Source organism: Labrys sedimenti (genome assembly GCF_034424805.1).
Taxonomy (GTDB): domain Bacteria; phylum Pseudomonadota; class Alphaproteobacteria; order Rhizobiales; family Labraceae; genus Labrys; species Labrys sedimenti.
On record NZ_JAXOUF010000001.1, the window covers coordinates 1067470 to 1298155 of the forward strand.

General features: G+C 62.8%; 195 protein-coding genes, 1 tRNA gene, 3 pseudogenes and 1 riboswitch (2 of these 200 running past the window's edge). Of the genes and pseudogenes, 95 read left to right on the top strand and 104 right to left on the bottom strand.

Going from position 1 to position 230686, the window contains the following annotated elements; genetic code table 11:
- The 4 genes in view from U1R88_RS05205 to U1R88_RS05220 are tightly spaced (each overlapping or abutting the next) and all read right to left on the bottom strand, a layout consistent with a single transcriptional unit that may run on beyond the window.
- A protein-coding gene (locus U1R88_RS05205; protein WP_322430282.1) for a DUF58 domain-containing protein crosses the window boundary here: on the bottom strand, positions 1-505 show its 5' portion. It extends 806 nt beyond the left edge of the window; the window shows 505 of its 1311 coding nt (coding positions 1-505); its start codon is at positions 503-505; the stop codon falls past the left edge of the window.
- Complete coding sequence (locus tag U1R88_RS05210) at positions 502-1458, bottom strand: AAA family ATPase (RefSeq protein WP_068296238.1); 957 nt, start codon at positions 1456-1458, stop codon at positions 502-504. Before U1R88_RS05210 ends, U1R88_RS05205 begins: the two co-directional genes overlap by 4 nt.
- Complete coding sequence (locus tag U1R88_RS05215) at positions 1427-2662, bottom strand: DUF4350 domain-containing protein (RefSeq protein ID WP_322430283.1); 1236 nt, start codon at positions 2660-2662, stop codon at positions 1427-1429. The genes U1R88_RS05210 and U1R88_RS05215 overlap by 32 nt, the downstream gene beginning before the upstream one ends.
- Complete coding sequence (locus tag U1R88_RS05220; protein WP_322430284.1) at positions 2659-3339, bottom strand: hypothetical protein; 681 nt, start codon at positions 3337-3339, stop codon at positions 2659-2661. Before U1R88_RS05220 ends, U1R88_RS05215 begins: the two co-directional genes overlap by 4 nt.
- Positions 3340-3632: 293 nt before the next feature.
- On the opposite strand from U1R88_RS05220, the gene U1R88_RS05225 reads away from it, so the two are divergent.
- From U1R88_RS05225 to U1R88_RS05250, 6 genes and pseudogenes are all read left to right on the top strand, one after another.
- Positions 3633-5720 carry an ATP-dependent helicase gene (locus U1R88_RS05225; protein WP_322430285.1) on the top strand — a complete coding sequence of 696 codons (2088 nt, stop codon included), beginning with the start codon at positions 3633-3635 and terminating at the stop codon, positions 5718-5720.
- A 31-nt stretch (positions 5721-5751) separates the two neighbouring features.
- A complete protein-coding gene (locus tag U1R88_RS05230) occupies positions 5752-6450 on the top strand; it encodes an SOS response-associated peptidase (RefSeq protein WP_322430286.1) in 699 nt (232 codons plus the stop codon).
- Between the two features lie 193 nt (positions 6451-6643).
- Positions 6644-8917 (top strand): annotated as a pseudogene (locus U1R88_RS05235) (heavy metal translocating P-type ATPase); the annotation flags it as partial.
- Positions 8918-9001: 84 nt separating this feature from the next.
- On the top strand, positions 9002-9436 hold the full coding sequence (gene cueR / locus U1R88_RS05240) for a Cu(I)-responsive transcriptional regulator (protein WP_322430287.1): 435 nt from the start codon (positions 9002-9004) through the stop codon (positions 9434-9436).
- Between the two features lie 31 nt (positions 9437-9467).
- Positions 9468-9959, top strand: a complete 492-nt coding sequence (locus tag U1R88_RS05245) for a peptide deformylase (protein WP_068296222.1) — start codon at positions 9468-9470, stop codon at positions 9957-9959.
- A 96-nt stretch (positions 9960-10055) separates the two neighbouring features.
- The gene (locus tag U1R88_RS05250; protein WP_322430288.1) at positions 10056-10409 is read left to right on the top strand and encodes a DUF1428 domain-containing protein; all 354 of its coding nucleotides are present in this window, start codon (positions 10056-10058) and stop codon (positions 10407-10409) included.
- Between the two features lie 165 nt (positions 10410-10574).
- On the opposite strand, the gene U1R88_RS05255 is transcribed toward U1R88_RS05250, so the two are convergent.
- The 8 genes from U1R88_RS05255 to U1R88_RS05290 all read right to left on the bottom strand — a co-directional run bounded on the left by U1R88_RS05255 (position 10575) and on the right by U1R88_RS05290 (position 18520).
- On the bottom strand, positions 10575-10925 hold the full coding sequence (locus U1R88_RS05255; RefSeq protein WP_322430289.1) for an ArsC family reductase: 351 nt from the start codon (positions 10923-10925) through the stop codon (positions 10575-10577).
- Between the two features lies 1 nt (position 10926).
- Positions 10927-12156 carry an MFS transporter gene (locus U1R88_RS05260; RefSeq protein ID WP_322430290.1) on the bottom strand — a complete coding sequence of 410 codons (1230 nt, stop codon included), beginning with the start codon at positions 12154-12156 and terminating at the stop codon, positions 10927-10929.
- A gap of 136 nt (positions 12157-12292) precedes the next feature.
- Positions 12293-13360 carry an ABC transporter ATP-binding protein gene (locus U1R88_RS05265; RefSeq protein WP_322430291.1) on the bottom strand — a complete coding sequence of 356 codons (1068 nt, stop codon included), beginning with the start codon at positions 13358-13360 and terminating at the stop codon, positions 12293-12295.
- A 13-nt stretch (positions 13361-13373) separates the two neighbouring features.
- Positions 13374-14213 carry a carbohydrate ABC transporter permease gene (locus U1R88_RS05270; RefSeq protein WP_322430292.1) on the bottom strand — a complete coding sequence of 280 codons (840 nt, stop codon included), beginning with the start codon at positions 14211-14213 and terminating at the stop codon, positions 13374-13376.
- A gap of 2 nt (positions 14214-14215) precedes the next feature.
- Positions 14216-15139, bottom strand: a complete 924-nt coding sequence (locus U1R88_RS05275; RefSeq protein ID WP_322430293.1) for a carbohydrate ABC transporter permease — start codon at positions 15137-15139, stop codon at positions 14216-14218.
- Positions 15140-15321: 182 nt separating this feature from the next.
- The gene (locus tag U1R88_RS05280) at positions 15322-16602 is read right to left on the bottom strand and encodes an ABC transporter substrate-binding protein (RefSeq protein WP_322430294.1); all 1281 of its coding nucleotides are present in this window, start codon (positions 16600-16602) and stop codon (positions 15322-15324) included.
- 83 nt (positions 16603-16685) lie between these two features.
- Positions 16686-17855, bottom strand: coding sequence for a PLP-dependent transferase (locus U1R88_RS05285; RefSeq protein WP_322430509.1), 1170 nt, complete (start codon positions 17853-17855; stop codon positions 16686-16688).
- Positions 17856-17866: 11 nt separating this feature from the next.
- Positions 17867-18520 carry a FadR/GntR family transcriptional regulator gene (locus tag U1R88_RS05290; RefSeq protein ID WP_322430510.1) on the bottom strand — a complete coding sequence of 218 codons (654 nt, stop codon included), beginning with the start codon at positions 18518-18520 and terminating at the stop codon, positions 17867-17869.
- A gap of 297 nt (positions 18521-18817) precedes the next feature.
- Here U1R88_RS05290 and rimO point away from each other — a divergent pair, with 297 nt between their 5' ends.
- The 6 genes from rimO (at position 18818) to U1R88_RS05320 (ending at position 25085) form a co-directional block, all read left to right on the top strand.
- Positions 18818-20170: a 30S ribosomal protein S12 methylthiotransferase RimO gene (gene rimO / locus U1R88_RS05295; protein ID WP_322430295.1), complete on the top strand. Its 1353-nt coding sequence runs from the start codon at positions 18818-18820 to the stop codon at positions 20168-20170.
- A gap of 404 nt (positions 20171-20574) precedes the next feature.
- Positions 20575-21774: a class C beta-lactamase gene (gene ampC, locus U1R88_RS05300; RefSeq protein ID WP_425545381.1), complete on the top strand. Its 1200-nt coding sequence runs from the start codon at positions 20575-20577 to the stop codon at positions 21772-21774.
- A gap of 213 nt (positions 21775-21987) precedes the next feature.
- Complete coding sequence (locus U1R88_RS05305; protein WP_068296187.1) at positions 21988-22860, top strand: transporter substrate-binding domain-containing protein; 873 nt, start codon at positions 21988-21990, stop codon at positions 22858-22860.
- Between the two features lie 107 nt (positions 22861-22967).
- Positions 22968-23636 carry an amino acid ABC transporter permease gene (locus U1R88_RS05310; protein WP_322430296.1) on the top strand — a complete coding sequence of 223 codons (669 nt, stop codon included), beginning with the start codon at positions 22968-22970 and terminating at the stop codon, positions 23634-23636.
- Between the two features lie 4 nt (positions 23637-23640).
- On the top strand, positions 23641-24276 hold the full coding sequence (locus U1R88_RS05315; RefSeq protein WP_322430297.1) for an amino acid ABC transporter permease: 636 nt from the start codon (positions 23641-23643) through the stop codon (positions 24274-24276).
- Positions 24277-24290: 14 nt separating this feature from the next.
- On the top strand, positions 24291-25085 hold the full coding sequence (locus U1R88_RS05320; protein WP_322430298.1) for an amino acid ABC transporter ATP-binding protein: 795 nt from the start codon (positions 24291-24293) through the stop codon (positions 25083-25085).
- 141 nt (positions 25086-25226) lie between these two features.
- On the opposite strand, the gene U1R88_RS05325 is transcribed toward U1R88_RS05320, so the two are convergent.
- The 8 genes from U1R88_RS05325 to U1R88_RS05360 form a co-directional block, all read right to left on the bottom strand.
- Positions 25227-26108 (bottom strand): EamA family transporter, encoded by an 882-nt coding sequence (locus U1R88_RS05325; protein WP_322430299.1) that lies wholly within the window; start codon positions 26106-26108, stop codon positions 25227-25229.
- A gap of 268 nt (positions 26109-26376) precedes the next feature.
- On the bottom strand, positions 26377-27648 hold the full coding sequence (locus tag U1R88_RS05330) for a M20 family metallo-hydrolase (protein WP_322430300.1): 1272 nt from the start codon (positions 27646-27648) through the stop codon (positions 26377-26379).
- Between the two features lie 269 nt (positions 27649-27917).
- A complete protein-coding gene (locus tag U1R88_RS05335) occupies positions 27918-28997 on the bottom strand; it encodes a BMP family ABC transporter substrate-binding protein (protein ID WP_322430301.1) in 1080 nt (359 codons plus the stop codon).
- A 72-nt stretch (positions 28998-29069) separates the two neighbouring features.
- Positions 29070-30005 (bottom strand): ABC transporter permease, encoded by a 936-nt coding sequence (locus U1R88_RS05340; RefSeq protein WP_322430302.1) that lies wholly within the window; start codon positions 30003-30005, stop codon positions 29070-29072.
- The gene (locus U1R88_RS05345) at positions 30005-31075 is read right to left on the bottom strand and encodes an ABC transporter permease (RefSeq protein ID WP_068296170.1); all 1071 of its coding nucleotides are present in this window, start codon (positions 31073-31075) and stop codon (positions 30005-30007) included. Before U1R88_RS05345 ends, U1R88_RS05340 begins: the two co-directional genes overlap by 1 nt.
- A complete protein-coding gene (locus tag U1R88_RS05350; RefSeq protein ID WP_322430303.1) occupies positions 31065-32585 on the bottom strand; it encodes an ABC transporter ATP-binding protein in 1521 nt (506 codons plus the stop codon). Before U1R88_RS05350 ends, U1R88_RS05345 begins: the two co-directional genes overlap by 11 nt.
- A 231-nt stretch (positions 32586-32816) precedes the next feature.
- A complete protein-coding gene (xdhC, locus tag U1R88_RS05355; RefSeq protein ID WP_322430304.1) occupies positions 32817-33818 on the bottom strand; it encodes a xanthine dehydrogenase accessory protein XdhC in 1002 nt (333 codons plus the stop codon).
- A 103-nt stretch (positions 33819-33921) separates the two neighbouring features.
- Complete coding sequence (locus U1R88_RS05360) at positions 33922-35130, bottom strand: O-succinylhomoserine sulfhydrylase (protein ID WP_322430305.1); 1209 nt, start codon at positions 35128-35130, stop codon at positions 33922-33924.
- Positions 35131-35166: 36 nt separating this feature from the next.
- Positions 35167-35246, bottom strand: a riboswitch (SAM riboswitch).
- 91 nt (positions 35247-35337) lie between these two features.
- Between U1R88_RS05360 and U1R88_RS05365 the strand changes: the two genes are divergently transcribed.
- Positions 35338-36456, top strand: a complete 1119-nt coding sequence (locus U1R88_RS05365; RefSeq protein WP_322430306.1) for a 2'-deoxycytidine 5'-triphosphate deaminase — start codon at positions 35338-35340, stop codon at positions 36454-36456.
- Positions 36457-36522: 66 nt separating this feature from the next.
- Here the strand turns inward: U1R88_RS05365 and U1R88_RS05370 are convergent, their stop codons facing one another.
- Positions 36523-38007, bottom strand: a complete 1485-nt coding sequence (locus U1R88_RS05370; protein ID WP_322430307.1) for an MFS transporter — start codon at positions 38005-38007, stop codon at positions 36523-36525.
- A 92-nt stretch (positions 38008-38099) separates the two neighbouring features.
- Positions 38100-38891: pseudogene (locus U1R88_RS05375) on the bottom strand (MFS transporter).
- A gap of 78 nt (positions 38892-38969) precedes the next feature.
- Between U1R88_RS05375 and U1R88_RS05380 the strand changes: the two are divergent.
- The 6 genes from U1R88_RS05380 to U1R88_RS05405 all read left to right on the top strand — a co-directional run bounded on the left by U1R88_RS05380 (position 38970) and on the right by U1R88_RS05405 (position 44680).
- Positions 38970-39677: an ArsR/SmtB family transcription factor gene (locus U1R88_RS05380; protein ID WP_322430308.1), complete on the top strand. Its 708-nt coding sequence runs from the start codon at positions 38970-38972 to the stop codon at positions 39675-39677.
- Positions 39678-39800: 123 nt separating this feature from the next.
- Positions 39801-40544, top strand: coding sequence for a FadR/GntR family transcriptional regulator (locus tag U1R88_RS05385; protein WP_322430309.1), 744 nt, complete (start codon positions 39801-39803; stop codon positions 40542-40544).
- Positions 40545-40566: 22 nt separating this feature from the next.
- Entirely contained in the window at positions 40567-41751 is a 1185-nt protein-coding gene (locus tag U1R88_RS05390) for an extracellular solute-binding protein (RefSeq protein WP_322430310.1), read from the top strand.
- Between the two features lie 130 nt (positions 41752-41881).
- Positions 41882-42943 carry an ABC transporter ATP-binding protein gene (locus tag U1R88_RS05395; RefSeq protein ID WP_322430311.1) on the top strand — a complete coding sequence of 354 codons (1062 nt, stop codon included), beginning with the start codon at positions 41882-41884 and terminating at the stop codon, positions 42941-42943.
- On the top strand, positions 42940-43821 hold the full coding sequence (locus U1R88_RS05400; RefSeq protein WP_322430312.1) for an ABC transporter permease: 882 nt from the start codon (positions 42940-42942) through the stop codon (positions 43819-43821). The genes U1R88_RS05395 and U1R88_RS05400 overlap by 4 nt, the downstream gene beginning before the upstream one ends.
- 10 nt (positions 43822-43831) lie before the next feature.
- Positions 43832-44680, top strand: a complete 849-nt coding sequence (locus U1R88_RS05405) for an ABC transporter permease (protein WP_322430313.1) — start codon at positions 43832-43834, stop codon at positions 44678-44680.
- 11 nt (positions 44681-44691) lie between these two features.
- On the opposite strand, the gene U1R88_RS05410 is transcribed toward U1R88_RS05405, so the two are convergent.
- Both U1R88_RS05410 and tpiA read right to left on the bottom strand, forming a co-directional pair.
- A complete protein-coding gene (locus U1R88_RS05410) occupies positions 44692-45159 on the bottom strand; it encodes a GNAT family N-acetyltransferase (protein ID WP_322430314.1) in 468 nt (155 codons plus the stop codon).
- A complete protein-coding gene (gene tpiA, locus U1R88_RS05415; protein ID WP_322430315.1) occupies positions 45159-45920 on the bottom strand; it encodes a triose-phosphate isomerase in 762 nt (253 codons plus the stop codon). Before tpiA ends, U1R88_RS05410 begins: the two co-directional genes overlap by 1 nt.
- A 362-nt stretch (positions 45921-46282) precedes the next feature.
- Here tpiA and U1R88_RS05420 point away from each other — a divergent pair, with 362 nt between their 5' ends.
- From U1R88_RS05420 to U1R88_RS05430, 3 genes are all read left to right on the top strand, one after another.
- Positions 46283-48178, top strand: coding sequence for a peptidylprolyl isomerase (locus U1R88_RS05420; protein WP_322430316.1), 1896 nt, complete (start codon positions 46283-46285; stop codon positions 48176-48178).
- A 9-nt stretch (positions 48179-48187) separates the two neighbouring features.
- A complete protein-coding gene (trpE, locus tag U1R88_RS05425) occupies positions 48188-49699 on the top strand; it encodes an anthranilate synthase component I (RefSeq protein ID WP_322430317.1) in 1512 nt (503 codons plus the stop codon).
- 107 nt (positions 49700-49806) lie between these two features.
- Complete coding sequence (locus U1R88_RS05430; protein ID WP_322430318.1) at positions 49807-50331, top strand: hypothetical protein; 525 nt, start codon at positions 49807-49809, stop codon at positions 50329-50331.
- A 13-nt stretch (positions 50332-50344) separates the two neighbouring features.
- Here the strand turns inward: U1R88_RS05430 and U1R88_RS05435 are convergent, their stop codons facing one another.
- On the bottom strand, positions 50345-51502 hold the full coding sequence (locus tag U1R88_RS05435) for a calcium:cation antiporter (RefSeq protein ID WP_322430512.1): 1158 nt from the start codon (positions 51500-51502) through the stop codon (positions 50345-50347).
- 274 nt (positions 51503-51776) lie between these two features.
- Here U1R88_RS05435 and U1R88_RS05440 point away from each other — a divergent pair, with 274 nt between their 5' ends.
- The 7 genes from U1R88_RS05440 to U1R88_RS05470 all read left to right on the top strand — a co-directional run bounded on the left by U1R88_RS05440 (position 51777) and on the right by U1R88_RS05470 (position 57474).
- The gene (locus U1R88_RS05440; RefSeq protein WP_322430513.1) at positions 51777-52391 is read left to right on the top strand and encodes an anthranilate synthase component II; all 615 of its coding nucleotides are present in this window, start codon (positions 51777-51779) and stop codon (positions 52389-52391) included.
- Complete coding sequence (gene trpD, locus U1R88_RS05445) at positions 52391-53401, top strand: anthranilate phosphoribosyltransferase (RefSeq protein WP_322430319.1); 1011 nt, start codon at positions 52391-52393, stop codon at positions 53399-53401. The genes U1R88_RS05440 and trpD overlap by 1 nt, the downstream gene beginning before the upstream one ends.
- Positions 53402-53406: 5 nt before the next feature.
- On the top strand, positions 53407-54210 hold the full coding sequence (gene trpC / locus U1R88_RS05450) for an indole-3-glycerol phosphate synthase TrpC (RefSeq protein WP_322430320.1): 804 nt from the start codon (positions 53407-53409) through the stop codon (positions 54208-54210).
- Positions 54207-54710 (top strand): cyclic pyranopterin monophosphate synthase MoaC, encoded by a 504-nt coding sequence (gene moaC / locus U1R88_RS05455; protein ID WP_322430321.1) that lies wholly within the window; start codon positions 54207-54209, stop codon positions 54708-54710. Before trpC ends, moaC begins: the two co-directional genes overlap by 4 nt.
- A complete protein-coding gene (locus U1R88_RS05460) occupies positions 54707-55927 on the top strand; it encodes a molybdopterin molybdotransferase MoeA (RefSeq protein ID WP_322430322.1) in 1221 nt (406 codons plus the stop codon). Before moaC ends, U1R88_RS05460 begins: the two co-directional genes overlap by 4 nt.
- Before the next feature lie 112 nt (positions 55928-56039).
- Complete coding sequence (gene lexA / locus U1R88_RS05465) at positions 56040-56762, top strand: transcriptional repressor LexA (RefSeq protein WP_068296091.1); 723 nt, start codon at positions 56040-56042, stop codon at positions 56760-56762.
- 28 nt (positions 56763-56790) lie between these two features.
- Complete coding sequence (locus U1R88_RS05470) at positions 56791-57474, top strand: pentapeptide repeat-containing protein (protein ID WP_322430323.1); 684 nt, start codon at positions 56791-56793, stop codon at positions 57472-57474.
- A gap of 111 nt (positions 57475-57585) precedes the next feature.
- On the opposite strand, the gene U1R88_RS05475 is transcribed toward U1R88_RS05470, so the two are convergent.
- Together U1R88_RS05475 and U1R88_RS05480 are read right to left on the bottom strand one after the other, a co-directional pair.
- Positions 57586-57792 (bottom strand): TOBE domain-containing protein, encoded by a 207-nt coding sequence (locus U1R88_RS05475; RefSeq protein ID WP_311935020.1) that lies wholly within the window; start codon positions 57790-57792, stop codon positions 57586-57588.
- Positions 57793-58008: 216 nt separating this feature from the next.
- Complete coding sequence (locus U1R88_RS05480) at positions 58009-60030, bottom strand: calcium-binding protein (RefSeq protein WP_322430324.1); 2022 nt, start codon at positions 60028-60030, stop codon at positions 58009-58011.
- Between the two features lie 549 nt (positions 60031-60579).
- Between U1R88_RS05480 and U1R88_RS05485 the strand changes: the two genes are divergently transcribed.
- Together U1R88_RS05485 and U1R88_RS05490 are read left to right on the top strand one after the other, a co-directional pair.
- On the top strand, positions 60580-62754 hold the full coding sequence (locus tag U1R88_RS05485) for a type I secretion system permease/ATPase (RefSeq protein ID WP_322430325.1): 2175 nt from the start codon (positions 60580-60582) through the stop codon (positions 62752-62754).
- Positions 62751-64196 carry an HlyD family type I secretion periplasmic adaptor subunit gene (locus U1R88_RS05490; protein ID WP_322430326.1) on the top strand — a complete coding sequence of 482 codons (1446 nt, stop codon included), beginning with the start codon at positions 62751-62753 and terminating at the stop codon, positions 64194-64196. The genes U1R88_RS05485 and U1R88_RS05490 overlap by 4 nt, the downstream gene beginning before the upstream one ends.
- A gap of 41 nt (positions 64197-64237) precedes the next feature.
- On the opposite strand, the gene U1R88_RS05495 is transcribed toward U1R88_RS05490, so the two are convergent.
- Complete coding sequence (locus tag U1R88_RS05495; protein ID WP_322430327.1) at positions 64238-66487, bottom strand: ComEC/Rec2 family competence protein; 2250 nt, start codon at positions 66485-66487, stop codon at positions 64238-64240.
- A gap of 201 nt (positions 66488-66688) precedes the next feature.
- Between U1R88_RS05495 and gltX the strand changes: the two genes are divergently transcribed.
- Together gltX and gltA are read left to right on the top strand one after the other, a co-directional pair.
- Complete coding sequence (gene gltX, locus U1R88_RS05500) at positions 66689-68119, top strand: glutamate--tRNA ligase (protein WP_322430328.1); 1431 nt, start codon at positions 66689-66691, stop codon at positions 68117-68119.
- A gap of 304 nt (positions 68120-68423) precedes the next feature.
- Positions 68424-69716: a citrate synthase gene (gene gltA, locus U1R88_RS05505; protein WP_311935025.1), complete on the top strand. Its 1293-nt coding sequence runs from the start codon at positions 68424-68426 to the stop codon at positions 69714-69716.
- Positions 69717-69792: 76 nt separating this feature from the next.
- Here gltA and lpxB read toward each other — a convergent pair whose 3' ends face one another.
- From lpxB to proS, 18 genes are all read right to left on the bottom strand, one after another.
- Complete coding sequence (gene lpxB / locus U1R88_RS05510; protein ID WP_322430329.1) at positions 69793-70962, bottom strand: lipid-A-disaccharide synthase; 1170 nt, start codon at positions 70960-70962, stop codon at positions 69793-69795.
- A gap of 2 nt (positions 70963-70964) precedes the next feature.
- Entirely contained in the window at positions 70965-71855 is an 891-nt protein-coding gene (locus U1R88_RS05515; protein ID WP_322430330.1) for an LpxI family protein, read from the bottom strand.
- A complete protein-coding gene (lpxA, locus tag U1R88_RS05520) occupies positions 71852-72688 on the bottom strand; it encodes an acyl-ACP--UDP-N-acetylglucosamine O-acyltransferase (protein WP_322430331.1) in 837 nt (278 codons plus the stop codon). The genes U1R88_RS05515 and lpxA overlap by 4 nt, the downstream gene beginning before the upstream one ends.
- On the bottom strand, positions 72688-73152 hold the full coding sequence (gene fabZ / locus U1R88_RS05525; RefSeq protein ID WP_068296063.1) for a 3-hydroxyacyl-ACP dehydratase FabZ: 465 nt from the start codon (positions 73150-73152) through the stop codon (positions 72688-72690). Before fabZ ends, lpxA begins: the two co-directional genes overlap by 1 nt.
- A gap of 69 nt (positions 73153-73221) precedes the next feature.
- The gene (gene lpxD / locus U1R88_RS05530; RefSeq protein WP_322430332.1) at positions 73222-74298 is read right to left on the bottom strand and encodes a UDP-3-O-(3-hydroxymyristoyl)glucosamine N-acyltransferase; all 1077 of its coding nucleotides are present in this window, start codon (positions 74296-74298) and stop codon (positions 73222-73224) included.
- Between the two features lie 266 nt (positions 74299-74564).
- Positions 74565-76835, bottom strand: a complete 2271-nt coding sequence (gene bamA / locus U1R88_RS05535; RefSeq protein ID WP_322430333.1) for an outer membrane protein assembly factor BamA — start codon at positions 76833-76835, stop codon at positions 74565-74567.
- Between the two features lie 173 nt (positions 76836-77008).
- The gene (locus tag U1R88_RS05540; protein ID WP_082980099.1) at positions 77009-78133 is read right to left on the bottom strand and encodes a M50 family metallopeptidase; all 1125 of its coding nucleotides are present in this window, start codon (positions 78131-78133) and stop codon (positions 77009-77011) included.
- Positions 78134-78185: 52 nt separating this feature from the next.
- A complete protein-coding gene (locus tag U1R88_RS05545; RefSeq protein ID WP_322430334.1) occupies positions 78186-79010 on the bottom strand; it encodes a phosphatidate cytidylyltransferase in 825 nt (274 codons plus the stop codon).
- A gap of 109 nt (positions 79011-79119) precedes the next feature.
- Entirely contained in the window at positions 79120-79890 is a 771-nt protein-coding gene (locus U1R88_RS05550) for an isoprenyl transferase (RefSeq protein WP_322430335.1), read from the bottom strand.
- 133 nt (positions 79891-80023) lie between these two features.
- Entirely contained in the window at positions 80024-80584 is a 561-nt protein-coding gene (frr, locus tag U1R88_RS05555) for a ribosome recycling factor (RefSeq protein WP_068296052.1), read from the bottom strand.
- A 34-nt stretch (positions 80585-80618) separates the two neighbouring features.
- Positions 80619-81335, bottom strand: a complete 717-nt coding sequence (gene pyrH, locus U1R88_RS05560) for a UMP kinase (RefSeq protein ID WP_068296050.1) — start codon at positions 81333-81335, stop codon at positions 80619-80621.
- Positions 81336-81452: 117 nt separating this feature from the next.
- Positions 81453-82382 carry a translation elongation factor Ts gene (gene tsf, locus U1R88_RS05565; protein WP_322430336.1) on the bottom strand — a complete coding sequence of 310 codons (930 nt, stop codon included), beginning with the start codon at positions 82380-82382 and terminating at the stop codon, positions 81453-81455.
- 166 nt (positions 82383-82548) lie between these two features.
- Complete coding sequence (locus U1R88_RS05570) at positions 82549-83562, bottom strand: 30S ribosomal protein S2 (RefSeq protein ID WP_068296046.1); 1014 nt, start codon at positions 83560-83562, stop codon at positions 82549-82551.
- Positions 83563-83833: 271 nt separating this feature from the next.
- Positions 83834-84931 carry a WD40 repeat domain-containing protein gene (locus tag U1R88_RS05575; RefSeq protein ID WP_322430337.1) on the bottom strand — a complete coding sequence of 366 codons (1098 nt, stop codon included), beginning with the start codon at positions 84929-84931 and terminating at the stop codon, positions 83834-83836.
- 870 nt (positions 84932-85801) lie between these two features.
- Positions 85802-89269 carry a DNA polymerase III subunit alpha gene (gene dnaE / locus U1R88_RS05580; protein ID WP_322430338.1) on the bottom strand — a complete coding sequence of 1156 codons (3468 nt, stop codon included), beginning with the start codon at positions 89267-89269 and terminating at the stop codon, positions 85802-85804.
- Between the two features lie 658 nt (positions 89270-89927).
- Complete coding sequence (locus U1R88_RS05585) at positions 89928-90623, bottom strand: ABC transporter ATP-binding protein (RefSeq protein ID WP_322430339.1); 696 nt, start codon at positions 90621-90623, stop codon at positions 89928-89930.
- 3 nt (positions 90624-90626) lie between these two features.
- A complete protein-coding gene (locus U1R88_RS05590; RefSeq protein WP_322430340.1) occupies positions 90627-91922 on the bottom strand; it encodes a lipoprotein-releasing ABC transporter permease subunit in 1296 nt (431 codons plus the stop codon).
- Positions 91923-92183: 261 nt separating this feature from the next.
- Complete coding sequence (proS, locus tag U1R88_RS05595; RefSeq protein ID WP_322430341.1) at positions 92184-93503, bottom strand: proline--tRNA ligase; 1320 nt, start codon at positions 93501-93503, stop codon at positions 92184-92186.
- A 926-nt stretch (positions 93504-94429) separates the two neighbouring features.
- Between proS and cysG the strand changes: the two genes are divergently transcribed.
- Complete coding sequence (gene cysG, locus U1R88_RS05600) at positions 94430-95857, top strand: siroheme synthase CysG (RefSeq protein ID WP_322430342.1); 1428 nt, start codon at positions 94430-94432, stop codon at positions 95855-95857.
- Positions 95858-95970: 113 nt separating this feature from the next.
- Positions 95971-96318, top strand: coding sequence for a GCG_CRPN prefix-to-repeats domain-containing protein (locus U1R88_RS05605; RefSeq protein WP_322430343.1), 348 nt, complete (start codon positions 95971-95973; stop codon positions 96316-96318).
- 200 nt (positions 96319-96518) lie between these two features.
- Here U1R88_RS05605 and U1R88_RS05610 read toward each other — a convergent pair whose 3' ends face one another.
- Positions 96519-96902 carry a hypothetical protein gene (locus U1R88_RS05610; RefSeq protein ID WP_322430344.1) on the bottom strand — a complete coding sequence of 128 codons (384 nt, stop codon included), beginning with the start codon at positions 96900-96902 and terminating at the stop codon, positions 96519-96521.
- A 261-nt stretch (positions 96903-97163) separates the two neighbouring features.
- Between U1R88_RS05610 and U1R88_RS05615 the strand changes: the two genes are divergently transcribed.
- The 4 genes from U1R88_RS05615 (at position 97164) to U1R88_RS05630 (ending at position 98459) form a co-directional block, all read left to right on the top strand.
- Positions 97164-97241: transfer RNA gene (locus U1R88_RS05615), tRNA-Pro, on the top strand.
- Positions 97242-97297: 56 nt separating this feature from the next.
- Positions 97298-97624, top strand: coding sequence for a putative quinol monooxygenase (locus U1R88_RS05620; RefSeq protein ID WP_322430345.1), 327 nt, complete (start codon positions 97298-97300; stop codon positions 97622-97624).
- A gap of 143 nt (positions 97625-97767) precedes the next feature.
- A complete protein-coding gene (locus tag U1R88_RS05625; RefSeq protein WP_322430346.1) occupies positions 97768-98184 on the top strand; it encodes a hypothetical protein in 417 nt (138 codons plus the stop codon).
- Positions 98181-98459 carry a hypothetical protein gene (locus U1R88_RS05630; protein WP_322430347.1) on the top strand — a complete coding sequence of 93 codons (279 nt, stop codon included), beginning with the start codon at positions 98181-98183 and terminating at the stop codon, positions 98457-98459. Before U1R88_RS05625 ends, U1R88_RS05630 begins: the two co-directional genes overlap by 4 nt.
- Before the next feature lie 245 nt (positions 98460-98704).
- Here the strand turns inward: U1R88_RS05630 and U1R88_RS05635 are convergent, their stop codons facing one another.
- Both U1R88_RS05635 and U1R88_RS05640 read right to left on the bottom strand, forming a co-directional pair.
- Positions 98705-98884, bottom strand: coding sequence for a hypothetical protein (locus tag U1R88_RS05635; RefSeq protein WP_322430348.1), 180 nt, complete (start codon positions 98882-98884; stop codon positions 98705-98707).
- 241 nt (positions 98885-99125) lie between these two features.
- Positions 99126-99338, bottom strand: coding sequence for a cold-shock protein (locus U1R88_RS05640; RefSeq protein WP_068296022.1), 213 nt, complete (start codon positions 99336-99338; stop codon positions 99126-99128).
- Between the two features lie 552 nt (positions 99339-99890).
- On the opposite strand from U1R88_RS05640, the gene U1R88_RS05645 reads away from it, so the two are divergent.
- The gene (locus U1R88_RS05645; RefSeq protein WP_322430349.1) at positions 99891-100820 is read left to right on the top strand and encodes a glycosyltransferase family 2 protein; all 930 of its coding nucleotides are present in this window, start codon (positions 99891-99893) and stop codon (positions 100818-100820) included.
- A complete protein-coding gene (locus U1R88_RS05650) occupies positions 100804-101250 on the top strand; it encodes a GtrA family protein (RefSeq protein ID WP_322430350.1) in 447 nt (148 codons plus the stop codon). The genes U1R88_RS05645 and U1R88_RS05650 overlap by 17 nt, the downstream gene beginning before the upstream one ends.
- A 128-nt stretch (positions 101251-101378) precedes the next feature.
- Here U1R88_RS05650 and U1R88_RS05655 read toward each other — a convergent pair whose 3' ends face one another.
- Positions 101379-101855, bottom strand: coding sequence for an outer membrane protein assembly factor BamE (locus tag U1R88_RS05655; protein ID WP_245314977.1), 477 nt, complete (start codon positions 101853-101855; stop codon positions 101379-101381).
- A 165-nt stretch (positions 101856-102020) separates the two neighbouring features.
- Here U1R88_RS05655 and U1R88_RS05660 point away from each other — a divergent pair, with 165 nt between their 5' ends.
- The 7 genes from U1R88_RS05660 (at position 102021) to aat (ending at position 107300) form a co-directional block, all read left to right on the top strand.
- Positions 102021-102617: a ubiquinol-cytochrome C chaperone family protein gene (locus U1R88_RS05660; protein WP_082980097.1), complete on the top strand. Its 597-nt coding sequence runs from the start codon at positions 102021-102023 to the stop codon at positions 102615-102617.
- Positions 102614-103144, top strand: a complete 531-nt coding sequence (locus tag U1R88_RS05665) for a YceD family protein (RefSeq protein ID WP_322430351.1) — start codon at positions 102614-102616, stop codon at positions 103142-103144. Before U1R88_RS05660 ends, U1R88_RS05665 begins: the two co-directional genes overlap by 4 nt.
- Positions 103145-103402: 258 nt before the next feature.
- Positions 103403-104167, top strand: coding sequence for a DsbA family protein (locus tag U1R88_RS05670; RefSeq protein WP_068296014.1), 765 nt, complete (start codon positions 103403-103405; stop codon positions 104165-104167).
- A 146-nt stretch (positions 104168-104313) separates the two neighbouring features.
- A complete protein-coding gene (aroQ, locus tag U1R88_RS05675; protein WP_322430352.1) occupies positions 104314-104757 on the top strand; it encodes a type II 3-dehydroquinate dehydratase in 444 nt (147 codons plus the stop codon).
- 34 nt (positions 104758-104791) lie between these two features.
- Positions 104792-105256, top strand: coding sequence for an acetyl-CoA carboxylase biotin carboxyl carrier protein (accB, locus tag U1R88_RS05680; protein ID WP_425545382.1), 465 nt, complete (start codon positions 104792-104794; stop codon positions 105254-105256).
- A 5-nt stretch (positions 105257-105261) separates the two neighbouring features.
- Positions 105262-106620: an acetyl-CoA carboxylase biotin carboxylase subunit gene (gene accC / locus U1R88_RS05685; RefSeq protein WP_068296013.1), complete on the top strand. Its 1359-nt coding sequence runs from the start codon at positions 105262-105264 to the stop codon at positions 106618-106620.
- An 11-nt stretch (positions 106621-106631) separates the two neighbouring features.
- Positions 106632-107300 carry a leucyl/phenylalanyl-tRNA--protein transferase gene (gene aat, locus U1R88_RS05690; protein ID WP_322430353.1) on the top strand — a complete coding sequence of 223 codons (669 nt, stop codon included), beginning with the start codon at positions 106632-106634 and terminating at the stop codon, positions 107298-107300.
- A 279-nt stretch (positions 107301-107579) separates the two neighbouring features.
- On the opposite strand, the pseudogene U1R88_RS05695 reads toward aat, so the two are convergent.
- From U1R88_RS05695 to U1R88_RS05710, 4 genes and pseudogenes are all read right to left on the bottom strand, one after another.
- A pseudogene (locus U1R88_RS05695) lies at positions 107580-108032 on the bottom strand (DUF2155 domain-containing protein); the annotation flags it as partial.
- A gap of 83 nt (positions 108033-108115) precedes the next feature.
- On the bottom strand, positions 108116-108523 hold the full coding sequence (locus U1R88_RS05700) for an NADH:ubiquinone oxidoreductase subunit NDUFA12 (protein WP_322430354.1): 408 nt from the start codon (positions 108521-108523) through the stop codon (positions 108116-108118).
- 115 nt (positions 108524-108638) lie between these two features.
- Positions 108639-109574, bottom strand: a complete 936-nt coding sequence (locus U1R88_RS05705; protein WP_322430355.1) for a nucleoside hydrolase — start codon at positions 109572-109574, stop codon at positions 108639-108641.
- 89 nt (positions 109575-109663) lie between these two features.
- Entirely contained in the window at positions 109664-110170 is a 507-nt protein-coding gene (locus U1R88_RS05710) for a DUF1003 domain-containing protein (protein ID WP_322430356.1), read from the bottom strand.
- 139 nt (positions 110171-110309) lie between these two features.
- On the opposite strand from U1R88_RS05710, the gene U1R88_RS05715 reads away from it, so the two are divergent.
- Positions 110310-111593, top strand: coding sequence for an NAD(P)/FAD-dependent oxidoreductase (locus U1R88_RS05715; RefSeq protein WP_322430357.1), 1284 nt, complete (start codon positions 110310-110312; stop codon positions 111591-111593).
- Positions 111594-112088: 495 nt separating this feature from the next.
- Entirely contained in the window at positions 112089-115850 is a 3762-nt protein-coding gene (locus U1R88_RS05720) for a vitamin B12-dependent ribonucleotide reductase (RefSeq protein ID WP_322430358.1), read from the top strand.
- 182 nt (positions 115851-116032) lie between these two features.
- On the opposite strand, the gene U1R88_RS05725 is transcribed toward U1R88_RS05720, so the two are convergent.
- Complete coding sequence (locus tag U1R88_RS05725; RefSeq protein WP_322430359.1) at positions 116033-117055, bottom strand: LLM class flavin-dependent oxidoreductase; 1023 nt, start codon at positions 117053-117055, stop codon at positions 116033-116035.
- A gap of 194 nt (positions 117056-117249) precedes the next feature.
- A complete protein-coding gene (locus tag U1R88_RS05730) occupies positions 117250-117903 on the bottom strand; it encodes a glutathione S-transferase family protein (RefSeq protein WP_068295998.1) in 654 nt (217 codons plus the stop codon).
- Between the two features lie 729 nt (positions 117904-118632).
- Here U1R88_RS05730 and U1R88_RS05735 point away from each other — a divergent pair.
- Positions 118633-118977, top strand: coding sequence for a DMT family transporter (locus tag U1R88_RS05735; RefSeq protein ID WP_322430360.1), 345 nt, complete (start codon positions 118633-118635; stop codon positions 118975-118977).
- Between the two features lie 107 nt (positions 118978-119084).
- Here U1R88_RS05735 and U1R88_RS05740 read toward each other — a convergent pair whose 3' ends face one another.
- The 3 genes from U1R88_RS05740 to U1R88_RS05750 form a co-directional block, all read right to left on the bottom strand.
- Positions 119085-119903 (bottom strand): enoyl-CoA hydratase, encoded by an 819-nt coding sequence (locus tag U1R88_RS05740; protein ID WP_322430361.1) that lies wholly within the window; start codon positions 119901-119903, stop codon positions 119085-119087.
- Positions 119904-119974: 71 nt separating this feature from the next.
- Entirely contained in the window at positions 119975-120661 is a 687-nt protein-coding gene (locus U1R88_RS05745) for a class I SAM-dependent methyltransferase (RefSeq protein WP_156771741.1), read from the bottom strand.
- Between the two features lie 395 nt (positions 120662-121056).
- Positions 121057-121473 (bottom strand): DUF2000 domain-containing protein, encoded by a 417-nt coding sequence (locus U1R88_RS05750; protein WP_322430362.1) that lies wholly within the window; start codon positions 121471-121473, stop codon positions 121057-121059.
- A gap of 128 nt (positions 121474-121601) precedes the next feature.
- On the opposite strand from U1R88_RS05750, the gene U1R88_RS05755 reads away from it, so the two are divergent.
- A complete protein-coding gene (locus tag U1R88_RS05755) occupies positions 121602-122084 on the top strand; it encodes an Lrp/AsnC family transcriptional regulator (RefSeq protein ID WP_322430363.1) in 483 nt (160 codons plus the stop codon).
- A gap of 66 nt (positions 122085-122150) precedes the next feature.
- Here U1R88_RS05755 and U1R88_RS05760 read toward each other — a convergent pair whose 3' ends face one another.
- From U1R88_RS05760 to U1R88_RS05805, 10 genes are all read right to left on the bottom strand, one after another.
- Complete coding sequence (locus tag U1R88_RS05760) at positions 122151-122495, bottom strand: RidA family protein (RefSeq protein ID WP_322430364.1); 345 nt, start codon at positions 122493-122495, stop codon at positions 122151-122153.
- A gap of 25 nt (positions 122496-122520) precedes the next feature.
- The gene (locus tag U1R88_RS05765; protein WP_322430365.1) at positions 122521-124305 is read right to left on the bottom strand and encodes an alanine racemase; all 1785 of its coding nucleotides are present in this window, start codon (positions 124303-124305) and stop codon (positions 122521-122523) included.
- A gap of 4 nt (positions 124306-124309) precedes the next feature.
- On the bottom strand, positions 124310-125557 hold the full coding sequence (locus U1R88_RS05770) for a D-amino acid dehydrogenase (protein WP_322430366.1): 1248 nt from the start codon (positions 125555-125557) through the stop codon (positions 124310-124312).
- An 89-nt stretch (positions 125558-125646) separates the two neighbouring features.
- On the bottom strand, positions 125647-126663 hold the full coding sequence (locus U1R88_RS05775) for a C45 family peptidase (protein WP_322430367.1): 1017 nt from the start codon (positions 126661-126663) through the stop codon (positions 125647-125649).
- 8 nt (positions 126664-126671) lie between these two features.
- Positions 126672-128126 (bottom strand): biotin carboxylase, encoded by a 1455-nt coding sequence (locus U1R88_RS05780; RefSeq protein WP_068295981.1) that lies wholly within the window; start codon positions 128124-128126, stop codon positions 126672-126674.
- A gap of 90 nt (positions 128127-128216) precedes the next feature.
- On the bottom strand, positions 128217-129662 hold the full coding sequence (locus U1R88_RS05785) for an aldehyde dehydrogenase family protein (RefSeq protein ID WP_322430368.1): 1446 nt from the start codon (positions 129660-129662) through the stop codon (positions 128217-128219).
- An 8-nt stretch (positions 129663-129670) separates the two neighbouring features.
- On the bottom strand, positions 129671-131293 hold the full coding sequence (locus U1R88_RS05790) for a 5-guanidino-2-oxopentanoate decarboxylase (protein ID WP_322430369.1): 1623 nt from the start codon (positions 131291-131293) through the stop codon (positions 129671-129673).
- A 22-nt stretch (positions 131294-131315) separates the two neighbouring features.
- Positions 131316-132269 (bottom strand): agmatinase, encoded by a 954-nt coding sequence (gene speB, locus U1R88_RS05795; protein WP_068295975.1) that lies wholly within the window; start codon positions 132267-132269, stop codon positions 131316-131318.
- A 104-nt stretch (positions 132270-132373) separates the two neighbouring features.
- Positions 132374-133255 carry a universal stress protein gene (locus U1R88_RS05800; RefSeq protein WP_322430370.1) on the bottom strand — a complete coding sequence of 294 codons (882 nt, stop codon included), beginning with the start codon at positions 133253-133255 and terminating at the stop codon, positions 132374-132376.
- Positions 133252-134748, bottom strand: a complete 1497-nt coding sequence (locus tag U1R88_RS05805) for an APC family permease (protein WP_322430371.1) — start codon at positions 134746-134748, stop codon at positions 133252-133254. The genes U1R88_RS05800 and U1R88_RS05805 overlap by 4 nt, the downstream gene beginning before the upstream one ends.
- A gap of 258 nt (positions 134749-135006) precedes the next feature.
- Between U1R88_RS05805 and U1R88_RS05810 the strand changes: the two genes are divergently transcribed.
- Both U1R88_RS05810 and U1R88_RS05815 read left to right on the top strand, forming a co-directional pair.
- Positions 135007-135564 (top strand): Lrp/AsnC family transcriptional regulator, encoded by a 558-nt coding sequence (locus U1R88_RS05810; RefSeq protein WP_322430372.1) that lies wholly within the window; start codon positions 135007-135009, stop codon positions 135562-135564.
- A gap of 21 nt (positions 135565-135585) precedes the next feature.
- Positions 135586-136503, top strand: coding sequence for a carbon-nitrogen hydrolase family protein (locus U1R88_RS05815; RefSeq protein ID WP_322430373.1), 918 nt, complete (start codon positions 135586-135588; stop codon positions 136501-136503).
- 5 nt (positions 136504-136508) lie between these two features.
- Here the strand turns inward: U1R88_RS05815 and U1R88_RS05820 are convergent, their stop codons facing one another.
- Complete coding sequence (locus tag U1R88_RS05820) at positions 136509-137342, bottom strand: aldo/keto reductase (RefSeq protein ID WP_322430374.1); 834 nt, start codon at positions 137340-137342, stop codon at positions 136509-136511.
- Between the two features lie 508 nt (positions 137343-137850).
- Between U1R88_RS05820 and U1R88_RS05825 the strand changes: the two genes are divergently transcribed.
- Positions 137851-138159 carry a hypothetical protein gene (locus U1R88_RS05825; RefSeq protein WP_068295966.1) on the top strand — a complete coding sequence of 103 codons (309 nt, stop codon included), beginning with the start codon at positions 137851-137853 and terminating at the stop codon, positions 138157-138159.
- Positions 138160-138333: 174 nt separating this feature from the next.
- On the top strand, positions 138334-139089 hold the full coding sequence (locus U1R88_RS05830; protein ID WP_322430375.1) for a 2OG-Fe(II) oxygenase: 756 nt from the start codon (positions 138334-138336) through the stop codon (positions 139087-139089).
- Between the two features lie 47 nt (positions 139090-139136).
- On the opposite strand, the gene U1R88_RS05835 is transcribed toward U1R88_RS05830, so the two are convergent.
- The gene (locus tag U1R88_RS05835; protein ID WP_322430516.1) at positions 139137-140393 is read right to left on the bottom strand and encodes a polysaccharide biosynthesis/export family protein; all 1257 of its coding nucleotides are present in this window, start codon (positions 140391-140393) and stop codon (positions 139137-139139) included.
- Positions 140394-140573: 180 nt separating this feature from the next.
- Positions 140574-141677 (bottom strand): glycosyltransferase, encoded by a 1104-nt coding sequence (locus U1R88_RS05840; protein WP_322430376.1) that lies wholly within the window; start codon positions 141675-141677, stop codon positions 140574-140576.
- A gap of 843 nt (positions 141678-142520) precedes the next feature.
- Between U1R88_RS05840 and U1R88_RS05845 the strand changes: the two genes are divergently transcribed.
- The 4 genes from U1R88_RS05845 to U1R88_RS05860 all read left to right on the top strand — a co-directional run bounded on the left by U1R88_RS05845 (position 142521) and on the right by U1R88_RS05860 (position 147984).
- Positions 142521-143234: a sugar transferase gene (locus U1R88_RS05845; RefSeq protein WP_425545383.1), complete on the top strand. Its 714-nt coding sequence runs from the start codon at positions 142521-142523 to the stop codon at positions 143232-143234.
- 164 nt (positions 143235-143398) lie between these two features.
- Positions 143399-144556 (top strand): glycosyltransferase family 4 protein, encoded by a 1158-nt coding sequence (locus tag U1R88_RS05850; RefSeq protein ID WP_322430378.1) that lies wholly within the window; start codon positions 143399-143401, stop codon positions 144554-144556.
- A 341-nt stretch (positions 144557-144897) separates the two neighbouring features.
- A complete protein-coding gene (locus U1R88_RS05855; RefSeq protein ID WP_322430379.1) occupies positions 144898-146592 on the top strand; it encodes a nucleotide-binding protein in 1695 nt (564 codons plus the stop codon).
- A 669-nt stretch (positions 146593-147261) separates the two neighbouring features.
- Positions 147262-147984, top strand: coding sequence for a response regulator transcription factor (locus U1R88_RS05860; protein ID WP_322430380.1), 723 nt, complete (start codon positions 147262-147264; stop codon positions 147982-147984).
- Positions 147985-148143: 159 nt separating this feature from the next.
- Here the strand turns inward: U1R88_RS05860 and U1R88_RS05865 are convergent, their stop codons facing one another.
- On the bottom strand, positions 148144-149118 hold the full coding sequence (locus tag U1R88_RS05865) for a diguanylate cyclase domain-containing protein (RefSeq protein ID WP_322430381.1): 975 nt from the start codon (positions 149116-149118) through the stop codon (positions 148144-148146).
- On the bottom strand, positions 149115-153677 hold the full coding sequence (locus U1R88_RS05870; RefSeq protein WP_322430382.1) for a PAS domain S-box protein: 4563 nt from the start codon (positions 153675-153677) through the stop codon (positions 149115-149117). The genes U1R88_RS05865 and U1R88_RS05870 overlap by 4 nt, the downstream gene beginning before the upstream one ends.
- Here U1R88_RS05870 and U1R88_RS05875 point away from each other — a divergent pair.
- Together U1R88_RS05875 and U1R88_RS05880 are read left to right on the top strand one after the other, a co-directional pair.
- On the top strand, positions 153621-153818 hold the full coding sequence (locus tag U1R88_RS05875) for a hypothetical protein (RefSeq protein WP_322430519.1): 198 nt from the start codon (positions 153621-153623) through the stop codon (positions 153816-153818). The two genes, U1R88_RS05870 and U1R88_RS05875, sit on opposite strands and share 57 nt — an antisense overlap.
- Positions 153819-153986: 168 nt before the next feature.
- Positions 153987-154481, top strand: a complete 495-nt coding sequence (locus tag U1R88_RS05880) for a hypothetical protein (protein ID WP_322430383.1) — start codon at positions 153987-153989, stop codon at positions 154479-154481.
- Here the strand turns inward: U1R88_RS05880 and U1R88_RS05885 are convergent.
- Entirely contained in the window at positions 154462-155616 is a 1155-nt protein-coding gene (locus U1R88_RS05885) for a helix-turn-helix domain-containing protein (protein ID WP_322430384.1), read from the bottom strand. The two genes, U1R88_RS05880 and U1R88_RS05885, sit on opposite strands and share 20 nt — an antisense overlap.
- A gap of 598 nt (positions 155617-156214) precedes the next feature.
- On the opposite strand from U1R88_RS05885, the gene U1R88_RS05890 reads away from it, so the two are divergent.
- Both U1R88_RS05890 and U1R88_RS05895 read left to right on the top strand, forming a co-directional pair.
- On the top strand, positions 156215-157003 hold the full coding sequence (locus U1R88_RS05890; RefSeq protein ID WP_068295946.1) for a response regulator transcription factor: 789 nt from the start codon (positions 156215-156217) through the stop codon (positions 157001-157003).
- Between the two features lie 233 nt (positions 157004-157236).
- Complete coding sequence (locus U1R88_RS05895; RefSeq protein ID WP_322430385.1) at positions 157237-159462, top strand: EAL domain-containing protein; 2226 nt, start codon at positions 157237-157239, stop codon at positions 159460-159462.
- 354 nt (positions 159463-159816) lie between these two features.
- Here U1R88_RS05895 and U1R88_RS05900 read toward each other — a convergent pair whose 3' ends face one another.
- The 5 genes from U1R88_RS05900 to U1R88_RS05920 all read right to left on the bottom strand — a co-directional run bounded on the left by U1R88_RS05900 (position 159817) and on the right by U1R88_RS05920 (position 174916).
- Positions 159817-160521: a response regulator transcription factor gene (locus tag U1R88_RS05900; protein ID WP_322430386.1), complete on the bottom strand. Its 705-nt coding sequence runs from the start codon at positions 160519-160521 to the stop codon at positions 159817-159819.
- Positions 160522-161395: 874 nt separating this feature from the next.
- On the bottom strand, positions 161396-162496 hold the full coding sequence (locus U1R88_RS05905) for an alpha/beta hydrolase (protein WP_322430387.1): 1101 nt from the start codon (positions 162494-162496) through the stop codon (positions 161396-161398).
- Positions 162497-162504: 8 nt separating this feature from the next.
- A complete protein-coding gene (locus U1R88_RS05910; RefSeq protein WP_322430388.1) occupies positions 162505-164961 on the bottom strand; it encodes a condensation domain-containing protein in 2457 nt (818 codons plus the stop codon).
- Between the two features lie 5 nt (positions 164962-164966).
- Complete coding sequence (locus U1R88_RS05915; protein WP_322430389.1) at positions 164967-173021, bottom strand: non-ribosomal peptide synthetase/type I polyketide synthase; 8055 nt, start codon at positions 173019-173021, stop codon at positions 164967-164969.
- Entirely contained in the window at positions 173018-174916 is a 1899-nt protein-coding gene (locus tag U1R88_RS05920; protein WP_322430390.1) for an amino acid adenylation domain-containing protein, read from the bottom strand. Before U1R88_RS05920 ends, U1R88_RS05915 begins: the two co-directional genes overlap by 4 nt.
- A gap of 797 nt (positions 174917-175713) precedes the next feature.
- Between U1R88_RS05920 and U1R88_RS05925 the strand changes: the two genes are divergently transcribed.
- Positions 175714-176424, top strand: coding sequence for a 4'-phosphopantetheinyl transferase family protein (locus U1R88_RS05925; protein WP_322430391.1), 711 nt, complete (start codon positions 175714-175716; stop codon positions 176422-176424).
- A 223-nt stretch (positions 176425-176647) separates the two neighbouring features.
- On the opposite strand, the gene U1R88_RS05930 is transcribed toward U1R88_RS05925, so the two are convergent.
- Entirely contained in the window at positions 176648-177286 is a 639-nt protein-coding gene (locus tag U1R88_RS05930) for an acyl-homoserine-lactone synthase (protein ID WP_068295932.1), read from the bottom strand.
- Positions 177287-177362: 76 nt separating this feature from the next.
- The gene (locus tag U1R88_RS05935) at positions 177363-178097 is read right to left on the bottom strand and encodes a LuxR family transcriptional regulator (protein ID WP_082980089.1); all 735 of its coding nucleotides are present in this window, start codon (positions 178095-178097) and stop codon (positions 177363-177365) included.
- A 346-nt stretch (positions 178098-178443) separates the two neighbouring features.
- On the opposite strand from U1R88_RS05935, the gene U1R88_RS05940 reads away from it, so the two are divergent.
- The 3 genes from U1R88_RS05940 (at position 178444) to U1R88_RS05950 (ending at position 181146) form a co-directional block, all read left to right on the top strand.
- On the top strand, positions 178444-178611 hold the full coding sequence (locus tag U1R88_RS05940; RefSeq protein WP_156771738.1) for a hypothetical protein: 168 nt from the start codon (positions 178444-178446) through the stop codon (positions 178609-178611).
- A gap of 851 nt (positions 178612-179462) precedes the next feature.
- Positions 179463-180074 carry a response regulator transcription factor gene (locus U1R88_RS05945; protein WP_322430392.1) on the top strand — a complete coding sequence of 204 codons (612 nt, stop codon included), beginning with the start codon at positions 179463-179465 and terminating at the stop codon, positions 180072-180074.
- 163 nt (positions 180075-180237) lie between these two features.
- Positions 180238-181146 carry a homocysteine S-methyltransferase family protein gene (locus U1R88_RS05950; RefSeq protein ID WP_322430393.1) on the top strand — a complete coding sequence of 303 codons (909 nt, stop codon included), beginning with the start codon at positions 180238-180240 and terminating at the stop codon, positions 181144-181146.
- A gap of 66 nt (positions 181147-181212) precedes the next feature.
- On the opposite strand, the gene U1R88_RS05955 is transcribed toward U1R88_RS05950, so the two are convergent.
- The 5 genes from U1R88_RS05955 to U1R88_RS05975 form a co-directional block, all read right to left on the bottom strand.
- A complete protein-coding gene (locus U1R88_RS05955) occupies positions 181213-181806 on the bottom strand; it encodes a hypothetical protein (RefSeq protein ID WP_322430394.1) in 594 nt (197 codons plus the stop codon).
- A gap of 144 nt (positions 181807-181950) precedes the next feature.
- On the bottom strand, positions 181951-182865 hold the full coding sequence (locus U1R88_RS05960; protein ID WP_311935189.1) for an efflux RND transporter periplasmic adaptor subunit: 915 nt from the start codon (positions 182863-182865) through the stop codon (positions 181951-181953).
- Positions 182862-183071 carry a DUF1656 domain-containing protein gene (locus U1R88_RS05965; RefSeq protein WP_068295920.1) on the bottom strand — a complete coding sequence of 70 codons (210 nt, stop codon included), beginning with the start codon at positions 183069-183071 and terminating at the stop codon, positions 182862-182864. Before U1R88_RS05965 ends, U1R88_RS05960 begins: the two co-directional genes overlap by 4 nt.
- Entirely contained in the window at positions 183068-185161 is a 2094-nt protein-coding gene (locus U1R88_RS05970) for an FUSC family protein (protein ID WP_322430395.1), read from the bottom strand. Before U1R88_RS05970 ends, U1R88_RS05965 begins: the two co-directional genes overlap by 4 nt.
- Positions 185158-185613, bottom strand: coding sequence for a MarR family winged helix-turn-helix transcriptional regulator (locus tag U1R88_RS05975; RefSeq protein ID WP_322430396.1), 456 nt, complete (start codon positions 185611-185613; stop codon positions 185158-185160). The genes U1R88_RS05970 and U1R88_RS05975 overlap by 4 nt, the downstream gene beginning before the upstream one ends.
- A 137-nt stretch (positions 185614-185750) precedes the next feature.
- Here U1R88_RS05975 and U1R88_RS05980 point away from each other — a divergent pair, with 137 nt between their 5' ends.
- The 10 genes from U1R88_RS05980 to U1R88_RS06025 all read left to right on the top strand — a co-directional run bounded on the left by U1R88_RS05980 (position 185751) and on the right by U1R88_RS06025 (position 197911).
- A complete protein-coding gene (locus tag U1R88_RS05980; protein ID WP_322430397.1) occupies positions 185751-186446 on the top strand; it encodes a helix-turn-helix transcriptional regulator in 696 nt (231 codons plus the stop codon).
- A 66-nt stretch (positions 186447-186512) separates the two neighbouring features.
- Entirely contained in the window at positions 186513-187805 is a 1293-nt protein-coding gene (locus U1R88_RS05985; RefSeq protein ID WP_322430398.1) for an SDR family oxidoreductase, read from the top strand.
- The gene (locus U1R88_RS05990) at positions 187802-188275 is read left to right on the top strand and encodes a DUF2269 family protein (RefSeq protein WP_322430399.1); all 474 of its coding nucleotides are present in this window, start codon (positions 187802-187804) and stop codon (positions 188273-188275) included. The genes U1R88_RS05985 and U1R88_RS05990 overlap by 4 nt, the downstream gene beginning before the upstream one ends.
- Positions 188276-188360: 85 nt before the next feature.
- Complete coding sequence (panE, locus tag U1R88_RS05995; protein WP_322430400.1) at positions 188361-189272, top strand: 2-dehydropantoate 2-reductase; 912 nt, start codon at positions 188361-188363, stop codon at positions 189270-189272.
- Positions 189273-189384: 112 nt separating this feature from the next.
- The gene (locus tag U1R88_RS06000) at positions 189385-191538 is read left to right on the top strand and encodes a hydantoinase/oxoprolinase family protein (protein WP_322430401.1); all 2154 of its coding nucleotides are present in this window, start codon (positions 189385-189387) and stop codon (positions 191536-191538) included.
- 18 nt (positions 191539-191556) lie between these two features.
- Complete coding sequence (locus U1R88_RS06005; protein WP_322430402.1) at positions 191557-193752, top strand: hydantoinase B/oxoprolinase family protein; 2196 nt, start codon at positions 191557-191559, stop codon at positions 193750-193752.
- A gap of 7 nt (positions 193753-193759) precedes the next feature.
- Complete coding sequence (locus U1R88_RS06010; RefSeq protein WP_322430403.1) at positions 193760-194266, top strand: acetone carboxylase subunit gamma; 507 nt, start codon at positions 193760-193762, stop codon at positions 194264-194266.
- The gene (betC, locus tag U1R88_RS06015) at positions 194263-195777 is read left to right on the top strand and encodes a choline-sulfatase (protein ID WP_322430404.1); all 1515 of its coding nucleotides are present in this window, start codon (positions 194263-194265) and stop codon (positions 195775-195777) included. The genes U1R88_RS06010 and betC overlap by 4 nt, the downstream gene beginning before the upstream one ends.
- 9 nt (positions 195778-195786) lie before the next feature.
- A complete protein-coding gene (locus tag U1R88_RS06020; RefSeq protein ID WP_322430405.1) occupies positions 195787-196611 on the top strand; it encodes an SDR family NAD(P)-dependent oxidoreductase in 825 nt (274 codons plus the stop codon).
- A gap of 247 nt (positions 196612-196858) precedes the next feature.
- Positions 196859-197911 (top strand): helix-turn-helix transcriptional regulator, encoded by a 1053-nt coding sequence (locus U1R88_RS06025; RefSeq protein ID WP_322430406.1) that lies wholly within the window; start codon positions 196859-196861, stop codon positions 197909-197911.
- Positions 197912-198132: 221 nt separating this feature from the next.
- Here U1R88_RS06025 and U1R88_RS06030 read toward each other — a convergent pair whose 3' ends face one another.
- The 4 genes from U1R88_RS06030 to U1R88_RS06045 all read right to left on the bottom strand — a co-directional run bounded on the left by U1R88_RS06030 (position 198133) and on the right by U1R88_RS06045 (position 201677).
- Positions 198133-198768, bottom strand: coding sequence for an NrsF family protein (locus U1R88_RS06030; RefSeq protein WP_322430407.1), 636 nt, complete (start codon positions 198766-198768; stop codon positions 198133-198135).
- Positions 198765-199310 (bottom strand): sigma-70 family RNA polymerase sigma factor, encoded by a 546-nt coding sequence (locus tag U1R88_RS06035; protein WP_082980087.1) that lies wholly within the window; start codon positions 199308-199310, stop codon positions 198765-198767. The genes U1R88_RS06030 and U1R88_RS06035 overlap by 4 nt, the downstream gene beginning before the upstream one ends.
- Positions 199311-199377: 67 nt before the next feature.
- Complete coding sequence (locus U1R88_RS06040) at positions 199378-200643, bottom strand: D-tagatose-bisphosphate aldolase, class II, non-catalytic subunit (protein ID WP_322430408.1); 1266 nt, start codon at positions 200641-200643, stop codon at positions 199378-199380.
- Positions 200644-200672: 29 nt separating this feature from the next.
- Positions 200673-201677: a LacI family DNA-binding transcriptional regulator gene (locus U1R88_RS06045; RefSeq protein WP_322430409.1), complete on the bottom strand. Its 1005-nt coding sequence runs from the start codon at positions 201675-201677 to the stop codon at positions 200673-200675.
- A 459-nt stretch (positions 201678-202136) separates the two neighbouring features.
- Here U1R88_RS06045 and U1R88_RS06050 point away from each other — a divergent pair, with 459 nt between their 5' ends.
- The 3 genes from U1R88_RS06050 (at position 202137) to U1R88_RS06060 (ending at position 204965) form a co-directional block, all read left to right on the top strand.
- Entirely contained in the window at positions 202137-203114 is a 978-nt protein-coding gene (locus tag U1R88_RS06050) for an ABC transporter substrate-binding protein (protein WP_322430410.1), read from the top strand.
- 73 nt (positions 203115-203187) lie between these two features.
- The gene (locus tag U1R88_RS06055) at positions 203188-204225 is read left to right on the top strand and encodes an ABC transporter permease subunit (protein ID WP_322430411.1); all 1038 of its coding nucleotides are present in this window, start codon (positions 203188-203190) and stop codon (positions 204223-204225) included.
- Positions 204222-204965: an ATP-binding cassette domain-containing protein gene (locus tag U1R88_RS06060; RefSeq protein WP_068295881.1), complete on the top strand. Its 744-nt coding sequence runs from the start codon at positions 204222-204224 to the stop codon at positions 204963-204965. The genes U1R88_RS06055 and U1R88_RS06060 overlap by 4 nt, the downstream gene beginning before the upstream one ends.
- Before the next feature lie 19 nt (positions 204966-204984).
- Here U1R88_RS06060 and U1R88_RS06065 read toward each other — a convergent pair whose 3' ends face one another.
- Positions 204985-205419, bottom strand: a complete 435-nt coding sequence (locus tag U1R88_RS06065; protein ID WP_322430412.1) for a MarR family winged helix-turn-helix transcriptional regulator — start codon at positions 205417-205419, stop codon at positions 204985-204987.
- A gap of 116 nt (positions 205420-205535) precedes the next feature.
- Here U1R88_RS06065 and U1R88_RS06070 point away from each other — a divergent pair, with 116 nt between their 5' ends.
- Genes U1R88_RS06070 through maiA form a run of 4 tightly spaced genes read left to right on the top strand, consistent with a single transcriptional unit; the run spans position 205536 to position 210266 of the window.
- Positions 205536-206864, top strand: a complete 1329-nt coding sequence (locus U1R88_RS06070; protein ID WP_322430413.1) for an MFS transporter — start codon at positions 205536-205538, stop codon at positions 206862-206864.
- 58 nt (positions 206865-206922) lie between these two features.
- The gene (gene hmgA, locus U1R88_RS06075) at positions 206923-208281 is read left to right on the top strand and encodes a homogentisate 1,2-dioxygenase (protein WP_322430414.1); all 1359 of its coding nucleotides are present in this window, start codon (positions 206923-206925) and stop codon (positions 208279-208281) included.
- Positions 208281-209588 carry a fumarylacetoacetase gene (gene fahA / locus U1R88_RS06080; RefSeq protein ID WP_322430415.1) on the top strand — a complete coding sequence of 436 codons (1308 nt, stop codon included), beginning with the start codon at positions 208281-208283 and terminating at the stop codon, positions 209586-209588. Before hmgA ends, fahA begins: the two co-directional genes overlap by 1 nt.
- Positions 209589-209630: 42 nt before the next feature.
- Entirely contained in the window at positions 209631-210266 is a 636-nt protein-coding gene (maiA, locus tag U1R88_RS06085) for a maleylacetoacetate isomerase (RefSeq protein ID WP_322430416.1), read from the top strand.
- A gap of 23 nt (positions 210267-210289) precedes the next feature.
- Here the strand turns inward: maiA and U1R88_RS06090 are convergent, their stop codons facing one another.
- Both U1R88_RS06090 and U1R88_RS06095 read right to left on the bottom strand, forming a co-directional pair.
- Positions 210290-211555, bottom strand: a complete 1266-nt coding sequence (locus tag U1R88_RS06090; RefSeq protein ID WP_322430417.1) for an AGE family epimerase/isomerase — start codon at positions 211553-211555, stop codon at positions 210290-210292.
- Positions 211556-211619: 64 nt separating this feature from the next.
- A complete protein-coding gene (locus U1R88_RS06095; RefSeq protein WP_322430418.1) occupies positions 211620-211970 on the bottom strand; it encodes a hypothetical protein in 351 nt (116 codons plus the stop codon).
- Here U1R88_RS06095 and U1R88_RS06100 point away from each other — a divergent pair.
- Complete coding sequence (locus tag U1R88_RS06100; protein WP_322430419.1) at positions 211969-212784, top strand: phytanoyl-CoA dioxygenase family protein; 816 nt, start codon at positions 211969-211971, stop codon at positions 212782-212784. The two genes, U1R88_RS06095 and U1R88_RS06100, sit on opposite strands and share 2 nt — an antisense overlap.
- 65 nt (positions 212785-212849) lie before the next feature.
- Positions 212850-213302 (top strand): GNAT family N-acetyltransferase, encoded by a 453-nt coding sequence (locus U1R88_RS06105; protein WP_322430420.1) that lies wholly within the window; start codon positions 212850-212852, stop codon positions 213300-213302.
- Positions 213303-213318: 16 nt separating this feature from the next.
- On the opposite strand, the gene U1R88_RS06110 is transcribed toward U1R88_RS06105, so the two are convergent.
- From U1R88_RS06110 to U1R88_RS06125, 4 genes are all read right to left on the bottom strand, one after another.
- Positions 213319-213819 carry a 2-thiouracil desulfurase family protein gene (locus U1R88_RS06110; protein WP_322430421.1) on the bottom strand — a complete coding sequence of 167 codons (501 nt, stop codon included), beginning with the start codon at positions 213817-213819 and terminating at the stop codon, positions 213319-213321.
- A 636-nt stretch (positions 213820-214455) separates the two neighbouring features.
- A complete protein-coding gene (gene eno, locus U1R88_RS06115) occupies positions 214456-215757 on the bottom strand; it encodes a phosphopyruvate hydratase (protein ID WP_322430422.1) in 1302 nt (433 codons plus the stop codon).
- A complete protein-coding gene (locus U1R88_RS06120) occupies positions 215754-216770 on the bottom strand; it encodes a phosphotransferase family protein (RefSeq protein ID WP_322430423.1) in 1017 nt (338 codons plus the stop codon). The genes eno and U1R88_RS06120 overlap by 4 nt, the downstream gene beginning before the upstream one ends.
- A gap of 8 nt (positions 216771-216778) precedes the next feature.
- A complete protein-coding gene (locus U1R88_RS06125) occupies positions 216779-217375 on the bottom strand; it encodes a TetR/AcrR family transcriptional regulator (RefSeq protein ID WP_068295852.1) in 597 nt (198 codons plus the stop codon).
- Between the two features lie 68 nt (positions 217376-217443).
- Between U1R88_RS06125 and U1R88_RS06130 the strand changes: the two genes are divergently transcribed.
- Positions 217444-217869, top strand: coding sequence for a VOC family protein (locus U1R88_RS06130; protein ID WP_322430517.1), 426 nt, complete (start codon positions 217444-217446; stop codon positions 217867-217869).
- 149 nt (positions 217870-218018) lie between these two features.
- Positions 218019-218546, top strand: a complete 528-nt coding sequence (locus tag U1R88_RS06135) for a DUF1269 domain-containing protein (RefSeq protein ID WP_322430424.1) — start codon at positions 218019-218021, stop codon at positions 218544-218546.
- 85 nt (positions 218547-218631) lie between these two features.
- Here the strand turns inward: U1R88_RS06135 and U1R88_RS06140 are convergent, their stop codons facing one another.
- Positions 218632-219171, bottom strand: a complete 540-nt coding sequence (locus U1R88_RS06140; protein WP_322430425.1) for a GNAT family N-acetyltransferase — start codon at positions 219169-219171, stop codon at positions 218632-218634.
- Between the two features lie 264 nt (positions 219172-219435).
- Between U1R88_RS06140 and U1R88_RS06145 the strand changes: the two genes are divergently transcribed.
- Both U1R88_RS06145 and U1R88_RS06150 read left to right on the top strand, forming a co-directional pair.
- Complete coding sequence (locus U1R88_RS06145) at positions 219436-220491, top strand: hypothetical protein (protein WP_322430426.1); 1056 nt, start codon at positions 219436-219438, stop codon at positions 220489-220491.
- 219 nt (positions 220492-220710) lie between these two features.
- Positions 220711-221532: a DeoR/GlpR family DNA-binding transcription regulator gene (locus U1R88_RS06150; protein ID WP_068295842.1), complete on the top strand. Its 822-nt coding sequence runs from the start codon at positions 220711-220713 to the stop codon at positions 221530-221532.
- A gap of 57 nt (positions 221533-221589) precedes the next feature.
- On the opposite strand, the gene U1R88_RS06155 is transcribed toward U1R88_RS06150, so the two are convergent.
- The gene (locus U1R88_RS06155) at positions 221590-222525 is read right to left on the bottom strand and encodes a LysR family transcriptional regulator (protein WP_068295840.1); all 936 of its coding nucleotides are present in this window, start codon (positions 222523-222525) and stop codon (positions 221590-221592) included.
- Between the two features lie 95 nt (positions 222526-222620).
- Between U1R88_RS06155 and U1R88_RS06160 the strand changes: the two genes are divergently transcribed.
- The 3 genes from U1R88_RS06160 to U1R88_RS06170 all read left to right on the top strand — a co-directional run bounded on the left by U1R88_RS06160 (position 222621) and on the right by U1R88_RS06170 (position 224099).
- Complete coding sequence (locus tag U1R88_RS06160) at positions 222621-222809, top strand: hypothetical protein (protein WP_322430427.1); 189 nt, start codon at positions 222621-222623, stop codon at positions 222807-222809.
- A gap of 45 nt (positions 222810-222854) precedes the next feature.
- Positions 222855-223265, top strand: coding sequence for a DoxX family protein (locus U1R88_RS06165; protein WP_322430428.1), 411 nt, complete (start codon positions 222855-222857; stop codon positions 223263-223265).
- Between the two features lie 234 nt (positions 223266-223499).
- Positions 223500-224099 (top strand): nitroreductase family protein, encoded by a 600-nt coding sequence (locus tag U1R88_RS06170; RefSeq protein ID WP_322430429.1) that lies wholly within the window; start codon positions 223500-223502, stop codon positions 224097-224099.
- Positions 224100-224263: 164 nt separating this feature from the next.
- Here U1R88_RS06170 and U1R88_RS06175 read toward each other — a convergent pair whose 3' ends face one another.
- The 4 genes from U1R88_RS06175 to U1R88_RS06190 all read right to left on the bottom strand — a co-directional run bounded on the left by U1R88_RS06175 (position 224264) and on the right by U1R88_RS06190 (position 229776).
- A complete protein-coding gene (locus U1R88_RS06175) occupies positions 224264-225439 on the bottom strand; it encodes a CaiB/BaiF CoA transferase family protein (RefSeq protein ID WP_322430430.1) in 1176 nt (391 codons plus the stop codon).
- A gap of 43 nt (positions 225440-225482) precedes the next feature.
- On the bottom strand, positions 225483-226877 hold the full coding sequence (locus U1R88_RS06180; RefSeq protein WP_322430431.1) for an amidase: 1395 nt from the start codon (positions 226875-226877) through the stop codon (positions 225483-225485).
- Positions 226878-226987: 110 nt separating this feature from the next.
- Entirely contained in the window at positions 226988-228460 is a 1473-nt protein-coding gene (locus U1R88_RS06185) for a cryptochrome/photolyase family protein (protein WP_322430432.1), read from the bottom strand.
- Positions 228461-228489: 29 nt separating this feature from the next.
- Positions 228490-229776, bottom strand: coding sequence for a 3-phosphoshikimate 1-carboxyvinyltransferase (locus U1R88_RS06190; RefSeq protein WP_322430433.1), 1287 nt, complete (start codon positions 229774-229776; stop codon positions 228490-228492).
- A 422-nt stretch (positions 229777-230198) separates the two neighbouring features.
- Between U1R88_RS06190 and U1R88_RS06195 the strand changes: the two genes are divergently transcribed.
- A protein-coding gene (locus U1R88_RS06195; protein WP_322430434.1) for a TCR/Tet family MFS transporter crosses the window boundary here: on the top strand, positions 230199-230686 show its beginning. Its footprint extends 751 nt past the window's final position; only the first 488 of its 1239 coding nucleotides appear in the window; the start codon lies at positions 230199-230201; the stop codon falls past the right edge of the window.

A 230686-nucleotide genomic window follows, 5' to 3' on the forward strand; every position in this document is an offset into this window, starting at 1 on the left:
GGCCGAAGGACATGCGGGCGGCTGGCAGAATCTCGATCTTTCGATCCAAGCTTTCCTTGAGGCGCCACTCCACCAATCCCAGCGGCCCCCGCCAGCGCAGCCACAGCGCTTCCAGCGTCACCATCCCGCGCCGCAAGGCGGTGAAGGGAATGCCGAGTCTCTCCGGCTCCCCGCCGAAATGGCCTGCCACCATCGGCGGCGTCTCCAGCGGCCCGTCGAGATCGACCACCGCCTCGATCCTCACCGGGCGTGCCGACCTGGTGCTGCTCAGGGTCACCTCGATCATCCCTTCATTGCCGACCGGCAGCCGCTTCGGGGCCTTGAGGTCGACCACCAGGCTACGACGCGGCGGGATCAGCAGCGCGTCGACGGCGATCACCACCAGGGCTAGCAGGCTGAGGTCGAAGGAAAACGGCCACAGGGCCGGGTTCCACACCACCATCAACAAGGCGACGGGAATGCCGAGGCTGAATAGCAGGACGGCACGCGGTGTCGGCCGGATCATCGGGGTGCAGCCGTCTGGTCCAGGATTTCGTTGACGATACGGTCGGGAGTGAGGCCATCGATCTCGGCATTGGGCGCGAGCACGATGCGGTGGCGCAGGATCGGCCGCGCCAACCGCTTCACGTCGTCGGGAATGACGAAATCGCGCCCGTTCAGCGCGGCCAGGGCCCGCACGGAGGCCGCGAGCGCATTGGCGGCGCGGGTCGAGCCGCCCGTCTCGATCGCCGGATGCTGGCGGGTGGCGCGTACCACGTCGACGACATAGTCGATGATCTGTGGCGTCAGCACGATCTGTTCGCTGGTGGCCCTGAGATCGGCGAGCGTCGCCGGATCGGCTTGGGTTTGGATGCCGAAATCGGACAGCTTGGGCATGGCCGAGCGATGTCCGTGCTGGGTGACGATGGCTCTCTCCTCGTCACGGCTGGGATAGGTGACATCGATCTTGAACAGGAAACGGTCGAGCTGCGCCTCGGGCAAGGGATAGGTTCCCTGCTGCTCGATCGGATTCTGGGTCGCCACCACCATGAAATCGGCACCGAGGGCATAGGTCTTGCCGTCGATGGTGACAGCCCTCTCGTTCATCGCCTGCAGCAAAGCCGCCTGCGTCTTGGGCGGGGTCCGGTTGATCTCATCCGCCAGCAGGAGGTCGGTAAAGATCGGCCCCTCGGTCAGGACGAACGTGTTGGTCTGGAAATTGAACAAATTGGTGCCGATCACGTCGCCCGGCATCATGTCGGGCGTGAACTGCACACGGCCGAACTTCAGCGACAAGGTCGAGGCGAAAGCCTGAGCCAGCAGGGTCTTGCCAGTGCCTGGCACGCCTTCGAGCAGGATATGCCCGCCGCAGAGCAGGCCGGTGAGCATCAGTTCGATGACTTCGTCCTGGCCAACGATGGCCTTGCCGACTTCCTTGCGGATGCCGTCAGCGATGTGGGCGACGCGCTGCAGTTCCATCGGAGATCTTTTCCTTCCAATCATGAATATCGCGCGCCGCCTGGAACAGGCCGGTCAGGGACGTACCCTGCCTTTCCTCCGCGCGGGCGAGAACGACAGAGGCTTTGGTCTCCAGCCCCCGCGACTCGCCGATTTTGTCGAGCCATTCCGCCAGCTTCTCGTCATCGAGCTGGCGGGGTGCGTGAAACAGCCGGCCGGCGTCGCGCAAGGTCGCGCGCACATAGCGGCGCATGACGAAGGCCTGGTGGCCGGCACGGTCGAGCAACGTGGCCGTGTTGGTGATCAGGCGCTCCTTGCCGAGGTCGAATGCCGGTGGCGCCAGGCGTGGCTTGCCGAAACGGCTCGTGGTGGCCCAGGCCAGCAGCGCCGTCGCAGCGAGCACGAGCAGGAGCACGATGACATAGGGAAACTGGAACAGTTTCTTGAAGGGGCTGTCGACATTGTTGACCATGCCATGGATGGTCTCGTCGAACACCACCTTGCCATCCCCGAGCTCGGCATCCCGCATGGCATTCAGCAGTGCAAGGGCAAACTCGGCGTTCCTGCCCTTGATCAGGCCGTGGTTCTCCACGAGATCGGGGTCGGCAAGAATCCAGACACGGCGCTCGCCGTCGAGTTTCTCGCCGATCAGCATGCCCTGGCGATTGCCGATGATCGGGGTCAACTCCTCGCTCTTGATGAGCTGGGCGCCGTCGTCGAAGGACGGGTTCACATCGAGATCGTTGCGGTCCCAGCTTTTGGGCGGATCGCCCCTGGTGACTTCGAGCTTGGGCTCGACCAGCCGCGCAATGCTGGTGACCCAGGGAATGTCCATCGGGGTGGCGGACCGGATCCAGGCGGGCTTGCTCCGGTCGGCCAGCGCCCAACGCTTGGGCAGCACCAAGAGGACGTTGCTCTCGCGTCCCAGCCGAATGATATCGTCCTTCGACAGGCTCGACGTCGGCTCGGCCATTACCAGCAAGCCGCCTTCGCCGGGGGCGACGGTGCCGTTGATGCGGCTGCGGGCGACCGGAATATCCAAGCGCCGGACCAGTTCATAGAGGCCGGCATGTCCGATCGCCGAGACCGAGCGGGTGGTGGTACTGAAGCCCTGTTCCTCGGAAGGACCGTTCAGCATCAACAGCATGGACAGGGCGAAGACGGCCGTGGCCCCTGCGACCAGCACGGCGAGGACGGGGCCGGAGAACGTGGCTTTTTCGCTCATGCCGCCCTCGCCTGCATCGCGTCGGTCAGGATCTCGTAGCTCTGCCGGCAAGCGGTGTAATCCCGCTCCTCGGCGGGGCTTTCGCCGAAATAGACGGGCTCGACCCGCCCGATGATATCGGCCAATGCCTGCTTGCCTCGGTCGGGTAGCGACAAGGCCCGAAGAATTTCGCGGCTGGTCAGCGAATCAGCAAAGCTGACATTGAGCCTTTTTCGCACCTCGATCAGGCTGCGCAGCAGCAAGGCATGCATGGCCTCGGCAAGGCGGCCCTGCCGTGCCAATTCATCGGCCTCGATCTGGGCCACCACCATACGCTCGACCGAAGCGGCCTGGGCGGAGACATCCGTCTCGACACGCGCGGCCAGCTTGCGCCGCCCGAGCACCGGCAGGCGGTCCCGCATCGTCCAGATCGCGAAAATGAGGCCCGCGGCGATGGCGGCATAGAGCAGGATGCTCACCAACGTTCCCAATGAAGGATTCCAGACACGCGGTGCCCGCTCGTCCTGCTTTGGCTCGGTCTTGGGCGTCACAACCTCGCCCTTGTTGCCGGGCAGATCGGGTTGGAGGCCAAGATCGCGCGCGATGTCCCGGGCCACGGCCTGCGGATCGGAAGCAGCGAAAACCGGCATTACCGGCGCCAACGCGAGGAGAACCGCCAGGCCGGCGACAGCCGGCATGGTTCTTCCCGTCAGATTTTTTCGACCTCGTTCCCGCACCAAACCGCCAATCAGCCCCGCTTCATATCCGCGAACATGGCGTGACGGTGGATCCGGAGCAAGCGCCCAGGGAACACATTCACATCGCCCCGGTCGAATTCTTCCACCAGCGGAAGCACGGCGGTAGGCCGTTGCCGGTGAACGGATCATTCGCGAATCCGTTCCATTTTTGTTCATATGTGCCTTCTACCTTTTATAAAGCTCGTCCGCCGAATCGCCGGGCGGATTCGTTTCTCACCACGCGAGAGCAAGGCATGAATGCGCAGGCAGCCCTTCTTGTGCCCGAGGAGCTGGTTCAATCGCCCGCCGATCTTCTCGCCGGGCTGAACGAGAACCAGCGCCGCGCGGTCGAACATGGTTCCGGCCAGCCGGCCGGTCCCCTGCTGATCATTGCCGGTGCCGGATCGGGCAAGACCAACACGCTGGCCCACCGGGTTGCCCATCTCATTGCCGAAGGCGCCGATCCCAGGCGCATTCTCCTCCTGACCTTCTCGCGTCGAGCTTCCTCTGAGATGATTAGGCGGGTCGAGCGGATCACTGCCAAGGTCATGGGAGCGAAAGGGGCGACACTGAGCGAAGGGCTGACTTGGGCTGGCACGTTCCACGCCGTCGGCGCCCGCCTCCTGCGTGAATATGCCTACCAGATCGGCCTCGATCCCTCCTTCACCGTTCACGACCGGGAGGATTCTGCCGACCTGATCAATCTGGTGCGCCACGAGCTCGGATTCTCCAAGACGGAGAACCGCTTCCCGAGCAAGGGCACGTGCCTCGCCATCTATTCGCGGGTGGTCAACGCGCAGGACGAACTCGAAAATGTGCTGAAAGAGGCCTTTCCCTGGTGCCTGGCCTGGGCGGCGGAGCTCCGCAGCCTGTTTGCTGCCTATGTCGAGGCCAAGCTCGCCAACAATGTGCTCGACTATGACGACCTGCTGCTGTGGTGGTCGCACATGGTGGCCGAGCCAATGATCGCCGCCGATATTTCGGTGCGTTTCGACCATGTCCTGGTCGATGAATACCAGGACACCAACCGCCTGCAATCCTCGATCCTCAAGGCGCTCAAGCCGGACGGACGTGGCGTCACGGTGGTCGGCGACGACGCTCAGTCGATCTATTCCTTCCGTGCCGCCACCGTGCGGAACATCCTCGACTTTCCGGCACAGTTCTCGCCGGCGGCCGAGATCATCACGCTCGACCGCAACTACCGTTCGACCCAGCCCATCCTGGCGGCGGCCAATGCCGTGATCGCCCTTGCCAGCGAGCGCTTCACCAAGAATTTATGGACGGAGCGGCAATCGAGCGAACGTCCCCAGCTCGTCACCGTGAGGGACGAGGCCGGACAGGCCGATTTCGTGGCCGGACAGATCCTGGAGAACCGTGAAAGCGGCATGACGCTCAAGCAGCAGGCCGTGCTGTTTCGCGCCTCGCACCACTCAGGCCCGCTCGAGGTGGAACTGACCCGCCGCAACATTCCCTTCGTGAAGTTCGGCGGGCTGAAATTCCTCGATGCCTCCCACGTCAAGGACATGCTGGCCCTGTTGCGCTGGGCGCAGAATCCGCGCGATCGCGTTGCCGGTTTCCGCGTCCTGCAACTGCTGCCGGGCGTCGGTCCTACCTCCGCCGCCAATGTCCTCGATGCCGTCGGCGTCGACGACATCGCAGCCTTGCCGGCGCCGCCCCGCGCCGGAGCGGACTGGCCGGATTTCGTCGACCTCGCCGCCAGCCTGCACAAGGGACCGAGCGACTGGCCTGGGGAGATCGAGCGCGTTCGCCGCTGGTACGAGCCCCATCTGGAGCGCATGCATGAGGATGCCGTAGCGCGCCGTGCCGATCTTCTCCAGCTCGAACAGATCGCCGCGGGCTACGAGTCCCGTGAGCGCTTCCTCACCGAGCTGACGCTCGATCCGCCCAGCGCCACCAGCGACGAAGCGGGCCCTCCCTTGCGGGACGAGGATTATCTCATCCTCTCCACCATCCATTCGGCCAAGGGGCAGGAATGGAAAGCGGTGTTCGTGCTCAACACGGTGGATGGCTGCCTGCCGGCGGATCTTGCCGCCGGCACCAAGAACGATCTGGAGGAAGAACGCCGGCTGCTCTATGTCGCGATGACCCGCGCGCGCGACAGCCTGCACCTCGTGATGCCGCAGCGCTTCTTCACCCATGGCCAGCATTCCCAGGGCGACCGGCATGTCTATGCCAACCGCACCCGCTTCATCCCGTCTGCGATCCTCGACCGCTTCCAGCAGGTGATGTGGCCGAGGGTGGCAGCCTCCAACGCCCGGCAACAAAGCGGCATCCACAGCTCGATCGACCTGCGCGACCGCATGCGCGGCATGTGGCGTTGAGACCAGCAGGTGGGCGTGCCATGGTCCGGCGATGTGTGGACGGATCATGCAGCGCAGCCCGGACCTGCCGGGCCTTCAGACGGAACCGGGGGCCACGCCGGAAGAGGTCGCCCGTGCCTGGGAAGCCCATTTCAATGGGGCGCCGGCCCAGCACTTCTGGGTGATCCGCCGTCAGCCTCGGTCTGCCGCCTATGTCCACGACCTCCTGCAATGGGGGCTCATTCCCAACTGGGTGAAGGACCCGGGCGATTGGCCCAAGCCCATCAACGCCCGTTGCGAAGGCATCCAGACCAAGCCTTCCTTCCGCGATGCCTACAAGACCCGGCGCTGCCTCGTCCCGATCGATCTGTTCTTCGAATGGATGAAGATCCTCGAGGCGGACGGCAAGCCGGTGAAAGGGGCGAAACAGCCCTATGCCATTGCCATGAAGGATCACCGTCCCTTCGCCGTCGCCGGTGTCTGGGAAAGCTGGGTCGACAAGGCCTCCGGCAAGATCACGCGCAGCTTCGCCATCGTCACCTGCCAGGCCAATGCGCTGATGGCGACGATCCATGACCGCATGCCGGTGATCCTCGCTCCGGAGAACCATCGGCGCTGGCTCGACAACATCGAGCCCGATCCCTTCGACCTGATGGTGCCCTTTCCGCCCGAGCTGATGGAGATCTGGCCGATTTCCTCGCGCGTCAACAGTCCGGCAAACAATGCTGAGGACGTAGCGGCACCGGTGTGAGGAGCGCGGACTTCCAGTCCGCTCTTTGAAATATCACGCTGACAGAAAGAGAAGAGCGGACTGGAAGTTCGCGCTCCAAAGCCCTCTTGACCTTCCAATGACTGGAAGGTTTACCTATCTAGGCAATGACCTGGAAAGGGATTGCCCCATGTCTCCGACTTTGAGCTCTCCAACTTTGAGCCCCGCGACTTTCGACATCGCCATCGAGGGCATGACCTGCGCGTCCTGCGTTCGCCGCGTGGAGAAGGCCATCGCCGCCACGCCGGGCGTCGTACAGGCCGCCGTCAATCTCGCCACCGAGCGGGCCCAGGTCTCCTTCGAAGGGCCTGTCAATTTGCCCCCCGTGCTGGCCGCCATCGCCAAGGCGGGTTATGGCGCCCATGTAATCGAGGACGACCATGCGGAAGATCCCGAGCGCACGGCCCGCAAGGCTGAGATCGCCACGCTCTGCCGGGACCTCGCGCTTGCGGCCGTGCTGACCATACCGGTCTTCCTGGTCGAGATGGGCGGGCACCTGATACCGGCCCTCCACCACACCATTCAGATGAATCTGGGCCAGTGGAACTGGTATGCCCAGTTCGTGCTGATCAGCCTGGTGCTGTTCGGTCCGGGACTGCGCTTCTTCGTCAAGGGCATTCCGGCTCTGTTGCGCGGGGCTCCGGACATGAACGCTCTGGTCTCCCTCGGCGCCGGCGCCGCCTGGCTGTTTTCGGTGGTCGCGACCTTCCTGCCCGCGGCCCTGCCGGAAGGCACGGCCTATGTCTATTACGAGGCCGCCGGCGTCATCGTCACGCTGATCCTGCTCGGCCGCTATCTCGAGGCACGCGCCAAGGGCGAGACCAGCGAGGCGATCCGTAAACTGGCCGGTCTGCAGGCCAAGACGGCCCTGCGGCTGCGCGATGGCTCGGAGACCGAGGTGCCGATCGCCGAGCTCCAGCCGGGAGACATCATCCGGGTCCGCCCCGGCGAGAAGATCGCCGTCGACGGCGAAATCGTCGAAGGCTCTTCCTACGTGGACGAGTCGATGATCTCCGGCGAGGCGATACCGGTCACCAAGGGCGTCGGTGCTGAGGTCATCGGCGGGACCATCAACAAGACCGGCAGTTTCTCGTTCCGGGCGACGAAGGTGGGCTCGCAGACCCTGCTCGCCCAGATCATCCGTATGGTCGAGGCGGCCCAGGGCGCCAAGCTGCCGATCCAGGCGCTGGTCGACAAGGTCACGGCCTGGTTCGTGCCCGCCGTCATCGCCATCGCGACGCTGACCTTCATCGCCTGGTTGCTGCTCGGCCCGAGCCCCGCCCTCACCTTCGCCCTCGTCAATGCCGTGGCCGTGCTGATCATCGCCTGCCCCTGCGCGATGGGCCTGGCGACCCCCACCTCGATCATGGTGGCGACCGGGCGCGCGGCCGAGCTCGGCGTGCTCTTCCGGCGCGGCGATGCCCTGCAGGGCCTGCGTGACGTCAAGATCGTCGCCTTCGACAAGACGGGCACCCTCACCCAGGGTGAACCTGCGGTCACCGATATCGAAACCGCTCCCGGCTTTTCGGAGAATGAGGTTCTCGCCTTGCTGGCCTCGGTGGAGGCACGCTCGGAACATCCTCTGGCCACGGCCGTCGTCAAGGCCGCCCGCGAGCGCAAGCTCGCCATTCCCCCGGCCGCCGCTTTCGAGGCAATCCCGGGGCGCGGCGCCTTCGCCCTCGTCGGCGGCCGGAAGGTCGCGATCGGCTCGGCACGCTGGATGGCGGAGCAGGGCATCGATGCCGGAGCGCTCGCCGCCCGCGCGGAGGCCCTCGGCGAACAGGCCAAGACGCCCCTTTTCGCGGCCGTCGACGGCAGGATCGCCGCGGTCATCGCCGTCGCCGATCCGATCAAGCCCACGGCCAAGGCCGCCGTCGTAGCCCTCAAGGCACTTGGTCTCGAGGTCGCCATGGTGACGGGTGACGCCCGGCGGACGGCGCAGGCGATTGCGGCAAGGCTCGGGATCGAAACCATCGAGGCCGAAGTCCTGCCCGACGGCAAGGCCGAGATCGTGCAGCGGCTCGCAGCCAGAGGGGGCAAGATTGCCTTTGTCGGCGACGGCATCAACGATGCGCCTGCCCTTGCCACCGCCGATGTCGGCATCGCCATCGGCACGGGGACCGACGTCGCCATCGAGAGCGCGGCCGTAGTGTTGATGGCGGGTGACCCCAACGGCGTCGTCAAAGCCATCGGCCTGTCGCGGGCGACCATGCGCAATATCGGCCAGAACCTGTTCTGGGCCTTCGCCTACAACATTGCGCTGATCCCCGTCGCGGCCGGCGCGCTCTATGCCGTCAACGGCACCCTGCTCTCGCCGATGCTCGCAGCCGGCGCCATGGCGCTCTCCAGCGTCTTCGTGGTGACCAACGCCCTCCGGCTCAAGAGCTACCGACCCGCGGATTCATCGACACAGGCTATAGGCACACATGCCTTAAATTCATCGAATTGATTCAATGGAATATTGAAGAAATCTCATCACGATTCGAGAATCGCGATGAGGCTTTCTCGGCAAGGAAAAACAGGAAGAATCGTCATGAATATCGGTGAGGCATCCGCCGCCTCCGGCGTTTCAGCCAAGATGATCCGCTACTACGAATCCATCGGATTGATGCCGAGCGCAGCCCGCACCGAAGCGGGCTATCGCGTCTATGCCGACAGCGACATCCACACGCTGCGCTTCATCCGGCGCAGCCGCGACCTCGGCTTTTCCGTCGAACAAATGGAAACGCTGCTTGCCTTGTGGAGTGACCGCAGCCGCGCGAGCGCCGACGTCAAGAGTATCGCCGCAGCCCACATCACAGAACTCGAACGCAAGGCGCGCGAGATCGAGGGGATGGCGAAGACGTTGCGTCACCTCGTCAACAATTGCCACGGCGACAACCGGCCCAATTGCCCGATCCTGGAGGATCTCTCCCACGGCGAGGAGGCCGCGCCCCCCAAGCCCAAGCTCAAACGTCGCCAAGCGTGATGATGCTGGCGAGATAAGCTAGCCTCCCACGATGCCTGCTCAACCGATTCTACGCTTTCCCGATCCGCGCTTGCGCCTTCCCGCAGCCCCGGTCACCGCTTTCGACGCCGATCTGGCAGTTCTTGCCCAGGATCTGCTCGACACCATGCGGGCCGCGCCTGGCATCGGCATCACCGCCCCGCATCTGGGCATCGCCAAGCGCCTTACGGTGCTCGAATTGCCCGGCGAGAACAGGGTGCGAGTCTATGTCAATCCAGCCATCGTCTGGTCATCGCAGGATAAGCGAGAACATGTCGAAGGCAGCGTCTCCATGCCTGGAGTGACCGAGACGGTCGAACGCCCGGCGCGCGTGCGCGTGACCTTCCAGACACTCGAAGGAACGCAGGAAACGGAAGAAGCCGATGGCCTGCTCGCCGTCTGCCTGCAGCACGAGATCGACCAACTCGACGGCATCTTCTGGATACAATGCTTGTCGCGCCTGAAACGAGAGCGGGTCATCAAGCGTTTTCAAAAGCGATCCTGATGCCGGCCGGCCCCGTAGCCCACAAAATCTTGCCGGGGCTGTCGGCTTGGCCGGGTATCGAACGTCCTTGGGAGATCGAAGCAGGAGGAAGCTGAAATGACCGATGTCGACGGTTTCGTTGTCGCCGTGCCCAAGCAGAACCTCAAGGCCTACGAGGAAATGGCTCGTCTCGGCGGCCAGGTGTGGATGGAACATGGCGCACTCAGCTATGTCGAATGCGTCGCCGACGATGTCCCCTATGGCGAAGTCACGTCCTTTCCGCGGGCCGTTCAGGCCAAGGAGGACGAGATCGTCATCTTCTCCTGGGTGACCTACCGCTCGCGCGAGGAGCGCGATGCCGTCATGGCCAAGGTGATGGCCGATCCCCGGCTGGAGGGCAGCATGGCGAACGCGCCCTTCGACGGCAAGCGCATGATCTTTGGCGGGTTCACCAGCCTGATCGAGATGTAGGCCGACATACGAACCAGCATCGACATTGTCTCGCCGAGGGGGAGAACTCCCTGGGGCCACAGGCATCCTTGCCTGCTCTTCCGGCCCCTTTATCGGCGCGCTCACATGGGGGCAGGCAAGGATGCCTGCGATCCCAGAAAGAACCGGCCGAAGCCGGTTCTTGCCTCAAGCCATCGCGGCGGCATAGCTATCCGGCTTGAATCCGACAAGCAGCTTGCCGTTGCCGAGATCGAGGACGGGCCGCTTGATCATGGTCGGCTCGGCCAGCATCAAGTCGATTGCCTTGGCCCGGTCGATGCCCTGCTTGTCGCCTTCGGACAAGGCCCGGAAGGTCGTGCTGGTCTTGTTCAGCAGGACTTCCCAGCCGACCTTATCCGCCCAGGCATCCAGATGCGCGCGATCGATGCCTTCGACCCGATAATCGTGAAAGGCATAGGCCTTGCCATGGGTCTCGAGCCAGGTCCGCGCCTTCTTCATGGTATCGCAGGTCTTGATGCCGTAGATCGTCACACTCATGTCAGGTCCTGATTCCTGGGCTGATTGAAGCCCTCTTTTCCGTCGAGAAATAAAGCAAGGCAAGCACCGGCAGGGCAAAGCCGAGCCAGGACGTTGCCGTCCAGCCGCCATGGGCATAGACCCAACCGCCCAGAGCCGAGCCGAGGGCGCCGCCCACGAAGAATGTCGCCATATAGACGCCGTTGAGACGGCTGCGATATTCCGCCCCCAGATTGTAGATCAGCCGCTGACCGAGCACGACATTGGCCGAGACGCCGAAATCGAGCACGATCGCGGCCGTGACCAAAAGGCCGAGGGATAGGTTCGATCCCGGCTCGGCCAGATGGGTGAGCAGAAAGCTGACCGCGCCGAGCGTCATGGCGAAGGCCGAGGCCGGACGGACCCAGCCGCGATCGGCAATCCGTCCGGCGATGGGAGCCGCCACTGCGCCTGCCGCTCCGGCCAGCGCGAACAGCGCGATGCCCGATTGCGTCATGCCGAAGGCGGGACTCGCCAGCAACAGCGGGGTGCAGGTCCAGAACACACTGAAGGCACCGAACATGCAGGCCTGATAGAGCGCACGCCGGCGCAGGATCGGCGTGGTGCGCATCAAGGTCGCCATCGAGAGCAGAAGCCGGCCGTAGGACGGGGCCGGCGGCGGCTGGCGTTTCGGCAAGGCGCGGGCCAGCACAACGCCCAGCACGAGCATGGCAACGATGGAGACGAGGAACACCATGTGCCAGGAGCTGAAATAGGTGATCAGGCTCGATACCGGGCGCGCCAGCATGATGCCGACCATCAGCCCGCTCATCACATTGCCGACCACCCTGCCCCGCCGCGCCTCGGGCGCGAGATGCGCGGCGAAGGGCACGAGGATCTGCACGGCCACGGAACCGAGTCCGATCAACAAGGCCGAGACCAGGAATTGCAGGCTGCTGCGGGCCAGCATGGCCCCCGCCAGGGCAATGACAGCCAGCGTCATCACCCAGAGGATGAGCTTGCGATTCTCGATCAGATCGCCGAGCGGCACCAGGAACAGCAGACCGGCGCCGTAGCCGATCTGCGTCATCGTCACGATCAGCCCGGCTGCGCCCGGCGACATGCCAAGATCGGCGCTGATCAGACCGACCAGCGGCTGGGCATAATAGATATTCGCGGCGATGAGGCCACAGGCCGCCGCAATCAGCAGGGTAATCCAGCCGGAGGCCACGGGCTCATGCGTAGCCTCGCCCGTCGTTGCAATGCGGGACATCAAATCTCACAAAAGAAAAGGCATGCAGCTACCCCGGCCGGGGAAGGCGTCATGCGGAGCTGAAAGGAATTCAGCCCCTCTTTTGTCATGGGTGATGCCGGCTTGGCCAGCCCTTGTCCGATGAAAACCCTGCGCATCAGGCCAGTCTAATGCGTTCTCCGCTCGCCGGGTCGAACAGGCGCAGATCGCCGGGAGCGATCGCCAGTCTCACGATCTCGCCTGCCTTCAAGGCGGGGCGGTCGGTCGTGAACAGCTTCAGGCCCTGCCCACTAATCTCCAGATGCGCCACCGTACCGAGACCTGTCGGCTCGACCAGATCGACGCGAGCCGGCACGTTGCCGTTCGGCGACAGCGCCGCGCGTTCCGGACGAATGCCGACGATGACCTTCTCGGGCAGGCGCTGGCCCGGCAGGACGGCAAGTACCGTATCGCCAACGCGCAGGGTCATGCCGCCCTCGCCAGGCTGTGCCTGGGCATCGAGAAAGTTCATCGCCGGCGAACCGATAAAGCCGGCCACGAACATATTGGCGGGATCGTCATAGAGCTCGAGCGGCGCGCCGACCTGCTGGATCACGCCCCCGTTCATGGCGACGATACGATCGGCCATGGTCATCGCCTCGATCTGGTCATGGGTGACATAGACCGAGGTCGCCCCGAGATCGCGGTGCAGCTTGCGGATCTCGAAACGCATCTGTTCGCGCAGGCGGGCATCGAGATTGGACAGGGGCTCGTCGAACAGGAAGGCCTTGGGATTGCGCACGATGGCACGGCCCATGGCGACGCGCTGGCGCTGCCCGCCCGACAATTGCCGCGGCTTGCGGTCCTGCAGGGCCTCCAGGCCGAGTTTGGCTCCAGCCTTGGTCACTGCGCCCGCAATGAAATCGGCTGCTTTCTTCCGCAATTTGAGCGCATAGCTCATATTGTCGCGCACGCTCATATGCGGATAGAGCGCGTAGGACTGGAACACCATGGCGATGTCGCGATCCCTAGGCGGCAGGTCGTTCACCGTGGCGCCATCGATGAGGATCTGCCCCTGGCTGGTGTCCTCCAGACCGGCGATGAGACGCAGCAGGGTCGACTTGCCGCAGCCGGACGGCCCGACCAGCACCACGAATTCGCCCGAGGCGATGGAGAGGTCGATGCCCTTGAGGATGGGCAAGGCGCCGTAGTTCTTGCGGACGGCTTTCACTTCGATATTGGCCATCGGAATAACCCTTTCAGCCCTTCACGGCGCCAGCCGTGAGGCCCTGGACCAGGTAACGCTGGATCAGGAAGAAGAAGATGCAGACGGGGATGAGCGCGAGCACGCCAGCCGCCATCATCTGCCCGAAATCCACCGCGAACTTCGAGACGAAGTTGAGCAGTCCCACCGGGAAGGTGATCACGCTGTCCTTGGTGTTGAGCATCAGGGCGAAGAGCAGTTCGCTCCAGGCCGCGGTGAAGACGAAGCCGAGCGTCGCGGCGATGCCGGGCATGGTCAGGGGCAGGATGATCTGGCGCAGCGCCCCGAAGCGCGTGGCGCCGTCGATCATCGCCGCCTCCTCCAGGTCCTTCGGGATGCCGTCGAAGAAGGACTGCATCAGGAAGGCTGCGAACGGCACGTTATAGGCGGTATAGATGATGATCAGGCCGGTCAGGCTGTTGTTGAGGCCGAGTGGCTGGAACAGCTTGAAGATCGGTGCGATGATCATCACCAGCGGGAACATCTGGGTGATCAGCATCAGTCCGACCAGCCAGAATTTACCGCGATAGACGAAGCGCGAGAAGCTGTAGCCGGCGCCTGCCGCCAGCAGCGTGGTGAACAGCGCGGTAAAACCCGAGATGATCACGCTGTTGCGGAAGAACAGCGGGAAGTCGGTATGGCTGATCACCGAAACATAGTGATCGAAGCCGAAGCGCGACGGCCACAGCTTCACACCTTCGCTGTAGAGCAGATCATTGGGCGTGACCGAGACCTTGAACACCCAGTAAAGCGGGAACAGGGCAAAGATCAGGAACAGGGCGATCAAGGTGTAATGCAGCACCCAATAGACCGAACGGCGGGTGGAACGGCGCATGGTCAAGCCCTCCGGATCAGCATTTGCCTGAGCGCGATCAGCGTGGCGGCATAGGCGAGCAGCAGCACCAGCAGCACCATCGAGATCGCCGAGGCATAGCCGAAGTCGAGGCGCATATAGGCCTGCGTATAGATGTAGCTGGCGATGATCTGGGTCGAGTCGGCAGGTCCACCGCGTGTCATCACCACGATGAGGTCGGCGGAATTGGCGATCCAGACCGCGCGCAACAGCACGGTGATGGCGATCGTCGGCGCCAGGAACGGCACCGTGATCGAGGTGAAGCGCTTGAGCGACCCAGCGCCGTCGATCTCGGCCGCCTCATAGATGTCCTGCGGGATCGATTGCAGGGCGGCGAGCAGCGTGATGGCGAAAAACGGAAAGCCCCACCAGACATTGGCGACGATCGGGCCCCAGATGGCATGGGTCGGGCTGGAGAGGATGTTGTCGGGCGTCGCCATCAGGCCGAGGCCGGAGAGCCAGTGCGGCACCGGACCGACGATGGGATTAAACATCCAGGCCCAGTTGAGACCGGAAAGGAAGCTCGGCACGGCCCAGGGCAGGAACACCAGCGCCTGCACCACGCCCCGCCCCGGGAAGGGCCGGTTGAGCAGGAGAGCCAGGATCAGGCCGAGAACGAACTGCAGGGCGACCGAAACCACCGTCCACTGCACGGTATTGGAAAGCGCATTCCAGAAATTGGCATCTCCCCACATGCTGCGGAAATGCTCGAGCCCGACATAGCCGCCGCCGAAGGGCTTCAGGAGCTGGATGTCGCGGAAAGCATAGGACATGCCGATGGCCAAAGGCACCAGCATGATCGCCACGATCAGGATGATCGAAGGCGCTGCATAGAGCCAGGGTTCGAACGCCAGCCAGGCGCTTCGGCCGCGCCGCCTGGTCGGGATGGAAAGTTCTGCCAAAGCCATTCACTATCCGATCGGGCACGGGCTGGGGACATCACGTCATCCCGCACGCATCGCGGCACGCAGTGATGCGATGCAGATGCGGGATCGCGTCGAAATTGCGCAGAATGGTCGTGCGGTCCCGGATCTGCGAAGCGGCACTACGCGCCGCATCGCGTCCGGGATGACGCAGTTGCGGCGCCCGACTACTTCTTCTTCGCCAGGAATTTCTGCTGAGCCTTGGTCAAATAGTCTGCCCATTGCTCGGCAAGCTGCTCGGGGGTGAGTTGGCCGAGCAGAGCCTGCTGCGTGGTCTTCACCGCGATGGAGTCGGCGAAGAAGGCGAACTCCTCCAGATAGGTCGGCATCACCAGCGGCGAGACATTGGAATCGCCGAGCTCGGCAAACCAGCCCTTGAACTTGGGATCGGCATAGAAGGGATCTTTGGCGGCGGACTTGTAGATCGGCAGCGCACCCGTCTTCTTGTTCCAGGCGATGTTGCCTTCCGGACCGTCGAGGGCTGCGATCAGCTTCCAGGCCAGTTCCTTGTTCTCGGAATTGGCGAACATCGACCACGAGGCATAGCCGATGGTCGGGAAGGTCTTGCCGGCCGGCCCCTTGGGCATGGGGGCGACGTCGTAGTCGTCCTTGTTCATCTTGTCGGCCACCGCGATCAAGGCGTCGGGATCCTGGTCGAGCATGGCGCAGGTGCCGGAATAGAAGCCAGTAACGATCTCGTTGAAGCCCCAGTTGACACTGTCCTTGGGCGCATAGCCGTTCTTGTAGAGGTCGACCAGCACGGTAACGCCCTTGACCCAGCCGGGATCGGCCATGGTCGAGGTACCGTCGGGCTTGAAGAAGGTGCCATCACCGGCCATGTTGGCGCCCATCATCATCCAGCCATTGAGGCCGCCGGGGCCGCCGCGCAGGCAATAGCCGAACTTGCCGGGAAGGGCGGAAACCTTCTTGGCCGCCTCGACGAACTCGTCCATCGTCTTGGGCGGGCCGTCGACCCCCGCTTCCTTGAACAGTTTCTTGTTGTAAAACATCGCGCGCAGATAGAAGCCATAGGGCAGCGCATAGGCGGTGTTGTTCACATAGCGCCCCATCTCGAGTGCGCGGTCGTTCAGCTCCTTGGTGTGCTCCCACTTGGCGAGATACGGCTCGAGATTTTCGAGCATGCCATTATTGGCATAGAGCGACTGCCAGCGGTCGGGCATCTCGACCACATCAGGCGTATCGCCGGCCGAGACCATGGTGGCGAATTTCTCGAAGGCCTGGCCCCAGGGCAGAGACGTGATCTCCACCTTCACGCCGGGATTGGCATCCTCGAACTTCTTGACGATGTCCTTCAGCGTCTGGGTGCGCTCAGGGCTGGTAATGACTTCGGTCAGCTTGAGCGTGGTGTCGGCCCAGGCTGGCAAGATTTGGGCCGGCAGGGCCAAGGCCAACGAGGCCGTCGCGGCCAGCAGCAGTTTCTTGAACATTGAGATTCCCCTCTCTTGTTATTTGCACCCTACGTTCCAACCAGCACCCGAACGCTCGTCCAGTGGGCGGCGTCGCGCACCGGCTATCTCTTGGCAGCGGCCAGCGCCTGCGTGACATCGGCCCATAGCGCGTCCACGCCTTCCAGGCCGACATGGAAGCGCACGATGCGCTCCGACACGCCGAAATCGAGCGCCGAATTGGGGCCGGCATTCTGCCCGCGCGTGACCAAAGCCGGCACCACCAGGCTCTCGTGGCCGCCCCAGCTCACCCCGATCTTGAACAGCTTGAGGGCGTTACAGAAGGCGGGAATGTCGACGCTGTCGTCGAATTCGAAGGAGAACAGGCCTGAGGTGCCGCTCAACCCAGGCGGCAGGCTGTTGCCGAGGCCCGGATGGTAGACCGCCACCACTTCCGCCAGTTCGCCGAGCTTGCGCGCGATGGCCAGGCCTGCCGCCTCATGCGCCTTCATGCGCGTCGGCAAAGTGCGCAGCCCCCTGAGCAGCAGCCAGGCTTCGAACGGCGCCAGTTTGGCGCCGAGATAGGGTGTGATGGTGCGGCGGATGACGTCAACGAGTTCCTTGCGCCCTGCCACCACGCCGGCAACCACGTCCGAATGGCCACCGATATATTTGGAAGCCGAATGCACCACGAGGTCGACGCCGAGGCGCACCGGCTGCTGGAACACCGGCGAGGCCCAGCTGTTGTCGAGGATGGTGATGACGCCATGCTGGCGGGCCAAGGCCGTGAGCGCGGGAATGTCCTGCGTTTCCATCATCCAGCTGTTCGGGCTTTCCATGTAGAAGAGCTTGGCGCCCGGCAGTGCCGCTGCGACCGCATCCGCATCGCGGCCATCGACATAGACGGTCTCGACCTTCCAGCGTTTCAGCAGGGTCTCGAACAGGCGATAGGCATCGGGATAGACATGGCGCACGCAGACGATCCGATCGCCCGGCTCGACGAAAGCCAAGACGCTGGAGGAAATCGCACCCATGCCGCTGGCAAAGCCGATGGCGTCCTCGGTGCGTTCGAGTTCGGCGATCTTCTCTTCGAACAGCCGTGTGGTGGGATTGCCGACGCGCGAATAGACCGGCCGCACCTGTTCGCCGCGATAGGTTGCCGCCATCTCCTCGAAGCTGGAGAAGGTGAACAGCGACGTCTGCACGATCGGCGGCACCACGGCCTCGAAGGCGTGGGCATCGTCATGGGCGACGACGAGGCTGGCATAGTCGAGATCATCCGATGCCTGCGTCATCCGGTGGTCGGTCATTTGGACATGTCCTTGATGTCTTCTTCGACAATTTCGAGAATGGCGAGTGTCTTTTCCCGCGCCGTCTGCGGATCGCGCCGGACGATGGCGTCGAAGAGCTCGCGGTGGAAACGAAAGGAACGGCGGGCGAAATCCGGGCGGTCGAAAGGCTCTTCGAAGAAGCTTTCGAAAGCCTCCCGCATGCGCTCCAAGAGCTGGCCGAACAGGGGATTGTGGCTGGCGTCGTAGATGGCCAGATGGAAGGCGAGGTCCTCGGGGCCGGAGGTCCCCTTCTCCAGATGCACCGCTTCCATGATGTTGAGCTTGGCCTCGATGACGGCGATATCGCCAGGCGTCGCCCTGAGGGCGGCCAGCGCGCTCACCTCGGTTTCGAGCCCACGCCGAACTTCCAGCGTTTGCAGCAGGCGATCGCGCAGCAGGGCGGCATCGATCACCAGCGGCATATGGATGGCGTCGGCCGAGAACGCCCGCTTGAGATAGGTGCCGCTGCCCTTGCGGGACTCGACCACCCCCAGGGCTTGCAGCTTTCGGATAACTTCCCTCACGGTGGAGCGACCGACCGCCAGGGTCTGCATCAGCTGCCGTTCCGTCGGCAGGCGCTCGCCCGGCTTGATGCCGGAGGTGGCGATAAAGGTACCGATCGCTCGCATCACATCATCCGCCCTGTCGGCGGATGGCAGCGGAGCAAGTCCCTGGAGAGACGGCGTGCTCAAATGCGGCTTCCGGATGATGGTTTAAAATTGGTCTGACATCTGACTATTTTTCGACGCAGGTTCGATTGTCAAGGAGAAAGTCAGCTTAATTGCGATCCCTGGCGGCATGCTGGGTGCTTCCGGTCGCTCTGAAGACCAGGCGCAATTGCCTGCCATGCTCACTCCGCAATTGCATTCCGGCCCGTCTTGGCGCAAAGGAACGCGTTTCATGAGACAGACGGAAAGAAAGCGGACATGGCGGTGATCGAAGCAGCGCAAGAGACGGCCGAGGGCAAGACGGCCCCGACGGTCTCCTATGTCTCGCTGGGTTGCCCCAAGGCCCTAGTCGATTCCGAGCGCATCCTCACCCAACTGCGGGCTGAGGGCTACGGCATCACCCGCAACCACAAGGGCGCCGACCTCGTCATCGTCAACACCTGCGGCTTCCTCGATTCAGCCAAGGCGGAATCCCTCGGCGCCATCGGTGATGCCATGGCCGAGAACGGCAAGGTGATCGTCACCGGCTGCATGGGCGCCGAGCCCGATCCGATCCTGGAGAAGTTCCCCAACGTCTTCGCCGTCACCGGCCCTCAGCAATATGAGACGGTGGTCGAGGCCGTGCACAAGGCCGCGCCTCCGGCGCATGATCCCTATACGGATCTGGTGCCGCCGCAGGGCCTAAAACTCACACCACGGCACTACGCTTACTTAAAGATTTCAGAGGGTTGCAACAATCGCTGCAGCTTCTGCATCATCCCCAAGCTGCGCGGCGATCTCGTCTCCCGTCCGGCTGCGGATGTGATGCGCGAGGCCGAGAAGCTGGTAAAGGCCGGCGTCAAGGAATTGCTGGTGATCAGCCAGGACACCTCGGCCTATGGCGTCGACATCCGCTACGCCGAGAGCCCCTGGCAGGGCGAGCCTCTGAAGGCGAAATTCTACGATCTCTCCAAGGCTCTCGGCGAGCTCGGGGTCTGGGTACGCATGCACTATGTCTACCCCTACCCGCATGTCGACGACGTCATCCCGCTGATGGCCGAACGCAAGATCCTGCCCTATCTCGACATCCCCTTCCAGCACGCCTCCCCGACGGTGCTGAAGGCGATGCGTCGCCCCGGCAACCGGGAGAAGGTGTTGGAGCGCATCCATAAATGGCGCGAGATCTGCCCCGACATCACCCTGCGCTCCACCTTCATCGTCGGCTTCCCCGGCGAGACCGACGAGGATTTCGAACTGCTGCTCGACTGGCTGCGCGAAGCCCAGCTCGATCGCGTCGGCTGCTTCGAATATGAGCCCGTGGCCGGCGCCACCGCCAATGACCTTGGCCTGATGCCGGTGCCGGACGAGGTAAAGAAGCAGCGCCATCGCCGCTTCATGGAAACCCAGCAGCAGATCTCGATCCGCAAGCTGAAGAACAAGGTCGGCAAGCGCCTGTCCGTCATCATCGACGAGACCGGGCCGACCGTCGCCAAGGGCCGCTCCATGGCCGACGCGCCGGAGATCGACGGCGCCGTCTACGTCGCCAGCCGCCGCCCGCTGCGCGTGGGTGACATCATTACCGTGAAGATCGAGCGCTCGGACGCCTACGACCTGCACGGCATCGCGGTCTGACCACAGACGGTCCTACGCTCCTACCCAACCAACCTGCCACCGCGAATTTGGCGATACGACCCGCCGGGGATCCTGCACGCCTTTAGGCGATCCGCGGCAACTGAAATCGTGGTCTCTTGCATCTACCGGATCGGCCTCATCCCGGCATTTTCGGCGGCATGAAACGCCTCGGCTCTCATGGCAATACTGAGAGGGAAACTTATATCCAGCGCTCAATCAGGCCACGATGGCGTGCAACGTCGCCTCTGAGGCCAAGATTTTCTCATGCCCAATCCAACTATTCATCGTTTGGCACCGGCCTGATTTACTCCTATCCGGGTCCCAGCGAGCAAACGATCGGCGGCGCAGGAAAGCGCCGACGATGCGAGCCTCTTCCGGGACACAACCCGAAAATGGAGTTGGGAATGAATTCCTCGTTGTCGCACGGGCGGTTTGTCGCCATGTCCACATTTGCGGCGTCCATGCTCGTCGCCGCGTCGGCATGGGCTCAGACATTCCTTGGGCAGGATCGCCTCCAGCATGTCGTCGATGGCACGATCAAGCCTCTGATGGAACGCAATGCCATTCCCGGCATGGCCGTTGCCGTCATCGCCGACGGCAAGCAATTCATCTTCAATTATGGCCTTGCCTCGCAGGAAGGCGGACAGAAGGTCACGGATTCAACGCTTTTCGAGATGGGCTCGATCAGCAAGACCTTCACGGCTACCCTCGCAGCCTATGGCGTGGCCCGTGGCGCCTTCTCCCTATCGGACAAGGCGGGGCAGAGATTGCCGGCCCTTGCCGGCAGCGGCCTCGAAAATGTCAGCCTGCTCGACCTTGCGACTTATACGGCCGGCGGCCTGCCCTTGCAGTTCCCGGACGGGGTCACCGGCGATGCCAGGATGATCGCCTATTACAAGGCATGGCACCCGGCCTTCCCGCCCGGCACCCACAGGCTCTATTCCAATCCGAGCATCGGCCTGTTCGGCTACCTCGCCGCAGGGGCGATGGGAAAGCCCTTCGACGATCTCATGCAGACGGAGTTGCTGCCCCTGCTCGGCCTCCCCAACACCTATGTCAGGGTACCGCAGGAGCGGATGGCCGACTATGCCTGGGGCCTTACCAAGGATGGCAGGCCCATCCGGGTGTCGCCAGGCCCCATGGATGCCGAGGCCTATGGCATCAAGACGACGGCGACCGACCTCATCCGCTTCGTCGAGGCCAATATCAATGGGTCCCGGCTGGATGAAACGCTCCGGCGCGCTATCGCCGCCACGCATGTCGGCTACTATAAGGTAGGCGTGATGCAGCAGGGGCTCGGATGGGAGATGTACAGTTATCCAACCACGCTCGAGCGCCTGCTCGCCGGAAACTCGGCCAAGATGGCTTTCGAACCGCATGAGGCGCACAAGCTCATGCCGCCACAGCCGGCTCGGCGTGACATGCTGTTCAACAAGACCGGCTCCACCAACGGCTTTGGAGGTTATGTCGCCTATGTGCCGGCCAGGGGCATCGGCATCGCGATCCTGGCCAACAAAAACTATCCCATTCCGGATCGGATCAAGGCGGCCTGGCAGATCCTGAGCGCACTCGACGGCCAGAAAAGGCCGGCGTCCAAGCCCTGAGACGCACTCGTCATTCCTGCGACAGCTCGACAGCGCCCTGCACCTCCGCGGTGCAGGGCTTTTTCGTGCCGTTTGTCCTTCCGCCGAAACCGGAGAGCCACAACCGCCGGCCGATATCCATCTTGACACTCCCGGAGACCATTAATACCATAACTATGCCTATTATAACATAATAATGAAATATCGCATCCAAACAACGGGGAGTACAGCACTATGGAAGACTTCGCCGAAACCAGACGGAATCTGGTCAAGGGCGGCCTGCTCGGTGGCCTGGCCCTGGCAAGCGTCGTCGGCTCCGCCCGGCAGGCAGCAGCACAGGCCTCGTCCGACAGCCTGCTCCGCACCATACTCGATCGCGGCCACCTGATCGTCGGTACCGGCTCGACCAATGCGCCCTGGCATTTCGAAGACGAGAAGGGCGAGCTCACCGGGATGGACATCGCCATGGCCAAGATCCTCGCCAAGGGCCTGTTCGACGATGCCAGCAAGATCGAATTCGTGCGGCAGGATGCCGCCCAGCGCGTGCCCAACATCAACACCGGCAAGGTCGACGTCGTCATCCAGTTCATGACGATCTCACCCGCCCGGGCCCAGCTCGTCGCCTATTCGCGCCCCTATTACGTCGAGGGCGTAGCCTTGCTGACGCGCCCCGACAGCGACAAGAAGACCTTCGACGACCTCCTCAAGGCCGGCTCCTCCGCACGCATTTCCATCCTGCAGAACGTCGATGCGGAGGAAACGGTCAAGAAGGTGCTGCCCGAAGCGACGGTGATGCAGCTCGACAGCCAGCCCAACGTGGTGCTTGCCCTGGATTCCAAGCGCGTGGACGCCGCCGCCGTCGATCTGTCCAACGTCTGGTGGCTCGCCAAGCGCCATCCCGACAAATATTTCGATGCCGGCAAATCCTGGAACGCCATGCTCTACGGTGCCGCTGTTCGCCAGGGCGACCCGGACTGGCTTCATTTCGTCAACACGACCTTCGGCGTGGCGATCCATGGCCACCAGAACGAGATCTATGATGCAGCGCTGCGCGACTATTTCGGCCTGACGCCGCCGGCTCGCAAGCCCGGCCTGCCGACTTTCTAGGTGCCGGTTATTCCGGCAAACTCCCAATAGCATCGCCGGTACGGCTTGGTATCGAATCCGACCGGCGATGCGGGGATTCCATTGCGCACGATGGCTGGACCTCCGGCATGATGAACTATCACTTCAACTTCGCCATCGTCTGGCGCTATTCGGCCAAGCTCTTCGAGGGGCTGCTGCTGAGCATCGAACTGGCGGCCGCGACCATTGCGATCGGCATGCTCATCGGACTGGTCCTCGCCTTGGTCCAGCTCGACGGGCCACGCTGGGCCCGCCCCCTGATCCGCTTCTATGTCGAATTCATCCGCAACGTGCCGCTGCTGCTGCTGGTCTATCTGGTCTTTTACGGCATCCCCAGCGCCATCGACCTGCAATATGGCGCAACGACCTCCTTCGTGGCCACGCTTGCCGTCTATTCCGGCGCCTATCTCGTCGAAGTCTTGCGGGCAGGCCTGGAGGCCGTGCCAAAGGGCCTGACCGAAGCGGGCAAGAGCATCGGCCTGACGCCTTTCGGCGTGCTCTGGTACATCCGCCTGCCGACAGCGCTACGCATCGCCCTGCCCTCGCTCTCGAACACCTATGTCTCCTTGTTCAAGGACACCTCGATCGCCTCCGCCATCGCTGTGCCCGAACTCGCCTACGGCATGCGCTGGATCGAGACACAGACCTTCCGCACCGTCGAAGTCTATCTGCTCGCGACGCCGATCTATCTGGTGACCAGCTACGCCATCCTGCTGCTGCTGAGGCTGGCCGAGCGGCGCTATGCCATCAGCCGGTGATGCCATGTCCATGATTCTCGAAACGCTCCCCTTCCTGCTCGGCGGCCTGTGGACCACGCTCTTCGTCTCCGCGGCCGTGGTCGTGATTTCCCTGCTGATCGGCATTCCGCTCGGCTGTGCGCTGGTCTTCGGACCGGCCTGGGCACGACTGCCGATCCGGCTCTATGCCGATTTCGTCCGCGGCGTGCCGATCCTGGTCCTGCTCTATTTCATCTATTACGGCCTGCCGGCATTGCGCATCAATCTGCCCAGCCTGCTGGCCGCGATCGTGGCGCTCACAGCCTTCAAATCGGCCCAGATCGTCGAGATCACGCGCGGCGCGTTCCAGGCCATTCCGAGGGGGCAGACGGAAGCTGCGCAATCGATCGGCCTCGGCCTCTTCGATCGCTTCGTCTACGTCCTCGCTCCACAGGCTGTCCGGCGCTTCCTGCCGCCCTTCATCAACAGCGTGGTCGACACGGTGAAGGGCTCCTCCCTCGTATCCCTGCTCGGTATCGTCGACCTCCTGCTCTCGCTGCAGCAGGTGATCGGCCGCACCCATGTCGCCCTGCCGCTCTATGTGCTGGGTGCCCTGCTGTATTTCGCCATCAACTTCCCGCTCTCCGCCCTGAGCCGCCGGCTCGAAAAGCGCTTCGTCTGATCGGAAGAACCGCCATGTCCAACGCCGCACCCCAGCCGGTGATCGAGATTGCCAATCTCACCAAGTCTTTCGGGACCCTGCAGGTCCTGAAAGGCGTCGACCTCTCGGTCGAGAAAGGCCAGGTCATCGCCATCATCGGCCCGTCCGGCAGCGGCAAGACAACCCTGCTGCGTTGCATCAACTTCCTGGAAGAATATGACGGGGGATCCGTCCGCATCGACGGGGTCGAGGTCGGCTTCAGCGAGACCAATGGCAAGCGGCGGCGGCGTAGCGAACGCGAACTCGCCCATATTCGCGTCGACGCCGCCATGGTGTTCCAGCAGTTCAACCTGTTTCCGCATCTGACGGCAGCGCAGAACATCATGCTGGGCCTGGTCAAGTCGCGCGGCAAGAGCAAGGCCGAAGCCCGGAGCATTGCCGAGAGATGGCTCGGCCGCGTCGGCTTGTCGGCGAAGATCGATGCGATGCCGGGACAGCTCTCCGGCGGGCAGCAGCAGCGCGTCGGCATCGCGCGCGCGGTGGCGATGGAGCCCAAGGTGCTGCTCCTCGACGAGATCACCTCCGCCCTCGATCCCGAACTCGTCGGCGAGGTCCTCGGCGTCGTGCGCGAGTTGGCGACCGAGGGGCGCACCATGATCCTGGTGACCCATGAAATGGCCTTCGCGCGTGAAGTGGCCGACCGCGTGGTGTTTACAGACCAGGGCAAGATCATGATCGACGCACCGCCCGCGCTGGTGTTCGGCGAGCAGCCGAATGAGCGGCTGCGCGCCTTCCTCGCGCGCTTCGCCGGCCTGCACCAGGGAACGTAAAGGCTCATCGTCATTGCGAGCGAAGCGAAGCAAACCAGGGGCTTGAAGACACAGAGGTTTTGGCCCCTGGATTGCTTCGCTTCGCTCGCAATGACGGAGTCGGTTATTCAAGCTCTATGCTGGCGGTATGATTGCCGTCCCCTACTCCCGCGCGCTGATGACGGCACCCGCGCTGGCGATCATCACGAGTGCGATGCCGCCGATCTGCTGCGGGCTAAGCGGCTCATTGAGGACGAGATATCCGGCCAGCGCGCCGATACCGGGCTCCGCGCTCATCAAGATCCCGAAGGTGGCCGAGGACAGGCGCCGCAGCGCCATCATTTCGAGGGCATAGGGCAGCAGCGGCGTCAGCACGGCCAAACCGATCGTCTGCGCGGCAAGGCCGCCGGGAAACGTGAAGCCGGTTTCGTACAGGCCGAAAGGCGTCGATATCAGCGCGGCCGCCGCGAAGGAGATCGCCAGCCCCTCCAGTCCCTTGAACACTTTGCCGATGCGCTTGCTCAACAAGATGTAGGCAGCCCAGCCGGTCCCCGCGGCAATCGCAAACAGGAAGCCGAGCATGTCGACGCTCCAGCCAGCCTGGTTTCGCACCAGCAAGAGCACGCCGGCAAAGGCCAACACCAGCCAGATCAGGCGCCAGCTGCGGGCAAAGCCGAGAGCGGCGACGCCCAGCGGTCCCAGGAACTCGATGGCAACCACCAGACCCAGCGGCACGCGGGTGATCGCCACGAAGAAAAAGAGCGTCATCATGGCGATGGTCGCTCCCAGCGCCAGGGCAACCAGAATTTCGCGCCGGTGATAGCGGCGGATGTCGGGGCGAACGATGATGCCCAGGATGATCGCGGCCCAGGCCAGCCGGCCCCAGGTGGTGGCGAAGGGGCCATATTCAGCCATGGTGGGATGAGCCAGGGCTGCGCCGAGCTGCACCGAAACCATCGAACATGTGAGCATGAGCAGGGCCAGGCCTGTCTGCGATGTCGATGGGGCGGCCCCTGCCGCCGCGCTGCTTGAATTGTCCTGCAAAGTCCCCTCCCCAGGGCTGTGCTTCTACACCATCGAAGCGGCAAAGCGCAGAGTGGCTGGACGATGATTGTAGGCCTTACCAAAAGCAGGCCTATCCACGTTCACACCCCCTCCGCCCTTCTCGCCCGTATCGTCGAGCTTCGGAAGGATGGCATCATTCTATTTGGGCAACAGAGCGGAATATATAGCTGATGCAAGGTAAAGAAGGTCATTTATCTAATTTTGAAAGGACATTTCGATCTTTTTACATGACCTGGCAGTACCCCCCTCAATTCTTCGCCGATTCCTGCGAGGGGTCGAACTTCTCGATGAAATCGATCAGCGCCGTCACGGCCAGCCCCATGTCGCGAATCGAGGTGAATTCCGCAGGATTGTGGCTGATGCCGCCGCGGCATCGAACGAACAGCATGCCGATCGGACAGAGCGCGGCCAGCGACTGAGCGTCATGCCCGGCTCCCGACGGCAAATGAACCGCCTTGCCGCCCTGGGCAGCGATCGCTGCCGCGAATCCGGCCTGAAGCGCGGGATCACAAGGCTCCGCCTTGGCCTCATAGGTCTGCTCGATCCAGGCCGAAACACCGCGTCGTTCGGCGATGGCGAGGAACTCCGCGCGCAAGGCGTTCATCGCTTCCACACGCCTAGCATCACTCTGAGAACGCAGATCGACCGTAAACACGATTCGGGCCGGAATGACGTTGGAGGCGCCGGGCGACAGGCTCAGCTTGCCAATGGTGCCGACCATGAAATCATCGGCATGGCTTCCGGCAAGGCGTTCGAGCGCAAGCGCCATTTCGGCGCAAGCCGAGAAGGCGTCCCGCCGCAGCGCCATCGGTACCGTACCGGCATGGCCGGCTTCGCCCACGACCGTCACCGAATAGCGTATCTGGCTGGCGATCGCCGTGACGACACCGAGCCCCTCGCCGGCCTCCTCCAACACCGGGCCCTGCTCGATATGAACCTCAACATAGGCCGCCGCCTCGCCGGGCTCATAGGCGGCCGAGGGAATGGCGTCCGGATCCTTGCCATAGAGCCGCAAGGCATCCGCCAGCTTGACGCCGTCGCTGGATTCGATCTGCAGGACTGCCGGATCGAAGCGCCCTGCCACGGCCTCGGAGCCGAGCAACGTCGTCGCGAAGCGAGAGCTCTCCTCATCGCCGAAGGCGAGGACGTCGATGCCGAAGGGCATGGCGCCATGCTTGCGGACAATCTCGCGCGTCGCCAGGATACCAGCGATGACGCCGAACGTGCCGTCATAGGCACCGGCATCGATCACCGTGTCGATATGCGAGCCGATCAGCAGCCGCTGCACGGCATTGCGCGTTCCCGATGACGGCGCCAGCCGGCCTCGAACCGTGCCGAGCGCATCCTCGCTGACTTCCAATCCTGTTTCCGTCATCCAGCGAGCCACGAGGTCTGCCGCCTGGCGATGCTCCGGAGTGAGGTAGAGACGCGTCAGGCGCCCTTCCTCGGCACTGATCATCGCCAGGGCACGGATCATGCCTTCGGCCTCGCGGCCCAATGCCATCGCCCGTTCGATCAACGCATCTGCTCCCTCGACAGCAAGGTCTGGGAACGGCGAACGACATCGAGTCGGGTACGATCAAATGGCATGGCGTGTGTCGGCCTCGTCAGCAGGACATTCCGGAAGCGCTCCGAATTGTCATAGCCGGGCTGGTCCCGGCTATCCAGAGGCCGCACGCGCAACGCCGAGATCCAGGCTGGATTGCCGGGTCAAGTGTAAAGACCGGCAATGACAGGTCATGGATCGATGCGCACGCAAGTGTTGATCCCTGCGCACGCAATGGCCGATCAGTTCGGGAACTTGTCGTCGATGCCCTTGACGTACCAGTTCATGCCGAGGATCTGCGAGGCATCGAGCTTGTCACCGCCCTTGCATTCCACCGTCTCGCCCTGCTGGTTCACCACGGGGCAGGTAAAGGGATGGATCTTGCCGGATTTGAGTCCAGCTTCGGTTTCTTCTGCCAGCTTCTTCACATCGTCGGGCATATTGGTGTAGGGCGCCATCTTGACCATGCCCTTGTCGAGGCCTTCCCAGGTGTCTTCCGACTTCCAGGTCCCGTCCAGCACCGCCTTGGTGCGCTCGATGTAATAGTCGTCCCAGTGATTGATGATGGCGGTGAGCTGGGTCTTCGGGCCGAAGGCGATCATGTCCGAGTCCTGGCCGAAGGAGTTGATGCCCTTCTCCGCCGCGGCCTGGGTGGCGGCGGGACTGTCGGTATGGGTCGCCAGGATGTCGGCGCCCTGCGCGATCAATGCCTTGGAAGCGTCCGCTTCCTTGCCGGGATCATACCAGCTCGAGGTCCAGACGATCTTGATCTTCATGTCCGGGCGCACCGATTGAGCACCGCGCATGAAGGAATTGATGCCCGAGATCACTTCGGGGATCGGGAACGGCGCGACGTAGCCGACGATGCCGCTCTTGGACATCTTGGCGGCGATCACCCCCTCGACATAGCGCCCTTCATAGAAACGCCCGGCATAGGTCGAGACATTCTCGGCTCGCTTGAAACCGGTGGCATGCTCGAACTTCACGTCCGGAAAGTTCTTGGCGGCCTTGATGGTGGGGTCCATGTAGCCGAAGGAGGTGGTAAAGATCAGCTTGTGGGCGGAATCGGCGAGGTTCTCGATGGCGCGCTGGGCATCGGGGCCTTCCTGCACGCTCTCGACATAGGTGGTCTCGACCTTGTCGCCGAGCGCCTTCACCAGCGCCTTGCGCCCGACATCGTGCTGGTAGGACCAGCCGAAATCGCCGACAGGGCCGACATAGATGAAGCCCACCTTGAGCTTCTCCTCGGCACCGGCCGAGGTTACCCCGGCACCGGCCATGAGGCCGCAAACGGCCAGGGCTGCCAATATCGTTTTTTTCATCGAGTTTCCCCTCATGGCGGGCCATACGGATCGAAACGCCGGGCCATGGCCCATGCCCGGCGGCAGTGGAAATCAGCGATCGGGCACGAAAGCGGTGCCGAGCGAACCGGGCGCCACGCCGCGCCGCCCCTTGCCGGCCGAGATCATCACCAGCACGATCACCGTGGCCAGATAGGGCAGGCCCGTCCAGAATTGCGGCGGCCAGACCAGCCAGTGCGGCAGAGAGCCCCCCAGCGCCTGCATGTGCAGATTGCCGATCCAGATGGCCCCGAAGAAATAAGCGCCCAGCAATAGTCGCCAGGGGCGCCAGGACGCGAACACCACCAGCGCCAAGGCGATCCAGCCGCGGCCGGCCGTCATGCCCGTCCCCCAGAAGGGCGTGTCGGCCAGGGAGAGATAAGCCCCGCCAAGGCCCGCGCAGGCCCCGCCGAACAGCACGGCCCCGAAGCGGATGAGCCGGACGGGATAGCCCAGCGCATGGGCAGAGACGTGGTTCTCGCCAACGGCCCGCAGGATCAGGCCGCCGCGGCTGCGATAGAGGAACCACCAGACGGCGGCGACCAGCGTGATCGACAGATAAACCAAGGCGTCCTGACCGAAAACGACAGGCCCGATCACCGGGATGTCGGTCAGGCCGGGTATGTCGAGCGCCGGAATCTTGGCGCGGTTGAGCCCGACAAAACCGGTGCCGAGGAGATCGGACAGGCCGAGGCCGAGAATGGTCAGGGCTAGCCCGGAGGCGACCTGGTTGGCGGCGAGCCCCAGGGTCATGAAGGCGAAAAGCGCCGCGAAAACCATGCCGGCCATGACAGCAGCAAGAAAGCCGAGCGGCGCGCTGCCGGTCATGTAGGCAATGGCAAAGCCCGAGACCGTGCCCATGATCATCATGCCCTCGACCCCGAGATTAAGGACGCCTGAGCGCTCCACGACCAGTTCGCCGATGCCGGCGAGCACGAAGGGCGTCGAGGAGGTGATGATGGTGAGGATGATCGCTTCGGTGAGGTTCATCAGGCCACCTTGGCTGCGCCGCGCACGATACGGATGCGGTAGAGGATGAGCGTGTCGCAGGCGAGCACGTAGAACAGCAGCAGCCCCTGGATCACGCTGGTGATGCCGATCGGCACCTTGAGCGAGATCTGGGCCGCCTCGCCACCGAGATAGGACAGCGCCAGCAACAGGCCGGCGAACAGGATGCCTACCGGATTGAGCCGGCCGAGAAAGGCGACGATGATGGCGCTAAAGCCATAGCCGCTGGCGAAGGGAAGCTGCAGGAGGCCCATCGTCCCGTCAGCCACGCTGATGCCGGCGAGCCCGGCAAGGCCGCCCGAGACCGCAAAGACGAACAGGGTCATCTTCCTGGGCGAAAAGCCGGCGAACAGGGCCGCGCGCGGTGCCTGCCCGAGAAGGCGGATCTCGAAGCCCTTGAGGCCGCGCCACAGCAACACCGCAGCGGCGGCCACCACCAGCAGCGCGAAGATGGAATCAAGATGGATCGGGCTGCGCCGGAACAAGGCCGGCAGCGTATTGTCGAAATTGGCGGTGAGCGGAAAGTTCAGCCCTGCAGGGTCGCGCCAGGGGCCGCGCACGCAATAATCGAGGATCTTGTCGGCGATATAGACCAGCATCAGGCTGGTCAGGATCTCGTTGGTATTGAAGCGCGTCTTCAGGATCGCCGGGATCAGGCCCCAGAGCGCACCGCCGACGATGCCGCCGAGGAGGATGAGCGGCACGGCGTAGAACGGCGTCTGGCCCTGGAACATGAGGGCAATGCCCCCGCCCACCGTAGCGCCGATGATGTATTGGCCTTCGGCACCGATGTTCCAGTTGTTGGAGATGTAGCAGAGCGACAGGCCGACGGCGATCATCACCAGGGGCGTCGCGCGCACCACCAGTTCCTGGGCGGTACGCAGTCCGGTCAGCGGCTTGATGAAATAGACGTAGAGCGCCTCGCCGGGCGGCTTGCCATAGAGGGCGAAGATGATGGCTGCCGAAACCACCGTGAGCAGGATGGCGATGAGCGGCGAGACCAGAGCCATGCCTATGGAGCGCTCGGCCCGCTTTTCGAGTTCAAGCCTCATGATCGGCGCCCCCCATCAGCAGCCCGATCCTCTCCAGACTCATGGCCGACACGGGCTCCGGCGCTGACAGGCGGCCGTGATGGATGACCGCGATATGGTCGGCCACCTCGAAGATTTCGTCGAGATCCTGGCTGATCACCACTACCGCCGCACCACGCCGCGACAGGTCGATCAGCGCTTGCCGGATCAAGGCGGCGGCGCCCGCATCCACGCCCCAGGTCGGCTGGTTCACCACCAATACGCCGGGTTCGCGCAGCATTTCGCGGCCCACCACGAATTTCTGCAGGTTGCCGCCAGAGAGCGAGCCGGCCTCGGGGTCGGGCTTGCCCTTGCGCACGTCGAACGTGCCGGAGATCTTGGCTGCTTCAGCCGAGGCCTTGCGCATGTCGACCATCCCGTAGGACACTAGGCCATTGGCGGCATGGCCTGTCAGCAGTGCATTCTGCGAGAGTGTCATGCGCGGTGCCGCCGCATGGCCGAGACGCTCTTCCGGCACGAAGGCGGCGCGCAGGCGCCGGCGCTCGGTGACGCCAAGCGCCCCAACCGGCTTGCCGTCGATCGCAACCGCCTCCGGCCCGACAGTGCGCTCGCCGGAGATGGCTGCGAAGAGTTCGCTCTGGCCATTGCCCGCCACACCGGCAATGGCGAGAATCTCGCCGCCCCGGGCATTCAGCGTAATCTCCTTCAGCGCGGTGCCATGCAGGTCTTCGGCCGGCAGATTCAGCCCCTTCAATGCCAGGCGTACAGGCCCGTCCCGGTTGGCGAGCCGACCATGCTCGACCATGGCGACGTCGGCTCCCACCATCATGCGGGCGAGGCTGGCGGCGGTTTCCTGGCGCGGATCGCAGGTCGCGACCCGCTTGCCATGGCGCAGCACGGTCGCCGTCTGGCACAGGCGCTTCACCTCTTCCAGCCGGTGGGAGATGTAGAGCACCGCCCTTCCCTCGCCGGTGATGCGTTCGAGGGTGAGGAAAAGCTGGTCGGCCTCCTGCGGCGTCAGCACCGAGGTCGGCTCGTCGAGAATGAGCAGCTTGGGGTTCTGCATCAGGCAGCGCACGATCTCGATGCGCTGACGCTCTCCCACCGAAAGCGTATGCACTGGCCGGCGCGGCTCGAGCGGCAGGCCGTAGGCAGCAGACACTGTCGCGATACCTTCCTCGACATCCCGCAATTTCGTGCCGGGCGGCTGGGCCAGGGCGACGTTCTCGGCCACGCTGAGATTGTCGAATAGCGAGAAATGCTGGAACACCATGCCGATGCCCATGGCCCGGGCAACCGCCGGGCGCGGCAACTGGATCGGTTGTCCTTCCCAGAAGAGCTGCCCCTCGTTGGGCTGGAGCAGGCCGTAGAGAATCTTGACGAAGGTCGACTTGCCGGCGCCGTTCTCGCCTAGCAAAGCGTGAATTTCATGCGGCATGATCTTGAGATCGATGCCGTCATTCGCTCTCAGCGCGCCGAAGATCTTGACGATACCCCTCGCTTCGATCAGGGGCGTGTGAGCGTCTGCCATTGCTGCCACATTCATGGACGTGCCCAATTCATAGGCGCAAACAAGGCAGATGCGAAGAGTTCAGGCATGGTAACGCAGCTTTTCCCCAACTCAGCGACGTACCGGGACCATAGCGTTTTGCGATATGGCGGAATCGCCTCGAATCGCAAAGACGCTCTAGCCAATCTTTTGGATTGGCTTGGAACCAATGAACTAGAGCAAATAAGCGTTCACACTTGAACGCGTTTTGCTCTAGCCGAGACGCCGATGACCTTTCAGGACCGGCAACCGACTGCCGACCTGACGGGGTAATTGCAAGATCTGGGCCACGACGGAAGCCGCGATCACCGCCGGCTCCTTGCCCTCGACGCCCGCTATGCCGATCGGGCAGGTCATGCCTTCAATCAAGCGTTCGTCGAGGCTGGCTTGCCGCAATTGCGAGACGAAGCGAGCCCGCTTGGTCTGGGAGCCGATCACGCCGACATAGGCGAAGCGGTCCGCTGCCAGGGCGGCCGAAACGATGGCAAGGTCGAGCGCATGGCTATGCGTCATCACGACGATCAGCGCATGATCGGGTGCCTCGGCCAGGATACGCTCAGGCTCGGTATCACGCCGGAGCACGACATGCTGAGGCACATGGCTCGGAAAGGCGTCGGGCCGGGAATCGCACCAGACCACCTCGATCGGCAGGGGCGCCAGCGCCAGGATCAGGGCCCTGCCAACGTGGCCGGCTCCGAACAGATAGAGAGACGGGTTCACGGGCTCCAGTCTTTCGAGCAGGCGGCCGTCCGGCAGGAAGCGGCTGGCCGCACCGGCGAGCAGCCCCAATGCCTCTTCGTCGCCGGCGGGACGACGCACGAAGCCGCCCCGGTCATGCGGGATGCCGATACTGACCCGGCCTCTACCGGCCGGTGGCGTCGCGAGATCGTTCAACCAGACGAGATCCTCCCGCTCCAGGCGTTCCAGCATCAGGCCGACCCGGCCGCCGCAGCATTGGCCGAGGTCGGGTCCCAGCGCCTTGTCCATGGAACGCATGCGGCGCCCCTCCCCGGCCGACAGCAGCGCCTGTGCTTCGGCAAGCACCTGCCATTCCAGGGTGCCGCCCCCGACCGTGCCGGAAAAGGCGCCGTCCGCCCGCACGGCCATGCGCGTCCCCGCCTCGCGCGGGCTCGAACCACGTACGTCCATGATGGTGACGAGCACGGCGCGCCCATCGCGCTCGACCATGGCCTTCAGCGTCGCGAAGATCCCCATCGCTCTGCCCGCATCCATGCCGGTTTTGACGCCAGCATGATAGCGCCGAGTGGGACACGGCCAAAGCCCATTCGCAGGGCTGGTCGCCAGGCCCCAGCCCCGATTACAGGGCCTTGTCGAGCGCCTGCTCGAAATCGGCGATCAGGTCGTCGGCGCTCTCGATGCCGGCGGAGAATCGCAGCATGCCCTGGCGGATACCCATGCCGAGGCGTGCATCTTCCTCGAAGCGCTGATGGGTGGTGGTCGAGGGATGGGTGAGCAGGCTCTTGGTGTCGCCGAGATTGTTGGAAATCCGGGTGATCTTCAGGGCATTGGCAACCTTGAACGCCGCCGCCTTGCCGCCCTTGACCTCGAAGGTCACCAGCGTGCCGCCCGCCTTCATCTGGCGGCGGGCGAGTTCGGCCTGCGGATGGTCGTCGCGGAAGGGATAGATCACGCGCTCGATCGCCTTGTGAGCGGCCAGGGCATCGGCGATCTTCGCCGCATTGGCGATCTGGCGCTCGACCCGCAGTTCCAGCGTTTCCAGGCCCTTGAGCATCACCCAGGCGTTGAAGGGCGAGATCGAGGGACCGGTCTGACGCAGATAGGTATGGATGTGGTCGTTGATGAACTTCTCGGACGCCAGGATCACGCCGGCCAGGCAACGGCCCTGCCCGTCGATGTGCTTGGTGGCCGAATAGACCACGCAATCGGCGCCGAGCGCGAGCGGGCTCTGCAGCAGCGGCGTGGCGAAGACATTGTCCACCACCAGCGTGGCGCCGGCGCTCTTGGCGATCTTGGCGATGGCGGCGATGTCGAGGATCTCGAGCGTGGGATTGGTCGGGCTTTCCAGGAAGAACACCTTGGTCTCCGGCCGCACGGCCGCCTGCCACTGGGCAAGCTCGGTGCCGTCGACCAGGGTCGAGGTGACGCCGAAGCGCGGCAGCAGTTCTTCGATGACATAGCGGCAGGAACCGAACAGGGCCTTGGCGGCGACGACGTGATCGCCCGCCTTGAGCTGGCCGATCAGGGTCGCGGTGACGGCCGCCATGCCGGAGGCGGTAGCGCGGGCGGCCTCGGCTCCCTCCAGTTCCGCCATGCGCTGCTCGAACATCGCCACGGTGGGATTGGAGAAGCGGCTATAGATGAAGCCGGCATCCTCGCCCTTGAAGCGGGCCTCAGCCTGCTCGGCACTCTCATAGACGAACCCCTGGGTGAGGAACAGCGCCTCCGAGGTCTCGGCATATTGCGAGCGCAGCGTGCCGGCATGCACGAGCCGGGTCGCCGGCTGCAATTCCCGGGTGGAAGGTGCTGAAGTCAAAGGCTTGGTCATCTGCGGCAATCCTGAATAGCCGCAAGTCGAGCGCCAGCGCTCTTTCCCACGGCCCTTTAGCGAGTTGTTTTACGTGGCTGCAAGCCGGCCGGCCCAAATCCACCACGACGAAGACTGTTGAGTAGACCTACTCCCCGATGGCGTCAATGCATGGTTTCGTCTAGCAAGACCGAGATACGCCATAACTGGCAGCAAAAAGCGAGAGCCATGCCGTCCGCGAACATCCTGCATTCTCAAGGCATCCTGCATAGCCATGGCATCCTGCCCTCCCAGGCGATTGCCGGGCTGGTCGAGGCGGGTGCCGTCCGCATCGAGCAGCCTCTGGCCGCCGACCAGATCCAGCCGGCCAGCCTCGACCTGCGCCTGGGCGCCAAGGCCTACCGCATGCGGGCCAGCTTCCTGCCGGGGCCGCGCAGCACCGTGGCCGAGCGCATCGCCGACCTTGCCCTGCACGAGATCGACCTGACCAAAGGCGCCGTACTGGAGACGGGCTGTGTCTACATCGTGCCCCTGCTGGAAAGCCTGAAGATGCCGGACGGCGTTCTTGCCTCCACCAATCCGAAGAGTTCGACCGGCCGCCTCGATGTCTTCACCCGGGTGATCACCGACCATGCCCGCGCCTTCGACCAGGTAGAGGCCGGCTATGACGGCCCGCTCTATGCGGAGATCGGCCCGCGCACCTTCCCGGTGCTGGTGCGCACGGGCTCGCGCCTCAGCCAGATCCGATTTCGTCGCGGCGAGGCCCGCATCGACGACGCTTCCTTGCGCGAATTGCAGCGCCGCATGGGCCTGGTCTCTTCGCCTGATCCGGACATAGCCGGCGGCGTCGCCGTCTCCGTCGACCTCACAGGCTTCGGCGACGGCATCATCGGTTATCGCGCCAAGCGCCACACCGCCGTTGTTGACGTCGACAAGCGTGCAGCCTGCGATCTTCTCGATTTCTGGGAGCCGATCCCGCATCGCGGCAAGAACGACATGATCCTCGACCCGGACGAGTTCTACATCCTGGCGTCCAAGGAAGCCGTGCATGTACCGCCGGAATTCGCGGCCGAAATGGTGCCGTTCGATCCGCTGGTGGGTGAGTTCCGGGTGCATTACGCCGGCTTCTTCGACCCGGGCTTCGGCTATTCTCCCGACGGCATGGAGGCGGCCCGGGCAGTGCTCGAAGTGCGCTCGCGCGAAGTTCCCTTCATCGTCGAGGACGGCCAGATCGTCGGGCGTCTGATCTATGAGCGCATGCTCGAACGCCCGCAGATCCTCTACGGTTCAGGCCTCAATTCGAACTATCAGGGCCAGGCGCTGAAGCTGTCCAAGCATTTCCGATAGGTCTCGCCACGTGAAAAAGGGCGGCCCGCTGGAGCCGCCCTTTTTCGTTCGATGGCATTGACAAGGTCAGGCCGGCTTCGAGCGTCGTTCGAAGCGCGCGACGAATTTCACGATCAGCAGGAAGGTGGCCGCCTCGACCACTGCGACGATCCACAGGCCGTTCGATATGGCACCGGCATCCTTGAGATACCTCATCAGATAAGGGGCGCCGAAGCCGGCGAGATTGGCCACCGAATTGATCAGGGCGATGCCGACGGCGGCGGCCGAACCGGCCAGGAAGTGGTTGGGTATCTGCCAGAACACCGGGATCGCCGACATCGTGCCGACGACGGCCAACCCCAGGGCCAGCAAGGCGATCGGCGCACTGCCCGGCACCACGAAGCCGAGGACGGTGAGACCGACCGCCCCGGCCAACGCCGCCAGGCCGCAATGGTAGCGCTCCTCGTTGGCACGGTCGGAATGGATGCCGTTGGAGATCATGCCGGCGGCGCCGCAGGCATAGATCGCCGCCATGATCCAGCCCACCGTGGCCGAATTGGTGAAGCCGACCTCCCGCACGATGGTGGGGCCGAAAAAGGTCAGCGCGGAATTGGCCATGATGATGCAGAAGAAGATGGCGATGAACTTCCAGACGATCGGGTTCTTCAGCGACTGCAGCACGCTGTGCTCACGATGACCGAGCGCCTGGCGGTCACGCTCCAGATCGCCGATCAGCAGGTGCCGCTCGTCGGCGCTCAACCAATGGGCATGCTCGGGCCTGTCGGTCAGATAACAGAGGGTTGCCAGGCCGGCCAGGATGGATGGGATGCCTTCCAGCAGGAACACCCACTGCCAGCCCGCCCAACCGTTCACGCCGCCGAGTTGGGTCATGATGGTACCGGCAACCGGGCCGCCCAGGACACCGGCCAGGGCCGAGGCCGACATGAACAGGCCAAAGACCTTGGCGCGGCGCAGCGACGGGAACCAATAAGTGAGATAGAGGATGACGCCGGGGTAGAAACCGGCCTCGAACACGCCGAGCAGGAAGCGCAGGCTGTAGAACTGCCAGGGCTTGGTGACGAACATCATCAATACGCAGATGATGCCCCAGCCGATGGTGATGCGAGCCAGCGTCCGCTTGGCGCCGATCCGCTCGAGCAGCATGTTGCTCGGCACTTCGAAGAAGAAATAGCCGAGGAAGAACACGCCAGCGCCGAGGCCATAGACCGTCTCGCTGAACTGCAGCTCCTGAAGCATGGTCAGCTTGGCAAAGCCGGTCGCCATGCCCATGCCGAGGCCGGTCAAGCCCAGGCCCATTTCGGCCGGCAGGATCGAGACATGATGGGCGCCTGCCGCGATCGACAACAGGCCGCAACCGATGATGGCCACTCCGCCGCCGGTCATCATACGCGTACCGAGCCTTCGGCCCAGAAAGCCGGAAAAGGGCGAAACCAGGACGAACACCGCGGCCATCGGCATCAAAGCAAGGCCCGCCATCGTCGGGCTGAGCCGCCCAGCTTCCTGCCAGAACAGCGGCAGCAGGAAAAGGGTGCCATACATACCGAAGGTCATGCCAGCGGTTGCCGTGACGCTGCCACGAAAGATTTTATTTCTGAAAATATCAAGCGTAATCATTGCTCTATGGCCATTTCTTCGCTCGATAGTTATAAAGGAAAATAGGGAAAGCATGGCCAGCAATGCGACTGCCAACGCGATCGGCGGCATCTCGCGTATTGCGATGGCGGCGAAGGCGAAACCGCCGAGGGCCACCGCACCGAAAGCTTGGGCACCCCGTCGAAATGCCGCCCCTGGGGATCGGCGGATTCAGGAATGACCAAGCCTGCCAGGACCAGGGCGGCCAGGCCGATCGGCACGACGACGAAGAAGATGCTCGGCCAGCCGAAGCTATGCAGCAGAATGCCGCCGAGAGTCGGGCCGATCGCCATGGCAACGCCATTGCAGGCCGCCCAAATCCCCAGCGCTCGCCCCCGTTCGGCGGGATCGGGCTACATGACGCGCAGGATCGCCAGTGAAGACGGCATCAGCAGCGCCGCACCAAGGCCGGCCACCGCCCGCGCCGCGATCAGCACGCCGATCGTGGGTGAGAAAGCGCATAGAAGCGACGCCGCCGTGAAGACCGCGGCGCCGGCCATGAAGATCAGGCGGCGCCCCTTGAGATCGGCGAGCAAACCACCCGTCAGCAGCATGACGGCATAGACGAGATTGTAGCCGTCCACGACCCATTGCAGCGCACCGATTCCGGATGAAAAGGCTTCTCCGATCGGGTGCACCGCAAGATTCACCACGGCCGTATCCACCTGGGCAATGAGCACGGCCAAACACAATATCACCAGGGCCAAGCTCCGATGGCGCAGGCGCAAGCGAGATGGGTTCGACGTGCGAATGCGTTCCATGGCGGGCAATCTCCATAGGCTGGAGGCCCTTCTTACTGCCATGTTTGCATCGGATGCTTCGGCCGGTATCGAAGCATGCCATATCGGATTGATGCATAGTCACTCCAGAATGAGGACGCCATGCCTGAGATCCCGGATTTTGCCTTCGCCGCATCCTTGGTCGCCGATCCCGCCCGGGCGCTGATGCTGACCGCCTTGCTCGACGGCCGTGCCCTGCCGGCCGGCGAATTGGCCTATGCCGCCCGCATCGCGCCTCAAACGGCGAGCTCCCATCTGGCCAAGCTGCTTGCCGGTGGCCTCCTCGCCGTCGAGACGGAAGGGCGTCATCGCTACTACCGCCTGGCCGGCGGCCATGTCGCCGAGGCGCTTGAGCGCCTGTCCGTGCTCGCACCAGACCAGCCGGTCCGGCGCAAGGCGATCAGCGGCAAAGCGCGTGAACTGCGTTATTGCCGGTGTTGCTACGACCATCTGGCCGGGCAGGTCGGCGTCGCCGTGACACAGGGTCTTGTCGGACATGGCTATCTCGTTGCGGCCGCCGACAAGCAGTTTCACATCACGGCCAGCGGCCATGCCTGGTTCAACTCGATCGGCCTCGATGTCGCCGCGCTGAAGCCCGCCGCCCGGGGGCTTGCGCGCCAGTGCCTGGATTGGACCGAGCGCAGCCATCACCTCGCCGGCCCGCTCGGTGTCCACCTGCTGAGCACGATGTGCAAGCTGGGATGGCTGCGCCGCAGCAGGGAATCGCGGGCTGTTCAGGTCACCCCAAAGGGCTGGATCGAACTCAGACGACAACTTGGCATCGATCCCGTGTCGAGCCTGGCAGCGTAAGGCTTCCTTTCACACAACACGGACCTCTCTCTTCAGGCCATGTGGTCAGGCCACCTAGCCACTTGAATGTTCCGCTGTCGATGATAGGCTCGAAGCGAGCAGAATGACCGGCGAGGCAAGACCATGCCGTTTCAGGCCGTGGCGTCGCAGAGACTGTTCCAGCAGGTTGCCGAGCAAGTCGTCGGGCTCATCCGCTCGGGCGAATTGCCGCCGGGCACGCGCCTTCCTGCCGAGCGGGACCTCGCCCGCAAGCTGGGCGTCAGTCGGCCCGTGGTGCGCGAAGCGATGATCGCGCTGGAGATTTCTGGCTTCGTCGAAGTGAAGACGGGCACGGGCAGCTATGTCTCCGACGGGTCGCCGCGTTCCGGCGAACTCGGCGATGCCGGCCCAAGTGCCTTCGACCTGCTCGCGGCCCGCCGCATCATCGAGGGCGAGATTGCGGCCACCGCCGCCGAGATGGCCAGGCCAGCAGACATCGAGCGTCTCGATCAGGCCCTGGCCTGGTACCGGCAGGAATCTCTCAAGGGCGAAGACTCTTTCGAAGCTGATCGTGCCTTCCATCTGGGCATTGCCGAAGCCACCGGCAATCCGGTGCTCAGCCGGACGATGGAGCTCCTGTGGGGCGACATGCGCGGTCGCATCTTCGACCGGCTGGGCGAGCTGACCAAGAACTCCACCAAACTGCGGACCAACATGGCCGATCACCAGGCCATTCGCGACGCCATCGCCGAAGGCGATGGTCATAGCGCGCGCCAGGCCATGCAGACGCATATCGCCAATGTCGAAACCTATTTCCTGATGGATGCCGCGGAAGACGGCACGACGACACAGACGAGGAACGCCACAGGCGGCACGAGCCGCCGCTGAAGATCAAGAATGGGAGGATGTCATGACTGCTCGGATAACCCGCCGCCAGGCACTCGGCGCCGGCATCGGCTTTGCGGCCCTCGGCATTGCCGGCGCCAAGGCTGAAACCCCGGCCCTGCCGAAATCACCGGTCACGATCAACGTCGTCGATGTCGCCGGCAATCTCGCCCTCACCCAGAAGGCGATGCAGAATTACGCCAAGGCCAAGCCGGAACTGGTGTCGAAGATCAGCTTCACCAAGGCTCCGGCACCGGATCTTCCCGGCAAGCTCAAGGCCCAGCAGGATGCCGGCCGGGTCGACATCGATCTCGTTCTCACCGGCACGGACGCGCTGTCCGCCGGCCTCGACCAGAAGATCTGGGTGCCGCTGCTGCCGGATCTCGCTTCGGCGCTGCCCAAGCTCGATGACGTCCTGCTCGCACCGGCCGCCCGCATGCAGGGGCTGGCGAACGGGGCCGGCGTCGTCATCTCTTATTATCCCTCCGGCCCGCTGCTCGAATACGCACCCGAGCGCGTCTCCCAGCCGCCCAACACGGCGGAGGAACTGCTCGCCTATGCCAAGGTCAACCCGAACCGCTTCATCTATGCCCGCCCCGCCAATTCCGGGCCGGGGCGCACCTTCCTGATGGGGCTGCCCTACATCCTGGGCGACAAGGATCCGAAGGATCCCGTCAACGGCTGGGAGAAGACCTGGGCCTATCTGAAGGAATTGGGGGAAGCCATCGAATATTATCCCACCGGTACGGGCGCGACCATGAAGGAGTTCGGCGAGGGTTCACGCGACATGACCGTGTCCACCACCGGCTGGGACATCAATCCGCGCGTGCTCGGCGTGGTGCCCAAGAGTGCTGCGATCTCGACGCTGAAGGGCTTCCACTGGGTCACCGATGCCCACTATGCCTGCATTCCCAAGGGCCTCGCTCCGGAGAAGGTCGCGGTGCTGCTCGATCTCATCAGTTTCATGCTGAAGCCGGAGCAGCAGGCCTACACCTATGACGAGGGCTATTTCTATCCAGGGCCGGCCGTGAAGAATGTCACGCTCTCCATGGCGCCGGAGGAGAGCCAGGCTGCCATCGCCGAATTCGGCAGGCCGGAATATGAAAAGCTGATTACCGACATTCCCACCGAACTGCCGCTCGATCCGGCCAAGATGGTGGTGGCGTTCAACATGTGGGACAAGCAGATCGGCGCCGCCAAAACCAAGTGAGATTCGGACCAAAGTGAAACTCGAGCCGGAAGAGCCCGGCTTCGCGCGTTGCGGCGGAGGTCCACGATCCTCTTCAGGGATCCGGCCCGGCCTCCCCGCTTTCACCATTCCGGGCATAGCGGCAGGTTCGATGTCAGCACTGAGCAATTTCAGCCATTTGAAGCTCGACCAGGTCGGACGCGACTTCGGGGCCATGAATGCCCTGAAGGACCTGTCCTTCACGGTTCAGCGCGGCGAATTCATCGCCCTGCTCGGTCCTTCCGGCTGCGGCAAGTCGACCGCGCTCAACTGCATCGCCGGCCTGCTTCCGACCACGCGCGGCTCGATCTGGCTCGACGACAGGCGCATCGATACGCTCGGCCCGGAAGATCGCGGCTTCGGCATGGTGTTCCAGAACTATGCCCTGTTTCCGCATATGAGCGTCAGGGACAATGTCGGCTTCGGCCTGCGCATGCGTGGCGTGGCACGAGAGCAGGCTTCGGCCCGCATCGGTGATGCGCTGGCGACGGTCAGGCTCACCGACCAGGCCGCCAAGCTGCCAGGCCAATTGTCGGGCGGGCAGCAGCAGAGGGTCGCCATCGCCCGCGCCATCGCGGTCGAGCCGCCCCTGGTGCTGATGGACGAGCCTCTCTCCAATCTCGACGCCAAGCTCCGCCTGGAAATGCGCCAGGAAATCCGTCGCATCCATGCCGGCCTCGGTTCGATCACGCTCTACGTCACCCACGACCAGGATGAGGCGCTTTCGCTGGCCGACCGCATCATCGTGCTGCGCGACGGCGAGATCCGCCAGATCGGCACGCCGGAAGATCTCTATCAACGACCGGCGACGCTGGATGTCGCGGAGTTCATGGGGTTCCGCAACCGCCTGCCGGGCACAGTCATTGCCTCGTCGGAGGAAAGTGTAGCCCTGGAGATCGCTGGCGAACGGATCGAGGGCGTTGCTCGCCAAGTGCTGGCCGGCCCGAGCGCGGTCGCGGCCATTCGCCCGGACGATCTGATTGCCGGCGAACAGGGGTTCCCCGCCGTGGTGGAGATCTGCGAATATCGTGGCCACGCCTTCTTCGGAGCAGCCAGGGGACCGGCTGGCGAGGAGCTCTTCTTCAGGGCTCGGCAGCGCATGCGGCCGGGCGAACAGGTGCATCTGAAGGCCGATCCGTCACGCGTGCTGGTCTTCAACGAGGGCGCACGATGAGCGCCCCTCCCGCCACCGGCCTGAAGACACGCTTCGCCGCCCGCGGCATCGACGGCGTGACGCTGCTCGCCCTGCCGGCCGTGCTGTTCCTGCTGGCCCTGTTCATCTATCCCTTCTTCTATGGGCTGTGGCTGTCATTCCAGCCCAAGGATGGCTCGACCTTCGGCAATTACGTTACCTTCTTCAGCGATCCTGCGCTCTACGGCACCATCGCCACCACCCTGTGGATCGCGGTACCGGCCACTTTGTTCAACCTGCTTGCCGCCATACCGGTGGCCTTCAGGGTGCGCCTGCTCGACAACCAGCGCCTGCTCACCACCATCCTGGTGCTGCCGATCACCCTCGGCACCGTGCTGGTGGCGGAAGGCCTGCTCAACTATCTCGGGCCGCAAGGCTGGTTCAACCGGGCGCTGGTCCTGGTGGGTATCGGCCCCGTCAAGCTAGTCCACAATTACTGGGGCGTATTCCTGTCGCTGGTGATCACCGGCTTCCCGTTCACCTTCCTGCTGACGCTCTCCTATGTCACCGGCATCGATCCGGCCCTGGAGAATGCCGCGGCAACCCTGGGCGCCAGACCGGCCGCCCGCTTTCGCCACATCTTCCTGCCGCTGCTGCTGCCCGGCCTCGCCGTGACCTTCTGCCTGAGCTTCGTACAGGCCTTCTCCGTCTATCCGTCGGCCGTGATGCTCGGCGCGCCGGCAGGTCCCACCCGGGTCATCACCATTCCGGCCTACCAGGCTGCCACCGAGCTCTACGACTATTCGATGGCCTCGGCGATCGCCATGATCATGGGCGCGATCCTGCTGGTCGTCATCGCCATCGTGCTCGGCCTCCGCTCCCTGGCCTATCGCGGGCCGGCCGGCGGCGGCAAGGGTTAGGAGCACGATCATGGTCCGCCAGATTTCCCGCCCGCTTTCGGAACGCCTGTGGTCCACGGCCGTCTGGGTCCTCACCATCTTCTTTGTCCTCAACCTCCTCGCCGTCATCGCCGCGGTGATCGTCAGTTCCTTCTCGACGCGCTGGCTCGGCACCTGGCTGCCGCAGGGCTGGACTGGCCGCTGGTACAATTCGGCCTGGGAGGAGTTCCAGCTCGGCGGCGTGCTTCTCGTCACCTTTCAGGTCGTCTTCGGCGTGGTGCTGCTATCCGCCGTGATCGGCATTCCCGCCGCCTATGCCCTGGCGCGGCGCGATTTTCCGGGCAAGAAGCTGGTGACATTGCTGTTCCTGCTGCCCTTGCTGGTACCGCCCGTCACCTATGGCATTCCGCTGACGACGGTTCTCTACAAGGCCGGGCTCGGTAGTACGCTGGCCGGCGTGATCATCGCGAACCTCGTGCCTGCCTTGCCCTTCGTCATCCTGGTGATGATTCCCTTCGTCGAGCAAATCGATCCGCGCCTGGAAGCGGCAGCGCGCGTCTTCGGCGCCCGCACCGGCTCGGTGTTCCGGCATGTGCTGATCCCGCTGCTGCTGCCCGGGGCGCTCGCGGCCCTTCTCCTGGTGCTGGTGCGCACCATCGCGATGTTCGAGCTGACCTTCCTGATCGCCGGCTCCGACAGCCAGACGCTGGTCGTCTCGCTCTATGCCGCAGTCACCGCGTCCGGGGTCAGGGCACCGCAATCGGTGGATGCCATGGCCGTCATCTACATGCTGAGCACGCTGGTCTGGCTGGTCATCGCCCTTCGTTTCATCAACCCGGCCCAGATGGTGACGCGGGTGAAGAAAGCCCCTGCCCGCTGATCCGATGAAGCCTACAGTTTCTTGACCAGCCTCAAGCTTTCGGTGGCAAAGCCGTTCCTTTCATAGAAAAATCGGCCGCGATGATTGCTGGCAAAGACGTCGAGGGACAGGGCGGCATAGCCCTGTTCCCGTGCCCAATCCTCCGCCGTAGCGAGCAACTGCTTCGCCACGCCCATGCCCTCGGCCGCCTCGGTGACGGCCAGAAGCGCCACATAGCCAATCGCCCGGCCGGTAATGCCGTCGGCACCCGGCAGGGCATGCAGGAAGCCGAGGCCGGCACCGACGGCATCCTCGGCGATCAGGCTCAGGCTTCCTTCCTCGGGCTCCCTGAGATTGGCAGCGGAAAAGGCATCCTGGAACGCCCGAATGTCGGCCTGTTCGTGCAATTCGGTTTCAATGACAGCCGCAAGGCGGTGGCCGAGACCGAGCATGAAGCTCAAATCCCGCTCGCCCTCCGCCTTGCGGATACGCACGTTCATCAACGATAGGCGGAGGCGATGCCGAGAAAGTCCTCTGCCTTGAGCGAGGCGCCGCCCACCAGCGCGCCATCGACATTGTCGACACCCATCAGCTCGGCCGCATTGGAAGGCTTGACCGAGCCGCCATAGAGGACGCGGACGTCATTGCCCTCTTCGCCAAGCGCCTTCACCAGGCGTGCGCGGATGAAATCATGCACCTGTTTCACATCCGCCGCCGTAGGCGTCAGGCCCGTGCCGATCGCCCAAACGGGCTCGTAAGCGATCACGGTGTTGGCAGCATAGGCGCCCGACGGCAGGGAACCCGCAAGCTGGCTACCCACCACGTCGAGGGTCTTGCCCGATTCGCGTTCCGCGCGGGTCTCGCCGATGCAGACGATGGCAACGAGGCCGGCGCGCAAGGCCGCCTCGGCCTTTGCCTTGACCGTCGCGTCGGTCTCGCCGTGATCGGTACGACGCTCGGAATGGCCAACGATGACATAGGTCGCACCGGCATCCTTCAGCATTTCGGCGGAGATGTCGCCGGTATGGGCGCCCGAGGGCTTGGCGTGGCAATCCTGTGCCCCGATCTTGATATGCTGCCCCGCTGCCTGCGCCGCAAAGCGCGAAACCAGCGTAAAGGGCGGGCAGACCAGCACCTCGGCGGCACCGGCTTCGCCGGCTGCGACACCGGTCGCAATGGCCTCGAGCTCGGCGACCCCCTTGGTAAGGCCGTTCATCTTCCAATTGCCAGCGACGAGCGGGCGCGGCCGGTTTGCTGTCATCTTGCTGATCCTCTTTCTGTCAAACAGGATTGCCGAGACTGCTCGGCAGGACGGGCTCGGAAATCCTGTCGCCTGTCGAGGCCTGCGCCGGGAAACTCCGCTTGGGCCCCCTCGATGCGCCGACTTCATCTGGCGTGCTTAGCAACCCCGTTCCCGTGGAGCAAGGCGTGGGTGCTGCAAGAAACCCGTGGCCGCGCCATTGCGACGCCACGAGCTCGTCCCTATGATGCGCCGCTTTTCGTGCGCCGCCCCTTACGGGAACGTTCATGCGGCCCGAAGCGGCGAAGAAACGATGCGGGGTTTCCCGGGTTCTCCGAGACGAACCTGGAAAACCCCTTTGCCTTGATGGAACCAAGACACCGATGCTGAGCTCATTCCGCGAAGTTATGACCAAGGGGCCCGCCAAGATCATCACGGCGGGGGTCATGTTCCTCCTGAGCGGCAGTTTCGCCTTATGGGGTGTCGAAGGCTGGCTGCAAGGGCGCAGCAATTCCGATGTCGCCACTGTCGGCGGTTCCACGATTTCCGCCAACGCCTATAGCGAAGCCTATCGTGCGCGAACCTTGCAGATCACCCGTGCCACCGGCAAGGCGGTCACCCCCGACCTCGCCCGCACCTTCGGCCTCGACAAGCAGGTTCTCAACGGCCTGATTTCGGAAAAGGCCATGGATGTGCAGGCCGCCAAGCTCGGGCTCGGCCTCGATCCTCAAGCCATGGTCCGGACCGTGATGAACGATCCCGACTTCCAGGTCTCCACCCCCGGCAAGCCGCCCGTCTTCGACGCCAATGCCTTCCGCCAGATGCTCGAAAACAACGGCATGAACGAGGAGATGTTCTTCGCCCGTCAACGTGAGGTCTATGTCCGCGGCCAGATCGACCAGGGCCTGACGGCCGGCGGCCCAGTCCCGCAAGCTCTGCTGCAGGCTGCCGCACGATACGAGCAGGAAAAACGCAATACCTCCTATTTCGTGCTGCCGCAGAGCAGCGTGGGTGACATTGCCCCGCCCGATGCCGCCAAGCTGCAGGCCTATTACGACGAGAACAAGGGTACCTTCCGCACCAAGGAACTGCGTAGTCTGAGCTATATACTCGTGACGCCAGCCGAGCTGAGCGGCCGGGCCACCGTCACCGATGCCGACGTCCAGGCCGCTTTCGACAAGGACAAAACCGGCTCGGCAGCGCTGGAGCAGCGCACCGTCGAACAGATCGCCTTCCCTTCGCTGGATGAAGCCAAGGCCGCCGCCGCCCGCATCGCTTCGGGCCAGATCACCTTCGAGGGCCTGGTCACCGAGCGCAAGCTCAAGCCCGAGGACATCGATCTGGGCACCGTGTCCAAGCGCCAGCTCAGCGACCAGAAGGTCGCCGACGCCGCCTTCGCCCTGAAGGAAGGCGCGACGTCGGAGGCCGTGCAGGGCAATCTCGCCAACGTCATCGTCAAGGTCACCAAGATCGTCGATGCCAAGATCGTCCTGCGCGGTGAACTGGAGCGCCAGCGGGCATCGGAGGCCGCCAAGAATCTGCGTGACTCCATCGAAGACGAACGCATGGGCGGCGCCCCGCTCAAGGATATCGCTGCCAAGCTCAAGCTGAAGGCCGTGACGCTGCCGCCGGTCGATGCCCAGGGCCGTGACGCCGAGGGCAAGCCGGTTACCGTTCCGCTCGCCACCCAGGTCCTGCCCGCTCTCTTCACGGCCGAACCGGGTTCCGATCCCGAAGCCGTCGACGGCCGAGATGAAGGCCTGATGTGGTTCTCGCTGGACAGCGTGGTTCCGGCCCGCGACCGCACGCTCGACGAAGCCAAGAACGAGGTGATCGCCTCCTGGACCGCGGATCAGAAAGTTGCCAAGCTCAAGGAGAAGGCCGACGAGCTGGTGACTCAGCTGCAGGGCGGCAAGTCGCTCGAGGACATCGCCAAGGGCCTGAACCTGCAGGTCACGCCCGCCTGGGATCTCACCCGCAACGGCCAGAGCCAGCCCGTGCCTCCAGCGGTCGTCACCGCCGTGTTCGCTACCCCGCTCAAGGGCTTCGGAACGGCGCTCGCCGCCAACGGCACCGATCGAATCATCTTCCACGTCGAGGACAATGTGATCCCTGAGCTCGATGCCAAGGCTCCGCAGACCGAAGCGCTGTCCAAGCAGCTCGCGACCGGCATCAGCCAGGATCTGATGACGGAATATGTCAAGAAGGTCGAAGACCAACTGGGCGTGGCCATCAACCAGACCAATGTCGACCGAGTCGTCGGCACCGGCAGCCTCTGAGTCGCCAGCATGCTTCTCGAACCTTCCTTCGAAGCCTTCTCGGCCGCCTACGCAGCCGGCAAGGCGCAGATCCTGACGCTGACGCTGGTCGGCGACCTGGAGACGCCGGTTTCCGCCTTCATGAAGCTGGCGGGCGACAGGCCCAACGCCTTCCTCCTGGAATCGGTTGAAGGTGGCGCCACGCGCGGGCGCTATTCCATGATCGGCCTGGAGCCCGACCTGATCTGGCGCTGCCAGGACGGCAAGGCTTCGATCAACCGCCATTTACCGGACCAGACCTTCGAAGCGCTGGACGGCCACCCGTTCGACACGCTGCGGGCCCTGATCGCGGAAAGCCGGATCGAGCTGCCCGAAGGCGCACCGCCGATGGCGGCCGGCCTGTTCGGCTATCTCGGCTATGACATGGTGCGGCTGGTGGAAGAGCTTCCCGCCGCCAAGCCCGATCCTATCGGCATTCCCGACGCGATCTTGATGCGCCCCACGCTGATGGTGGTGTTCGACGCCGTGCGCGACGCGATCACGGCCGTGACGCCGGTACGCCCGCAAGCGGACGTTACGGCCAAGCAGGCTTATCTGCGCGCCGAACAGCGGCTGATGACCATCGTCGACGGCCTGGACCGCCCGACACCCAAGCTTGCCGAGACCGTCGATCTGGACGCCCTGCACGCCCAGCAGGTTTCCAACACCACGGAGGCCGACTATCTGGCCATGGTGGCCCGCGCCAAGGAGTACATCAAGGCCGGCGACATCTTCCAGGTCGTGCTGTCGCAGCGCTTCAGCGCACCGTTCCAGCTGCCGCCCTTCTCGCTCTATCGCGCCTTGCGCCGCATCAACCCGGCTCCCTTCCTGGTCTACCTGCAGCTCGAAGGCTTTTCGGTGGTCTGCTCCAGCCCGGAAATCCTGGTCCGGCTGCGCGAGGGCAAGGTCACGGTCCGGCCCATCGCCGGCACCCGCCCGCGCGGCAAGACCAAGGCCGAGGACGATGCGCTGGCCGAATCACTGCTCAACGATCCCAAGGAACTGGCCGAACATCTCATGCTGCTCGATCTCGGGCGTAACGATGTCGGCCATGTCTCGGCGGTCGGCAGCGTTGTTGTGACCGATCGCTTCTTCATCGAGCGCTACAGCCATGTGATGCACATCGTCTCGAATGTCGAGGGCAGCATCGGCCCAGGCCACGACGCACTCGATGCGCTGGCGGCGGGCTTTCCGGCCGGTACCGTCTCGGGTGCGCCCAAGGTCCGCGCCATGCAGATCATCGACGAGCTCGAAAAGGACAAACGCGGCCTCTACGCCGGCGCCATCGGCTATTTCGGCGCAGACGGCCAGATGGATACCTGCATCGTGCTGCGCACGGCCCTGGTCAAGGACGGCACCATGCATGTCCAGTCCGGTGCCGGCATTGTCTATGACAGCGTGCCCAGCAGCGAACATGCCGAGTGCGTCAACAAGGCCAAGGCCCTGTTCCGTGCTGCCGAGGAAGCCGTCCGCTTCGCCGGCCAGCCCGGCCGGGGACAGTAAGGCAGGCGGATCGCATCCATGGCTTTAGCGTTTTGCGATTTGACGGAATCATCTCGAATCGCAAAGACTCGTCGGAACAAGGAACTAGAGCAAATGGGCGTTCACACTTGAACGCACTTTGCTCTAGATGGCCCGGTGCCCGACGATCGGCCCTGCTGACCTTTGCAGCCGCTTATGTCGTGCTGTTCGCAGACTTCTATCTATACCACTATCCAGGCGGCTTGCAGGCCATCGCCTTGATGCTGGCTATTGCGCTGCCGGCCCTGGGCGCGGCCTATGGCATTTTCTTCTTCCATTGGCTCTTCGAGAGCGAGCGCTCTGCCCCCTATGCCGACTACGGTTTCGGCATCTGGCTGGTCTCCTCGCTCGCCTCGCTGATCTACATGGCCGTCTTCGCCGGCCTTGGAGCGCTCCTGCCCTATGGCCTGGAGAGGCTCGAACTGTTCGGGAACACCGTGCAGATGATCGCCTCGCGCATGACCCTGGCCTCGGACTATTTCGAACCCGTCGTGGGCCGCAATCTCGCGTTCTTCGTGCTGCTGGAGGTTTTTGCCTGCGCCTACGGCAAGAAGGAAGGCATGCGGGTTCGCGCATCCCATCGGAACGCAGGTCCGGAGCGGTTCGACCCCTGATCCAAAACCTGCCTCAAGGTGCGACGATCAGGAGGACATAGGCGACGAAAATCACCAGATGCGCAAGGCCTGTCAGAAGCGTCGTACGTCCCGTGCCGAAACTGACGACCCCCATGGCGAGGGCAAGAAGGAGCAAGATCGTATCGCCTGCATTGAGGCCGAGGGTCAGTGGACGTCCCGTGATGAGGCTCGCCGCCACGACTGCTGGAATAGTCAAACCTATGGTTGCACAAGCCGAGCCCAGGGCGACGTTGAGCCCCCGTTGAAGCTCGTTCTTGAACGATGCTTTTATGGCGGATATTGCTTCCGGCATCAGGGTGACAAGCGCAATCCCCGCGCCGACAATCGCGTCGGACTGCGTGATCTCGAGATAGCTAAGTCCGTCCTCCACACCAGCTGCCACCCGTTCCGTCAGTAGGACGATGCCCCCCAGTCCCAAGAGCAGCAGGACAAGATGCGTCGGCAGGGAGTAGGCGATGGCAAGATGTTCGCCCTGCACTTTCTCCAATGCACGAACCTCCGAAAAATCCTCCTTCTGGCCGTAGCTTTGCGCGAAAATGAAACTGCCATATAGCAGAATCGAAAGCACACCGACGAAAACAAGCTGTATGGATGAAAAAGTCCCGGGTGCCGCAGACAGGGTGTAATTGGGCAGAACCATAGTCAAGACGGTGAGCGCGACAAGGACGGAGAGAAAAGCACTCGTTCCCTGTCTCCTGATATCCTGTCGGTTATGGCGCCATCCCCCCACCGTCAGCGCTATCCCGACGATGCCGCAACAAACGATCATCACGGTGGAAAAGACCGACTCACGTGCCAATGTTGGATTATTGCTGCCGTGAAGCATCATTGAAACGATGATCGATACTTCAATGGTCGTTACCGCGAAGGTAAGAACCAATGTACCGTAAGGTTGTCCGACACGGTGAGCTATCGCTTCGGCATGATGCAAGGCCGCAAATACGGTCACCAGGACAAGACCGATCGAAATAGAATTCAAAACAATGACAATTGCAAATTCGCCTTGTCCCACTGCAAGCACATTGGACTGAAAGATCAGTGCGACCATAAAACAGACGACAGGCAGGACCCATGTCCATGAAGTTGCTCGGCGTAGGAATGTATCAAGCACGAGGGGCACCGAAGTTGTACTTTGCAAAAAGGCAACCATAATCACATATCACATCATCGAAACGATTTCGGTAGATAAGCGCTCGTCCAGAAGCTTTCGACGAAGCGCCAGTTCCATCGAGGGTTGGCGCCCATGCGACGAAAGCGGCATCGCCGAGATGCTTGACCTTGAGCGGGCGAGAGCTCGCTGCGCGCATCTCCGAACCTGCTAGCTCTGGAAAGATCGCTATCCCGGAACCGCTTGACCCGCTGCCTCCTGACGCCTAGTCGTGATGGCTTCAAAGGAGGCTAGAGCCGTGACGACAGACCGTTCCATGACCGTGACGCTGATCGACAATTATGACAGCTTCACCTGGAACCTCTGGCATTATCTCGGCCAGCTGGGTTGCACCGTCACGGTCCATCGCAACGACAAGGTCAGCGCCGACGACGTGATTGCCGCCGCGCCCGATGCGATCGTGCTCTCCCCCGGCCCCTGCACGCCCACCGAGGCCGGTATCTGCTGCGAATTGATCGAGAAGGCCAAGGACCGGATCCCTCTCTTCGGCGTCTGCCTCGGGCACCAGGCCATCGGCCAGGTCTTCGGCGGCGACATCGTGCGCCTCGCCATTCCCATGCATGGCAAGATCTCCTCGATCGACCATCGTGGCCGCGGCGTCTTCAGGGGTCTGAACGGCCCGTTCATGGGCACGCGCTATCACTCGCTCGTGGTCAAGCGCGACAGCTTGCCGACCGATCTCGAGGTTACCGCCGAGACGGATGACGGTGTCATCATGGGCCTGCAGCACAAAAGTGCGCCACTGCATGGCGTCCAGTTCCATCCGGAGTCGATCATGTCCGACCATGGCCACCGCATCCTCCAGAACTTCCTGGAGCTGGCGGCGGAATGGAATGCCAAGCATCGGCCCCTCGAAAGCGAGCATGTGTGATGGACGGTTTCAAGCCCTATATCGGCAAGGCCGCCGCTGGTTCGCTCACGCGCGACGAAGCGGCTGAAGCCTTCGACCTCCTGCTCTCCGGGCAAGCGACGCCCTCGCAGATCGGTGGCTTCCTGATGGCGCTCAGGGTCCGCGGGGAAACACCGGACGAGATGGCCGGCGCCGTGAGCGCCATGCGCGCCAAGATGCTGACGGTGGAAGCCCCCGAGGATGCCGTCGACATCGTCGGCACTGGTGGCGATGCCTCCGGCTCCTACAATGTCTCGACCGCCGCCTCCCTGATCGTGGCCGGCGCGGGCGTAAAGGTTGCCAAACATGGCAATCGCGCCCTCTCCTCCAAATCCGGCGCCGCCGATGTTCTGACAGCGCTCGGGGTCAACATCGAACTCAGACCGGAAGACATCGCACGCTGTATCGCCTTGGCTGGCGTCGGGTTCATGTTCGCACCCGCTCATCACGGCGCGATGAGACATGTCGGCCCCACCCGCGTCGAACTCGGCACACGCACGATCTTCAACCTGCTGGGACCGCTCTCCAACCCTGCCGGCGTCAAGCGGCAACTGCTCGGCGTCTATGCCCGCCAATGGCTTCAGCCGATGGTGGAGGTGCTCAAGACTCTGGGCTCGACGCGCATCATCGCCGTGCATGGCAGCGACGGGCTCGACGAGATCACCACCACCGGGCCCACCGAGATCGTCTCGCTGGAGAATGGCGAGATCAGCCACGGTGTCATCACGCCTGAGGAAGTCGGCCTGCGGGTAGCCACCCCCGACGATCTGAAGGGGGGCGACGCCGCCCACAACGCAGTGGCGCTGCGGGCCGTGCTCGAAGGCGAGAAGACGCCCTATCGCGACATCGCCCTCCTCAATGCCGGTGCCGCCTTGCTGGTGGCAGGGCGGGTGCGGACCCTGGATGACGGGGTGGCCCTCGCTCGCGAATCCGTCGACCAGGGCAAGGCCCTGGCAACGCTCGACCGTTTGGTTGAAGTTTCCAACGCGTGAGTGCCATGGCCACCATTCTCCAGAAGATCGAAGCCTATAAGCGCCGCGAGATCGAGGCAGCGAAGGCCGCAAGCCCGCTGCCGGAGCTGATCAAGCTGGCGGACCGGGCCAGTCCCGTACGCGGCTTCCAGAGGGCCCTCCGGGCCAAGCTCGACGCCGGCAATACTGCCTTGATTGCCGAGATCAAGAAGGCCAGCCCGTCCAAGGGCCTGATCCGCGCCGATTTCGACCCTCCGGCGCTTGCCCGCGCCTATGAAGCCGGCGGGGCGGCCTGTCTTTCCGTGCTGACCGACGAGCCCTCCTTCCAGGGACGGCCGGAGTTCCTCACCGCGGCGCGTGCGGCGGTATCGCTGCCCGCCTTGCGCAAGGACTTCCTCTACGACCCCTACCAGGTGGTGGAAGCAAGGGCCTGGGGTGCCGACTGCATCCTGGTGATCATGGCCAGCGTCACCGATGCCGAAGCCCGTGCCCTGATTGCGGCCGCGAAGGACTGGTCCCTTGACGTCCTGTGCGAGATCCACAATCACGACGAGCTCGAGCGCTCTCTCACGCTCGATGTCGGCATGATCGGTATCAACAATCGCGATCTCAACGACTTCGTCACTCGCCTGGAGACGACCGAGACACTGGCGCCGCTGGTGCCCGGCGATCGCCTCCTGGTCGGCGAAAGCGGTATCTTCACGCCCGGCGACGTCCAGCGCCTGCAGACGGTGGGCGTCAACACCTTCCTGGTCGGCGAGAGCCTGATGCGTCAGGGCGACGTCACCGCCGCCACGCGCGCCCTGCTGTCTGTGGACCAGGCGGCATGAGCCAGCAAAATGCAAAGCCCGTCCTTACCCATCTCGACGCCTCCGGCGAGGCGAACATGGTCGATGTCTCGCAAAAGGCGGTGACCAGCCGCACCGCGATCGCCGAAGGGCGCGTGGTGATGCAGCGCGCGACGCTCGATCTCGTCTTGTCGGGCGATGCCAAGAAGGGTGACGTCCGCGCGACCGCTCGCATCGCCGGTATCATGGCCGCCAAGAAGACGCATGAGCTCATCCCACTCTGCCACCCCTTGTTGCTGAGCAAGGTCGCCGTCGAGATCGAGCCCGATACCGCTCTGCCCGGCCTGACGGTGCGGGCGACAGCCAAGGTCGCCGGACAGACCGGCGTGGAGATGGAAGCGCTGACCGCAGTTTCCGTCGCCTGCCTGACCATCTATGACATGGTCAAGGCTGCCGACCGGGGCATGCGCATCGAGGCGATCAGGCTCATAGAGAAGTCCGGCGGCAAATCCGGCGATTGGCATGCGGAGGAAAATCCATGAGCCTGCTTCCCGTCGCGGACGCGCTGGCCAAGGTGGTTGCCGGCGTGAGCCCGCTCCCGGTCGAAACCGTACCGCTGCACGCAGCGCGGACCCGTGTCCTGGCCTCGGGCATCACGGCCCTCAGAACCCAGCCGGGCTTCAACGCCTCCGCCATGGACGGCTATGCCGTGCGGGGGCAGGATGCCCAGGAGGGTGCTGTCCTCGAATTGATCGGCGAATCGGCGGCGGGGCATGGCTATGCCGGTCGTGTCGGCGAGAACCAGGCGGTACGCATCTTCACGGGTGCCCCCGTGCCGGATGGCGCCGACACGGTGGTGATCCAGGAGCAGACCCGCCGGGAGGGCAACCAGGTCCTCGTCGAAGCCACGGCCAAGCCCGGCCAGCATATCCGAGCCCGCGGCCTGGACTTTGCCGAAGGCAAGGAAGCGCTGGCACCAGGTACCGTCATCGGCCCCCGCGACATTGCCCTTGCAGCGGCGATGAACCACCCTCGCCTGCCCGTCCATCGCCGCCCCAAGGTCGCCATCCTCGCCACCGGCGATGAACTGGTGCTCCCCGGCCAAGCCATCGGCGAGAACCAGATCGTCGCCTCCAACAACTTCGCCATCCGCGCCCTCGTCGAAGCCGAAGGCGGCGAAGTGCTCGACCTCGGCATCGCCAGCGACGACTTTCCGGCCCTGGAAGCCGCCATCAAGCGAGCTCGCGCCGAAAAGGCCGATGTGCTCGTCACCATCGGCGGCGCATCCGTCGGCGATCACGATCTGATCCAGACCGCACTGACCCGCGAAGGCATGCGGCTCGGCTTCTGGAAAATCGCGATGCGGCCAGGCAAGCCGCTGCTGCATGGGCGGCTCGGTGCCATGCACATTCTCGGACTGCCGGGCAATCCGGTCTCCTCCGTGGTTTGCGGCGTCCTCTTTCTTGTGCCGCTGCTGCGCACGTTGCTTGGCCGTTCCGACGCAGGCCCGCCACGCCGCAAGGCCGTCTTTGCCCGTTCCTGGCCGGCCAACGATATTCGCGAGGACTATATTCGCGCCCGCTTCCTGCTTGACGATACGTCAGACATCCTCAAGGTGGAGCCATTAACATTGCAGGATTCGTCGCTCGTCAGCGTGATGCAGCATGCCGATTGCCTGGTGATCCGGCCGCCCTTCGCACCCGAAGCAAAGGCGGGTGAGACCTGCGAGATCATCGATCTCCGCACGGCAGGCTATTGACCACGTCTTTAACCTGAACTTCATTGTTGCAGAACACAGTAGGAACATGTAGCACTGTTCTTGTTTTGTTTACACCTTCACCGTGATTCGCGGCCGCCACGACGGGATAGCCATGCTGACCAAGAAACAACATGAATTGCTTCGGTTCATTCATGAGCGCCTGAAAGAACAGGGTGTGCCTCCTTCCTTCGACGAGATGAAGGAAGCGCTGGACCTCAGGTCCAAGTCTGGCATTCACCGCCTGATCATGGCGCTGGAAGAGCGTGGCTTCATTCGGCGCCTGCCCAATCGCGCTCGAGCGCTCGAAGTGGTGCGCCTGCCCGAATCGGCAGTACCGAGCGGTGGCGGCCTGTCGCTGGCCTCTTCCCAGCGCGGTTTCCGTCCCAATGTGATCGAGGGCAATCTCGGCAAGGTGCGCCCCGTCAGGCCTGAAATTGACGACGAGGTCGGCCGGCCGGTCCTTGTCCCGGTGATGGGGCGCATTGCCGCCGGCACGCCGGTCTCCGCCATCCAGTCCAAGAGCCACACCATCAGCGTCACGCCGGAAATGCTGTCCTCCGGCGATCATTTCGCTCTGGAGGTCCGTGGCGATTCCATGATCGAGGCCGGTATCTTCGACAATGACACCGTACTCATCCGCCGCCAGGACCATGCCGATACCGGCGACATCGTCGTGGCTCTGATCGATGACGAGGAAGCCACGCTCAAGCGCCTGCGCAAGCGCGGAGCCTCCATCGCACTGGAGGCTGCCAACCCGGCCTATGAAACTCGTATCTTCGGGCCCGACCGGGTGCAGATCCAGGGCAAGCTGGTCGGTTTGTTCCGTCGCTACTGAGTGTGGCCGACGCCAAGGCCTGCCGGTCATGAGTGCGCTTCGCGCAATCGCGAACCGCAGCCTGCAGCGCCGCGATGTCGAAGACCTAGTCGCGACGAAGCTTCCCCATTCCGTCGTCGATTGCGAGATGGAGGAGTGCGATCTTTCGCGTCTCGATCTCTCTCATTGGGTATTCGAGCGTTGCATCCTTAGAAACGCCAAGCTGGTCGGCGCCAAGCTTGCCAATACGCTCTGGCGCAACTGCAAGGCGAGCGGCGCCGATTTCCGTGGCACGGATCTGGAGGAAGCGAACTTCCGCACCGGTGATTACAGCAATACCAGCTTCCGGCGTGCCAAGGCGGCTTCGGCGACATTCATCGGTTGCAAGCTGACGGGCGCAGACCTCTCGGAGATCTCGGCGCTGGGGCTGGTTTTCGAGGAGGTTCTGCTGATGTCGGCCAAACTGCCGGCCTTTTCCTTCCGCAAGGCCGTGCTGCGTCGTCTCGACTTCACCCAGGCCGATTTACGCCAATGCGACTTTCGCGAGGCGACCTTCGAGGAATGCAGCCTGCGCGATGCGAATCTGGCCGACACCCGCTTCGAGGGGGCCGACCTGCGCGGCGCCGATCTCGGTGGACTGAGGCTGGGAGATGCCCTCTATTTCAAGGGCGCTACGATCTCGAAAGGCCAGGCCGGCCAGTTGCTGGCCGAACTGGGCTTGCGGATTGCCTGACAAAACGTCCGGAATTTACAGGCTCATCGGCTCGACATCAGACAACCAGGGGTGCTCGAACCACTATCCGCCCGAGCACTGCCGAAAGTCGGCATGAAACGGGAAGGCAGGTCAGTCGACTGCAATCATGACATCTGAGGCCTTGATGACGGCATAGGCGTTCTGGCCGGGCTTGAGATTGAGGTCGTCGACGGCCTCGTTGGTGATCGACGCGGTAATGATGGTACCGTTGACCTCGAGTTGGATATGGGAAGTGGTCTGCCCTTTCGTCACGCTCTTGATCGTACCCTTGATCTGGTTGCGGGCGCTGATTTTCATGAAACTTCCCTTGGCGACGCGAAAAACGCGATCATCATCATTCTCGAAGCAATGTCCACCGGCAAATACTGGTGAAATTGGTGTGTCCGCCGCCCCTTCCAGACGGCGACACGATCAGGGTAACCGCCTCAAAACGCGCGGCCGTTACCCTGAAAATTGCGGGCAGAGGCCCGTAGGGGCGGCCGCCTTCTCGCTCAGACGCGGTACAGCCGATGCTCAGGAAAGACCGATGATGTCGCTGCTTTGCAAATTGACCGTGCCCTGGATCGCGATCTGAAAATCCGCCTTCTTGTCACCGTTTATATCGCCCTGGAGCATGGTCTGCCCACCCTGGAAGATATAACGCAGTTCACCCGACGAGCCGGTGAAATCGCTATTGGCGATCAGGCTGTGGAACTCCTGAAAACCGGCTACCGAACTGTTGGCGTCGATGCTGCTGAGGTCGATCTTGTCCTCGCCTTGGGTGAAGTCCATGATCGTGTCGGTTGCCGCCCGGGTCAATCCGCTGTCCTTGACACCCAGCAGCTTGAAAATGTCGTTGCCGCCCTCCCCCCAGAGGATATCGGCCCCAACGCCGCCGGCAATGATGTCGTTGCCGTCATTGCCGTGCAGCGTTTCTGCGATCGCTCCACCGACGATAGTATCATTGCCGGAAGTGCCCCACACGATCTCGAAACCCTTCACATTCTCGCTGCCGCCGGATGTGCCGAAGGTTGCGGTCTGAGCATTCAAGCCGAGAGCCGCCGTGGTGCCAAGATTGATATTGAGGGGGTCCGTCGTATCAGAAGCAACAGCGAAGACGTCTATCCCGGTGCCGCCGTCCACCTTATCGGTACCGCCGTCGTTGGAGGCGAAATAGACGTCATTGCCCGCACCGAGGCCATATATGTCGTTACCGGCCTGATCGTGGACATATTCGACACTGGCGCCACCGACAAAGGTATCGTTGCCCGCCCCCAGATAGAAATCGCCGGTCACCAGACCGGCACCGGACTCGGTGAATTTGTCGTTGCCAGCTCCGGTCTGGACATCGCCGTAGATGGTACCGCTGTTGGTGATGGTATTGCCGCCATCGCCACCATAGACGCCCCTATAGATCGTCTTGCTGTTGGTGAGGGTGTTGACACCCTCGCCCAGATCGATGCCGTCGACGCTGCCCGAATTGGTAATCTTGTCGTTGCCGTCGCCAGCCGAAATGAAACCGTAGATCACGCCGGTGTTGGTCGCCGTATCATCACCCGTACCCAGCCAGACGGCGCCATCGATCTCCTTGCCGTTGGTAAGGCTGTCATTGCCGGCGCCGAGGTCCAACGCGCCCTGGAAGTACTGGTCGCTTCCGGCGTCATAGCCATAGGCCGCGTCGCCGACGATCAACCCCGTATTGCTGATGACGTCGGCTCCCAAACTTCCAAGTATCGTCCCGTACAACTTTCCTGAATTCTTGATGGTGCTATTGCCTTGCCAGAGGCCTATCGAAACCTGGATATCCCGCTGACTATCATCTGCGAAAGTCAGGAGTTGATCATTTCCAATTACAATGCCGGAGTTCGTAACGGCATTCTTGCCCTCGTTGATCAAGATCGAACCATCGATCTCCCCAGTATTCGTGACGGTATTACCAGCGGTCGGGACTCCGAGGGAATTCAGCGGAGCCGCGCCAAAAAGACCGATATCGCCCTGAATCAGCTTGCTGTTGGTGATGCTGCCAAGCCCGCTGGACCGAATGGCATAGCCACTATCCGTAGAAATCGTCCCAGCGTTCGTCACCGTCAATATCGCAGCGCTGTTATTATAGATTCCGAAATCACCACCAGAGATGGTCGCGCCTGCCAGGTTTTTTACGGAAATTTTTGCGTTGGAATAGAGATTGCTTCCTGAACCGCCGACATAATAGACAGCTCCCGCATCCCCCCGGATAATTCCGGAATTTGCGACATCCAAGGCCGCATTTGTTCCGATGCCGTAGAGGGAACCGTAGATGGAGCCTTCCGCTCCCACATTGACCTTTGTCGTTACAAGGGTGCTCGTGGCCGGCGCGTTCACGGCAAGGCCGTCTCCTTGCAGGCCGCCGACCCCGCCATTGATCGTTACAGTCCAGGGGCCTCCGTCGAGCTGAAGCCCCAGACTGTCGGCGGAAATAATGTAGGAATCCAAATTTACCTTGTAGGTGCTTCCGGCTGCACCCGCCGCGAAGACGCTGTCATGGGTGATACCGGTTGGAAGTACAATGTTGCTCATGGAAAATTCCTGGACTGCGCTCAGTTGGCGATGGAATACCTGATATCCAAGCCACTTCACCTATCGGCTTGGCAGTGAGAACGACCGCGAGCATACATGACGTCTGGTATCCATGCGATGGCTTTACTCTGGCTCCATGCAAATATTTTCAAGCCATAGAAAAAATACCCCTTACAGCAAAATGTGAATTTTACAAAATAAAACAACGTTCAATATTTAGTCTAATTTATTTAAATCTCTCCTTGCAAAGATTTATCACTCCAAAGATAACATCAAAATTTATTATAAAATTATTTCAAGACATTGGAATTAATTACAAAAAACGGCAAGCCTGCCGTTTGCCATTTATACAAACTTGCTTGCCAATTAATGATTTGGTCCTTTAACGACCTTTCTTTGTAATGTACTGTAAAATCGTTGTGTTGTCGCAACGGCGGCGTTGTCAGTTGGTCGCAAGATTAAACCCGGATCGAATTGGCGATGGTCGGTTAGTTTGCGTTCCTTGCCACTGCGAGCATTTGCGACTACGTCCCCCGAGGTCTTCAATTCATGAATGAAATATCACAGAGCACGGGAGAGCCAGAGAAACTCGACTCCGGCCTCGCTGCGCTGTGCGGTGTGGCGAACTATTTCCGAATTGCAGCCGATCCCATGCATATGCGCCGAGAGCTTGCGCTGGGAAACAGGGAGAGCACCCATGTCGATCTGGTGCGGGCTGCAGCCATCGTGGGTCTCAAGGCGCGCACCATCAATGCGGCCAAGGCCAAGCGCCTGCAGTCCATACCGGTGCCGGCCATCGTCAAACTGCGGGACGGTGGCTATGCCATTTATGGAGGCCTGATGGCCTCCGGAGACTATCGGCTGGTCGATCCCGTCACGCGCGTGGCACGCGGCGTGTCGGTGGAAGACCTGCTCGGTCAGATCGAGGCGGACGTCATCCTGGTTGCCCGCCGTCTCAAGGGCCCTGGCATCGATCCGAAAGCCTTCAGCCTGCGCTGGTTCCTGCCGTCGATCTGGCGCTACCGCAAGCCACTGGCCCATGTCCTGGTTGCATCGATCTTCGTGCAGATCTTCGCGTTGATCACACCGCTCTTCTTCCAGGTGATCGTCGACAAGGTCCTGGTGCATCAGGGCTATTCGACGCTCCTCGTGCTGGTCCTCGGCCTGGTCATCATCGGTATCTTCGACGTCTCGCTGCAATATCTGCGCACCTATGTCCTTTCGCATACGACGAGCCGCATTGATGTCGAGCTTGGCCGGCGCCTCTTCCATCACCTCTTGCGCTTGCCGCTCGGCTATTTCGAGACGAGAGCGGCAGGCCAGACCGTCGCCCGTGTGAGGGAACTCGAGACTATACGCTCCTTTCTGACAGGCCAGGGCCTGTTCTCCGCGATCGACCTGTTCTTCACCTTCATCTTCATTGCCGTTCTCTTCCTCTATTCTTGGAAGCTGACGCTGATCGTCATCGCGGCGATCCCGCTCTATTTGATCATCACCCTGCTGGTGCGCCCGCATCTGCGCGACAAGGTCAAGCAGAAGTTCAACACGGGAGCAGAAAGCCAGCAATTCCTGGTCGAGACCGTGGTGGGCATCCAGACGCTCAAAGCCGCGGCCGTCGAGCCGGCAACCCAGTTGCAGTGGGAGGAGCGACTCGCCGCCTATGTCCGCACGGCCTTCGACGCGACGCTCCTGGCGAGCGTCGGCCAGAACGCCATTCAATATGTCAGCAAGCTGATGACCGCCGCCCTGCTCTTCTTCGGCGCCATGGCCGTGATCCGCGGCGAGATCACGGTAGGCGAACTCGTCGCCTTCAACATGATCTCCGGGCAGGTGATGCAACCCATCCTGCGCCTGTCGCAACTGTGGCAGGATTTCCAGCAGGTGCAGGTTTCCGTCGAAAGGCTGGGAGATATTCTCAACACCGTTCCGGAACATTCACCCCGGATGCCGTTGGCGCTGCCGACGCCGCGCGGACAGATCGCCTTCCGGAACGTATCCTTCCGCTACAGGGCCGGTTTGCCGGAAGTCCTCAAAACCATCACCTTGCAGATCAATCCGGGCGAGGTGATCGGCATTGTCGGTCCGTCGGGTTCGGGCAAGTCGACGTTGACCAAGCTGATCCAGCGTCTCTATACGCCGGTGGAAGGACAGGTCTTTCTCGACGGAGCCGATATTTCACAGGTCGACCCGGCTTGGCTGCGCAGCAATATCGGCGTGGTCCTGCAGGAAAACCTGCTGTTTCACCGTTCGGTTCACGACAATATCGCCTTGGCCAATCCGACCATGTCACGCGGCACGGTGATGCAGGTCGCACGCCTCGCCGGCGCCGACGAGTTCATCAGCAAACTGCCGAGCGGCTACGAAACCATCATCGAGGAACGCGGCGCCAATCTCTCGGGTGGACAAAGGCAGCGCCTCGCCATCGCCCGCGCCTTGGCGACAAACCCGCCGATCCTCATCTTCGACGAGGCCACGAGCGCCCTCGACTATGAAAGCGAGCGTGTCATCCATCGTAACATGCGACAGATCGTCAAGGGACGCACGGTCATCATCATCGCCCACCGGCTCGCCGCCGTCAGGAACTGCAACCGCATCATCAGCATGGCCGATGGGCGCATTGTCGAGATCGGCACGCATGACGCATTGGTGGCGAGGAAAGGCGGTCTCTATGCTCATCTGTGGGCGCTGCAGACCAGCCAGGCGAGTGGAGAGGACGTATCGTGAGCACGACCTCACTCTCCCCTGCACGCAAGCGGCCCGTACCGCGGCGATCCGATCAGGAGTTCCTGCCAGCGGCGCTCGAGATTCTGGAAACCCCGGCATCTCCGGCAAGGCTGGCGCTGCTACTGCTCATCTGTGGTTTCCTAGCCAGCGCCCTGGCCTGGTCCTATTTCAGCCGGATCGACATCTTTGCCGTCGCTGCCGGCAAGATCCGGCCGATCGGCCAGATCAAGACCATCGAGCCTCTGGAAACGGGACGCATTCAGGCGATCCGGGTCGACAATGGCGCGCATGTGAAGGCTGGGGACATCCTCGTTGAACTCGACACCGTCGAGACCGAGGCCGACGTCGGCAACATCGCGGCAAGCCTGGCCGCTTATCAAGCCGAAGCCGTGCGGCGGCGGGCAGCGATCGAAACTGCTGAGAAGAACATCATCGATGTGGCCCCCGCTATCCCATGGCCCGAGGCCATTCCCGCCAATGTGCGCGTGCGCGAAGAACAAGTGCTGCGCGATGACCTGGCGAGCCTGCGCGCCGAGCTGAGCAGCTTGACGGCCAAGAAAGCGGTGAAGACGGCGGAACGTGATCGGCTGATCGCCACCACGACCTCCCAGGCGGCCCTGATAGAAACCCTGCAGAGCCGGGTCGACATGAGAAACACGCTGATGGAGAAGAATGCCGGCACGCGCACAAACTTGTTTGACGCGCTCCAGGCTCTCCAGTCGGAAAAATCCGCCCTCGCCGCCAATAATGGCTGGCTGGAGCAGGCGAAGGCCGAGATGGTCACTTTCGCGGTTGAGGCCACCAAGATTCGGGATGCCTTCATCAGCGACAACTCCCAGAAAAAGGCGAATGCCGAACGCCAGGCCGACGACCTCAGCCATCGCCTGATCAAGGCGAAGGCGAGCCTCGAACACAAGACCTTGACCAGCCCGATCGACGGCACCGTGCAGTCCGTCTCCGTGACTACCATCGGCCAGGTCGTGACCACAGGCCAGGAATTGATGCGGGTGGTCCCGGCCAATGCCACGCTCGAAATCGAAGCCTATGTGGAGAACAAGGACATCGCTTTCGTCCATAAGGGGCAGGAGGCCATCGTCAAGGTGGAGGCCTTTCCGTTCACCCGCTATGGAACGATCTCCAGCCTCGTGACGCATGTCGCCGCCGACTCCATCCCTGCGCCGGAAGCACAGCGCGCAGAAGGCGACCCGACGCAGGCCATTCGACAGCAGGATATGTTTGCCGGCGCTTCGAGGGTTCAGGCACTCGTCTATCCCGTCACGCTCACCCCCTCGGCCACCTTCATCGCGGCAGACGGCAACCAGGTGCCGCTCGGAGCAGGCATGACGGTAAGCGTCGAGATCAAGACAGGCAGCCGGCGCATCCTGGAATATCTCTTCTCGCCCCTTGTCGAGGTGTCATCCCAGGCGATGCGCGAGCGTTGATCCGCGGCGCGGAGAACCAAGGCGCCTCCCCTGGAAATATGTCAGTCATCAGCATTCGGCTGCGGAGGTCCCAGATCTGCGTCGGGGATAGCGGAGCCCTGAGGCGGATCGACAAGTGGAGCCTTTGCAGCGGGCGGTGCAACACTGGAAGCCGGCCTCGTCCTGGCGGGAGCCCACGGGCGGGAACCCTCGAGGTCACGCGCCGTGACGATGCGCCAAGTGAGGCGGCCATCGTCGCCGCGGGGGCCGGCATAGAGCGCGATCGAGCCGGCCGCGCGGATCAGCTCGCGGTCCAGTGTCAGGCCAAGCGCGGCACAACGGGCACCGATCGAAACCGGCCCGGCCAGGACGCTGACGCGACCGCAATCCTCTTCGGCAGCGTTGCTGGTCTTGTCGAGCATGAAGACCCCGCCGTCCTCGATAGGCGCAGAACATCCTTCCCTGTCACAGAGGCGCCGTGCCGCCAGAGTGGGATCTTCGGGCTTGCGCCGATCACCCATCGCCAGCAGCCATTGCTGAACGGTGAAAGCGTCGGACCGCTGCGCCAGCACCGTCAACTGATCGCCCTTGCGGACGAGAGCCGCATAGCCGTTGGAGCCGAACAGAGCCACCGGCAGCGGCGCTGTCGCGGCCAGGGCAATGCCCCCGCCAAGGGGCAGCAAGGCCAGCAAAGCGAGACGCGTGCGCAGGATAGTCAGCACAACCAGCGTCAGGGCGAATAATCCGAGAGCAACGGACGAAAATTGCGGCATCACGAGGTCGGAACCGGGCCAAGTAGCAACCGAACGGGCCACCTGCATGAACAAGCCGACCGCCCAGCCCATCGCCTGCCAGAATGGAGCGCCATAGCCGAACGGCTCGGCCACCAGCGCCAGCATGGCGAGTGGCATGATCAGGAAGGAAACGATGGGAGTCGCGACGAGGTTGGAAGCCAGTGACTGCAGGGTGAGGCGATGGAAATGAAAGGCGGAAAACGGTGCCGTGGCAAGCGAGGCGACGATCGTCGTCAGCATCATGGCAAGCACCAGGGTTACCGCTCCTCCAATAGCCCTCTCCCACGCCATCGTGGGTTTCTCTCGCTTACGCCGGCTCCATTGCTCATGTGCGATCACCAGCATTGCCACCGCCGCAAAGGACATCTGGAAGCTCGGCCCCAGCAACTGCTCCGGCGTGGTCAGCAGCACGAAGCTTGCAGCGAGGGCGACGTTGCGCCGGGTGATGGCATTGCGCCCCAGCGCCACGGCCAGCAGCACGATGGCCGTCATCAGGAAGGAACGAACGGTCGCGACCTCGGCACCGGAAAACAGCGTATAGGCCGCGGCCGGCAGCAGAGAGAGCATCGCGGCGAGTTCCTTGGTGCCCCGATAGAGCACAATACGGCGCGACAAGGCCAACACGGCGCGGATGAGGCCAAACAGCCCGCCCGCAAACAGGGCCATGTGCAGCCCGGAAATCGAAACAACATGGTAGAGGCCGGAAGCACGCAGTGCATCATTGGCATCGCCGGGTATTTGGCCGCGTTTGCCGGTAACCTGCGATGCTGCGATCGCCCCATTCTCCCCCTGTATCGTCTCGACGATCCGCCCGGTCAGATGGTTGCGCTGCCGGTCGATCCAGATGGTGAAGACCTCCGCCCAGCTCGCTTCGACCGGGCTGGCGGCAGGTGAGATCTTGCCCGCTGCGAAGCCAACGCCACCAATGCCGTCAAAGAAGGCATCGCGTGCAAAGTCGTAACCGCCCGGCAAGGCAGGTGATGGTGGCGGCCGCATGATGGCCTTGAGGCTGATGCTGTCACCGGCCTCAATTTCGCTGCCCTTGCGGACCGTGAGGCGAATGCGAGCCGGCATGGCGGCAGGCTCCAGTTTCTCCACCGAGACCGGCCGGATGACGATGCGGGCACTGCTGCCCAAGCGAGGCTCGACCGAAAGGACAAGCCCCGTGACGGTTCCCGCCATCGACCGCGAAAGCTGCGGCGCGGCGACGCTCATCGTGCGAAGCTTGGCAGAACAAAAACCTGCTCCTACGGCCGCCAGGCAGACCAGGCTGACATGCAGCCACCAGCGCGCCCGCAAGCCATAGGCGAGGCAGGCCGTGCCCACGGTGAGGAGCGCGGGCAAGACAAGACTGGGCTCTTCCGGTGCGGCGAAATAGGCGATGACACCCAGGCCCAGAAAGATCGGAACGACGAGAGCAAGCTCGAAGGCGGCCATCTCGGCCGCAAGCCCGGCCGCCAGCCAGGCCAGCAGTTGTTGCAGCCCCTGCCCGAACAGCATACCGCCGGGCAGCGCCAATCCCCGCTGTCCCGGCCTTCCACCGAGGACACCAACTCGCGTGCGGCCCCGATCATTCTCAGGCAAAGGCGCCCCCGCCGCTACCGTCCGATGAAACCCTGTGCTAAAGCCCCAAGCTTATTGATGTGATCCGGGTTAGCCAAGAGCTCAACGCTCCTCCGCCCTGATCCGCCCCACCCTTCCTTGGAATTGCCAGCTTCGATGTCCACTCCCGTCGTTACCCGCTTTGCTCCTTCCCCTACCGGCTTTCTCCACATTGGCGGTGGCCGCACGGCTCTGTTCAACTGGCTTTTTGCCAGGGCCAAGGGCGGCAAGATGCTGCTGCGCATCGAGGACACCGATCGCGAACGCTCGACCGATGCCGCCATATCAGCCATCCTGGACGGCCTGGCCTGGCTCGGCCTCGACTGGGACGGGGACCCGATTTTCCAGTTTGCCCGCGCGGCCCGTCATCGCGAGGTCGCCGAGTCGATGCTCGCCCAGGGCAAGGCCTATTATTGCTACGCCACCCAGCAGGAGCTCGAGGAGATGCGCGAGCTCGCCCGCAAGGAAGGGCGTCCGCCGCGCTATGACGGTCGCTGGCGCGACCGCGACCCGGCCACCGCCCCCAAGGACGTCAAGCCGGTGATCCGCCTGCGTGCCCCTATCGAGGGCGAGACCGTCATCCATGACGACGTCCAGGGTACCGTGCGCTGGGCCAACAAGGATCTTGACGATCTCGTCCTGCTGCGCTCCGACGGCACGCCGACCTATATGCTGGCCGTGGTGGTCGACGACCACGACATGGGCATCACCCACATCATTCGCGGCGACGATCATCTCACCAATGCCGCCCGCCAGAAGCAGATCTATGAAGCCATGGGTTGGGAAGTGCCGCATATGGCGCATATTCCACTGATCCATGGGCCTGATGGTGCCAAGCTCTCCAAGCGCCATGGCGCGCTCGGCGTCGATGCCTATCGCGCCATGGGTTACCTCCCGGCGGCCATGCGCAATTATCTGGTGCGCCTGTCCTGGAGCCACGGCGACCAGGAGGTGTTCACCACCAAGGAGATGATCGAGCATTTCGATACGGGTGCCATCGGCAAATCAGCCGCGCGCTTCGATTTCAAGAAGCTCGAAAATCTCAACGGCATCTATATGCGCAACTCGACGGATGAGGAGTTGCTCGCCGCCATCGACCAGTTGCTGCCCCATCTTCCCGATGGCCCGGTGCTCGCCGCCCAGCTTGCCGCCGGCAACGGCGCCAAGCGTTCTCAACTGCTCGCGGCCATGTCGGGTCTCAAGGAGCGTGCCAAAACGCTGGTGGAACTGCTGGACGGCGCCAGTTTCCTGTTTGTCTCGCGCCCCCTTCCGCTGGATGACAAGGCCAAGGCCATGCTGAGCGAGGAAGCACGGGCGACCATCGCCATGCTGTTGCCCCGTTTCGAAGCGCTGACCGAGTGGAACGCAACGGCGACCGAGGCGACGGTACGGGCTGCAGCCGAGGAAACCGGCGCCAAGCTCGGCTCCCTTGCCCAGCCGCTGCGCGCCGCCCTCACCGGCCGCACCACCTCCCCGCCCGTCTTCGACGTGCTGGCCGTGCTCGGCCGCGAGGAGAGCCTGGCCCGCCTCAGAGACCAGGTCGGCTGAGACCAAGCGCCGCATGATCAGCGTTGCCTATCCGTCGGAATTCACGCAATAGGTGTCGCTTTCGCAGCTTTGACGCGAAAGGTTTGAAAAGCTTTCGCGTCAAGGTGGCCCAATCGGGGGAAGCCGGAGGCCTTGGGATCGAGCCCGCGACCGAACCTTCGGTTCACCTCTTCGTCATTCTTGCGGCATTGCAGCAAATGGTCTACCCAACACCGACGGATCGGCGATACGTAGGCCTTACTTGAGCCGGGGGGCTCCTTTCTGGCCAAGGCGTGACCGCGTATTTCCGTACAAGGAGGATTGCATGAGCGGTAACACGGCGACTCTGACTATTGGTGACAAGGCAATCGAATTGCCGACCAAGGCCGGCTCCGTTGGTCCGACGGTTGTTGATATTGCGCCCCTTTATAAGCACACGGGCATGTTTACCTACGATCCCGGCTTCACCTCGACGGCGAGCTGTGAATCCCAGATCACCTATATCGATGGCGATGAGGGCGTGCTGCTCTATCGCGGCTACCCGATCGAGCAGCTCGCCGAGCATGGCGACTTCCTCGAGACCTGCTATCTACTGCTCTACGGCGAACTGCCGACTGCAGCGCAGAAGGCGGACTTCGACTATCGCGTCACGCGCCACACCATGGTGCATGAGCAGATGGCCCGCTTCTTCCAGGGCTTCCGCCGCGACGCCCATCCGATGGCGGTGATGGTCGCCTCCGTCGGCGCCCTCTCGGCATTCTATCACGACTCCACCGACATCTCCGACCCGCATCAGCGCATGATCTCGTCGATGCGGCTGATCGCCAAGATGCCGACCCTGGCTGCGATGGCCTACAAATACACCATCGGCCAGCCCTTCGTGTATCCGCAGAACAATCTGGACTATCCGTCCAACTTCCTGCGCATGTGCTTCTCTGTCCCCTGCGAGGACTACAAGCCCAATCCGATCCTGGCCCGCGCTCTCGATCGCATCTTCATCCTGCATGCCGATCACGAGCAGAACGCCTCGACCTCGACGGTGCGCCTCGCCGGCTCCTCGGGCGCCAATCCCTTCGCCTGCATCGCGGCCGGCATCGCCTGCCTGTGGGGCCCCGCCCATGGCGGTGCCAACGAGGCTGCCCTCAAGATGCTCCAGGAAATCGGCACCGTCGATCGCATTCCGCAATATATCGCCAAGGCCAAGGACAAGAACGATCCGTTCCGCCTGATGGGATTCGGCCATCGCGTCTACAAGAACTACGATCCGCGCGCCAAGATCATGCAGCGCACCACCCACGAGGTGCTGAACGAGCTCGGTCACAAGGATGACCCGCTGCTCGAGGTGGCGCTGGAGCTCGAGCGCATCGCCCTGCATGACGAATACTTCATCGAGAAGAAGCTTTATCCCAACATCGATTTCTATTCGGGCATCACACTGAAGGCGATGGGCTTCCCGACCTCGATGTTCACCGTGCTGTTCGCCCTTGCCCGCACCGTCGGCTGGATTGCCCAGTGGAAGGAAATGATCGAGGATCCGTCCCAGAAGATCGGCCGCCCGCGCCAGCTCTATACCGGTGCGGCCCGCCGCGACTACGTCTCGCCGGCCCAGCGCCGCTAAATAGCGAAGGGCGGATCCTCGGATCCGCCCTTCTCGTTTCCAGTTCCTGCGCTTCCGGCTGACGCGCCCGAATCTCTTATCTCGCCTTGGCAGCAATGGTCTCCAGCACGATGCGGGCTGCTCGTTGCGAGGGCGTCTCTCCCACAACCTGCATGCGCCGATCGATCTCGTCGAAGGCGTGTATCTGGGCACGCCGTTCCTCGGTATTCCCAAGCAATCCGATCATTAGCTCGGCGAGGCGATCCGGCACGACCTCTTCCTGGAAGAGTTCGGGCACCGCCGGGCGGTCCAGAATCAGATTGGGCAGCAGGAAGAAACGTCCCTTGACCAGACGCCTCGCCAGGAAGGCCTCCCAGGCCGGAAAGCGATAGGTGCCGATCATCGGCACCTGCGCCAGGGCCAGTTCGAGCGTCACCGTGCCCGATGCCGCCAGCGCTGCCCGTGCCTGGCGAAAGGCCGCGTATTTCTCATCGGGGTCAGTGATGATGCGCGGCTTCACAGCCCAGCCGGCCGTCGCCTGTCGCAAACGTTCGGCATGGCGCGGTACCGTCGGCAGCACGGCATCGAAAGGCCCGATCCTGGTCGACAAGAGCTCGATCGTCCTGCCGAAATCTTCTGTCAGCAATCCCACTTCACTCGAGCGGCTGCCCGGGAGCACCAACACCAGCGGCCGCGCTCCCTGCCGGATCGCCTCCTCCTCGGCATCGGGCCGCAATTCGCCCAAGCGTTCCATCAGGGGATGGCCGACATAGGAACAGGGCGGACCGTTCAGCCGGCGATAGGCTTCGGGTTCGAAGGGCAGCAAGGCGAGCACATGGTCGACATAGGCCCGCATCGACACGGCCCGGCCCGGGCGCCAGGCCCAGACGCTGGGCGACACATAATTGATGATCGGCAGATGCGGCAGGCGCCGGCGCACACGCTTGGCGACGGCATGGGTGAAATCCGGGCTGTCGATGATCACCAGGCCATCCGGCGGATCGGCAACGATGGCGTCGATCACCTGCCAGGCCCGCCGGTAGATCGTGGGAAAGCGGCCGATCACGGCGGCAAAGCCCATCACCGCGATATCATCGAGGGGAAACAGGCTTTCCATGCCCTCGCGCGTCATGGCGGGGCCAGCCGTGCCCGTGAACACCACGGGCGCACCGGCCTGTGCTCGCAGGGCCTGCATCAACTTGAAACCGAGTTGGTCGCCGGAATGTTCGCCCACGACGATGGCGATCTTCAAAGGCCGATCCGTCATCGTCACACCCCGACAAGGAATAGGTTTGCCGCATCGGCTGCCGCGATGGTGGCATCACGCTCCAGCACGAGAACATTGCCCGCCTCGATGGCGATACCTGCGAGACCGGCCTTCTTGGCGAGGCGCACGGTACGCGGGCCGATGCCCGGAAGGTCGGCCCTGAAATCCTGCTCCGGCTTTGCTGCCTTCACCAGCACGCCGCCATCCTGCTCGGCCACAGGCGGTCGGCCATGGCGCAGCAGACGCCCGAGCAAGCCGGACCGGCGCAAAAGAGCCACCCTCCGGATCATATTGTCGGTGCCCTCGGCTGCCTCGACGGCCAGCACGCGCTTTTGGGCGACGACCACCCCCTGGCCGATATCATCGGCTCCCATGGCGGCAAGAGCGCGCCGGCCGACAGCGATCCCCTCGATCTCGGCCGGACTCGGCGACAAGCGGCCAAGCGGCCCCACGGGCGCCATCAGCGACGGCGCGACGTCCCGAACGCCGACGACTGCATAACCGTGCTTTTCCAGGAAGACGATCACGCCTCGCAGGAGATTGTCGTCACCGCCCTCGAGCACGTTGCGGATTTCATCGAGGTGCCGGACAGCCTGGATGCCTGAGCGTACCATGCCAAGCCCTGGCCGATGCACGGCACCGGCCAGAACCACCCGGCCAGCGCCCGCCCGAGCCAATTCCTGCAGAACCCCCTTCGGATCGATCAGGCTGACGGGATATTGGGCGTAGCCTGCGAAATCGGCGTCGGCAAATCCCTTCAAAGGCAAGATCGCGACAGCTTCGCCTCGCTTTGCAGCCTCTGCCGCGATCTCGGCCGGCAAACGCCCTGCCCCAGCGATGACCGCCAAGGCAGGCAATGCCGAAACCACCCCGGCAACAGGCGGTGTGCTCACGCCTCGCTGCCTGCGAGATCGCGCGCCGCCGCATCGCGCGGCGTTACCAGGGCACGATGGCCGCCGGCTCTCACAAAATCGACGATCTCCATGACCGCTGCCTGATCGGCGAAGGTCTCGGCAACCCTCTCGACCCGCTCATTCAACGTTCCAGCGGAGGCAAACAGCATGCGATAGGCGTGGCGCAATGCATGGATCTGTTCCCGCCCGAAGCCGCGGCGCTTCAGGCCGACGATGTTGAGGCCGGCCAGGCTGGCGCGATCGCCCAGGGCCATGCCGAAAGGAATCAGATCGTTCTCGACGCCGGACAGGCCACCGACGAAAGCATGCGCGCCGACCCGTGCGAACTGAATCACCGCCGCCGCGCCTCCGAGAATGGCGTAGTCGCCCACCGAAACGTGGCCAGCCAGCAAAACACCATTGGATAGAATGATGTTATTGCCGAGCCTGCAATCGTGCCCGACATGGGAATTGGCAAGAAAGGCGCAGCGATCGCCGACCACGGTATGCATGCCGCCACCGCTGGTACCCGGATTCATCGTCACCCCTTCGCGGATCAGGCAATCACTGCCGATGGTGAGATCCGAGGGTTCGCCGGCATATTTGAGATCCTGCGGCTGGTGCCCCAGCGAGGCGAAGGGGAACACCTTGGTACGCGCACCGATGCTGGTACGCCCGGTGACCACGACATGCGAATGTAACGTGACACCATCCGCCAGCGTCACTTCAGGCCCGACAACGCAGAACGGGCCGATACTGACGCCCTCGCCGAGCGTCGCTCCGGCCTCGATGACGGCGGTGGGATGAATGGTCTGTTGAGCCCCCCCGACCATTATTCGGTAACCAGCATGGCGGAAACCACGGCCTCGGCTACCGTAACGCCGTCGACCTTGGCCTCGCCCTTGTACCACCACATGTTGCGGCGATTCTTCAGTTTGGTCAGATGCAGGCGCATCTGGTCGCCCGGGGTGACCGGCTTGCGGAAACGGCACTCGTCGATGGTCATGAAATAGACGACCTTCGGCTTGGCCTTGCCTTCCGTGCTGAGCACGCAAATCGCGCCGGCCGTCTGGGCCATCGCTTCGATCACCAGCACGCCCGGCATCACCGGCTGTTCGGGAAAATGGCCGGTAAAATGCGGCTCGTTGAAGGTGACGTTCTTGATGCCGACGGCGGAATTGTCGCCATCGATTTCGACAATGCGATCCACAAGCAGGAAGGGATAGCGATGCGGCAGCAACGTCAGGAGCTTGCCGATATCTGCGGTTTCCAGCGTTCCAGGGGTTGCTTCACTCATGTAGGTCTCGTTTCCTGAACCGGCTCGGCCTTCGGCCAGAGCGCTTAAGCCAAACTCCATTTCGCCCCCTCAGGGAGCGGATCCCTCATCCGTTCCCTGCCCCGATCGAACCCGCGAATTCTTGACCAGCTTTTTCAGCAGAGCCAGTTCGCGGGCGTAATCGCCCAGCGGTTGGGCCGGCGTGCCGCCCATACGTGCGCCCGGCGGCACATCATTCTTGACATTAGCGGCGCCGGCGATCTGCGCACCCATGCCGATGCGGATATGGCCAACCGTGGCAGAGGCGCCGCCCATCACCACGAAATCCTCCAGAACGGTCGAACCAGAGATCCCGACCTTGGACACCAGCACACAGTGCCGGCCGACCATCACGTTGTGGGCGATCTGCACCTGATTGTCGATCTTGGTGCCCTCGCCGATGATGGTGTCCCGGTTGGCGCCGCGATCGATGGTGGTGCAGGCACCGATCTCGACATCGTCCTGCACAACGACGCGGCCGACCTGCGGCACTTTGAGATGGCCGCGCGGCCCCATCGAAAAGCCGAAACCATCCTGGCCGAGGCACGCCCCGGCATGGATGATGACGCGGTTGCCGACCAGCGAATGCTGGATCACGACATTGGGACTGATTGAGCAGTCGCGCCCGATCCGCACATCCGGACCGATCACGGCATTGGCGCCGACGATGGTGCCGGCCCCGATTTCCGCACGGGGCCCGATGACGGCACCCGGATCGACCGTCACGCCGATCTCGAGCCTCGCCTCGGGATGCACGACGGCACCCGGTGAAATCCCCTTGGCCCCGAAGAAGGATTGGGGGCGTGCCGCATCCGGGAACAGGGCCATGCCGATCTGGGCAAAGGCGCGATAGGGCTCGCGCGCCACCAGCAGCGGTGCATGTTTCGGGGCACGATCGACGAATTTGGGAGAGATCAGGATGACCGCAGCCTTGGACGTTTCCAGCATCGGCAGGTAGTGCGGATTTTCGAGGAAGCTCAGATCGCCCTCCCCCGCATGATCGAGCGGCGCAACCCGTTCGACCGTCAGGTCCAGCGATAGGCCTGCCACGGGTTCCGCGCCGGTGAGCTCGACGATATCGGCAACGGTGAGGCGGTTGCGCGCGTGAAAGAATACCGGATCCGTCATCAAGTCCACGCTACGGTCAGCCCCTCCAAATCCGGCTTCGAGTGGCTGCTCCGAAACCGGTGATCTTTTCCATTATGAATAGACCAGTCCCTTTGCAAAAGCGTTACCGGCCTGGACATTCATGCGCCAGCCCATACACGAGGAAAGGGCCGCGATGCAAAACACCGAATATGTCCGTTCGTTGCAACATCCAGGGGATGCCACTGTGCGAACAAAAAACCGGCCGGCCCCAAGGGACCGGCCGGCGAAAACGTCAGGTCAGATCATCAATAGTTGACGATCGTGCCGAAACGGAAGGCCTGCGTGTCGTCATGCTTTGCCTTCGTCAGGACGTAGGCGTAGTCGAAGCGCAGCGGGCCAAGCGGCGAGGCCCATAGCAGACTGGCGCCAACAGACGAACGAATCTTGTGTTCGTCGATCAAATGAAAGGTCCTGGTATTCTTGCCGCTACCAGCGCCACCACCGGCGTCGCAATCGCCACCGCCGCCGGACGTAGCGACACATGAATAAGGGGCGAATTTTGTACCGCCATATCCAAACACAGTACCGGCATCCGCAAAGATCGCGCCCCGCAAACCGACCTCACGCGGTAGGCCGAAGATCGGGAACTGGAGTTCCACCGTGCCGCCGAAATAGGTCGTGCCGCCAAGGCCATTACCCTTCGAGCCACCTGCGATATCACGCGGGCCGATACCTCCGGGAGCGAAACCACGTACCAAATCGGGTCCGGGGCTGTACTGGTCGACGATCGCCAGCTTATCGTCACCGAAGCCGTGCATATAGCCGCCCTGACCACGAACCATCACGGTGAGGTCATCTGTCAGCGAATAGTAGTACCGCCCGTCAACCGACTGCTTGATAAACTTGGCATCGCCACCCAAGCCTGCAACGTCTTGCTTGAACTGGACATAGACACCCGAACTCGGCTGTTTGAGATCGTCCAGCGTGTTATAGGTCAGCGTATAGCCTGCCATCGAAACCAAGCGGCGTCCGTCCGCAGCCAGCTCCTTGATGGCAACCGAAGCTTCGCCATTGCTGAAGTCGTTATCCGTGTACCGACGATCCGGAATAGTCACCTTCTCCGAATAGATCGTGTAGTTCACGCCGACGGTGAAGTTCTCGGTGATCGGGAAGGCAGCACGCAACGTACCACCCGTAGTCTGGTCCTTGTAGTAGCTGTAGTCGCTGTCATCGGTCGTCTTCGAGAACAGGTCGAAGCCGGCAGCGATGCGCTGACCGAGGAAATAGGGCTCGGTGAAGGACAGGCTGTAGCCCTGCGTGCGCTGGCCATACTGCACCGAAGCCTTCACATACTGGCCGCGGCCGAGGAAGTTGCGCTCAGTGAGCGAAACTTCGCCGAGGAAGCCGTCCGAGGTGGAATAGCCGCCGCCCAGCGAGAATTCGCCGGTGGACTGGTCTTCGACCTCGACGTTGACGACCACGCGATCAGGCTCCGAGCCCGGCTCGTTGGTGACGCGGATGTTCTTGAAGTAACCCAGATTCCGCAGCCGGCGGGTGGCCCGCTCGATCAGCGCCTTGTTGTAGGGGTCGCCTTCACCGATATCGAACTCGCGACGGATCACATAATCACGCGTGCGGGTATTGCCGCGGATATTGATGCGCTCGATATAGACCTTCGCGCCCTCTTCCACGACATAGTTGACACTGATGATATTGCCGCCGGCATCGCGCACCGCACGAGGACGAACCTGGGCGAAAGGATGGCCGGAAGCAGCCAGCTTGACCGTCATGTCCTCGACGGTCTTGTCCACGTCCTCGCCACGGTAGGTCCAGTTGTTCCAGGACTGGACGTCGCCCTGGAGATCGGCCGGGTTGACGTCGGAAATGCTGGATTCAACCTGCGAAGGACCGAATTTGTAGTACTGGCCCTCGTCGACCGTAACGGTCAGGACATAAGCATCCTGCTTCTCGTTCAGCGACGGAACGATGGAGACGACGCGGAAGTCGGGATAGCCGTGGTTCACATAGAACTGGCGCAGGCGCTCCTCGTCGCCAGCGAGGCGATCCGGATCGTAGGTGTCGGTGGTGCGTAGCCAGCCGAGATAGCCGCTCTCGACCGTCGCCATCTGGCGCTTCAGGCGCCAGGCGGAGAAATTGTTGTTGCCGACGAAGTTGATCGAGTCGATGCCGACCTTCGAGCCTTCAGCCACGGTGAAGACGAGGTCGACGCGATTGTTCGGCAGCGGGACTTCGCGGTAGGTAATCTGCACCGTCGAGCGACCGGTCCGGTTATAGGCCTCACGCATGCGATCGATATCTGCGTTGAGGGTAGCCTGGTTCACCTGGCTACCAGGCTTGGTCTCCATGATGGAAGACAGCTGGTCCGCGGTGACCTTCTTGTTCTTCTCGAACACGATGCGGTTGACGATCGGCGCCGAGCGCGACGCAACATGCTTCCTCGGAGCGGCTTCAGCCGTGCCCACCAAGGGAGATGCCACGAAGGCCCCGAACAACGACGGAACCGCGACGGCCGCGAGGGCAACGCCCAGCTTCAACTTGTACATTGCTGTTGCCATCGGGTCTAAATCCCACTCTTTTTACCAAACCAAGTCGAGTTCAACGCCAAACCTCGCCAGCCCGCATTGCTCTCATTGGAAATGCTTCTACAGGGTTTCCGGACGCATGCAAACCGACCCTCGGCCGCCATCCGTCCTTTTTTGGGAGACCGTTGCGAATCCGCCACGCCCTCTCAGCCGCCCGATAATTGCTGTGACAGATCATGGCCCAACACCAAAACGGTGATTGTAATTATCAACATGAGCCCGATGCCGAAGGACAACTCCTGCGCGCGCGCTCCAACCGGCCGGCCTCGGATCGCCTCGATGGCGTAGAAGACCAGATGACCGCCATCTAGAACCGGTATCGGCAACAGATTGATGAAGCCGACCGAAATCGATAGCCCCGCCGTCAGCAGGATCAGGCCGGCGAACCCGATGGTTTCGGTGATCGTCTTGGAGGCTACCGCAATGCCGACAATGCCCGTCACCTGCTTGGGATCGCCGCGCCCCGCAAAAAGATCGTAGATAAATTTCGCTGATGCACCAATACCTTGCCCCGTTTCCTTGGTACCCTGCCACAGCGCGGAGACAGGATCGAGGCGCGACATGCCGCCGGGGCCGATGCCGATGATCGCCCGCGAAATGGTCTTGCCATCCGGCGTGGTGAAGGTGCGGGTTTCCGGCGTGACACTCACGTCGAAACTCTCCTGCCCCCGCTCGATGGTGAGATTCACAGGACGTCCCGGCTCGGCCGAAATCAGCTCAGGAAGCTGGTCGAACAGTGTGACCTTGGTGCCGTTGACCTCGACGATCCGGTCACCCTTGCGCAGGCCGGCCTTGGCCGCCGGCCCATCAGCCTTGATCGGCCCGATAATGGCGTCAGAATTCGGGTAACCATAAATCGAGAATGCGGCGGCGAAGACGAAGGCGGCCAGGATGAAATTGGCCAAAGGACCTGCCGCCACGATGGCGATGCGCTGCCAGACCGGTTTGTGGAACAGGCTGACCGCCCGCTCCTCCGGCGTCATCAACTGGTTGCGCTCCTCATCGGGCAGGGAAGCGGCATTGGCATCGCCGAAGAAGCGCACATAGCCACCGAGCGGGATTGCCGCGATGCGCCAATGGGTGCCGTGCCGATCGTCATAGCCGAACAATTCCGGCCCGAAGCCGATCGAGAAGGTCACGACCTTCACGCCGCACCAGCGCCCGACCAGGAAATGCCCAAGCTCGTGAAAGAAGATCAGGATGGAAATGATCACGATGAACGGCACGAAGCCGAGGGCACCGAGACCGAAACTATCCAGAAGACCCATCATCCGTTCCCCTCACGCACCAGAAGCCAGGCCAGACCGCCCTGCTTTTTCGGCACTACCACACAATGAAGCCCTGGGCCGGGTGCAAGCCGGCATGCACAAGTCCGATCAGCAAGGCGGCCAGTGCCGCCGCCAGGAAGCCGTCGAGCCTATCCATGACGCCGCCATGACCCGGGATCAGATGGCTCGCGTCCTTGGCATCAAAGCGACGCTTCAAGGCGGATTCAAGGAGATCGCCCCCCTGAGAGATCGCTGCCAGCACCGCGCCTATGGGAACCAGAACAAGGGAGCCGCCAACCAGGCCGGCGGCCAAGGCGGCAAACACCGTACCACCGATGAAACCCGACCAGGTTTTCTTTGGGCTGACCCTCGGCCACAGCTTCGGCCCGCCAAAGGTGCGGCCGGTAAAGTAGGCCAGCACGTCAGAGCCCCAGACAATGGCGAACAGCACGAAAATGGCGCGCATGCCATAGGGCTCGTCCAACCTTAGCAGGGTAGCCGGCAAGACCACGCAGGCCGCATAGGGCAAGGCGGCCGCGACCAGCAAAGGCTGCATCGCCCCTCTCCCCCAGGCCAGCCCCCCCATCACCGCCGCGCCTCCCAGGACTGTCAGCAGGGCTGCGCCTCCCTGCCCGCTCTGGGCGAGCACGGTCGATACCGCGAGCAAGCCGGCACCAAGCGCAACGATCAACCAATCCCGTCGGCCGCCGGCGATCAGGAACAGCCATTCGCACAGGACGGCTGCGGCTGCGAGAAACCAGAACAACGCGAAGAGCGGCCCGCCCCACCAGGCGGTGGCCAGCGCCAGCCCGGCCATGACCAGGGCCGAGGCGATACGGATGGAAAGATCGGACCAGTTGGCCTTGGATACGCCCGCCATGTCAGAGACCACGGGCGGATGAAACCGTCCCCCGCGGACGGCCAGCCGTTATCCCCCGACACAAAACTGCTCTCACATCATCCCCCACAGGCACGCCGACGATATTGCCCTAGCCGGAATTGGCCTGACGGGGCGGATTGGCTTCGCCGAGCCCCCCGAAACGACGATCACGAGCATGGTATTCGGCCAACGCAGCCTCCAGGGCGCGCCTATCGAAATCCGGCCAGAGCAGGGAAACGAAGACGAATTCGGCATAGGCCGCCTGCCAAAGCAGGAAATTGGAAAGCCTCTGTTCGCCAGAGGTTCGAATGACCAGATCCGGATCCGGAATATCATGAGTATGAAGATTGGCGGCAAGGGCATCGGCCGTGATGTCCTGCGGATTGAGCGTCCCCTCTGCCACCTGCTGGGCCAGGCGCCGTGCGGCAGCGACGATCTCCTGCCGGGCGCCATAGTTGAACGCCACCACCAGGGTCAGCCCCGTATTGGCAGCGGTGAGGTTTTCGACCTCGACCAGGAGTTCGGCAAGTTCGGCGTCGAGCCCCTCGCGCTCGCCGATGATGCGCACCCGAACATTGTTGGCATGCAGGTCCGCCAGATCGTTGCGAACGAAACGCTTCACCAATCCCATGAGATAGTCGACCTCGGTTCGAGGTCTCGACCAATTCTCCGAGGAGAAGGAGTAGAGCGTAAGATAGCGAATGCCCAGTTCCGCGGCGGCGCGGACGGTCCGCCTGAGCGCTTCGACGCCCCGGCGATGCCCCTCGAAACGGGGCATCAGGCGCTTGGAGGCCCAACGGCCATTGCCATCCATGATGATGGCGACATGAGTCGGCGGGGCCGCCACGGTGGTATCGTCGATTTCGTCCCTGCCAAACATTGGTGCCTCGAAGCTTCTCCGCCGAACCGGCTGGCACGAATTCTATCGAACGATCATCGGATAGACAGTGGATAATTGGTGTCGAATTGGGGAAGTAGAATAGTCCTTGCGGATAGTCTGCAACCCTCTTCCGTCACACCTGCATAATTTCCTTCTCCTTGGAGACGAGCGTCTTGTCGATTTCGGCGATCATCGCATCGGTCGCCTTCTGCACCTGATCGGCCAGACGCTTTTCTTCGTCCTCGCCGATGGCACCGTCCTTCTCCGTCTTCTTCAGGATATCAAGGCCGTCGCGACGGACATGCCGCACCGCCACGCGTGCCGATTCTGCGTATTTATGCGCGACCTTGACCAGTTCCTTACGGCGATCCTGCGTCATCTCGGGAATACGCAGCCGGATCACCTGGCCCTCGGTCTGCGGATTGAGACCGAGATTGGAATTCATGATCGCCTTCTCGACGGCACCAACCATGCCGCGATCCCAGACCTGCACGCTGATCAAGCGCGGTTCGGGCACCGAAATGGTAGCGACCTGCGACAGCGACATGCTGGCGCCATAGGCATCGACATGCACCGGCTCGAGCAGCGAAGAAGAGGCCCGGCCGGTACGAAGTCCACCCAACTCATGTTTCAGCGCATTGAGCGCGCCTTCCATGCGGCGCTTGACCTCGGCGATATCGAATGACGCAGTCATGTTCCTGCCCTCGAAATTTCTTTGATGGAAGCGGTCAGGGAGTGACCAGGGTGCAACGCCCTTCTCCACGCAGCACGGCTGCCAGGGATCCGGGTTGTTGAATCGAAAAAACAATTATCGGCAAGCGAGCCTCGCGGGCAAGCGCAAACGCCGCCGTATCCATGATCTTGAGGTCTTTGCGAATGACCTCGTCATGGGTGATGTGATCATAGCGGGTCGCAGCCGGATCCTTCTTGGGATCGGCGGAGTAGATGCCATCGACCTGCGTGCCCTTCATCAGGACATTGCATTCCAGCTCCGCAGCGCGCAACGCGCCACCGGTATCGGTGGTGAAGAAGGGATTGCCGGTGCCGCCCGCCAGCAGCACGACACGGTCCTTGGCGAGGTGCTCCATCGCCTGCTGACGCGTATAGGTCTCGACCACCGACGGCATGGCGACGCCGGACATGGCGCGGGCGGACTGGCCGAGCGATGCGAGCTGGGCCTCGAGCGCGATGACGTTCATCACGGTGGCGAGCATGCCCATGGAATCTGCTGCAGGCCGCGACAGACCCATGCCCGCGATCTGCGAGCCGCGGAAGATATTGCCGCCGCCCACCACCACGGCGACTTCGACGCCGAGCTTGACGGCTTCGATCACGTCCTCGGCAATGCGACGCACCGTGGCCCGGTCGATGCCGAAGGCCTCGCCTCCCATCAATGCCTCGCCGGAAAGCTTCACCAGGACGCGTTTGTAGGGAAGGACCGCCATGATTGCTCTCCGATTCGCTGGCCACTTATACAACAGGCGGCCCATGGCCGCCTGTTGTCGATCTCCGTCATCCACATGGCCGAAATACGGCCAGCGGCGATTCCTGGAAGAAGAGGCTCAGGCGGCGTGGCCGGCCTGGGCAGCGACTTCGGCCGCGAAGTCGCTTTCCTGCTTCTCGATGCCATCGCCGAGGGCGTAACGCACGAAGCCCGCCACCTTGATCGGCGCGCCGGCGGCACCTTCGCTCTCCTTGACGGCCTGGCCGACCGACTTGGAGGGATCGAAGATGAAGCCCTGCTCCAGCAAGGTCACTTCCTTGAAATAGGTCTTGATGCCGCTCTCGACGATCTTGGCGATCGCCGCTTCCGGCTTGCCCTGCTCGCGATACTTGTCGGCGAGAACGGTCTTCTCCCGCTCGATGGTCGCTGCATCGACGCCGGCGGCATCGACCGCAACCGGGTTCGAGGAAGCGACATGCATGGCGATCTGACGGCCGAGCTCGGCCAGCTTCTCGGCATTGCCGGTCGATTCGAGCGCCACGATCACGCCGATGCGGCCCTTGTTGGCAATCACGGGATTGTGGACATAGGTTGCCAGCACGCCCTGCCCGACCGAGACGATCTTGGCGCGGCGCAACGACATGTTCTCGCCGATCTTGGCCACCGTGTTGGCGATCTTCTCATCCACCGAACCGCCGCCGGGGAAGCCGGCAGCCTTGATGGCCTCGACATCCTCACCAGTCTTCAGGGCGACTTCGGCGATACCGGAGACGAGATCCTGGAACTCGGGGTTGCGGGCGACGAAGTCGGTCTCGGAATTGACCTCTACGGCAACGCCCTGATTGCCGTCGACCAGAACGGCAACGAGCCCTTCAGCGGCGACACGGCCGGCCTTCTTGGCGGCCTTGGACAGGCCCTTCTTGCGCAGCCAGTCAACGGCGGCTTCCAGATCGCCGGCGGTCTCGGTGAGCGCTGCCTTGCAATCCATCATGCCCGCGCCGGTCTGTTCGCGCAGCTCTTTAACCATGGCGGCGGTAATGTTCGACATCGCAGGATACCTCTTTGGGAAACCGGAACTAGTCCGGTGATGGGAAGCGGCCCGGCGCTTACCACTCCAACATCACAATTGGAAGGCGAGCAACCGGGCCGTGTTCAGGAATAGATAGGAAGGCTGCAATCAGATTGCAGCCCAAAAAACCACAGACCCTGGAAGGTCAGGCGCCGGCAACCAGATTGCGAGCCAGTTCCACCCAGCCGTCGCGATCGATACGGCCGTTGAGCTTGAGCTCGGCATCGACCTTGGCGACGTCTTCCGGGGTCATGGCAGCGACCTGCCAATAGTGCCAGATACCGCCCTCGTTGAGCTTCTTCTCGAGCTGCGGGCCGACGCCGGTCAGCTTGGTCAGGTCGTCGGGCGCACCGCGCGGAGCCGACAGCAGCTCGAAGAGCTCGCCAGCGGGGGCAGCCTCGTCGGCGACCGGCAGTTCCTCGACCAGCGGAGCTTCTTCGGCGCCGATGTCGAGACCCATGTCGCCATGGGCGCGGGAGATGCCGTCGAGAGCGGCGCGGGCGACGAGATCGCAATAGAGCGACAGAGCGCGGCCGGCGTCGTCATTGGCCGGAATCGGGAAGGTGATGCCATCCGGATCGGAATTCGAATCGAGGACAGCAGCCACCGGGATGTTGAGGCGGCGGGCTTCCTTGATCGCGATGTCTTCCTTGTTGGTATCGATGATGAAGATCAGGTCGGGGGTGCCGCCCATGTCCTTGATACCGCCGAGGGCGCGCTCAAGCTTGTCGCGCTCGCGGGTGAGGTCGAGGCGCTCCTTCTTGGTGTAGCCCTGCTGAGCACCACCGGAGAGCAGCTCGTCGAGCTTGCGCAGGCGCTGGATCGAGTTGGAAATCGTCTTCCAATTGGTCAGCGTGCCGCCGAGCCAACGCGAATTGACGTAATACTGGGCCGAACGGCGGGCCGCATCGGCAACCGCGTCCTGGGCCTGGCGCTTGGTGCCGACGAACAGCACGCGACCGCCACGGGCAACCGTGTCCGACACGGCCTGCAGGGCGCGATGGAACGCGGGAACCGTCTGGGCGAGGTCGATGATGTGGATGCCGTTACGCACGCCGAAGAGATAGGGCCCCATCTTGGGGTTCCAGCGGTGCGACTGATGGCCGAAATGGGCTCCAGCTTCGAGCAGCTGGCGCATAGAGAAATCTGGCAGTGCCATAGAGTTGTAACTCCGGTTTGATAAGGCCTCCGCGGACATCTACCGTGCCTGCTTCGCCGCGCCATTGCGGACGAAACAAAACACGGCACCGGAGCGGCAGGGCCGCTTCGTCCGCGTGTGGAATGGCGCGCTCTATAAGCGGATGCGGCCGATTAGGCAAGCCCCCTAGACATCCGCCATCACGATGAAGTCCGATCCTGCGCTCGCTCCACCGCCACGGGCTATGCCTCCGCTGTGTCTTTCGATCGGCGGAGGTGGCCTTCCATCGACCTCAAGGCCCGGTAGTCGCCTGCTCGCCAAGCAGTTCCGTCAGGCTGGCGCGCTGATTCTGCCGGATGTAATCGTCGAGGCGAAGGATGCTCGTCCCGCGGACCAGTGCCAATACCCTGCGCGGTTCCGTATTGGTGACGAAGCGGCCGTCCGGTGCCAACGCCAGTGTTTCGGCCCTGCTGCTGGTGGGAGACTGGTTGGCATGGAGCGTCACCAGCAATGCTCCGCTACGGCCGTCGCGCAGTTCGACGCCGCCATTTTCATCTCGGGACTTGATGGCCTTCCAGCGCCCGTCCCGCGAGACGACCGCGCCATCGGCCGGTGACGAGCCGACATAAGCGAGCGTGCCCTGCCCCGTAGCCAAGTCCCACTGGACCAGGCTGCTGCCTGAGGCAACTTGCAAGAACTGGCTGTTGGGCCCGAAACTCAATCGGGTGATACTCGGGTTTCCGGCCAGCGAAATCTCCCGCCAGGCGTTCTTGGCTTCCTGACCGTCCTTCTGATCCACCTCTTGCCAGAGCCGCACCGGATAGTCGAATTCCGCGGACAGTACGCTCTGCCCATCGGGCGCAAACTGGAAATTCCGCTTGAAGCTGCTTTGAGGGATAAAGCGCGATGTTCCGTCGATGGTGGACCAAAGATAGGCGTCGCCTCCATCGGCCTTGACGGCAATCAGGCCACCATCGGCCGAGAAATCGAGAGCCTGCGGCCGGTTATTGGAATCGCTCCCGGGCCACGCGGCAAGGCGGATGCCGGTCGCGACATCCCAAAGGACCAGCGAGGAATCGGGCATCCGCGACAAGGCGCGTGGATTGCGGGCGGATGCGGCGACAACCGGACCCGGCGGAGCGCTTCGCGCCGTCGCAACGCAGCGCCCGACCTCCCACGCCACGGCATCGCCGCTGCCCGCGTCCAGGAGCAGTACGCTGCGCCCGTCGAGCGAGAAAACCCTGCCGGCCTCCTGCCGTGCCGCCTGAATCTGGCAATAGCGTCGATCGCCCTCGACGAGGCAGGAAAGCGCAGGGCGTTGATTCGGCATGACGCAGGTCTTGCCGCCGCTCTCTGCGTCAAAGGACGCGGTTTCCCACCGCGACGACACCGGATCCTCCCAGGAGGCCAGAATTGCGCGCCCATCCGGAGAGAGGGCGACGACGTCGGCCGGCGCGGCGCGGCCGGGGTCGCCAGCAAGAAAGGACGCACCAGAGCGCCGGTTTGGACGTCCCACAAGACGATGCCGCCCTTGCTGCAGGCGATGACGGCGCGCCGTCCATCCCGACTCAATGCCATTGTCGAAATCTGCGACGCCTCGCAGGGCACGAACGTCCGGATCACCTTTCCGTCGCGCGTATCAAACAGCGTCAGATCGTCTTGCGAGCGTGCCTTGTTTCGGTACCAGACGAGGAAGGCATCAGCGTCGCGGAGGAAGTCCAATCCCTTGATGACCTTGTAGTTCTGTTCGCCTGTGTCGGGAAATCGGCGCAGCAATGTCGCCGTGGCAACATCCCATAGTCTGAGATCGTCGAATTGATTGGCGGTCAGCAGGAGGCGCCCGTCGCGCGACATCGCCGTCCAGCCATTGCCAAAGGCATTGCCGGCCTGCACCACGAGACGCGGCTCGCTTTCGCTGGGCGGATCCGCGGCACCTGACCTCGGGCTCCCTCCACCGACGCCGGCTGCCTCGAAGGCCAGGTTTCGCGCCACCATCTGCGCTGCCTCGCCGTTGAGGCGCAGCAGTTCGGCATGCTGGTGCTGCCTGAACCAATAATAGACCACCGAGGCCGCGAGCACGCCGAGAACCAGCAGGATGCCAAGCACATGACGTCGAGACCGAACAACCTGGCCCATATCGTTCAATGCGCGCCTCTTATCGAAGGTTGTCCCGGACAGGCTAGCACCCATGTGCTCTGCCGATCTGTGCCCTTCGAAACCATGGCCATGGTCGGAGCGCGCGGCGAACCGCCATGCAGCCTTACATCTGCATGACGGTCGCCACGCCCGGTATCGCCTTGATCGCGCCCGCGACCTGGGGCGTGACCAGGAACTTGCCGGGCAGCTTCAGCTCGACCTCCCGCATGCCGCCATCGAGCTGGAGAATCAGGAAGACCTCCCCTTCCCCGCGCTGACCCAGCCGCTTGGCGACGGATTCGAGCGCCTGCTCGCCCTGCAGGAAGACCTTGATGCCGCGCTGGGTCTTGGCAGTGGCGTTGTCGAGTCTCTCGGCCGTCACGATGCGAATGCGGACGTCGTCTCCTTCATGCGCAGCCTGCACGCCTACCAGCACGGCCGTGCCAGGCTCGAGCAGGTCGCGATATTGCGCCAACCCCTCCGAGAAGAGCACGGCCTCGAACTGGCCCGAGGCGTCGGAGAGCATGATCACCCCCATCTTGGAGCCGGTTCGGGTCTTGCGCTCGGAGCGCGACAGCACGGTCGCTGCCAGACGTCCTGCTGTAGCGCCCTGCTTTACCTTCTGGGTGAACTGCGCCCAGGACGGCACCTGCAGGCGCTCCAGGGCCGTGGCATAGGCATCGAGCGGATGGCCTGAAAGGAAGAAACCGATCGCGTCGAACTCGCGCTGCAGACGGTCGGCAGGCTCCCAGGGTTCGACGACCGTCCCCTTGAGCGGTTCCGGCGTCGAAGCGGAGCCGAACATGTCGGCTTGGCCGTCGCTCTTCTCGGCGTGGGAGCGCTGCGCCTGCGCCATGATGGCGTCGATGGACGCGGTGACGCGAGCCCTGTCACGGTCGAACTCGTCGAAGGCTCCCGCCGCCGCCAGGTTTTCGAGAATGCGCTTGTTGATCGCCTTGGGATCGATGCGCCGGGCGAAGTCGCCAAGGTCGAAGAAGGGCTGGTCACCGCGGATCTCGACCAGGCGCTCCATCGCCGCCAGGCCAACGCCCTTGACCGCGCCGAGCGCATAGCGGATCGCGCCGCCATGGACCTCGAAGTCCGGTCCCGAACGGTTGATCGAAGGCGCCTCGACCTTGATACCCAGCCGACGCGCCTCCAGGCGGAATTCAGCAAGCTTGTCGGTGTTCGACATATCCAGCGACATCGAGGCAGCCATGAACTCGACCGGATAGTTGGCCTTGAGATAGGCGGTCTGGTAGGAGACCAGCGCATAGGCTGCCGCATGGCTCTTGTTGAAGCCGTAATCGGCAAATTTCGCGAGATAGTCGAAGATCTCGTCGGCCTTGGCCTTCTGGATGCCCCCTTCGACGGCGCCCTTGACGAAGCGAGCGCGCTGGGCGTCCATCTCAGCCTTGATCTTCTTGCCCATGGCGCGGCGCAGCATGTCGGCCTCGCCCAGCGTGTAGCCGGAGAGGATCTGCGCGATCTGCATCACCTGTTCCTGGTAGATGATGACGCCATAGGTCTCTTCCAAGGCCGGCTTGAGCTGGTCGAGCATATAGTCCGGCTCTTCCAAGCCCTTCTTGCGGGCATTGTAGACCGGAATATTGGCCATCGGGCCCGGGCGGTAGAGCGCCACCAGGGCGATGATGTCTTCGAAACGGTCGGCATTCATGTCGAGCAATGCCTTGCGCATGCCCGCACTTTCCACCTGGAACACCCCCACCGTCTCGCCGCGGCCGAGCATCTCGTAGCTCTTCCTGTCATCGAGCGGCAGGGCGGCAAGGTCGAGAGCAATGCCGCGCTGCTTGAGGAACATCAAGGCACGCTCCAGCACGGTAAGCGTCTTGAGGCCGAGGAAGTCGAACTTCACCAGCCCCGCCTGCTCCACCCATTTCATGTTGAACTGGGTGGCCGGCATCGGCATCGAGGTCTTGGGATCGTGATAGAGCGGTACCAGCTCCACCAGCGGACGATCCCCGATCACCACGCCGGCGGCATGGGTCGAGGCGTGGCGATAGAGCCCTTCCAGCTTCTGGGCAATGCCGAGCAGGCGCTCCACCACCGGATCGTCCTTGGCGGACTCACGCAGTTTCGGCTCGTCCTCGATCGCCTTGGCCAAGGTGACCGGATTGGCCGGGTTCTGCGGCACCAGCTTGCACAGCTTGTCGACCTGGCCATATCCCATCTCCAGCGTGCGCCCGACGTCGCGCAGCACGCCGCGCGCCTGGAGGGAACCGAAGGTAATGATCTGGGCGACGCGATCCTCCCCGTATTTCTCCTGCACGTAGCGGATGACCTCGTCACGCCGCTCCTGGCAGAAGTCGATGTCGAAGTCCGGCATCGAGATACGTTCGGGATTGAGGAAGCGTTCGAACAGCAGGCTGAAGCGCAGCGGATCGAGATCGGTGATGGTAAGGGCGTAGGCAACCAGAGAGCCCGCGCCGGATCCGCGGCCCGGCCCGACCGGGATGCCCTTCGCCTTGGCGTGCTTGATGAAGTCCGACACGATCAGGAAGTAGCCGGGGAACTTCATGCGCTCGATGATCGACAGCTCGAATTCGAGCCGCTTGGCGTAGCTTTCATCGGTATGGCCAGGAGCCGGACCATGCGCGGCCAACCTGGCCCTCAATCCCTCTTCAGCCTGGCGACGCAGTTCGACGGCCTCGTCGACAGGCGCACCCGTCTCGTCAAGGCCCGTGGAGAAGCGCGGCAGGATCGGCTTGCGTGTGCGCACGCGGAAGGCGCATCTTTTGGAAATTTCAATCGTATTTTCAATAGCCTCTGGAAGATCCTTGAACAAGGAAATCATTTCGGAGCGGCTCTTGAAGTAATGGTTCGGCGTCATTCGCCGCCGGTCCGTCTCGGCGAGGATGCGGCCTTCGGCGATGGCAAGCAGCGCGTCATGCGGTTCGCTATCGGCGCGCGCGGCGAAATAGACCTCGTTCGTCGCGACCAGCGGCACGTCGGCGGCATAGGCGAGTTCCAGAAGTGGCGCCTCGACCTGCTGCTCCTCCGCGCTATCGTGGCGCTGGACTTCGACATAAAGCCGATCGGCGAACATCGCCTGCAAGCGTTGCAGCCGGGTGCGCGCGAGATCATCGAGCCCCTCGCGCAGGGCCATGTCCAGCGGGCCGGCGGGACCCCCGGTCAACGCGATCAGGCCTTCCTGGAATTCGGCCAGGCGTCCGATCGAGATATGGGCCTCCTCGCCGCTGGCGGGATCCATGTAGCAATGGGAGGACAGCGCCATCAGATGGCCGTAGCCCACCTCGCTCTGAGCCAGCAGGATCACGCGCGGCAAACGTCGCTGGTGCAGGGGCCGCCGGTCCGAGGCATCCTCACGGTCGGCAAAATTGATCGCCATCGAGATGCCCATGATCGGCTGGATGCCGCTGCCCGCGAGCTTTTCGGAAAACTCCAGCGCCCCGAACAGATTGTTGGTATCCGTCAGTGCGAGGGCCGGCATGCCGTCGGCCTTGGCGAGATCAGCGAGCTTGGGGACCTTCATCGCCCCTTCGAGCAAGGAATAGGCCGAGCGGACATTCAAATGCACGAAGCCCGGACCGTTCACCTTCCCGTCCGCCATGACACCTCCGCTCTGCGCTGGCGGGCAGCGCGACTCGCGACCTGCCCTTCCCTATGGTCCAAGCAGATTTCTCTTGATCGAGCCATGGGCACGATCAAGAGAAATCTGCAAGACATAGATTTTTGCAGAGTTTCCGGGCGAGTTCGCGGCCGGGTTTCACCGGGAAACTCTGCTGGGGCAATCCAGTCGGTCGCCAAAGCTGACTCTGCATCCTGAGCCCGGATGGCCACATCGGCGTCACATCTTCGCCACCGCTCCTTGTTGAGAGCCTGTGGACAAGTGTGGACAAATCTGGCTTAAACACCGCTCAGGAAGCCGGTCCACATGGCGAGCATGACCAGAAACAGGCTCATCGAAGCAATGGCGGCGAAATCTTCGGCGAAACGCGTAAGCATGATGTTCTCCTCTCTTCGATAGAGACATCTTGTTCACGTTTTGTTCCGAGTCAAGCGCGACGTCGCGGAACCGCCATCTTATGTCGCTCTTATGTTCCGCTCGCATGGCGCAATTTCACGCCGCTCCGGATGCCAAAGACGTCACATTCTCAAGACGATTCAAGGACTTAAAGAGAATCCTGCGCGGTGTCTGGCTTTGCCCTCGGCAGCGTTTACCATAGCGTGAAGCTGTCATGGTACCGAGGCTGCTAATGTCACAATCGTCAGTCGAGCTCGACGATGTGGCCGTCGCGCAAGGTGACGCGGCGATCCATGCGCGCCGCCAGATCGAGATTATGGGTCGCGATCAGGGCCGCAAGGCCTGACGCGCGCACCAGAGCCGTCAGCGTACCGAAGACGTGATCCGCGGTGCCCGGATCGAGATTGCCGGTCGGCTCGTCGGCCAGGATGAGATGCGGCGCATTGGCGACGGCGCGGGCAATGGCAACCCTTTGTTGCTCGCCGCCCGACAATTCGTTCGGCCGGTGGCCAAAGCGCTGGCCAAGGCCAAGGAAGGTCAGCAATTCCTCGCTGCGCTGGCGCGCCTCGCGGCGCGACAAACCGCGGATCATCTGCGGCAGGATCACATTTTCCAGCGCTGAGAACTCCGGCTGGAGATGGTGGAACTGATAGACGAAGCCGATCGAATTGCGGCGCAGGCGGGTGCGTCCCGTATCGTTCAGATCGGCAGTCGAATAGCCGGAGATCAGCACGTCGCCGCCATCCGGTCTCTCAAGCAGGCCGGCTGTGTGGAGCAGCGTCGACTTGCCTGCCCCGGAGGGCGCGATCAGGGCTACCGACTGTCCCGGCATCACCATGAGGTCGACGCCCCGCAGAATATGCAGTTCCGAGGGACCTTGCTGGTAACTGCGTTCGACCCCTCGCAGTTCGAGGGCCGGAATTTCACCCGACAGGCTCATGACTCAGCCTCCCCTCAACGCTTCGACCGGGTCGAGCTTGGCAGCCCGCCAGGCGGGGTAGAGCGTGGCCAGGAAGCACAGGATCAAAGTGGTGATCACCACCACGGTCACTTCCGTCGGGTCGGTCTTGGCAGGCAAGCGCGAAAGGAAATAGATCTCGGAGGCGAACAATTGCGTATTGGACAGCCAGGAGATGAACTCCTGGATGTTCTCGATATAGCGGCACACCAGCAGCCCGAGCAGCAGGCCGAATATCGTACCGAGCAAGCCGATCGCCATGCCGGTGATGAAGAAGATGCGTAGCATAGCCCCGCGCGTCGCGCCCATGGTTCGCATGATGGCGATGTCGGTCTGCTTCGACTGCACCAGCATCACCATGCTCGAAACCACCCCGAGCGCAGCCATGATCACCAGGATCAGCAGGATCATGAACATGACGTTGCGCTCGACCTGGAGCGCCGTGAAGAAGGCCGAATTGCGCTGGCGCCAGTCGACTAGCGAGACAGGACGCCCGGCCGCCGTCTTGATCGCCTCGCTCTCAGACTGCACGTGGTCGGGGTCCTCGATATAGACCTCGATCGCCGTCGTATCGCCGTCGCGATTGAAATAAGCCTGCGATTCCTGCAGCGGCATGATCACGAAGCCGCTGTCGATATCGGACATGCCGACCTCGAAGGTGGCGACCACCGGATAGACCTTCATGCGCGGCGTGGTGCCAAAGGCGGTCTGGTCTCCCTTGGGCGAGATCAAGGTGATGCCGTCGCCGATCTGCAACCCAAGCGAGGATGCCAATTTGGCACCGATCACCACGCCCTGCCCCTGGTCGAAATTGTCCAGCGTTCCTTCCTTGATATTGTTGGCTAGGCCGGGCAGGCGCTTGAGATCCTCGAGCTTCATGCCGCGCACCAGGGCGCCGCTTGCCGAAAAAGGCGAAGACACCAGCACCTGCCCTTCCACGAAGGGGACCGCCAGGGTCACACCGGGCACCTTGGCGATGCGGCTAGTGACTGCATCATAGTCGGTCAACGGCGTCTCATAGGGAGAGACGACGATATGGCCGTTGAAGCCGAGAATCTTGGATTGCAATTCGACCCGAAAGCCGTTCATCACCGACATCACGATGATGAGGGCTGCAACGCCGATGAGGAAGCTGAGAAAGGACAGGACGGCAATCAGCGAAGCCACCCCACCCTTGCGGTGCGGCATGAGATAGCGCAGCGCCACCATCCACTCGAAGGCAGAGAAGGGCGGCGTTCCGGTCGGTTCCGACGATTTCGTGGCTGAAGCAGACGCGTTCATGGCATTCCAGGTGGGGCGCGAGGCCCTTTACTCCGCGAGAATCGCGGCGTTTGCACGGCAAAAATTCAGCGAGGCCCAGCTTTGCCACGGCTTTTTGACGCTCCAATCGAGGCAGCTTCGATGAAGAGAGACACCTTACCTTGAGATTATCCCTTGCAATTCAACTGGATACGGGGATTTCTTGATCAATTACAAAAATGCCGCGAGCGCAAAAGCACCCGCGGCATCGATAATGGCCCTTCCGGCTGAGGCAAGGCCAGGTCAGCCCACCAGCACAAGCGCGTCCGATGGCGTCAGCAATTGGCGTTCGCCGGTGCGACGGTTCTTCACCTCGACCTTGCCCTCTGCCAGGCTCTTGGGACCGACGATGATCTGCCAAGGCAAGCCGATCAGGTCCATCTTGGCGAATTTGCCGCCGGGCCTTTCATCGGTGTCGTCGAGCAGCACGTCGACCCCTTTGGCGCCAAGCTGCAGATAGAGATCGCCGCAGGCCGCATCCACCGCGCTGTCGCCCGGCTTGAGGTTGATCAGGCCGACCTTGAACGGCGCGATCGCCTCCGGCCAGATGATACCGGCCTCGTCATGGCTGGCCTCGATGGCCGCCCCGGCGACGCGGGTCGGCCCAATGCCGTAGGAACCGCCATGCACGGGAATGAGGGAGCCGTCCGGACCGGCGACGACGGCCTTCATCGGCGTCGAATATTTCGTGCCGAAATAAAAGATATGTCCGACCTCGATGCCGCGCGCCGAAACTTGCTTGTCGGCCGGCAGGGCGTCGAAGGCAGCCTTGTCGTGCTTCTCCTCGGTCGCGGCATAGAGCGAGGTCCACTGGTCGACGATCGCCTGCAGCCCGGCCTTGTCGTCGAAATCCGTGCCGGCAGAGGGTGGCGCCATCGACAAATAGTCGCGGTGGCAGAACACTTCGCTCTCCCCCGTCGACGCCAGGATGATGAATTCATGGCTCAGATTGCCACCGATCGGGCCGGTATCAGCCACCATGGGAATGGCCGTCAGGCCGAGCCGCGCGAAGGTGCGCAAATAGGCCACGAACATCTTGTTGTAGGAATGCTGCGCGCCGGCCTGGTCGAGATCGAAGGAGTAGGCGTCCTTCATCAGGAACTCTCGCCCGCGCATCAGGCCGAAACGGGGGCGGATCTCGTCACGGAACTTCCATTGTATATGGTAGAGGTTGAGCGGCAGATCCTTGTAGCTGCGCACATAGGCGCGGAAGATCTCGGTGATCATCTCTTCATTGGTCGGCCCATAGAGCATCTCGCGCTCTTGGCGATCCTTGATGCGCAGCATCTCCTTGCCGTAATCGTCATAGCGGCCGCTTTCGCGCCACAGATCGGCCGACTGGATGGTCGGCATCAGCAGCTCGATGGCACCGGCGCGATTCTGTTCTTCACGAATGATCGTATTGATCTTGTTCACCACGCGCAGGCCGAGTGGCAGCAATGCGTAGATTCCGGCCGCTTCCTGACGGATCATGCCTGCACGCAGCATCAGACGATGGGAAACAATTTCTGCTTCCTTCGGCGTCTCGCGCAGAATAGGCAGGAAATAACGGCTCAAACGCATAGGACAGACCTTCTCCAAGCTGCCGGCGAACCTTGGCTGCGCCGGGTAACACATGTGGCTAAATCGCGATTCAGGATAAAAAGGCGCGCCTGATCGAAACCTCGGCACGCCTCTCCGGCAAATCGCTTCCGATCGCCAGTCCGTGCCAGCTTGACCCGATCCCTCGCAAAAACACAAGGGTAAGACCAGCAAAAGCGCCATTATTTGGCGGTTTTCGCGCCCGCCGCGGTCAGTGCGATTCTACCCACCTGCTCATCTGCCTGCCCACGAACAGCGCAGCCTAGAGAAATGACGCGCACAAATTTTAAGCAAAGATATTAATTTTGTGCCGATCGCTGCACAAAGACGTGACAAGCAAAAAAACTTCGTCTAGCGTCCCTCCCGTCAACGACAGGGCATCCGAACTCAGCGATGAGTAGAAGGAAGTCAGGGTCCAAGTCTTGGGAGGAAGCCCGCAGGCGCCGCCGGTGAATAAACCGTTGTCGAGCAGCCGTCCTGACACTTCAAACAGCACAAAGATGCGTGAAGGAAGTCTCAGCGAAGATGGGTTAGGACGAGGTCTAGAATAAGGCGAGGCTCACGAGAGCCTCGCCTTTTTTCATTGCCGTTTGCGTAATGGCACCTTGCATCATGCGGATTCGACATGACAACCGCGTGACAATGTCGGATCGGCTGAACCCCCGTCGTAATGGCGATAGCATTGCAACGGAGAATCGGGCTTTCCGGATGCTGATTCTCCCAGATCGAACCGCCTATTCGATCAGGAGGAATTTGCTGGGTCTCCAACTCCGTTTCACTTCACATTGTCTGCCCGGCCGATTTACTTTAGCCTTTGAGGGCTGTGTGACGTGCGGCAGAACTGTGGCGAAGGCCGGCAGTTATCAGCGCCTCCCAGACTGTATTGAGCACGTTGAGCCTGTAGATCGATGAGCCGTAACCCTGTCTCGCAACCCGCGCGCATCGCGCCGCTGGCGGTATTGCCGGTATTCTATCGCCTGACCGGCAAACCCGTGCTGGTCATCGGCACGAGCCAGGCCGCGTTGTGGAAGGCCGAGCTTCTTGCCTCGACCGGCGCCGAAGTTCGCATCGCCGCACCTGAGGCGAGCGATGCCCTGGCGCAGCTGTGTGCCCGCGAGGACGTGGGTGTCCGCCACCTCGCCCGCTCCTGGCACGAAGCCGACCTCAATGGCATCGCGCTTGTCGTCGCCGACGTCGAGGACGACGAGCAAGCCGCCGATCTCGCCGCAGCCGCACGCCGGGCCCGAACGCCGGTAAACATCGTCGACCGGCCGGCCTTCTGCGATTTTCAGTTCGGTGCGGTGGTCAATCGCTCGCCGCTGGTGGTGGGCATTTCGACCGATGGCGCCGTTCCCGTCTTTGCCCAGGCGATCCGCAGCCGAATTGAGATGCTGTTGCCGACGGGGTTTCAGAAATGGGCGGAGGCCGCCCGCAACTGGCGCCCTCTGGTGCAGGCGCGGGATCTCTCCCTCCAGGCCCGCAGAGCGATCTGGGAACGTTTCGTCAATGCGGCCTTCCGGCATCCCGACCGCACGCCAGGCGAAGCCGAACGCGCCGACCTTCTGGCCGGCATCGAACAGCAGGAAAGAAATCCGGCACAGGGCAGCGTTGCCCTGGTGGGGGCAGGCCCTGGAGATCCGGAACTGCTGACCCTGAAGGCGGTGCGGGCCCTGCAATCGGCGGATGTCATCCTGCACGACGACCTCGTCTCCCAGGAAGTGCTCGATTTCGCTCGCCGCGAGGCTGAGCGCATCATCACCGGCAAGCGCGGGCATCGCCCGTCCTGCAAGCAGGACGACATCAATGCGCTCATGGTCTCCTTGGCCAGGGACGGCAAGCGGGTGGTGCGGCTGAAAGGCGGCGATCCCTTGATATTCGGACGGGCCGGCGAAGAAATCGCGGCCTGCCGCGCGGCTGGCGTGGCCGTCGAGGTCATTCCCGGCATCACCGCGGCATCCGGCGCCGCCGCGAGCCTGGAGGTCTCCCTCACCCATCGGGACCATGCCCGACGCCTCCAATACATCACCGCCCATGCCAAGAACGGTAAGCTGCCGGACGATCTTGATTGGAAGGCACTTGCCGACCCAGTCGCCACCACCGCCATCTATATGGGCAAGCTTGTCGTCGCCGAAGTCGCCACGCGCCTGCTCGAGGCAGGCATGGCCGCGGATACGCCGGCCATCATCGTCGAATATGCCACCCATGCACGCGAGCGCCGCTTTCACACCACGATCGGCGAAATGGCCGCCGTTTTTGCCGCCAACCAGCTCGACGGCCCCTGCATCATCCTGTTCGGCCAGGCCATGTCCGAGGCGAGACCCGACCGTCCAAGCTGAACGGCGGCGGTCTGCGCGGTACAGCTTCCGTTAAGGAAACGTTTGCGACCATGGTTCAATGGTGAGCCGCAGATTCGCGCGCCCGCCGGGCGAATGAACGACAGGAGTATTTGATGAAGAGATTGATTCTCGCGGCCGCCCTGGCCACGATCGGTTTTGCGGGCCTCTCGAGCGGTGCCTCGGCAATGCCGGCCTCGCCTGGCGTCCATGCCGACGGAAGCCTGGTCGAGAATGTCGCCTATGGCTGTGGACGTGGCTATGCGCCCAACCGTTGGGGCCGCTGTGTACCCAACAATTACGGCATCCGCCCTGCCCCGGCCTATCGTCCTGCCCCCAATTACGGCCGTCCACCGGTCTATCGTCGTGGGTCAGTCCCGGCCAATCGCAGCGGCTATGGTCGCGTCTGCCCGCCGGGCACGCGCCTCGGCCCCCGTGGCGCCGCCTGCCATCCGGCCTATTGAGCCACCCCATCTATTGAGCCACCTGCCCCACTGAGCCGGCAAGTGGCACGAGATCTCACCGTCTCATCGAACCCGGCAAGGTCTGTCCTTGCCGGTTTTTTTGGGTCACCAGGGACACCCGCTTCAAGGCAAACCCGTGCTCTCACGCCGGGGAAGCCCACCTGCGGACGCTCTTTGCCAGATAGTCAGTCGAACCGAAATCACCAGCCCGACGCACAGCGGCCGTACAGGCCCGGATACCTGCTGGGGGGACAGCGCCGCGGAGCAGCCCAATAGCGCGGGCCGTCATAATAGCCGGGGCCGTCGAAGTAGCCCGGACTGTCATAGTAGGGACGCACATAATATCGCGGTGCGCCGGCATAACCGTCGCCGTAGCGCGGTCCCCGATAACCGCGGCTGTTGGGAACGCAGCGTCCATAGCTGCGATAATAGTTACGCGGGCAGCCATCAGCCACCGTTTGCAGCAGGGGATTTTCCACGCCAGCCGCAGGCGCCAACGGCATGGCTGAAGCAGGCGCTGAAGCAAGGCCTGCTGAAGCAAGGCCCATGGCTGTTGCATAAGCGGCAATAACCCATTGTCTCATCACACGCTCCTCGAGCGAATCCAGCGCGGTATAAACGCAGCGCGGGAAATGTTCGTTCCACGCCAGCGGCGATCCCCCTTACCAATCTATGGCGGCAGCCGGAGCATTCATAGACAGCGGGAAATTCTTCCTCATATTTGTGGTGCGCGCGCTTCCACCTGACCGGCCTGTGCATTTCGTGGCTCTCTTATGTCGAGAAACTGAAATCGGGGCTTGCGCATCAGAGCGAAAAACCCTATTCAGCCCACGCTCAATGAGCGTCGGAGCGTAGCGCAGCCCGGTTAGCGCACTAGTCTGGGGGACTAGGGGTCGGAGGTTCAAATCCTCTCGCTCCGACCATTTTTTCCTGAACATTTTGGATATGTCAGCTCTTCTTTGCCTGGGCGAAGGAGCGCATGCTGCTTGCGGGTCCCGGCCATGGGACACCTAGAGCTGAACCCCTCAGGTTCCCGATGCTGAAAGTCATTGCCCGGGATTTCATCAAGCCCGAGCATGTCGCGGCCGTGCTTCCTCTCTACAGGGAACTGGTTGCCCGGACGCGCCTGGAAGAACATTGCATCGCCTACGACCTTTTCATCGACCAGAAAGACCCGGCCATTTCATCTTCATCGAGGCATGGCCCGGTCGTGCAGCCCTCGACGCCCTTTGCCGCACCGGACATTTCAAGCGGCTGGTGCCGCAGATCGATGCACATCAGCGCCAGCCGGATACCTTTATTCTGATGGGCTCCTTCGAGACCTGAGTGAGGTATTCCCAACCCGTGCCGATTCTCCGTCCTTGCACAACAAGAACAAAAAGAGAACAAAATACTGGACAAGCACCATGTCAGGGCATAGGCTCCTGCGCTCAACCGAAGGTAATCGACATGCTCGACGGTTATTTTGACGGCACGCATATGCAGGCTGCCCGGCCGGAGGAAGTCGCGGAGATCGCCCGTTTGGTCGAAAAGGCAGGCGGCAGCGGTACAGCTCTGCTGGTACTCTACCGTTATGCCCGGCAAGCCCAGACCTCGCTGATCAACCGGGACCGGCTGATCAAGGAATTGAAGCGTCAATCCGATCGGCTCGAGGACGAAGACCTTCACGAAAGAGTGGATGGTGACGCCCAAGGCGTATCGATCGACTGGATCGTCAGCCGCGAACTGAAGCGGACTGATGGCAATGCCGTCACAGCATTGCGCAGGGCCATTCGCCGCAATGTCCGGCTCGACGACGAGCTCGACCGTCTGGCGAGCCTGCTGGAGGCAGCAGGCAATCCTCTCAGCCTGTCCGGCAAGCCATGAATGGGCGGTCCGCAAGCCTGGAGCCTTTTCTGCCCCGGAATGCCGAAGTCGCGCAGCGCGAAGCCGACCAAGCGATCGCCGCCTGCCAAGGCGATGCACGCGCCGCAGTTCGGGCCCTGGTCGTGATGGTCGATCATCTCAGGGCCGAACTCGTCGAGCGGGACGATACGATCGCGATGCTGACAGCCAGTGTATCACGCGGCTATGCACGCGGTTTTGGCGAACGGCCTCTGCCTGGCTCGAGGGACAAGCTACTTTACAAGCCAGGTGAATGAGACCGAGTCTCTGTTTCAGGCTAGGGCGGTTTCAGGCTAGGGCGATCCCTCAGGGACGAGATCCCAGCAGTCGCCATTCATGAAAACACACAAAAGCCGTATCGCCATGCGGCACTCCTGCCACTGCAGCAGTCAAAAACGATTATGCTGTGCGTGCGGTGCAATCACCTGACCGCACAACATACAAACTTCCCCGTTCGCCGGACGGCTCACGTCGCGGTCGTCGCGTCACAGTGCGTGGGCGTTCAGCACCAGACGATGTCACAGCCGATCTTCGGATCGAGGCTGTGCTTGCCCGGAGCAGCAATCTGTCTCGCTTGCTTCGCGGCCTTGGCCGGCGAACGCCAATCAATCACCGTATCGATAATCAAAATTGCGATCACCAGGATAACCAGAAAACCCGTGATCATTTCACTCAGATCCATGACGAACCTCCATCAGCCGGCTTCCAATCCGGCCATGAGGGACTCAGCCCCTGACTTGAACGCCTGAATTCTGCGCTTGTTCCTACTATCCTTCAAGTTTAAATCGCCGTCGACTGCCGGAACTCAGCGCCATCTCGCAATGCACACACGTTGCTGCGGCGCAACTAAAAGAAAAGCCGGCTGCTGCCGCGCCGGCTTTTCCTGAAAATCTGACGGTATACCGAAAGACTCTATGGGTCGCTTAGGCCGCGGCCTGGAGCTGGTCAGCGGCCAACTTGCCCGAGCGCCGATCCTGGACCAGCTCATAGCTGATCTTCTGGCCTTCGCGCAGTTCATACAGGCCGGCCCGTTCAACCGCACTGATGTGGACGAACACGTCCTTGGAGCCATCATCGGGCTGAATGAAACCGTAGCCCTTCTGGGCGTTGAACCACTTCACGGTACCTGTGCTCATCGTGAGCTATTCCTTCAACGTAGTGAGAGCCAAAGCCCGCAACGAAGCGGACCCAGCGAGTGTCGAGTTTTGGTGAGAGCTTGTCAGCGCGCATCCAGCTTTTGCCGTGACGCGAGGCCAAGTCGTTCGGCCGAAAATCGATGGCGACAGGCTGCCCGATTGAAACCGGCCGGTCAAGACAAACCTGCGACAAATTGTACGTTTCTGCGATCTACCCCGCATTCTTGAAACGCCAATAACAATATAGTGGCAATTCAGCCGAAATCTTCCGAGCAGAACATCGAGGCGGCAATTCCCCAGCACATGCTTGATCCTATTCTTATGGATTCACTACGCTTCAAATCACTTTCCTGCCACACAATCCTCTGACTTTTCGCTGGAAGAGCATTCGCACAGACTCAAAATCGGCCCTGGGGAGCGCTCACGTCATGTTCTTCCTGCGGCCAGATACAAGCAAATGGCCTTAACCATGGCGCAGGGCGGTTGGCGCCTTGGTCTCGCTTGCGACTATAAGGACGGGACCGGGCAGGCAGGCAAAGGACCGAAGGAACGATGGAGGGGGCGGATCCAGCGATCGCGATATTGGTGCCCTGCTACAATGAGGCGGTGGCCATCCAGGCGGTCATCCAGGGGTTCCGCGCCCACCTGCCGTCAGCTGTCATCTATGTCTATGACAACAATTCCACTGACGATACGGCGCGTCTGGCACGGGAAGCCGGCGCCGTGGTGCGGCATGAAGCCCGCCAGGGCAAGGGGCACGTGATCCGCCGCATGTTCGCGGATATCGAGGCCGACATCTATATCATCGTCGATGGTGACAACACCTACGATCCCGCCAGCGCCCCAGCACTGGTCGCGGCACTGCGCGCCGGACCTCTCGATCTCGTCAACGGGGTGCGCGTGGCCAACGGCGAAACGGCCTACCGCCCCGGACATCGTTTCGGCAACCGGATGCTCACCCGCCTGGTCACGCGATTCTTCGGCTCGTCCTCACGTGACATGCTGTCGGGCTACAAGGCGATGTCCCGGCGCTTCGTCAAGACGTTCCCCACCCTCTCGACCGGTTTCGAGATCGAAACCGAGCTGCTCGTGCATGCGCTCGAAATGTCGCTTCCGCTTGGCGAGATCGAAACGTTCTATAGGGAGAGGCTGGCGGGCTCGCAGAGCAAGCTGCGTACCGTGCAGGATGGCGTGCGCATTCTCAAGCTGATCGCCAAACTGGTGAAAGAGGAAAGACCGCTGCTCTTCTTCAGCCTGGTGGCCGGCATCCTCGCCTTGCTGTCGCTCGGCACCGCAACGCCCGTGGTGCTGGAATATCTCGAATTCGGCTCGGTCAAGCGCCTGCCGACGGCCGTGCTGGCCACAGGCCTGATGCTATCGGCCATCATCGCCTTCTTTTCCGGCATGATCCTCGATACGGTCACGCGCGGGCGAAGGGAACTCAAGCGGTTGCATTATCTGCATTATGCCCCCGTCCGCTGACCCCGCCTCCGGCAGGTCCCTGCGCCGCCGGCTATGCTGTTTTGCCCTGGCTGGTTTCGTCGGCTTCGCCTTCGATGCCGGCATCCTGACTATCCTGGTCAATCTCGGCCTCGATGCACGCCTGGCGCGCCTTGCCTCCTTCGCCTGCGCCACGGTGGTGACCTGGCTGATCAACCGCTCGCTCACCTTCGGCGACCGGGCCGGTACCGACATCGCGGCCGAGTTCCTGCGCTATCTGTCCGCCAGCGCGCTGGCTGCTCTGGTCAATCTCGGCGCCTTCATGGCGTTGGTCACGCTCGGCGGGCCTTTTGCACGCTGGCCGGTGCTGGCGGTGGCAATTGCCGTCGCGCTATCGATGACCTTGAATTTCTGGAGCTATTTCAAGATGGTCTTCACGCCGAAGACCCGGGATCCAGACGGGCCCGCCTAAGGCCGGCTCCGCCATAGAACCTCGTGCGACTGGCGAAATCGTCACCTGTCGCGCATCATATGGAAAAGAGGGATCGCGGCAAAGAAGCACCCGAGGCCCGGGCGCTTCCTGGTTTGCCGCTGAACCTGTTATCGGCCGAAGCCCGGAATACCTGCGGTCATGCCGCGCGCGAGCTGCGTGACGAAGTTGAGGTCGCCGCCAGCCGTCGGCGTCGTACGGGTGATCGAATCAAATACCACGCCGTCCTTCAGGCCGTAATTGGCGACGCGTGCCACCCGGCCATTGGTGAAGTAGACGGCCAGCACGTTACGGTCGGTCACATGCGGAGACAAAAAGGCCACCGGACGGGACGTGGTCTGAGACACATAGTACCAGGCTTGGCCGTCCAGCGTGGACTGAGTCGAGGGCGTGCCGAGCGCGTCGAGCACCTGGGCCTGGGACGTGCCAGGCTTGATCGCCGACAAGGTGCTCTCCGTCACCACAATGCCGTGCACATTGGTCTCGCCGATCGAACCGCAGCTTTGCAGCAGCCCGGCCAGGGAGATGACGACAGCGGCCGCCAACGCGGGAGACCGGAAACGGGGGGGCAACACAACTATACTCACTTTGGCCTCCATCGGGCACACAGGCTCGTTCGCCACATCGTCGCGTGGGTTCTGGCGTAACCCGCTCGCGCACGAAATTCAACCTTGGCGCTCAGAGAGCATCCACTTATATGGAGCATCCGTTATAGAGTGCGGTCTTCGACCGGATCGTGCCAGGCCACCGACATGGTCGCGCCCCGGAACCCCGGTCGAATACCCCTGCTGGTGAAGGAGCTCATGTTCGGCCTGTTTCGCAATAGAGCGCGCGATGCGCAGATTGCCCGTCTCTACGACCAGATCGTGACCCAGGGTCGCGATCCCGCCTTGTTTGTCGAGGGTTGCGTCCCCGACACGGTGGAAGGACGTATGGACATGATGCTGCTGCATCTGTTCCTGCTCATGCATCGGCTCAACGATGAGCAGGGCGAGATCCGCGAGATCGCCCAGGGCGTTTGCGACCGCTTCTTCGCCGAGCTCGACCGAGCCATGCGGGAAATGGGCGTCGGCGACCTCGCCGTCCCCAAGAAGATGCGCAAGATCGCAGACATCTATACGGGATGCTCCTCATCCTATGGCAATGCCCTGCATAAGCCGGATGACGAGGAACTCACCCAGGTCCTCCTGCGCAACGTCTATGCCCGCGACGAAGAGAGGTTGCCTCAGGCGCGGGCCCTCGCGGGCTATGTCCGGCGCGCCTCCAGGGCCCTTGCCGACGCTTCCCTGGCAAGCCTTGCCAGCGGCTCCCTACCCTTCCCCACTCCAGCACTAGGTGAGAGCGCATGACCAATCCAACGCCCCACTTCTCGCGTCCGGTCCATCTGCGCGAGATTCCGGCCACGGGCCGTCACTTTGTCATCGAGACGAACGAAGAAGAGCGCAGGGCCGTGGCCCGGCAGCTCGGCATTCCGGATGTCGCAGCCCTGACGGCCAAGCTGCATGTCACGCCCTTCCGCAAGGATGGCCTTGCGGTCGAAGGCTCCCTTCATGCCCTGATAACCCAGATCTGCGTCGTCACTGCCGAAGCGTTCGAGAGCAAGGTCGAGGCGCCCGTCGATATTCGCTTCTCGCCGGATGGGCAGGATCCCAATGCTGAATTCGATCTGGCCGAATTGAACGATCCGGAGGCCGAAGATCCGCCGGACCTGCTGACGGGCGATACCATCGATCTCGGCGCCGTCGTCTGCGAATTCCTCGCCCTGGCGCTTGATCCCTATCCTCGCAAGCCGGGCGCTACGTTTGAGGGCGACGAAGACGAAGCGGGCCTTTCCCCTTTCGCCGCCCTCAACGGGCTGAAGGACAAGGATTCCTGAAGGCAAGGCCTGTTCTGCCGAGAACTGGCAAAAGCTCCGCGAATGCCTTTGATCGAACACGATTGTGTGAGATCGCACGTCCTTGAGCCGCGATTCATTGATCCGTTACGGGCCTGGACCTATCCACGTCCCAAAGCGTTTTGTGGTTTGAATGACGGACGTCAAATCGCAAGGACGCGCCGAACCAAAGAATGAGAGCAAGGAGCGTTTCGCCAAAACGCGCTTTGCTCCTGGGATTTCTGCCTGTTGGAGAAGTATATGTCTTTGAAGCGTCTGATGGCCGGGGTTTCACTCGGCATTGGCTTGCTCGCATCCGGCCAGCCTGCCTTCGCTGCCGAAGCGCTGGACAAGCCGGCGATCGAGGCAATCGTCAAGAATTACCTGATGGAGCATCCCGAGGTCATCGTCGACGCCATCAACGCCATGCAGGCCAAGCAGGAAGCGGCGACGGCCGAGCGCCAGAAGAAACTGCTCTCCGACAGCATGGACACCATCCTCAACGGGTCGCAGAACGCCGTGCTCGGTAACCCCGAAGGCGATGTCACCCTGGTCGAGTTCTTCGACTACAATTGTGGCTACTGCAAGCGCGGCCTGGCCGACATGGTCAAGCTGCTCGATACCGACAAGAAGCTGAAGGTGGTATTGCGCGACTACCCGATCCTGAGCGAAGGCTCCAAGGAAGCGGCCATTGTTGCCCTCGCCGTCAAGAAGCAGTTGCAAGGCGACAAGTTCCTGGAGTTTCACCAAATCCTGCTGGGCACGCGCGGCGCCGTGGGCAAGGACCGCGCCCTGCAGGTTGCCCAGGATTCCGGTGTCGACATGACCAAGCTCCAGGCCGACATGAAGGATCCGGCCCTGCTGAAGGGGCTCGCCAACACGATGCAGCTCGGCGAAGCGTTGGGCATCAACGGCACGCCCTCTTATGTGCTCGGCAGCGAGATCACCCCCGGCGCCGTCGGTTACGATGCCCTGAAGTCCAAAATCGATTCGCTGCGCAAATGCGGCCAGACCGCCTGCGGCTGAGCCGGGCAGCCCCTTCTCGGACAAAGCTGGCGGTTTTTCACCGTCGGCTTTGCCTTCCTGGATCGAGCGCCCTATAAGGGGCGTTCGCAGCAAAAGGCCCGTTGCAGCAAGCTTCGGGCTTTCAATTTATGGTCCTGATGGCAAGCATGGCGCTCGTCTACATTCTGAATGGCCCCAATCTCAACATGCTGGGTGTGCGTGAAACGTCCGTCTACGGCACGCTCGACCTCAACGGCATCGAGAAGATGGCCAGGGCGCGCGCCGAGCAATTGGGCCTTACCATCGAATTCCGGCAGACCAACCACGAGGGCGTGCTACTCGACTGGGTGCACGAGGCCTATCACAAGGGGGCGGTCGGGTTGATCATCAATCCCGGAGCGCTCACCCATACCTCGATCGCTCTGCACGATGCGATCAAAGCCGTTAGCCTGCCGGTAATCGAATTGCATCTATCCAACGTGTTCGCGCGCGAAAGTTTCCGGCACCATTCCTGGGTCTCGCCGGCAGCCAAGGGCGTGATCTGCGGATTTGGCCCGAAGGGCTATGAACTTGCCCTCGAAGCATTGGCTTCGAGCGTATCGGCTCAATGAATGACGGGGCCTCGGCCCCGCGGAAACGCAAGGCATGACGATGTCGCGAACCAAATCGGGGATTGACCCCGAGATTATCCGGGAACTCGCCAATCTCCTGACGGAGACGGATCTCACCGAAATCGAGGTGCAGCAAGCCGACCTGCGCATTCGAGTGGCGCGGCAGATCAATGTGACCGCGACCGTTCCGGTCGGCGCGCCGGCTGTCGCCGTCGCTGCTCCGGCTGTCGTCGCCGCTCCGGCCGCTGCCGATCCGGCCAATCATCCCGGTGTCCTGAAATCGCCGATGGTGGGCACCGCCTATCTCGGTGCTGCGCCGGGCGCCAAGGCTTTCGTCGAGATCGGCAGCAAGGTCAATCAGGGCGACCGCGTGCTGATCGTCGAGGCGATGAAGACCTTCAACGACATTATCGCGCCGCGTTCGGGAACGGTGACCACCTTGTTCATCGAAGACAAGCAGCCGGTCGAATACGGCCAGCCGCTGATGATCATCGAGTGAGCGGAATGTTTGACAAGATCCTGATCGCGAATCGCGGCGAGATCGCCCTGCGCGTGCTGCGCGCCTGCAAGGAGCTCGGCATCAAGACGGTGGCTGTCCATTCCACCGCCGATGCCGATGCCATGCATGTCAAGCTGGCGGACGAGAGCGTCTGCATCGGCCCGCCGCCGGCTCGCGAAAGCTATCTCAACATTCCCGCTCTAATTGCCGCTTGCGAGATCACCGGCGCCGAGGCCGTGCATCCGGGCTATGGCTTCCTGTCGGAAAATGCCCGCTTCGCCGACATCCTCGATCAGCACAACATTGCCTTCATCGGCCCCAAGGCCGAGCATATCCGCATGATGGGCGACAAGATCGAGGCCAAGCGCACTGCCAAGCGCCTCGGCATTCCCTGCGTGCCCGGCTCGGATGGCGGCGTCACCAATGACGTCGATGCCGCCCGCATCGCCGAGGAGATCGGCTATCCGGTGCTGGTCAAGGCCGCTGCCGGCGGCGGTGGTCGCGGCATGAAGGTGGCTCTGACGGCGGAAGACCTGCCCGACGCTCTCGCCACCGCTCGCGCGGAAGCGCTGGCTGCCTTTGGCGACGATGCGGTCTATCTGGAGAAATATCTGCAGAAGCCACGCCATATCGAATTGCAGGTGCTCGGCGATGGCCAGGGCCACGCCATCCATCTGGGCGAACGCGACTGCTCACTGCAGCGCCGGCACCAGAAGGTGTGGGAGGAAGGCCCCTCTCCCGCCCTCAATGCCGCCCAGCGCAACAAGATCGGCGACATCGTCGCCAAGGCGATGATCGAGCTCGGCTATGTCGGCGCCGGCACCATCGAGTTCCTCTATGAGAACGGCGAGTTCTATTTCATCGAGATGAACACACGCATCCAGGTGGAACATCCGGTCACCGAGATGATCACCGGCATCGATCTCGTCAACGAGCAAATCAAGATCGCCGCGGGATCGCCGCTGTCGATCAAGCAGTCGGACGTGCAGATCGAAGGCCACGCCATCGAATGCCGCATCAACGCCGAGAATGCCGCGACCTTCCGGCCCTCGCCCGGCACGATCAGCTATTTCCACCCACCCGGCGGGCTTGGCGTGCGTGTCGATTCGGCTGTCTACCAGGGCTACAAGATCCCGCCCTATTATGATTCGCTGATCGGCAAGCTGATCGTACACGGCCGTACCCGCACCGAATGCCTGATGCGCCTGCGCCGGGCCATCGACGAATTCGTGGTCGATGGCGTGGAGACCACCCTGCCGCTGTTCCGCACCCTGGTGCGCAACGCGGACATCCAGAACGGCCTCTACGACATTCACTGGCTCGAGAAATTCCTCGAGGCCGGCGGCATGAGCGACAGCGCCTAGGCGGTTCCGCCATGTCGGGCGCCGAGCTCAATCTGGAGATCACGCCGCAGGTCCTGCTCAAGGCCTATGCCTGCGGCATCTTCCCGATGGCCGAAAGCGCCGACGATCCAGGCCTCTATTGGGTCGAGCCCGAGTTTCGCGGCATCGTTCCACTCGATGGCCTGATCATCTCCCATCGCCTCGCCCGCACCATCCGCTCCGACCGCTTCGAGGTGGTGGTGGATCGCGATTTCGAGGCGGTGATCGATGGCTGCGCCCAATCCGGGCCGGGACGTCGCACCACCTGGATCAATGCCTCGATTCGCCGGCTCTATGGCGAGTTGTTCCGATTGGGCCATTGCCACACCGTCGAGGCCTATCGAAACGGCCGACTGGTTGGTGGCCTCTACGGCGTCGATCTCGGCGGCGCCTTCTTCGGCGAAAGCATGTTCCATCTGGAGAGCGATGCATCCAAGGTGGCCCTCGCCCATCTGGTCGCGCGGCTGCGCCATGGCGGCTACCAATTGCTCGACGCCCAATTCGTCACCGACCACCTCGCCAGTCTCGGCGCAATCGAATTACCGCGTTCCCTCTATCATCGCCTGCTGGACGACGCCTTGGGCGAGGACGGCGATTTTCTCGCCTGGCCAAAGGAAGAGGCCAGGAGCGGCGCCGAAATTCTGGCAGCTCTCGCCGATTGAGCCGGGCGCAAGAGGTCGGCGAAACTGCCATACAGGCGACCAAGGTCATGCGCTGGCGGATGCAGTGGAGCCCGCTACCGCCGTGACGGATCGTCAGTCCCAGGCTGGCCGGGAGAAATCGGCTCAATCCTGCGGCGCGTTGGGATCCACCGGCTGGTCGAAGAAATCGGTGTTGCCGTCGCCCGTTTCGGGCGGCGGAGCGACATCGGGCTCGGGTGCCGCGGCCTGCCCCTTCTTGCCCTTGGCGGGCTTGGTGCCCGGCTGCGCCGTCACGACGGGCGGTGGCGGCGGATCGCTGGTCTTGCCGCCCTTGCAGTCCTTGAGCCAGACGTCATAGACGGGATGTTCCACGCCATTGAGGCCGGGGCTGGACGCAAACATCCAGCCATTAAACAGGCGCTCGACCTTCTTGCTGAGGGTCAGTTCGTCGATCTCGACGAAACTGGTGGTTTGCGGATCTTCGCTGGCGGAACGGCTGTAACAGACGCGCGGCGTCACGCTGAGCGCGCCGAACTTCACCGTCTGTCCAACCGGCGCCTCGAAGGTGCTGATTTCACCCGAGATCTTGTCGAGGCCGGTGAACACCGCGGTGGGATTGGCGACACGTTCGGCCCGGGCGGCGGTACTACCCAGGATCAAGCCGAGGCAGGCCACGCTTGCCATGGCAAGGCAGCGCGAGCGGCCGGTCGGGGGAAAGAAGGCAAGCGGGCGCAAAAGCAAATGGATCCGTATCTGGACGAGTCGAGAAGCGATAGCGCCCCATCGGGGCAAAAAGACGGCCACAGGCATGGCCGCGCCCCAGCCATGTGGCCGCGTCAATCCCCCGGCGACCAGGCCTGGTAGTCGCCGGTCGCGGACTGGCGATGGCCATGGGAGAGCATCGAGCCCTTCGGGTGATAGGCGTTCACCGTACCGGTCTGGTTCGGGCGATGCGGCTTTTGCCATTCGCGCGGCTTGTATTCGGTCTCGCTCGGCGGGGTGTCGACCTGATGGTGCATCCAGCCCCACCAGCCCGGCGGAATCGCCGTGGCCTCGGCATAGCCATTATACTGCACCCAGCGGCGCTGCACGCCGATGGTCGGATCCACGGCGCCACCCTTGGTGCGGTAATAGACATTGCCGAACTCGTCCTCGCCCACGCGCTCGCCCTTCCGCGAGGTCCAGAAGCGGGTTCCGATCGTGGAGCCGTTCCACCACGTGAAGATCTGCAGGAGCGTTTTCATCGAGGGCTGCCGTTTCGTATTCCGTTGCAAGTCTTATGGCCAAGCGCGGCGGCGATGTCCACCATTGCGCATGGTCTCATCGGTGATTTCTGACGCAAAGCGCCTGCCGGCGGCCCTAGAGCCGCGCAATCGCCTGCGCGATCAGGTCGAAATAGCCTTCGGCATCGATGCCGCCCAGGACGAAGGCATTCTTCGGACGGTCGGTGACGCCCCACCAGTCGATCACCGTCATGCCCTGGGTGAGCTGAGATTCCGTCTCGATCTCGACATTGCAGGAACGGCCGGTGAAGAGGTCGGGCTTGAGCAGCCAGGCGATCACGCAGGGATCGTGCAGCGGTCCCCCTTCCGAGCCATATTTCTGCACGTCGAAGCGCTCGAAGAAATCGAGCCAACCCACCGCAGCATCGGAAACTCTGGTACCGATCTTCCGGATCCTGTCGACGCGCGGGCGCGTGGTGAGTGCCTTGTGAGTTACGTCGAGCGGCGCCATGGTGATCGGAACACCGGAGGCGAAAACCGCTTTGGCGGCATGGGGATCGACGAAAATGTTGAACTCGGCTGCCGGCGTCATGTTGCCGCCCTCGAAGCAGCCCCCGCCCATCAGCACGATCTCCTTGATGCGCGGGGCGATGCGCGGCTCGCGCAGCAGCGCCAGCGCGATATTGGTGAGAGGACCGAGCGGGCAGAGCGTGATGGTGCCGGAGGGGCGGGTCATCAGGGTCTCGACGATGAAGTCGACGCCATGGCGCTGGCTGAGCGGCATGGTGGGCTCGGGCAGGTCCGCGCCGTCGAGACCGGTCTTGCCATGCACATGTTCCGCTGTGACGAGCGGGCGCAGCAGCGGCCGGTCCGCGCCGGCGCACACCGTGATGTCCGATCGACCCGCCAATTCGCAGACCACGCGCGCGTTTCGGCTCGTCAGGGCCAGCGGCACATTGCCCGCCACCGTGGTGATGCCCAGCACCTCGAGCTCGGGACTTCCCAGCGCCAGCAGCAGCGCCAGGGCGTCATCCTGGCCGGGATCGGTGTCGATGATGATGGAGCGGGACATGGCAGACTCGGGAGTATTGAAGAAGGCGGGACCATGGACCGACGGCAGCCGGCACGCAAGGCGCCGCAGCTCCATGCTTATCGCTGGTTTCAGGCCGGTGGCGCTCGACCGGCGGCATCGAGCTTCTCTTCCAGTCGCTTGACCAACTGCATCAGCTCCGCGACCTGGGTCTCGCGCAGGAAATCGATCTTCTCATGTAGGAGTTCGATCTCGAGTTCCGCCTTGGTATTGACGTCGTAATCGTGCGTGGCGGCAGCGCGATCGATGGCGGCCTGCCGGTTCTGGCTCATCATGATGAAAGGAGCGGCATAGGCTGCCTGGAACGACAGCGCCAGATTGAGCAGGATAAAGGGATAGGGATCCCAATGTTGGATGACGGCGGCGACATTGAGCACCACCCAGGCCGCGAGCACGCCTGATTGCACGATGATGAAGGGCCAGCTGCCCATGGTGGCCGCGACGGCATCGGCGATGCGGGCTCCGGTGGGCAAGGCGGCCGGACCCGGCTGCCGATGGGAACGCCGCTCCTGGCGCAATCGGTGCAGGAGCGTGCGTTCCTCGTCATGGAGTTGATGGGCTTTGGCGATGAGGCTCATCTTCCCGTTCTTTCCGACTCTGCTTGCGGGAATGGAATGCTACAAGCTTCTGTGCGTGGACGCAGGACCCTGTCGGACATAATCCATGCGGCGGCATGGGATTATCGCGATCTGAAACCATCGAGCAGGAGGCTATGTCATGGCGGGAGAACCCCACCGCATCGTGGTCGTCGGGGCGGGCTTCGGAGGGCTGGAGGCCATCCATCATCTCAAGGGCGCGCCGGTCGAGATCACGCTGGTGGATCGGCGCAACCACCATATCTTCCAACCCCTGCTCTACCAGGTCGCCACCGCCTCGCTGTCCACCTCCGAGATCGCCTGGCCGATTCGCCATCTCATGCGCGGCCGGCCGGAGGTGACCACACTGCTCGGCGAAGTCACCGGCATCGACGCGTCGGCGCGCCAGGTGCGCCTGAAGGACGGAGCGCAGCTTGCCTATGACACGCTCATCCTGGCGACGGGCGCTCGCCATGCCTATTTCGGCCATGACGAATGGGAGCCCCACGCCCCCGGCCTGAAGGCGATCGAGGACGCCACCACCATTCGCCGGCGCATTCTTCTTGCTTTCGAGAAAGCGGAACGCGAGACCGACCCCGCGGTGCAGGATGCCTTGCTCACCTTCGTGATCGTTGGCGCCGGACCGACCGGCGTGGAGCTTGCCGGCACCATCGCCGAGCTGGCGCGCGACACGCTGGCCCCGGATTTTCGCCGCATCGACACGCACAAGGCGCGGGTCGTGCTGGTGGAAGCGGGCCCCCGCGTACTGGCGGGTTATCCGGACGACCTGTCCGACTACACCAAGCAATCGCTCGAAAGCCTTGGTGTCGAGGTCGTTCTCGGCGCCGCAGTCACCGAATGCACGGCCGAGGGTGTCGTCTATGGCGGCAAGCTGCTGCCGGCGCGCACCATCGTCTGGGCCGCAGGCGTACGCGCATCCCCGGCCGCCGAATGGCTCGGCGTGCCGGCGGACCGCAACGGCCGAATCATCGTCGAGCCGGATCTGAGCGTGCCCGGTCATCCCGAGATCTTCGCCATCGGTGACACCGTCAGCCTTGCCGGGCCGAACGGCAAGCCGGTTCCCGGCATCGCGCCGGCTGCCAAGCAGGCCGGTGTCTATGTCGCCCGCGTGATTCGGGCTCGCCTGGCGGGTACCCCTGCTCCGTCCCCTTTCCACTACAAGCATCAGGGCAGCCTGGCGCAGATCGGCAAGAAGCGCGCGGTGATCGATTTCGGCTGGATCAAGCTGCGTGGCGCGCTCGCCTGGTGGATCTGGGGTATCGCCCACATCTATTTCCTGATCAGCGTGCGCTCCCGCCTCAGCGTCGCCCTGAGCTGGTTTTGGATCCACACCCGCAACCAGCGCGGCGCCCGCCTGATCACCCAGGGCGGCGACGAGGACGATTCGCACGCTCAAAAGGCGTGAGGGAATCACGGTCCCCTCGATTCGCCCCCGACGCCCCCCAGGCTTGCCCTTACGGCAAGCCTTCGGCGACCTCACCACAAGGGCTTGTGTGCCATTTTGGGTCATCCACCGGGGATGGTAAATGAAACATGACTGGAACATGGCAATTCAAAGACAGGTTGAAGGCGGCGATTTTGCCAGGGATTCCGGAAGCTTGAGGGCTCTCGCTCAAGCTTGTCCCCGATTTCCACAGCTTCTACTATATGTAGATAGCCACTCATTTTGCCGGCACTAAATCTTGACGCCCCTGCCGGCGAGTCATACCTATTGAGTCATAGTCGGAAACGTCGGCGGCGGGGGTGACCTCGCGGAATTGCGGGGCACGAGCCCGGCATTCGAACGTTGGCAGGGCCATGTACTCACCGACGAGTAAACAGGATGTCAGACAGATTTCGAACCGAGCCGTAACGATGGCACGGCGCGGATTTTTGCGTCTAGTTTTCGGGGCAGAACGCAATGCGGATTGAACGGCAATACACCAAGAAGGGGCAGTCCCCCTACGCGTCCATCGCGTTCCGGACGGCGACGAGCGAGATCCGGAATCCGGACGGCTCGATCGTCTTCCGGCTGGAAGGCATCGCCGTACCGGAGGCCTGGAGCCAGGTCGCCGCCGACATTCTGGCGCAGAAATATTTCCGCAAAGCGGGCGTGCCCGCCCGCACCAAGAAGGTGGAAGAGAACGCCGTGCCGTCCTGGCTCTGGCGCACCATCCCCGACAAAAAGGCTCTGGCCGCCCTCCCCGAGGCCGAGCGCTATGTCGGCGAGACGGATTCGCGCCAGGTCTTCGATCGCCTCGCCGGCACCTGGACCTATTGGGGCTGGAAGGGCGGCTATTTCGATAGCGAGGACGATGCCCAGGCCTTCTTCGACGAGCATCGCTACATGCTCGCCATGCAGATGGTGGCACCCAATTCGCCGCAATGGTTCAACACCGGCCTGCATTGGGCGTACGGCATCGACGGCCCCGGCCAGGGCCATTTCTATGTCGACTACAAGACCGGCAAGCTGACCTCCTCGACCTCGGCCTACGAGCATCCCCAGCCGCACGCCTGCTTCATCCAGTCGGTTGCCGACGACCTCGTCAACGAGGGCGGCATCATGGACCTGTGGGTGCGCGAGGCGCGCCTGTTCAAATATGGCTCGGGCACCGGCTCCAACTTCTCTGCCCTGCGCAGCGAGGGTGAAAGACTCTCGGGCGGCGGCCGTTCCTCCGGCCTGATGTCGTTCCTGAAGATCGGCGATCGCGCCGCCGGCGCCATCAAGTCGGGCGGCACCACCCGTAGAGCCGCCAAGATGGTGGTCGTCGATGCCGACCATCCCGATATCGAGACCTATATCGACTGGAAGGTGCGCGAAGAGCAGAAGGTCGCCGCGCTCGTCACCGGCTCCAAGATCGTGCAGAAGCACCTCAAGGCGGTGATGCGCGCCTGCGTGCAGTGCGAAGGCCCGGGCGATGATTGCTTCGATCCGGAGCGCAATCCGGCACTCAAGCGCGAGATCAAGGCCGCGCGCCGCGCTTTGGTGTCCGACAACTACATCAAGCGCGTCATCCAGTTCGCCAAGCAGGGCTACAAGGATATCGCCTTCGACACCTATGACACCGACTGGGATTCGGAGGCCTACCTCACGGTATCCGGCCAGAACTCCAACAATTCGGTGCGCGTGGACGACGACTTCCTCAACGCTGTCGAGAAGGACGGCGACTGGGAGCTGAAGGCCCGCATCACCGGCAAGACCATGAAGACGCTGAAGGCGCGCGACCTGTGGGAGAAGATCGGGCACGCCGCCTGGGCTTCCGCCGATCCGGGCATTCAGTTCCACACCACCATCAACGACTGGCACACCTGCTCGGTCTCGGGGCCGATCCGCGCATCCAATCCATGCTCGGAATACATGTTCCTCGACGACACGGCCTGCAACCTGGCTTCGCTGAACCTCCTGCAGTTCCGCAATGCCGATGGCACTTTCAACCTGGCCTCCTACGAGCATGCCGTCCGCCTGTGGACCATCGTTCTCGAAATCTCGGTGATGATGGCGCAGTTCCCGTCCAAGGCGATCGCGGAACTCTCCTATCGCTACCGCACGCTGGGCCTGGGCTATGCCAATATCGGCGGCCTCTTGATGACCTCCGGCATTCCCTATGATTCCGATGCCGGCCGCGCGCTCGGCGGTGCTTTCTCGGCGATCATGACCGGTGTCGCCTATGCGACCTCGGCCGAAATGGCCAAGGAGCTCGGCCCCTTCCCCGGCTTCGAGCCGAACCGTGAATCCATGTTGCGCGTCATCCGCAACCATCGCCGCGCCGCCCATGGCGAGAGCGCGGGTTATGAGGCGCTGGCCACCACGCCCGTCGCCCTCGACCATGCCTCCCTCACCGCTCTCGGCGATAATGGCAAGGCCATCGTCGAGCATGCCAGAGCCGCCTGGGACAACGCCCTCAAGCTCGGCGAGGCCCATGGCTACCGCAACGCCCAGGCAACCGTGATCGCGCCCACCGGCACGATCGGCCTGGTGATGGATTGCGACACCACCGGCATCGAGCCCGATTTCGCCCTGGTGAAGTTCAAGAAGCTGGCCGGCGGCGGCTACTTCAAGATCATCAACCGCGCCGTGCCCTCGGCCCTGCGCACCCTCGGTTATTCGGAAGCCGACATTGCCGAGATCGAGGCCTATGCCGTCGGCCATGCCTCGTTGCGCCAGGCGCCGGCCATCAACCACACCACGCTGGCCGCCAAGGGCTTCACCGAGGAGAAGCTGGCCCAGGTAGAGAAGGCCCTCGCCGCTGCCTTCGACATCAAGTTCGTCTTCAACAAGTGGACGCTGGGCGAGGACTTCATCACCGGCAAGCTCGGCGTGCCGGCCGAGAAGCTCAACGAGCCGTCCTTCGACCTCCTCGTCCATCTCGGCTTCGCCAAGGCGGATATCGAGAAGGCCAACATCCATGTCTGCGGCGCCATGACCCTCGAAGGCGCGCCGCATCTGAAGGCCGAGCACTTGCCGGTGTTCGATTGCGCCAATCCCTGCGGTCGCCTCGGCAAGCGCTTCCTCTCGGTGGAAAGCCATATCCGCATGATGGCGGCGGCGCAGCCCTTCATCTCGGGTGCGATCTCCAAGACCATCAACATGCCCAATGATGCAACGGTCGAGGATTGCAAGGCCTCCTACATGCTGTCCTGGCGCCTGGCGTTGAAGGCAAATGCGCTCTATCGCGACGGCTCCAAGCTCTCCCAGCCGCTGAACTCCCAGCTCCTCGCCGACGAGGACGAGGCCGATGCGGTGGAGGAACATCTCGAGCGTTCGGTGCCCGCCCGCGCGGCCCAGGTCGCCGAGAAGATCGTCGAACGCATCATCGAGCGGGTTGAGGTGGCGCGCGAGCGCGAGAAGATGCCTGACCGCCGCAAGGGCTACACCCAGAAGGCGGTGGTGGGCGGCCACAAGATCTATCTGCGTACCGGCGAATATGACGATGGGCGCCTGGGCGAAATCTTCATCGACATGCACAAGGAAGGCGCCTCCTTCCGCGCGATGATGAACAATTTCGCCATCGCCATCTCGCTCGGCCTGCAATATGGCGTGCCGCTGGAGGAATATGTCGAGGCTTTCACCTTCACGCGCTTCGAGCCCTCGGGCTTCGTGCAGGGCAACGACTCGATCAAGAACGCGACGTCCATCCTGGACTATGTGTTCCGCGAGCTCGCCATCTCCTATGTCGGCCGCTACGACCTCGCCCATGTCGTGCCTGACGAGGATGGCCATGCCACGCTCGGCCGCGGCGACGGCGAGAGCAAGGCCCCGGCCCAGCCGGTGACCGTGCCGGTCTCGCGCGGCCTGGTGCGCTCCAAGACCGAGCGTTTCGTGGTGATGCCCGGTGGTGCGACAGCGGCCTCGAACACGCTCGCCCCTGTTACCAGCGATGCCCGCGGCGCCATCACGGCTTTGTCGAGTGCCGTGAACACCGGCCTCAGCCGCGGCGTCGTGGCCGGCCCGGGTGCCCAGACCGTCGGTGCCACGGCGCTGAAGGAGGAGCCCGCGCTCGATGCCCTCGCCTGGGAAGCCCCGGCCGCCCCTGCGGTCAAGCCGGCCTCCGAGCGGCGCAAGGAAGCCAAGCTCCGCGGCTATGAAGGCGAGGCCTGCCCCGAATGCGCCAATTTCACGCTGGTGCGTAATGGCACCTGCCTGAAGTGCGATACCTGCGGCGGCACCACGGGCTGCAGCTGAGGATAGACTGAGAAAGTCCCAAGGTGCGATGGATGTCCTTGAACATCCATCGCCGCTGACGAAGATGGCGTAATTTCAAAGCCTTGGAAAATTCGGATGATGCACCCGCCAAACCTGTTTGGCGGGTGCATTTTCTTAAGGCAGCGCCCGATCGTGGCTCTTGCAGCCGCCGACCGGCCTGCTTACCGCCAACCGAGCGCGGGGGCGATCTCGGTCAAGATCGTCTCGATGACATGGGCATTGTAGGCAACGCCGAGCTGGTTGGGGACGGTGAGGAGCAGGGTATCAGCCTCGGCGATCGCCTCGTCCTGCCTGAGTTGCTCGATGAGCACCTCGGGTTTGGCGGCATAGCTGCGCCCGAAGATCGCGCGAGTCTGCTCGTCGATGAAGCCGATCTGGTCCTCTCCATCGCCGCCCCGGCCGAAATACAGCCGGTCCTCGTCATTCGTCAGCGCGAAGATGCTGCGACTGACGGAGACCCTGGGCTCGCGTGCATGGCCGGCCTCTTTCCACGCCGCCCGATAGGCGCGGATCTGCTTGGCCTGCTGGATATGAAAGGCCTCGCCCGTCTCGTCGTTCTTCAGGGTCGAACTTTGCAGGTTCATCCCGAGCCTGGCGGCCCAGACCGCGGTTGCATCCGACGAAGCCCCCCACCAGATCCGCTCGCGCAGGCCCTCGGCATGCGGCTCCAGACGCAGCAGGCCGGGTGGATTGGGAAACATCGGCCGCGGATTGGGCTGGGCGAACCCTTCTCCACGCAACAGGTTCAGAAAGACCTCGGCATGCTGGCGGCCCATGTCGGCGTCGCTCTTGCCCTCCGCCGGCTGGTAGCCGAAATAGCGCCAGCCATCGATCACCTGCTCGGGCGAGCCACGGCTGATGCCGAGCTGCAGGCGCCCTCCTGCGATGAGATCGGCGGAACCGGCGTCCTCGACCATGTAGAAGGGATTCTCGTAGCGCATGTCGATCACGGCCGTGCCGATCTCGATGCGCTTGGTCCTGGCTCCCACGGCCGCCAGCAAGGGGAAAGGCGAGGCAAGCTGGCGCGCAAAGTGATGGACGCGAAAATAGGCGCCATCCGCACCCAGTTCCTCCGCCGCGACGGCCAGGTCGATCGACTGCAGCAGCGTATCGGCGGCAGATCGCGTTTGCGATTGGCTTGATGGTGTCCAGTGTCCGAACGAAAGAAAACCGATCTTCTTCATGCGAAATGTCTGCCTGCTGAATGCCCAAATGCGTCCGGCGGCGGGAAACGGCGCCGCTGCGTTTCAGATATAGGGAGTTGAAGTCCATTCCAGCAGTCCCCCGGACCGGATCATCGACTCGCGGCCCGTGACGGCAAATGGCCCCCGTCGACCAGACAGACTTTGTCTGGCCATATCGAGCTCTCCTTGTGCCCCTAACGCTCCCAGCCTTGGCTGAACGGGAAACGCTCCGCCCAGATGGCCGCCAGCCGGGGATCGGCGTCCACCCGGCGTATTACCTCCGCCAGACCGGGCGCGACCTCATAGAAGCGCCGCCGCCCGGGCGACCAGCGCGACGCCGTTGCCACATAGAGGTCGAGAACCGATAGATCCTCACCGAGGAGATACTTTCCTGGACGCAATTGTGCCTCCATCAATTCCCAGCAGCGGGCAATGCGGTCGAACAAGCGAGCCTTGACGCCGGTGTGGTGCTCGGCGTGGTCGATGATGCGAGAAGGATTATCGGCAACCCAATAGAGGGCATAGATTGCCGAAGACACGAAGGTCATCCAACGCAGGAAGGTCGGCCGCGCTGGCTCGTTCAATGCCGGTGCCAATCGTGCTTCGGGATAGCGATCGGCCAACCAGATCAGGATCGCGGCGCTTTCGCTTATCACCTCGCCCGTCGGCAGGGCCAGCGCCGGCACTTGCAGCATGGGATTGATAGGGGCGAGTTTGTCTGCTTCCTCTTGCCCTTCCCAGGGAGAACATTCCTGCACGCGATAGGGCAATTCGAGAAGGTCGAGAGCCGCCTCGATCGGAACGGATCCCGAGCCAGCCGCTCCATAGACGACGAATACCTCGGTCACCGCTCTTCTCCTCACAGGACGCGCTCAAGCGCCGGCCAACAAGCTCACCCGCCCCGAATCAAGACTCGGGGCTCATGGACTCCGACGTGCCTTCATTGAGAGGATTTGCCAATATCCTGGGCTTCAACGGAAGATATTCTATGTTTTGAGCTCAAAAAAGGGGCATTTCCGGGCCAATTTCTGCCCTTTTGACCTCAAGCTCTTTACATCCCCGGCCATCGCCGCCATGCTCAAGGGGTTCGCAACCCACGAAAGGAGGTGATCCAGTGTCTAACCTTACGAAGATCCTGGAAATTTGCGCTGGCTCAGCCAAGGTGGTCTCCGCCACTTGACGTTCCAGCTACCGAAAACCTGGATCATCCCCGGATGACAAGGTGAGCGCTTCGGTGCTCCCGTCATCCGCAAGAACCGGCCGGCGCGCGAAGCAATTCGCGCGCCGGTGCCGTTTCAGGGTCTCACGGCTCCCTTCGCTGGCAATCATAGGCAGGATTAAAGCTGCTCCTTGAGATCGCCGGGCATGCAGCCACAATCTGGAAGCATCGTGTTTGTCGGGACGAGCCCCCTCCTCCACCTCTCGCACAGCACTCCCCCGGACGCATGGTCGCAGAGCGGTTCCTCGGCAGCACCGATCCTTTACAGAAGAAGGCGCCTTGGCTACGCAGGTTTCGCGGCTCCTGCCCCGCGCTTCTCAACGCAGCGTCGGCGACGCGCCTTTCCGAGGACCTCCCATTGAGCCCAGCCGTCACGACCTATGCCGCCTTGGTGATCGCGGTGGTCCTCGAAATCATTGCCACCTCGCTCCTGAAGGCCTCGGAGCAATTCACCCGGCTGTGGCCGACGGTGATGATGGGGCTGTGCTATATGGCCGCCTTCTATTTCCTCTCCTATACGCTGCGCACCATGCCGGTCGGCATTGCCTACGCTCTATGGAGCGGCATCGGCATCGTGTTGATCTCGCTGGTCGGTCTCGTCATCTTCAACCAGTCGCTCGACTTGCCGGCCATCATCGGCATCGGCCTGATTCTCGCCGGTGTGGTGATCATCAACCTGATGTCGAAATCGATCAGCCACTGAAGCGTTTTGCGATTTGGCGGAATCGCCAGGAATCGCAAGGACGCGTCGAACCAAAGAGTGAGAGCAGACAAGCGTTTCCGTCTAAACGCGCTTTGCTCGCGGCAGGCTCAGGCGCCCCAACGCGCAGGACGCTTCTCCAGGAAGGCCTCGACGCCCTCGGCGGCATCCTCCTCCATCATGTTCTGTGCCATCACCTCGCCGGCAAAGGTATAGGCCTCGCTGAGCGCCATCTGGTGCTGGCGGTAGAACATCTGCTTGCCATAGCGCACGGCCGTGGGGCTCTTGGCCAGAATGTCCGCCGCCTTGGCCGCAATGGCGGCATCAAGGTCGGTTTCGGCCACCGCCTGGTTGATCAGGCCCCAATCCGCCGCCGTTTCAGCATCGACGAAGCGACCGGTCACCAGCATGTCGAAGGCGCGCTTGGCCGAGACATTGCGCGACAGGGCGACCGCCGGCGTTGAGCAGAACAGTCCGACATTGATGCCGGAAACCGCGAAGCGAGCCGCCTGCGAAGCGATGGCGAGATCGCAGCTCGCCACCAGTTGGCAGCCGGCGGCCGTGGCGATGCCGTGTACCCGGGCGATCACCGGCACCGGCAGCGCCTGGATTGCCTGCATCACCCGGCTGCATTGGGCGAACAGCCCCTGATAATAATCGAGCCGGCGATTGGCGTGCATCTGGCGCAGATCATGCCCCGCACAGAAGGCCTTGCCGCTCGCCGCAAGGACGACGCAACGTACCGTGCGGTCGCCGGCGATCGCGTCGAGCGCCTGCTGCAGCGCCTCAAGCATGCCCTCCGAGAGCGCATTGAACTGCTGCGGCCGATTGAGAGTGAGAGTCGTCACGCCGGCCTTGTCCTGACGCAGCAGGATCGGCTCAGAGGGACGCTCCAACGGCGCGTTCTGGATCGAGACGGCGACAGTCATGGCAACACTCCGCAGCGGACTGACCAGTCTACGCGCCTTGCCGTCACGCCCGCAATGTCAGACTGTTTTTCTCAGGCCGGCTTGCGAATACGCAGAACAGTGAACAGACGCACAGGCGCTACTTCACGGCGCTCGAGCAGCTGCGCCTCGGGGCGGCTGGCCAGCCAGTCGGTGATCACGGCATAGGGGAAATAGGGCCGCCAGCCGAGCCAACCACCCGCGCCGATCAGCGCCTTCTCCGCCCGCACGCGCCAACCGTCTTCGGCCGAGAAATGGTTGAGAATGATCATCTCGCCGCCCGGCCGGGTTACCCGCCACATTTCCTCGAGGACTTGCTGGGGCGAAGGCGCTACGCTGAGAAGATAAGGCGCCAGCACCACGTCGAAGCGGCCTTCCTGGAATTCAAGGGCCTGCGCGTCCATCACCCGGAGCGCCTTGACCTGGTCGAGCCCCTTGCGCTTGACCCGTTCGCGGGCGATGTCGAGCATGGGGCGGGCGAGATCGATGCCGAGGATGCGCAGATTATCCGGCATCAACGCAAGCTCGAGACCCGTGCCGACGCCGGCGACCAGCACCTCGCCATTGTTGCCCGCCGCCTGGGCGACGGCCCGCGCCGCCGCCAGGCGCCCGGGATGGAACGGCCAATCGAAGAAGAGGTCGTAGAAACGAGCCCAACGATAATAGGTGCGCGCATAGGACGGCTCCGCAGCCGTATTGCTATCTCTCCCAGCCCATTCCATCGGGAAAAGCCCTTTCACCTTGCCGACCACGGCACCACCCGGCCCAGCCGAAAGGTGTTCATGATCTTTGGCGCAAAACGTGCTTCGTTGAAAACGACGCCTTGCCGCCCCCTTGTTTCAACGCCTCGCCGATTATGCCAAATCGCAAGACGCCTTCGCGGATGATGGCCGGTTCCGTCCGGCGCCCGCCTCCCGAGCCGAATGCCGATTTCCGAGGCACCCGAATGGTGCCTCCTGCACAACGGCATGGCACCTAGTCTGTTTACGCCTCTTTCTTTTCAAAATATGACGTGGAGAGTCAAGGATTCGAATGTTCGCCTTCCCGATGCAACGTCGCAGCCGGGCAGATTACTGGAAAAACTCGCAGAGTCATCCGCAGTTCCCTATCGAGGCTGCACCACCCGCCTTCCGGTTCAGCGCAGGAGCTTCAGCGATCCGGTCAGTGAGCCGATCCATTTCGTAGGGCCAGCAAGGCCGAGGCCGTCGACCTCCTCCTCGGCGAGATCTCGCTCGGGCATGGAGACGCCATACTCGGCGAACACATGCAGACTGCGGGCAAAGGCGGGAAACGGCACCACTGCCCGTTCATCGGCGGCAGGCAATGCCTTGAGCATGATCGCGCGGATGGTTTCACCATCCGCCTGCAGCACGGGTACGGGCCGGTTGGCGCTGACGTCGATGCGTCGCGCCCGACGGTCGGCGAGTTGGGTCGCTCCCAATCCCGGCATCCGGGCACCGAGACCAACACAGACGGCGCCGACCGTATTGGCCACCAGGCCAATCGGCAGAGCGGGGTTGACGATGATGGCCAGGCGGATGTCGTCGCTCACGGAGGTTTCCTCGCTGCTATCGAAGAGGCAGGGATAGCGCAGTTCCACCGACCAATCTTACCTTTTTGTTCTTTTATTTTAGAAATTCTGGTAGATTATACCTAATTTATCATATCATAAGGTAGATCATGCCTCATCCTGGTCTCGAACCCGCCGATACTCGAATCCTGACAGCGTTGCAGGAGGACGGGCGCCTCACCAATCAGGACCTGGCCGACAAGGTCGGACTCTCGACCTCGCCCTGCTGGCGGCGCGTACGAAAATTGGAAGAGGATGGCGTCATCCAGGGCTACAAGGCCGTGCTGGACCGCCGGAGGCTTGGGCTCGGCGTGCTCGCCTTCATTCGCGTGAAGATCGACAGCCACAGCGAGGCGGAAGCCGAGGCCTTCTCCAACGAGGTCCTGCGGCTCGAGGAGGTCGTAGCCTGCTATTCGATCGCCGGCGATGCCGACTTCCTGCTGCAGGTCGTGGCGACGGATCTCGATGCCTATGCGCAATTCGCCATGGCCACCGTGCGCCGCCTGCCCCGCATCAAGGAAATGCAGACGACCTTCGTGCTCAAGGAAATCAAGCCGCTCCGTTCCCTACCGGTCGGGCTGGCGGCACCCTGAAGCCTGCTCCTCTCATCCGGCTTGCAAGCCTCCCGCCGATGCCGAGCAAAGGCGGGAGGAACCGCTTCAGACGACAGCGCTGACCTGGATCTCGACCAGCAACTCGGGCGCGGCCAGCCGCGCTTCCACGGTGGCGCGCACCGGCAAATTGTCCTTGTCGACCCACTGGTCCCAGACTTCGTTCATCTGGTCGAAATGGGCGATGTCCCGCAACCAGATGCTGGCGCTGATCAATTTGGACTTGGAAGTGCCAGCCTCGGCCAGCAGCGTGTCGATCTGGGCAAGAATGTCGCGGGTCTGGCCGACAGTATCGGCGGTCTCGTCGCGGCCGGTGATACCGGCGGTGGTGATGATGCCGTTGACGATGACGGCCTCGCAAAACCGCTTGCCGGGGTGCAGACGCTTGATCATGGAAGTCTCCTGTTGGAACGGGGTGTCAGAGAATGGTCTTACCGAAAGCCGAGAGGATGAAATTGGCGCATTCGGCACCAATGGTGGGGGGCAGATCGCGATCGATGCCCGAGACGCTGAGCGAACGCAGTCGGCCACTGAGCGCCGCCATTTCCATAGCCGAATGGGTCTCGCGCACGGTGATGCCGCCAATGCCTCCGCTCCAGTCCGACATGTCGGTGGCAGTCGGCGAATAGCAAAGATGGAAGCCGCGCGTGCCGGCGCAGGCGATGGCGATCGCCTCGCGCATGGCATGGCGCAGCCCCACCGCGTCGATCTCCGCCATGGTGAAGATACGCATGCGCGAGGCCTTCAACGCCTCGACCTCGCCCGGACCGGCCTCCCGCAAGCCGAGCAGCACGACATTCTCCGCCGCGATATGAGGCGGCAGGCGCGTGAGCAGGCGGCGCAGCACGGCATTTTCCGCAGGCCTCCCCTCGCTTTCGTCGGGCATCATCGCTGCCTCGGAGTCGATCCAGATCAGCCCGAGCGCATCATGGCGCCGCCCCGCAGCCTCGACGAAGGGGATGAGATCGGCCCGCCCGGCAGCGGTGGAAAGCACGATCGAGGCGCCGGCCGCGGCCGGCTCGAAACCGAGGCGCTCGATCCGCGCGCCAACATTGTGGGCGAAAAGCAGCGCATCGCCAACCTCGTCGGTTTCGACCGCATAGCCCCTGCTCTGCCCTTGCTCCATCACGTCCCGCATCGGAACCTTCTCCACATATTCCGACGTCATCACCGTCAGCAGCGCGCCGTAGTTCAGGCGGAAGCTGACATCCTCGCCCACCTTGAGCGGCGGGTCGGCCTCGGTGAGGTCGAGCACCAGATGGTCGCTGGAGGCACCCAGCACCCGGACGCCCGGCCGGGTCGGCATCAGGCCTTCGGCGATGACGTCCTCTCGCCCGATATTGGCGATGCCCCTGAGGCGATCGCCCTCGTCGATGAAGACGGGCACATTGCCGAAAGCATCGATGCCGGACTTGCCGATCGGCATGGAGGGTTTCACCTTCACCTCCAGCAATTCGCCCGTCAGCTCGAAGGCATCGCGGTCGAGCGCCTCCCAGGGCTGTTCCAGGAAGGTGTCGCGTCCGCCCTGCAGGATGGCTTCGCCGATCCTGAGATTGTTGACGCCGGCCGGCATGCCGCCCGCCAGCAGCAGTGGCAGCGAGGAGGAATTGCCGCCCGAGACCCAGTCGAGATGCCGCCCGGTGACGCTTTCGACCTTGTAGGCATGGGCGACGAGCTGGTCGAGATTCTCCCTGGTAGGGATGATGGCACCGAAACAGGTGAGATTGGTGCCGACGCCGGCGATGCGCACGCCGGGCAGTTCCATTACCGCTTCCACGGTCGGGATCAGGTCGTTCGGCCAGATCCCTTCCCTGAGATCGCCGAGATCCACCATCAGGATGACGTCGTGCACCCGCCCCAGCCGCTCGGCCACGCGCGAGACCTCGCGCATGAGTTGAAGCTCGGACTGCAGGCTGATGTCGACCGTGCGCACCAGTTCCTCGACACGTGAGGATGGCGGACTGCGCAGCAGCATGATCGGGCAGTCGATGCCGGCATCCCGCAGCCGGCGGATATTCTCGAAACGCGACTCGGCGATGCCGGCGACGCCCCCTCGCAGCATCGCCCGCGCCACCTGCGGCATGCCGCAGGTGCCCTTGGTCACGCCGAAGGGCGTGATGCCTGCCTTGGCGCAGGTTGCCACGATGGTGCGGGCATTGTGTTCGATCCGGGAAAGATCGATGGCAATCTGAGGATCCGGCATGGCGTCAGTTCCGGTAGAGCAGGCCTGCAGTGTCGATCTCCGGGCTGCGCCCGGCAACGAGATCGGCGGTGAGCTTTCCCGAGCCGCAGGCCATGGTCCAGCCGACATGGCCATGGCCGGTGTCGAGATAGAGATTGGCGTAGCGTGCCCGGCCATGCACCGGCACCGAGCCCGGCATCATCGGACGCAGCCCAGCCCAGAGCACGGCCTTGCTCTCGTCGAGCGCGCCGGGGAAGAGGTCATGCGCCGTCCTGAACATGGTGGCGAAATCAGCCGGCTTATAGGTGCGGTCATAGCCGGCGAATTCGGCCGTGGAGGCGATGCGCAGCCGGCTGCCGAGGCGCGAATAGGCGATCAGCCTGTCCTCGTCGACCCCACCCATGGTCGGGCCCTTGTCGTCGTCAACCGGGATGGTGGCGGTATAGCCCTTCACCGGATAGACGGGCACGTCGATGCCGATCTTGTGGGCGAGCAGCGAGCTCTCGGGCCCGAGCGACACCACCACGGCATCGCAGGCGACCGGTCCCTGATCGGTCAGCACGGCCTTCACCCTGTCGCCTTCGACATCGAGGCCAGTCACAGTGGTCTTGAAGCGGAATTGCGCGCCGTGGCGCTCGCGGGCGAGCTCGGCAAGGCGGCGGGTGAACAGGCAGGAATCGCCTGTCTGGTCCATCGGCGAATAGACACCGCCGGCGATCTGATGCTTGACGGCGGCGAGCCCCGGCTCCAGCGCGACCAGGCGCTCGCGGTCGACCACCTCGATCTTCAGTCCGCGCTCGGCGATATAGCCCATATGCTTGGCGCCGGCCTCCAGGCTCTGCTGGGAGCGGTAGAAATAGAGGATGCCCTTGCGCTTGTCGTCGTAGCTGAGGCCCGTCTCTTCCTGCAGCGCATTGATGCATTCGCGCGCATAGAAGGCCAGCCTGAGCTTCACCTCGGTATTGGCATTGGCGCGAGCCTGCGTGCATTGCAGCAGGAAGCGCCAGGTCCAGACCAGGAAATTCGGATCGAGGCTGAAGCGAACCTTGATGCCCATGTCGGGCTTGTAGAGGGATTTGATGAAGGTCACGAGTGCCGCCGGCGATGCCCAGGCGGTCGAGTCGCCCGGCGATACCAGGCCGGCATTGCTCTGGCTGGTACCGCGGGCAACATCGGCATGCCGCTCGATCAGCGCGACCTCGTGGCCGTCCTTTGCCAGATACCAGGCCGCCGCCGTACCGACGACACCGCCCCCCAGAACGACAACCCTCATTACGCCTCCCTTACGGAGTTTTACTCCGTATTATCAACTTATTATCGCGCCAGTTGGATCTTCTTTCTTATCCTTGGCAGCAGAGGCGCTCAGCTCACCGTCCCTTGCTTGAAGGTCGGCGCAAAGCCACCGGAATCGCCGTCGTTGAAGCGAATGACGCGCGCCTCCTCCTGAAACTCCGCACAGGACTGCCGCCAGATCACGCCGGGCCAGACCAGCTCGACCGAGGCGTCCTGTGGCCGGTAGAGCGCCGTATAGAGCGTGCCGTAGCCCCTGCCATAGGAGGTCTGGTAGACGGGCGGCCGCAGGAAACCGGCCAGGACGTTCTCGGTGCTCTGGTGCACGGCCAGCGCCTTCTCCAACGCCGCCTCCCGTTCCACCGATTTGGTGGTCTGGGCATGGCGCGCCCATTCGACGCCGTGCTGATGGTTGGTGCTGACGAGCTTGGCCACCACCTCGGCGGGACGGTCGGGATTGACATAGACGGTGGCGTGATGCCCTTGGCGATCGATCAGTGCCACCGAATAGGACATGTGCACCGGAATGCGCCGCAGCATCTCGATCGCCTCGGCGGTATCAGAGGCGAATTCCAGCACATAGCGCAACACGATGGGAATGCCGAAGCCAGGCCCCGCCGCGGTCCGCCCGCCGAACGAGAGCGAGACGGCAAGGCCGTCCTCGTTGATGCCGTCGAGCACGCCCCACAGGCAATCGACCACCGCCACCACCCGCTTGCCGTTGAGGCGGGTGGCGAGCCAGGAGCCTTCCAGGAGACGCGGGCTGTAGTCGTAATTGCGGATGAGGGCCGGCTCGGGACCGGTGATGAGCGCCTGCGAGCAGCCGCCGACATAGACCGGCGGGCACCACATCGACAGGAAGCGCGCCTCCAGGTCGCCATCGCCTGCCGCCGAGACGATCGCTTCATAGGCCGGCAGCAATTCCGGCATATGGGCACGCATCGCCTTCAGGCTCGCCAGATAGGTCGGGCGGGCCCTGATGCCGTCCTGCATGAACCAGCGGCTATAGGCATGCCAGTGACGATCGAACAGCTGGCGCCATTTGGCACCGGGCTGGTCTTCGTCCACGGCTTCGAACAGGAGATCCATGATCGCACTTACAGGATCTTGAAAGAGCTGGCCGATGGCGTGTCGTCGCGTTGGACTTCCGTCAGCGGCTTGGTGGCATAGAGCCGCTTGATGCCCTTGATCCAGTTCAGCGCCCGCTCGTTCAGGTCGAACTCGTCGTTCATCACCCGGCCTCGCGTGATCAGGATGCCGAGATCGGCCCCCTCATAGCGATAGTCGCCGGGGCCTGTGATGCGCAGGAAGAAAGCCTCCTGTTCGTTCTCGATGGCCTGGCGGTGATAGTCGAAGCGGTCATAGGACACGCTGCCGTCGGGCGCCATGTGATAGATGCCCGACGAGGGCGCATGGGTGACGATGTCGACGATGTCGTCGGTCGCCTTGATCACCACCTGCGACCAACTGTCGATGAATTCCTTCTGGGCCCAGCGATTGTTCAGTTCCTCGACATCGATCTTGTACTTGATGCCGGAGAATTCCATCAGGTGGAACATGAAGAGCGGCGCATCGGCATAGGCGAAGGCCGCATGATTGGTCATCGACGAGGCGCCGCAGATGCGCGGGTTGAGCTCGCCCAGATAGACTTCGTTGTCCTTGACGTCGATCAGGAAGTCGAGGTCGAAATAGCCGCGGTACCCCTCCTTCACCAACTGGTTGCCGAAGCGATAGGCCATGTCGCGCGCCTTGGCGCGGATGGTCTCGGAGAAGGCTCCGGGAAAGATCTCGTTGCCGCACCAGCCGCCCTTATAGGGCGTCAGCTCGGGCTGACCGACGACTTCGGTGAGCAGCGGACCGACCAGCGTACCGGATTTGGTGGCGCAGGCTTCCATGGTGGCGCCGCGGCACTTGATCCGCTTCATGATCTTGACCTCGTCCTCGGCCGAGATCTCCTTGGCGTATTTGTTGTAGTCGTCCTCGCTGGCGATGAAGAAGGTGGTGTGGCCGCTGTCGCCGAAGGCAGTCTGCACCACGAGATCGGTGCCGATACCGGCCTTCTTGGCAGCGGCCAGCAGTTCCTCATAGCTCTTGGCGCCGGCCAGCGTGTTGGGCACGGATGGCACCTTGGCCTTGTTGCCGATGCGCACCGTTTCCATCTTGTTGTCGCAGCGCTGGCGCAGCGACGCCTTGGGGAACCATACCTCGATGCCGAGATCGTTGCAGATCTCCTCGGTCGTCTCGTCGAACATCAGGAAGGTTGCCACTGCACGTCCGCCGCGGCGCTTGATGTAGTCGATCACTTCCTTGTGCTGGAGGAGATAGTTGTTGATGTCCTCGATACTTTCGAATTCAGCGTGAGGGATCTCGCTGGGAACGAAGACATTGGGGTGCCGGCCGTCGAAGCAGTCGATATAGCTGATGAATTTGAAGTTCCTCACCCATTCATCAATGCCGATCAGGTTGAAATTCGTCGCCGATATGAAATAGATCGGCTGCTCGTTGCGATGCATGACAACGCGCAGATCGGCAACATTACGAATGGTCTTCATTGCGAACCCCTTATGCTTTCCTGATCTTATCTTGTGCTTCTTCTTATGCTTTTTCTTGGGCATACAGTCAGAACCTAGCAAATTTGCTCGCTACCGTGTCAAGCGTGTCGTGACGTGCTTGACCTCGAGATAGGAAGACATCCCCCACGGCCCGAGCTCGCGCCCGATGCCGCTTGCCTTGAAACCACCCCAGGACGTCTGGACGAAGATCGCCTGCGGGCTGTTGATCCAGACATGGCCTGATTCCAGCGCATCGGCGACGCGATTGGCCTTGTCGAGATCTTCGCTGACCACGGTGGCGACCAGGCCGAAATCGCTGTCATTGGCGAGTGCAACGGCTTCGCTTTCACTGCCGAAGCTGCGCATGCACAAGACCGGGCCGAAGATTTCCTCGCGCCAGAGCGGACTGTCGACGGGCACGTCGCCGAAAATGGTCGGCTCGACGAACCAACCCTGGTCGAGCCCGGCCGGCTTGCCGCCGCCGGTGAGCAGCCTGAGGCCATCGGCCTTGCCGCGCTCGATATAGGACAGCACCTTGTCGTGCTGGGCCTTCATGGTGATCGGGCCGATCTGCGTCCCCTCGTCGAGAGGGTCGCCCGGCTTGAGGACGCGGGCCGCCGCCACCACCGCCTCGATCAGCCTGGGGGCGATCGAGCGCTCGACCAGGAGGCGCGAAGTCGCCGAGCACATCTGACCGGCATTGAAGAAGATGCCGCCGAGAACGCATTCCACCGCCTGGTCGAAATCGGCATCGTCGAAGACCACGATGGGCGACTTGCCGCCGAGTTCCAGGCTGACCGATTTGGTGCCGGGCGCCCCGGCTGCCATCACCCGGGCGCCAACCGCATTGGAACCGGTGAAGGAAATCTTCGCCACGTCCGGGTGCACCGTCATCGGTGCCCCCACCCGCTCGCCCGTCCCCGTCACGATGTTGAGCACGCCGGGCGGCAGGCCGATCTCCGCGGCGATCACGCCGAGTTCGAGCTCGACCACTGGTGTGATCTCGGACGGCTTCAGCACCACGGTGCAGCCGGCCGCCAGCGCCGGCGCCACCTTCCAGGACGTGGTCACCAGCGGGAAATTCCAGGGCACGATCAAGCTGGCGATACCGGCCGGCTCGCGGCGCAGGCGCGCGGCGAAGGCCGCATCCGGCACAGGCACGGTTCTATTCTGGCTGGCTTCGAGATCGGCGGCCAGTTCGGCATAATAAGCGAAGGATGCGGCCGCATCCGCCATGTCGATGCGCGCCTCGCCGAGCGGCTTGCCATTGTTGCGCGAGGAGATGCGAGCCAGTTCCTCCGTCCGTTCGGTCAATCGATCGGCGATGGCTTTGAGATAGCGCCCGCGCTCGCGCCCGCCGACAGCGCGCCAGGTCGGGAAAGCCACCTTGGCCGCCTCGACAGCCTTGGCAACATCGGCGGGGCCGGCCGCCGCGACCTGATGATAGGCAGTGCCGCGATAGGGATCGAACACCGGGATCTGCCCAGGCTCGACCGGATCCTGCCAGCGCCCGTCGATGAAGAGCTGGTGCTGCATGGCCGGCCTCACGCGTTGAGGGCTTGAGCCAGCGGCGAACCGGCCCGGATCTCGATCACGGTGGGCACGTTGCGCGTGGCGGAGGCGGCAAGTTCCTGCGTCAGTTCCTCGATGGTGTCAGGCAGTGCCGCCGCACATCCAAGTGCACGCGACAGGCCGACAAAGTCCGGCGTGAAGATGTCGACGCCGATCTGCGGGATGTCCCTGTCTGCCATGAAGGCCTTGATCTCGCCATAGGAGGTGTTGTTCCAGATGATCACCGCCGTGGCGATCTTCGCTTCGACGGCGCTCGCCATCTCCTGCAGCGAGAATTGCAGGCCGCCATCGCCGATCAGGCAGACGGAGGGCCGGTTCGGGGCACCAAGCTTGGCGCCAAAGGCTGCCGGCAGGCCGTAGCCGAGCGTGCCGTAGCCGGTGGAGGAGTTGAAATAGGATCGGGGCTGCGGTGCCTGGTAGAACTGGTTGACGGCGTAGACGGGCTCAGTCTGGTCGCCGGCCACCACCGCGTCCGGTAGCGTCCTGGTCACGATCTCCATCAGCTTGCCGTGAACGCGGCAGGCCGGCCACAGACCCGCCTCGACCTTGGCTCGCACGGCCTTAGCACGTGCTTCGCCGTCCCCCGCCGGACGTCCTTGGCCAAGAGCAGCCAAAAGCGCTGCCGAGGCGAGCTTGGCATCGGCCGCGATCGGCAGGTCGCAGCGCAGGCCGGCCGCGAGCTGGAGCGGATCGATGTCGATGCGGATCAGCGGCCCGCCGAAAGTCAGCGGTTTGGGCTCGGGATACATTTCCGTCTCGCCGAACTCGGTACCGATGGCAAGGATCGCGTCGCTGGCCGCCAGTTCCGCCAGCAGCGGCTCCATGCCGAGATTGCCGTTGAGGGCGAGAGGATGGCCGGGTTTCAGGATGCCGCGACCATTGATGGTGGTGAAGACAGGCGCATCGAGCCTGCCGGCGATGGCAGTGATCTCGGACGCCGCATCGGCCGCGCCGCCTCCAGCCACGATAAGCGGGCGCTTAGCGGCTTTGAGGATGGCGGCGGCCTTCTCGACATCGGCGGCGGAGGCGGAGGCCTTGGCCGGCAATGGCCAGGCCTGTGTCGACAGATCGCCGGCGGGCGCAACGATCACATCGAGCGGGATCTCGATATGTACCGGTCGCGGGCGCTGCGAATTGAACACGGTGAAGGCACGCGCCATCACCTCGGGAAGCTGGGCGGGATCGAGCAACGTATGGCTGAAGGCAGCGACCCCGGCCACCAGGTTGCGCTGGGAGGGCAGCTCATGCAGCCGCCCCTGCCCCATCGCCAGTTGATCCCGGGCATTCACCGCCGAGATGACCAGCATCGGCACCGAATCCGCATAGGCCTGGCCCATGGCGGTGGCGATGTTGGTCATGCCGGGACCGGTCACGATGAAACACACGCCGGGCTTGCCCGTCACCCTGGCATAGCCGTCGGCCATGAAGCCGGCGCCCTGCTCGTGGCGCGGCGTGACATGGCGAATCTTCGTGGCTGGCAGGCCCCGATAGAGCTCCACCGTGTGCACGCCTGGAATGCCGAAGATCAGCTCGACGCCATAGGACTCCAGCAGCCTGACAAGGTATTCGCCGGTGGTGAGGGACGAGCCTGACATGTGATGCACCGATTTTTGAGGTCTATCGCCGCTGCACGCCGGGAAGCACGCAGAGCATTTCGAACAGGAGATTGGCCGCGGTGATCGCGGTATTGCCAGCCGGATCATAGGGTGGCGATACTTCGACGAGATCGCAGCCGACCAGGTTGAGGCCCCAGCAGCCGCGAATGATCTCGAGCGCCTGTATGGTGGTGAGGCCGCCGATTTCCGGCGTGCCGGTGCCGGGGGCGATGCTGGGATCGAGGCTGTCGATATCGTAGGTCAGATAGACGGGCCCGTTGCCGACCTGGGCGCGAACCTCTTCCATCAGTGGCGTCAGTGACTTGTGCCAGCACTCCTCGGCCTGCACCACGCGGAAGCCTTGCTCGCGCGGCCAGTCGAAATCGTCGGCGGCGTAACCGGTGCCGCGCACGCCGATCTGCACGCAGCGCTTGGTATCGAGTACGCCGGCCTCGACCGCCCGGCGGAAGGGTGTGCCGTGGGCGATCGGCTCGCCGAACATGTGCTCGTTGATGTCGGCATGGGCATCGATATGGATCAGGCCGACGGGACCGTATTTTTCGGCCATGGCACGCAGGATCGGATAGCTCAGCGTGTGGTCACCGCCCAGGGTGAGCGGCCGGCAGCCATTCTTGATGATGTCGCGATAGGCATTGGTGATGATGTCGACGCATTTGGGCAGGTTGAAGGTGTCGATGGCGACATCGCCGATATCGGCCACCTGCAGGCTGTCGAACGGTGCGGCGCGGGTCGCCATGTTGTAGGGGCGGATCATGCAGGATTCGGTGCGGATCTGGCGCGGCCCGAAGCGCGTGCCCGGCCGGTTCGAGGTGCCGATATCCATGGGAATGCCGACGAAACAAGCGTCCAGCCCCTCCGTGGTCGGCTGCGTCGGCAGCCGCATCATGGTGGCGGGGCCGCCGAAACGCGGCATCTCGTTTCCACCGAGCGGCTGGTTGAAGGATTTGGCTGTCATGACTTCCTCCGATGGAGCCGGCGCTCGCCACTCCCGCGACCGCCTGCATCCTGAACTTCGAGTAACTGGGGCGAGGGCCCCAGTTTCTGGTAGCCGGTAATCCCCTACTCGTCCACGCGCGGCAGGATGAGGCAGGGCACCGGGGAATTGTGCGCGATCTTGCTGGAATTGGAGCCGAGGAACACCCGCATCACAGGTCCGAGGCTGCTTGATCCCACCACCAGCAATTCGGCATTTGCCCAGAGCAGCGAATCGAACGCGGCTTTCCAATTCTTGCCGTCGCCGATCTCCCCTGAGATTGCGACCGGGCCGTCCCAATGATCAAGAACGGCGGCCTGTGCGGCGCTCGCCTGTTCGCGCAGGGTGTTGGAGACGATATTCTCGGCATCATAGCCTGCACCGGTCGGATACATCTGCTTGTCGCGCACCACCAAAGTCACCAGGCGCAGGGGAACGCCGAGCAACTGGGCAAGCTCAGCACTGCGCCGGGCCAGCCCCGGCGAGGTGGCGCTGCCGGCAAAGGCGCAACTCAGCCGCCGCACCTGTGTCCTCACATCGGCCGAATACCCCCTCGGCGCCACGGCAACCGGCAGATGAGCCGAGCGCAGCACATCGGTGGTGACGTGCCCTTCCCCGAAACGGCCGAGCGGAGCGGCACGGGTCGACCCCAACACCAGGCAATCCGCATCGATGTCGGAGGCGACCTGCAGCAGACCATCACGCGCCGATGGGGCGGAGACGATGACAAATTCGGCCTGGACGTCGGGAGGCAGGCTCGCTCTGGCTTTCTCCTGCGCCTTGGTGGCGTGCTGGTGAAGGAAGTTGCCGTATTCACCATCGACACGAGCCGGCGAAGGCGGCCCCCAGGTATCGGGTGTGACGGTGCACACGACCAGGGAGGCGCCGCAGGAACGCGACAGTACCGCGCCGAGGGCGAGCGCCTCGCGCCCGCCCTGATCGGCGGAAAGGCCAACCAGATATCTCATTGGGCTGCCTCGCCGACTGCATTGTCAGGGGCCTCCAGCCGCGAATGGCGGGCCGAATAGGTAAAATAGAGCAGAGCGGCGATGGCGATCCAGACGCCGGTAATGGCGAAGACGATGCCGCTCAGCCTCAGGATGAGATAGATGCAGGCGACGATCGAGAGGATCGGCAGCACGGGGCCGAACGGGACCCGGTAGCCGCGCTGCATGTCCGGCTGGGTATAGCGCAGGATGAGCACGCCAGCGGAGACCACGGTGAATGCCACCAGCGTGCCCATGCTGGTGAGATCCCACAGCAGCCCGGCCGGGACGAAGGCGGCGATCAGCGCCACGAAGACCGAGACGATGACGGTGCAGGCGACCGGGGTCATGGTGCGCGGGCTCACATCATGGAAGATGGCCGGCAGCATACCATCACGGGACACCGCGAACAGGATGCGCGACTGGCCATAGAGCACGATCAGCGTCACCGAGAAGATCGAGATCACCGCACCGGCCGCCAGAAGATTGGCGGGCCAGCTCTGGCCCGTAATGTTCTGCAGGATGGTGGCAAGGCCGGCTTCCTGCCCGCCGAACTGGCTGGCCGGCTGCACGCCAAGGGCCGCGACGGCCACCAGCACATAGAAACTCGTGACGATCACCAGGGCAGAAATGATGGCCAGCGGCAGGTTGCGCTTGGGATTGATCACTTCCTCGCCCGCCGTCGACACCGCGTCGAGGCCCACGAAGGTGAAGAAGATCGAGGCCGCAGCCGCCTGCACGCCGTTGAAGCCCTTCTCGCCGAAGAAGGGCGTGAAATTGGTCGCGTTGAAGGCACTGCCGGCAATCACGATGAACAGCGTCAGCACCGCCAGCTTGATCAGCACCATGATGGCATTGGTGCGCGCCGATTCCTTGGAACCGCGCAGCAGCAGCAGGCAGCACAGCGCCACCAGGATCACGGCCGGCAGGTTGATCAGGCCGGAACCATCGGCGAAGAAGGCCATGGCAAAGGGGTTGTCGCTATCGGGAAGGGTGATCGGTCCCTTGGTCATCCAGCCCGGCAGCACGATGCCCGTCAGGTTGCTCAAGAGCTTTTCGACATATTCGGCCCAGCCGACCGCGACCGCTGCGGCGGAGATGCCATATTCGAGCACCAGGCAAGCCGCCACAAAGAAGGCAACGCCCTCGCCCAGCGTGGCGTAGGCGTAGGAATAGGAGGACCCGGAGACCGGGATCATCGAGCTCATCTCGGCATAGCACAGCGCCGACAGCCCTGCCGTGACGGCCGCGATGACGAAGGAGATCACCACCGCCGGGCCGGCCACGGGCACCTGCTCGCTCAGCACGAAGAAGATGCCGGTACCGATCGTGGCACCCACGCCGAACATGGTGAGCTGAAACAAGGTGATGGAGCGACCGAGATGACCATGGCCATCGCCGCTGTCGGCAGTATCGGCGACCAGTCGACTAACCGGCTTCTTGCGGGTGAGCCGCTCGATGAGGGATGACGCCATGCTTTCACTTCCCCTGGATTGCCTTTGCGGGTGCCTTCTTATTGTGCGCCAGTGTAGCTCCGGGCCCAGCAAAAGTGCTGCCAAATTTCCGTCACATTTCAACACTTGCTGCTGCCGGAGCATGGCGGCACGCAAGTTTGTGCCGCTCGGGTGCCGTGCTCCGTCTTGACGAGATCACCCGCAAGGTATCCTCATGCCGCCTTGAAAGTGGGCCCGCTGGAATCGCGGCGGGCGGCCGAGCGGCAGGGAGCGAAGCATATGAAAGACGACGATGGCTCGATCCGGCTCGACCAGGTCGACCTGCGCATCCTGGCGCGTCTGCAATCCGATGCCCGCGCCACCAACCAGGAACTGGCCGACGCGGTTGGCCTGTCGCCCAGCCCCTGCCTGCAGCGTGTCAAACGTCTCGAAAAGGCAGGCGTGATCTCCAGTTATCACGCCAGCATCGACATCGCCAAAGTCTGCCGCCATGTCGACGTTATCGCCGCCGTGACCTTGAACAGCCATGGCCTCGACGACTTTCTCACCTTCGAAAAGATGGTGATGGGCATGCGCTATGTGGTGGAATGCACCAAGGTAAGCGGGCCGATCGACTATCTGGTGCGCTTCGTCTGCCCCGATATCGGCTCTTACCAGATGCTATCGGACGAATTGCTGAAGCTCGGCCCCAAGATCGGCAATTTATCGAGCTATATCGTGCTGAAATCGACCAAGCCGTTCAAAGGCGTGGCGCTCGACGACCTCGTCGCTCCACAGCCTCGCATGACGCCCCGCTTGGATTTCTCGGCGAAAACCGCTACCCGGCAAGCGGAGTGAACCGATGAGAGCTGGAAAATCATGTCAGGCCTTCACGCCGAGGTGAACGATCTCTCGCCTTCTGCCCCGCGGCGCGACAATTCCCGTTTCCTGATCGCCGGCATCCAGATGCCGGTGCCCGTCACCGGCCAGAACATCGCGGCAATGGCTGCACAACTGGAAAAGGCGATAGCGCTTTATCCCGGCGTCGACATGGTGGTGTTCAGCGAACTCGCCGCCCACGGCCCGCTGCATGCCTGTGCCTCCCCCGACCCGCAGGCCGACGAGGCCATCTTCCAGGCCCTGGCCGCCAAGCACCGTATCTGGATCATTCCGGGCAGCGTCTTCGTCGAGCGCGAGGGCAAGACCTTCAACCATGCCGTGGTGATCAATCCCGCCGGCGAAATCGTCGGGCGCTATGACAAGATGTTCCCCTTCATGCCCTTCGAGGCGGGGGTGACCGGCGGCAGCGAGTTCCTGATCTTCGACGTGCCTGGCGTCGGCCGTTTCGGCTTGTCGATCTGCTACGATATCTGGTTCCCGGAAACCACGCGCACGCTGACCTCGGCCGGCGTCGAGGTGCTGATCCATCCCGTGCTGACAGGCACCACCGATCGCCAGGCCGAGCTCGCCATCGTGCAGGCCACGGCGGTGATGTTCTCCTGCTACGTCTTCGACGTGAACGGCCTGGATGGCGGCGGCATCGGCCGCTCGCTCGTCGTCGATCCAACCGGCGTGGTGCTGCATCAATGCGGCCAGGCCACCGAGATCTTCCCGATCAACATCGACCTCGGCCTTGTCAGGCAGGTCCGCAATGAAGGCGCCAATGGCCTCGGGCAGGTGCTGAAGTCCTTCCGCGACAAGAATGTCGTGCTGTCGACCTACGCCGACAACGGTGCCTCAGCCTATCTCGACAGCCTGGGGCCGCTGGTCGCGATGCGCAAGCGCGACTGGGCCTGAGCGGTTCAGAGCATCTCCAACCCCTGCTTGCGGCGTGGCGGCGGAAAGGCAGCGTCGAGGCTGGCGCGATCGGCATCGCTGAGCTTGATCGCCAGCGATCCCAGATTCTCCTTCACCCGATCGGGATGACGGCTCTTGGGAATGGCGACGATACCGGGCTTGTCGAGCACCCAGGCGAGCGCGATCTGCGCAGAGGTCGCCCCATGGTCTCGCGCGATGGCGTCCAGCACCCGGTTCCTGGCCAGCGCTCCCTGCTCGATGGGGGAATAGGCCATGATCGGCATGGAGCGCTCGCGGCAATAGCCGATCAGGTCGTACTCGATCCCACGCCGGGTCAGATTGTAGAGCACCTGGTTGGCTTGGCAGTCCGGGCTGATTGCCTCGACCTCCCGCATGTCGTCGACGTCGAAATTGGAAACGCCCCAGCGCAGGGTCTTGCCGGCCCGCTTCAGTTCGTCGAAGGCAGCAATCGTCTCTTCGAGGGGTGTCGAGCTGCGCCAATGCAGGAGATAGAGGTCGATGCGGTCGGTGCCCAACCGCTTGAGGCTCTCCTCGCAGGCGCGAACCGCCTGGCGACGACCAGCATTCGAAGGCAGGACCTTGGAGACGAGATAGACCTGGTCGCGCCGTCCCGCGATCGCCTGTCCGACGACCTGCTCGGCACCGCCGCTGCCATACATCTCGGCGGTGTCGATCAGGCCAATGCCGAGGTCGAGCCCGGCGCGCAAGGCGGCGACCTCGGCTCCGGCCTCCCGCCTCGCCTCGCCCATGCCCCAGGTGCCGAGCCCGAATACGGGCATAGCGGAACCATCCGGCAGCCGGGTGGTGGAAATCGTCATGATCTTACTCCCCGTATCGGCGCCCGGGATACTGCGATCCCTGCCGCAGCGACGATCCTACCGTCCGCTCCGCCGGATTTCGACCCCTATCCGCCGGTCACGCGCGACCAACTGTCAAAAGAGAGTAACCGGCACGGAAAGCGGCAATTACCCTCGCTTCTTGCCTCGATACCACCGATTTCCCCTACCTCTTTGCGGTAGATGAAGAAGAAAAAAGGAGTGACGGAAAGGCCATGCCGGCGATCGGAACCGACAGGCTGCGGCGGTCGCTAAACCCCTCAAGGCCTCTCCTTACGTCATCCGGCACTATGACGGCAGCATGACAGCTACGTCTCCTAGCCGCATGGTGGAATGGATTGCTACTTTCGGCCGAGGCGAAAACCGTTTTTCCCACACCACCCCAAAAATACCCCGCAAATTTGCCGGTCTGCATTTTGAGATCGATTTCATTAAGTTGTGTGAGAGCAATCTACCTTCCATTCGCACGACCCCAGTGAGCTAGGCATCCATGAAAGAGCCGAAAGACCCGGCCATCGCAGCGGCACTCGAATATGAGTTCGCGACGCATGACGCGATGGCCAATCTCAGGGACCGTAGATCCCCGGCAAAGGTCAAGGCCTGCCTCCGCTGGGCCGACGCCCTGCTGCAACTCGAAGCCCTGCCCGAATCCGACCATCGCCGCGCCGGCGATTTTCTGGCCATGCGCGGCAAGATTCCGATCGAGGCCCGCAGGATCATCACCGATGCCATGGTGCGCCTGGATGCCGCTGCCATGGCGGCCGAGTGCCGCTTCGCCAAGACGCAGACCAAGCACTGATCCCGATACATTTGAACCGTCTCCGAACCGCACCGCGCGCCCTCGCACGCGGTGTCGTCGTGTTTGACGGCCTATGATGGGGTGTCGAGGCAGGCAGCAGAGATCGGAATGTCGGCTCGGCCGGGCGGACCTAAAGTCATCGTGAACCCATCATGATGACGAAAGGACGAGCCTATGTCCGGCCTGCCACGCCCCCAGCCTGCTTCCTTGCCTGTTCCAGATGACTATGGCGCCGACCGGATCGCCTCCTATGATTGGCAGGGGCTGACCCGCCAACTCGACGATTATGGTTGCGCCGTGTTGGATGGCCTGCTCTCGCCGGAGGAATGCCGGGGCATCGCCGATCTCTATACGCAGGAGGCGCATTTCCGCAGCCATATCCATATGGCAAGGCATGGCTTTGGCCGCGGCGAATATCGCTACTTCGCCTATCCCCTACCAGCGCTGATCGGTCAGCTCAGAACCGCGCTCTATCCCCGCCTTGCTGCCACCGCCAACGCCTGGAACCGGCGCATGGGCATCGAGACAGGCTATCCGGCGGCCCATGCCGATTTTCTGGAGGCCTGCCATGCGGCCGGCCAAAACCGGCCGACTCCCCTGCTGCTGCAATACGGGCCCGGAGACTTCAACTGCCTCCACCAGGATCTCTATGGCGACCTCGCTTTTCCGATCCAGGTCGCCATTCTGCTTTCGCAACCCGGCCTGGATTTCACCGGCGGCGAGTTCGTGCTTACCGAACAGCGTCCCCGCATGCAGAGCCGGGTCGAGGTCGTGCCCTTGCACCAGGGCGATGCCGTTGCCTTCGCCGTGCACAACCGGCCAGTCCAGGGCAGCAGAGGGTCCTATCGCGTCAATCTACGCCACGGTGTCAGCCGCGTTCGCTCGGGACAGAGGCACACATTGGGCCTCATTTTCCACGACGCCCGATAAGGCTGCACCGGGAAGGCGGCATGCTCCGCCTTCCCGGTGCCTGGCGATCAAGGTTGCGCCGAGGCAGAAGAACGCGGCACGATCTCCTGGCCATTGGGCGCTGCGCCGACGCGATCCACTCTCACCACGTCGCCGGGATAAACCGGGTCCGCTTCGTTCGCCTCGATGGTCTGCGTCTTGTCCCCGACCCGCCGGATGATGGCAAAGGTCAGCTTGCTGTTGATGTTGCCGATCTGGGAGACAACGGCCTGCGGCGCCTGCACCTCGGCGTTGTAGATGAGCCCCTGCGTCGTCGTCGTCTTCTCGGCATTCACCGAGATCTTGCTGCGGACGTCCGAGATCTCGGTCAGAATGTCGTTGCGCCGCTTGTTGTGCAGGTCGACGACATCGCGTTCTGCCTTCGAGATATCCTGCTGCGCACGCAGGATCAGCAGATCGATATCCAGGCGGTTGCTTTCGAATTGCGAGACGTTCTGATCCAGCGCCAGTTTGCGCGAGGCGACGGCCAGCCCCTTGGACACCAGGCCGTTGACGTTATCCAGTTCCTGCTTGGCCAGGTCGAGCTGGCGCTCCAGGGACTGGCTCTTGGCCTTGAGGGATTCGACCTCGGAACCGAGCAGCTTCTTGGTCTGGTTGATCGCATCCTCCTGCGAGCGCAATGCCTGCTTGCGCGCCTCGAACAGGAGCTGCTCCTCCTTCATCATCTGGGCAATCTGCGGCGTGTCGGCCTGGCTCATCAGCTCCTTGGGGAAGGTAATGGTGTCGCTATCCCGCAATTCGGCGTCGAGGCGCGCTTCGCGCGCCAGCAGCCCCAGCCGTTCCACCGCCAGGGTCCGCAGATCGCCGCGATTGACCAGGCTCTCGCGCTGGAAGCTAAGAAGTCCGAAATCGGAGACACGCAGCACGCCCCCCGCCGTACTGATGGCCTGGAGTACTGTGAGGCCGGGCTTGTAGGGATACTGGCCAGGCGTTGTCACCATGCCCAATATGTAGAAAGGCCGGTAGGTCGACACCTCCACCGAGGCATCCGGCCGGTTGGAGAGGCCGATGCTGGCCTGCAGCTTCTCGCCGATCAGGACAGACAGGTCGCCCGTGCTCTTGCCGGCCGCCGGGACCTCGCCGATGAGCGGCAGGGATACGTTGCCGGACGCGCCCACGACGAATTCGCCTGTCAACGCGGCCCATTCATGCACCTCGCTCGAGGAGGCGCGCCAGTCATAGACCCTGATCTTGAGCTTGTCTTCCGGCCCAAGCAGATAGGGCTCGGCCAGCGCCGTCGTCGCAACACCCATCGTGGCAACCACTGCGGTCAACAAGCCTGTCACCAGGCGACGCAGGCTTGCGCGTCGTGATTTGCGGCAAAACGAGGCCCTGTGAAATGCTGAGAAACTCATGAGGTTCAATACCGTCCTTCAATGAACAGGCCTTACGGGAAGGCCTGATCCGGTCTGCTTTGAAATAACGCAGTGATGCAGTCACATCGACTATGCCTGCATGCTTTTTTCATGCACGCGCCGCTCGACATAGGCGCGCATTTTCTCAGTGAAGACTTCCTTGCCGAAACCCGCCGCATGGGCCGTAATCGCCGAGGGGTCGATATCCGTCTTTTCCAGGCGCTCGATCGCATCGATGATGGCTTCCACGCTCTGAGTTTGAAAGAACACCCCGGTCCTGTCGGCAATCACGGTTTCCGTCGCCCCTCCCCGCCCATAGGCGATCACGGGACGCCCGCTGGCCATCGCTTCCACCGGCACGATGCCGAAATCCTCCTCGCCGGGAAACACCAGCGCCCGGCAGCGGGCATAATGGTGCTGCAGTGCGCTGAAGGGCTGCGGTCCCAGGACCGAGACGGTCGGCCCGGCCATGACCTTGACCTTGGCGAACATCTCGCCGCCGCCGATGATGACGAGTTTCCTGCCGGTTCGGTTGAAGGCCTCCACCGCAAGGTCCGGCCGCTTGTAGCTGACCAGTTCGCCCACCATCAGATAATAGTCTTCGAGTTCGGACGTCTCGACGGGGCGAAACGCCGCCGTATCGACGGGTGGGAATATGACATCTGAATCGCGTCGATAATAAGACTGGACGCGGCGAGCCACGGTCTTCGAATTCGACACGAAATGATCGACGCGTGACGCAGAGGCTGCATCCCAGTTGCGAATATAATGCGCGATCGGGGGCATCATCATGCGAGTCAGGAAGCCGCTACGCTCACGGTAGTCGTGGAACATGTTCCAGATATAGCGCATGGGCGAATGACAATAGCAGATATGGACTGCATCCGCCGGCGGAACGATACCCTTGGCTGGTCCGGATTCGCTGCTGATCACCAGATCGTAACCGCGAAGGTCGAGATTCTCGAGAGCCATCGGCATCAGGGGCAAATAGGATTTGTAGAGGCGATGGGCAGCCGGCAGACGGCCGATGAAGGATGTCGACACCTTATGGCGGCGGATCACCGGCGATACGACATCGGGCCGATAGACATGGGTGAAGATGTCGGCCTGCGGAAAAAGCTCGCAAAGCGCTTCGATGACCTTTTCGCCGCCGCGCATGCCGACGAACCAGTAATGTACGATTGCAACTCGCATTGCACCAATTCTTCCTGCGGGCCCCAAGTCGAATGCCCAATTCAAAGCACAAATACAGTTTTCGCAGCTCGCACCAAAGCATTCGGGCGTACGACGAAGGGGGTAATCCGCCCCATCCCGCCGGAGCACGAAACGCCCGGCAAACTGTGACGGGGTGACCGCAAGCCTTGCGGATTAGCACATGCGTTCCGGCCACGATGTGCGTTCTAGCACACATCCCGCCTGGGTGGGCTATTCGGCCATTTTTGGCCTGAAACCCGCCAAATTCCTAGCGAGTCCCCGCAAGACTGCGCTTTCGATACTATCCTTTCTCTCCCTTTGAAGGCCCCCTCCGCGACCATGATGCACTCGCGGCGGTTCCGAAAGCGGGGCGATCCTATTCGAGAGGCTAGGATAGGCTACCTATACACTCCCCCGGGATAGGGAAAAATACGGCGGAGAAGCAGAAAATTAGACCAGCCTACCTTCCAAAGAGACAAGCCTAACTCGTTTCTGCGACGCAACATCCCCCTTTACCTACCTCCTAAACGGTATGAATTTAATCAAACTCTATCCTTTTTGGATAGGGGTATGCCTCCAACTCAACGCAACGGTAGGTACTAACCCCCCCAAATTCCAATAGCCCTAATCCTTGATTTCCAACACGAAATTCAGCAATTCAGGATCAATAAATTCATCCAAATCAAAACACGCTTCGGCTTGTGTTTACAAACGTCGGCAAAAACTTCCAAACGCCGCACCAAGCCCGATTTTGTTTTGGCTGCCGCAGCGCAACATGCTGAACGGCAACTCCACCCGGGATGAATAACATAGCGTAACGCAGCACTCTGACCGAGGCGAGAGATGGAAAACTTGGCTAGCTCGAACAGTCTTAGCCGTATACCCGGCAAGGACGATGCTTCCTTGTTCAAATCAAACAAGCAAAGAAGCGGCCTATCCCTTGAATTGGCAAAGGGAGGCAAGCGCGTGCTCGACATTGTCACTGCCTCAGCTGCACTCGTCTTCCTGCTGCCACTTTTCATGCTGCTGCTTGGTGTGCTGCTCGTCCTTCAGGGCCGGCCGATCTTCATTCGACACAACCGTGTTGGTCGTGGCGGCGCACTCTTTCCGTGTCTCAAGTTCCGCTCGATGGTGACGAACTCGGACGAGGTGCTGCGCGAGCATCTGACCGCCAACAGTGCGGCCCGCCAGGAATGGGAAGAAACCCACAAGCTCAAGAACGATCCGCGCATCACCCCGCTCGGCCAGTTCCTGCGGAAGTCCAGCATCGATGAACTGCCCCAACTCCTCAACGTTATCCGTGGCGACATGAGCCTCGTTGGTCCCCGGCCTATCGTCCGCGACGAAATGGTGCGCTATGGCGCCCATATCGAGGACTATCTGAAGGTACGGCCCGGTCTCACCGGCTTGTGGCAGGTCAGCGGCCGCAGCGACGTGTCCTATCAGCACCGTGTCAGCCTCGATGTCCGCTATGTGCGGGAATGGAGCCTGTGGAGCGACATCGTCATCATCCTGAAGACGATTCCCGCCGTGTTGCGTCCCTCCGGCTCCTATTGAGCTTGGTTCAAGAGTCGGCCGCAGTTCAAGCGATCGAATAACTGTCAGCCTTGCGCCCGAAGCACCACCGACTTCGGGCGTCTTTTTTTGACCGCAGCGGCTTGCTCAGCCACCGTCCCGCACGCTGGTCCTCAGGTCGCTTGCATCGAAAGGGAAGGCCTGCGATGAACGTCGACACATTGCCGCAACCGAGCGCCATTGACCCGGCCTTCGCCTCACGAACTCCTTCGGCAACCATGATCGAGCCGCTTTCCTTTGCGATCAACGGGCGCTTCCTCACCCAACCGGTCACCGGCGTGCAGCGCTATGCGCGGGAAATCACCGCCCATCTAGACGAGCTCCTGCATCAGCAAGGAGCCCGGGCCAGCCTCTATCTGCCTGGCAGCAGTGACGTTCCCGCCTATCGGACCATCCAGACCAGACGGTCCCAGCGCTTGCGCGGGCATTTTTGGGAACAGATGACACTGCCCCTGCTCGATCGCCGCTTCCTGCTGAATTTATGCAATCTGGGACCGGTCGCTCGCAGCAAGCAGATCGTCTGCATCCATGATGCCAATGTCGCCAACATGCCGACGAGCTACAGCCGGGCCTTTCGCGCCGTTTACGGGACGCTCCTGCCCCTGCTCGTCCGGCGCGCCGCCGCGATCACCACGGTCTCGCATTTCTCGGCAGGAGAGCTTGCCCGCCATTTGCCGATCGCTCGCGAAGACATAGTCGTTCTGCCCAATGGTCACGAGCATGTCTTTCGCTGGAACGCATCCCGCTCCTCGATTCGCACCAAGCACCGGTTCGAACGGCCCTACGTCTTCATCATCGGCAGCCGCGCCCGCCACAAGAATGTCGCGATGGTGCTCGATCTCGCACAGGCTCTCGACGAGCGCGGCATCGACATTGTCGTGACTGGCGGCCAATCCAGCATTTTTGCCGCGGAGACACACCAGACTCTTGCGCCGAACGTACGTTTCATGGGTTTCGTCGACGATGACGACCTGGCAGCCTTGCTGCAAGGTGCCTTGTGCCTGCTGTTCCCCTCCTTCACCGAGGGATTCGGCCTGCCGATCGTCGAAGCAATGGCGCTGGGCTGCCCCGTGATCTCATCCGATCGAGCCAGCATGCCGGAAGTGTGCGGCGATGCGGCATTGCTGGCGCCGCCCGACCAACCCGCCGCCTGGCTGCGGCATATCGAGAATCTGGCCGCGTCCGAAACCCTGCGTTCGACGTTCGCCGAACGAGGGCGCAAGCGCATCGAAGCCTATTCGTGGCGGAAATCGGCCCAAGGCTATCTCGACCTCATCCGCGAGAGGCAGTCCGGAAAAGCATGACGTATTCCAGGAAGTCATGCCGTCGCCACAACATGTTTTCAGCGTATGATTTGAGCTTGGCCTGCCCCGAACGGGCGTGAGCCAAACCTTCCACCATCATGACCAATAGTATTGCGAGCCAAGCATTGCGACTTGCCTTCCCTAACTCTATAAGCGCGACATTCGACCTGAACTCTGCATTGCCTGCGCGGAACCACCCGCGCGGCAGCGCTCTGCCTCCAGGCTTTCCGCAATGTGACATGTTCGAGCGCGCTCGAACCGGATCGTTGGGATTGCCCGCGATCCCGTCGTTCCAATGTCGCCCTGTTCATGGATTTTGTTGAAGGTTCGAGGCCGCTGACATGCTCTATCTCAGGCCGCTGAATGATCAGCCCACGAGTTTCGGCTTGCGCGACATCCTTGTCGAGATCATGCGCTATGCCCGCGGCCTGGTGCTGTGGTTCATCCTCTGCGTTGTCGCCGCGATCATCTACATCGTCAGCACCCCGCCGGAATATTACGCAGCTTCCTTCGTGATTCTGGAGCCCAGAAGCTCGTTCTCGAGTTCCCAGGGGGTGGATCCGGGCCTTCTGCAGACCAATCTCGATAATTCGCAGATCGAGAGCCAGATCCAGATCGTGAAGTCCGAACGGGTTCTACGCCTGGTGTTCCAGACGCTGAATCTGCAGAACGATCCCGAATTTGTCGGCCCGCTGCCGGCGCAGGGCGTGACGCCGGATCTGGTCAAACGCCATGATGCAGCCGCCTTCACCACGTTCAGCGACCGCGTCACAGTACGTCGAATCGGGCAATCCCTGGTGCTTGAGATCGGCTATCGCTCAAAATCCGCCTCCAAGGCCGCTTCGATCGCCAATTCGATTACCGCCGCCTTCATCCGCGACCAGATCGATGCCAGGTCGCTATCCATGCAACGCAACAATGAATGGCTGCAAGGGCGCATCGACGAGATCAAGGGACAGCAACAGGCCATCGAGGAAGCGGTACGCAAGGGCGTCCTGCCTGATCGCCAGTTCTCTGCCTCCGACGCCCGTATCATCAGTTCTGCCGCAGAACCCCTTTCGAAGGCCTATCCGCAAACGAAACTGATTCTGCTGCTGGCGGCTTCCTTCTCCCTACTGACGGGTCTCGGCGCGGTCAGTATTTTTCACACGCTCAACCGCACGCTGCGCGCCAAGCGGCACGTGCAGCGCGAGCTCGGTCTCAATTGTATCGGCATCATCCCCTTTGCGACCGACGAGCGCGGCTCCGGCCTGCCGCACAGCCTTGCCGACCTTCGCCGGGATCTGGCCAAGCTGCCGAAAACATTGATTGCCGCGATCAAATCGCTGCGGCTATTCAGGCGGCGCCAAACCGATTCCGGCGACAACTACTTCTCCTACGCCACCTCGAAAGCCGGTACGCTTTCCCCTTTCGCCGAAAGCCTGAGAGCCGTGCGCACGGCGGTCATGGGCAAGGAACAGAATTCCGGCGCGCGTGTGATCGGTATCGCATCGTGTCTGCCCCATGAAGGCAAATCCACCATCGCTGCCAACCTGGCCCATCTGTTTGCCGCGAGCGGCCGCCACACCATGCTGATCGACTGCGATCTGCGCGACGACGCGCTAAGCCGTCACTACGCGCCGGATGCCCGTTATGGCCTGAGCGAAGTCCTGCAACAGCGCGGCAAGCAGATCACCGCCTCCGCGATCAATCTGGTTCCTCGTCTCGACTTCATTCCCGCGAACAGGGCTGGTGGCTCGGTCGATATCGATCTCTTCATCGGTTCATCCGTCATGCAGGAACAACTCAACGCGCTGAACGCCTATGATTGCGTCATTGTCGATCTGCCTGCGATGAGCCTGTCTTCCGACGTCAAGGCGGTGGCACCGCTCCTTGATACGATGATCTTCGTCATCGAAGCGGGCCGTACCACCAGTGACGACGTAACCGAGGCTCTCGATACCTTGCAGCAGGCCAATGGCAAGGTGATGGGCGCCGTGCTCAACAAGGTGCCGAGGCGCGATTGGCCGGTACTCCTGCGCCGCCCGCGCGCCTGAGCTGGCACACCGGATCTATCGGGGTCGTTCCCTCAGCGTTGCATCTTTCGTCAATTCAGAATCGCTACTTTGTCATCCTGCGATCCGGGCCAGCATCCCTCTCGGGGATCCTGCTCGCACGGCCGCAGCAGCAAGAAACGAACTCGCTTGCCGTTTGGCCGATGGATGCCAGCGGTGACGCCATTTGCCATCGCAACCAAGCCAATCGGCTTGCCTATTTACCCCAACGTTCGCCTCCGCCTATTTCGGGGTACCGCCTTCGAGTTAGAGAGTACCTAAATCGGTCCCGACTTTCACTCGCTTCCTATCAACATTGCTAGATTGAATCAGAGCAGAGCTTGCAACATTCTGCAGATGCTCATGATGGCATTGCAGTGCTCTAGACCAAGGAAATACCAGACTGAATCGTCGAGGTGGCGGCAATTCACAAGTCTTTCCTTCGCGGAACATCCTGGTTTTGTCAGGCATGACCAACGGACATCGGTCGAATTCATGATCCCAGGGACGTGTTCTTCATTCTGTCATCCCTGACAGTAGCTGCCTGCATCTTGGACAGAATTCAGTCATACCCTATCCGTTCATACGTTGTGTGAAGTGTACGAATTGAAGCCTAAAAATCTATCTCCCTCGGTGCCCTTGAGGCAGCTTGGTCAATCATATGGCCCCACCATGGTAGTAAACAGTCCACCAGGACAAATAGCTCTTATAAACCATAGGACATTACAGCGCGACTGCATCAGTCGTGTCCTGGCGGTAGAGTTTCCTGACCGAAAAATTTTACCATTCGCTCGCCTGGACGAATGGAATGCTGTTGCGGATGCGCATGAGGAGGTCTCGCTCGTCATCATCTGTGAGGGTGAAGCTCCGAGTGATCTGACCTCGCTGGCTGCAGCAACCGCGCATATGCCCTCAGCCGCGATCATCATCCTATCGGACTCCGAGGACCCAGCCAGTATTTTCAGGGCTCTCGACCTCGGTGTGAAAGGCTACATTCCCAGCACACTCGGTGCCGAGGTCGCCATCGAGGCAACGCGTCTGGTCATCGCCGGGGGTATTTTCGTGCCTGCCGCCAGTCTGATCCGCGCTGCGGCCGAGCCGGCTCTCGCCCGTCAGGAGCAGTCTGGCCGAAACTATCCACGCATTTCCCCCCGCCAATTGTCGATCATCGCTGCGGTCAGTCGCGGCAAGTCCAACGCCGCCATTGCGACGGAGCTCAACCTGCGCGAAAGCACGGTCAAGGTCCATATCCGCAACATCATGAAGAAGTTGAAGGTGAAGAGCCGGACGGCAATTGCGCACAAATCCCGCGATATCCTGCGTGCCGAAGGCTATGAGCTCAACAGCGCATCGGACATGCAGCGCCTCACCTTGGATATCGCCCGGTCCTCCTGACAGGTAGCCATCTTTCTTCACTCCGTCGGAACTGAGAAGGGCATCGGCGGCAGACCCCAATGGCGGCTGTCCGCCTTCAGACGTCAGAGCCGCAGCCTATCGGCGACTGGCTCTGTCCTGCTCTTGCCGTGCTTGTGGCGTCGGTCAGCCAGCACGGCCTCATATCGGTTTTCCCGGCAGCTTTCCTGCCCCGCCCTGTCCCAGCGGAAGGAAGAGGCCTTCCTTTTGTCCCTGCCAGACCAGCACCCGGTTGCGTCCCTGCTGCTTGGCCCGATACAGCAACTTGTCGGCCCGGCCCAACAATGCAGTAGGCTTGTCCGTCTGTGACACGAACGCCACCACCCCGCCGCAGCTGATGGTTACCGCTTCGGCAGTCCGTGACCTGGCATGCGGCAGATCGAGATCGAGCACCGCCTGCCTCAATCTCTCCAGCAGTGGCTCCAGTTCATGGAAACCCGGCAGCAGCATCACGAATTCCTCGCCACCATAACGGGCGACGACGTCGTAGGGGCGGCCGACGGCCCGCGCGAGCGCCTGGGCAATCTGCCGCAGCGCTTCGTCGCCGGCGCCATGACCGTAATGGTCGTTATATTCCTTGAAATGATCGACATCGATCATGGCAACGCTGAGCGGATCGCCGGAACGGACGGCATGCCGCCAGGCCAACTCGAAAGCCTTGTCGAAATAGCGCCGGTTGGCGATCCCGGTCAGGCCGTCTCTTTCGGACAGGCGCTCCAGCTCATTGCGTTGCGCTACCAATTTGAGATGGTTGCGCACGCGGGCCCTGACGATGGCGGGACTGATCGGTTTGAAGACATAGTCGGCGGCGCCTAGCGAAAGCCCACGTTCCTCGTCCTGTTCATCCGTGAGGGCAGTGATGAAGATCACTGCGATATTGGCGGTCCGAGGCTCGGAGCGCAGTCGGCGCAGTACCTCGTAACCGTCCATGCCGGGCATCGAGACATCGAGCAGGATCAAGTCGATGCTTCGTTCGTCCTGCGCACGCTGCAGAGCGGTTGGCCCATCCTTCGCCAGGAGTATTCGACATTCACGCTGCAGCAGCTCTGCCAGTATCGTCCGATTGATCCGGTCATCGTCGACGATCAGCACCGTCTGCGGAAAAACATCACTCACTCTTGAGATCTTTCAAACACCCGTTGTTCCAGATCGGCGTTCAATTGCCGCAATAGGGTTTCCGCTTCAACCAGTTCAAGTTCCTCGAAATGGCTCAGGATCGCTCTTGCTCTTTCGACTTCGATGGTTCCGGAGAGCTCGGCGATAACCTCATCCAGAATGGCATATGCGGCATAGTCACCGCTTTGCAACAAAGGCTTTGCGGCTGCGATGAGGTCAAGAACCTTGCGCAGACCGCCGCGCACCGGCCCTGACCTTCCGGCTGTAGTTTGTGCTGCAATACGATCGATCTGGCTAAGCAGCAATGCCAGATCGTTCCGGAACGCGGGAAGAAGAAGCCGGACCTCATCAAGGTCCCCATCGCGAGAAATCTCCTCGATATTAGCTGCGGCCGCACACAATTCATGGGCATCCAGATAGGAGGCAGCCCCTCTGACGGCGTGCGCCAGTGCCGCAACGGCTGCGACATCCCCTCGCAATGCCGCCTGATCAAGCTGCGTGGGAGCTTCTCTGAAATCGCGAACGAACCCTTGTAGCAGGCGTTGCAATCGCTCGCGGCTATTGCCCAGGCGTTTCTGGGCCGCAGATAGATCCACGCCGCTCATTGACGCGAAAATATCCCCCGAAACAGGCCCTTCCGTCATGTCGGGTGTCTCGTTTTCGGAATCCTGTGCGAAGGAGGACGCAGGAAGCAATTCCATCAATGTCCGGTAGAGGGCCAATTCGTCGATCGGCTTGGTCAGATGCGCGTTCATGCCTGCCGCGAGACTGGCTTCGCGATCCTTCGTGAGGGCCTGAGCGGTCAAGGCAATCAGGGGCAGACAAGCCCAGCGCTCTTGTGCGCGAATCCTGCGTGTGGCGGTCAGGCCATCCATTTCAGGCATGTGGACGTCCATCAGGACGGCGTCGTAGGCCGCCGTTTCCAGCTTGTCCAGGGCGTCGCGACCATTCACTGCGGTGTCCACGTGCATGCCGGCCAATTGCAGGAAGTCGCCGACGACCTCCCGATTGAAGGCATTGTCGTCCACGACCAGAATGCGCCGGCCCGCGAGTGCCACCCGGATCTCGTCCTGCGCCTGCGGCGGCAAGATCTCGCCCGCCTCCTCGCCAAGAACGCCAGAGGTCCCGTTCGCGGCATCGTGAAAGACCCCGACGATGGTGTTGAACATCACCGACACGGTGACCGGCTTGACGAGCACGCCGTGCAGACCGAGCTGCTCGGCTCGTCGAAGCACCTCTTCACGACCATAGGCCGTCACCATCAGAACGGCCGGCGTGCTCTTGAGCCTTGCATCGGTCTTGATCCGCGCCGCGGTTTCCAACCCGTCCATTTCAGGCATGCGCCAATCCATCAGAACGACTTCGAAGGGCCGTCTCTCCTCGCGGGCCTGGCTCAGCGCCGCCAATGCGGCCTTGCCGGAATCGACGACATGGCTCTCCATGCCGAAATCATGCACCATCCCTGCCAGTGTTTCGCGGGCGCTGGCATTGTCATCGACGATCAGGACTCTTTTGCCCTTCAATTCCCCCGAACGCAGAGTCCCCTCATAGGGGGCGGCGCGCCGGGGTGACCTGAGCTCGACCGTGAAATAGAAGGTGCTGCCCTTGCCCAGAGTGCTCGACACCCAGATTTGCCCGTCCATGCCTTCGACGAGGCGTTTGCAGATGGCCAGCCCGAGGCCCGTGCCGCCATATTTGCGCGAGACATGCCTCTCCGCCTGGGCAAAAGCCTGGAACAAGCCGGAGACCTGATCGGCGCCGAGGCCGATCCCGGTATCCTGCACGGCAAATTGCAGCCGTACGGCGTTTGAGGCATCCGCCTGTCTGGCGTCGACCGACACCACGATTTCACCCTTATGGGTGAATTTGACGGCATTGTTTACCAGATTGATCAGCACCTGGCCGAGCCGGAGCGAATCGCCGACAAGGCGGGAAGGCACATCCGGCGCCACGGCGTAGATGATCTCGATGCCCTTCTCCTCGGCTTTCATGGCGGTCACGGCGGAGACTGATTCAAGCACGGCCTCCAGCCTGAATTCGCTTTCCTCCAGCTCGAGCTTGCCCGCTTCGATCTTTGAGTAGTCGAGAATATCGTTGAGGATGGAGGTCAGCGTTTGTGCCGATGCGCTGATCTTGTCGAGATAGTTGCGCTGCTTGGGGTCCCGCTCGGCCTGGAGTGCCAGCCGGGTCATGCCGAGCACCGTGTTCATGGGCGTGCGGATTTCGTGGCTCATCACCGCCAGGAACTCGCCCTTGGCTGCCTGGGCAGCTTCTGCGGCCTTGCGAGCCTGGATCAGAGCCTGGGCCGTGCGCCGCTCCTCGGTGACATCCTGGTTGATGCCCAGCGCGCGCAATACCGAGCCGTCATCGGCACGAAAGACCTCGGCCTGGCCTCGAATGTGCCGGATGGCGCCATCGGGAAGCACGATCCTGAATTCGCTCTCGAATGTGCCCGTCCTGGCGATGGCCTCCTGCCATTGTGTCAGCACCCGGTCGACGTCGTCGGGATGGAGCAACGAAAGCCAGCGCTCGAGGCTGCCGTCGAAAGCGTCGTGCTCCAGCCCGTAGAGCACATACATCTGGTCATCCCAGATATATTTCTGGTCCCGGGCATTCATGTCCCATATGCCCACGCCACCGACCTTGATCGCAAGCTCCATACGCTCCTTGAGGGCAACGATGAGATCCTCGGCCTGCTTGCGGGCGGTGATGTCCTGCATGACACCGTCCCAGATCACCGTGCCATCGGCCTGGTAGCGGGGAGCGGAACGGCAGTGGAGCCAGAGAATTCTGCCATCGCGCGTGCGGGATCTGAACTGGCAGTCGAAGACACTGCCACGCGAGAGCGAATCTTCGAGCAATGCGTTGTAGCGCGGCAGATCGTCTTCATGGATCGTTTGAACGAAGGCCCCTCGCCGTTCCATGATCTCGCTGGCCGGCACGCCGGTCAGCGCCAGGATGCCGGCGCTCACATAAGGCAGCGACAATTTTCCGTCGGGCGTCTGCACCAGGCGATAGACGGCCCCATGCGGCAGGTTGTCGACAAGGGAGCTGAGCTGGGCTTCCAGTTCCTTGCTCTCCGTGAGGTCGCGCATGAGCCAGATGGCATGATCGCCAACCTGGGTTGCCGCCACTTCCACCAGGCGCGGCGCTCCGTCCTTGCGGAAAAAGCCAGACTGACCGGTGCGATAGGGCCGGGCGGCCCGATCACCGCTCGAATCGGAGACAAGAGCCTCAAATAGATCGCGACCGAAAAGCCGCGACCACGCATCAAAAATCGACAGCTCTTCCCTATGGTACCCGGTGAGTTCTTCGGCAGCACGGTTGACCAGGATCCCGTCATCGGTCACGAAAGCGGCTCCGATCGGCAGGTTTTCCATCATCTCTGACAACCACCGGACGCGCGCCGACAATTCCATTTCGATCTGCTTGCGCGCGGTAATGTCGGTGTGGGTTCCGATGATGCGCAGAGGCGAACCATCCTCGTCGCGCTCGATGGCCTTGCCGCGATCGAGAATCGTGCGCCACGATCCGTCCTTGGCCCTCATGCGCAGCTCAATGACGAAGTCCGGAGCCACGCCGCTCATGTGCCGTTCCACTGCCGCCCAACTCGCCTGCAGGTCGTCCGGATGGATGCGATCGATGAATTCTTTGAGTGTAGGCTCGATTTCGTTCTCGGCATGACCCAGCATTGCCTTCCACTGCCGAGAGTAGAAGACATTCCCGGTACGCAGGTCCCAATCCCACAATCCGTCGCCCGCACCATTGAGCGCAAATTCCCAGCGCGCCTCGCTATGGCGCAAAGCCGTCTCCGTGGCACGGACATCCGTCATGTCGCGAGAAACACCGATCAAGCCGATTACGTCGCCATTCTCGTCGCGCCTTGGAACCTTGGTCACGAAGAAATGGCGCCTGGTGCCGTTGACGACGAAGGTTTCCTCCATGGTCACGACCTTGCCGCGCGCCATGATCTCCCGATCGGTCCGCAGGATGCGGGCCGCATTTTCCGGATCGATCACGGCCGCAAGATCCCGCTCCAGAATTTCCGACGCAGGCCGCCCCAGGAAACGGGCCGTCGCCTGGTTGAGCATCACGAAGCGGCCTTCTAGATCCTTCAGGAAAATGGCATCCGTGGTACCATCGAAAACCGTCTGCAGTAGATCGGTGGTCTTGCGCAGTTCGGCCGTGCGCTCAGCAACCCTGACCTCGAGCTCGGCGTTGTGCCGGCGATTGGCATTCTCGGCCTCGACCCGCTCGCTGATGTCGCGCACGGTGGCAAAGAAGGTCTTCCGAGCCTGATAGAGATGGCAGGAAAGCCGAACCTCGACCGGGAAAACCGAACCATCCTTGCGGCGATGCCTGGCATAAAGTGTCGTCGCAACGCCCGGCTCGGCCTCGGCCCACACACGCCTCGCCCATGCCTGATCGAAGTCCTCGACGATGTCGGGCACCGACATCCGCAAGAGTTCCTCCCTGGTGAAGCCAGTGCTGAGGGTTACGTGATGGTTGACGTCGAGGAATCTTCCCTGATCGTCGTGGACGAAGAAATCGTCAGCCACGTGTTCGATCAGCAAGCTGAAACGATTGTCGCCAAGACGCTTTTCGGTTTCTATCCGTTTGCCGTCGCGCTGCACTTCACTCCCGCTGAGGAAGAGCAGCCTTACATCATGCTCGATCTCGTTCCGGAAACGGATGAGTAGGCGCTGGTAGGTTGGCGAGACCCCTGCCTCACCTTGTTTTTGAACCACCAGCGCGCCAAAGATCTCTCCCTTCGGCCCTCGGATCGGAGCGCCGAGGAAAGTCTGCCCTGCCGCGATTTCGATGACAGTTCCTGCTCGTCGGCTTTCCCGATCGGAAGCGTTTGGTCCATGTTCGCCAGTTTCGCGTGCGACCGCTGTGCTGAAACGCTGGAGAGCAACCTGGCTTGCGGTCGGACCGACTCGATGTGCTTGACCCGGCCCATGGCTGACTGCGATGATCTCGCCGCCTTCGCCGACCCCTTGCATGATAAAGGCAGCCGCGTGCTCCAGGAGACCGACCAAGATATCGGCGGCGGCGGCCCATCCTTCGAGAACAGCGGCCGGAATGGCCAGCTTGCTCTTGTCCGCGCTATTCCCTTGCCGATCGTTGCTTCGCCTGTTCGAAGACATGCCTGCTTCCCTTTGAAACGCACTGCACGGAGAAGCTGCTCATCACGCAAGGCACGGCGCCAGGGCCAATCGATCATGACATCGAGCCATCGCCATCCGGAGCAAAACGCCTTCAAGCCTGAATGCGCCTTGCTCCAGCTTCCTTGTGTGGCCGCATCCTTTTCCAGGCGGCTACATCAACTCGCAAAACGTTTCAGCTTCCCAGGGCCCTGAGCCAACGCTCGAACGACGGCAGGCCGTCTGCGTCCCGGGTCCCCTCCTTCATCAGGCGGCTCGGCGCCGGCGCGCTGCGAGCCTGGCGTGGACTGTAGCTGAACTCCCGGCTGAAAGCGCGGCTGAAATCGGCTGCGGAGGCAAATCCGAAACTCTCGGCAATTTCAGCGATCAGGCGACGGTCCGAGGGATCGCTGAGGGCGGCATGGGCAGCAAGCAGGCGTTGCTTCTGGATATAGTGAACCACGCCGCCGCTCGGTTCGAACAATTGGTAGAGATGGGTGCGTGATATGCCGAGCTCCCGGCACAGCAGTTCAGGAGTAATGGCGGTCGTCTGCAGATTGCTGCGAATGAAGCGGCGGGCACGTTCCATGGGTGCCACCGTTCCTTGCTTGCTGGCCACCACCGCCCGCTCTTCGGTGGAAGCCACGCAAGCCAGGATCATATCCCTAGTGGCATTGACCACACCGAGTAGGTCATCCTTGCTGAACTCGCTCAGACGTGCCTCCACGCTGTCAACATGACTGACCAGCAGGCCAGCAAGGTTGCGCGACAAAATCCGGTTGTTGTTGGCATCGAGAATCGCAGTGGAATCGGCAAAAAGATCGCGTGGCAAATACAGGGCCAGGCTCTGCGATTCGAGCATCCTGCCCCGGAAAGCATGGCCCAGAGAACGGATCTCGACCGTTCCCGGCTGGCTCTCGGCGACACGCCCACCGACTTCGGTCCAGGCTTTTCCCTCGCGCCGGAAGGTAATCACCCAGTGGTCGACGAGACTGGAACGAAGCTTGGCCGCGGAGCGATGGTAGCTGTGGGCAGCCGCCTTCTGCTGCACAACCAGCATGCCACCGAGATTCCAGGCGACTTGACGTGCGACAAATCCCTCCTGCGCCGTTACGCCATCGGGCAATGTCAGATCGGCAAGCGGCGCATTGAGTACCTGCCAGGCATCGAACTGCTCGCCAGGCGGGAATTCGTCGGTCGAAAAAATCAAGGGCGTCAGTGCAGGCGGCGGCGGGCTGTCATTTTGCTGCGAACTGGGTTGCCGAGACCAACGACGGCGTTCCTTGCCGGAACGCGACGCCTGGGCTCCTGAAGCCGGCCGCTGATCGTTGCGGGACGCGCCATCGTCCATTCTGCTTTTCTCGCTTTCGCGGCAGGCTCACGCAAAAGCGGGAGCTCACATATTTGCCGACGGCGCCTCGCGGTGGCGGCCGCACTTGTTATTATGAACAACAACGGAAATCTTCAAAAGAGAGTTTTCAGCACGCCTCGCCCACCCTCCTTTATCTTATGCACAAGTGAACTGCCGCATCCTGCCTGTTGCCGAAAGCGGCATGTCGCACGGTAAGGTTGCGTCTCGCCCAAGGGATATTTCATAAAATCATACCGCTCTGACTGCCAGATCATAGAAATTCTTTTCGATTATACAGAAGCGCAATTCCGTCGCAAATTCCGCCCGCCCCCGCGCTGCAGCCACTGCTGGCGCACGCGAACAGGAGGTAGATATACGGCAAAAGGGCTCGAATCCTCGATCTCCTATCCCACACCAGAACTGGCAAGGCGTAGGGGACCCTACGCCGTTGGAGGCACTTCTCTACCAAGTCCGAGCCTGACTGCCTCGGAATTTGTACTCACTGCTATGTCTGCGGACTCCAAGCTAACGACCAAATCATCGATCTCGCATAACTTGCCCCTTAGTCAGCATAGTACCAACACGTTGCGGATTGAACATGAACATCGCCCTCACAAACGCTTCCACCATCCTCGACAGGCGGCGGCCCCTGCAGTACCAGCGCGACAGGCGGGTCTTCGATGAGGGCGGTGTCGAAGCTTCTTCCGTCCGCAAGGACAAGGACGCCGCGGCTGAGAAGGCCACGATCAGCATTATCAACGACAACACCTTCACGCGCGACTGCCTGACCCGCTGCCTAGGCGACGCCGTCAGCGAATTTCAAGTCCGTGCCTATGGAAGCATTCGCGAATGGCAGGATGCAGCGGCCAAAACCGCTACACCGATCATCCTGCTGTGCGCCACTGGGCGCCAGGCAACCGAAGCCGCGCTTCACCAGGGCCTGGATAGCATTCTGCAGGCAGCGGCCGACGCCAGGGTGATCGTGATCTCCGATGTCGAGGATCCAGCCGGCATGGTCGCTGCGTTGGAACGTGGCGCCAAGGGCTATGTCCCGATGAGCCTCGATCTCGACGTGACCGTCGGTGCCGTCAATCTCGTCAATGTCGGCGGTACGTTCATTCCCGCCAGCAGCCTGCTTTCCGCGCGGAGCGCCAGTTCGCCTGCTGCGGAAGCCAAACCGCAGAGGCGTGCCTCTGCCTTGCTGACTGAACGGCAGCTGACCGTACTTGAAAATCTTCGCAAGGGTGACCCGAACAAAGTCATCGCTCACAAACTCAACATGAGCGAATGCACTGTTAAAGTTCACGTACGGAACATGATGAAGAAGATACAGGCCCGCAACAGAACCGAACTCGTCTGCATGACCAGCGAGCTTTTTCAGTCTTGAAATCACGATAAAGCGCGATCGAAACCTGGAAACTACCGACACCGAAAGTCTCGAATAGCCTGACAAACGCTGACCCGACCTCGGATCCTGATGCGCCCAATGCCGATCACCGATGAAGTCTTAACAAGACCACTGACGTGCTATAGCATTATTGGCGACCTCTATTTCGTAGTCTGCTGCACCGAGGTGCGCCAATGATTGTCAGGCACGACAAGGGTACATTGGGAAGAAGCATGCCGCTTACGCGTGACAGAGGCATTCATCTCCTCGGGCGTTCTGTTCAGGAGAGCGACAAGGCAGTGGCAGTTCTCAATGCCAGGCGCGAAATCGTCTGGATCAATCCCAGCTTCAAAAAGATGCTCGGATATCAATCCGAGGACGTGATCGGCCGCCCGCTGATTTCAGTGCTCGTCAGCAAGGCCACCCCTTCGGCGACTCGTCTCAGCCTCGAACGACTCGTCAATGCCAAGCGTGGCGGCCTGGAGGAAATCAACGGTCACGACAAGTTCGGCAACGAAATCACACTTCTGATCTATACCGATCATATTCGCGATATCGACGAGAACGTCTCGGAGACAATCGTCACCATTCACAGCAATACCCCTGCACGCATGATCCAGACACTCCAGAACACGGTGTTGGAGGAGCTGGTTTCCGGCGCTTCGCTGGAGAATGTATCGGAATTCATCTGCAAGAAAGCCGAATTCATCACGCGGGACGTCATCTCGACCATTTTGAGGGTGGATCAGAACGGCCTGCTGCATCCCCTCGCTGCCCCGAGCCTGCCCCAATATTATTCAGACGCTCTGGATGGGATCGCGATCGGTCCCAGCGTCGGCTCGTGCGGGACGGCGGCCTATTTCGGCGAACCCGTGCTCGTCGACGATATCGAAACCAATCCGCTTTGGGCGCCTTACAAGGGCCTGGCGTTGCCCTTGGGCCTTCTTGCCTGCTGGTCCGTCCCGATCAAGCTGCGGGATGGCCGCGTTGCCGGCACTTTCGCCTTCTACTTCCGAGAAAAGCGAGGGCCCAGCTATCTGCACGAGGAGATCGTCTCGGCCTGCGTCCATCTCTGCGCCCTGGCGATCGAGCAACATGAGGCCAAGGAGCACATCAATCGCCTTGCCTATTTCGATATGCTGACGGGCCTGCCCAATCGCCGTCAGATCTATCAAAAGGCCAGCCAGACGATCGCAGAAGCCAGCGAGAAGCAAGGTAAGATGGCGCTGCTGCGCCTCGACATCAAGCGCTTCAAGGACATCAACGATACGTTCGGCCATTCCACGGCCGACCAGATCCTCGGGCAGATCGCCACCCGCCTGCAGAACCAGCTTCGGCCCATCGATATTGTCGGACGCTTTGGCGGCGATGTCTTCGTGATTATCCTGCCCGACGCGGACAGCGCCTACGCCACAATGGTCGCCAGGAAGCTCGTTGACGCTGTCGCCAAACCCTTTGCGATTGCGGATCTGCTGCTGCCGATCTCCATCAGCATCGGCATCAGCCTTTATCCCGACAACGGCACCGATGTCGAGACACTGCTGAAACGAGCCGATTCCGCCGCCTGCAAGGGCAAGGCAGCCGGGCACGAAGCCATTTTCCTGTACGAGCACGAGGTTGTCGACGGCGCGCAGGAGCGGGTGATCCTGGGCGCTGCCTTGCGCGAAGCTGTCTCGCAGGAGCAATTGCGCTTGCTCTATCAGCCCCAAATCAATCTCACGGACGGCACTCTACACGGTGTCGAAGCTCTCATACGTTGGGCACATCCCGTCCTGGGCGACATTTCCACCAGCCGTTTCATCATGATCGCCGAGCAGATCGGCCTGATCGATGAAATCGGGATCTGGGCTCTCAGCGAGGCCTGCCGCCAGATGGCTGTCTGGCGCGCTGCCGGCCACCACATCCCGGCGATTTCCGTGAATCTGTCCCCCTTGCATTTCCGCAACAGAAATCTGCCGGACGTGGTGGCTCATCTGATGCGCCAATACGATATTCCCAAGCACACCTTGATGCTTGAGATCACCGAGGGCGTGATGATGGACGATCATCCGACCACCCTGGCAACCATCGCTGCCATCCAGGCGCTCGGTGTCGGGTTGTCGATGGATGATTTCGGCACCGGCTATTCAAGCTTGAGCCGCTTGACGCATGTCCCTTTCTCCGAGTTGAAGATCGATCGCAGCTTCATCGAGGGAATGGTAACCGACCCCAGCGCGCGTGCCGTGGTGACGGCAATCAACAGCATTGGCCGGAGCCTCAACATCGCGGTCGTCGCCGAAGGCGTGGAAACCGAAATGCAGCAGCAAATGCTGCGGGAACTGGGCTGCGAGATCGCCCAGGGATATTTGCTGAGCCATCCCTTGAAAGCCGCCGATCTCGAAGCCTGGCTGCAGGAGAAGCAAGGCGGCGCACCGCCGCCTGCTTCGCGACGGATGAAAACAGAGACCCTGCCCGCCTAACACAGCCCGCACAACTTGGCCGGCCTGACTTGTTTAGTCACGGAAAGCCGAACCTTCATGTCGATGGTCGATGCGGGACTGCTCCGCCACCGAAATGCGCCGCCCCCTGCTGCCCGCAAGTATTCCCGATCCGAATTGCTGCACAGCGCACGCCTCCCATCAGGGCCGGCAACCCGACCGCCAAAACGAATCCGCCCCGATGCCATTACGGCATCGGGGCGGTGTATCGACGTCGGCGACTAGAGCAAAGCGAGTTCACGACTGAACGCCAATCGGCTCTAACTCTTTAGTTTGACGCGCCTTTGCGATTCTTGACGACTCCGTCAAATTACAAAATGCTATAGGCGCGGCGTCTCAGAACAACTCATTGGTCAAGAAGGCAATCTCGGTGCGATTGCGCGCCTTGATCTTACGCATGATGTTACGAACGTGCACCTTGACGGTGCACTCTCCCATATTGAGCTTGTAGGCAATGAGTTTGTTCGACTCGCCTTGGCGCAAGCGATCGATCACCTCGAGCTGCCTCTGCGTAAAGACGGTCTGGCGAGAACGACCGCTGGTTTCGCCTTCCTCATTAGCCTGGGCGCCTTGAGACCGCGACGACAGCAGACCGCTCGCCGGAACGAAAGTACCGCCGGCACGCACCAGTCGAATGGCGGCAATCGCAACATCGAGATTGGAACTCATCGCGATGTAGCCTTTCGCGCCCCGTTCCAAGGCAGCCACGATCTCCGTCGGTTCCTCATAATCGGAAACGAGGATGACCCGGGCTTCCGGTGCCGTCTGGATGACAAGATCCAGATCGCGCCGTATGGCCGTGTCAGTGGCCTTCCGTCCCGTCGCGCAGAGAAGGACGATCGGCATGGTCACAGCTACACCAGCCGCTTCCCAATCCGCGATACGCGAATACCCTTCCGTAAAGAAATTTCCTTCACTCGCAGCAAGACAACGCATCAAGCAGCTGCGCGAGAGAGCATTCTCATCAATGATGACAATCCGGGTTTGCAAATCCTGGTCGAGTTTGCCAGAAGCGGAGTCATCTTGAAGGCTGTCTTCCATACGTCCCTCCCTCCTAAGCTCAACAACAGAGGAAGATGACTTCAACGGCAGCACTGAACCTACCGCAAATGGCATCAAAGCTTGGCTACTCGCGGAATAATCAGTCACAGTCTCAATCTCCAAACAAGTCATCCGACAAATACCACGCGCATGCTTGAAAAAGCGGCACCATGGCAGTCAATATTCTGGCAACCAGCATGCTCAATTCTGAGCATTTTTTGTTCTATGCTTGGATTAAAATACCCATATGCCGCCAATCGACGCAGCAACAGTCAAGCATAGTTTTTCAAGCTACTTACTACTATGTATCGGCCTCTTTGTAAACTCCGTAAGAATGCCAAGTAGCACATGGAGTTTTGTATGATGCGTTACGTTAGACCCCAGGCTCCGTGACACCGACGTGATACTTTTAGGAGGCCAATCCGTCCAAAGTACGGCGTCGACGTATTAGCTCGCCTTATGCCGTTAGGGAAGCATTGTGTTACCTGTCGAACAGGTAAAATTGCACTTCCCGCCAACAAGATATTCCTGTTTGTCGAAGGCACAGCACCAAGCATGCGAACAGCAGCGACCTACTGACCCGTCTCGCATGCGCTCAAGAAACACTCTTTCCTTTCAACAGGTTAGAAGAAAAACCTTTCGAAATCACAGTGGGAGCTTCCGGGCTTTGCTCGTTTGATTGCCCCAACCAACCGCAGACTTTGGGGAAAATCATATCCTTCATTTCCGACATCGACGCGCCTGCCGTCGACGGCGAAGGCGCCATCGAACCGGAACATGTCGCTTCGTGGCGATTTCGTGACCCTCGAATGCGAGTTGCGAATCACATCCGCGCATCGATCGTGACTCCGGCGCGATACGGCTGGCCGCTCTCTCATTGCGTCGCCTCCATCACCGGTGACTTGGCGAATACGATCTTGACGCGATCATCCTGCGAAGCGATCAGCTTGCCGAGATCGGATTTTTCACCGGCGACATACTGGTCCAGAAAGGCGCCGGCATAGATATTCACCGCCTCGACCGTGTTTCTGGCGCTCGGCAACAGGGACGCAATCCGCGCCAGGAACGATCGTTGGGAGACATCGACGAAGCTCTGGTGCCGGCTCCCCGCCATGACGAGGAAATATCCGCCATATCGCTCCATATTGGCCAGAACATGCGTGTAGTCTTCGTCGGTCAATTTGGACGTCATACGCAGCACGGTATCGCCTGAATTGAGATCGGCTGCCGTCGGCAACGGGCTATCGTCGCTGATTTCGAGAAAAGGACGACTCAAGCCGAGCCTGCCAACATCCCCGAACAGCCAGCCATCGAGGTTGACTGCCGCCTTGAAACGCGGGTCCTGCCTGCTGGTTTCCGCAGCGACCGCACCACCAAACGAATACCCCATGATGCCGATCCGCTCGAAATCGAGCCTCCTCAGCACGAAGGCGACATCGCCGTCTTCAGCACAGGGGGCAGCTGCCCGCAAAATATCGAGGACGACGCTATTGTCCCTGGCAAACGCACCGGCTTTGAGGTTGACGGCCGCCCGGGTGCGCACGAACGCTTCCTCGCCCGAAAAGTCGACGAACTGCCTGTAGGCTTCGGGATCTATCTGATCGACTCCGATCACCACATAGCCGCGGTGAACGAGCGCGTCGATCTGGTTCATATGACCTTCGACACTGCCGCCCCAGCCGGCATTGAAGAATATGACAGGCGATCGGGGCGTAGCCCCAACACCAGCGGTTTGCTTGGCATACCAGGCTCTGACAGCAAGGCGAGCAGCGACCTCGCGCGGCAGAGCGTCGGATTTGTCGCCACACAACCCCGACAATGGCACCAGCGTAACTGCAACCTCGGGATCGCCGGCTCGAGCGAGGCTGGCGACACCGAGACCGACTGCGAGCAATGCAGCCCCGAGGCAAAGCACTCCCACGAGCCCCTTTCTTCTGCTCGACCATACCGGCGATCGGATGAGAGAGGTTGGCATGGAGATCCTCAGCGGCCGGGGAGCTGTTTGAGTGTTGCGTTGATGACGTCGCCGATCGTCCTCGATGCCGTGCGGCGAATAAGCTCCTCATGGGTCGCTGCCACCGAAACCATGGTGACGCCCCTCGATGTCAGGGCATTCCAGCCCATGGTTCTGTCAAGGAAGTAGCCGAGCGGCATGTTCTCGTTGTGGAAGGCAAGGATCGGCATGGGAAGCGGCGTACCGCCTTCGTCCCGGCCGGCCTCGACCACCCAATGGCCGATTCGTGCGTCGTCATCCGGCCCATCCTCGAATGATTTCCGGCCGAACACCGCTTTCAGGAAGAGGCGAATGCGCCTCAAGGCGTGTCGGCGCTGTTCTGCGCCGCCGACGAGGCAACGGGCATAATAGAGCCCCGACTGGATCTGGTAGGAATATCGTCCCAGCATTCCCTTTAGCCGCGACTGACGCTTCGAATAGCCAGGCGCCCAGGCATCGAGCGTCACGAACAGCTCGATTGCGTGCCCCCTCTCGATCAAGCGGCGGGCGACGGCGACATTGAGCCGAGCCGCAGCGCAAAAGCCGAGCAGGATATAGGGGCCGTGCGGGCGCACTTCCTCGATGATGCGCACGCAGTGCTCCACCATCTGCGCCCGGCTGGTTTCCGCGCCTCCCTCGACGAAAGCCGGCAACGGAACCGAAATGAAGGGCTGATCCTCTCCCAGATGGTTGACCAGCTCCTGGTAAATGAAGGTGTCATGCAAAGCGAAGATGGGCGTACTCGCGCCATGCGGCTGCATGACCACGGCCCCCCTCGCCTCGGTAACAACAGGTCCGCCCAGAAGTTTGGCCAACTCGCCAATGGTGGGATGGCTATGCAATTCGTCAAAGGAAATGCGTTTGCCGAAGACCTTCTCGACCCGCGAAAGCATGCGGAACGCCGATAGTGAATGCCCGCCAAGCGCGAAGAAATTGTCCTTCAGATTCAGGATCGGCACCTTGAGGATGTTGACCCAGATGTCCGCAAGCTCGGCTTCCACGCGCACATGGCCATCGGGAAGCCCGGATGCATGCGCAGATGCCAACTGCGGGGCAGCCGCGCGAACGGGCGCGGGGCTGGCCCCCTCACCCACCGGCCGATCCAGGTCGGCAACGAGGCTGCCGAGCAGATCCTGCAACTGGGCAAGAAATCCCTCCACCGTCTCCTTGTTATAGAGCGAGGCGTCGTATTCGCAGGACATGCGCCAGCCATCGGGGCGCTCGACGAAGAAGAAATTCAGATCATAAAGCGCGCCCGGCGAAACGGACGGCATGTCGATCAGGCTGAGTTCCGGGCGCTCATCGGTGGGTATGAACGAGCGCTGGCAGATCAGATTGACGGAGAACAGCGGATTGCGGCCGGGCTCGCGCGCCGGTTTGGCAATGGCGATGATGTCTTCGATCGGCATATGCTGGTTGAGCAGCGCGCCCTCGATGACGTCATGCATCTGGGCCAGCAATTGCCGGAATCTCGAATTTCCGGAGATCCTGGTGCGCAGGGGCACGGTATTGATGAAAGGTCCGACAATGTTGTTGAGCTCGACCCGGTCTCGCCCGGCGATCTGCGTACCGACCGTAATGTCCTCGGAGCCGCTGTGGCGATGCAGGAGACACATCAGCGCGGCTGCCCCGACCATGAAGAACGTGCAGCCTTCCGCCGTTGCCAGGGCCGACATCGCATCGGTCAGCGTGCGGGGCAACTGGCGCCCCACAATGAGCGCGGGCGCAGCCCCTGCTCCCCCGCGTGGCTTGTCGGCAGGTAGATCGAAGCGCTTGAACCCGGCCAGTTGCGAGGTCCAATAAGCCCGCTCGCTTTTGAGCGTGTCCGCTTTCATCCATTCGCTCTGCCACGCCGCGAAGTCGGCATATTGCAAAGGAAGATCGGCCAGGTTGGGCGCGCGCAGCCGCAGCCGGGCCTGGTAGAACTCCATCATGTCACGCGCGATGATCCCCACCGACCAGCCGTCACAGGCAATGTGGTGAACGGTAACCAGGATGATGTACTCCTCGGCCCCGACTTTCAGCAGGGTCGCACGAAGATTGGGCACCCGCGTAAGGTCGAAAGGCTTGCGCGCCTCGATCTGGCTGATGCGCTCTCCTTCCTCGTGACGGCTCGCTTCCGGCAGCAAGGTCAGGTCGATGACTGGAAGCTGGATCGATGCGTCGGGATGAACAAGTTGCTCGGGCTCGCCATCGACGTCGCGATAGCTGGTGCGCAGGATCTCGTGACGGTCGATCACCGCATTCAGCGCTTGCTGGAGCACGGCGACATCAAGCCGGCCACGCAGGCGCCAACGCACGGCAACATTCAGCGCCGGGTCTTCCGGGGTGATCTGGTCCAGGATCCAGAAGCGTGCCTGGGCCAGCGAACAAGGAAAGGCATAGAGGTCCGTGTCGGCCTCCTGGGGGCCGATACCGATGTCGTTGCCTGTTTCAGAACCTGCCATCGGCGTCACCGTTCCGGAGATTGCAGAGCGCTGGCGGCAACACGACGGCTGCTCCTGGCTACGCGAACGAGTTGCGGAAGCTCCGAAGTCTCCGCGACCGGCGACACCCCGGCGAGCGTGGCTGCTGCCTTGGCGATATTGCGCTGCTGCAGCAGGGTCTTGGCCGACAGGGCCAGTCCGGCCTGGTTCGCCCGCGCCACGATCTGGAAGATATGGATCGAATCCGCACCAAGCATGAGCAGGTCATCCGCCACGCTGATTCTCCCTTGTCCAAGGACCTCGGCACAAATGTCCGCCAGGATCGTTTCGGCTTGATTGCCGGGGGCGACATAAGTGCTCGACAGCTCGTTCGCGGATGCCTCGCTCGGCTTGGGCAAGGAACGGCGGTCGAGCTTGCCGCTCGACCCACGCGGCATGGCATCAAGGCGAACCCACTGGCTGGGTATCATATAATCAGGCAGGTCCCGGCCGAGGGCATTGCGAAGAGCCTCGATGCTGGGTGCGCTGGAGGCTGGCGCCTCGTAATAGGCCACAAGCCTGGGATCCCCCGGATTGTCTTCGCGCAGGATCACCGCATTGACGCCGAGACCAGCCTTGCCGATCGCGGCCTCGATCTCGCCGAGCTCGATGCGAAAGCCCCGCAGCTTCACCTGATGGTCGTTCCGCCCCAGGAGTTGAAGGCGGCCACCCGGCATGAGGCGGGCGAGGTCGCCGGTACGATAGAGCCGCGCCCCAGGCGTGCCTGAAACACCGTCTGCAATGAACTTTTCGGCAGTCAGGTCGGGGCGGTGGAAATAGCCGCGGGCAACGCCATCACCACCGATATGGAGTTCGCCCACCACGCCGAGCGGCTGCACGCGATCGAACTTGTCGAGCACGTGGAATTGCGTGTTGGCGATGGGATGGCCGACCGTGATCGGATCCGGGCCCGGACGGATATGGGCGACCGAGGACCAGATCGTGGTCTCGGTCGGGCCGTACATGTTCCAAAGCTCGCCGCCATTCTGGACCAATTGATCCGCCAGGCTGCGCGGCATTGCTTCGCCGCCGCAGAGCATCTTCAGCTTCAGCGAGGGCTTGAAGCCGGATTCCAGCAGGATCACCCAGGTGATCGGGGTTGCCTGCATCACGGTGGCGCCGCAGCTTTCCAGACGCTTGAGCAAGGCCTGGCCGTCGGCCGTCTCGCTTTGGGGCGCGATGACCACGCTGCCCCCGCAAGCCAGCGGCAGATAGAGCTCGAGCGCCGCGATGTCGAAGGAGATCGTGGTAACGGCCAGCAGCCGGTCCTCGGCGGTGAATCCTGGCACCTGACGCATCGAGGCCAGGAAATTGGCGACGCAAGCGTGCGTCACTTCGACCCCTTTGGGCTTGCCCGTCGAGCCGGAGGTGAAGATGACATAGGCAAGATCCTCGCCGGTCGCCCTGGCGCCCGACACCGGCAAGGGTTGGCGTGCAGCAATCGCGTCGCGATCGCGATCGACCAGGACCGTCACGGCGGCAACCGAAGCAATGTCTTCATAGCCTGCCTGGGTCACCACGGCGGCAACCTCGGCCTCGGCCAGGATGCCGTTGAGCCGGGCTGCCGGATGATTGGTGGCGAGCGGAACATAGGCACAGCCGGCCTTCAGCACGGCCAGCAGGGAAACAAGCATATCGAGCGAGCGGTCGACCAATACAGCGACACGCGCGCCCCTGCCGAGGCCGTGATCGTGCAAATGCGCCGCGAGCTGGCCGGCTCGCCGGTCGAGTTCGCCATAGGTGAGTTGCTGGTCCTCGAAAAGCGCAGCCAGGGCCTCCGGATTGGCCGCCGCCTGGGCTTCGATCAGCCCATGAACGGTGAGCAGGCTCGGATCGGATGGCGCAGGCAGGGAGGGGCCGGCCAGGGAGGCCGGCACATCGCCAGCAGCCAGCAACGGCAAACGCTCGATCGGGGTCGTGACGTCGTCGGCGATCGCTTGCAGCAAGGTGCGGTAATGCCCCAGCCAGCGGCGGACCGTCGCCTCGTCGAAGAGATCGGCATTATAGTCGCAATCGATGCGCAAGCCGTTGGCCGACTCCGTCACATTCGCGAAGAGATCGAAGGTGGAGAAGCGCTTGGGGTTGGGAACGACCTCGGTCGTCAGGCCCGGAAAAGCCAGATCTCCGCCCAGGCGTTCCAGATTGAACTGAACTTCGGCGAGCGGCAGCCTGCTGGCGTCGCGCGGGAGCGTCAGCTTGCGCAGGACGGTGCCGAGCGTGCAACTGCGATGGTCATAGGCCTCCAGCACGCTCTGCTTGGTGGCAGCCAGAAAATCGGCAAAGCTCGTGCCATCCTGCCAGCTCGCACGCAGCGGCAGCAGATTGACGCAATGTCCGACCAGAGCCCTGTCGTCCTCGACCAGCGACTGGCCGGCAGCCGGTATGCCGACCACCACTTCATTCTGGCCGGCAAGGCGGCCCATCAGGATCTCGAACGCGGCAAGCAGCGTGGCAAACAAGGTACTGCCGCGCTTGGCCCCGGCCTTGCGAACCGCCTCATAGAGCGGCCTTTCGATGGCGAACTGGACCGACCCGCCATTGAAGGTCTTGATCGGCGGCCGAGCGCGATCGCTCGGCAGTTCGAGGGGCGGTGGCGCGGTGCGAAACTGCGAGACCCAATAGGCTTCATCGTCAGCCACTTCCTTCACGGTCTGAGCGTAGCTGCTGAAGGGGAGCGGTTCGGCCAGCACGGGCTGGCTGTTCTCGACCCGGGCGCGATAGAACTCCGAGAGTTCGCCGATCAGCACATTGATCGACCAGCCATCGCAGACGATATGATGGGCGGTGAAGACGAGGACGTGCCGATCCGGCGAGAGCCGAACCAGTTGGCCACGCACCAGCGGGCCGCAGACGAGGTCGAAGGCTGTCCTGGCGTCCTGTTCGATCCGCGCCTTCAGAGCCTGTTGCGGCGAGGCCTCTCCGGAAACATCCACGAGGGGCAGTTCCAGACGGAGCTCGGGCGCAAAGCTCATGCGGGTACCGGTCGCATCGAAATGGATGCGCAGCGCATCGTGACGCGCGATGACATCGTTGAGCGATGCGCGCAGGGCTTCCGTGTCGAGAGGCCCTTCGAAACTCAGGCTGATGGACTCGTTGAAGCCACAGGAGGCCTCGTCGCCAAGCTGCGCCGAGAGCCAGACCTCTGTCTGGGAAGCGGTCGGTGCAATGGGGCCCGTAGGCGTGGCCGTTTTGGCTGCCTCTCCGGTCTTGCCGTCACCGCCCGCAACCGGCGGACCGCCGGGAAGCATGCCGTCGGCCTGCATGGCCTCGATGCTCTCGCGGAAAGCCTGCACGATCCGCGCGACATCCTCGTCCGTATGCTCCGTGGTCAGGAAGCAGGGGAAACCCTCATGCACATAGATGCCGCGGGCACGCAGATGATAGTAGAGCAGGCTGCCAAAGCGATAGTCATGGCTCGGATTGATGTAGAACAGGCTGCCATAGCTCGGGACCGGCAGGGACAGGCCGCACTCGGCGAAGCAGGCTGAAAGCTGCTCGGCCAGGCGTCCCATGCGGGCCGAAACCTCCTCCTGCAAGGCCGGTCCCCTGGATTTCAGATGCTCGAGCACTGCCTCGAGCGCGGCCAGAACCAGCGGATGGCGGACGAAAGTGCCGGCGAAGAAGGTGACTCCGACCTCCGGGTACGAATCGTCGCCGTAGCGCCAATCGCCACCGTCGAGCGCATCCATGAAGCTTGCCTTGCCGGCCAGCACGCCGACCGGCAGCCCGCCGCCGACCACCTTGCCGTAGCAGGCGAGATCGGCCTTGATGTCGAACAGGTGCTGCATACCCGCAGGGTGCATGCGGAAGCCCGTGACCACCTCGTCGAACACCAGCGCGGTGCCTGACGCTTCGGTGACGGCGCGAACCTGCTTGAGGAATTCGACCGGGCGCAGGTCTGGGCGGCGGCTCTGCACCGGCTCGACCACCACGGCGGCGAGTTCATCCGCGTGCTCGCGGATCCAGGCGAGCGCTTCGTCCGAACCATATTCCAGTACCGTGACGTTCTCCACCGACTGCGGCGGGATACCCGGTGCCACCGGCAGCGAGCGATGTTCGCCCTGGCGGACCTGCCCCCTGACCAGCACTTCGTCGAACTGGCCGTGATAGTCGCCGGCAAACATGACGACGCGCTTGCGCCCGGTGACCGTACGCGCCACCCGCATGGCGGCCATCACGGCTTCCGAACCGGTATTGCAGAAGGTGGCGCGCTCATTGCCGGTCATCTCGCAGAAGAGAGCCGCAACCTTGCCCGCCCTGGCGGATTGTGGGCCGATGGCGAAGCCTTCCTGCAACTGCCGGTCGACCGCCTCGACCACGAAATCGGGGGCATGGCCGAACATCGTCTGGCCATAGCCGTTGACCAGGTCGATATATTCGTTGCCGTCGACGTCCCAGATCCGCGAGCCCTTCGAGCGGGCGGCGATCACCGGATAGACCATCTCCTTCCAATCCGGATTGAAGCCGGAGGCGGCGCGTGGGTCGGCCAGGACGTTGCGATAGTCCTGCGTCAGCTGCTTGGAACCCGGGCTGCGGGCATTCCAGAGCGAGGTGAGCGCCTCGATATGGCTGCGCTGGCGGGCATCGAGCCCCTGGTCCTGCGACTTCTGGCTGTTCTTGTAGACGGCAAAGCGCGAAGGCAGTTCCTTGACCGGAGCCGCATCGGCCTGGGGCGCCGCGGCAGGCTGCGGGGTGTCCGCTGCCTGAAACGCTGGCGCGGGAGAAGGAGCTGCGGGCGGCGCCATCACGGCCTGGACGGCAGGAGCCTGCAATACTGCCCCACCGCGCAGCACCTCGAGCTGCTGCTGCATCAGATGCGCCATGACCTGAAGCTGGTCGCGCATCAAGCCCTCCACGCCAGCTCCCGTACCGGCAAGCGGCAATGCTGTCGAAAGGAGAGGCGCAGGTTGGCCGATCGGCAAAACAGCGCTGGGAGACGGTGCCGCGGCCGGCGCCACCGCAACTGGCGCCGATGCAGCCGGTGCAGGTGCGAATTTCTCGGGCGGCAACGCCGCTGCAACATGCTCCGTCAGGGCCTCGATACTGCCGAGATCCCCCAGGAGGGCACGGAAAGTGATCTTGAGGCCGAACTTGTTTAGGAGCTCCTGAGCAGCCTGGGTCAGGAATAGGGAGTCGAAGCCCATTTCCAGGAAGGTCGTGCCGGGTTCGGCAGAGGCCACATCCTCGCCGGACAGGTCGGCGAAGATCGAGATGATGGCGGCCTTGATGGTATCGGTGCGGGCGGTCATGTCGGACATCACGGTTTGCTCGGGGAGCGGCATTGCGGGGGTTTCAGCAGGCGGCGTACTGGCGGTAAGCGCCGGTTCGGATCGTGGAGCGGCCGGCGGGTTGGCCGCAGGCACGGAAGCCGTCTGGCGCGCGGGCGGCTCGATCCAGTGGCGCGTGCGCTCGAAGGGATAGGTCGGCAGAGGCACTCTGCGCCGCGTCGTCTCGGCCGACTGCAAGGCCCAGTCGACGGCCACGCCGGCGGTCCACAATCGGCCCAGGGCCTCGGCCATGACGTCCTGGTCGGGCCGCTCACGCGCAGCGTCAGGCAGGCAGGAAACCACCACCCTGCCCCTCGCCGCGCCCTGCAGCGACAGCGTGGTCAAGGTGTTGCCGGCACCGACTTCGAGCAGGACCGCCGCCGTATCGCCGAGCAGGAGCGACAGGCCGTCGGCGAAGCGTACCGGCTCGCGGAAATGCCGGGCCCAATAGTCGGGCGACGTGGCGGCCTCGGCCGTGATCCACTGGCCCGTCACGCCGGAGACGTAGGGAATGGTAGGCGCCCTCAGTCCGATCTTGCGCACCTCCTCGCTGAAGGGCCCGATGATCGGATCCATCATGGGGGAGTGGAAGGCGTGCGAGGTGTGAAGCCGCCGGCTGACGACTGCGCGCGCCTTCAATCGCGCTTCCAGCGCATCGATGGCATCGTCCGGCCCGGACGCGACGCATAAAGCGGGGCCGTTGATCGCAGCGATGGCGAGATCGGCACCGAGCATGGGCGCAAGTTCCGCCTCGGCAAGCCTGACCGCCAGCATGCCCCCCGAGGGAAGGTCCTGCATCATGCGACCACGGGCGGCGACGAGCGGCAGCACCTCTTCGAGCGTAAAGACGCCGGCAAGGCAAGCCGCGACGAATTCACCAACGCTGTGCCCGATCATCGCGCGCGGCACGATCCCGCGGCTGATCCACAGCCGTGCCAAAGCATACTCGACCGCGAAGATCGCAGGCTGGGCATAGCAGGTGGCTGCCAGGCGCTTGTGATCATCGGCTTCGCGCCTGGCCGGATAGAGCAGCTCCTTGAGATCGCGTTCCAGATGAGGGCGCAGGATCGCCGCACAACGGTCGATGTCGACCCGGAAGCCCGGCTCGGCTTCGTAGAGGCCCCGTCCCATGTCGGGATATTGCGACCCCTGTCCGGGGAACATGAACACCACGCCGGGATCGCCGGCGGCTTTGAAGATGCGGGCCGCCGGGTCGTTCAAGGCAGCGACCGCTGCCGGACTATCGCTGGCAGCGGCCGACCAGCGATAGTCGAAGGCTTTGCGGCCGAGCTGCAGCGTATGCGCAACGTCCGCGAGTTCCAACCCGGGGTTGGCCGCCAGATGCCCGGCCAGGGCCGAGCGGGCCTTGCCCAGAGCTGCTTCGCTGCGGGCCGACAAAGTGAGAATCTCGACGCCCTTACTCGCCGGGCGCGGCGCCGGCATCGGCGCCTCTTCTAGCACCACATGCACATTGGTGCCGCCGACCCCGAAGGCGCTGACGCCCGCACGGCGCGGCTCCGGCCCCTCCTGCCAGTCGCTCAGCGCCGCATTGACGAAGAACGGGCTGTTTTCGATGCCGAGACGCGGATTGGGCTTCTTGAAGTGCAGGGTCGCCGGCAATTGGCGGTTCTCGAGGCTGAGCGCCGTCTTGATGAAGCCGACCACGCCAGCCGCCGCATCGAGATGGCCGATATTGCTCTTGACCGAGCCAATCGCGCAATACTGCCTGCCCTCGTCGCCCGTGGCGCGGAAGGCCTTGGTCAGCCCGGCAATCTCGATCGGGTCTCCGAGCGGCGTTGCGGTGCCATGGCACTCGACATAGCTGATCGAGCGGGGATCGACGCCGGCATTGGCATGCGCCATCATGATGGCGGCAGCCTGGCCGTCGGAGCTCGGCGCGGTATAGCCGACCTTGGCCGAACCGTCATTGTTGACGCCGCTGCCACGTACCACGGCGTAGATATGATCGCCGTCGGCAAGCGCATCCTCGAGCCGCTTCAACAGCACGGCGCCGGCACCGCTCCCGAAGACGGTACCCCTGGCGTCGGCGTCGAAGGTACGGCAATGCCCATCCTCCGACACCATGCCGCCTTCCTGGGTCAGATAGCCGCGCTTCTGCGGGAAGGTGATCGAAACGCCGCCGGCAATGACCATGTCGCTCTGGAACAGCAGCAATTGCTGGCAAGCCTGCGCGATCGCCATCAGCGAGGTCGAGCAAGCCGTGTTCAGGCTGAAGCTCGGTCCGTTCAGGTTGAACTTGTAGGACACCCGCGTCGCCAGAAATTCGCGGCTGGCGCCGAGCAGCATCGGATATTGCGCGACCTGGAAGGCGTTGGTGAAATCCTCCGACACGTTGCGATTGCCGACGACGTGGTGGAGGAAATAGGTGTTCATGCTGCAGCCGGCGATGACGCCGATGCTGCCGGGATAGCTCGCCGGATCGTAGCCACCGTCCTCGAGCGCTTCCCAGGCGCATTCGAGAAAGATGCGGTGCTGCGGGTCGGTCAGTTCCGCCTCGCGCGGATACATGCCGAAGAACTCCGCGTCGAAATACTCGACATCGGACAGGATCGGCCGGGCCCGGACGAAATTGGGCGCGCGCCGAACGTCTGGCCCGAACGTGTCTTCGAGTTCGCTGTCCTCGAAACGGGTGATCGATTCCACGCCATTGCGTAGATTCTGCCAGAACTCGCCGACGGAGCGGGCACCGGGAAAGCGGCCCGCCATGCCGATTACCGCGATGGCGTTGAGGGGAGGATCGGAGATGGAGCTCACCTTGCCGCTCCCATCTGGCGCTGGCGCATGCGCTGGAGGGCCTCGGCCTGCTGGCGCGCGCGCAGATTCTCCGGCCTGGCGGCCGGGCTCGCGGCAGGCTCGGAACTCGAGCGGATGAAATTGGCGAGAGCCGTGATGGTGGGACGCTCGAAGACATCGCTCAGGCGAAGCTCGGGATGAATGCTCTCCTGGATTTCGTTGAGAACGGTCAGGATCTGCAGCGAACTCCCGCCCTGGTCGAAGAAATTGATCTTGGTGCTGACGTCGGGCACGGACAGAACACGCGACCAGATGACCGCGATCTTCTGTTCGAGCTCGTCGCGCGCCTCCGGAACGATCGGGCTGGCCGCGAAAGTCGGGCTGGGCAGCGCTTTGCGGTCGAGCTTGCCATTCTCGGTCATCGGCAATTCGCTGAGATCGACGAAGGCGAAGGGAAGCATGTAGTCCGGCAAGGTCTGGGCCAGATGGGCCTTCAGGATGGCAGCTTCCGCCGGCGTCGTCGAAGGCACGATATAGGCGACCAGCTTCGCCTCGCCGGGGCCATCTGTGCGAGCGATCACGGCACAAGCCGTCACGGCAGGATGGCGCATGAGCTGGTTTTCGATTTCACCCGTCTCGATGCGGAAGCCGCGGATCTTCACCTGGTGATCGCTGCGCCCGAGATATTCGAGATCACCATCCGCCGTACGCCGGACGAGGTCGCCGGTCTTGTACAGCTTCTCGGCGGCCCGATCTTCCGAGGGCTGCCAGTCGATGAAACGTTCCGCCGTCAGCTCCGGACGGTTCAGATAGCCCAGGCACACACCCTCCCCGCCGACATAGATCTCGCCTTCCTCACCCACCGGGACAGGCTTGCGGTTCTCGTCGAGGACATGGATGGTCAGATCGGGGATCGGCACGCCAATCAGGCTTGCCCGGTTGCTGTCGAGCTCGGCTGCAGACACGGGACGATAGGTGACGAACACAGTGGTTTCCGTGATGCCGTACATATTGATGATGCGTGGCTTGGCATCGCCATAGCGGTTGAACCACGGCCGCAGCATCTGGAACTCCAAGGCTTCGCCGCCGAGGATCACGTAGCGCAGGGCCAGGGCCGAAGCCTCCGGGCGGCGGCGCTCCACCTCGATCAAAGTGCGGAAAGCGGATGGCGTCTGGTTGAGAACGGTCACCTGCTCGCGAATGAGCAGGTCCAGGAAGTCCTCGGGCGAGCGGCTGACGCGATGAGGCACCACCACCACGCGGCCCCCATAGACCAGCGCTCCCCAGATCTCCCACACGGAAAAGTCGAAGGCGTGCGAATGGAAGAAGGTCCACACATCCTGCGGGCCGAAGCCGAACCAGTGGTCGGTCGCGTGGAACAGCCGGACGACATTGTGGTGCGTCAGCCGGCATCCCTTCGGCCGGCCGGTGGAGCCCGACGTATAGATGACATAGATGAGCGACTGGGGATCGATGGCGATGTCAGGATTCGTGACCGGCTCGGCACTGAGGCTATTGGCGTCCTGGTCCAGCAGAATCATCGGCAGATCGCTCGGCGGCAGCGTCGCGCGGCTGCTGGCCGTGGTCACGAATGCCAGCGGCCGGGCATCTTCCAGCGTGAAGGCCAGGCGCTCGCGCGGATAGCTCGGATCGAGCGGCAGATAGGCAGCACCCGACTTCATGATGCCCAGCATGCCCACGATCATGTCGATCGATCGCTCGAGGCCGATGGCGACCAGAGTGTTGGGCTTCACGCCCATCTTGAGCAGGCGATGAGCGAGCTGGTTGGCGCGCGCATTCAATTCCCCGAAGGTGATCGAAACGCCGTCGCAGGTCACCGCAAGGCTGTCGGAGCGAAGCGCAGCCTGCTCGCTGATCAATCGATGGACGGAAAGGTCGGTTTGAAACGTACTCACGGAGCCCCCATGCAAAATCGTGTATAGTGCCCCGGAGGATCGTTCCGCCGCAGGCCGTGCCACCAGGCCGCCGCCTGCAGCACCGATGTGATATCCATTGCTTTCCTTCGGCCCGTCGGGGCGGCCAGAGGTGCCGGGCTTACGATTGCGTGTGAACCGGAATATCCCGGCTTTCGGACGCTTCGTGTGTGTTTTCACACATTCCCCAGCAAACCAGCCCCATAATTGCGCCGAACATTCCCAGATCAGCTATTGCCTTTCTTGCTCCAGATATTCGTGAAAAATACTTCAATATCCAGATAAACTTATGTTTCGAAAACATGCGTGAATTTACCGTGAAACGAAAAAATCTTCACGCATAGATTTCAAAAACTATAAGGCACATTACATTCTACGAAGGAATTATTAGAGTGGTATACCTCTTTCGCCTTCCTGACACCGAAAAGCCAAAATGACCTTTGCGGCAACCAAGAAAACAGGTGGGGCTCAATGCAGACTCAAAGAACCCATCCAACGAAACACTGCGATTATTGTAGAGTTCGAAGATCACGGTCTCAATTCGGGAAATTGAATGCCCTCCCCCCACCCGATAGGCAAAAACGGACCAAAAGGAGTAGGCTCCATCCATCCCGGAGACTCACGCCTCTACCCCGATAGCCGTAAGACACAGCGCTGAAGGTGGGAGTGACGACCCAAACGCCTCTGCCATCGCTCAGCCCGGGAGAGGTTGCGCGACGGTCTCGATCCTGATCGAGTGGAATCAGTCAATCGCCACACCAGTTGAATCCAAGCTTTCGATGCCGTTTCGCCTGCTCACACCACCCACCCCTCACGAGGTTCACGTCTGGCAATGGGACCTTGACGCCGGCGAAGACGACTTCGAGCGCTACTGGCAGGTCTTGTCGGGGGAGGAGCGCGGTCGCGCTGATAAATTCCGCTTCGAACGGCATCGCCGCCGCTTCGCGGCGGCGCGCGGAAGGCTTAGGCAAATTCTCGCCGATTATCTCGCGGTTTCGCCACAAGCGGTTGGTTTCGGCTACGGTACAGAAGGCAAGCCCTTCTGCACGACCCAACCTTCCGGATGGCGGATCTGCTTCAATCTAAGCCATAGCGAAGACGCGGCAGCCCTTGCCGTCGCGAACGACTTCGAAATCGGCATCGACATCGAGCATATCCGCCCGATCGAGGACAGCATCACGTTGCAGGTATTTTCACCTGACGAGCACACACAATTCGAGGCACTGCCATCCGGCACGCGGCAGAACGTCTTCTTCGAAAACTGGACGCGCAAGGAAGCGTGCCTGAAGGCGCTCGGCACGGGCTTTGCACACCCGCCAACCCATTTCGAATTCGATCTTGCCATCCGGGGTGACACGGCACCCCGCTTCGTCGGTGGCGATGCCGACGAAGCGAAATGTTGGCGCATTCGCGCTCTGAGATCCGCTATGAACCGCACTGGCTCGGTGGCAGCACGGCACCTCGATTGGTCGATCGTCGAAATGACTTGACGCACAGCATCAGCCACTCTGCCGATACGCCAGACAAGCAATATGCCGAGGGCTTGTGGCCCTTGCCCGCCCCATGACACCTCAGAATGTGACGCCGGTTCCTGGCGACGGCATCCGGCCCACATTCACGAGGCGACTAAGATGAGCCCTGAGCCTCGACTGGCCTCGGGCATCGAATTTGCGTTGTTCCAGCCAATTGGCTCGCAAACACAACAACTGCGGCTTAAGCTGCAGCCGCGTGGACTTGCGTCTCGGAACGCAGGACCGAACCAGTGATCTGGCCGGCTGCAGCGATCCCGGCGCGCATCTCCTCGCTGATCTCGAAGAGACCGGCATAAGTCATCACGCGGCCGATTCTGGTGGGCACGCCAATGACATCCGCAGGGCAGTTGGCCAGCTTGAAGATGCGGGCCATGCGGGCATCGTAGACAGACACCACGAAATCGATGCCAGCAAGCATGCCGACCTCGACGATGCCGCACAGCAGCTCCGTCGTCACCGAATGCAGGCGGCGGTTGCCGTCATTGGCCAGATCCGGATCGATCGCGAAGCGGGAGCTTTCCCAAATGAGCGGGCTCTCCACAATTTCGCCATCCGGCAACAGGACTGAGAAGACATCGCGCAGCATATTCGGGCCGGTCGTCGGCAACAGGCGCAGACCACCTTCCACACGACCCGTGTATTGATTTCGCGATATCAAGTAGACAGGATCGCAGTCGTCGAAATAATCTATCTCGCGACCATTGGAAACATTAACGTCCCAATCAAGCCTGTCTTTAAAGACCCTCGCACGCATCTGGTAAAGTGCATCCAGGGTTTCAGTATGTAAATGACGTTCGTAACTTTGAATGACTTCAATCATCGAACAGACCCTCCGTCGGAATCTGCTCGAATTTATTGGTCACTTATTCCCTTAGAAATACGGCGTATTTGACGGGTTACCTCGATCCGAAAAAAATGCTCATATTCATTGCCTTGGCGACGGCATGAGTAACATTGGTTGCATTCAGTTTTGCTCGAGCCAGGTCGAGGTAGAACCGCACCGTGCGGTCCGAAAGGGAGAGTATCGTCGCAGTTTCCGAGACCGTCTTGCCGCGGGCAACCCACTTCAGGCATTCGATCTCACGCGGAGAAAGATGGACTTCCTCTTCTTCAACCGCTTCCGTACGCAGGATGGCATTGTGGATGTGGTAGGCCAAGACCTGGAAGTCGCGCTGGAACGCCCCCAACGTCTGATCCCATTCCTGATCGGAGACGTCGCTGGTGATGGTGAAGAGGGCACGTTCGCCATGGCGGCCGCGGATAGGGAAAGTCAGGCCCTGGCGCCCCAGCCCGAATTCGGCAGCCTCGCCGAAAAAGGCCCGGAGCTTCGACCCCTTCAGGTCGAATTTGCGCCAATCAATGGGCAAGACGGCCGAAAACCCCTCTCTTAGAACAGGGTCTATTCTAACATAATTCTCGCTCTTGTAGTGCTCAACCCAATCATCGGAGTAAGTAACAGCCAAATAGGGATCGTCACCATTAGAGCTAGGAATATTTACAGCAAAATAGGCCGCTGTACGCAGCCCGTAACTCTGAACAACGCGATTCAACATCCCTTTTACGTCACGGGACGTCGGTACACTGCCAATTTCATCGACAATATCATAATATATCTTGTCGAGCGCTCTCATATGCCGCCCCCTAAACCTCGGGGCGGTATGATAGTGCAAAACGTAGCGGGACGCTAGTTCCTAGATTACTTCATGGGCGTTCGGCTCGATAGAATGAAGACTTGGATTATATACTTCGATGTCTCTTTAAATCTCAAAAGAATAATGGCAGCATCCTGAGTTCATTCCAGTCTGATGCCAGTTAGTAGCCAACCAACCAAGGTTGATCGGTTGAATATCTGTCAAGAAACGACGACCGTTCCAACCTTCGATACGACAATGTTTCGCCATTCCCGCGAACGGTGGGGTCGAACCGATGATAAACAAGGGTCACGACGCAATGCCTAAAGTTCAACAAGGTCAATCGATGGTCACCATCGATGACGACACCGGCACGATCACCATCGATCTGGTGGCTTATGGGCCGGTGCGAATCGTGATGACGGCCGATGGCGACATTGAGGTCGAGGGACGTAGCATCCTGAACACGGCTCATTGGACGAGTTTTGGCAACGAGCTTCCCAAGCGAGCCTGAAAGTCGCCGCCGGAAAGCTGGCTGAGATCGACACACTATGACATGAAGCCCGGGCGGTCATGCTGCCGCGGGTTTCCGTCGTGCGTTGATTTACAGGGCGCCGCCAAGGATGCCCATGTAGCAGGTCCCTCCTTTAGGTATCGGCAAGGCCGTCATGCACGGATATGTGCGGCCCGCCTCGCTCCCTGACGATTTCCAAGGGCAGGCTACTTCATCGTCTTTCCGCAGACATCCAATCCCGCCAGCACTCTATCCGCGAGGACGCTCCGAACCGGGCTCTCGCGCTTGGTTCGGAGCGCTTAATCGCTCCTGCCCCGCCCGCTGTCACATACCCCGCATGGGTGCAATGCTATCGACAGACGCAGGCCTCATGGCTTCCATGTCGCGAATACGGCACCACCATGTTTGCAGTGTCTAGAGGCTTCCCTGGCATGGCTGCGCCGACTTGCCGATCGCGCGCATGGGCGGTTGGGCGGTATGGCCTGAAGGCAATGTGCGAAATCGCACATCGCAACCCTTCGCCATGGTGTTTCTCACTTGGAGGGTGGGTGTCTACCCATGGTGTTGAGGAAGCGTGTCGAATCCGAGTCATGCCGCGTCGTTTCCATGCGCCACGACGATGGCATGTTTAATATTTCCCCAAAAAGGAAACTGTCCTCGCCTTGGGTTTGCGAGAATATGGAAGTTTGACATTTCGCTGAAAGTCCTTGCCTATTTCGTGACTGAAGGAGGGGAAGCAGGTGAGATCGATCGGTGAAAGTGGCCTGACACACGAGGGAGAGCGTTACTTGAAAATCCCCGTTTGTGTAATCGACAAGCGAGCCTTCTGGCGCGATTGTCTGACGATGTGCTTGACGGCCTCTTCCGCAAAGCTTGCTGCCGTCGGCTACGACACTATCGACGATTGGCTGACAGCCTCCACGCAGGCCCCTTCGACGATCATCCTGCTATGTGCCACCGGGGAGGAAGGTACGGTCCGGGCCATACAGTCTGGGCTCGATCGCATCCTCTCCAGCGTGCCGGGTGCGCGCGTGGTCATCCTATCCGACATCGACAACCCGGCGACGATGGTCTCCGCCCTGGAACGCGGCGCACGCGGCTTCGTAACCATGAGCCTCAGCCTGGAGGTGGCGATCGAAGCAATCCGCATCGTGAATGTCGGCGGCACCTTCGTTCCCGCCAGTGGCCTGTTGTCGGCACGCCAGGGCTTTACAGCCCCGCTCGATGGCCAACCGCCAGCTGTGGAGGGGCGGCCGCATTTCACCGAACGGCAGTTGGCAATCATCGCGTGCGTACGCAGGGGCGAGCCGAACAAGATCATCGCCCATAAGCTCAACATGACCGAAAGCACGGTCAAGGTTCACATCCGCAACATCATGCGCAAGATCAAGGCCAAGAACCGCACCGAAGTTGCGTTTCTGACCAACGAACTGCTGCTTCCCAACGAAACCTCGAGCGACTGAGACAGACCAGCGGATGTGGAATGGGCCGGAACAGGATCGCTTCCTGGCGACGCCGGCGCCCCGTCTTGCAAACACAACTCCCCTGCTCCGCTTCTTCAGTAACGCCTTGTTCTCCTGCTCGAGGATGGCTACTGGCTTGTCCATCATCGTTGGAGTACGTGACATGCCCGGAACCATCCGGATCCTCGACGGCGGCATGAGCCGGGAACTGCTTCGCCTCGGCGCCGAGTTGCGCCAACCCGAATGGTCGGCCCTCGCTTTGACGGAGGCCCCCGACATCGTCCGCCGGGTTCATGCCGAGTTCATCGAGGCTGGAGCCGAGGTGATCACCACCAACAGCTACGCCCTGGTCCCCTTCCATATCGGCGAGCAGCGCTTCCGCGAGCAGGGACCTGCCCTGATCGACCTCGCCGGCCGCCTCGCCCGGCAGGCCGCCGACAGCAACTTCGGCCGCAAGGTGCTGGTGGCAGGATCGCTGCCGCCGATCTTCGGCTCCTACGAACCCGAACGCTTCGATCCTTCCCGCGTCCAGGACTATCTGGAAGTGCTGGTCGCCGGCCTTGCACCCCACTCCGATGTCTGGCTCGGCGAAACCCTCAGCCTGATCGCCGAAGGCGAGGCCGTGCGCCAAGCCGTGGCCGCCACCGGCAAGCCATTCTGGGTCTCCTTCACCCTGTCCGACGAGGTAGGCGCCGAGGACGGCGAGCCGCGGTTGCGCTCCGGTGAAAGCGTGGCCGATGCTGCTGCCTGGGCGGCCGGGTCAGGGGCCGAAGCACTACTCTTCAATTGCAGCCGGCCCGAGGTGATGGGGAAGGCCGTGCGCGTGGCCGGCAAGATCCTGCGCGAGCGGCAATCAGATCTCGAAATCGGCGTCTATGCCAATGCCTTCGAGGAGCAGGACGGGGACGGCGCCGCCAACGAGACCCTGCACGGCACGCGCGAGGACCTGACGGCCATGGCCTATTCCCGCTTTGCCTGTGACTGGGCCGAAGCGGGCGCCACCCTGATCGGCGGCTGCTGTGGCATCGGCGCGCGGCATATTCACAGCCTCGCAACCGCCTTGAGACGTTGAACCTGGCACCCGGGGCGGCGGACCACGCCGGCCTCCGGTGGAGAGGTTCGCCGCAATATCCTCGGCTTATCCGGCTCGCCCCAAGGCAATGGCCGATCCGGTAAAGGGCAGGACGAGATCGTAACCGGTCGGAGGCGGCGAGATCGGCGTAGTCGCCGCGGTACCGAACTGGGTGATGCCGGATCCAACAGCCTCGGCGAGATCGTAGTGCTTTCCCGCAAATTCGAATGCATGGCTCGTGATCAGGCGCGCCGAGAACATGTTGGTGCCTATGATGGCTCCGCTTGTTTGCGTGAGGGAAGCGTCAACCGTGGTGCCGACCACCAGGCTGGTGCGGCGGAAGGTGGCAATGCACTCGCCCTGGGCGAAGGAGGCTGGATCGGCAAAGGTCGCGCCTGGCCGGCGCTGCAGATATAGCGAGAATTCGCCGACCGGATCGAGGCCAAGCGAAAGTGCGCCATTGTCGATCCCGTTCGCCTTGAACGGCGTGGCGGCGAAGGTGAAATACGCCGTCGTCTCTGCCGGCTTGCCATCGAACAGCGGCGCATCTGCAAACGGCAAATGCAGGAAGTAGCCGTAGTCGGCCAGTGAGCCATCATTGGCGCGGTAGAAGCGCCCGGTGGCGTACCAGGCAAGTTCGGCTGTCATCAAGGCGGTCATGAAGAGTCCTCTGCAGGAAAGGGACGTTACTTCATAGACCGAGAGCAAAGCGCATTCACGACCATATGTTTGTTTGCTCTGAATTTGGGAACTTGAAAGATCGGGGCGGCACCTCCGTTGCCGATGCCGCTTCGTCGTCTCTCCTCAGGACTTGGTCGTTCCGGCCGATCCGCCCGCGCTGGCCTGCGGCGGCTTCGATTTGACGGTGACGGTTGCCGTCTGGCCCGCCACCAGGTGGAAGCCTTCCGGCAGCTTGTCGAGTGCCACGCGGATCGGCACGCGTTGGGCCAGGCGCACCCAAGAGAAGGTCGGGTTGATGTTGGCCAGGAGGTTCGAACCATCGCTGCGTTCGCGATCCTCGATGCCGCCGGCAATGCTCTCGACATGACCGGTGATGACGGCCGGCTGGCCCATCAGATGGATGTCGACCGGATCTCCCACGGCGATCCGGGGCAGCTTGGTCTCCTCGAAATAGCCTTCGACCCGTAATGAATCGGTATCGAGCAGCGCCGTCACCGCCTTGCCGGCCGAGACATAGTCGCCGGGATTGAGGTTGAAATTGGTGATCACGCCATTGACCGGCGCCTTGATCTCCGAGCGTTCGAGATTGAGCTTGGCCACGGCCTGATTGGCGAGGGCCTGCTGGTAATTGGCGCTCGCAACATCCTGGCTTGCCAGGGCCTGCTCGATCTTCTGGGCCGACGCCACGTCCTTGCCTAGTTCGCTGTAGCGCACATAGTCGCGCTTTGCCTGTTCCAGCGTCGCCTTGGTGCCGGAGACGGCCGCATCGGCCTGCTGCAGGGCAAGCTCGAAGCGTTTGGGATCGATACGGATCAGGACGTCGCCGCGATGGACTTCCTGGTTGTCGCGGACCAGCACTTCACTGACCAGGCCGGACACGTCCGGCGTGATGCCGACGATATCGGCGCGGACATGACCATCCCGGGTCCAAGGGTCGTTCATGTAATAGTCCCACAACCGCCAGCCGAAGCCGGCAGCGATGACGACGACAATGAGGGTGATGAGGACTCGCCCCAGCGAGGCAAAAAAGCGTTTCACGACACGAACCGTTGAAAGATGGAAAACAACCCGCTCAGCACGATCACGAATAGTGCGAGATCGAACAGGGAGCGGTGCCAGACCAGGCGATAGACGCCAGCCCTGGCCAGTACAGAACGAAGCAGAAGATTGGCGATGATGGCGACGAGCGCGAGGATCATCAGGCTCGGTACATAGACGCCAAAGATATCGATGTCGGCGTTCACGATGCGAGCTCCAGTTTGGGAAGGATGGGCATGGCCACGGGCGCAGCGAGGTTCACGGGTGCCGGCGAGGCGGGAAAGAGGGCGCGCCGCAGGCCGACGAGCGCCTGCACCGCATTCCGCCGCACGCCCGGCTCGACTCCCTGGGCGAAATCCGACAGGGCCTCGTCGATGGCGCCCAGCAGCGAAGACGGCGGATCGACCGCCCTGCCCGTCGCGGCCCGCGTACCATAGAAGCGGGCGATGGCGTCCAGCACTTGCTGCAGGTGCCGACGTTGCGCCGATGACAGCTTGCCGCGCAGCCTCTGCAGGTCGAGCACGTTGATACCGACACGCAGTTCCACCAGGAGGTCGGCCGCTGCCACGTCCTCGCTGACGCCCTGTGCCAGTCGTGGCACCAATTGACCGAGCCGGTCGAAGACGCGCCCGGCAAAGGCCTCGGCATCGGCGTTGCGTCCACCGCGCGAGGTCGCGGCGATATCCGCCCAGCCGGCCCTGACCAGGCGCGTGGCGACCAGTGCCGCCCCGAAGGGCCTGGTGGCCAGGGTCCAGACCAGGGCAAAGCCACCGCCGAGGATCGAGGCGACGGACGAGTTCATGAAAGCCGCGAATTCGGCGCTGTAATTGGCCTGCAGCCCAACGAAGGACGCGGTGTTCACCGCCAGCAACATGGCGATCATGTTGAATTGCGGGCGCGAAACCAAGGTTCCGACGAGGATGAAGGGCACGGCAAACATCACCACCAGCCCGACATAGTCGTGGGCGAGCGGCAGGAGGGCGAAGAGATACACGGCCGACAAGCCGACGCTGACGGTCATCCACACGGTGAAGCTGCGGATCTGGCTGACGGGATTGTCAATGGCGGCAAAGAAGGAACAGCCGACCGCCGTCATGATCACGCAGCCCGACCCCTCGCTCCAGCCGGTCCATATCCACATCAGGCCGGACAGAATGGTGGCGAGCACCACCGAGCCGACCTGGAAGGCCAGCAGCGCATAGTCGTAGTGGCTGACCTTGCCGACGGTCCGGCGCATACGGAAGGTCGGGCGCCAGCGGCTGATGCGATCGCCGAGCTCGATCTGCCGCTGCAACTGGCGGCAGTCCTCCCACAGATCGACCAGTTCCTTCATGCGCTCCAGCGTGCTCGACAGCACCAGGGCCGGCCATTGCGCCTCCTCGGCGCTTCCCTGGCCGGTCTTCGGCTCCAGCGCGGCGATGTCGGCGAGCAATTGATCGGCTTCGCCGCGTTCATTGCCCTCGCCCGAGCGCATCCATGCAAGGAGGCGGGTGCGCAAGGCATCGATGCCGGCAATCTCGCCGCCTGCCTCGCGCAAGGCCGCAAGGCGGTCGTCCAGGGAAGACAGCAGCGGCAGCAGCAGCGCCATGCGTCCCCGCAATTCATGGGCGACGCGCACGGTCGCCTGGTTCGCCGTGTCGTAGCCGAGCTGGCTGATCAGCATGTCCATCGCGCGAATGTCGGTGGCAAGGCGCTGGCGCTCGCGCGTGGCCCCGGTTCCGGTGCCATCGGTGAGCACGGCGCTCGCCCAGGCTCCGGCATCGCGCAGCCAGCCCTTGATCTGCTGCCCGAGCACCGGGCCGATCCGGGCCGGAAAGAACAGGGAATTCACCAGGGCGGCACAGACGATACCGAGCGTGATCTCTTCGGCGCGTGAGACGGCAACGTCGAAGATCGTGTCGGGTGCGCTGACGGTCGGCAATGCGATCAAGGGGAGCGTGTAGCCTGCGAGCATGAAGACATAGCTGCGCGGCGTGCGGTCCAGGAGGGAGACGAACAGGAAGACGCCCGTCCACAGGCCGACCACGATGATGAACAATTCGGGCGCCGACGAAAAAATGGGCAGCAGCAGGATCGATCCTGAAGCGCCGATGAAGGTGCCAAGGGCCCGATACAGCGCTTTCGACGTTGTGGCGCCGGCCAGAGGATTGGCAACCACATAAACGGCCGCCATCGCCCAATAGGGCCGCTCCAGCCCGGCGGCCAGCGCGATGTAGAGCGCCAGCATCGAGGCCGAGAAAGCCTTGAGAGAAAAGACCCAATCCCGGACGGTGGGCAGGGCGAAACCTGCGGTCATGTCGCCGCCTCCGCCTGCTGGCGGGCCGACGCCTCTTCGATGGCGCGGAAAACGCGCAGCGTGGCCTCGATATCGTCTTGCGAAAGATGACCGAGAATGCGGGTACGCAAGCCGACGAGTTCCTGCTCGATCACGCTTGTCACTCGTTCGCCCTCGTCCGTGAGCCAGAGTGTCTTGGCCCGGCGATCCGCACCTTCGCGCCTCTCGATCAGGCCGCTGGCGCAAAGCTGGTCGAGCAGGCGCACCAAGGAGGCTCCTTCGATGCCGATGGCATCGGCAACCTCGGTCTGATTCACGCCGCCGCCCATACGCTCGATCTGGATGAGCGGCACCGCCGCGGCGTCGGAGACGCCATGGGTCGCGACAATGTCATGCACCAGGCGGCGCCAATGGCGGCCGATCTGCTGGGTTTTGCCGGTCAATGCGAAACGCAAGGTGTCAATCTTTTCCATGCCTAATAATTAGCATCCTAATTAAAAGCATGCAAATTATTTATTGCAACGGATATCATCAACCGGCAGAAAGCTTCCTGACAGGATTTGTCAGCCAGGCGTATAGAATGATGGCTCGATATATCAGATGAGACGCCATGGCCCGAACGAGCCGCCTCCTCTCGCTCCTGCAGATCCTGCGCGGCAAGCGCCGCCCGGTGACGGCCGCCGCCCTGGCGCAGGAACTCGCCGTCTCCGAACGCACGCTCTATCGCGACATCGCCGAGCTAGTCGCCCAGGGCGCGCCCATCCAGGGTGAGGCCGGCATTGGCTATATCCTGCGCCCCGGCCTGTTCCTGCCACCACTGATGCTCTCCGAGGACGAGACCGAAGCCATCGTGCTTGGCCTGCGCTATGTCGAGCAACGCGGCGACGACACGCTCGGCCGCTCAGCCCGCGAGGCTCTCGCCAAGATCGAGGCAGTCCTGCCGCCGGCCGCGCAGGAAATCGCCCGCAATCCGGTCGCCCTGCCAGGCCCCAGCCATAAGGGCTTTCCCGACAACAGAGTCGCGATCGAGGTGTTTCGCAGTGCTATCCGAGCCCAGGCCAAACTGCGCATCGACTATGGCGACCTCAACGGCCAGGCGACCACCCGTGTGATCTGGCCGATCGCCATCGGCTTCATGAACGAGGCTCGCATGCTGGCCGCCTGGTGCGAGTTGCGTGAAGACTTTCGTCATTTCCGTACCGACCGCATCGCGGCCGCCAGCGAGATCGGCGAGCGCTATCCCGGACGGCGCAGCCAATTGGTGAAGGCGTGGCGTGCCACGATGGATGAAATCGCCAAACGCTAGCGCCCTACTCCGTACCAGCCCTTCTTCTTCCTTGCCTCGCCACGGCAAACCGGGCAAACGGCCCTCATGCGCATTCTCGTTCCCGGCGGTTACGGTCTGATCGGCTCGGCCATCGTCTCGGCCCTGCTGGCGGCCGGCCACGAGGTCACGGGTCTCGGTCGTTCCGTGCATCAGGCTCGTCTGCGCGAACCTCGTGTGTGCTGGCTTCAGCATGACCTCGGGGATCTCGTCAGTGCCGAGGCCTGGCGCCCGCTCCTCAAAGACATCGACGCCGTGATCAATGCCGCCGGCGTGCTGCAGGACGGCCCCGGCGACGACGTCATGGTGACCCAATCGCTCGCCATGGTCGCCCTTTTCGAGGCCTGCGAGCAGGCCGGCGTGAAACGCTTCGTCCAGATCTCCGCTGTCGGCGCCTCGCCCGATGCCGCCACCGTGTTCATGCGCAGCAAGGGCATCGCCGACGAGGCGCTGGAAGGCTCGTCGCTCGACTGGACCATCCTGCGCCCTGGCCTGGTGCTGGGCTCTTCGGTCTATGGCGGCAGCGCCCTGCTGCATGCGCTCGCCAGTCTGCCGGGCTTCATTCCGCTGCCGCCGGCGCCGTCGATCCGCAGCGTGGCGCTGGATGACGTCGCCACGACGGCGCTGGCTGCGGTCGAAGGACGGCTACCGCATCGGCGTATCTATGATGTCGTCGAGGACAGGGCGCGTAGCCTCCGGGAGATCGTCGCCGCGCTGCGGGCGAGGCTTGGCCTGCCGCCCGCCCGTTTCGCCCGCTGGCCCCTATGGATCTTTCGCCTCGGCTTTCGGCTCGGCGACCTCGCGGGCCTGCTGGGCTGGCGGCCGCCGATGCGCACCACCTCGCTCGACCAGATCCTGACCGGCATCGATGGCGACCCGACACCGCTTGGCGCCGCCAATGGTCGTTCCCTCAAGGCCCTTCCGGAAATCCTCGAAGCCGTCGACGGCACCGTGCGCGAACGCTGGTTCGCGCGACTTTTCCTGCTCAAGCCGGTGATCGTCGCGACGCTGGGCCTGTTCTGGCTGCTTTCGGGCCTGATCGGCCTCATCGCCGCGGACCAGGCCGAAGCCGTGCTGACGGCGCGGGGCTTTTCGCCGGCACTTGCGGCCCTCTTCGTGCATGGCGGCGCCATCGTCGACGTCCTGCTCGGCGCGACCATGCTCTGGCGACGAACCATGCCGGCCGCTGCATCAGGCATGATCGGCGTTACCCTTGCCTATCTCCTCGCCGGCAGCCTGTTCACGCCCGACCTTTGGCTCGACCCGCTCGGGCCCTTCCTCAAGACGCTACCGGCAGCCCTTCTCGCTCTGGTCGCGCTCGCCATCAAGGATGCGCGATGACCTATGCCGACCTGCTGCTCTGGCTCCATGTGATCGGCGCGACCGTGCTGCTGGGTACGGGAGCGGGCATCGCCTTCTTCATGCTCGTCGCCCATCGCACCGACGACGCCAGGCTGATCGCCCATGTCGCCGGCACCGTGGTTACGGCAGACCTCCTGTTCACCGCCACTGCCGTGGTGCTGCAGCCGCTCACCGGAGCCCTACTGGCGCAAGAGATCGGCTGGCCATTGAGCTCGCCCTGGATCGTGCTGTCGCTGGGCCTCTATGTTTTCACCGGCCTGTTCTGGCTGCCCGTCGTCGTCATTCAGGTCAAGATGCGGGACCTCGCCAGGAAGGCCGCGCAGGAGAATTCAGCCCTTCCGCCAAGCTATTACAGGCTTTTCCGTATCTGGTTTGCCTGCGGTTTTCCGGCCTTCATCGCCGTGCTCGCCATTCTCTGGCTGATGCTGACCAAGCCGCAATTCGGATAAGACAAGCGCAGCTTGCTTGTCCGCAATCCAGCGCCGACCTATACCTCCTCAAGCTCGAACACAGCCATCCAATGGCGGAGGAATCATGCGCATCCTGGTTGTCGGCGCTGGAGCGACGGGCGGCTATTTTGGCGGCCGGCTGATGCAGGCGGGCCGTGACGTCACCTTCCTGGTTCGGCCTGCGCGAGCAGAAAAGCTGCGGGCGGAAGGCCTCAAGATCGTCAGCCCCTTCGGCGATGCCGAACTGGCGCCAAAGCTCGTCACCACCGGCAGCAATAACAACGCCTACGACCTCGTGCTGCTCACCGTGAAGGCCTACGGGCTCGAGGCCGCGCTTGACGACATCGCCCCCGCGATCGGCTCCGAGACGATGATCCTGCCGGTGCTCAACGGCATGCGGCATGTCGACGTCATCAAGGCCCGCTTCGGCGAGAAGGCCCTCGTCGGCGGCGTCTGCCTGATCGCCGCCACCATCGACGACCAGGACCGCATCGTCCAGCTTACGCCCATGCACAACCTCATCTATGGCGAGATGAACGGCGAACGGTCCGAGCGCATCGAGGCGGTCGATGCGGCCATGCAGGGGGCCGGCTTCAACGCCAAGCTTTCCGACGACATCGAGCGCGACATGTGGGGCAAATGGATCACGCTCGCCAGCCTTGGCGGCATCTGCTGCCTGATGCGCGGCTCGGTGGGCGAGATCGAGGCGGCACCGGGCGGCCTGGCCTTCGTGCTGCGCTTCTTCGACGAGGTGGTCGGCGTGGTGAAAGCCGTGGGCAAGCTGCCAGGCGAGCCCATCCTGAACATGGCACGCTCGATGCTGACCCAGAAGGGCTCGGCCATGGCTTCCTCCATGTATCGCGACCTGCAGAAGGGCGCGCCGATCGAGGCGGACCAGATCATCGGGGACCTGCTGGCTCGCGCGCAGAAGGCAAGCATGGAAACACCCCTGTTGTCAGCGGCTTATGCAAATCTGGCGATCTATCAGAACAGATAGTTGAGATCGAATATCTGCCGCCTTCCGCCCGGATAGTGACCGCAGGCACATGGCGGATCGCGCCGCCTCCCGCCTAGCCTGTTCCCCGACATCATCCGGGACGGGAACAGCGATGACAACGGCAGGCGCGCAGACAATCGGCAATCCCATCATCATCGGCATCGATGCCGGCGGCACCATGACCGACACGATACTGGTCGACGGCGACGGCCGCTTCAAGATCGGCAAGGCAGCGACCACGCCGCGCGATGAATCGGAAGGCTTCATAGCCTCCGCCGCCGATGCAGCCGAGGCTTGGGGCATCTCGCTGGAGAGCTTGTTCTCCGGCATCGACGTGGTGCTGTATTCCGGCACCGGCATGCTCAATACCTTGCTTTCGCGCACGGGACGCAAGCTCGGCCTGATCACCACCAAGGGCCTGGAGGACATGATCCTGATGGGTCGCGGCCTGCAGGCCTGGGCGGATTATTCCTATGCCGACCGCCTGCACGCCATCACCCACCACCATCCGGATCCCCTGGTGCCGCGACGGCGCACCCATGGCGTCACCGAGCGCATCGACCAGTTCGGCGATGTCATCATCCCGCTTTACGAACATGAAGTCGTGGCGGCGGCGCGCAAGCTGATCGCCGACCAGGTCGACGCCATCTGCATCATGACGGTGTTCTCCCACGTCAATCCGGCGCATGAGAAGCGCATCGCCGAGATCGCCCGGGAGGAGATCGCCAGGGCCGGCGCGGAAATCCTGGTCTACACCAGCCACGAGGTACGCCCGGTCATCCGCGAGCAGTCCCGCCTCAACTCGGTGCTGATCGAAGCCTATGCCACCTCGCGTGGGCGCAGGCAGCTCAAGGGCATCGAGGACATTTCGAAGAAGCACGGCTATCGCTATCGCGTGCAGACGCTGCTCTCCTTCGGCGGCCTCACCTCGATCGACCATCCCCGCCTGCACGAGACCATGATCTCCGGCCCGATCGGCGGCATTCTCGGCGCGGCCTATGTCGGCAAGCTGATCGGCAACGACTCGCTGATCTGCTCGGACATGGGCGGCACCTCCTTCGACATGGGCGTGATCACCCGCGGCCAGACCCGCATCGAGAACGAACCGATCATGGACCGGTTCAAGCTCAACGTGCCGACCTTGCATCTGGACACCATCGGCGCCGGCGCTGGCATGATCCTCAAGGTCGATCCGCTGACCCGGAAGATCAGCCTCGGCCCGGAGAGCGCCGGCTCGGACCCCGGTCCGATCTGCTTCAATCGGGGCGGCACTCGCCCGACCATTGCCGATTGCGACGCCATTCTCGGCCGTCTCAATCCCGACTATTTCCTCGGTGGCAAGGTGAGGCTCGACGTGGAGAAGGCGACCAGAGCCTTCAAGGAGCAATGCGCCGATGTCCTCGGCGTGCCCATGCATGAAGCCGCCGAGGGCATGATCCACATGCTGGAGGATGACGCCAACAACGCGCTGCGACGCGTGATCTCCGGCCAGGGCATCCATCCCTCCGAATTCACCTTGCTCTCCTATGGCGGCTCCGGGCCGCTGCATCTGGCCGGCTGCAGCCGCGGCATCGGTTTCCGCGACATCATCACCTTCCAGTTCGCCGCCGCCTTCTCGGCCTTCGGCTGCACCACGGCCGACTATATGCGCCGCCACTCGATCTCAACCCAGATCGATATTCCCAGTGCCGCCGGCGAGGACGAACTGGCCGCTCATGCCACACGCATATCGAGCGTTTGGAAGGAACTTCGCGAAGCCGCGATCGCAGAGATGGTGGCCGATGGCCATCCGCGCGAGAAGGTCCGTACCGTTCCCTTCCTGATGATGCGCTACACCGGCCAACTCGAGGACGTCGAGGTCGCTGCCCCGCTCGACCAGGCTCAAACGGCCGACGACATGCGCCGGATCATCGAGGCCTTCGAAATAGTCTATGGCAAGATTAACCACCGGGTCTCGCGCTACGGCGCCGTCGGCTATTCGGTGATGGAACTCGGCCTGATCGCCACCGCCGACAAGGTCAAGCCGGTGCTGATCAAGCGCCCGCTCGGCGCTACCGATCCGGCCATCGCCCATAAGGGCCGGCGCGAAGCCTATATGGGCGGGCGCTGGCACAAGGCAGATCTCTACGAGATGGACGATCTGCAGCCCGGCCACGAGGTGAAAGGCCCGGCAATCATCGAGCATCCCGCCACGACGCTGGTGGTCCATCCCGGTGACAGCGTCTTCGTCGACGAATGGACCCTCCTGCATTACCGCCACGCTTGAGCGAAGAGGAACAACACCATGCTGGATCACGTGAAAGCCCACATGCCGCTTCGCGAAAGGATGCTCAAATCCGAACGGCTGATGGAGGAGACCGGCTGCTATGACGGCATCACGTCACTGCAGCTGCGCAAGCAGGACCTGCTGAAATTCGAGACCCTGCACACCAAGCTGCGCGCCTTCTGCGTCTCCGCCCGTGAAATGGCGCGCCGCATCTCCGCCTCGCCCGGCGTGCGCGAGGTCGGCGAGATGGTGGTGGCCATCTACACCCCGGAGGGCGATGCCATCGCGCTCTCCAACGGCATCATGGTGCATGTCCATACCATGAGCCGCTTCATCAAATGGATGATCCGCGAGGGTTACGAGGCCAATCCCGGCATCCGCCCGGGCGACATCTTCGCCAACAACGATGCCTTTATCGGCACGGTCCAGGTGCCCGACGTGATGGACGTGGTGCCGATCTTCCACTCGGGCGAACTGATCGGCTGGGCCGGCGCCGTCTGCCACGAGCTCGAGGCCGGCGGCATCACCCCCGGAGGCGACGTCTGCCTCGCCCAGGAGCGTTTCACCGAGGGCCTGTTCGTCTGCGCCGAGAAGATCGGCGAGAATGACGAGATCCGCCGCGACTACGTCATCCGTTGCGAACGCAATCTGCGCATGCCGATCTACTGGGTGCTCGACGAGAAGGCCAAGGTCGCCTCCTGCATTGACATGCGCGAGAACCTCATCGCCCTCGTCGACGAGATCGGCCTCGACTACTGGAAGCAGGTCTCCAAGGAATTCATCGAGGAAGGCCGCATCAGCCAGCTCGCCCGCACCCGCCAGCTGACCGTGCCCGGCATCTATCGCGGCCACACCTTCTATGGCCATGTCACCGAGGGCAAGCCGGGCTTCCAGCCGCTCGCCGATCCCAACTGGCTCTACAACATCCCGGTGGAGATGGAGATCACCACCGAGGGCAAGATCAAGCTCGACTTCGAGGGCACCCAGCCCTGGGGCTATCATTCGATGAACTGCACGCCCGCCGGCATGGATGGCGGCATGTTCGTCACCCTCACCCAGCACATGAACTTCGAGGGGCTGGTGAATGACGGCGCCTGGCTCGCCACCGAGCTGAAGATCCCCAAGGGCACCTGGACCAATCCCGACAATGAGATGGTGGCGACCGCGACCTCCTGGGCCCTGCTGCTGCCCGCCTATGGCGTGTTCCAGCGCCTGCTCTCGCGCGGCTTCCTCGCCCGGGGCTTCATAGAGGAGGTGTTCGTCGGCCAGGTCAACTCCCCCATGATCGAGATGGGCGGCGAAAGCCAATACGGCACTTTGTTCGGCATGGCCCATTTCGAATGCGCCGCCGCCGGCTCCGGCGCCCTCGCCATCAAGGACGGGCTCGACACCGCCTATGTCGGCTGGAACCCCGAATCCGACATGGGCAATATCGAGATCTGGGAACAGAACATGCCGATGCTCTATATCGGCCGTTCGATCCTGCCCAACTCCGGAGGCGCCGGCAAATATCGCGGCGGCTGCGCCTTCATCTCGACCTGGCTGGTGAGCAAGTCCAACCATCTGCGCCTGGTCACCTCGGAACATTCCTCCCGCGTGTTCGACAATGGCGGGCTGTGCGGCGGCTATCCCGCACCGACCTGCCAGATGCACCGGGCCGTGCGCGATACCAATCTGGCCGAGATCATCGCCGAGAATCGCCCCCTGCCCCATACCATCGGCACCGACCCGGCCCATTCCGATCTGGAGAAGCTGGTCGAGGGCCGGCACGTCACCGAGGAAGGCCCCTACATCACCGCGCCGCACAAGTCGGGCGATATCTTCACCCACTCCTATAATGGCGGCGGCGGTTACGGCGACGTACTGGAGCGCGATCCGATCAAGACCGCACAGGATGTGGAGAACGGCTTCCTCACCCCGGAGGCGGCCGAGCAGGTATTCGGCATCGTCATCCGGGAAGTCTCGCAGACGGATCGGCTGGAGGCCGATCTCGCTGCCACCGCCGCCTTGCGCGAGAAGATGCGGGCCGAACGCATCGCGACTTCAGTGCCTGTCTCGGCCTGGATCGGCGAGGAGGCCAAGCGCGTCGCCGCCAGCGATTTCGCGCCCGAGGTCGCCAAGATGCACGCCAATGCGATGAAGCTCTCGCCGCGCTTTGCCGCCGACTTCCGCAAGTTCTGGGGCCTCGACGCCTCCTTCACGGTTCACTACTGAGGTCAGCATGTCCAGCTATCCCAAGGAAACCATTCGCGAACTCGTTGCAGGCACCCTGCCCTGGCACCAGACCCGGCAGATCATGAGCGCCTACAAGGACGACGACCGTTTCCAGACCTATATCCAGGTCCTGCAGGAGCGGATGGCCTGGAAAGACCCGATCCTGCTGCCGGTCGGCGATCATCTCTTCATCGCCGACACGCCGAATGGCCGCGTCACCAAATGCGAATGCGGCCAGGAGTTCGGGCATTACAGGAAGAACTGGAAGCTCGGCGCCCATATCCGCGTGCGCCGGACCAAGGAGGCCCTGCGCGAGATCTATCCCAACTCCGACATTCCCGATCCGGAATGGATGGAGATCCGCGAATTCCTCTGCCAGTCCTGCGGCACGCTGCACGAGGTCGAGGCGGCGGCCCCGGGCTATCCCATCGTCCATGACTTCGAGCCGGACCTGGAAGGCTTCTACCGCGACTGGCTCAAGCGGCCTCTCGAACCGGAGGGAGGGAACAGATGAGCAGGCGGCCCAATATTCTCATCCTGATGGCCGACCAGCTGGGCGCTCCGGCGCTCGGCGTCTACGGCCACCCGATCGTCAAGACCCCCAACCTCGACCGCATCGCCAAGGGCGGTGCGGTCTTCGACAATTTCTACTCCAGCTTTCCCCTCTGTGCCCCAGCCCGCCTGGCCCTGATGACCGGGCGGCTATGCTCGAACATCCAGGCCTGGGACAATGCCGCGCAGATTCCGTCCGATGTTCCCACCTTCGCCCATTATCTGCGCGTGCTCGGCTACCGGACCTGCCTGTCGGGCAAGATGCATTTCATCGGGCCCGACCAACTCCATGGTTTCGAGGAGCGGGTGACCACCGATATCTGTCCGTCCGACTTCAACTGGACGGCCGACTGGGACGATCCGTGGCGGACCATGGACTGGTTCCACAACATGAAGAACGTCAGCGACGCCGGCATTGCTGAACGGGCCCTGCAACAGGACTATGACGAGGAAGTCGCCCACAATGCCAGGCGCTGGCTGTTCGACCAGGCCCGCGACGGCGACGACAGGCCGTTCCTGCTCGTGGCTTCCTTCACCCACCCGCACGACCCCTATGTGACGCCGAAGCGCTTCTGGGATCTCTACGATCATGACAAGATCGACATGCCGCGCGTACCCTTCATTCCTCCGGCCCAGCGGGACGCCCATTCCCGGCGCCTGTGGGAGCAATATGACCGCGGTGAATTCGGTGTGGGGGACGAAAATGTTCGCACCGCCCGCCACGCTTATTACGGCAGCGTGTCCTATCTCGACGAGCGCGTCGGCGAGGTGCTCGATGCGCTCGACCGCTCCGGGCATGGCAAGGACACCATCGTGATCTTCCTCGCCGATCACGGCGACATGCTGGGGGAGCGCGGGCTCTGGTACAAGATGAGCTTCTATGACTGGTCGTCGCGCGTCCCCCTGCTCATGTCCGGTCCCAATGTGCCGGTGGGCGCCCGCATCAGGGCCAACGCTTCGCTCGTCGATATCCTGCCGACCCTGGTCGAGATCGCCGCCGGCCTGGAATGGAACGACTATCCCGAACGGCCGGACGGCCGGAGCCTGATGCCGCTCCTGGGCAAGGATGCCGACGATCGCATCGCCGTCAGCGAACTGATGTCGGAAGGCGTAGCGGCCCCCTATGTGATGCTGCGCAAGGGCCGCTACAAATTCACCTTTGTCGAGCACGATCCGCCCCAGCTCTTCGACATGGAAGCCGATCCGGACGAGGTGCATGACCTCGCAAGTGATCCAGGCCATGCGGATCAGGTGCAAGACATGCTCGCCGAGGTCGAACGCCGCTGGGACATGCCTAGGCTCAAGCGGGAAATCATCGCCAGCCAGCGCCGGCGCCGCCTCGTCTACAAGGCGCTGAGCACCGGCAAGGTCACGCCGTGGGATTATCAGCCCTGGAGTGACGCATCCTTGCAATATTATCGCGGGACGAAGTCGTATCACGAGGCAGAAGCCCGTGAATTCATCCGGCCATAAGGGAAGACCATGACCAGCTTGAAAGGCCGTGCCGCACTCATCACCGGCGGCCTCACCGGCCAGGGCCTCGCCATCGCCCAGGCTCTGGCGAGCGCCGGCGCCAATGTGGCAGTCGGCTCCTATATCGGCGAAGGCGCGCGCCTGGGCGATGCTGCCGCCTATCCTGTTGAGGCCGAATTGCAGCGCGTACGCGCCATGCTCGAGGCAGGGGGCGTCAAGGTGCATGCCGGCCATCTCGACGTGCGTTCCAGCGAGGTCATCGACGCCTTCATCCAGGCTGCGGAAGCCACCTGCGGCCCTATCGATATCCTGGTCAACGCGGCTGGCACCACGGCCGAGCAACCGGTCAGCGGTCATTCGGACGCGCTCTGGGAGAAGATCCTCGACACCAACCTCACCGGGGCTTTTCGCACCACGCGCAGCCTCCTGCCGGGCATGATCGCGCGCGGTTGGGGGCGCATCATCAATATCGGCTCGACGGCCGCCAGCGTCGGCTGGAAGGACAACCCGGCCTATTGCGCCTCCAAATCCGGCCTGCTGGGCCTGACGCGCTGCGTCGCCCTGGAAGGGGCGCCCCATGGCGTCGCGGCCGTGATGATCTCGCCGACCTGGGTCGAGACCGAGCTGATGCGCCGCAACGTCGCCCAGGTCGCCGAGCGCGAGGGCACGGGCGAAAGCCTGGAAAGCGCCATGGTCCGGATTGCCGCACAGAACCCGCAGCAGCGCATCATCCAGCCCGGCGAAGTGGCTGGCCTCGCTGTCTTTCTGTGCAGCGAAGCTGCGAAGGGCATCACGGCCGAGAACATCCAGATTACCGGAGGCGCGCTCTGGTAGAAACGGTCGGCGGACGCTGGCCCAGTGGGTGCACTCAGGGAAAAACCAGGCTTCCCGGTGGCTTGTCATGCCGGGCTTGATCCGGCAACCCAGTCCAGGCCTGTTCGTCACCGCCCCTGGATACCCGCGACAAGCCCGCGTATGACAAATTCTGAACCGTACTTTGTTTAAGTGAGCCGCGTTGGCGCGCTAGCCTGCCTTTTTTCACACGGGTGCCGAGTGCGACTTTCGGCGTGGAATGTTGCGGATGAAATCGACCCTGATCGCTTCCGGCCTTCCGCTCGCCACCGTCAATGCCGCCATCGGCGGGGCCGCCCGCCTGGTGGGGACGTCTGATTTCTATGCCGCCCTGCTCGCGGCCTTCCGTTCCCTGGTCTCGCACGATATCGCCACCATGGTGCGTTATTCGGCGGTGGGGCGGCCAAGTTTCCTCATGCATCACGGTTTCTCGGACGCCCTGGCCCGCCAGTATGAGACGACCTTCCACGTCTTCGATCCATTCCATCGCTATTGGGCGCAAACGGAACGGCCTGGTGTCGTCAGCCTCGACATGTTTCCGGCTACGGCGACCCGGCAGAGCCGCTACGTCCGCGAATTCCTGCAGGAATCCAGCATCACCGACGAGCTCGGCTACTTCCTGCCCGCCATGGGGCGGGCCAGCGTCGCCTTGTTCCTCGAACGTCGCATCGGCCGCTTCCTCGACAGCGAGCGAACAGCGATGGAGGATTTCTATCCCCTGTTCGCTGGTCTTGAGAGTGCGCATGTCAGCGCCGTTCTGGCGGCGGCGATCGGGCGTGGCACAAGCGGCGTCTCCCTGCCGCAGGCCATCATGCTGCGCGATCTCGAAGGCTGCGTCATCCACGCATCCGAGACCTGGCGGGCGATGGAAGTCAGGGATGCCGGCCTGCCGCGGGCCGTCGAAAGGCTGACGGCCGAAAATGCCGGCGAGGCCGTGCTGGATGACACGAGCGTCCTGCACCGGACCCGGATCTCGCCGGCCCACGGCTCCGCGCCGGAAGGCTGGCTCTTCACGGTGGAGAAATCATCGTCCTCCTCAATGGATTACGATCAGGCGATCATATCCGAGCTCAACCCGGCCCTTACGCCCCGGGAGATCGACATCGTCAAGCTGGTACTCGAAGGCCATCCCACGGCGACCATCGCCCAACGCCTCAAGCTCCAGCGCGGCACGGTGAAGAACCACCGGCTTCGCATCTATGAAAAACTGGATATCACGTCGGAGCGCGAACTCTTCCTCACCTACATCCAGGCCCTGCAGAGGCATCGGGGGAGCGGATAGGTTCGGCGGGCAATAAAAAACAGAATTTACAGAATGATAACCATAAATCTGGAACCAGATCATTCGCTTACACGGGAAGAATGAGGCGGAGCGAGACGGCTATTGGAAAACAACCATCAGCTGAGGAAGCCAGATGAAAAACAAGCAAGAATATCAATACACTACATCGATATTCAAAACACTCTTCCCATCGAGGCACAAGTCGACACCTCCAGCCGCACTCACCAGCGCAGCAGACGACGGCCGGCAAGATATCCGACGACCATGACGATACCCGTGGCCAAGCTGTACCAGGTGGCGACGAAGAGCGGGCTGTCGTCTACGCAATGGCTGGCATAAAGGGTCGCCGCAATGCCGCTGGCGGCGAGGCCCGCCACCGCCCCGGCCCGGCCGGGATTTGCGGGAGCGCCCTGGCGCAAGGCATAGAGAATGCAGGCCAAAGGCCCGAGCGCCAGCAGGGGTATCAGCATCAGGCAATAACGGGCATTCACGCCGATCCAGCGCGTTCCCCAGCTGGCGGACGGCATCACCATCATTTCCACTGCGACCGCGCCAATCAAAAGCAGGGGTGCAACGACCAAGGCAAGGCGCCATCCTCCTGATTGCGCACCCGGCCTGACCAGACGCAGGATCAGGCCACAGGCCGACACGGCTAATGACGCCGTCACCACGAATTTGAACAGGAAGCGCCATGTCTCGGCTGCCGCCGCGATATCGGGACGAGGCCGGAATCCCACGAAGAAAAGCACGGCCGAAAAAGCCGTACCGACGATCACCGCCAGCGCAAAAACCCTGCCGAGGGACCATTTGACCGGCGCGTCCTCTGAAATGGCGTTGATGAGATCGTCGGTCTTCACGACTGGTCACTCCGATAGAGCGCTGCGAGCTTCTTGAGGCCCCGATGCAGGGCGACGCGAACGGCCACCTCCGTCATCGCCAACCGACCTGCCATCTCCCGGATGCTGACGCCGCCGAGCGAGATGCCTTCCACGATATCACGCTGCGGCGGTTTCAGATGCGCCAGCATTTTCTCGGCCTCATGCTGCGACAGTCCGGATGCCGGCTCCTCTGCCTCGAGAACCTCGATCACGTCCTCGATCGGCACCATCACCTGCCGCCCCCGGCGGCGCATGGTATCGATCATCTTGTTGCGCACGATCGCCGACAGCCAGGGACCGAGCGGGCGCGAGGAATCCCAGGTTCCGCGCTTGAGGTGAATGGCGAGCAGCACTTCCTGGACGACATCCTCGACCTCCGCCGGCGGCGCGCCGAAGCGCTCGCAATAACGGCGCGCTGTGCCGCGCAGATAAGGGGTCACCGCCTGCAGGAACCGCCGATAGGCCGGTGCATCCCCGGCGATCGACTGCCGCAACCATGCCGCCCACTCCTCTTCGCGCATGGGATTATGCACGAGCCATCCTCTCTACGGCCGGTCTCACGGCTTTGTTACCGAATGCCGGATCGACTCAGTCAATCACTGTCGCCCCGGCATAATCGTCCAGCACCGCGCGTATGGCCAGAGAGAGGCAGGCCTTCATGTCCAGTGGGCCGACATGTCCCGCCGCGACCGGCACGAACTGGTGCACCAGGGTCGGCGGCAAGGTGCGCCCCGCCAACGCCAGCGACAGGCGCGCCACGGCAGCGGCGGCAGTCGGATGCGGCCAGTAATAGCGGATGCGGTCGCTGTAGCTATAGTGGCGCAGCACATGCTGGCTGGCGGCATCGCCCTGGTAATAGCGCTGCCAGTAGCCGGGCTCGGCCAGCATCAGGGCCTCCATCGCCTTGGCCAGCGAGCGTTCGCCATAAGAGGCATCAAGCTCCCCGGCGATGAGATCGAGCCCATAGAGCGCCTCGCGCCAGGCGAAGGTCAGGCCAGGCCCGACCTTGAGGATGGCAAAGCCGTCGGCCACCAGCCTCGCCAGCTTCTCCCGCGGCTGATAGTCGGTTGAATGGGCCTCGAACACGAGGGAAGGCTCGGTATCGAGCACGCCGACGAGATCACGGGCCTTGTCGGGCTGGTAGACCACCACGTCCTCATGCCCGAACTCGACACCGGGCTGCACCACCAGACCGATCACGCGTTCCAGCGCCGCCTCGACGCCTTGCTGGCGGAAGATGGCCCGATGCGTCTCGATGGTCTGACGCGCCGCACCCACAGCGGTCGGCTGCAGGCCGTCGAGCGCGTGCCAGGCGCCACCAGGCACCGGCACCTCGGTGCCGATGATATAGACCGGCAAGGGCAGGCCGTTGTCGCGCGCCGTCTGCTCCGCCACCCGGGTCAGCCGGGCGGCGCGCCTTGCCGTGGTTTCGTCATCGAGCGCTTCGGGCTCACCCTTGCAGCCCATGCTGGCATCGAGATGGATCTTGCCGAACCCCGCCGCGACATAGGCGGCCATCATCGCCTCGGCCTTGGCCATAGCCTCTTCCGCCTCGAGTTGGCGCCAGGGATTGGGACCGAGATGATCCCCGCCAAGGATCAGCTTGGCGGTGTCATAGCCGGAGGCTTTCGCCTTCTCGAACACGAAACGCTTGAAATCGGCCGGCGTCATGCCGGTATAGCCGCCCTCTTGGTTCACCTGGTTGCAGGTCGCCTCGATCAGGACCTCCCGCCCGCGCTCGCGGCCATGCGCCAGCGTCGTCTTGATCACGTCCGGATGGGCCGAGCAGATCGAGGCGATGCCTCGCGGCTTTCCGGAGCGCCGTGCAGGGGCAAGGTCGAGAAGGGTGGTCATGTCGGGTCTCCGTGAACGATGGATCGCGATCAGGCCGAAGCCCGCATCATCAGTTGGGCTTCGAGCCGCAATTGCTGCTGGCCTTGTGAAGGTTCCTCGCCCTCGACCTGGGCGAGCAGCAACTCGACACCGAGATTGCCGAGGCGGAAGAAGTCCTGCGCCACCGTGGTCAGGGGCGGGCAGCCGAAGCGGCTATAGGGCTGGTCGTCATGGCCGGCGACGCGCAGCCGGCAATCGGCGTCGCGCCCGACCTTCAGGCCGCGCTGGAAGGCCGCCGCCATCACCCCCACGGCGATACGGTCATTGGCGCACAGCACCGTCGAGGTCGGAAACCCCGCCCCGTCGATCACCCGCAGGGCTTCGGCATAGGCGATTTCCTCGAAACGCCAATCCGGCTTGCCTGCCACGGTGATGATCTCCGGCTGGAAGCCGAGCTGCTCCATGGCCTGGACATAAGCATTGCTGCGCTCGGCGGCATTGTGATTGACCGCCGGCATTTCAAAGAAGCTGGGCGGCGTCCCCGTGCGGCAGAGATAATCGGTGATCAGGCCGATGCTCTGCTCATTGTCGGTGCCGACGAAGGGCGAGCCGTCCTGCAGCGAAGAATCGAGATAGACCACTGGAATATGGGCGCGCAGGGTCTCCATGCGCGTGGCATCGGTATAGGCGCCGAGGGGGGCGATGATCGCGCCCGCGATCTTGAGCGACAGCAGCGTCTCCACCGAGCGCGCCTCATGCAGGGCATCCCCGCGCGAGGAAAGCACCAGCACGAAGTAACCGTCCTGCGCGCAACGCCGCTCGATGTGACGCACCATCTCCGAATAGAACATGTCCGAGGTGTCGGGCACGATCACGCCGATGATCTTGGGGCGCTTGCGGTTGAGGTTCACCGCGAACAGGTTAGGCCGATAGTCATATTTGGCCAAGGCCCTCTCGATGCGGAGGCGGATCGACTTGCGGACGCTGCCGGGGTCGTTGAAATATTTCGAGACCGTCGGCCGCGAGATCCCGCTGAGTTCGGCGAACTCGGCCATGTTCCTGATCTTTCGCACCGCCCTGATGCTCCCTCACCCGCCCGATCGGTTCCTAATTTTTACACGAGTAAACAATATTGTTTTTTACACGTCGTAAAAATCAGTTCGGTGAATTCATTCCCATGCTATCCGCGACAAAAATTTATCGTTATTTTTCAATATATTGATCCTAATTTCCTTCAATTAAAGGAGGCGCATTTTGTCAATCTTATCACGCGCAATATCTTTAATTGACGCCTACGGCACGAAACCATAGTCTGACAATTCATAAAAGACAAAAACAAATTCAGGGAGGGAGACGGCCCGCAGGCGCAACCGCACCTGTAGAGCCCGGCCACTATCGGCACCCTTTCCTCAACTCGATCGGCGGCCCTGCCCGCCGTAACCGGCTGGATACCTCGCGCTAGAGGAGGATCTGTGCCGGAGGGATCGACCACTTCGTCAAACCGAGGAAACGATATGAGGAAACTGCTTACGGCCCTCGCGGCTCTCGCCATCGGGGCCAGCGTGCTTGCCGCTCCGGCACAGGCCCAGGACAAGAAATACACCATCGCCCTCATTCCGGGCCTGACCACAGACGCCTTCTACATCTCGATGCGCAAGGGCGCGGAAGCGGCCGCCAAGGTGGTGGGAGCCGAGCTCGTGTTCCAGGGCGCGCCCGATTTCAATCCGGTGACGCAGACGCCCGTGCTCGACGCAGTCATCGCGCGCAAGCCCGACGCCATCCTGATTGCGCCGACCGACAAGGTTCAGCTCGTTCAGCCCCTGAAGAAAGCGGCCGATGCCGGCATTCCGGTGATCACCGTCGATACCTTCATCGGCACCGGCAAGTACCAGACCGGCGCGGGTGACGCCGACTTCCCGCTTTCCTATGTCGCCTCGGACAACATCCTGGGCGGGCGCATCGCGGCCCGCGCCCTTGCCAAGGCCATCGGTGAAAAGGGCAAGGTCTATGTCTCCAACGTGAAGCCGGGCATCTCGACCACGGACCAGCGCGAGGAAGGCTTCAAGGATGAGATGAAGAACTATCCCAACATCACTGTCCTTGAAACGCAATTCAACGACAATGATGCCAACAAGGCCGCCTCTCAGATGCAGTCGGTCTTCGCGCGCAACCCCGACCTTGCCGGTGTCTTCGGCGCCAATCTGTTCTCCGCGCTCGGCGCCGCCAACGGCGTGCAGCAGGCCGGCCAGAGCGGCAAGGTCCGTGTCGCCGCCTTCGACGCCCCGGCGACGATCGTCGACAACATCAAGTCCGGCCTGGTCGATATCGCCATCGCCCAGCACCCGGCGGAGATCGGCTATTTCGGCGTGCTTTCCGCCTATGCCCATCTCACTGGCCAGTCGATCCCTGCCTCGATCGGCACGGGCTTCACCGTGATGGACAAGTCCAACGTCGACAAGCCGGAAGTCGCCGCCTTCATCTACAAGGAATGAGGCCTTCCCCGCTTCTACGCCGCCGGAGCTGTCAGCCCGGCGGCAACCCTTTCTGTCCCGAACGGAGCGCCTGATGTCGGCAGCCCAAACTTCCCTCAGCCGGGCGCAGCCCGCGGCAGGCCCCCATCCCATCCTTCTGCGCATCGCGGAGCTCAGGGCCTGGCTCTTCCTGGTCCTGCTCCTGGTCTTCTTCGAGTGCTGGGCCCGGATCGCCTATGGCTCGACCTTCGTCTTCTCGGTCCCCACTTTGCAGTCGATCTCGATCTATGCGGTGGCACCGCTGCTGCTGGCACTCGGCTCCACCTTCGTGATCATCTCCGGCGGCATCGACCTGTCGATCGGCTTCATCATGGGGCTGTCGGCGGTGGTGGCAGCCCACACGGCCAATCTCATGGGCACCTCCATGCCGCCCTTCCCGGCCATGCTGATCGGCATCGTGGTCGGCGTCGCCGTGGCCACCATCCCCGGCTACATCAACGGCCTCCTGATTTCGAAACTCCGGGTTCCCCCCTTCATCGGCACGCTCGGCATGTATGGCGTGGCACGCGGCATTGCCTATCTGCTCGCCGGCGGCACCACGGTTCCGGTTTCGAACGCCTGGTTCGCGGCGCTCGGCAATGGCCGCTTCTACGGCGTGCCCGTCGTGGTGATCGTGGCCGCCCTCTTCCTGATCGCCATGCATTATCTGCTTTCGCAGACGCGCTTCGGCCAGCACACCTACGCCATCGGCGCCAGCGAACAGGCTGCGCTTCGAGCCGGCATCAATGTCTCCAGGCACACCCGCAAGCTCTATGTGCTGTCGGCCGTGTGCGCCGGCATCGGCGGCGTGCTCTACGCGGCCCGCTTCACCGCCGGCGCCGCCCAGGCCGGCGAGCCCCTCCTGCTCGATTCGATCGCCGCCGTGGTGATCGGCGGCGCCAGCCTGTTCGGCGGTTCGGGCTCGATCTCGGGCACGCTGGCCGGGGCGCTCGTCATCGCCGTGATCCAGTTCGGCCTCGTCTACATCAATGTCGAGCCGTTCTGGCAATTCGTCTCGGTCGGCGTCGTCATCATCGTTTCCGTGCTGGTCGACCAGGCCCAGCGCAGCATCGCCGGAGGCCGCCGTTCATGAGCACCCAGCCGCTCCTCGACATCCGCGACGTCTCCAAGCATTTCGGCGGCGTCACCGCACTCAACGGCGTCTCGCTCCAGCTCAATGCCGGCGAGGTCGTGGCTCTCGCCGGCGACAACGGCGCCGGCAAGTCGACGCTGATCAAGACCATCTCGGGCGTCTACCAGGCCGATGGCGGCGAGATCCGCCTGAAGGGCGAGGTCGTGAAATTCGCGACGCCCGAAGCCGCGCGCGGCCATGGCATCGAGACGATCTACCAGGACCTCGCGCTGGCCGACAATCTGTCGATCGGCGCCAACATCTTCCTGGGACGCGAGCCGATGACCAAAGCCTTCGGCTTCCTGCCCGTGCTCGACCGCCAGAAGATGGCCAAGGCGGCGCAGGAGACCATGGCGCAACTCGATTTCCACGTGACGCGCCTCGATGCTCCCGTCGGCAATTTCTCCGGCGGCCAGCGCCAGGCGGTTGCCATCGGCCGTGCCGTCTACTGGAACGCGCAGGTGCTGATCATGGACGAGCCCACAGCTGCCCTCGGCGTACCCGAGCAGCGCAAGGTCGTCTCCCTGATCCAGACCCTCAAGGCCCAGGGGCGCGGCATCATCTTCATCTCGCATAATCTGCAGGACATCTTTGCGGTCTCAGACCGCATCGTGGTGCTGCGCCGCGGAACCCTGGCGGGCGAGCGCAAGATCGCCGAGACCAATCATGACGAGATCGTCAAGCTGATGGTGGGCGGCTAACCCTCTTCCAGGTCGCGCCTCAGCGCAGATCCATGCTGGCCTCGAGCTTGTCGAGGCCCCGCAAGAGCGCCTCGGCCTCCGGGCCGAGGGCTGCCAGCAAGGCCGCTTCGAAGGCCAAAGCCCGCGGCACGATCTCGGCATAGACGCGCCGCCCCAGCGTCGTGAGGCTCAGGATCTCCTCGCGGCGGTCCTGCGCACTCTCGCGGCGCTTGAGCCAGCGGCGTTCCTCCAGTGCCCGAACGGCACGGCTGACCTTGGTCTTGTGCATGGAGGAATGGGCGCCGATCGCCTTGGCGCCCATCTCGTCGAATTCGCCCAATGTCGCCAGTACCCGCCATTCGGGCACGGTCAGGTCGTGCTCCGGGCCGTAGACGGTGCGAAAGTCGCGTGACACGACGGCACCGATGCGATTGAGCCGGTAGGGCAGGAAGTTCTCGAGCGTGAGCTTGGCCATGCTTTGATAGTTACATTATCGACAGTTACAGTTGCAACTTCATAAGCAAGCGCCCTCTCGACAACGGAGCGGGAGGCGGCCAACGATGTGCAACCGGGAGGATGATGATGACTTCGATGGCGTCCCGCCTGAAGGTGATGCTTGCCGCCACCCTAGGCTCGACACTGGAATGGTATGATTTCTTCATCTTCGCCGCGAGCACCGTGCTCGTCTTCAACAAGGTGTTCTTTCCCGCCGACGATCCCTTCGTCGGCACCATGCTCGGCCTCGGTACTTTCGCCGCCGGCTTCCTGGCTCGCCCCTTCGGCGGCATCGTCTTCGGCGTGATCGGCGATCGGCTCGGCCGCAAGAACACCCTGATCGTCAGCCTGCTGATGATGGGGGTGGCCACCGTCGCCATCGGCCTCCTCCCGACCTACGACACCATCGGCATCGCAGCCCCGCTCCTGCTTCTGCTCATCCGTATCTTCCAGGGCGTCGCCGTCGGCGGCGAGGCAACCGGCGCTCTGACCATCGTGGCCGAATCCATGCCGGCCCAAAATCGTGGCTTCTGGACCAGCTTTCCAATGGCGAGCGGTCCGGCCGCCAACGTCCTCGCCCTTGGCATCCTCGGCCTCGTGCAGCTCTGGCTTGGCGAGGAAGCCTTCCTGGCCTGGGGTTGGCGCATTCCGTTCCTGCTGTCGATCGTGCTGATTGCCCTCGGTTTCTGGGCTCGTCGGCAGGTGGATGAATCGCCGGCCTTCCTCGAGATCAAGGCGGAAACCGAAATCGCCCATGCGCCACTGGCCGAAGCCTTCGCCACGCAGAGGATTTCGATGGCCAAGGTCTTCTTCGTCAAGGCGGCCGAAAACACTCTGCTTTATCTGTTCTCGACCTTCGTCCTGCTGCTCGCGACAACCAGGCTCGGGCTCAACCGCGCCCAGGCCATCGATGTCGTGCTCGTCGCCTCACTGGCCTCGCTGCCGGTCATCCTCGGTTCGGGCTGGCTCAGCGACCGCATCGGGCGCCGGCCGGTGATGATCGCCGGCTTCATCGGCGCCACGATCGCCGCCTTCGCCCTGTTCACCCTGGCGCAGGGTGGCTCGCCATTAGCTCTTTATCTGCGCGCGGTCTTTGCCTTGTGCGCCCATGGTTTCCTGCTCGGTGGCCTGGCGCCCTATGTCACCGAAATGTTCCCGACGCGCGTGCGCTACACCGCCCTTTCCGCGTCCTACCAAGCCGCCTCCGTGCTCGGCGGTTCGGTTGCGCCCCTGATCGGGGCCCTCCTGATCGAACGCACGGGCACGCCGATGTCTGTCGCGGTCTATGCGGCGCTGATGGTGGTGCCGGCCTTGCTCGTGCTCATATTGACGCCGGAGACCCGTGGTGGAGTCGTGGATGGGGACGTCTCCGGCCAGCCCAATGCTGGTCCGTTCGGGCAGGAGGATCCGCAGCACAGGCCGTAGCTTTGATAGTTACAAACGCAACGATTACAGTTGAAACGTTCGAATGCAGGAGGCGATCATGAATCTCCAGTCTCCCCGACCAGACGGCGATCAGAAGAGCGAAGTGGTCAGTGCCATCCAGGCCGGCTACATGTCGGGCTTCGGCAACGGCTTCGAAACCGAGGCCCTACCCGGCGCCCTGCCCCTTGGCCGCAACTCGCCGCAGCGCTGCGCCTATGGCCTCTATGCAGAGCAATTGAGCGGCTCGCCTTTCACGGCGCCGCGCACCACCAATGAGCGCTCCTGGCTCTACCGCATCCGGCCGACGGTGAGCCATTGGGGTGAGTTCACCAAGGCCGATGTCGGGCTCTGGCGCACGGCGCCCGCACCCGAGGTCGAGGTCCCGATCGCGCCGCTGCGCTGGGATCCGCTCCCGATCCCGGAAGAAGCGGTTTCCTTCCTCGAAGGCGTGCGCACCTTGACCACGGCCGGCGACGCCGCCACCCATGCCGGCATGGGCGCGCATGTCTACCTGATCACCCGCTCGATGGTGGACGAATATTTCTACGATGCCGACGGCGAATTGCTGTTCGTGCCGCAGCAAGGCTCGCTGCGCCTGTGGACCGAATTCGGCATCATCGACATCGAGCCGGGCGAGATCGCCGTCATCCCGCGTGGCGTCAAGATCCGCGTCGAGCTCAAGGATGGCCCGGCCCGCGGCTATCTGTGCGAGAATTACGGCGGCGCCCTCACTTTGCCCGAACGCGGCCCAATCGGGGCCAACTGCCTGGCCAATCCGCGCGACTTCCTTACCCCGGTCGCCGCCTATGAGGACAGGGAGGTGCCCTCGCGCCTCCATGTCAAATGGGGTGGCACCCTCTGGTCCGCCGCGATCAACCAGTCGCCTCTCGACGTGGTGGCCTGGCACGGCAATTACGCGCCCTACAAATATGACCTCAGGCGCTATTCGCCGGTCGGCCCGGTGCTCTACGACCATGCCGATCCGTCGATCTTCACCGTGCTGACCTCGCCCTCTGAAACGCCCGGCACCGCCAATATCGATTTCGTGATCTTCCCGGATCGCTGGCTGGTGGCCGAGAACACTTTCCGCCCGCCCTGGTACCACATGAACGTGATGAGCGAATTCATGGGCCTGGTCTACGGCCAGTACGACGCCAAGACCGGCGGCGGCTTCGTGCCGGGCGGGGCATCCCTGCATAATATGATGCTGCCGCACGGGCCCGATCTCGACGCCTTCGAGAAGGCCAGCCATGTCGAGCTCAAGCCCCACCGGCTGGAAAACACTTTGGCCTTCATGTTCGAATGCCGCTTCCCGCAGCGCGTCTCGGCCTATGCGGCCGGCTCCGAGGCGCTGCAGAAGGACTATGGCGGCTATGGCCACAAGATGACCAAGCATTTCGATCCGAGCAGGCCGTGATGATGGAACTCGACCAGACGCATGATTCCAGGCTGACGAGTTGGGTCGCCTCGGCGAACGGCCATGCCGATTTTCCGATCCAGAACCTGCCGCTCGGCATCTTCAGCCCGGGGGGCGGCACGCCGCGGGCGGGCGTCGCCATCGGCGATGCCATTCTCGACCTGCGCGCCGTGCTGGATGCGGGCCTGCTCAGCGGCACCGCCGAGCGAGCCGCGGAGGCGGCGCGGGGAAACGATCTCAACAGCCTGCTGGCGCTGGGCCCTGGTCCGCGGCGTGCCCTGCGGCAGGCGCTCTCCAACCTCCTGGCCGAAACCTGTTCGCTGCGCCCCAGGGTGGAGCCCTTGCTGTACAAGGCATCCGATTGCCTGCTCCAGTTGCCGGCCCGGATCGGCGACTACACCGATTTCTATGTCGGCATCCATCACGCCACCGCCGTCGGCAAGCTGTTCCGCCCCGACAATCCGCTCCTGCCCAACTACAAATATGTGCCGATCGGTTATCACGGTCGCGCCTCCTCCGTCCTTCCTTCGGGGATCGCGATCCGGCGCCCCCTCGGGCAGGCAAAACGGCCCGAGGCGGAGACACCGACCTTCGGTCCCAGTGCGCGGCTCGACTATGAGCTTGAACTCGGCGTGTGGGTGGGACCCGGCAACGACCTCGGCACCCCGATCGGGATATCGGCTGCGGGCGACCAGGTCGCCGGCCTGTGCTTGCTCAACGACTGGTCGGCTCGTGACATCCAGGCCTGGGAGTATCAGCCACTCGGCCCCTTCCTCGCCAAGAGCTTCGCGACGACCATATCCCCCTGGATCGTCACGGCCGAGGCGCTTGCTCCCTTCCGCATCGCCCAGCCGCCACGCCCTGAGGGCGATCCGACGCCGCTGCCCTATCTCACCGACCCAGACGATCAGGCCGAGGGCGCCTTCGACATCGGGCTCGAAGTGCTGCTGACGACGGCCGAACTGCGTGCTCGCGGGCTGGCAGCCCATTCGCTGGCTCGCTCGAATGCCCGGTACATGTATTGGACCGCGGCGCAGATGCTTACCCACCACACCTCGAATGGCTGCAATCTGCGCCCGGGCGATCTCATCGGGACGGGCACCCTTTCCGGGCCGGAACAGGACAGCTGCGGCAGCCTGCTCGAAGCGAGCCAGGGCGGCCGGAATCCCATCCGACTCGAAACGGGCGAGGAGCGCCGTTTCCTCGAGGATGGCGACGAGGTCATCCTCAAGGGCCATTGCCGGCGCGAAGGCTTCGCCTCCATCGGCTTCGGGGAATGCCGTGCAATGATCCTGCCGGCACCATAAGGTTGGCTCGATATATCGCCATTGCAGGGAGGCGGCACGACCATGAAACTCTACACCTATTGGCGCTCCACCTCCTCCTACCGGGTCCGGATCGCGCTCGCCCTCAAGAATCTCGAGGTCGAGCAGGCGGCCATCCATCTCGTGCGCAATGGCGGCGAACAGCATGGTGAGGCCTATCGGGCACTCAATCCGCAAGAACGCGTGCCGACCCTTGTGCTCGACGACGGCTCGGCCCTGACGCAATCCCCCGCCATCCTCGAATATCTCGAGGAGACTTATCCGGCGCCACCGCTCTTGCCTGCCGACCTCACGCAGCGCGCCAAGGTGCGGGCCGTCGCCGCCATCATCGGCTGCGACATCCAGCCTCTGCACAATCTCGGCCCGCTGACCTATCTGCGCCGGACGCTCGGCCAGGGCGAGCCGGAGGTCAGCGCCTGGATCGCAACCTGGGCAGGCTCGGGGCTGAAGGCGGTCGAGGCGCTGATCGGCGACGGCCCCTATTGCTTCGGCGATGCACCGGGCCTGGCCGACGTCTACCTCATCCCGCAGCTCTATGCCGCCCGCCGCTTCGGCGTCCCGCTCGATGCCTATCCCCGCATCCGCCGCGTCGAGGCCGAGGCCGAAGGGCATCCCGCCTTCGTCAAGGCGCATCCGGCAAACCAGCCCGACAGCGAGTAAAGAGAGGCAACGAGCGGTGCGCCCTAGATCTTCACCCCCTCGGTGACCAGCCCGCGCGTGATGCTGCCGGTCGCGGGCAGCAACGGAATTAGGCAGGCCTGCAGGGCGTGATAGATGTCAACCTTGCCGTAGAACGGGCCGGTGTTGGGCTGGAGATCATCGCCGAGCTGGGGGAACCAGCCGCCATGCGCCTTGTCGATGAAGCGGGCGGCGCTGAAGTTCCAGATGGTGCGATACCATTCCTCGTAGAAGCGGTCGCCATCGGTGGCGTTGAGGAAAGCCGCCGCGCCGATGCCCTCGCAGCAGGGCCACCAATAGCGGTCGCGAATGCGCGCCGCACCGGTCCAGTCGAGCGTATAGTAGAAGCCGCCCTTGTCGTGGTCCCAACCATCCTTGACGGCCTGGCGGAAGAGGTTCGCGGCAGCGTCGGGCAGCCACGCCAGCTTGCGCCCGCCCAGTTCCCAGAGCTGCAGCAACAAGCGGGCCCATTCCAGCCAGTGGCCCGGCGTGGTGCCATAGGGACGAAAGACCGGGCTACCGGAATAGTCCTTGTTGAGCTGCCAATCCTGGCTGAAATGCTCGGGCAGATGCCAGCCATTCTCGGCGGCATGGCGGCGCACGATCAGGTCGGCGATGCGCTCGGCCTTGCTGAGATAGGTGCTGTCGCCGGTCGCCTCGAAGGCCGCCATCAGGGCTTCGGTCAGATGCATGTTGGAGTTCTGGCCGCGATAAGTGTCGAAGGGCTGCCAGTCCCGCGTGAATTCCTCGGCCGTGGCGCCGGGGCCTTCTTCCCAGAAATGTTCCTCCAGAACGGTGGAAATGTCAGCCAGCAGGCGGTCGGCATCGGGATGGTCGGCAACCTTGGCGCTGGAGGCCGCGAGCAGCACGAAGGCGTGACCATAGGCCTGCTTGGTATCGTCGGTCGGCCCCTCATAGCCGACGCCCCAGAAATAGCCGCCCTTGTCCTTGTCGCGATGGCCGTTCCAGATGAAATCCATGCCGTGATCGATCATCACGTCGGCGCCGGGGCGGCCCATCAGATGGGCGATGGCAAAGCAATGCACCATGCGCGTGGTCGCGTGGATCTGCCGTGTCGGCCGGCTACCGGGCGGCTGCCCGGGCACGAACGGCTTGCAGGCCATGTCGAGGTCGTAGAAGCCGCCGAGGGGATTGAGGCTGTTCTGCTCGAACACGGAAAACAGCGCTTCGGCCTGCTGCAGCAGCCAGGCCCGATGGCTCGACAACGTCACCCATTTCGGCGTGGTGGGAGCGGAAGCGGCTGATGTCATCGGAAGTCTCCTCGATACGGTACGAATTGGGGCCCTGACCCAGCCTTTGCTTAGAACAGCTCGTTTACTCGCGCCACTGATTGGTATGAAGAAACCCGCTTTCGTCACCGGGGTTGACGCGCAGACAGCCTCCCTTATGCTCGGGTTCGTCATGATGATGCACACGCTCAATATCGCCACCGTCTTCTTCCTCGCCAACTGACGGCTGACGGAAGACCAGGAGCCTGTCCGGCCTTTGTGCCGGGTTCTTGTCATGGACGGCACTGGCTTGCGCCCCCCAAGAGCAAAGCCGTTTGGACGGAAACCCCATTCGCTCTCGCTCTTTGGTTCGATGCGTCTTTGCGATCCCTGGCGATTCCGCCAAATCGCAAAACGCTTTAGCGGGCGAAGCCATGCGACGATTGTGAGCCATCATGCCCCGACATCCCGACTATCGCGCGCTCGACGCCGCGCAGATCGAACGCTTCATCGAAGACGGTTTCGTGCGCGTGGACGACGCCTTTCCCCGCGAATTGGCCGAGCAGGCGCGGGCCATCATGTGGCGCGACCTCCCTTGCGACCCGAACGATCCCGCTACCTGGACAAAACCGGTGATCCGGCTTGCCGGCTATGGCGGAGGCCCGTTCGAGAAGGCCGTCAATACACCGGTCTTGCTGAACGCCTTCGACCAGCTCGTCGGCCAGGGACGCTGGCTTCCACGCGACGGCCTCGGTTCGTTCCCGGTACGCTTTCCCCATCCCGACGATCCCGGCGATGCGGGCTGGCACGTCGACCTCTCCTTTCCGGGCGAGGATTGCGACCCCGATGAGCGCAGCGACTTTTCGGCCTGGCGCGTGAACGTCACCTCGCGGGGACGTGCTTTGCTGATGCTGTTCCTGTTCTCCGATATCGGGCCGGAGGATGCCCCAACCCGCATCCGCGTCGGCTCGCACCGGGACATGGCCCGTTACCTCGCTCCGGCGGGCAAGGCCGGCCGTTCGCACATGGACCTGGAGCAGATGGGGGTCCAGCGGCCTCAGAGCCTAGCCACCGGCAAAGCTGGCACGGTCTATCTTTGCCATCCCTTCCTGGTGCATGCTGCCCAGAAGCATCGGGGCTCGACGCCGCGCTTTCTGGCGCAACCTCCGCTGATGCCGAAGGAGCCTTTCCGGCTGCAACGCGACGATGGAGACTACTCGCCGGTCGAGATTGCCATCCGGCGCGCCCTCACGGAGACCGAGCGCACCTGACGACAATCGCTTTCCCCGGCCTACCGGGGAAAGCGGCCACACAGCCTCCCCTTCAGGAGGACATCATGGTCCAAGCCTTGCGTCTCGCAACCACCGCCGATCTTCCGGCCATCGAACGCATCGTCGAGGCTGCCTATACGCCCTATGTCGCGCGCATAGGGCGCAAGCCCGGGCCGATGCTCGACGACTACGCAGCGCTGGTGCGTGCAGGACATCTGTTTGTGATCGCCCTCGACAGCGACATCCAGGGCATCCTCGTCCTGATCCCGCAGGACGATGCGATGCACCTGGACAATATTGCCGTGGCGCCCGCGGCCCAGGGGCAGGGATTGGGCCGCCGCCTGCTTCAGATCGCCGAAAGGCGCGCTCGTGAAGCGGCCTATCGTCGGATCAGGCTCTACACCAATGAGGCGATGACGGAGAATATCGCGCTCTACACCCGCTGCGGCTATGCCGAAACCCATCGCGCCGAAGAAATGGGCTTGCGCAGGGTCTATATGGAGAAAGATCTGGCCTGATGCAGGTGCCTCCTGGTCAGCCTGCTTCGCCACTTTCCAGCCTGGCCTCGAGGGCATCGATTTCCGACGGTGTGAAAACTTCGATGCCTCCCGTCCGAAGGAGCGCAGCCGTTACACCGGCACCGGCATGTTTCCGCCCTGCAAATGCTCCATCATAGATGAAGGCACTTCCGCAGGAGGGGCTGCCATCGATCAAGAGGGCGAAGCGGCAGCCCTGGGACTGTGCCAAAGCCAGGGCGCTCCTCGCTCCGTCGAGATAGAGCGCAGTCACGTCGGCGCCCGTAACATCGACCACACGAGCAGTGCCTGCCAGGACGTCGCTACCCGACAGTCCCTCGGCGATCTCGGCCGGCGGCCGGGGCACACTGAAGCCTCCGGCGAGCTCGGGGCAGACCACGACAAGGCGTCCTTCATCGCGCCAGCGCGTGAGAGCCGGGTGATCGAGCGTTTTCGCCATCCCGTCATAACGTACCGGCCGCCCGACGAGGCAGGCGCTCACCAGGATCTTGGCCGTCATCGCTGCCCCGCATCGCTCTTGCGCATCAACGCTGTGATAGGGCCAAGCACGCGCCGCGACAACCGCCAGCCCCGATTTGGGCCTCGCCGGCTGCCAACGCCTCCAGCCTGCGGCTGAACAGTCGTCTTGGTATCACCCTGGTATCAGTCCAGTCACATCCTGGTTCTATTCTTGGAGAGTTCGCGATGGGATTCGGGGATGCAGGCCGACCCCAAATAGCACGAATCGTCTTAGTATTCTCATATATTCGCGCCTTCATGTCAGACAATTCTCGATCATCCAAGCAGTTAATCGATTTATCCGATGAAAGCATCCGGGATGGCTATTTTTTGTATTGATGAGCATAGCCAGCTTTGTTAGGGGATGGCGCAAGCTTGCAATGAAGTTATGGAGTTGCAGACGCTTTATTTGCCAAGAGATGCTTAACTTTAGCATCCAAGTGCAGATTTCGATTGCGAAAACTTAACGTCATGCAAGTAAATGCATGCCGGAGGAGGAAGACAGGCGCTCCCTTCTCCGGCCTTTCTTTGCTTGGCGCCCCAGGACCTGGCGCCCCTGAACTCGGCGCCCCATCGGCCGCGCAACCACCTCAATGCCCGCCCTGCCCCTATCCGTGAGGCGTGTTGATGCCGCCTCTCAGGAGGCGCGCTGTAGACGCTTGAAGGGCAGACCGTCGACACCCGCAAAGCGGGCCTGGGATCCCAGGGCCTCTTCAATGCGCAAGGCCTCGTTCCACTTGGCCATGCGTTCGGAACGGGCGAAGGATCCCACCTTGAGCTGTTCCGCATGCCAGCCGATGGCGAGATGCACGATGGCGACATCCTCGGTCTCGCCGGAACGGGCCGATACGATCGTGCCGAAACCGGCACGCCTCCCCGCCTCGCAGGCAGCCTTGGCCTCGCTGACCGTGCCGGCCTGGTTGACCTTCACCAGCACCGCATTGACGGTCTCGTTCCTCGCCGCCTGTTCGACCAAACCGGCATTGGTGACCAGGAAATCATCACCGATGACCTGGATGCGATGGCCCACTGCCGCGGTGAAGCGGGCAAGGCCTTCGGCATCGTCCTCGGCGAAGGGATCTTCGATCGAAAGGATGGGATAGCGCTCACACCAGCCCAGGAGATAATCCGCCATGCCGTCCCGATCGAGTTCGCGTCCCTCCAGGCCGAGCCGATAGCGCCCGCCGCGGCCGAATTCGGAGGCGGCGATATCGAGCGAGATCGCAACGTCGTCACCCGGTGTGAAGCCGGCCCGCTCAATGGCCAGCACGAGCGTATCGAGCGCCTCTTCGTTGGAACCGAATGCGGGCCACCAGCCTCCTTCATCCGCAACGCCCTGCAGCAGGCCGCGCTCGGCCATGATCCTTCCGGCCGCCAGATAGACCTCGGCCGTGATCTCGAGCGCCTCGGCAAAGCTCGCCGCCTTCGGCGCCATCACCATGAAATCCTGGATGTCGGTGCGGCGGCCGGCATGGACCCCGCCGCCGAAGACCTGGATTTCCGGCAAGGGAAGGCTGACTGGCCCCTCCCCGGCCAGATATCGCCATAGCGGCTGGCGACGGCTGGCAGCGGCCGCGTGCAACACCGCGAGCGAAACCGCGACGGTCGCATTGCCGCCGAGTCTTTGCTTGGTCGGCGTGCCGTCCAGTGCGATCAGTGCCGCATCCAGCCCCACTTGGTCGAACGGATCGCGACCGATCAGAAGCGGTGCGATCTCCTCGCGCATGCCGGCGAGGGCTCCCTGGACGTCGAGGCCGCCCAGCCTCTCGCCGCCATCCCTGCGCTCGAGCGCCTCGCGGCTGCCCCGGGAGGCACCGGCCGGGGCAATGCCTCGCGCGATTGTGCCATCGCTGAGCTCGATTTCGGCTTCGACGGTCGGACGGCCGCGGGAATCCCAGATGCGGCGCGCATCAAGTCTACGAATGGATATATCGGTCATTGGCGGGTCCAGGCATTGGCGATGGCGATCAGGTCCTGCTGCGGGTCGGCGATCAGCGGCCTGGCAAAGCGGCGCACGGCTTCCCGTTCGTCCTCATGCGTCAGATATTCGACAGGCGACTTGCCATCCACCCGCGCCAGGAACAGCACCGGCAACAGGGCGGCAGTCCTGGCTTCGAGATCGGCGCGATCTTCCCAGTCGATCCTGGCGAAATAGGCGTTGACCAGGGCTTCGAAGGCATCCCGATAGGCCTTGCGCGGGACACCTCGCCGTGCGCCCTTCAACAGGAGATGATTGAGGCAGAAGGCGAGATCGAAAGCCGGATCGCCAAAACAGGCGCATTCAGCATCGAGAAAGATTGGGCCCTTCTGCCCGCACAGGATGTTCTTGGGGCTGACATCACCGTGAATCAGCGCCTTCTTGGTGGCCAGCGTGCGGGCGGCGATAGCCTCGATCCGTCCTACCAGGTCGGGATGGGCGCGGGCCGTGGCGATGAGATAAGGCTCGATGCGGATCGCCTCGAACGTCGCATCATTGGCAAAGCGCTCCGCCAGTCCGGCCTCTCGCGCACTGGCCGCATGCAGGAGGCCAAGGTCGGCACCGACACGCACCGCAAAAGCCACATCGACGATCTGATCCAGCAACAAGGCTTTCCACACCGGATTGCACTCCGGCGGCAGGAAGCTCATCGCAAACAGGCCTCGCTCCTCATCTTCGCCGAGAATGGCCGGGACGCCGTCCGGCAGCCAATGCGCAACCTGGCGCATCCAGGCGACCTCCGCGGCATTGCGGCCCGTCGGGACTTCCCAGACCGCCGCCACCTTCAGACGGGCCAGAGCCCGCTTGACGCAAAGACGCCGGTCCGATGTCTCGACCAGGTGGATATCCGACGACACGCCGCCCGTCAGGGGTGTCAAGCGTGCCTCTTCTCCGGGGCCAAGCAGCCCCATTAAGCGCAACGCGACGAGGATTGCCGTTACGCCGTCATCTTGTTCGGGATCGAGTTGGGTCATGTCGCTTCTCAACCGTTTCGCTGGCGCAAGCCGTCGAGCACGGCGCGGATAAGCAGCCGCCATTCCCCCGCCAGCCCACCGGCCGCGATCGAAAGCGCCGCTCTTTCATAGACGGCCGAGAGCAAGAGCGCCCCGGCGTCGATTGGCACGACCCGCAGCGCATCGGCCGCGATGGCGGCTGCAAGGCCTTCACGCAATGTGCGTCCGCCATGATCGGCATCGATGGCATCCACGACCTCGCGTCCCAGCACGGCCGGTGCCTCGATCAGCAACAGCCTGGTCCGGCCCGGCAGCGACATCGCGGCCAGAAAAGCCTCACCGCCTGCGGCCAGCGCCTCGATGGGGCCAAGCTCTCCGGGAGCTGCCCTTTCGATCTCGGAGGCCAAAGCGGCATTCTCGGCTTCGACGACGGCTCGGAACAGGGCCTGCTTGTCGGCAAAATGATGATAGAGCGCGCCGCGCGTCACGCCGGCTTCCGCCACCAGCTCGGGTGTTCCGGTCTCGGCATAGCCTTTTTCCACAAACAGCCTGCGCGCCGCCGCGATCAGGGCGGCCCTCGTTCTCAGCGTGCGATCCTGATTGGAACGTCGGCCTTCCTCTTGCATACATGCAGCCTGTATGTTATCTAAAAACATTCAGTGTGTATGTTTATAGAGGGAATGCCAAAATGTCCATGAAGGTCACCAGCTATTACCCTGTCATCATGACCAGGCAGGTCGCCGCCACGGCGGCCTTCTATGTCGAGCATCTCGGTTTCAGGAAGCTGTTCGCGGCCGACTGGTATGTGCATCTGCAGTCCATGGCGGACGCGAATGTCAATCTCGCTGTCCTCGACGGCGATCACGACACCATTCCGGCCCCGGCACGCGGTGGGCAAGTCGGCGGCCTCCTGCTCAATTTCGAGGTCGACGACGTGGATGCCGAATATGCAAGGTTGAAGCGCGCCGGGCTGCCGATCCTGCTTGATTTGCGCGACGAGGCTTTCGGGCAGCGCCATTTCATCACGGCCGACCCGAACGGCGTGCTGATCGATGTCATCAAGCCCATCCCGCCGTCACCGGAATTCGCCGACGGCTATGCCGCCGCCCCGCCGCAGTGAGACCGGCAGGCAAGCCATCCGGGCGGCAACCCGTTCAGGAAGGGAACAATCCGGCCCGGCAATGGTCATATGGATTCAACAAGCTTGCTGGATAAGCAGCTTTCACGACGCCCAAAATGCGTCATCACAGGTGAACACAGGAGCTTTTGATGTCCGATCTTATTGTCGTCGGCTTTGATTCCATCGATGAAGCAGACAAGGTCCTGCTCAAGCTGGACGCGCTCAAGAAAGAATATCTGGTCGATCTCGAAGACGCGGTGGTGGTCACCCGCAATGCCGAAGGCAAGGTTCATCTCAAGCAGAGCATCAACCTGACCGGCATCGGCGCGAGTTCGGGCCTGCTGTCCGGTGCGTTGTGGGGCGGACTTGTCGGCCTGCTCTTCCTCAACCCGCTGGCCGGTTTCGCCATCGGCGGCGCTGTCGGTGCGGGCGTCGGCGCCCTCTCCGGCTCGCTGGCCGATTACGGTATCGACGACGACTTCATCAAGTCGCTCGGCCAGACCATTCCCAACAACTCCTCGGCCCTATTCGTGCTGGTCCGCAAGGTCCAGCCCGAAAAGGTCCTGGCCGAGTTCCACGGCCTCAAGGGGCGAGTGATCAAGACCTCGCTGTCGCCGGAACAGGAGCAGAAGTTGCAGGAAGCCCTGTCGGCAACGCCCGCTCCGACCAACGGCTAGGCCCCGCTTTCTTCCCTGCAACGGCCAGCCCGACAGTTGGCCGTTGCACACCCTGGGCTCCGTTTCGTAACCGGCACCGGCCGCCTCAACGCCCTGCGGCTTCGAGCGAGGCGAAATCGCTTCGCGTTATCTGGAAGCGTCTCCAGATCGCGCCCTGATCATGGTGCATGCCGGCATCGGTGAGGCCCAGCTTCTGAGCAACGCGCAACGAAGCAGCGTTGCGGGGAGCGATCTCGGCCACGATCCTGTCCGCCTTAAGCGTAACAAAAGCGTGCCGAACCACCGGTATCGCCGCTTCGGTCGCATAGCCCCTGCCCCAGGCCTCCCGTACCAGCCGCCAGCCGATCTCGATCTCGGGGCCGGTACCGTCAGCGGGAATGAGCAGGATCCACCCCAGGAAGCGACCGGAGTGAAGCTTGTCGACGACGGTGCCGTAGCCCAGCCCCGGTCCGTAATCGGCCTGCATGCGCTGCCTGACGAAGGCCTCGTGCTGTTCCGGATCGTGCCAAGGCCCCGGGATATGCTTGGTAACCTCGATATCCCGATCCATGGCAAGGCAGGCTTCGAAATCGGCCATGGTGCGCGGCCGCACCAGCAGTCGCTGCGTTTCGAAATTCGGCAGCACGACATTTCTCCCCTACGCCGATGCGATTGGCAGGCCCTTCGTCCACTCCCCCGCCACGCGACAAACGGCAAATCTCATCCATGCAAATTTGCATCACGCCGCGCAAGGATTGCTGCCCCGCGGATACGAGCAACAATCCTCGCGAACGGAAAACTTTGCACTGGTTTGAAAGATTTTGATCGTATATGAGTGTCATTGAAATGAATGCGACTCGCCGCAGCGAGGAAGCGGCGGCATTCATCGCCAGTCCAAGGAGCATGTGCGATGGCCTACCCCCAAACCCGACTCGACCAGAAACTGCGCAATATCCGAGCGGGCAACTACAAGCGTTCCGACTTCATCATCGCCGATGCCAAGGACGGCGACATGGGCTCGGGCCTCGCGGCAACCGGCTTTGCGCGCAGCGCCGATGGCGGCCAGGGCCGCGTGCGTACGCGCGCCGAATTCATCGACCAGATCCAGACCATCGTCGAGCAGGACATCGTCGATATCATGCTGGTGTCGGCCTCCAATCTCGAACTGCTGCATGAGCGCGGCGTCTTCCGCAATTCGGCGGTCAAGCCCGCCATCCGCGCCAACGACACCACCGATTGCTGGGGCGGCGTGCGTCACCAGGCCTACACCAAGCATCCCTCCCGTCATTTCCGGACCGCCAACATCTCGCGCGCCATGTACGGGACCAACGAGCCCGCCATCGGCGCGCCGGTGAGAGGGACCGACCTCGGCCTCTATTCGGTGACCTTCCTCAACGACATCGATCATGACTATGAGGCGCTCGACGCCTTCGCCGCCTTCCGCGAAGAGGCCGCCGACAACGATTTCAAGTATTTCTTCGAAGTCTTCAATCCCAATGTGGATTGCGGCCTCGACCGGGCCCAGATCGGCGAGTACATCAATGACAGCATCCTGCGCTGCCTCGCCGGCGTGACCAAGGCGGATCGCCCCGAATTCCTCAAGATCGTTTATAACGGGCCGAAGGCGCTCGAAGAACTGTCGAGCTTCGATCCCGATCTGGTGGTCGGCGTGCTCGGCGGCGGCGCCGGTACCACCCGCGACACCTTCGAACTGCTCCACCAGGCCGAGAAGTATGGCGGCCGTGTCGCCCTGTTCGGCCGCAAGATCAACCTGGCCGAAGATCCGCTTGCGCTGCTGGTGCTGATGCGCCAGGTCGCCGACGGCACCATCGCACCGGACGAAGCCGTCAAGGCCTATCATGGCGAACTCTCCAAGAGCGGCCTCAAGGCCAAGCGCAGCCTGGACGATGATCTGGCGATCACCGAGGACGTGCTCAAGCCGGCAGCCCTGAAGAAGGTCGCCTGACGATCTTCCCCATTCGGCCTGCCAAGTCGATCTGGCAGGCCGGCCGGCAAGGCGGATCCCGTCGATCCGCCTTTTGTCCATCTGGGAAGCAACGCGCTTCGATGGCAGAATCTGCAAGATTGTGCCTAAGTCCGGCCTGTATCGTCGGTCAGCGCCGAGGTGGTCCATCCGCCCCGGGGCCGTATCGATGATCCACACGCCCAAAGGAGCCCGCTTTATATGGAAGCCCCCACCAAACGCGTCGAGATCATCCCCGCCAAGCGGCGGGCGCTCATTCTGGAGCATCTGCGCATCAACGGGGCGGCCTCCATCCAGGAACTGGCCGACTCGATCGGCGGCTCGCAATCGACCATCCGCCGCGACCTCGAACATCTGATGGAGGGCGGCTATCTCGAGCGCACCCATGGTGGCGCCCTGCTGGTGCCGCCCTTGCAGGCAACGTTCGAACGTGAATCCCAGATCAACGCGCATATGCAGCGCGCCCAGAAGATTGCCATCGGCGCCGAAGCGGCCCTGCGCATCAACAATCGCGAGAGCGTGATCTTCGAGGCGAGTTCCACCGTGATGGAAGTGGTACGGGCCGCGGCTCTGCGCGATCTTTCCCTCACCGTTGTCACCAACAGCCTGGAGATTGCCCAGGTCAGTTCCGACGTGCCGAGCTGGCGGGTGATCATGCCGGGCGGCACCATCCGGCCCGGCGGCTGGCGCTCGCTCTGGGGCGAGCCGGGCGAGAGCTTTTTCAACACCGTGCATGCCGATGTCTGCGTCACCGGCGCCTATGCCGTCAGCGGCAATGTCCTCACCGATGCCGCGCTCGAGGTCGCTTCGCTCAAGCGCAAGATGATCCAGTCATCCCGTCGCACCATCGTGGTGGTCGACAGTTCAAAATTCTCGGCACCGTCCTTCTCGACCTTCTGCGAGCTCTCCGCCATCGACGAACTGATCACCGATGACGGCATCAAGCCCGAATATCTGGACGCGCTGAACAACTATGGCACCAAGGTCACGGTCGTGCCGATGAAGGGTGCGGCACAGCGATAGGCCGTCTTCATCCGCGCTCTTGGTGCCCCGTAAGCCTGGCCGGCTTCCTGGCGGCGCCTATGCCGCGCTGCGCGCAGCGGCGAGTGCCTCGCCGGTCTCGTCCAGCGCCGCCTTCAGCCTGGCAAGCAGCCAGCTCGCAGCGGGGCCGAGGGCGGTGTCCGTGCGCCGGATGCTCTGCAGGGGATAGAGATTGCGGTCCCAGCCCGTCATGGCCAGGCGCACCAGCCGGCCCGCTGCGATATCGTCGTTCACCATGTCCTCCGGCATGCTGCCCCAGCCTATACCGGAGCGGAGCAGCATGAACTTGGCGCCGAGATCGGCAATGCGCCAGGTCTTCGAGCTGACCACGCCGAATTCCTGTCCTTCGGTGAATTTGGAGCGATCGGTGAGGACGAGTTGGACATGCTCTTGCGCCCTGACATCGGCCTCCTCGCTGCCAAGCCCGGCCAGAGGATGGGAGGGAGAGGCCACCGGAATCAAGCGGATCGAGCCGATGCCGCGCCGCTCGATGCCGATGATGTCCCGCGAGAGCGGCCCGCCGACGCCGAGATCGGCGATACCATCGAGCACATGCTGGGTGACGGCGCCCAGTGCCTCGACATGCAGGCGTAGCGACACGGTGGGGAACTCCGCCTGGAAGGCGTTGAGCACCCGCACCAGGGCACAAGGCGGCAACATGACATCGACCGTCAGCGTGACCTCGGCCTCCAGCCCCGAGGTCAACCCCTTGGCCTTGGCGATCAGGCTGCCGATGCCGCGCGCCACGACGCGTGCCTCGGCCAGCATAGCCTTGCCCCCTTCGGTGAGCTGGGGCTTGCGGGTGGACTGGCGATCGAAGAGCTCCAGGCCAAGCTGGGCTTCCAGATTGGCGATGGTGTAGCTGACGACGGAGGTGGCTCGCCCGAGCTGGCGGGCCGCGCCGGCAAAGCTGCCGGCCTCGACGATGGCAAGGAAGACCTGGAGCTGGTCAAGCGTGGGGCGCGGATCAGACATATCAACCTTCTCGAACCTAATTGTCTATATTATCCATATTTTCTTGAACATCAATCTCTGAGATAAAAGCGGCAAGTTCAGATGAGGTGCTCGCCATGTTCATCGCCACCCTGTTCGATCGCATCCTCGGCCGAAAAGCCAACCCAGCCTTGGCGGCTCTGCTGCTCAAGGAGCAGGCCCAACCGCTGCCGAGAATCCATGTCGTGGCCCTCGCCCCCTCGGGTGCCACGGATGCGTTGGCCAAGGCGCTGGAAAGCGCGCACTTCACCGACATCAAGGCCTGAGCGGACAAAGCCGCTCGTCGCCCTCAAACAAAAAGAGAAACTGTCATGTCCTCAGACGTTCGCTACACCCCCTTGCTCGGCCGCATCCTGATTGCGGCGATCTTTCTTCTCAGCGGCTTCGGCAAGCTGACGGCGCCCGCCGCCACTGCCGGCTATATTGCGGCCGCTGGCCTGCCGCTGCCTTATCTCGGCGTCATCATCGCCATCCTGGTCGAACTCGTCGGCGGCATCCTGCTGATCCTCGGTTACCAGACCCGCCTCGTCGCCCTCGCCATGGCGGTGTTCTCCGTCGCCGCCGCCGCATTCTTCCACAACAACCTGGGCGACCAGAACCAGTTCATCCACTTCTTCAAGAACATCGCCATGGCAGGCGGCCTGCTCCAGGTGGTGGCCTTCGGCGCCGGCAGCCTCAGCGTCGACGCCGCTCTCAACCGGAAAAACGTTGCGACCGCCTGAGGAGGAAGGCCGGGCCAGCCCGGCCTTGCGTCGCCAACTGCCAGACGGATCGAAAAGATCCGTCTGGCCTTTTGGCAAAACCGACCGAAGCGCTACGACATCTCAACCTTTTCGCATCTAACCATCGAAATTATCCAGATTTCCATCCCGTCACATTCGAGGCATGGAGGACTGCGATAAAAGTGCCGCAAGCGACGGCCCTCCTCGACGTCACACAGATAGAGAAGACCCCTCATGTCCAAGACCTTTATCGATCATATCAAGACCCGCCGCACGCAATATGCCCTGGGCAAGACGCTGCCCAAGAGCGAGGAAGAGATCAGCAGATTGATCCAGGACGTGATCAAGCATGTGCCTTCCTCCTTCAATTCGCAGAGTTCGCGTGCCGTGATCCTGTTCGGCAAGCAGAGCGACAAGTTCTGGCACCTGACCAAGGAAATCCTGCGCAAGATCGTGCCGGCCGACAGCTTCGCCTCGACCGAGGCCAAGATGGATTCCTTCGCCGCCGGCGCCGGTACCGTGCTGTTCTTCGAGGACCAGGACGTGGTGAAGAGCCTGCAGGATAAATTCCCGCTCTATGCCGACAACTTCCCGATCTGGTCCGAGCAGTCCGGCGGCATGGCCCAGTTCGCCGTGTGGACGGCGCTGGCCGAGCATGGCATCGGCGCCAGCCTGCAGCATTACGCGCCGCTGGTCGACGAGGCCGTGCAGAAGGAATGGCATGTGCCGAAGTCCTGGAAGCTGCGCGCCCAGATGCCCTTCGGCTCCAATGAGCAGCCCTTCCCCGAGAAGAGCTTCATGAACGACAATGACCGCTTCAAGGTCTACGCTTGAAGACACGAACAAGGGCCGGAAGTAATTTCGGTCGATGACATGAAGGAAGGCCGCCGCATGGCGGCCTTTTTTCTGGGATCGCAGGCGTCCCCGCCTGCTCTTGGCAGCGTTCCTTCTATGGAAAAAAGAGGCAGGCGAGGACGCCTGCGATCCAAGGAGGGGCGCTACGCCTTCGGCAGGTCCGGGCTCGCCGTCCGCGCCACCATCGGCTCACCGTCGATCAGGATGGGCGTGCGCACGGAGGGGATGGAGCCGCCCTTCACGCCCGGATGCGGCAGGTCGACGATCATGCCGCGATGGGTGGCCTGGACATCGTGCAGGGCGTCGGCGACCGAATTGATCGGTCCGGCCGGCACGCCGACCTTTTCCAGGGACGCCAGCAGATCCGCCCTGGTCCGCCGCCTGGTCAATCCGGCGATCAGGGCCGCCAGGGCGTCTCGGTTGCGCACCCGGTCCTTGTTGGTGAGGTAGTCGGGATGCGCGGAGAGGTCCTGGATGTTGAGCACGCCGCAAAGCTTGACGAACTGGCTGTCATTGCCGCAGGCGATGATGATGTGCCCGTCGCTGACGGGAAACACCTGATAGGGCACGATGTTGGGATGGGCATTGCCCATGCGCGTCGGGCTCTTGCCGGAGGCGAGATAGTTCATCGCCTGGTTGGCGAGTACCGAGAGCTGCACGTCGAACAGCGACATGTCGACATGCCCGCCCAGTCCCGTCATCTCGCGCCGCCGCAGGGCCGCCTGCACGCCGACCACGGCATAGACCCCGGTGAAGACGTCCGCAAAGGCGACGCCGATCTTCTGTGGTTCGCCCTGGGGATCGCCGGTAAGGTCCATGATGCCGCCCATGCCCTGGATCATGAAGTCATAGCCTGCCCTGGAGGCATATGGACCGTCCTGTCCAAATCCCGTGACCGAGCACGTCACCAGGCGCGGATTGATCGCCTTCAGGCTTTCATGGTCGAGGCCGTATTTCTTGAGGCCGCCGACCTTGAAATTCTCGAGCACGACATCGGCCTCGCGCACGAGCGCGCGCACCTGGTCGGCCCCTTCGGCCGTCTCGAAATTGAGTGCAACCGAGCGCTTTCCCCGGTTGCAGGAATGGAAATAGGCAGCGCCAAGATTCTCGCCATCCTCCGTGGTGATGAAGGGCGGTCCCCAGGTGCGGGTGTCGTCGCCCTGCCCCGGCCGTTCGACCTTGATGACCTCGGCGCCGAGATCAGCCAGCAGTTGTCCGGCCCAGGGCCCCGCCAGGATACGGGCGAGTTCGAGCACGCGCACGCCATAGAGCGGCTTGGGCGGATTGTGGGCGGGAAGATCTGACAGGGGAGTCCACATGATGGCTTGCTGGGCTTTCTTGAAAGATGTGTTCTGGAGCGCGTCAGGCGGCGGACGGGAAAGCGGGAGGCCTGAGCCTTTCGACCCATTTGGCCAGGGCCAGCACGCCGCGATCGTCATGGCGATGGCCGACGATCTGCACGCCGGCCGGCATGCCGCTGGCGCCGAGACCCATCGGCACGGAAATGACGGGGCATGAACTGGTCAGGTTGAAATGGCCGGTCATGTCGACCGACTTGAAACGGCCGTCGGGCAGGATTTCGTCACGCTCGCGCCGGGCAGGATCGGCAAAGGGCGCGGTCGTGCAGGTGGTGGGGCACAGCAGGGCATCGTAGCCCTTGAGCACATCGGCAAAAGCCCGCCACAGGGCGGTACGCCGGTGCTCAATGGCGCGCAGCTTGACCGCATCAAGCTTGCGGCCAGCCTCGATCAGCGCGACCACGTTCGGGTCGAGGTCGCCGCGATGCTGTTCGAGGAGATGGCCGACATCGCCCGCAAAGCAATAGGCCCACAGATCCTCCCAATCGAGCACCGACTGCACGCTGAATGGGGTCTTCACCCAGGTGATCTCTGCGCCAGCCTTGGCAAGATCGTCGACGAGCCGGTGGAACAGGTCGGCGACCTCGTCGGAGATCGCATGGGTATCGAGATCGAGCGAAACGGCAAGACGCGGCCGGGCCGGCGCCGATGCGACGGGGAAAGCCGGAGGCAGAGCCGGCAGCGACAGGGCATCCGCATCGTCGGGTCCCTCGCTGACGGCAAGGAACAGGGCCGCGTCGTCGACACAGCGCGCCAGCGGCCCGAAATGAGCAAGCGTGTCATATTGCGTGCGCAGGATGTCCATCGGGATACGGCCGAAGCTCGGCTTCAGCCCGACCACGCCGCAGAGCGAAGCGGGAATGCGCACAGAACCGCCCATGTCGGTGCCTTCGGCCAGCATCACGCAACCGGCAGCGACCGCCGCCCCCGAACCGCCGGACGAGCCGCCTGTACTGAATTCGGTATTCCAGGGATTGCGGGTGATGCCCCACAGGGGGCTCTGGGTATTGCCGGAATAGGCGAATTCCGGCGTGGTGGTATGACCGACGATCACGGCGCCGGCCGCCTTCAGCCGGCGCACGATTACCGGATCGTGCTCGGCGACATGGTCGCGGAAGACCTTTGAGCCGAAGGTCGTCAGCTTGCCGGCGATCGGGGTGAAATCCTTGATGCCGATCGGCACGCCGCATAAGGCCAGTCCTGCCCGCTCGGCAAGAGGCAACGCGTCGATGCGGGCGGCCTGCTCGCGGGCCTCTTCGGCATAGATCTCGGTGAAGCAATTGATCCGCGGCTGCGCCAGGGTCGACCGCGCCAGGCTCGCTTCGACGGCTTCAAGCGCGGAAGCCTTGCCGTTCCTGATCGCCTCGGCCAGTGCGACCGCGCTGTTCAACTCCGCCATGGCTCCCCCTCCTTCAGACTCAGCGGCCTCAACCTAGCGGCAGAACCGTTGCCGCGGTAGGGGCTGCGACGTCGCTGCAGATCCTGGTTCAGGCCTCGGCCATACAAGCTTTAGCTGCGCAGCGAGCGCCATGCCGCCAGCGCCCTTTCGCGAGCGACCTTGTGATCGACGATCGGAAGAGGATAGGCCCTGCCGAGGCGGATGCCGGCCGCATCGAGCTGCGTGGATGAGGCCGTCCAGGGCCGATGAATGACGGAAGCGGGCAGCCGAGCAAGTTCAGGCACCCACCTCTTCACGAAGACACCGTCGGGATCGAACTTCTCGCCCTGGGTCACCGGATTGAAGATGCGGAAATAGGGTGCGGCATCGGCACCCGAGCCGGTGACCCATTGCCAGCTCGCCGGATTATTGGCCGGATCGGCATCGGCCAGGGTTTCCCAGAACCAGCGCTCCCCCTCCCGCCAATCGATCAGCAGATGCTTGACCAGGAAGGAGGCCACGATCATGCGGGCGCGGTTGTGCATCCATCCCGTTGCCCACAACTGGCGCATGGCCGCGTCGACGACCGGATAGCCCGTCATGCCCTGCTTCCAGGCGACGAGATTCTGATGGTCTCCACGCCAGGGCATCGCGTCGAAATCCGGCTGCAGGTTATGCTCATGCAAGGGCGGGCAGTGATAAAGCAGGGAATAGGAAAACTCGCGCCAGCCGAGTTCCGAGCGGAACTTCTCGACATCGCGGTCTCCGGCCGTCATGCCGCCATGCTGCCGCCCCGAGAGGGCATGCCAAAGTTGCCGCACGGATACATTGCCGGCGTGCAGGTAGGGGGAAAGCCGCGACGTGGTCGGCCCGTCGAGACGATCGCGATTGTCGGCATAGCCGGCGAGATCCTCGTCGAGGAAATCCTGGAGGCAGGCAAGGCCCGCCTCCTCCCCGCGTGTCCAGTTGGCGCGCATCGCCGCCGCCCAATCGGGACGCTGGGGATCGGGTTCGAGACCGAATGGATAGGCCAGGTGCTGCTCAATTTCTTGCGGAAGCGGTGCAAAGCTGAGTTCGGCGGGTGCCGGCAAGGGCGGCTCGACGGCGCCCTGCTGGAAAGCCCGCCAAAAGGCTCCGAAGACGCGATAGGGCGCACCTGATTGGGATGAAATCGTCCAGGGTTCCCGCAGGAGCGAGCCATTGAAGCTATGCGCCTCGATGCCGCGATCCCGCAGCCTCGCCTTGATCCCCGTGTCGATATCCCGGCCGACCGGATCATAGCGCCTGTTCCAGTAGACGGCGCCGGCCGAGATCCTGTCTACGACCGTATTCAGGACGTCCTCGGCTGCGCCGGCAAGCACATGCAGCCGCCCGCCTCTTTCGCGCAAGGCGGCATCGAGCGCCGCGAGGGAGCCGTGCAGCCACCACAGCGCCGCGCCCTCCGGTTGGCGCCGCCCTGCACCAGCGGGTTCATGGATATAAAGGCAGAGGACGGGAGCGCCGGCCTGGCAGGCGGCATGCAAAGCGGGATTGTCGCGCAGGCGCAGATCGTCGCGAAACCAGACGATGCCGGGTTTGACCACGGGGGAAGCCATTGCCGCCATGCCTCTGCCCCCCGCCTGTCAGCCCGCTTTCACGCGCGGCTTTCTTCCATCTGCACCCCGAGCGAGGCCAGCGCCTGCCAGTAATCGGGATAGGTCTTGGCGACACAGCCGGGGTCCTGGATCGAAATGCCGTGGATCTTCAACCCCGCCAGGGCAAAGCTCATGGCGATGCGATGGTCGGCATAGCTGTCGATCGAAGCCGGCAGGGTCTGGCCTGCGAGGCCTGGATCCGAAGCAACGATCAGATCGTCGCCCTCCTCGCGGGCGAGACCGGGACGGATGCGGGTCAGGCCGTCGGCCAGCGCCGCCACCCGGTCGCATTCCTTGACGCGCAGATTGGCGATGCCGGTGAAGCGCACCGGCGTCTGGTTGAAGGCAGCCAGGACGGCCAGCGTCGGCACCGCATCCTGCATCTGGGAACCGTCGATCACCGGCGGCAGATGCGGAAAGGCTGCGATCAGGGCATGGGCCTTGGCGTCCGGCTGGGTAAAGGCTTCGGCGGGTACGCCGAGGTCGATGGCGCCCCCCGTCAGCACCTCAGCGGCCCACAGATAGGTCGCGGCGGAGGCGTCCGGCTCGATCAGATAGTCGGTGGCGCGATAGCCCGTCGGCGCCACGCGCCAGGTCCGGGCATCAGGCCGCTCGATCTCGGCCCCGAAGGCGCGCATTGTGGCCAGCGTCAGATCGATATAGCCACGGGCACCGATCTCCTCGCCCTCCTTGCCCCCCGCCAGGACGATGTCGACTGATTCCTTGCCGCAGGCGGCCGCCATCAGCAAGGCGGAGACATATTGGCTCGACAGGCCCGCATCGATCTCGACGCGCCCTGCCCCGAAACTGCCCTTGCCATGCACGGTGACCGGCGGGCACCCCGTCGGCGCTTCGGCTGCGATGCCAAGCGTCCCGAGCGCTGCAACCAGCGGCGCGATCGGGCGCTTGCGCATATGGGCATCGCCATCCACCACGACGTCCCCCTCGACCAGGGCCGCGGCGGCGGCCAGGAATCGGGTGGCCGTTCCGGCATTGCCGAGGAAGACCGGCGCTGCCGGTTTTGCCAGGCGGCCGGAACTGATGACGGTGAAGCTGGTCGCATCGGGCTCCTCGACGGTGACCCCCATGGCCTGCAACGCCACGGCCATGTAGCGGGTATCGTCACTCTTGAGCGCCCCGGTCAGCCGGCTGGTTCCCTTGGCCAGCGCCGCCACCAGCAGGGCCCGGTTGGTGATCGACTTGGAGCCCGGCGGCACCACGCGCCCCCGCAGCGGGTGATCCGGCGGAACCACCGTGGTCAGATCTCCGCTCCAATCCGTCGACATCCTCTATTCCTTCACATTCCAAGAGCAAAGCGCGTTTAAATGGAAACGTCTCTTTGCTCTAGATCTTTGTTTCCAAGCCAATCTGACAGATTGGCCAGCGCGTCTTTGCGATTCTTGGCGATTCCGCCAAATCACAAAACGCTCTTGCCTCGCCGCAGCGGCCAGACAGACGCAATCGCGCCCTCTCTACGATTGTTGCGCGATTGCGCCAAGTAAGAACCAATCCCACGGGCTCCAGCCTTGTCGATTGCGCGGTTCGCCCACCGGCAGGTAGAAGGACAGCCCTGACATGGTCGGGTTCTTGCCGGTTCCGCGATACGGCGGGGCAGCCCAGCACGACAGTTGCGTTTCGGTTTGCCTGTGTCTTCGGCCGTCGCGACAAGCGCAACCCAACTGCAGCTTTCGCTGAGATAGGCGTCATCATGAGCGAAGCCAAGACGATTGAAAGCCGGAGCAGTCCTCACGCCCTCACTTTCGTGCTGATCACCGTGCTGATCGACATGATCGGCCTCGGCATCATCATTCCCGTGCTGCCGCGCTTGATCGAAGGCGTCGCTCATGTCGATATCGCCCGGGCCTCGGTGATCGGCGGCTGGCTGTTCGTGGCCTATTCGGCCATGCAGTTCCTGTTCGGCCCGATCCTCGGCAATCTCTCCGATGCGCATGGACGCAGACCGATCCTGCTGCTCTCGATCGGCGGCCTCGGCATCGACTATCTGCTCACCGCCTTCGCGCCGACCATCGCCTGGCTCTTCCTGGGACGGCTGATCGCGGGCATTTGCGGGGCTTCCTACAGCGCGGCCAATGCCTTCATCGCGGATATCACCAAGCCTGAGGATCGCGCCAAGGCCTTCGGCATGATCGGCGCGGCCTTCGGCGTCGGCTTCGCGCTGGGTCCGGCACTGGGAGG

Coding starts and splice junctions, on each gene's coding strand:
- U1R88_RS05210 (WP_068296238.1), bottom strand. CDS start 1,458: ATGGAACTGCAGCGCGTCGCCCACATCGCTGACGGCATCCGCAAGGAA.
- U1R88_RS05215 (WP_322430283.1), bottom strand. CDS start 2,662: ATGAGCGAAAAAGCCACGTTCTCCGGCCCCGTCCTCGCCGTGCTGGTC.
- U1R88_RS05220 (WP_322430284.1), bottom strand. CDS start 3,339: ATGCCGGCTGTCGCCGGCCTGGCGGTTCTCCTCGCGTTGGCGCCGGTA.
- U1R88_RS05225 (WP_322430285.1), top strand. CDS start 3,633: ATGAATGCGCAGGCAGCCCTTCTTGTGCCCGAGGAGCTGGTTCAATCG.
- U1R88_RS05230 (WP_322430286.1), top strand. CDS start 5,752: ATGTGTGGACGGATCATGCAGCGCAGCCCGGACCTGCCGGGCCTTCAG.
- cueR (WP_322430287.1), top strand. CDS start 9,002: ATGAATATCGGTGAGGCATCCGCCGCCTCCGGCGTTTCAGCCAAGATG.
- U1R88_RS05245 (WP_068296222.1), top strand. CDS start 9,468: ATGCCTGCTCAACCGATTCTACGCTTTCCCGATCCGCGCTTGCGCCTT.
- U1R88_RS05250 (WP_322430288.1), top strand. CDS start 10,056: ATGACCGATGTCGACGGTTTCGTTGTCGCCGTGCCCAAGCAGAACCTC.
- U1R88_RS05255 (WP_322430289.1), bottom strand. CDS start 10,925: ATGAGTGTGACGATCTACGGCATCAAGACCTGCGATACCATGAAGAAG.
- U1R88_RS05260 (WP_322430290.1), bottom strand. CDS start 12,156: ATGTCCCGCATTGCAACGACGGGCGAGGCTACGCATGAGCCCGTGGCC.
- U1R88_RS05265 (WP_322430291.1), bottom strand. CDS start 13,360: ATGGCCAATATCGAAGTGAAAGCCGTCCGCAAGAACTACGGCGCCTTG.
- U1R88_RS05270 (WP_322430292.1), bottom strand. CDS start 14,213: ATGCGCCGTTCCACCCGCCGTTCGGTCTATTGGGTGCTGCATTACACC.
- U1R88_RS05275 (WP_322430293.1), bottom strand. CDS start 15,139: ATGGCTTTGGCAGAACTTTCCATCCCGACCAGGCGGCGCGGCCGAAGC.
- U1R88_RS05280 (WP_322430294.1), bottom strand. CDS start 16,602: ATGTTCAAGAAACTGCTGCTGGCCGCGACGGCCTCGTTGGCCTTGGCC.
- U1R88_RS05285 (WP_322430509.1), bottom strand. CDS start 17,855: ATGACGCAGGCATCGGATGATCTCGACTATGCCAGCCTCGTCGTCGCC.
- U1R88_RS05290 (WP_322430510.1), bottom strand. CDS start 18,520: ATGCGAGCGATCGGTACCTTTATCGCCACCTCCGGCATCAAGCCGGGC.
- rimO (WP_322430295.1), top strand. CDS start 18,818: ATGGCGGTGATCGAAGCAGCGCAAGAGACGGCCGAGGGCAAGACGGCC.
- ampC (WP_425545381.1), top strand. CDS start 20,575: ATGAATTCCTCGTTGTCGCACGGGCGGTTTGTCGCCATGTCCACATTT.
- U1R88_RS05305 (WP_068296187.1), top strand. CDS start 21,988: ATGGAAGACTTCGCCGAAACCAGACGGAATCTGGTCAAGGGCGGCCTG.
- U1R88_RS05310 (WP_322430296.1), top strand. CDS start 22,968: ATGATGAACTATCACTTCAACTTCGCCATCGTCTGGCGCTATTCGGCC.
- U1R88_RS05315 (WP_322430297.1), top strand. CDS start 23,641: ATGTCCATGATTCTCGAAACGCTCCCCTTCCTGCTCGGCGGCCTGTGG.
- U1R88_RS05320 (WP_322430298.1), top strand. CDS start 24,291: ATGTCCAACGCCGCACCCCAGCCGGTGATCGAGATTGCCAATCTCACC.
- U1R88_RS05335 (WP_322430301.1), bottom strand. CDS start 28,997: ATGAAAAAAACGATATTGGCAGCCCTGGCCGTTTGCGGCCTCATGGCC.
- U1R88_RS05340 (WP_322430302.1), bottom strand. CDS start 30,005: ATGAACCTCACCGAAGCGATCATCCTCACCATCATCACCTCCTCGACG.
- U1R88_RS05345 (WP_068296170.1), bottom strand. CDS start 31,075: ATGAGGCTTGAACTCGAAAAGCGGGCCGAGCGCTCCATAGGCATGGCT.
- U1R88_RS05350 (WP_322430303.1), bottom strand. CDS start 32,585: ATGGCAGACGCTCACACGCCCCTGATCGAAGCGAGGGGTATCGTCAAG.
- xdhC (WP_322430304.1), bottom strand. CDS start 33,818: ATGGGGATCTTCGCGACGCTGAAGGCCATGGTCGAGCGCGATGGGCGC.
- U1R88_RS05360 (WP_322430305.1), bottom strand. CDS start 35,130: ATGACCAAGCCTTTGACTTCAGCACCTTCCACCCGGGAATTGCAGCCG.
- U1R88_RS05365 (WP_322430306.1), top strand. CDS start 35,338: ATGCCGTCCGCGAACATCCTGCATTCTCAAGGCATCCTGCATAGCCAT.
- U1R88_RS05370 (WP_322430307.1), bottom strand. CDS start 38,007: ATGACCTTCGGTATGTATGGCACCCTTTTCCTGCTGCCGCTGTTCTGG.
- U1R88_RS05380 (WP_322430308.1), top strand. CDS start 38,970: ATGCCTGAGATCCCGGATTTTGCCTTCGCCGCATCCTTGGTCGCCGAT.
- U1R88_RS05385 (WP_322430309.1), top strand. CDS start 39,801: ATGCCGTTTCAGGCCGTGGCGTCGCAGAGACTGTTCCAGCAGGTTGCC.
- U1R88_RS05390 (WP_322430310.1), top strand. CDS start 40,567: ATGACTGCTCGGATAACCCGCCGCCAGGCACTCGGCGCCGGCATCGGC.
- U1R88_RS05395 (WP_322430311.1), top strand. CDS start 41,882: ATGTCAGCACTGAGCAATTTCAGCCATTTGAAGCTCGACCAGGTCGGA.
- U1R88_RS05400 (WP_322430312.1), top strand. CDS start 42,940: ATGAGCGCCCCTCCCGCCACCGGCCTGAAGACACGCTTCGCCGCCCGC.
- U1R88_RS05405 (WP_322430313.1), top strand. CDS start 43,832: ATGGTCCGCCAGATTTCCCGCCCGCTTTCGGAACGCCTGTGGTCCACG.
- U1R88_RS05410 (WP_322430314.1), bottom strand. CDS start 45,159: ATGAACGTGCGTATCCGCAAGGCGGAGGGCGAGCGGGATTTGAGCTTC.
- tpiA (WP_322430315.1), bottom strand. CDS start 45,920: ATGACAGCAAACCGGCCGCGCCCGCTCGTCGCTGGCAATTGGAAGATG.
- U1R88_RS05420 (WP_322430316.1), top strand. CDS start 46,283: ATGCTGAGCTCATTCCGCGAAGTTATGACCAAGGGGCCCGCCAAGATC.
- trpE (WP_322430317.1), top strand. CDS start 48,188: ATGCTTCTCGAACCTTCCTTCGAAGCCTTCTCGGCCGCCTACGCAGCC.
- U1R88_RS05435 (WP_322430512.1), bottom strand. CDS start 51,502: ATGGTTGCCTTTTTGCAAAGTACAACTTCGGTGCCCCTCGTGCTTGAT.
- U1R88_RS05440 (WP_322430513.1), top strand. CDS start 51,777: ATGACCGTGACGCTGATCGACAATTATGACAGCTTCACCTGGAACCTC.
- trpD (WP_322430319.1), top strand. CDS start 52,391: ATGGACGGTTTCAAGCCCTATATCGGCAAGGCCGCCGCTGGTTCGCTC.
- trpC (WP_322430320.1), top strand. CDS start 53,407: ATGGCCACCATTCTCCAGAAGATCGAAGCCTATAAGCGCCGCGAGATC.
- moaC (WP_322430321.1), top strand. CDS start 54,207: ATGAGCCAGCAAAATGCAAAGCCCGTCCTTACCCATCTCGACGCCTCC.
- U1R88_RS05460 (WP_322430322.1), top strand. CDS start 54,707: ATGAGCCTGCTTCCCGTCGCGGACGCGCTGGCCAAGGTGGTTGCCGGC.
- lexA (WP_068296091.1), top strand. CDS start 56,040: ATGCTGACCAAGAAACAACATGAATTGCTTCGGTTCATTCATGAGCGC.
- U1R88_RS05470 (WP_322430323.1), top strand. CDS start 56,791: ATGAGTGCGCTTCGCGCAATCGCGAACCGCAGCCTGCAGCGCCGCGAT.
- U1R88_RS05475 (WP_311935020.1), bottom strand. CDS start 57,792: ATGAAAATCAGCGCCCGCAACCAGATCAAGGGTACGATCAAGAGCGTG.
- U1R88_RS05480 (WP_322430324.1), bottom strand. CDS start 60,030: ATGAGCAACATTGTACTTCCAACCGGTATCACCCATGACAGCGTCTTC.
- U1R88_RS05485 (WP_322430325.1), top strand. CDS start 60,580: ATGAATGAAATATCACAGAGCACGGGAGAGCCAGAGAAACTCGACTCC.
- gltX (WP_322430328.1), top strand. CDS start 66,689: ATGTCCACTCCCGTCGTTACCCGCTTTGCTCCTTCCCCTACCGGCTTT.
- gltA (WP_311935025.1), top strand. CDS start 68,424: ATGAGCGGTAACACGGCGACTCTGACTATTGGTGACAAGGCAATCGAA.
- lpxB (WP_322430329.1), bottom strand. CDS start 70,962: ATGACGGATCGGCCTTTGAAGATCGCCATCGTCGTGGGCGAACATTCC.
- lpxA (WP_322430331.1), bottom strand. CDS start 72,688: ATGGTCGGGGGGGCTCAACAGACCATTCATCCCACCGCCGTCATCGAG.
- fabZ (WP_068296063.1), bottom strand. CDS start 73,152: ATGAGTGAAGCAACCCCTGGAACGCTGGAAACCGCAGATATCGGCAAG.
- lpxD (WP_322430332.1), bottom strand. CDS start 74,298: ATGACGGATCCGGTATTCTTTCACGCGCGCAACCGCCTCACCGTTGCC.
- bamA (WP_322430333.1), bottom strand. CDS start 76,835: ATGGCAACAGCAATGTACAAGTTGAAGCTGGGCGTTGCCCTCGCGGCC.
- U1R88_RS05540 (WP_082980099.1), bottom strand. CDS start 78,133: ATGATGGGTCTTCTGGATAGTTTCGGTCTCGGTGCCCTCGGCTTCGTG.
- U1R88_RS05545 (WP_322430334.1), bottom strand. CDS start 79,010: ATGGCGGGCGTATCCAAGGCCAACTGGTCCGATCTTTCCATCCGTATC.
- U1R88_RS05550 (WP_322430335.1), bottom strand. CDS start 79,890: ATGTTTGGCAGGGACGAAATCGACGATACCACCGTGGCGGCCCCGCCG.
- frr (WP_068296052.1), bottom strand. CDS start 80,584: ATGACTGCGTCATTCGATATCGCCGAGGTCAAGCGCCGCATGGAAGGC.
- pyrH (WP_068296050.1), bottom strand. CDS start 81,335: ATGGCGGTCCTTCCCTACAAACGCGTCCTGGTGAAGCTTTCCGGCGAG.
- tsf (WP_322430336.1), bottom strand. CDS start 82,382: ATGTCGAACATTACCGCCGCCATGGTTAAAGAGCTGCGCGAACAGACC.
- U1R88_RS05570 (WP_068296046.1), bottom strand. CDS start 83,562: ATGGCACTGCCAGATTTCTCTATGCGCCAGCTGCTCGAAGCTGGAGCC.
- dnaE (WP_322430338.1), bottom strand. CDS start 89,269: ATGGCGGACGGGAAGGTGAACGGTCCGGGCTTCGTGCATTTGAATGTC.
- U1R88_RS05585 (WP_322430339.1), bottom strand. CDS start 90,623: ATGAGCCTGTCGGGTGAAATTCCGGCCCTCGAACTGCGAGGGGTCGAA.
- U1R88_RS05590 (WP_322430340.1), bottom strand. CDS start 91,922: ATGAACGCGTCTGCTTCAGCCACGAAATCGTCGGAACCGACCGGAACG.
- proS (WP_322430341.1), bottom strand. CDS start 93,503: ATGCGTTTGAGCCGTTATTTCCTGCCTATTCTGCGCGAGACGCCGAAG.
- cysG (WP_322430342.1), top strand. CDS start 94,430: ATGAGCCGTAACCCTGTCTCGCAACCCGCGCGCATCGCGCCGCTGGCG.
- U1R88_RS05605 (WP_322430343.1), top strand. CDS start 95,971: ATGAAGAGATTGATTCTCGCGGCCGCCCTGGCCACGATCGGTTTTGCG.
- U1R88_RS05610 (WP_322430344.1), bottom strand. CDS start 96,902: ATGAGACAATGGGTTATTGCCGCTTATGCAACAGCCATGGGCCTTGCT.
- U1R88_RS05620 (WP_322430345.1), top strand. CDS start 97,298: ATGCTGCTTGCGGGTCCCGGCCATGGGACACCTAGAGCTGAACCCCTC.
- U1R88_RS05625 (WP_322430346.1), top strand. CDS start 97,768: ATGCTCGACGGTTATTTTGACGGCACGCATATGCAGGCTGCCCGGCCG.
- U1R88_RS05630 (WP_322430347.1), top strand. CDS start 98,181: ATGAATGGGCGGTCCGCAAGCCTGGAGCCTTTTCTGCCCCGGAATGCC.
- U1R88_RS05635 (WP_322430348.1), bottom strand. CDS start 98,884: ATGGATCTGAGTGAAATGATCACGGGTTTTCTGGTTATCCTGGTGATC.
- U1R88_RS05640 (WP_068296022.1), bottom strand. CDS start 99,338: ATGAGCACAGGTACCGTGAAGTGGTTCAACGCCCAGAAGGGCTACGGT.
- U1R88_RS05645 (WP_322430349.1), top strand. CDS start 99,891: ATGGAGGGGGCGGATCCAGCGATCGCGATATTGGTGCCCTGCTACAAT.
- U1R88_RS05650 (WP_322430350.1), top strand. CDS start 100,804: ATGCCCCCGTCCGCTGACCCCGCCTCCGGCAGGTCCCTGCGCCGCCGG.
- U1R88_RS05660 (WP_082980097.1), top strand. CDS start 102,021: ATGGTCGCGCCCCGGAACCCCGGTCGAATACCCCTGCTGGTGAAGGAG.
- U1R88_RS05665 (WP_322430351.1), top strand. CDS start 102,614: ATGACCAATCCAACGCCCCACTTCTCGCGTCCGGTCCATCTGCGCGAG.
- U1R88_RS05670 (WP_068296014.1), top strand. CDS start 103,403: ATGTCTTTGAAGCGTCTGATGGCCGGGGTTTCACTCGGCATTGGCTTG.
- aroQ (WP_322430352.1), top strand. CDS start 104,314: ATGGCGCTCGTCTACATTCTGAATGGCCCCAATCTCAACATGCTGGGT.
- accB (WP_425545382.1), top strand. CDS start 104,792: ATGACGATGTCGCGAACCAAATCGGGGATTGACCCCGAGATTATCCGG.
- accC (WP_068296013.1), top strand. CDS start 105,262: ATGTTTGACAAGATCCTGATCGCGAATCGCGGCGAGATCGCCCTGCGC.
- aat (WP_322430353.1), top strand. CDS start 106,632: ATGTCGGGCGCCGAGCTCAATCTGGAGATCACGCCGCAGGTCCTGCTC.
- U1R88_RS05700 (WP_322430354.1), bottom strand. CDS start 108,523: ATGAAAACGCTCCTGCAGATCTTCACGTGGTGGAACGGCTCCACGATC.
- U1R88_RS05705 (WP_322430355.1), bottom strand. CDS start 109,574: ATGTCCCGCTCCATCATCATCGACACCGATCCCGGCCAGGATGACGCC.
- U1R88_RS05710 (WP_322430356.1), bottom strand. CDS start 110,170: ATGAGCCTCATCGCCAAAGCCCATCAACTCCATGACGAGGAACGCACG.
- U1R88_RS05715 (WP_322430357.1), top strand. CDS start 110,310: ATGGCGGGAGAACCCCACCGCATCGTGGTCGTCGGGGCGGGCTTCGGA.
- U1R88_RS05720 (WP_322430358.1), top strand. CDS start 112,089: ATGCGGATTGAACGGCAATACACCAAGAAGGGGCAGTCCCCCTACGCG.
- U1R88_RS05725 (WP_322430359.1), bottom strand. CDS start 117,055: ATGAAGAAGATCGGTTTTCTTTCGTTCGGACACTGGACACCATCAAGC.
- U1R88_RS05740 (WP_322430361.1), bottom strand. CDS start 119,903: ATGACTGTCGCCGTCTCGATCCAGAACGCGCCGTTGGAGCGTCCCTCT.
- U1R88_RS05755 (WP_322430363.1), top strand. CDS start 121,602: ATGCCTCATCCTGGTCTCGAACCCGCCGATACTCGAATCCTGACAGCG.
- U1R88_RS05760 (WP_322430364.1), bottom strand. CDS start 122,495: ATGATCAAGCGTCTGCACCCCGGCAAGCGGTTTTGCGAGGCCGTCATC.
- U1R88_RS05765 (WP_322430365.1), bottom strand. CDS start 124,305: ATGCCGGATCCTCAGATTGCCATCGATCTTTCCCGGATCGAACACAAT.
- U1R88_RS05770 (WP_322430366.1), bottom strand. CDS start 125,557: ATGAGGGTTGTCGTTCTGGGGGGCGGTGTCGTCGGTACGGCGGCGGCC.
- U1R88_RS05775 (WP_322430367.1), bottom strand. CDS start 126,663: ATGGATCTCCTGTTCGAAGCCGTGGACGAAGACCAGCCCGGTGCCAAA.
- U1R88_RS05780 (WP_068295981.1), bottom strand. CDS start 128,126: ATGAAGACCATTCGTAATGTTGCCGATCTGCGCGTTGTCATGCATCGC.
- U1R88_RS05785 (WP_322430368.1), bottom strand. CDS start 129,662: ATGCAGCACCAGCTCTTCATCGACGGGCGCTGGCAGGATCCGGTCGAG.
- U1R88_RS05790 (WP_322430369.1), bottom strand. CDS start 131,293: ATGTCAGGCTCGTCCCTCACCACCGGCGAATACCTTGTCAGGCTGCTG.
- speB (WP_068295975.1), bottom strand. CDS start 132,269: ATGACAGCCAAATCCTTCAACCAGCCGCTCGGTGGAAACGAGATGCCG.
- U1R88_RS05800 (WP_322430370.1), bottom strand. CDS start 133,255: ATGAGATATCTGGTTGGCCTTTCCGCCGATCAGGGCGGGCGCGAGGCG.
- U1R88_RS05805 (WP_322430371.1), bottom strand. CDS start 134,748: ATGGCGTCATCCCTCATCGAGCGGCTCACCCGCAAGAAGCCGGTTAGT.
- U1R88_RS05810 (WP_322430372.1), top strand. CDS start 135,007: ATGAAAGACGACGATGGCTCGATCCGGCTCGACCAGGTCGACCTGCGC.
- U1R88_RS05815 (WP_322430373.1), top strand. CDS start 135,586: ATGTCAGGCCTTCACGCCGAGGTGAACGATCTCTCGCCTTCTGCCCCG.
- U1R88_RS05820 (WP_322430374.1), bottom strand. CDS start 137,342: ATGACGATTTCCACCACCCGGCTGCCGGATGGTTCCGCTATGCCCGTA.
- U1R88_RS05825 (WP_068295966.1), top strand. CDS start 137,851: ATGAAAGAGCCGAAAGACCCGGCCATCGCAGCGGCACTCGAATATGAG.
- U1R88_RS05830 (WP_322430375.1), top strand. CDS start 138,334: ATGTCCGGCCTGCCACGCCCCCAGCCTGCTTCCTTGCCTGTTCCAGAT.
- U1R88_RS05840 (WP_322430376.1), bottom strand. CDS start 141,677: ATGCGAGTTGCAATCGTACATTACTGGTTCGTCGGCATGCGCGGCGGC.
- U1R88_RS05845 (WP_425545383.1), top strand. CDS start 142,521: ATGGAAAACTTGGCTAGCTCGAACAGTCTTAGCCGTATACCCGGCAAG.
- U1R88_RS05850 (WP_322430378.1), top strand. CDS start 143,399: ATGAACGTCGACACATTGCCGCAACCGAGCGCCATTGACCCGGCCTTC.
- U1R88_RS05855 (WP_322430379.1), top strand. CDS start 144,898: ATGCTCTATCTCAGGCCGCTGAATGATCAGCCCACGAGTTTCGGCTTG.
- U1R88_RS05860 (WP_322430380.1), top strand. CDS start 147,262: ATGGTAGTAAACAGTCCACCAGGACAAATAGCTCTTATAAACCATAGG.
- U1R88_RS05875 (WP_322430519.1), top strand. CDS start 153,621: ATGGTTGACGTCGAGGAATCTTCCCTGATCGTCGTGGACGAAGAAATC.
- U1R88_RS05880 (WP_322430383.1), top strand. CDS start 153,987: ATGTTCGCCAGTTTCGCGTGCGACCGCTGTGCTGAAACGCTGGAGAGC.
- U1R88_RS05885 (WP_322430384.1), bottom strand. CDS start 155,616: ATGGACGATGGCGCGTCCCGCAACGATCAGCGGCCGGCTTCAGGAGCC.
- U1R88_RS05890 (WP_068295946.1), top strand. CDS start 156,215: ATGAACATCGCCCTCACAAACGCTTCCACCATCCTCGACAGGCGGCGG.
- U1R88_RS05895 (WP_322430385.1), top strand. CDS start 157,237: ATGCCGCTTACGCGTGACAGAGGCATTCATCTCCTCGGGCGTTCTGTT.
- U1R88_RS05900 (WP_322430386.1), bottom strand. CDS start 160,521: ATGGAAGACAGCCTTCAAGATGACTCCGCTTCTGGCAAACTCGACCAG.
- U1R88_RS05905 (WP_322430387.1), bottom strand. CDS start 162,496: ATGCCAACCTCTCTCATCCGATCGCCGGTATGGTCGAGCAGAAGAAAG.
- U1R88_RS05910 (WP_322430388.1), bottom strand. CDS start 164,961: ATGGCAGGTTCTGAAACAGGCAACGACATCGGTATCGGCCCCCAGGAG.
- U1R88_RS05925 (WP_322430391.1), top strand. CDS start 175,714: ATGCCGTTTCGCCTGCTCACACCACCCACCCCTCACGAGGTTCACGTC.
- U1R88_RS05930 (WP_068295932.1), bottom strand. CDS start 177,286: ATGATTGAAGTCATTCAAAGTTACGAACGTCATTTACATACTGAAACC.
- U1R88_RS05935 (WP_082980089.1), bottom strand. CDS start 178,097: ATGAGAGCGCTCGACAAGATATATTATGATATTGTCGATGAAATTGGC.
- U1R88_RS05940 (WP_156771738.1), top strand. CDS start 178,444: ATGGTCACCATCGATGACGACACCGGCACGATCACCATCGATCTGGTG.
- U1R88_RS05950 (WP_322430393.1), top strand. CDS start 180,238: ATGCCCGGAACCATCCGGATCCTCGACGGCGGCATGAGCCGGGAACTG.
- U1R88_RS05955 (WP_322430394.1), bottom strand. CDS start 181,806: ATGACCGCCTTGATGACAGCCGAACTTGCCTGGTACGCCACCGGGCGC.
- U1R88_RS05970 (WP_322430395.1), bottom strand. CDS start 185,161: ATGACCGCAGGTTTCGCCCTGCCCACCGTCCGGGATTGGGTCTTTTCT.
- U1R88_RS05975 (WP_322430396.1), bottom strand. CDS start 185,613: ATGGAAAAGATTGACACCTTGCGTTTCGCATTGACCGGCAAAACCCAG.
- U1R88_RS05980 (WP_322430397.1), top strand. CDS start 185,751: ATGGCCCGAACGAGCCGCCTCCTCTCGCTCCTGCAGATCCTGCGCGGC.
- U1R88_RS05985 (WP_322430398.1), top strand. CDS start 186,513: ATGCGCATTCTCGTTCCCGGCGGTTACGGTCTGATCGGCTCGGCCATC.
- U1R88_RS05990 (WP_322430399.1), top strand. CDS start 187,802: ATGACCTATGCCGACCTGCTGCTCTGGCTCCATGTGATCGGCGCGACC.
- panE (WP_322430400.1), top strand. CDS start 188,361: ATGCGCATCCTGGTTGTCGGCGCTGGAGCGACGGGCGGCTATTTTGGC.
- U1R88_RS06000 (WP_322430401.1), top strand. CDS start 189,385: ATGACAACGGCAGGCGCGCAGACAATCGGCAATCCCATCATCATCGGC.
- U1R88_RS06005 (WP_322430402.1), top strand. CDS start 191,557: ATGCTGGATCACGTGAAAGCCCACATGCCGCTTCGCGAAAGGATGCTC.
- U1R88_RS06010 (WP_322430403.1), top strand. CDS start 193,760: ATGTCCAGCTATCCCAAGGAAACCATTCGCGAACTCGTTGCAGGCACC.
- betC (WP_322430404.1), top strand. CDS start 194,263: ATGAGCAGGCGGCCCAATATTCTCATCCTGATGGCCGACCAGCTGGGC.
- U1R88_RS06020 (WP_322430405.1), top strand. CDS start 195,787: ATGACCAGCTTGAAAGGCCGTGCCGCACTCATCACCGGCGGCCTCACC.
- U1R88_RS06025 (WP_322430406.1), top strand. CDS start 196,859: ATGAAATCGACCCTGATCGCTTCCGGCCTTCCGCTCGCCACCGTCAAT.
- U1R88_RS06035 (WP_082980087.1), bottom strand. CDS start 199,310: ATGCGCGAAGAGGAGTGGGCGGCATGGTTGCGGCAGTCGATCGCCGGG.
- U1R88_RS06040 (WP_322430408.1), bottom strand. CDS start 200,643: ATGACCACCCTTCTCGACCTTGCCCCTGCACGGCGCTCCGGAAAGCCG.
- U1R88_RS06045 (WP_322430409.1), bottom strand. CDS start 201,677: ATGGCCGAGTTCGCCGAACTCAGCGGGATCTCGCGGCCGACGGTCTCG.
- U1R88_RS06050 (WP_322430410.1), top strand. CDS start 202,137: ATGAGGAAACTGCTTACGGCCCTCGCGGCTCTCGCCATCGGGGCCAGC.
- U1R88_RS06055 (WP_322430411.1), top strand. CDS start 203,188: ATGTCGGCAGCCCAAACTTCCCTCAGCCGGGCGCAGCCCGCGGCAGGC.
- U1R88_RS06060 (WP_068295881.1), top strand. CDS start 204,222: ATGAGCACCCAGCCGCTCCTCGACATCCGCGACGTCTCCAAGCATTTC.
- U1R88_RS06065 (WP_322430412.1), bottom strand. CDS start 205,419: ATGGCCAAGCTCACGCTCGAGAACTTCCTGCCCTACCGGCTCAATCGC.
- U1R88_RS06070 (WP_322430413.1), top strand. CDS start 205,536: ATGGCGTCCCGCCTGAAGGTGATGCTTGCCGCCACCCTAGGCTCGACA.
- hmgA (WP_322430414.1), top strand. CDS start 206,923: ATGAATCTCCAGTCTCCCCGACCAGACGGCGATCAGAAGAGCGAAGTG.
- fahA (WP_322430415.1), top strand. CDS start 208,281: ATGATGGAACTCGACCAGACGCATGATTCCAGGCTGACGAGTTGGGTC.
- maiA (WP_322430416.1), top strand. CDS start 209,631: ATGAAACTCTACACCTATTGGCGCTCCACCTCCTCCTACCGGGTCCGG.
- U1R88_RS06090 (WP_322430417.1), bottom strand. CDS start 211,555: ATGACATCAGCCGCTTCCGCTCCCACCACGCCGAAATGGGTGACGTTG.
- U1R88_RS06100 (WP_322430419.1), top strand. CDS start 211,969: ATGCCCCGACATCCCGACTATCGCGCGCTCGACGCCGCGCAGATCGAA.
- U1R88_RS06095 (WP_322430418.1), bottom strand. CDS start 211,970: ATGATGGCTCACAATCGTCGCATGGCTTCGCCCGCTAAAGCGTTTTGC.
- U1R88_RS06105 (WP_322430420.1), top strand. CDS start 212,850: ATGGTCCAAGCCTTGCGTCTCGCAACCACCGCCGATCTTCCGGCCATC.
- U1R88_RS06110 (WP_322430421.1), bottom strand. CDS start 213,819: ATGACGGCCAAGATCCTGGTGAGCGCCTGCCTCGTCGGGCGGCCGGTA.
- eno (WP_322430422.1), bottom strand. CDS start 215,757: ATGACCGATATATCCATTCGTAGACTTGATGCGCGCCGCATCTGGGAT.
- U1R88_RS06120 (WP_322430423.1), bottom strand. CDS start 216,770: ATGACCCAACTCGATCCCGAACAAGATGACGGCGTAACGGCAATCCTC.
- U1R88_RS06125 (WP_068295852.1), bottom strand. CDS start 217,375: ATGCAAGAGGAAGGCCGACGTTCCAATCAGGATCGCACGCTGAGAACG.
- U1R88_RS06130 (WP_322430517.1), top strand. CDS start 217,444: ATGAAGGTCACCAGCTATTACCCTGTCATCATGACCAGGCAGGTCGCC.
- U1R88_RS06135 (WP_322430424.1), top strand. CDS start 218,019: ATGTCCGATCTTATTGTCGTCGGCTTTGATTCCATCGATGAAGCAGAC.
- U1R88_RS06145 (WP_322430426.1), top strand. CDS start 219,436: ATGGCCTACCCCCAAACCCGACTCGACCAGAAACTGCGCAATATCCGA.
- U1R88_RS06150 (WP_068295842.1), top strand. CDS start 220,711: ATGGAAGCCCCCACCAAACGCGTCGAGATCATCCCCGCCAAGCGGCGG.
- U1R88_RS06155 (WP_068295840.1), bottom strand. CDS start 222,525: ATGTCTGATCCGCGCCCCACGCTTGACCAGCTCCAGGTCTTCCTTGCC.
- U1R88_RS06160 (WP_322430427.1), top strand. CDS start 222,621: ATGTTCATCGCCACCCTGTTCGATCGCATCCTCGGCCGAAAAGCCAAC.
- U1R88_RS06165 (WP_322430428.1), top strand. CDS start 222,855: ATGTCCTCAGACGTTCGCTACACCCCCTTGCTCGGCCGCATCCTGATT.
- U1R88_RS06170 (WP_322430429.1), top strand. CDS start 223,500: ATGTCCAAGACCTTTATCGATCATATCAAGACCCGCCGCACGCAATAT.
- U1R88_RS06175 (WP_322430430.1), bottom strand. CDS start 225,439: ATGTGGACTCCCCTGTCAGATCTTCCCGCCCACAATCCGCCCAAGCCG.
- U1R88_RS06180 (WP_322430431.1), bottom strand. CDS start 226,877: ATGGCGGAGTTGAACAGCGCGGTCGCACTGGCCGAGGCGATCAGGAAC.
- U1R88_RS06185 (WP_322430432.1), bottom strand. CDS start 228,460: ATGGCGGCAATGGCTTCCCCCGTGGTCAAACCCGGCATCGTCTGGTTT.
- U1R88_RS06190 (WP_322430433.1), bottom strand. CDS start 229,776: ATGTCGACGGATTGGAGCGGAGATCTGACCACGGTGGTTCCGCCGGAT.